Genomic DNA, 230,686 nt, shown 5'->3' on the forward strand with positions numbered 1-230,686 from the left:
GGTGGTAGCTGTAAAATGGCTCGTCTAAACCGACCGCCGCCAACAGACCTGAAGTGCCCACAATGGTGCCCGTTTCCGTGTCTTCTAGCACGAATAAATAAGATTCATCCCCCGGTTCAGGGATGGTTTCCTTTTGAAATGAGCGTTCTGACAAGGCGATTTTACGCGTTAGAATGTCTTCATCAGCCACTAAGGAAGTGAAGCCAACTCCCGTTAAAGCCGCCAGACGATAAAGCTCTTCTAAATCATCTTTGCGAATTGAACGTATGACCATCATAGCGGTGTTCCTCTTAATACTTCGTAAAGGGCGCTCGATACGACGCCTTGTGTCATTAAAGTTTAGACCATTGCACTAGGCTGCCGGAGTGAATATTCAACTGCTCCTGAATGCCTGGATGCATGACTAAGCCTGCAACTTGTGAATCTGCTGGGGCGCAGGTCACGCGGAAATCCTCAAGGTGACCTGCCGCGACTAGGTAGCGCTCATCAGCGCTTAAATTAGGATCAATCAATGCTTTGCCAATGCGCTGTTCGGTGACGGTTTTCAGATCCTGTACACGGGCTTCGATACTTGGCCCGGCATCAAAAATGTCCACGTAATCACGGAACACAAAGCCTTCATCCAGCAAGATATTGGCCACTTTTTCTGAATCTTCGTGAATCACACCAATGGCGTCTTGCGCCTCTTGTGTCAGGGTCGGCACATAAATTGGGTAACGCGGCATCAGTTCGGCGATGAACTGGCGGTTGCTGATGCCGGATAGGTAATCGGCCTTTTTGAAATCCATGCTGAAGAAGTGGCGCCCTAAGGCTTCCCAAAATGGCGAATAGCCTTTGTGATCGCTTTCCCCACGAATTTCAGCAAACACTTTTGAAGTGAAGCGATCTGGGTGACGGGCGATAAACAGTAGGCGCGCACGGGACAATAGGGCAAAGGCTTCATCACTTTGATGGGCTTTATCGAGCACCAAAGCATTCAGGCGCGACATGCCGCTGTAGTCTTGGCATAGAAACAATGCCGGAATGCGGTTGTGAATTTGCAATTGCGGCGAGGCATGCACGACTTCGTCGATGCGATAGCTGTAAAATGGTGCGTCCACTCCGACCATGGCATCAATGGAGCAGGTGCCGACGATTTCTTGGCTGGCTTGCTCTACCATGACAAACAAGTAAGATTCATGGCTGGGTTGTACGATGTCACTCAACAGGGATTGACGCGAGGTGGCAATTTTATCGTTTAAGCGTTCTCTGTTGGCCGGAAAGTTAGTGATACCAATACCGGCATTACGTGCTAAGCGTTCTAGCGCTGGCAAGTCGGGAAAATCAGCAGGTCGAACTAAATACACCGAGACGCTCCTTTTTCGAAAACAGACAATATCTGTATTATCGTTAAAGGGTTGTCATTGGGGTAGGTTAGCAATTTCGTAAATGCGACCTAGCCTTCAAAAACCGAGACATATTAAGTCGAATTTAGGTAAATCATGAAAAAATCAAAGATCAAACCTGGTGTGTATCGTCATTACAAGGGCGCTGAATATTGGGTTGAACGGGTCGCTCGTCACAGTGAAACAGAGGAAGAATTGGTGGTGTATCAAGCCCTCTACGGTGATTTTGGCTGGTGGGTACGCCCCAAATCCATGTTTCTAGAGACGGTGGAAATCGAAGGGGAAGTGATCCCACGTTTCGATTGGCTGCGTGATCAGATCGATCAATAACACAAAAGGCCCTTTCGTTTGCGCGCAAGGGCCTTTTGCTTTATCGGCTGGGAGCACAGGTTTTTAGAAGATCAAATGCGCGACACCGGCAATGACAGGTAGAGTAATCAAGGTACGTAAAATAAAGATGATGAACATCTCTAATAGGTTGATCGGGATTTTACTACCAAGGATCAAGGCGCCCACTTCCGATAGGTAAATCAGCTGCGTGATAGACACCGCGGCAATGACAAAGCGTGTCATTTCATTGTCGATAGACGCCGCCATAATCGATGGAATAAACATATCGGCAAAGCCCACGACTAGGGTTTCAGAGGCTTTCACCGCTTCTGGGATCTGTAGTAACTCTAACAGCGGCACAAAGGGTGTCCCTAAGATGCTGAAGATACTGGTGTTTTCGGCTACCACTAGGGCTAGCGTACCAATTGCCATCACCACAGGTAGAACACAGAACACCATTTCCGCCGCGTTCTTCGCACCATCCACCAATACTGCTTTCACCCCTCGACTATTTTCCGCACGGGCTATTGCCCCTTGAATACCTAGGGCGAACAGCTCTTTGATTGGTTTACTGGCCAGCTCACAGGGCTCGGCTGGTTGGCCATTTAAGTAGTCATTGGCAATGCGACGCAGGGGCGGTAAGCGCGGCACGATCAGAGCCGCAATAAAGCCCGCTAATGAGACCGCAAAGTAGAACGGAATAAACAAATGTTCTAGTTCTACTTGTGAGACTACGACGAGCGCAAAGCTGATCGATACCGCTGAGAAAGTGGTGGCGATCACCGCAGCTTCACGTTTGGTATAGAGGTTTTGCTCGTACTGTTGGCTGGTCAGCATGATGCCCACGGTGCCATCGCCGAGCCAAGAGGTGGCGCAGTCAATCGAAGAGCGCCCCGGTAAATTAAACAGCGGGCGCATGATTTTGCTCATCAAGCTGCCCGTCAGCTCTAATAAGCCAAAGTCCAATAGCAATGGCAGCAATAAGCCGGCAAACAAAAATACCGCCAACAGGGTCGGCATCAGCTCATGTAATACCAGGCCGCCAGTGTATTCATGCCAAATCATGGCAGGGCCGACATTGTTCAACGTCATGATGGCGAAGAGTGCCCCTAATACTCGTAAGGTGAGCCAAGGCAGGCTGGTAAGAAACAGAGTACGAAGTAGCGTGGTGTTGTGCAGCGGTTTAAAGAAGGTGGTAATAATGGACAGGGCGGCCGCTAAACAGATCAGCGTGGTGACCACCAAGGGCGCTTTGTCCCCCAGTAAACCTTTAAACTCACCAGCCAGCACGGCAATCGGAATGGTGACACCGTCGCCATAGGGAACTGGGGTCATAAACAAAAGCAGACCCAGCAGGGATGGTACGATAAACAGCCAAATATTGGCTCGTCGTGGTGTCACGGCATCGAAAGATGGGGTTAGGTTATCTGACATGATGTTGTCCTTTCATACTCTCTTTCTAATAATTTTTAGTGCGGGCAATACTAACTTTCGGGGTTGGGATGGCAATTTTTTTCAAGTGAATAGGACAAAAGTCGTTAATAAAGGTCGCATTATCTTAAGTTTTGGGGATTGAACTGAATAAATATCAAATTCTGACTAGTTGGATGGGAATCTGGCTTTGGCCATAAAAAAAGAGCTTCCGAAGAAGCTCTCTTTGACGCAATACGGGTTAAAAACGATTGAGCTTACTCTTCATGAATCCAAGGTGAGGATTGCATAAAGGTGGCGATTTGCTCACGGAACCAGCGATGTGCAGGGTCCTTGTCGTAGCGTTCGTGCCAGCAGATTTGTACCGGATGACGGCCACTGTATGGGTCGGCCTCAACTGCATCTGCAGGTAGCGGCAGTACCTTGATCGAGGTGTAGTTGTCGCGACAAGAGATGTTTTTAAACAAGGCGCCAAGCTGCGCCGAACCGATTAACGCCATACCACGCTTCACTGCTTCTGCTGTTACCGCAATGCTGTCGGTCTCAATCTTAGGCTCAATCACGTAGCCTAATTGTTCTAACTTCTCAATCGTGACACTGGTGGTGGCACTTTGGAAGTTACGAATATTGAACACCACTATCTTGTGTTCTAGTAGCTCTTTTAAGGTCACTTCGTCTTGGAAGTAAAGTGGGTGTGCTTCACTTAAAATGACGCAACCATCCATGCCACCGACCATCTTGCTACGAATATTATTCGGTGTGGATTCGGCATTGATAATGCCTAGATCAACGCCATTGACTAGATCATCGTAACCGTCGTCGCTCCAGTTACTGCTGGTTAGGCGAATATTGGGGGCTTGGTAATGTAGCATCGCCAATAACGGTTCGATAAACGTTAGTAACAGTTCTTCGTCAGCTTTGATACTGAAACGGCGTTTTAAGGTGCCTTGGTCAAAATGACTCGGTTGTAGCAAGTTCGACATGGAGCCTAGAATCGGCGTAATTTGCTCATGCAATTCGTAGGCGCGCGAAGTGGGGCTCAAACCATAAGCTTGACGAGTGAACAGCGGATCTTTGAATAGTTCCCTTAAACGCTGTAACGACTTACTGAGGGCTGGCTGTGTCACACCTAAACGTTCTGCGGCACGCGAAACGCTGCACTCTTCTAGTATGACTTCAAATGACACCAAGAGTTTGATATCGAGTTTTAGTAAATCATCAATCTGCATAAATCCAATCCATATCGCCTCGCTCTTCAAAGAGCGAGGCATTTGTGCGCGATTTTATGCGTTAAAATCGCTCATTTTACGATACTTCACGCGATGCAAAATGACATAGAAGACAGGCACTGCGATCAGCGTTAGTACGGTTGCAAAACCCAGACCAAACGCAATCACCACAGCCATACCTTCGAAAAATGCATCGTAAAGCAGCGGTACCATTCCTAGGATCGTCGTAATCGCTGCCATACATACAGGTCGAACACGACTGACCGCTGATTTGAAGATCGCCTCGTAGGTTTCCGTTCCTTGTGCGAGTTCGTAATTGATTTGGTCGGCCAGTACGATACCGTTCTTCACAATCATGCCCGATAAGCTCAAGAAACCGAGTAGGGCCATGAAACTAAAGGCGGCATCCATAATCAGCAATCCAGAAGAAACACCGATCAGGGCCAACGGGACGCAGAACCAAATCACTAATGGTACGCGCACAGAGTTAAACAATAATATCGTAATAATAAACATGAATAGGTAGCCCATTGGAAGCGACGTAAAGATGTTTGCTTGCGCATCCGTACTACTTTCATATTCTCCCCCCCATTCCATGCTATATCCGGGCGATAAAGGAATATTTTCCACTTTTTCGCGGATACGGCTGAACACCGCCATGGCCGTTTCATCCCCTAAAATTAAGGGATCTGCTTTCACGGTAATGGTACGTTTACGGTCTCGGCGTTCAATGATGGGGTCTTCCCAAACCGTTTCAAAACCATCCACTAAGTTCGAGACTGAGACATAGGCACCACTGGCTGGGCTGTAGATCTGCAAGTCACGGACCTGATCAATCGACACACGCTCATTTTCCGGCACGGTCTGAATGATCGGCAGTAGATCCGTGCCATCGCGATAAGTTCCGATTTCTGAACCAGTAAAGTTGGTTAATAACACTTCATCTAGGTCACTTTTATTAATGCCTAAACGGCGCGCTTGGGCATCATTAAAGATCGGACGAAGCACTTTTACTGGCTGACGCCAATCGTCTTTGATGTTTTCTAGACCACCATCCGCGCGGTAAATATCCTGAACTTGAGCGCTAAGTTGGCGCAGAACTTGTGGGTCTGGGCCACTGAAACGGGCTTCGATTTTAGCACCAGTTGAGGGGCCTAACTGCAGGCGTTGGAGCTTGAATTCCACATCGGGGTAGTTATTCGACATTAGTTGATAAATGTCATTCATCAGCGCTGGGATCTCATCCCCTGACTTGGCACGCACGATGAACTGAGCATAGCTGCTGTCGGTTTGTGTCGCTTCATAGGTCAACATAAAACGCAGCGCACCTTGCCCTGTGGTGCTGGTGATAAAGTCGATTCGATCATCGCCCAACAAGTCCGCTTCGATCTCATTGACCTTATCGTAGGTGGCATTAATGTGCGTCCCTTCTGGTAAATTGATATCGAGGTAGAACATCGGTGTGGTCGAAGGTGGGAAGAAGGCTTGTTTGACAAACTGGAACGCCCAGCCAGAAACAAACAGCGAAATCACTAAGCCAATCACGGTTAACCAGCGGAAGTGCATGGCTTTGTCTAACAGCCATTTGTAACCCACGAACAAGAAGCCTTTGTACGGATCTTGCTCTTCTTCAGAAGCCATCGCGGCTTTGTTTTCTTTGAAAAACAAATCACAGAAGAAGGGGGTCAGGGTAATCGCGGTCACCCAGCTGAGCATCAAAGAGATCAGCAAGACGTAGAACAGAGAGCCAACAAACTCACCCACCGAGTCTGGCGATAGACCAATTGGCGCAAAGGCGGTTACGGCGATGACGGTCGCGCCCAACAGTGGCCACTTGGTTTGTTTGACAACACTTGAGGCCGCTTCAAACTTGCTTTGCCCCTTATGAAGGCCAATCAAGATGCCTTCGGTGACGACAATAGCGTTATCGACCAACATCCCTAGGGCGATGATCAAACCACCCAATGAAATACGTTGTAAGTTGATGTTGAAGTAATCCATGACAATAAAGGTGCCAAGGATGGTCAACAACAGGATTAAGCCGATTAGGATGCCTGAGCGTACGCCCATAAACACCAACAGCACCAAGATCACAATGCCCACCGCCGCGGCCAGGTTGGACAGGAAGTTAGTAACAGACTTCTCCACTTCTTTTGACTGGAAGTAGACCGTATCCATGCTGATGCCGATCGGTTGCTGGTATTCAAGCTCCTGTAAGCGCGCCTCAATGTGTTTACCCACATCGACTACGTTGACGTTGTTGCTAAAGGAAATACCTAATAACAGCGAGCTAGCGCCGTTAAAGTTCACCATATGGTTTTGCGGATCTTGGTACTCACGTTTGACCGTGGCCACGTCACTCAGACGAATCAGATTGCCATCGCCTGGGGTGCCGACCGTTAGGTTTTCAAGCTCGGCAATATCGTTGAACTCACCGGTTGGACTGATACGGATGTAGTCCGTGCCTACCTGAACCTTACCGGCATTGGAGACAATGTTCTGATTGGCCAATAGATTTTGTAGCTGAGTCGGTGACACGCCCATGGTGGCTAGCTTGGAGCGAGAAATCTCGATCGTCACTTGTTCTGCCTGTTCAGCAGCCACTTCCACTTTCGCGACGCCGTCAACCAGTACTAGCTCACGCTTCACATAGTCGACGTAATTTTCCAGATCCTTGTAGGGATAGCCTTTACCATGTACCGCAAGCATTACGCCGTACACATCGCCAAAGTCATCGACCACGATCGGGGTGGATACGCCTGCTGGGAATTGCCCGCGCATATCGCTGATTTTCTTACGTACTTCATCCCAAATCTGTTTCAGCTCTTGGGCGCGGTAAGTATCTTTGATGGTAATTTGAACCTTGGAATAGCCTTCTTTAGAGGTCGATTTGATCTCGTCCAAATAAGGCAAATTCTGTAGTTCTAGCTCAATCGGATAGGTGACTTCTTCTTCCACCTGTTCTGGGCTAGCACCTGGGTATTGGGTAATGACCAAGGCATCTTTGATGGTAAATTCAGGGTCTTCCAATTGACCAAGATTGGTGAAGGCCAAGGCGCCACCAATCAATAGAATCAAGGTCACAAGCCAACTGGAAACTTTGCGTTCAATAAAATAGCCGGCAATATTCAAGTTAGATTCCTCGCTCGCGTGTCCAAGGGCGTACTTGCAGATCTGGCGTTAAATCATGAACGCCTGCCGCTACCACTTGCTCACCAGGATTCAGACCACTGATGATCTCGATACTGTCGTTGGTCATATCGCCCAAAGTGACTTCGCGTGGGTTTACGGTCCCCGCTTCTGGGTTGTACACCCAGACCACGCTCTGGCTGTCGCCTGTGCTGGTCTGACGGCGCATCACCGCTTCGATCGGCACGGTAATGTGCGTCGGTTTACCGCTGATTTGGCTAATGTCCAAATCCACTGTCGCCGTCATCCCCGGCAGCAAATTGACTGGCGCCTCTTCGGTGTTCAGTAGAGAAATGGTGGCGTCGTAGGATTTAGTCGTCACATCAGGGCTAGTACGATGTTCTTTGTATACGGCTTCGAAGGTTTGTGACGGTACCGCATCAATCGACACTTGTGGGTGATATTGCAGCGCTACTTTTTGAATATTGGCCACTAAGCGCTCTGGAATCTGAAACTCCACATCCATTTGTTCAATGTTTTGAATGTGCAGAATGGTCTGCGTCGCGCCCACGTATTCGTAGTTATCAATACTGAGTGAAGCAATCACGCCATCGTACGGTGCGCGCAACTCGCTGTAACCTAACTGGTTTTTGGCGGTCTCAAGCGCGTTTTCGCTTTGATCAAGAGTGGCTTTGGCTTCATCAAATTGGGCTTGGGTAGTGGCATTTTTCGCCAACATGGTTTTGATACGATCAAATTGCGCTTTAGCTAGCTTGTAGTTGGCTTGCGAGAGTTCGACTTGCAGTTGGTAATCCGTTGGATCAAGCGAGGCAAGCAGTTGGCCGCGTTCTACCCGTTGGCCTTCTTTGACATTTAATTGGGTGACTTGTCCACCTACGCGAAAGGCAAGGTCGGCTTCATCACTGGCTTTTAACTCGGCAGGAAAATGACGAATGCTGACCACATCTGTGGCATCAATGCTATACAGTTTCACTGGGCGGATCACCGCTTGTGCAGTGTCGAGATTTTCTTCCGAAGAACAGCCAACTAAAAAAGCCGTGGCAGCGAATGTTACAACGAGCGGCGTTAAGCCCTTGAATGGACGTACCATGAACCCTCCATGAGAGATGGTTAGATTAAAATAAGAATAACTTGATTTTATATCCATGCGGTCAAGTTATAAATTGACCGCGCGCTATGCTAGATAGTCCTTGTGGTTATATTTGTTTCTATCTGATAGTTATTGTGATTATAGCTGTTTGGGGAAAGATAGGACTGTTCAGATGGTCTGACTTGTGTACCAAATAGACCTTTACACAATGAGGATAAACCTTCTCTGTTTCTTGACGGCAGGGGACACCTGTTTTACTTAAAATGAGCCATCTGACGCCTGTTTCAGTAAAGTCTGTCCGAAACCCTTTACAAACAGAATGCAATCGTTACTAATCGAAATGAATGGCCGTGATTAAATAAGGAGTTTACCGCCATGCTGGTCCAGCCTGCTCGTGTATTGTATGGAATGTGTTTTGCTTTACTGGTGCTGACTGGCTGTGCCAGCAGTGAAGTACAAAAGCCTCTTCATCAAGCGGCAAAACAGGGTGAGGATGTGTCCATTTATGTGGAAGGCGATGTGGCTTATTTATCTGGCCTATTGACCAGCCAATTGCCACAGCAGTTAAAAGAGGCGTTAAGCGAACACCCTAATGTGACGGATTTAGTTTTGGTGGATGTACCTGGTTCTAACGATCAACTGGCGACCATGGAAGCGGCACGCATGATTCGTCATTTAGGACTCAATACCCACATTGCCGAGACAGGCTATGTACTCTCCGGTGGCGTCGATTTATTTTTGGGCGGTGTGAATCGCAGCATAGGCGCCGGTGCAGGGGTGGGGGTACATTCTTGGCGTGATACGCAAAACTGGGGCGATGACATCAATCTGGCCGATCCGGTGCACGCCAGTTATGTGAACTTCTATCTGGAAATGGGCGTGCCGGAGCGCTTTTACTGGTTTACCTTGGATGCCTCGCCTGCGGAGCGCATTTATTTCTTGTCCCCAGAAGAGATTTACGATTATCGTTTAGTAACCGATTAATTACCTTAATGAGGAGCCTGGCATGGAGCAGATTGAATTATTTCAGATCGAAAGCCCATGTCGTGGCATTTGTGAGTCGAGCAGTAAAGGCTACTGCAAAGGCTGTTTGCGTAGCCGCGAAGAGCGCTTTCATTGGCATGAAATGAACGATGCGGAAAAGCGCCAAGTGATTCAGCTGTGCCGCAGTCGCTGGCAACGTATTTTGAAAGCTAAGCAGGATCGCCTGCAAGCGGAATCGGATAAAGACTTACCGTACGGGATGGAAGGCGAAGATGTGCAAGATCTGTTCGCCACCCCGATCACCGAAGCTGAATAGCATTAGCCAAAGATAGCATCTAAGGCTTCAGATAAGCGCTCCACGCCAACTACCGTCATACCTTCGATAGGTTTCTTCGGACAATTACCTTTCGGCACGACCGCGCGTTTAAAACCGTGCTTGGCGGCTTCACTGATACGCTCTTGGCCAGACGGCACAGGACGGATTTCCCCCGATAGACCGACTTCCCCTAGCACTACTAAGTCGTGTGGTAGCACCTGATCACGGAAGCTTGAGACTACCGCGGCAATGGCGGCTAAGTCGGCTGAAGTTTCCAGAACTTTGACACCACCAACCACGTTTAAATAGACATCCTGATCAGCGGTCATGAGTCCACCGTGCTTATGCAGTACGGCCAATAGCATCGAGAGACGATTATGATCAAAGCCCACGGTAACACGGCGTGGGTTACCAAGTGCCGAGTCATCGACAAGGGCTTGCAGTTCCACCAGTAGCGGACGCGTACCTTCCCAAACTACCATCACCAAGCTGCCCGCTGCAGGATGCTTAGAGCGATTCAAGAAGATCGAACTTGGGTTTTTCACTTCTTTTAGACCGTTTTCTAGCATGGCGAAAACGCCCAATTCATTCACCGCACCAAAACGGTTTTTCATACCACGTAGGGTACGAAAACGGGAGTCTTCCGAGCCTTCTAGCAGTACCGAACAGTCAACCATATGCTCCAATACTTTTGGGCCGGCCAGAGTACCGTCTTTGGTCACATGGCCTACCAGCAGTACGGTCGTTTGCGTTTGCTTGGCAAAGCGCGTTAACACCGCCGCGCTTTCACGTACTTGCGAGACACTGCCAGGGGCCGATTCAATGCCATCAAGGTGCATTACCTGGATGGAGTCGATCACCATCACTTTTGGACGTACTTGTTCCGCCACTGCCAAGATGCCTTCGACACTGGTTTCGGACAGCATCTTAAGGTTTTTGGTGGGTAAGCCTAAACGATGGGCACGCATGGCTACCTGCTGTAGGGATTCCTCACCGGTCACGTACAGAGCGCTTTGCTGCTGTGCGAGCCAACACATGGTTTGCAGCAGCAAGGTACTTTTCCCCGCCCCTGGGTGACCACCAATCAACACCACGCCTCCGGGTACTAAACCACCGCCCAGTACACGGTCAAACTCGCTTGCCCCAGAGCTAAAGCGCGGCATATCGCCAAGATCGACTTCGGATAGATCTTGAATGCCTGTGGTGGCACCAGCATAACCTTTGCGGCCTGCCTCTTGGGTCGCAGCGACACGAGCAGAGGTTTTGCCAGTGCTGACTTTAAACTCTTGTAGGCTGTTCCATGCACCACAGGCCTGACATTGGCCTTGCCATTTTGCGTAGTCTGCGCCGCATTCGTTGCAGACAAAGGCGGATTTTGCTTTTGCCATGACGGGTTACTTCCTAAATTCATTGACCGATAAACGATGGAAACAAAACAGCCGCTAGGGTTAGCGGCTGTTATAAGGTGTCCCTGATACTGATATGGTATCAAAGAGTCGTATTATTTGCTTTTCCAAGTAATGGAGTACAAATCTAAACGACGGTCTTTCAGGTTATTGACCGAACCTTCACTACGCACCACTTTCAGTTTGTCCAAGTCCAAATCTGAGAACATCAACATCTCAGTGTTAGGCGTGGTTTCTGCCATGGTGGCATCGTGCGGGAACTGGAAGTCAGATGGTGAGAACACGGCCGCCTGAGAGTATTGCACGTCCAAGTTCTCAACCTGAGGCAAGTTACCACAGCTACCGCAAATGACCACGTAACATTCGTTCTCGATGGCGCGAGCTTGGGCACAACGGCGTACACGTAGGTAACCGTTTTTGGTATCGGTCCAGAACGGCACGAATAGAATGTCCATGTCTTGCGAGGCCAGATGACGTGCCAATTCAGGGAACTCTACATCGTAACAAATCAGGATACCCACACGGCCGGCGTCGGTTTCCCAAACGCGCACTTCATCACCACCTTCGATGACCCAGTCACGGCGTTCGTGTGGCGTGATGTGGATCTTGCGCTGTTCTTCAATGGTGCCATCACGACGACATAGGTAGCTGGCGTTGTACATCACATCGTCTTCGATCAACGGCATTGAACCAGTGATGATGTTGATGTTGTAACTCACCGCAAGCTGTGACATTTCGCTAACAAAGCGATCGGTGAACGAGGCTAGGAAACGAATCGCTTCGGTTTGGTTGGTTTGGTCTGGTGCCAGTCCCATCAACGGAGCGTTAAAGAACTCAGGGAATAGGGCAAAGTCACTCTTATAGCTCGACAGGGCATCGATAAAGTATTCCACCTGTTTCAGCAGCTCTTCGACGCTGTCCACTTCACGCATTTGCCACTGTACGGCACCGATACGTACCTGAGTTTTACGGTATTCCAATACCGTGTTTTTCTCTGGCTCGTAAAAGATGTTTTTCCATTCTAGTAAGGTCGCGTAGCCACGAGACTTTTCATCTTCTGGTAGGTACTTAGTCAAAAGACGTGTGACTTGGAAGTCGTTGGACAATTGGAACGTTAGAATCGGGTCATAAATCTTACGACGGTCTACGGCTTCTAGGTATTCCGCAGGCGTCATTTCATCCGCGTGCTGGTAGTAATTCGGAATACGGCCACCGGCAAGAATAGCGATCAGGTTCTCTTGGCGACACAGCTCTTTACGGGCTTCGTAAAGACGGCGGCCAAGACGGTAACCGCGGTAGTCAGGATCGATTAACACATCCAAACCGTAGAGCGCATCACCTTCTTCATCGTGGTGGATGCGCTCGCGCTGGTCCACTAGATCATCGTAGGTATGCGGGTTGCTAAAACGCTGGTAATTCACTTTAACCGCTAGGGCAACGCCGACGATTCTCTCGCGGTCGACCAAACAAATTTGGCCATCGGGCAGGTCTTTGATCAGTTTTCGAATCGTGTGCTTTGGCCACGAGCCACCGATGTCATGGTAGACGCGGTCCATTAATTCTTTAACTTGTGGGTAGTCATCCAAGGTTAAGTTGCGGATCTTTAAATGTAGATCTTCCAACATACAGTCTCCATAAAGGTGCTATCGATACCTAAGACTATAACGTACTTTGATGGCGATAAGGCAAGTGTTATGGGGCCTAAATATGAAAAACCCTCGCATCGGCGAGGGTTTTCCAAGGAGAGACAATAATCGTTAGTGATTATTTTTTGCTGAACTCTGGGTACGCTTCCATACCACATTCAGAGATATCTACGCCTTCGTACTCTTCTTCTTCAGAGACGCGTACACCCATGATGGCTTTGATCACTAACCATACCACCAAGCTTGCAGCGAATACCCAAACAAAGATGGTTAGCGCACCAGCGATTTGACCGCCGAAAGACGCACCGTCGTTCGTTAGTGGCACGGCTAGCAGACCCCAAAGACCCACTACACCGTGTACCGAGATGGCACCCACTGGATCGTCAATTTTAAGCTTATCAAGTGCTAGGATAGACACTACTACGATCAGACCACCCGCTACACCGATTAGCGTCGCACCCAGTGCAGATGGAGTAGATGGTTCAGCTGTGATGGCAACTAGACCTGCTAGCGCGCCGTTTAGCAGCATGGTTAGATCGGCTTTACCGAATAGGATTCGAGCAAGCATCAAGGCTGCTACGGCACCACCCGCTGCGGCAGCGTTCGTGTTTAGGAACACCATGGCAACCGAGTTAGCGTTAGCGATATCGCCAAGTTTCAGTACCGAACCACCGTTGAAGCCGAACCAACCCATCCATAGGATGAAGGTACCTAGTGTCGCTAGCGGTAGGTTAGCACCTGGAATTGCACGGATTTCGCCGTTAGGACCGTATTTACCTTTACGAGCACCTAGTACTAGCACACCAGCAAGGGCTGCTGCAGCACCTGCCATGTGTACGATGCCTGAACCCGCGAAGTCAGAGAAGCCCATGTCGCCTAGGCTGTACATACCGAATACGTCGTTACCGCCCCAAGTCCAAGAACCTTCTAGTGGATAGATAACACCTGTCATTACTACCGCGAAGGCAAGGAATGACCAAAGTTTCATACGCTCAGCCACTGCACCCGATACGATAGACATTGCGGTTGCAACGAATACCACTTGGAAGAAGAAGTCAGAAGCGCCAGAGTAGATAGAACCACCTTCGAAGCCACCTTCACGGCCAGCGAAGTCAGTTAAAGTAGAAGCTACGTCTACGTCTTGGATACCAGATAGGAACCAAGTGCCGCCGTACATGATCGCGTAACCGCATACCAAGTACATGATACAAGAGATCGCAAATAGCGCGACGTTCTTAGTCAGGATTTCTGTGGTGTTTTTAGCACGTACTAGACCTGCTTCCAACATCGCAAAGCCCGCAGCCATCCACATAACCAGTGCGCCACACACCAAGAAGTAGAAGGTGTCCATGGCATATTGTAAGTGAAAAATTTGATCTTGCATGTTTCGCCCCCCTAAAGGCTTGTAAGATTGAAGCAGTGATTAAACTGCGTCTTCCCCAGTCTCGCCGGTACGAATACGAACCGCTTGCTCAAGATTAACGATAAAGATCTTACCGTCGCCGATTTTGCCAGTGTTGGCAGCGTTAGAAATTGCTTCCACAACTTGGTCGGCCATGTCGTCCGCAATGGCTAGCTCAATTTTTACTTTTGGAAGGAAGTCCACAACGTACTCTGCACCACGGTACAGTTCAGTGTGACCTTTCTGACGTCCGAAACCTTTAACTTCTGTGACAGTGATACCTTGTACACCGATTTCAGAAAGTGCTTCGCGAACATCATCCAGTTTGAATGGCTTGATGATGGCAGTGATAAGCTTCATACCCACAGTCTCCTTAGATTTAAGTCTGTCTTATGTCGTATCGCAGGTAACTGGGTATATTCAATATGTGTGCCAGCTTTGAAAATTCTGCTACAAAACCGTGCAAAGCCTTATCCAGTAAGACTTGTAAAGAAACTGCGAAGGTCGATGCGCATTTGCGCATGTATGGCTGAGTTTAAATAATATGGTGCGAGCGCACTTTTTTAGTGCGCTTGATCTCTGGAGTGGAATATTAAGGGCTGCTACAGAACTATTTCGTTGTTTTTCTTGAATATACAGAATAATTGTCTGCCCTAATGGTGGGCGCAAACCATTTTTAGACGTTCAGATAATGAACATAGCCTTTTGAAGTTGCACCCTAACAACGCATATTGCTCACTATTGTGGGGCGGAATTGTGTAAAGACAGAACGCTGGTGCGCCCTTTATAATAGAGATAAACCCTGCAAACGAATGAGGCAGCAATGATTGATCAATTTATTAAGCAACTTGGTTCAGGCTTGGAACAAGCGGCGAGTACCCTAGGTAAGCTTCCTGCGGAAGAAATCCAAGCGCAGCTGCAACAGGTAGCAAAAGACACGCTTACTAAAATGGATTTGGTAACCCGTGAAGAGTTTGAAGTGCAAGCTGCCATGCTGCAAAAGTACCGTGAAAAGCTTGCGCAGCTCGAAGCGCGCTTGGCAGAACTGGAACAAACCGAGCAGAAGTAACCTAAGGTTACTTCCAGCCTTGTTGCCAGAGATCATCAAGCAGTGTTTGCCAAGGTAGCTGGTAGGCATTCTTGGTGTACACTGCTTCTAGGATAATATCGATCACCGCGTCTTGTTCATCGCGGATCAGTTCGGTAATGATAAAATGCTTCTCTTTATTTTTGGGCGCAGCCGTGGTCCATTTCGAGAGCAATAATTTATTTGGGTTCAACTTTTTGGTCATAACTACCTCCACATAAGGATACGTGTGGGAACGAAAGTTGGATGCGTTGGCGAATAATCAAGGAGTGATAATGAGCCTAGCGACTATCTATAGCCGTGCCCGTGTGGGTGTGTCGGCGCCTTTAGTGACCGTGGAAACCCATATTTCCAATGGTCTACCCGCATTAAATATTGTCGGGCTTCCCGAAGCCGCGGTGCGTGAAGCGAAAGATCGCGTGCGTAGCGCCATCATTAATAGCAAGTTCGAGTTTCCCCTTAGACGTATCACCATTAACCTAGCGCCAGCGGATTTGCCCAAAGAGGGCGGTCGCTATGACCTTGCCATTGCCATCAGCATTTTACTGGCCTCAGGGCAGCTTGGGGAAATGGAGCTGCGCGATACGGAATTTGTTGGTGAGTTGGCGTTATCTGGCGATCTGCGCGGCATTCCAGGTGTTTTGCCATCGGCGATGGCGGCCAAAGACGCACAGCGCAAAATGATCGTGCCAGCGGATAACCGCAATGAAGCAGGACTGGTAGATCATGAGGTTTACTTCGCTCATCACCTAACGCAAGTGACGGCGGCGCTGATTAAGCAAGCCAAGCTACAGCGTTGCAAGTCCGAGACTATTCCCGCAGAAGACATCTCCTTGTTAAAAGATATGGCCGATGTAAAAGGTCAATATCAAGCAAGGCGCGCCTTAGAAGTCGCCGCCGCCGGTTCTCATAACCTACTATACTTATGTCAATTACCTGCTTTAAGAAATGAAATGGCAAACCGGATTAAAGTTTATACATTTATTAGCCTAAACTTTGTACTTTCAACTCTGCCCATATCCGTGATGTAATACAGCTTATTAATTCTGACATCAGGGAATACGAGTGTTTTACGTTTACGAAGTTAGATACCCTAATGGTAGCCCTTTTTATGTTGGTAAAGGGTCAAGGGACAGAATAGATTCAAGCTATCTCAAATCACATAATCCAGAAGTTGCAAAGTTAGTCGAAAATATCAGGGCTAAGGGGCAATCTCCTCAAATAGCTATTGTTTTTAAATCTGACAATGAAAGTGATGCTTTTACTAAAGAAAGTGAACTTATTTCATTTTATGGAAGATCAGACTTAGGGTTGGGACCACTTCTAAATAAAAACTCTGGAACTGCAACAAAAGCAGAACCTCTTAAAACCTTAAATCTAAAAATAGAAGAAAAAGACCATTACCGAATAAAAGCTTTTTCTGTGAAGCATAAAATAAGTATCAAAGATTTAATTTTGACTTGTGTTTTTAAGCATATAGATGAAATCGAAAGATAAGATTATCATTTATGATTTGCTTGATTATCGACCAAGTAAAAAAGGGTGGACATATATTCTTTTATCAAAAGACAAAAGAATAATGAAAGTCGGACAAACAAAATCAAGTTTAGAAAATAGAATAAAAAGCATAAATAGCGGTAAAGGTGTTTTTGATAACTATTTTGAATTTTCTATGGCGATAAATGACGCTGGGTATGAAAGAAAACTTCATTCATATTTTTCAGAGTATAGACTTAGATATTACTTAGTTTTTGGTAATAAAAAATCAGAGCTTCTAACATATAAAGAATTAATAAAAGAAATAAGAAAATATGAAAAAGAATCAGGTGTTCGGATTCATCATAAAAATATTCAAAAAACAAGAATGGAGATTTTTAAAGTTCCTCCTATCAAGGTCTCTAAAAAAATAAAATCTATAATTTTAGAATATTTAGAAAATGAAGCATCAGAAATGCATTAAATTGCTTAGATTTTTATTTGTACGTCTATTTACATACCCATCTCACGAAATGCTCTAATTTTGCCAATTTTGATATTAGAGAGAGTTCTTTCCATCTATTGAATAGCTCTAAGACAATTCTTTAACTCAATATCTCTATAACAACTCTTTAAATAGCTCAAATTGCTAAGATTTTGCTTTTTGTGTCTAATTAGTTAGATGATTAGTAAATTACTCTAATTTGATGAATTATTAAGCCATTTTTCGCAAGCTCAAAACGGCCCTACCTCAGAAGATTTTTCGTTTACGGAAAATCATTAAAATCACTCCTTATTAAAAGATGTATTTATTAAAGATAATTACTATTAAAGAAGTTTTTATTAAAGAGCGGCTGTAGCCCTTACCACGTATAGCTTTGAGTATGATTTGCTGGACGCACTTAGAGACATATGGTGGACACACTTGGAGACACAAGGTGGACACACTTATAGACATTTGGTGGACACACTTAGAGGCATTCATAGAAAGTTGACATTAATTTTTTTCGTGTTTTAGTAAATATTACAGACGAAAAAAAAGCCGCACTGTAATGCGACTTTTTAAAAAATAACTTCCGTGGCAAGAAGTAATAATCTCAATATACAACTAAATATATTTTAGTCAATACATAATATTATAATGATTATTATTTCGGAGGTTTTAAACATTAAAAACAAGGAATAATAATGATTAAATACATATCCATACCAGCAAGCATTATGAGCAAAAAAGACGAACTATTTTACGAACTATTTAAATACAACGATATTAATGAGTTTAAGCTCTTTTTATATCTTATTGCTAAATCTACAATGATTGCAAAAACAAACGCAAAACTAACAAATAAATCAATTACAACAGCACACTCATTTGAATTAGATAGTGATTTATTTTCTTCAAGCTATATAAACAGAAAATCAATGAACTACACTAAAATTGAATCATTTGTAAAAGAAATAAATAAATGCAGCAAAGATAATCCAATTTTCTTTAAAAAAATAAGTTACGATAGAAAAATTATAAGTTTTCAACTAAGTAAAAGATACGCAAGAGAATTAATTAGCGATAAAAGCTATGTTTTTGAATTGGAAGACTTAAAAAACATGGGTAGAAATATAAGAGCTTTAAAATTAAAGTTTATTATTGGTCTTAATAAAAAATCAGGATATTTGCACTTAAACTTTTTACTTAAAGTTCTTGATTTGAATAGTATTTCAAGAAAAAAACACAAGATTGAAAAAATAAGAGAATTGTTTGAAATACTTAAAATTAAATATGAATACATACATCCTAAAAATCAATATTCATCTAATGAAAATGACTTTAAGTTTTTCTATGAAATAGAAGATAATAAAGAATTAGATAAGAACGAATTCGTTGAAAATAAAGAAATGACTGACAAAATGATTGATGATATTTTTTCGACTGATGATATTGACGAATTATTAAAAGAAAATAATAAAAGCTGATTGTTTCAGCTTTTATTTTTATCGACTTAGTTTTAATGTAGAGCGATTATTTGAAGTTCTTTTATTACTTGATGTTAATGTATTAGATGTTGCCCCAGATGACTTTATATCATCTTTTTCAAGCGCTTCTTTTAAACTTAAACCACTATCTAAATGTTGCATAATCTTGCTCGAATTATAGCCTTTTTTCTTGAATTGCTCTGTCAGATATTTTTTAAGATTATCTTTGTCTTCTTCTATAATTATGTTTTTATCATAAAGCTTTATTAAGTTGTCTTTTGATAAAGTATCATCTTCAACAATGTCTTTAAGTTCTTTTATAGTTAAGCTTGGCGTTTTGGTTCTATAAAAGAATAGGTCGTTTTGATTTTCTTCATAAACTGCTTTCATTGAGTTTAAAACTAACTCTTTTGACTCTGATGTAGCAGATAACCAGCCCAGCTTTTTCGATGTTTCATAAGCTAATTTTAGGTCGTGTTTATTATTAATATTAGTGAATGAAATCATATCTTTATCTTTTGATATTCTAAGATTATAGTTATTTGGATATTGGGAATTATTCTTTTTATTAAAGTAGATATATGTATCACCATCATTTGAAATTGCTTGTTTATAAAGCTTATTTAAACTTTCTATTCTAAAATCTTCTACTTCATTTCTTTCAGCGCAATCAAAGCCATAATTATCAATTCCAGTAATAAGTTTAAAAAGCTTAGGGTTGTTGTTTTTTAGCTTTCCATACGTCAATTGAGAGTTTACCTTCCCGCCCGAAATAGATAAATCACCGCTTTGGAATGTAATCCCACCAAGGCCATTTTTTCTTTTAGTGAAAGTGGCTTGAATGCCTTCATTATTTAATTTTTCTAAAAACTCTACTGGGTTATTATTTTCTTTATACAGTCTTGAAATTGTTTCTTTTAAAAAATCTAATTCGATATTTGTTTGATTAAATGATTTTTTATCTTTAGCTAATAAGTCTTTTTTAGATTTTGTTTTATTTATTTCCGTGTTGATTTTTTTGATGTTTGAAATAATTGGTCTTTTAAGTTTTTCGCTTTTTTCTTTGAAGTTATTAAAGTCATTTTTTAAAGCAATGTTTTTATTATTTAATGCGTTTATTTCTTCTTCATTTAACTTTCTTATGTTTGTGAAATGTTTCGAGAAAAAACCTAAATTATTATTTTCTTCTTCTAATTCAGATATTTTTGAAATATTTTTTTTCTGAGTTTTTTTGTATGTTTCTTGTTTTGATTTTTCGTTTTTTTCTATATCCAAGAAATTTTGTTTTAAAGTATCTTTATGCTTTATTTTTTTGCTCAATACTTTATCTTTTTCTTTAATCTCTATCGAATAATCTAAGTTTTTATTCTTAGCAAAAACAAGCTCTTTTTGCTTATGCTGTGGTACATAAACTTTTTTACCATCTATTGTATGCCAATTGTTTTTATTATTTTTTCCGGTTCGTGTAAGGTCGTGTAGCTTCTCGATTTTTTGGGAAGCCGCTTCCATCTTTTTACCACTTCTATATTGTCGATGATATTTGCCTTCGTCATCGTGAAAGCCTCTCACAACGTGAAAATGTAGCTTTCCTGAGTCTCTTTGAGGCCACATCATATAGGGCGTATTCTCGAAGTTTTTATCGTATAAAGAACACGTTTCAAGAGCCATTTTTTGAAGCTCTTCAAGTGTGTATTTTTTATCATCATCTTCTGAAAAAGATAAAACAGAATGTTCGTAAAGTTTAGCTTGTTTCTTTCTATTTTCTGAAAGACTTGCATTAGCTTCAACTGACATTATGAAGTTTTCGACAAGTTGATTATATTCGCTTTCATCTTGGACATTTAGACAAAAACCGCAATTAGACTCAACAGCTATTAAGCGTGGGTTATTGTCATTATTAAAGTCTTTTTTATTCTTTGAGTTGTATCGAACAGCTTTTCTTAATGCTGTTTTATTTTCTCCTTCGTGCAATATTTTAAAGACTGCCATTTATATCCTCCCTTTTAATATTTTTACATTTTTTGAAATGTGATTTTTTGCTCTTATTAATTGAGTTTGATAGTTTTGAAACTCTTGAAGTTGTTCGCTTGTTAAACTGCCATTTTTATTTGCTATTTTCGCTAATTGATTTAAGTTCGTAGCATATTTATTCAAGTGATTAATTGCTTTGATACAGTCGCCATTTTTGTCTATATAAACTTTATTTTTTTCTATTGTATCTAATTGCTCATTTACTATGCTCATTATTAAATCTTCAAAAGTATCATAGTCGAATTGAGTTTTTAGGTTTTCTAAATATGCTTTATTTTCGCTTGATAATCTTACAGTTATTCTTTCAGTTCTATTTGATTTGTTTGTTTTGTTTTGGCTCATTTCTATTCTCCTGAGTTGCTATATTTTCTTGTTCGTTTTCGTATATTTCTAATAGTGATTTTATTTCGTTAAAAACTTTTTGACGTTCTTTTAAATATACTTTTTCATACATATTTTCTTTCATAATTATTCTCCAAATGTAATGCGGTTTTTTTAAAAAATTAATTTTCTAACAACAAATGTAATGCGTTTTAGATATTTTAATTTTAGGTTCTTGGTTATATGTTTTTTGATATATTTTTCTTTAGAAAAATCAAGTTGGTTTAGGTGTCTTGACGCCAAACCTCCTACTTGCAAATATTATTTGCTCATATATTTTATTTAACATAATTTTTTTAGACGTCAAGTTATATAGCTGTATCTTTTTTTGATTTCATATATTTGACAGCTTGTTTTTTTGATGTATCTATATAGTTATCAATATAATTAAGGTATACCAAAAAAATAAAAAAGGAGATTATAAATGAGAGATGTAGATAGATTAGAAAATGAGTTGGGTATTGAGTTATGTAGTCAAAATAGACTAAAATATTACGGTGTTGATTTTTACTTTTTGCATAATAAATCAAGTTCAAAATTAGAATTAAATTATAATTGTTATGAAATTAATCTTTATGATTTTAAAAAAGCTCTTATAGAGTTTAGAGATTTTAAAATAAATGAGTTGGGCAATATTATAAGCGCATTAGAAAAAGATAATAATGATGTGTTTAAATATAGTTTCTTTAATAGTCTTATAGATAATTTCGATTTTTCTAAAATACTTGAAACTGATGCAATTGATTGTTTTTTTAAAGAAACAGATAACAAAAGAATTAAATTAGCTTATAAAGCTATTAGGATTATTAATTACTTAAAAAGAATTGACTGTGAACTCAATAAAAAATAACGACGAAAAAAAAGAAAGAATGTGTTTTTATTCTTTCTTTTTATTTGTCTATCGTTTTTATAATTAAGTGATTTAAAGAGTTTTTATGGAGTGTTTTATGGAAAAAGAAGTTTTACTTAGTAAACAAAAAAAAGCATTGAAAGAAATATGCGATAGATTTTCTGTGCTTGAATTTTTGTATGAAAGCTTTGAAGAATATAATTATATTGAAAATTTAAAAATTAAATTTGATTTTGATATGTTAATTAATTATATAACCAAACAATTTTCAGATGATTTAGAATACAATATTCAAGAATATGATAATTATAATTATGTTTATAAAGATAATTATAATTATTATGATGATTCTGATGCTATGACAATAGCTAATAGTAATACAGAATTATTTTATTTGATAAGCGCTAAGGCAGAAGATGCAATAAAATATTTAGATAAAATAATCGAAGATGATTCATCTATTACAGAAGAAATTGACTTTCTTAATGATAAACAAAAAAGATTTGTTGAGGTTTTTTTAATATACATTAAAAGTTTATACGATTATTTATTTGACTTAATTGTTGAAGCACAAGAAAGTCGTGTTCATATTTATAAAAAGTATGTTTAGATTTTAAAATCGACAAAAAAGAAAGAATGTGTTTTTATTCTTTCTTTTTATTTGTCTACACCGTCTTGTTTAGTTATTTTTCTAATATCGAACTAACTTTCTTTATCTGATAAATGACTTTATCGAATAGCTCAATATCTTGACTAATTATTATTTTACTAATCAATTTATTGATTCTATTTAAATAATTATGAATCTTCTTGTCTGTTAAATCTTCGCTTGTTTTAATCAATCTTAAAAAATTCTCTTGTATCTGCCAGATCATCGCATCAATTTTAGTTTCTTCACCGTTTAACCGCTTGTGTGTTATATCGCCATTTGGCAGCGAACAACCCCCGAAATTGTACAATTCATCAATAATAACAGTATGAATATTTTCATCTTTCATTTTAAACATTATGAAGTTGCTGTAATTATCATACAAATATGCAGACTCAATTTTTTTAGACAAATAAGTGTTGTAGATCATTCTATTGGACGACAATAGAATAGAATCTTCTTCAAGAATTACATCTTGATATAAATCTTTGTATGTATATTCTTGTTTGTATGTTAAAAGTTTATCTTCAACTTCTTCGATCTCTGAATTATATCGCTCTATTTCCTTTGATAGAGTTTTAATTTTGTCTTTGATCGCAGGTATTGAAAAATCATCTTCTAATAGAAAATTAAGTTGTGATTCTGCTTTTTCTTTAAAATCTTGAAGTTTTGATAATCTTAAACTTAGCTCAGTTGGGGCTTCGGATTTTGGCATAAATCCATTTTCTGTTGTTAGATGCAAGAGCATTTGTTCAAGAGGTAAATATCTATAATGTTTGTTATGAGTGCAATTTCCGCCCCTTTTAGCATTTGCACAAGTTAAATATTTACCCCCCTTCGGACCATCCCCTTTATCAGTATATTCGACTTTCCCGCCACAATATCCGCAAAAAAGTATATTGCGGAACAGGTTAGAAAACTTATCTCGATTAACTTTACCCCGCCCTATGGCTCTACTTTTTCTTGCTATTTGGGCTTTTAAGAATGTTTCTTCATCAATGATCTGCGGGTAGTAATCGGGAATTGGATCGCCAAAAGGCTTACGTTTATTTTCACCAGTGCCACTGTGTTTGCCGATATGTGGTTGATACTCACCAAGAACAGATCTATCTGTTAAGATGCGTGTGAGGCTTGTTCTTGCCCAAATTTTGCTATTTTTGGTTGGGGTAGGGAATTGAGTTAAGTTCTCGTTCAAGTGTCTTAAAAGCTGTGAATTACCCATACCGTCTATCGACTTTTGAAAGATATATCTAATAATTTCTACTTTATCTTTTTTCAAGCGAAATTCAGTTCTATCTTCTGATAATTCAAGCCAATGCGGAATCATTGAAGTGAGTTTTTTGCTTGTAATATTATCTCTTTTAGAGTTCCAACTTTCTTTTAAACGCTTCTTTTTTGTCGCAGATTCTTCATAAGCTCGACTCATAATAATCAAGCTCGTCATAACATCTAACAACTGACTTTCACTATCAATATTGTCATTGTTAGAGTAAAGCTTTTGATCTTGAAGCGTGTAAATATCAACATAATCAAGCAAGTGCAAAAACTGACGCATTGCTTTATTTATCTTTTTACGAGACAAGCGATCTAAGTTTTCAACGATCAGCAATGATCCTTTTTTTACTTTTCCCGTTTCACAATCCTCAATGAATCTTCTAAGATTCTCTTGATCACCGTCCACACCAGACACGCCAAGCTCTTGATACACAGCTAATTCAGTATCAAGCTCATAACCGTGCTTTTCGCAATACGCTTGTGTTGCTGAAAATTGTCGTCTGAAACTATCGCCTTTTGCTTGTTGAGGCGATGAATAGCGTATGTATGAATAAGCTTTTTTCATTGTAAAATCCGTGTTTTTCGACTTGGTAGGATAATAACATAATTAGTTGTTTATTGGGCCGCCAGGTACCGGTAAAACCATGCTCGCGTCCCGTCTACCCGGCATTATGCCTCGCATGACCGAAGCGGAAGCCTTAGAAGTCGCCGCGGTGCAATCCGTCTCTGGCCGTAAAATGGGCGTTGATTGGCATTGGTCTGAGCGTCCCTTTCGTAGCCCGCACCATTCTAGTTCAGCCGCAGCACTTGTCGGCGGTGGTTCTATCCCTAAGCCTGGCGAAGCTTCCTTAAGTCATTGCGGTGTCTTGTTCTTGGATGAATTGCCCGAATTCGACCGTAAGGTGTTAGAAGTACTCCGCGAACCATTGGAAAATGGTGAAGTACATTTGTCCCGCGCCCGAGGGCAAATTTCCTATCCAGCGCGATTTATGTTGGTGGCGGCGATGAATGCGAGCAATGAAGCCTACAGTGGTGGCGCGGATTATTATCAATCCAGCGCCAGTCAAAAATATCTGCGCAAACTCTCGGCACCGTTTCTTGATCGGATCGATTTACATGTGGAGGTACCGCCACTGCCCACCGATGTACTGGTGAATCAAGATGAAGTGGGGGAAGCAAGTGCGGCCGTTCGAGCTCGAGTCGAGGCAGCGGTGGCGCGTCAGCGTACCCGCCAAGGTGTGCAAAATGCCCATTTAAGTGGTCGTGAATTGGAGCGTATTTGCGCCCTAAGTGATGCCGACAAGCACTTTATGCAGCAGGCATTGGAGCGCTTAAAACTCTCTGCCCGCGCCTATCATCGGGTATTGCGCGTAGCGCTGACGCTAGCTGATCTAGAAGGCAAAGCGGTGGAGCGTAAACATTTAATGGAATCGCTCAGTTATCGCAAAATGGAGAAAACCCTCGCCGCCGTGGTAGGGGGAGGATAGTAGGGAGAGGGTAAGAGTGAAAAAAGCAAAGTGTGTGGAGCAGGCCACACACTATTTTGTGGATCGATTTAGAAATCGTATTGGGCGCTTAGGTAAAGGCGACGGCGCTCGCCAAGGTTTGAGCCGATATTTCGGTTAAAACCAGAGCTGGCGTAAACTTCGTCGGTTAGGTTTTTAATGGTGACTTGCAGTGTCCAAGCGTCGATCTGAGTTTGCCAAGTGGCATCGTAGACCGTGTAAGGCTTCACCTTTTGCTGATCGCGATTGTACTGTTCGCTAACGTACTCAGCGCCCACCGATACAGACGAAGATAGGCTAGGCAGATCGTAACGGGTCCACAAGCCTAACTGATGCAACGGGGAGTTTGAGAAGCGACGTGAATCGCCGGCAGCAAACTGAATTCCATCGTCGTTGTCTTCCTTAATCACGGTATCGTTGTAGGCATAACTTAGGTTGGCAACCCAACGATCGGTAATGTCTGCCAGCACATCAATCTCAGCACCTTGGCTACGTACCTTGCCGAGGGCGATTTTCATATCTCTGTCGTTTGGATCTTCCTGCAACACATTTTCACGCTCAATGTGGTACACCGCAAAGTTGACGTTCAAGCGGTTATCCAACCAGTAAGTACGTACGCCGGCTTCCAGTTGCTGGCTTTGCTCTGGATCGAATGGACCGCCGACAGCGGCTTGTTGATCGCTGGCGCTTTGTGGCTGATAACCGGTTGAGAACGAGGTGTAAGGTTTGATGTTGTCAGACCATTGGTAAGTGGCACCGACACGAGTATCCACACCTTGATCGGAGTAACTGGCATTGTTGGCGTTATTACGATGATCGGTGAAGTCTTCTTCAAAGTGGTTTAAACGCACGCCAGCCACCAAATCTAAACGATTCGTCACCGCCCATTGGTCTTGTACCAAGAGTCCTAACTGCTGCGAAAGCGTTTGATTATTTTGGTTAAGCGATAAGTTGTAGATGCTGATATCGGCATTGTAGATAGGATTCGCTAGGCTTAAGGCTGCGGCATCGTTAGAGCGATAATACAGATAATCATAGGTATTGCGGGTGTAATCTGTGCCCACTAATAAGGTGTGATCATTCAGGTCAAACACCAAGTTACTGGAGACGCTGATGCCTTCGTTGGTACGCAGCTGATCGCGGTATTGTCGACGGACAGCATCATCCACACCATCATCATCGGTATCGGTTAAGCCAAGCGACTCGTGATAATTTTGGCTTTCTGTCCCCTTAAAGTAACGCATGCCTAGATCCCAAGACACTCGATCATTTAACACCTGTTCGAGCTTGGCTTGGAAGGTTTCAGCGTCTAAGGTTTGTTGATCTCCAGGCTCATTCGCATTCCAGCTATCGTCCGCTAAGAAATTGCCATCGTCGTCGGTCGGAATACCACGTAAACGGGCACCATGCAGCGTTTGTTCAATATTGGTGTACTGCACCGTCAGCGTGGAATCATCGTTGATATCCCAAGCATAGCCAAGGTCGATGTTCTGGTTATCTTGATCAACGTTGTTACGGTAGGAATCACTCTTGTCTTGATATAAAGACACGCGGTAGCGTTGGCTCGAGTCTTCGTTGACTGGGCCTGAACTAGACAGTTGCTCTGAGTGATAGCCTTTGTTGCCCGTGCCAAGTTTAATAAAGTTTTTTGGCTCATAGGTCGGCTTTTTCGACACATAATTGATCACACCGCCCGGTTCTCCGGCACCATACAATGCGCCCGCAGGACCTTTGATCGCCTGAACCTCTTGCACGTTGATCAACTGCGGCACGGTAAAGAATTCCTTGTAAGGGTTACCACGCATGCCATCGTACAGTTGCTCATCTTGATGGAAACCACGGAAAGTCACGGTCGATACATTGTCTTGCGAAACACCGGAAATGGAGCGGTATAAGTCGGTGACTTGGTGCGCCGCTTGGTCTTCAATCAGGGTGTCGGTTAATACCTGTACCGATTGCGCGGTTCTATCGATGTCCGTATCCGTTCGTGTGCCAATGCTGGCGCTATCTTCCTTGTAGTGTGACAGGGCACGTCCTGTGACCACCAGCGTGTCCAGTTGCTGATCGGCAGAAACATCATCACTGGCGTTGGGCGCTGCGATCAGCGGCAAAGACAGCAATAACAGACTAGAAGAAAGGATCGGATATTTCATGGCACCTTAGTCTTTTACAAGTTGAAGTGAATAGCAGTGTCGGATCAATCTTCCACCACACACATGGGTGTGCCGGAGACGGGATCGCGGTGGATTTGGGCGTTTAGGGAAAACACCTGTTTGAGCATGGTTGAGGTCAACACCTCTTCGGGGGAGCCTTGGTATTTCAGTTCACCCGCTTTCATCACCACGAGGTGATCGCAGTAGCGTGCTGCTTGGTTGATGTCATGCAGTACGGTGATGATGGTTTTGCCTTGTTTATTTAGGCGTTGCAGTTGGTGCATCAATTCCACTTGGTGGTTGATGTCCATATAGGTGGTCGGCTCATCGAGCAATAAATAAGGCGTATCTTGGGCTAACACCATGGCCAGCCAAACACGTTGGCGCTGACCGCCAGACAGTTCACTGACTAATTGTTCACGCAGTTCATAGGTGCCGGTTTGCTGCATCATCTGCTCAACGATCTGATGATCTTGCTGGCTTAGCTTGCCCCAAAAACCGGTATAAGGGCTACGGCCATAGGCGACTAGATCTTTGACCTTAATCCCTTCTGGAATGGGCTGGGTTTGTGGCAACAGTGCCAGTTGTTTGGATAGCTGCTTAGATGGGTAATCGTGTAGGTTATGGCCCTGCCAACGGACTTCCCCAGACATGGCTGGTAAAATGCGCGCAAAGCATTTAAGTAACGTCGATTTACCACAGCCATTGGGGCCTAGTAAGGCAATAAAGCGACCGTCGGGCAGCGTTAAATCCATCTCTTTGACGATGGTGTGGCCATGGTAGCCAACACTGAGTTGGTGAGCGCTTAGGGACATGATTATTTCATCCTCAACAGTAGCCATAGGAAATACGGGGCGCCAATGATGGCAGTTAAAATACCGGCAGGCAGTTCAATGGGTGGATCAAGGGTACGGGCAGCCAAATCTGCAGCGAGCAACAAGCAAGCGCCGGTGAGCATGGTGGCTGGTAACAGGGCTTGATGACGTCCGCCAACCAGTTTGCGAGTCAGATGGGGCGCGACCAAACCGAGAAAGCCAATCGGGCCACAGATGGACACACAAGCGGCGGTGAGCGCGACGGCGATGGCTAAACTCAATAAACGCAGTCGCTGTGGCGAGATACCAAGGCTGGTGGCGCTGTCGTCGCCAAGATCCAGTAGGTTTAAATATTTACTTAGGCCTAGCGCTAGGGGGATTAATACAAACCAAGGCAACAGCGCCTGTAACTGAGGCCAGCCGCGGCCCCATAAACTGCCCGTCAGCCAAAGCAAAGCATTGTTGATTTCAAGTGGCTTGGTGAGCATCAAAAAGTCGATACAGCTGGCCCAAAAGGCCGCGAGAGCAACCCCGGTGATGGCCAGTTTAATGGCACTGCTACGAGCGCCGCATAAATACCATAACACCAAGGCTGCAAGAATACCGCCGGCCAAAGCGACTTCTGGTAGCCAGTCAGTGGAGGCGCCACTGAAATAGGTCATGTAAAACACCGCCGCCAGCCCAGCCCCATGGCTCACGCCCAAGACATCCGGGGAAGCCAGTGGATTTCGAATCACCCCTTGTACCAGCGCGCCGGATAAGGCAAGGCCCGCGCCCACTAAAATGGCGAGGAAAATGCGCGGTAAGCGGTACTCATACACAGTAAAGTGCTGCTCTGAGCCGACAAACAAGCCTTGCCAGACTTCTGATAAAGACAAAGACACTGCGCCAAACAGCAAATTAGCGAGGCTCAAGACAATCAGTAAAATGATGGCCAGAGGGAAAAAACGTTGCGCGTTCATAGGGTGCGTTTTCTCACCAAGTAAATAAAGAAAGGCGCGCCGAGCAGCGCAAGAATGGCCCCAGCAGGGGTTTCCATGGGGTAGGTCACAGCGCGACTTAAGGTATCGGCCAAGGTGACTAACGCTGCGCCAAGTAACATGGCCACGGGTAAAAAGATGCGAAAGTCTTGTCCCATCAGTAAGCGTGCCATATGCGGTACGATTAAGCCGACAAAGCCGATACTGCCCACAGCACTGATGGAAGCACCGACTAACACCAGCACCAAGACACTGCCGATCAGCTTACTGCGCAATAAATTGATACCAAGATTTCGGGCGTTGTCTTCACCCAATTGCAGCAGATTCAGCGAGGGTGCCAGCAATAGCGCGCCGAGCAATCCAATCACGGCCACGGGCCAGAAGCTTTGCCAAGTCTGCCAGCGGGCGTCGGCTAGACTGCCTGCCAACCAAGTCATCACCCCCGCGGCTTGATCCTCTTCCATAATAACCACGGCCTTGGTTAATGCAGCACATAGAGCCGAAATGGCCACGCCTGCGAGTACGAGACGACCATGTTCGTTACCGCCCATACGCCACGTGCTGCCTAATAACATCACCAATAGCCAAGCAAGACCGCCACCTAACATGGCGGCAATTGAAGTCGTCAGAGCACCATACAAAAACGGTAAGGTGGAAACTAATGCCATCCCCAATGCGGCCCCTGCGTTGACGCCTAACACTGAAGGCGCTGCTAGGGGGTTACGAGTGAGCCCTTGCATAATGGTGCCCGCTGCGGCAAGGCTGGCGCCGACTAATAGGGCGCTAAGCAAGCGCGGCAGGCGTAAATCCACCACAATGCGTTGAGCGATCACTTGGCTATCAAATGCTGTGATGGCATGCCATACATCTAACCCAGTGACGGGGACGACCGACCAAGCAAACAGATTCCACCAGCTAATCAGTACTAAGCCCAGAAACAACAATAGGACTAGGCTGATTGATCTAAAAATTGCAGACATATAAAGATTATGATTTGGCGAAAATGCGTACTAGATCAGAAGCCATATGCTCCGCTGCCATAATGCCACGGCAGCGTGACCACACATTAGGATCGACTTGGAAAATATGCTGATGACTGACGGCTTGCAGCAAACTCCACAAGGGCTCGTTTTGCCATTGCTCGACAATGCTTGGATGCACGTAGTTGCCCACGACAAAGTACTCAGGGTTAATGGCTAGCAATTGTTCCAAGCTGGTTTGACGGTAGGCGGAATCATCGCGGTCAGAATCCGGTGTTTGCATGCCGAGCGCTTGAATCACGCCACCAGCGTAAGAGTCGCCTGTATGCAGAAACAGCGCATCCGCGCGGGCTACGCCAAATTGTACTTTTGCTTTAGCAGGTAGCTTGGCCGCCATGTCGTTCATAAACTGCTGATGCTGCGCTAGACGTTGTGTCATTTGCGCTTCCTTGCCCACTACCTTACCAATGATCGCGGCCGCTTTTAGATTGTCTTGGTAGGTTTCACGACGGGAAGGCAGGATCAGTGTCGGCGCGATTTTCTGTAAATCCTCATAGACCGCTTCGTGGCGGGAAATATCGGCAATGATCAAATCAGGCTTAAGGGAAGCGATCACTTCAAGGCTTGGCTGAGAGCGCGTGCCCACCGATTGCCAATCGCCAATCACCTCTCGTACCGCCGGTAAGACACGGCTTTTATCTTTATCATCGGCGATGCCAATTGGGGCGACGCCAACTGAGGCGAGTGCGTCGGCAAAGGAAAACTCCAGCACTACAATACGCTTAGGTTCGTAGTCCAAAGAAAACGATCCCTTACTGTCTTGTACCGTAACGGCTTGTACTGAAGTGGTCAGCAGGGCCGCGCACACCATGAAACTGAGGCGCTTTAACGCAGATATAAGCATAGCGAGATAACTCTTATCATAAATATTTCATTTAATGATAATGTTTCTCAAAGGCATTTGAAAGCGAATGTTATTCTTATTCAACTTACAAATCTTGCATAAGTGGCTTCGATAAAGCGCTAATTCATCAAGTGCCTTATGGAATAAGAGGTTCAGTGCAGGGGTTATTAAGGATAAACGAGGGAAGACATAGCCAAAACAATGCTGGGCGAATGTAACAGTCTGTAAACTATCGCTCCCGCCCAGAGCTGTGGCCAACCTATTCAAGTTGGGAAGTCTGCGCGGTCAAATAATAACGATTGGGAGTCCCTTCATGATCATCCAGCTCTTCCCGCTGTGGGCACTGTTGTTGTCCGTTTTAGCGTATTTTCAGCCTTCTACGTTCATTGATCTAAAAGGCTATATCTTGCCTTTATTGATGACCATCATGCTGGCGATGGGCTTAACGCTGAGCCCACAAGACTTTAAAAAAGTCGGTAAAAACACCAAAGCTGTGGGTGTCGGCGTGTTGCTACAGTTTCTAGTGATGCCGATTACAGCATTGATCATTGCTACGCTGTTTGGCTTTGATAGCGAATTGACTGTCGGCATGTTGTTGGTCGGTAGTGTAGCCGGTGGTACCTCGTCTAATGTCATGTGTTACCTTGCGAAAGGCGATACTGCACTGTCGATTTCTATGACAGCGATTTCTACCTTGCTAGGAGTGGTATTAACACCACTATTGGTGTCATGGATGATTGGTACCTCGGTGGACGTTCCAGTGAGCTCTATGCTGATGAGCTTGGTGAAAATCGTGCTGGTGCCAGTGGCGATTGGTGTGGTGCTAAATACAGTCGCCCATGGCTTTACCCGTAAATTGGAGCCACTACTACCGTACGTATCTATGTTCGCCATTGTTCTGATCATTGCCATTGTGGTGGCCTTGAGTGCTGATAAGATCGCCTCGGTTGGCCTAATGGTGGCTGCTGCGGTGGTATTGCATAACGGTATCGGTTTGACGCTAGGTTACTGGGTAACGGCCATGCTTGGCTTTGATAAAAAAATCTGTCGCACTATCGCGTTTGAAGTGGGCTTGCAGAACTCTGGTCTAGCATCCGCGTTGGCGATTAAATTCTTTACCCCAGCGGCGGCCTTGCCAGGTTCGATCTTCAGTGTCTGGCACAATATTTCTGGCTCGCTATTGGCGAGTTTCTGGAGCAAAAAACCAGTTAAAGACTGATGGCTTTCAGCTTTTAAAGCCTCAAGAGGGTCGCTATCGCGGCCCTTTTTTGTGCTTTTATTCGCCAGATTAGCGATCAACATGGATCGTGAACTGGTGTAGAATACGCCTCTATTTTTGAACTACCGGTGGCACACAATGAGTCAGTCTTTACCTTCTATTTCCCAGCGAATGCGCACTCTAAACGAGCGTCAGCTTGAGGCGGTGAAGCAAATTGATGGGCCGCTCTTGGTGTTGGCCGGTGCGGGCTCCGGTAAAACCAGTGTAATCACCACCAAGATCGCCTACCTGATTCAAACCTGTGGTTTTAAAGCCTCGAGCATCGTTGCGGTGACCTTTACCAACAAGGCGGCGCGCGAGATGAAAGAGCGTGTGGTCGGCATGCTAAGCAAGGAAGAAAGCCGTGGTCTTAGCATTTCGACCTTTCACACGTTAGGCTTAAACATCTTACGTAAAGAGTATCGCAAAGCGGGCCTAAAAGAAGGTTTCACTTTGTTTGATGCCCAAGATGGTCTGGCACTGGTCAAAGAAATCCTCGACAAAGAATTTAACGGTCAAATGGACGCGGCGGGCTTTTGTCAGCACACCATTTCCAACTGGAAAAACGACCTGATTCCACCGCAAGAGGCGCTCACGCAAGCGGACACAGAAGAGCTACAATTGGCGGCCCAAGTCTACGGTCAGTATCAACGTTATATCCGTGCCTACAATGCGGTGGATTTTGACGATCTGATTTTGTTGCCAGTAAGCCTCTTGATCTCGGATCAGACCTTGCGTGAAAAGTGGCAAAACAAGGTGCGCTATTTATTGGTGGATGAGTGTCAGGACACCAACGCCAGCCAATACGAGCTGATTCGTTTGCTGGCAGGCTTTCGCCGCTGCTTCACTCTAGTAGGAGACGATGACCAGTCGATCTATGCTTGGCGTGGCGCGCGCCCAGAAAACTTGGAACGTTTGTCGGTCGATTATCCGAACTTAAAATTGGTGAAGCTGGAGCAAAACTACCGCTCCACGCGCACCATTTTGAAAGCCGCCAATACCCTGATTGCCAATAACCCGCACGTGTACGATAAAGCCTTGTGGTCGGATTTAGGTGTCGGTGATCCGATCCGTGTGATGGTGACCCGTAATGAAGACGCGGAATCTGAGCGGGTGGCAGCGGAGATTCAAGCACGTCATCTGCGCCATAATATTCCTTATAAAGATTTTGCCATCTTGTATCGTGGTAACCACCAAGCACGTCTATTGGAAATCAAGCTACAGGCCTATCGCATTCCCTATAAGATGAACGGCGGTTCTTCGTTTTTCTCACGAGCGGAAATAAAAGACTTAATGGGCTATTTGCGCCTATTGGTGAACCCTGCGGATGATAATGCTTTTCTACGCGTGATTAACTTGCCGCGTCGTGAGATTGGCCCAGCGACACTGGAAAAAGTCGGTAACCTCGCTAACCACTTACATGTGAGTTTGTTCGAAGCCGCGGGCGATAAAGCCTTGGATGAAACTGTCTCCGGCAAGCCGTTACAGCGTCTACGCGAGTTTGAGTCTTGGATTCAAAACCTGCGTCAGCGTTTGCAAAAAGGCTCACCGATTCCTGTGATCGAACAAATGATCCACGATATGGATTACTTTGGTTGGTTACAGGAGCAAGCCAGCTCGCCTAAGGCTGCTGAGCGCCGAATTGAAAACGTGCGTTTCTTGATTGACTCGATCCAGCGCATGATGGAAAGCGCTTGGGAAGAAGACGCCGATGCGGGCCTTGATCATGCGATCTCTAAACTTTTACTGATTGACATGCTGGAGCGCCAAGAGGAAGAAGAGGACGAGGACAAAGTTCAGCTGCTAACGCTGCATGCCTCTAAGGGTCTGGAGTATCCTCACGTCTTCCTAATCGGTTGTGAAGAAGAACTACTGCCACATCGTAACAGCATTGAAAACGATGACATCGAAGAAGAGCGTCGTTTGGCTTATGTGGGCATTACCCGCGCTAAGCGAACCTTGTGTATTACCATGGCGGCAAAGCGTCGTCAGTTTGGTGAAGAGATTGATTGCTTGCCAAGTCGCTTTATCGACGAGCTGCCAGAAGAGGATTTGGTGTGGGAAGGGCGTGGTGATGAGAGCGATGCGCAGAAGAAAGAACGTGGTAAAGCCTCGTTATCCGCTCTAAAAGCCATGCTCAATTCTTAACTCGAGTTTTTCTCTGAAAACAAAAATGGAGACCTAGGTCTCCATTTTTTATGTCTTGCTTTTTGATTCATCGAATTACTTGCTGTTCTCAGTCATGTATTCGATCGCGCCTTTAATTTCATCATCGCTACAAGTTGCACAAGTACCACGTGGTGGCATGGCATTGATACCGTTAATGGCGTTGCTCATCAGAGTATCGAAACCTTTCGCAACGCGTGGTGCCCAATCGCCTGCGTTACCGAATTTTGGTGCGCCAGCGACGCCAATAGAGTGACAAGCCGTACAGAATTGGTTGTACACCGCTTCACCAGAACGTGGGCCGTCATTGGCTGCTACCGCTGCCGCAGAAGACACTTCACATTCCTGCCCTGCGATACATACCTTACCAACCGGAGCGATACGAGCAGCGATGTCTTCCGGGCTTTGTCCGATAGCGCTAACCGATGAACTCATTACTGCAGCAAAACCTGCAATGCTGATTAGAGTAAACAGTTTGCGATGAATAGATTTGATCAGCGAGCTCACTATGTTTTTCCTCGATCCAAAGTTAGGCCAGTTAAATATTTGATTGGCGGGAGTATACCCAGAGCAGAATGCCCTCGAAACCAAATTAGCATGAAATTTGGACAAACACCGCTCTATGTCAAAAAAATTGATCTTCGCCATGATTTATCTAGCCTGTATTTACTCATCTAATGGCTTATCTAAAAAGTAAATGAAGACCCGCCTTACTCGCTTAAAAGCCGCTGCCAACAAAACCTTGAGAGCGTCATTTAGAAAATAAAATGCCGTGATTTTAGTGGTTTGTATTTTCTAACTTTATGAAAAATTTAGCTTTTTTATTTTATGTAAATTCTTAATACGGCATACGTATAGGGCATATCGTTATTTCGATTGGTCAATTAAACACCGTTCAGTACTCTTCAAATACGCTGTTTTTGCGCACTTTTTACCAAGTTCGCAAAAACGTGTAGGGGGCCTCAAGGAAGGGGAAGGGCCGCCCCGTTCGAAAAGAGCGTTTGAACGGGGCCGCTTTTAAACCGCATTGGCAGTCCTCCACAGACCAGCATCACAAAAGAACAGCACTCCTTAGGTGACCAGAAACAGCTAAGGGGGCGAGCTCGAAAGAGCGACAATAATTATGCGAAATGGAGAGTTAAGATGAAAAAACGGTTAGCCGCTTTACCTCTTGCGTTGATGGCTGCGGGTGCGATTTCCACCTCTGCTCACGCTGCTTCAACATTGGTTTACTGCTCAGAAGGCAGTCCAGAGGGCTTTAACCCAGCGTTCTACACATCCGGTACCACGTTTGATGCCAGTTCGAAAAACATGTTCAACCGTCTGCTTGAGTTCAAGCTTGGCACCACCGAAACCGAGCCAGGCTTAGCGGAAAGCTACGACGTGTCGGCGGATGGTCTTGAATACACTTTCCATTTACGCACAGGCGTTAAATTCCACAGCACCAAGGACTTCAAACCAAGCCGCAACTTTAATGCGGACGATGTGATCTTTACCTTTGCACGCCAGTGGGACAAGGAACACCCTTACCACAGCGTATCGGGCGGCTCTTACGAGTACTTCAACGGTATGGGTATGCAGGACCTGATCAAAGATATCGTCAAAGTAGACGATTACACGGTGAAGTTTGTATTGAACCAGCCGGAAGCCCCATTTGTCGCCAACTTGGCGATGGACTTTGCTTCGATCTTTTCGGCTGAACAAGCGGATGACCTAATGAAGAAAGGCACGCCAGAGCAGCTGGATATTAATCCGGTGGGCACGGGGCCATTCCAAAAAGTTCAGTACCAAAAAGACTCTTTGATCCGCTACACAGCGTTTGAAGATTACTGGAAAGGTAAAGCGAGCATCGACCGCCTAGTGTTCTCGATCACGCCGGATGCGTCAGTGCGTTACGCCAAGCTAAAAGCGGGCGAATGTCATGTGATGCCATACCCGAACCCTGCTGACCTAGAGCAAATGCAAGCGGATACCGATATCAACTTGATGAGCCAAGAAGGTTTAAACGTCGGTTATTTGGCGTTTAACACGCAAAAAGCCCCGTTTACCGATACCAAGGTACGTCAGGCGCTAAGCTACGCCACCAACAAAAACGCCATCATTGATGCGGTGTTCCAAGGCGCTGGTAAAGTGGCGAAGAACCCCATTCCACCGACCATGTGGTCTTACAACAATGATGTGAAGGATTACTCCTACGACCCAGTCAAAGCCAAAGCACTGCTAAAAGAAGCGGGCTACGAAAACGGCTTTAAAACCAATATCTGGGCTATGCCAGTACAGCGTCCTTACAACCCCAATGCCCGTCGTATGGCGGAAATCATCCAAGAAGACTGGAAGAAAGTCGGTGTGGACGCCGAGATCGTGTCTTACGAATGGGGTGAGTACCTAAACCGCTCTAAGAAAGGTGAGCACGATACCGTCTTGCTAGGTTGGACCGGTGATAACGGCGACCCAGATAACTTCATGTACGTGCTGCTGGGCTGTGACGGTGTCGGCGGTTCAAACCGTGCGCACTGGTGTAACGAAGAGTTCGATGGCCTGCTAAAAGCCGCGAAACAAACCTCAGATAAAGCCGAACGTACCAAGCTGTACGAAGAAGCTCAACAAGTGTTCAAGCGCGAAGCGCCTTGGGTGACAGTGGCTCACTCGGTGGTGTACGAGCCTATTCGTCAGGAAGTGAAAGGTTACAAAATTGACCCGCTTGGCGGTCACTACTTCTACAACGTAAGTCTAGAGAAGTAGGTCTAAGCGCTTTGCTTATCTTCGAGTAAGGCGCTGCTGTCAGAGCTTGGTAAACGTGGAAGTGAACCAAGCTCTGCTGATCGGGCAGGCTCACAAGGCCTGTTTCGTTCAACCCAATAAGAGAGCCAGTCCATGTTCCAGTTTATTTTTCGACGTTTAAGTCTCGTGATTCCGACCTTTATCGGGATTACTCTGCTGACGTTTACTCTGATTCGTTTGATCCCAGGTGACCCGATTGAGGTCATGGCTGGTGAGCGCGGTGTCAGTGCTGAACGCCATGCTGAACTCAGCGCACAATTAGGCTTTGATCAGCCGCTGTATGTGCAATATTTCCATTACGTCACAGGTGTTTTGCAAGGCGATCTAGGCAATTCCTTGGTCACCAAAGAGCCTGTGCTCAGTGAATTTCTTACCCTGTTTCCTGCGACCATTGAGCTGGCCTTTTGTGCCGCCATCTTCGCTATTTTTGTGGGACTTCCCGCCGGTATGATCGCCGCTGTGAAGCGCGGCACCTTATTTGATCACTCAGTGATGACCTTTTCCTTAACCGGCTACTCCATGCCGATCTTCTGGTGGGCATTGCTATTGATGCTGATTTTCTCGGTGACCCTTGGTTGGACGCCCGTATCGGGGCGTATCGACGTAGTGTATTGGATCGATAACGTCACCGGTTTTATGTTGATTGATGCCATCCTGTCTGGTGAAGAAGGGGCCTTTTCTTCCGCCGTCGCGCATCTGATTTTGCCGAGTATCGTACTGGGTACTATCCCGATGGCGGTAATCGCTCGTATGACGCGCTCGTCAATGCTCGAAGTGTTAAGCGAAGACTATATCCGTACCGCCCGTGCCAAAGGCATTGCCCCATGGCGTGTGATCATCATTCACGCGCTGCGTAATGCACTGATTCCGGTGATTACCGTGATTGGTTTGCAGGTCGGCATTTTGTTGTCCGGTGCGATCCTAACCGAAACTGTGTTCGCTTGGCCGGGCATTGGTAAGTGGTTGATTGAATCCATCAGTCGCCGCGATTATCCGGTGGTGCAGGGCGGTATCTTGATCGTTGCCAGCATCATCATTGTCGTGAACCTCATGGTTGATATTGCCTACGGCATTGTCAATCCACGTATTCGACACAGCCGTTAAGGAGGCGCTATGACAACTGCAACTTTACAAGCGCCAGCGCCACGTACACCGTTACAAGAGTTCTGGCATTACTTTAAAGGCAACAAGGGCGCGGTGAGCGGTTTGGTGTTTATCATCGTGATCTGCTTTATGGCCTTGTTTGCTGACTTTGTCGCACCGCATTCGCCATCGGATCAAGCCCGTGATGCCTTGCTATTACCACCCGCTTGGATGGATGGCGGTAGCTGGGCCTATGTCTTGGGCACTGACGATGTAGGTCGTGACATCTTATCGCGCATTATCCATGGCGCCCGTTTGTCCCTGTCCGTTGGCTTAGTCGCTGTGACTGCGTCCTTGTTTATGGGCATCTTGCTTGGCTTGGTGGCGGGGTACTGCAAAGGCGTGGTGGATACCATCATTATGCGTATCGTCGACATCATGCTGGCCATGCCGAGTCTATTGTTGGCGATTGCTATCGTGGCGGTATTAGGCCCGAGCATTGTTAACGCGGCCTTGGCGATTTCGATTGTCTCCTTACCACATTATGTGCGTTTGACCCGAGCGGCGACCATGGCGGAAATGTCCCGTGATTATGTGACCTCATCGCGAGTGATTGGTGCGAGCCCGCTGCGTCTGATGTTTATCTGCATCCTACCGAACTGTGTCGCACCTCTGATCGTGCAAGCCACGCTTGGCTTCTCGAGTGCTATTTTAGATATGGCGGCACTGGGCTTCCTAGGTCTAGGAGCACAACCCCCAACCCCAGAATGGGGCAGCATGTTGGCGGACGCCTTGCAGTTCGTACAGCGCGCTTGGTGGGTGGTGACCTTCCCAGGTCTGATGATCTTGTTGACCGTATTGGCGTTTAACCTAATGGGTGACGGCCTGCGCGATGCCTTAGATCCTAAGTTGAAGCAGTAGGAGCGCATATGTCATTACTTAAGTTAGAAAATTTATCCGTTACCTTCGGTAATTTCTGCGCCGTGGATCAGATCAGCTACAGCGTCAACGAAGGGGAAGTGTTGGGCATTGTGGGTGAATCCGGTTCAGGTAAAAGTGTTAGCTCACTGTCGTTGATGGGCTTGATTGATTACCCGGGTAAAGTCAGTGCTGATCAGCTGACCTTTATGGAGCAAGACTTGCTGTCCATGCCAGAAGCTCAGCGTCGTAAGATCACTGGCTCTGATATTGCCATGATCTTCCAAGACCCGATGACCAGTTTGAATCCGTGTTTTACCGTCGGCTATCAGATCATTGAAGCACTGAAAACCCACCAAGGTGGCACTAAGAAAGAGCTGAAAAATCGTGCCATTGAGCTATTAACGCTGGTGGGAATTCCCGCACCGGAAACGCGTTTAAGCGCATATCCACATCAGCTCTCCGGTGGTATGAGTCAGCGGGTGATGATTGCCATCGCCATTGCCTGTAATCCAAAGCTGTTAATTGCCGACGAGCCAACCACGGCGCTGGACGTCACCATTCAGGCACAGATCATTGATCTATTGATCGACCTGCAAAAGCAGAAGCAAATGGGTTTGGTGTTGATCACCCACGATTTGGCGCTGGTGGCCGAAGTGGCCCATCGGGTGATTGTGATGTACGCCGGTCAAATCGTTGAAAGTGGTCCTGCGAGCGAAGTGTTCAGCACGCCAAAGCACCCGTACACGCAGGCATTGCTGGCCTCTTTGCCAGAGTCTGCGGCCGGTAAAGCGCGCTTAGATGCACTGCCTGGTGTGGTGCCAGGACAATACGATCGACCCAAAGGCTGTTTGCTCAGCCCACGTTGTTCGTACGCTACCGATCATTGTCGTAATGTGGAGCCTGCCAGCCAAGGCTCGTTAGAGCGCCAAGTGAAATGCCATACACCACTGAATATTCAGGGGAGACCTGCCGCATGAGCCAAGAACTAGTATTAAACGCCCATAACCTGAAGCAACACTACCAAGTGAAGCAGGGTTTCTTAAAGCCTGATGCGACAGTGAAAGCCGTGGATGGTGTGAGTTTTACCCTTGAGAAAGGCAAAACCCTAGCGGTGGTGGGGGAGTCTGGCTGTGGTAAATCGACCTTGGGTCGCATGCTAACCATGATCGAAACGCCGACCGATGGTCAGTTGAATTTTCGTGGTGAAGATTTGCTCGCGCTTTCTAAGGAGCAACAAAAAGAGCTGCGTCAGAGCATTCAGATTATTTTCCAAAACCCTTACGGCTCTTTAAACCCGCGTAAGAAAATTGGTGCAATTTTAGAAGAACCCTTGGTGATTAATACCAAGCTGAGTAAAGCCGAGCGTAAAGCGAAGGCCATGGAAATGATGGCCAAAGTAGGTCTAAAACCAGAGCACTATGATCGCTACCCGCATATGTTCTCGGGTGGTCAGCGTCAGCGTATCGCCATTGCTCGAGGTTTGATGCTAGACCCTGAAGTGATCGTTGCCGATGAACCCGTGTCGGCTTTGGACGTATCGGTACAGGCGCAGGTGTTGAACCTGATGATGGATCTGCAGCAAGAGTTTGGCCTGAGTTATGTGTTTATTTCCCATGATTTGTCTGTGGTAGAGCATATCGCCGATGAAGTGATGGTGATGTATCTCGGTAAAGTGGTCGAGCATGGCACTTGTGAGGAAGTCTTTACTCACCCCAAACATCCTTACACTCAAGCGCTTTTATCGAGTACACCACAGCTATCGAGTGAGAAACGTCGTCAGCGTATTAAGCTAAAAGGGGAGTTGCCATCACCATTAAATCCGCCAAGTGGCTGCGCTTTCCATGGTCGTTGTCAGTACGCCAATGATCGTTGTCGCAGTGAAGCGCCGGCGTTACGTAGTACTGATCAGGGTCATTTGATTGCCTGCCATGCCGTGGAAGAAAGCCGTTTAGAAAGTCTGGCGGGGGCGGCATGAGCCGTTGAGATCAAGCGTAGGCTGCTTCGCTGGATTCTTTGCTAGTCGAAGCGTTGACGCTTTTCTATACTGTTTTAAATGACCAGGTGGTCAAATTATAACGCTTATAAAAAAGTGCACTTGCAAGCCTCTCATTCGTAGAGGCTTTTGTGCTCTGACAAAAGGAACTTCAATGTTACGTCGTCTGCTTCTGCTTTGGTGGATAAGTTGTTTGGCGAGTGTTGTCTATGGGGCGCAATTGCGTATTGCAGTCGATGCCGATCCGATTTCATTAGACCCCCATGAACAGCTGTCTGAGGCGGGGATTCAGTATTCCCATGCAGTGTTTGATCCCTTGGTGCGCTGGCGTCAAGACGGTTCGTTTGAACCGCGTTTAGCGACCGCTTGGCAAATGCTGGATGAGAACACCCTACGACTAAGGTTACGCCAAGAGGTGCATTTTCACTCCGGCAACCGGATGACGGCAGACGATGTGTTATTCACAATCGAGCGCTTAAAAAACTCCATCGACTTCAAAGGATTGTTTAGTATTGTGCAAAATGTGGACAAGATCGACGATTATACCCTCGATATCCACACTTCTGGCACTTATCCTCTGCTACTGAACAGTTTGGCCTATGTGTTCGTGGTGGATAAAACCTTTTACGAAGGTCGTGCCGAGATCATCAAATTTGGCCAAACCTTTGCCTCTAAAAATGTGTCGGGCTCGGGGCCCTTTCGCGTTAAAGAGCGTACCGCCGGTCAAAAGCTAGTGCTGGAGCGAAATCCTGAGTATTGGGACACAGGCTCGGCGGGTAACTTACAAACGTTAGAACTTATTACCATTCGCTCGGACTCCACCCGTTTAGCGGCCTTGCTCACTGGTGATGTGGATGTGATTTCGCCGGTGGCAGCGATTGATATTGCGCGAGTGCAACGCACGCCTGAAATTAAGCTACTGGCGTTGACGGGCACTCGCATTGTGATGCTGCAGTTAAACCAATCTCGTCGAGTGGAGTTGCAAGACGTGCGAGTACGCCAAGCTATGAATCTGGCGATTAACCAAGCACTGATGGTAGAGAAAATCTTACGCGGCTACGGCGAAGCGGCGGGACAGCTGAGTGCCGATGCCTTTGCCGGTCATATTGCCACACTCCAGCCTAAATACGATTTAGAAAAGGCTAAGCAACTGATGGCGGAAGCGGGTTATGAGCAGGGCTTTCGGATTTCCATGATGGCGCCCAATAACCGCTATATGAGTGATGAACGGGTGGCGCAAGCGGCGGCGGCCATGCTAGAGAAAATTAATATCCAAGTGGACTTAAAAACCTTCCCTAAAGCCCAGTACTTCCAACTGTTTGATCAGCGTGCGGCGGATGTGATGATGCTTGGCTGGCAGTCGGATACTTTTGATTCAAATAACATTTTTGAGTTTATCTTAGCTTGTCGCGATCAGCACACGGGACTCGGTGCCTACAACGCAGGGGGCTTTTGCGATGGCCTGATTGATCAAGGGGTGAAGCTTGCCAACCATGAGATGCAACCAGAGCAACGGGAGCGCATCTTACAAGGTATTGAAGCTCATGTGGCTGAGCAGGCGTTGCTAATTCCCTTGTATTGGCAACCGATTATTTGGGCGGCGAAAGCGCATGTGGATTTAGAGGGCGTGGTAAACTTTTTGAATTTCCCTTACTGGGGCGATCTAGAGGTGAGTGAATAGGGCCATGTTACGATTTATTGGGCGACGGCTACTGCAGGCCATGTTTGTCTTACTGATCATCAGCGTTGTCAGCTTTATGATTCAGGGCAAACTGGGGGATCCTGTACAGCAAATGGTAGGGCAATCCGTGACCCTGCAAGAGCGTGCCGCCCTGCAGCAGGAACTGGGATTAAACGATCCTGTATTGGTGCAATACGGGCGTTTCCTGGGGCGTGCCTTACAAGGGGACCTTGGCACTTCCTATTATTACAAAGAGTCAACGTTAGACATTATTATCAGTCGCTTGCCCGCCACCTTAGAATTGTCATTCAGCGCCTTAGTGCTGGTGGCGTTACTGGCGATTCCGCTTGGTGTGTTGGCGGCCATTCAGCCGAAAAGCCTGTTATCACGAGCCATCTTAATGTTCAGTACTTTAGGCTTGTCAGTCCCTATCTTTATTGTCGCCGTCTTTCTTATGTATTTCTTCGCCATTGAGTGGCGCCTGTTGCCAAGCTTTGGCCGTGGTGACACCACACAGGTGCTGGGTCTCTGGCAGTCTGGACTGTTTAACAAAGATGGCTTGTTGCATTTGCTGTTGCCAAGTTTTTCCCTCGCGTTTGTGTTAACGCCCATGTTTATTCGTCTGATCCGCGCGGAAATGATGGATGTACTGCAAAGCGATTACATTCGTTATGCTTGGTCCAAAGGCATATCTGCGCCGCGTATTTATTTCGTACATGCGTTAAAAAACACCATGTTGCCAGTAATCACCGTGGGTGGCATTCAGGTGGGGACCTTGGTGGCGTACACCATCTTGACCGAAAGTATTTTCCAATGGCCGGGTATGGGGCTGTTATTTATGGAAGCGGTGACACGGGTAGATGTGCCTTTGATTTCAGCCTATTTAATGGTGGTGGGGGTGATTTTTGTGGTCACCAATACCCTAGTCGATCTGGTTTATAGCCTAGTGAATCCAAGGGTACGTTTGCCGGGGTATGGCTCATGAATCTTTTTCCTCGTCCTCAGGTATCGTCAGAGCAGGCGACGCGAGTTCGTCATCTGCTCTCGGCCATGCGCGGCGATAAATTGGCTTTGTTTGCCCTGTGTATTTTTGCGCTCTATTGCTTAGTCGCGTTATTGGCGCCTTTGCTAGCGCCATACGACGTTAACAGCGTGGACTTTATGGATTTGCAAAACGCCGAGCTGGCGCCTTATTGGCAAACGGGGGATGGGCGTTTTCTATTGGGCACCGATACCCAAGGCCGCGATCTGTTGTCGGTGATTCTCTATGGCACGCGTTTGTCGCTTACCATCGGCGTCTGTGCGGTTCTGATTCAGCTCTTTATGGGCATCGGCATTGGCTTGTTGTCAGGCTATATTGGCGGTCGCTTGGATGCCTTTTTAATGCGTGCCGCGGACATTCAATTGTCCTTCTCCACCATGATGGTGGCGATTGTGGTGTTGGCGGTGTTTCAGACTCTGTTTGGCAATGCGGTGTATCAGCAGCTGGCCATGTTGATGCTGATTTTGGTATTGGGCATTGCTGAATGGCCGATCTTTGCCCGTATCGTTCGCGCCTGTGTGTTGGCGGAAAAAGACAAAGAATACGTGGATGCGGCGCGGGTGTTGGGGGTCAGTAAGGCACGCATTATGCTACGTCATATTTTGCCCAATACCATGTCACCGATCTTGGTGATTCTGACTATCCAGATTGCCAATGCGATTGTCGCCGAGGCCGCATTGTCGTTTCTTGGCTTGGGCATGCCGCCAACACAGCCTTCCCTTGGTGCTTTGATTTCCTCTGGCTTTAACTATCTATTTTCTGGGGCTTGGTGGATCAGTGTCTTCCCCAGCGTCACCTTGATCATATTGATTTTTGTCATGAACCTGCTGGGTGATTGGTTGCGCGATCACTTAAACCCACAAGCGGCAGGGGGCTAATATGAGTCTATTGTCGGTAAATGGGTTAAGCGTCAAATTTAAGCGACGTCATGACGAGTTGACTGCCTTGCATGAGGTGAGCTTTAGCCTTGAAAAGGGGGAACGATTGGCCATCGTCGGCGAGTCGGGCGCTGGTAAATCGATTCTTGGCTACGCCATTGTAAATTTGCTCAGCAAGCCAGGTTATATTGCCGCTGGCTCGGTGACATTAGCAGGGCGAGAGCTGACGACGCTAAGTGCTAAACAGTGGCAAGAAGTGCGCGGAAAGAAGATTGCCATGATCTTCCAAGATCCCATGATTACCTTAAATCCTGTGTTAAGCATCGGCGAACAAATGGTGGAAGCGATTCGCAGTCATACTCGGATTGCTTATAAAGACGCGCGTAAACTGGCGATTGAAAAGCTGGCCCATGTGCGCATTGCAGCCCCTGCGCAACGCTTTGATCAGTATCCCCATGAACTCTCCGGAGGCATGCGCCAGCGGGTGATCATTGCCATTGCCTTATTGCTGAATCCTGAAATCATTATTGCCGATGAGCCGACCACGGCCCTGGATGTGACCATTCAGGCGGAAATTCTACAGTTGCTGAAACAAATCTGCGCTGACCATGGGGTCGCACTGATTTTGATTACCCATGACTTTGGCGTGGTGTCGCGTATCGCAGAGCGCACCTTGGTGATGTACGCGGGGCGCATTGTGGAGCAAGGACCGACCTTAGAAATCATCAATGATCCGCAACACCCTTATACCCAAGGTTTGCTTAATGCCTTGCCGCAAATGGCCTTGCCTGGCCAGCGACTGAACCAAATACAAGGCAATATGCCGCCGTTGAGTGAACAACCCAGTGGTTGTGCTTTTCACCCACGTTGCCCGTATGCGCAAGAAAAATGCCGCCAGAAAGTGCCCGGTTTTGTCTACAGCGGTGTTTCAACCGTGGCCTGTTACGTTGTAGAGGACATGTTGGCAGAGTTTGCTGAATACGATGAGGAGGATCCCGATGTCTGAGCCTTTAATTCGTATTCAGCAACTTGAGAAAAGCTTTCGCACACGTTCTGAGTGGCGTTGGCCACGTTTTCTGGGGGGCAAAAAAGCCAAAACTGCGTCACGTGTATTTGCCATTAATGGCGTCAGCCTAGAGATCGAGCGCGGTGAAACCCTGTGTGTGGTGGGCGAAACTGGCTGTGGTAAATCGACGCTTGCTAGGTTATTGATGGGCTTAGCGCAACCAAACTCGGGTGCAATCGAATACGCGGGGCAGCGCATTGATCAGCTTAATGATCAGCAGCGTATGCCTTATCGCAAGAAAATGCAGATGGTGTTTCAGAACCCTTATGCCTCGTTAAATCCACGTATGACGGTGTATCAGACATTGCGTGAAGCCATTGTCTTGCATCATTCGTCATGGGAACGACAACAGGTCGATCAGTTTATAGAAGCGCTGTTGCAGTCGGTGGGCTTAACGAAAGATGCAGAAGACCGTTACCCCCATGAATTCTCCGGTGGACAGCGTCAGCGTATTTCATTGGCGCGGGCGCTATCGGTGGAACCTGAGTTGATTGTTGCGGATGAGCCTTTGGCGGCGTTGGATGTTTCGGTGCAAGCGCAGGTACTGAACCTGATGATGGATAAGCAACAAGAGCTGGGGCTGACTTATCTATTTATCACCCATGATTTGGCTGTGGTAGAGCATTTTGCCACTCGCGTAGCGGTCATGTATTTAGGGCGTATCTGCGAAGTGTCGAGTCGTGCGACCTTATTCGCCAAGCCCAAGCACCCTTATACAAAAGCGTTACTGTCGTCGATCCCGCGCTTGGATAATCTAGCACTTGAGCCGATCCACTTGTCTGGTGAAGTGCCAACTCCGTTGGAAAAACCGATGGGTTGTAGTTTCTGTGGTCGTTGCCCGTTGGCCAATCAGCGCTGCTTTGAGCAGATTCCCGTGCTTGAGTTACAAGCCGATGGCAGTCAGGTGGCTTGCCATGCGGTAGAGGAGGGGCGTGCATGGAAATAAGGTGGTTAGAAGACTTTATTGCCTTGGCCAAAACACGTCATTTCTCCCGTGCCGCGGATGAACAGAACGTGACCCAGCCGACCTTTAGTCGTCGCATCAAGTTGTTAGAAGAAGAGATGAAGGTCACCTTGATTGATCGCAATACGCTGCCGTTATCATTGACGCCAGCGGGAGAAATCTTTTTACAGAGTGCGGAACAGATCACCCGTCAGTTAAGGGATGCCAAAGCGCGCTGTCTGGAAATTAAAGAGCAGGAACAATCACAGATTCGCTTTATCACCACGCAGTCGCTGTTCTTAGGTTACTACCGTGAATTTGTTGAACCGCTCTGTCAGCGTTTAGAGCTGCGAATTGATGTGAATATGAAATCCAGCTCGTGGGCGGGGGCGGATTTTATCAATGCCATGACGGCAAACGAGTCCGATCTAATGCTCTGTTTCTGGCATCCAGCCATGGGCTTTTTGAAAGAACTGGATGAAGATAGCTTTGACAGCGTCACCATCGGCCGAGAAATACTAGTACCTTGTGTTGCCACAGATAAACAGGGGCAACCTAGTTTTGAATTGCCGGGTAATCGGAAGCAGCCGATTCCTTATATTGCCTACGACGATGCCACCTTTTTGGCACCTGCGGTGCAACATCATTTACAGCGTCAGCATGAAGTGCCGCAGTTGCAGATTCTGGCCAGTAACCTGCATGCCGCCAGTATTAAGGCAATGGTCAAAGAAGGCTTTGGCATTGGCTGGTTGCCTAAGCGTTTAGTGGTGGATTCACTAAACTATGGCTCCCTAGCATTGGCGGGGGCGGTCAATTGGAACGTACCCTTGGAAATTCGAGTTTATAAAGCACGATCCAACCAGAGCCCCAACGTGTTGCAGTTCTGGCAAGCGCTCAAAGACAATGCTTTATAGCGCTTCGTTTAATCCGCTAGCAGGCGATTAACGCCTTCACCGACCATGCGGCCAGTGGCAAAACAGGCGGTCAGAAGGTAGCCGCCAGTAGGCGCTTCCCAGTCCAACATCTCCCCTGCGCAGAACACTCCAGGCAGTTTTTTGAGCATAAAGTACTGGTTGACGCTGGCTTGGCTAATCCCGCCAGCGCTGGAAATCACTTCTTCTACCGGTTTGGTTTTATAGAAGGAAACGGGAATGGATTTCAGGCAACGTGCTAGCTTGGCAGGCGTATCAAAGTCTTCTTTGTCATAAGCTTCGTAGAGCAACGCTGACTTGATACTGTCCAGTTTAATGGTACGTTTCAGGTACTTAGCCAGCGATTCTTTTGGCTTGATATTACTTAGCTTTTGCACCAATTGCTCACGGGTTAAATCAGGCAGTAAATCGATCGTGAGTTTGCCTTGACCACGTAGGTTGATGGCGTCACGCAAGTATTTTGAAAACGCATAAATCAGGCTGCCTTCCATACCGTCACGGGTGACGATACATTCGCCCTTGCGTTCCATAATTTCACCATTTGCCAGCTTCATGGTAAAGCTGACACCCTTTAATGGTGCTCCAGCGAGTTTTGTCTGTAAATGCTCACTCCAGTGACTGTAGAAACCGCAGTTGGTGCTTTCAAGCGGAGTAATGTCGACCCCTTGGCGGGACAAGAAACCGACCCATTTGCCATCGGAACCAAGCTTTGGCCAGCTCGCACCGCCTAAGGCTAAAACAATCGCATCAGCAGATTTGGTTTTATCCAAACCTTCGTAATTAAAAGTGGCCTGTAAGCCATCCAACGCGATCAATTTATGACGCATATGGAATTCAACGCCTGCATCTTTTAGGCGTTTCAGCCAGTTACGCAGTAGCGGTGCGGCCTTCATTTTTTCAGGAAACACGCGTCCAGAAGTGCCGACGAAGGTTTCGATACCTAGCTCATGAATCCATTGGCGAAGGGCGTCGGCATCAAAGGCTTTAATGGCCGGTTCAAGCCATTTTGCCTTGTCGTAGTAGCGCGTAATAAAGTCGTCGTAGGGCTCAGAATGGGTAATGTTCATACCGCCAATACCGGCCAGCAAAAACTTACGGCAAGCACTTGGCATGGCATCATAAACATGTACTTGATGGCCCGCAGCTTGAATGATTTCTGCGGCCATTAAACCGGCTGGTCCTGCGCCAATAACGATGACTTGTTTCACTCAATGGTCTCTATTTCTAAATCAAAGGCGGCATGATAGCGAATTACGCTAAAACTACCACCCTTATGGTCGTTTCGTGAGCGAAATGACTCGAACTGGGTGGGGTTTAGTAATGTCTTGCCAGACATTGGTAGCTTGTCGTATCGAAAAGAGTAATGTGATTGATTTTGTCAACTATATGGTGTGGTGGTTAACTGCTATGAAGTGTTTACTTTTGTTTTCAGGCGGCATAGTTAAGTAAGAAAAGTAACAACTATCTAACCTAATTTAACAGTGCCTGCTTAATTATTGAACTAAATTAGGTTTTGTAAATTAACGCTGCTAAGTAAAGACAGTGACATGGGACATAAAGGGTGGGATGGATATGTTTTTTATGGGTAGTAAAGCCAATAAGGCTAAATCATCGGGTGATGAGGCAAGTGAAAAGCTGAGTAACTTAAAACAGGAACTGGAAGCCATTCGATCGTACACCCCTTTCATTAGCTTTGATCCCAATGGATATATTCTGAATGCAAACGACTTATTTCTCTCTGCTGTAGGTTATCAATTGGATGAGATAGTTGGTAAGCATCATAAAATGTTTTGCTTGCCAAGCTATGTCGCGAGTGATGCTTATCGCAGTTTCTGGTCTAAGCTCGCCTCAGGAAACGCGGTGAATGGTGAATTTACTCGTGTTAAGAAAAACGGCGAGCGAATCTATCTTGAAGCCAATTATTTTCCCGTTCGAGATGATCACGGGCAAGTCATAGAGATCATCAAAATTTGTTCCGATGTGACCGAAATGCACAAAGAACTAATCGCTAGAAATGCGATTTTAGATGCGTTAGATCGCTCTCAAGCTGTTATTAAGTTCGAGCCCGACGGCACTATTATTGATGCCAACCATAACTTTCTGAATACCGTCGGCTATCGCCGTGATGAGCTTATAGGTCAGCATCATCGTATGTTCTGTGATGATGAGTTCTATCGTCAAAATCCTGATTTCTGGAGAAAATTGTCAAGCGGGCAATTATCGAAAGGGCGCTATAAGCGCTATGACAGCCAGGGCAATGTAATATGGCTGCAGGCGACCTATAACCCGATTTTAGATGAAGATGGCAAGGTGCTTCAGGTCGTGAAGTTTGCTTCCGATATTACTGAAAGGGTGTCTATCGCCATGAATGCAGTAGATATGGCCGCAGCGACATCAGAGCAAACCAGCCAAATTACTACCAATGCGGTACAGGTATTGAGTGAAGCGGTGGATACATCACACACCATTGCGGAGCAAGTAAGTCATGCAACGTCTGTAGGTAATCAGCTAATGGAGCAGTTTAAAAATATTGCCGATATTGTGGTGACCATTCGTTCTATTGCAGATCAGACCAATTTACTTGCCTTGAATGCAGCCATTGAAGCTGCACGAGCGGGTGATGCTGGGCGTGGTTTTTCTGTTGTCGCCGATGAGGTGCGTAAACTGGCCAGTAGTACTTCAGTTGCGACCGCTGAAATTTCCAAAGTGGTTGAGCTTAACCATCAATTGATTAAGCAGATTGATACGTCGTTGACGTCTGTTTCAGGCATTGCCTTACATGGCCAAGAAAGTATCAATAATGTGTCGTTAGGTTTGGAAGAAGTAAAACGTGGCGTGGAACAATTCGTGAGTATGGTAGAAGCTATGCGCCCATAACTACCTAATGAATCTATTTCCCAAATGCAACAAAGCCGCTTCGAGAGCGGCTTTGTTGTGTCTATGGCGTCTCCACCAGGACTCGAACCTGGAATCGCCGCTTAGGAGGCAGCAGGTATATCCCGTTTACCTATGGAGACACGATAGATGGAGTATATCAATTCGAGCCTTGGATACCAAGTTAATGCGTCGCTAGCTCACTGTTTTGTAAAGCTTTATTGGAAACGGAAAGGTTCAGGCTCTACCAATGGTATGTTTACTACTAATTGGGCGAGTGCCACCAGAGGCGGTATAGACTTTATTCTTGCGGTTATGGCCCTGCAGCATTTCAAACATGTCTTTATTGCGTTTCTGCAGTGTGCCTAGGATCTGTGCGTTGGTGTTGTTTTCCCGTTTGCAGCGGTCTAACAAGCCATTGCATTCATTGATGAGGTCTTTCAGCTCGTCCATGCCGTCTTGGCTGTCGAGCCATTTTAGGAAATCTGCGTCAGACGGTTTTTTAGGATTGAGAATGCCAAATTTGATTAGCATGCTTTGACGTTTCTCATTGGCGGCATCGATATTGTCGAGCAATACCTTTTTTTCGGAGGCAAGTTGAAGGATGTCGTCAGGTGTTGCGGTTGCTAAGGCTGAGCGCTCTCGAAGAAGAACCTCGGACAACTGTTCAAGGTTCTCTTTGATCTGAGTAAAGAGGGGGGCAAGCGGGATCATAATGAGAGCGAGTGTTTACTTAGCTAAACAACTCGTCCATTGCCATCATATTGCTAGCAAGCTTTTCGGTATCTATCTTGTATTCGCCTGCGGCAATTGCTTGTTTGATTTTTTCTACTTTATCCATGTCCACACTCGCTTCAGAGCCAGAGCCTTTGACTTGTAGAGACTGAGCCACACTGCTTAGTTGCACAGTGTCCTCAGAAAGACCTTCTTTACTGCTAACGCCTGTGTTAGACGACGTAGTATTCGTTTCGTCATTCTTAACACGATCGTTTTTAGTCGATGAGAGAGTTGGTTGTGTACCAACGCCCGAAATGTTCATTGCCATGGTGCTTGCCTCCAGAATTAGTCCGCTAACTCAGTTATCGGTCGCGCGCGTTGAAACTTTAGAAATTATTTTCAACTATTTTTAACTGAAGATAGCAAGTCGCTATTAGTCAGTAGTTTACTAAAACCTCACCATCACTGACAACTTTTCCGTACACAATTCGACCAGAACTGACGTTTTGAACGCGAATCTGTTGGCCTTTCACGCCATCTTCTAGTGCTACGCCATTCATTCTTACCACAATGCTGTTGCTTTGTGCTGTGATCAGTACGTTACTGCCTTTCTTAATCAGGTCTGGTAGCTCGGTGACTTGGTCGGTAATAAAGTTATTGATACGAATGTTGCGTGAAGCAACCAGCCCGTAAGGAGGGTTAGCGCTGGTGTATAAGTGACCTCTTAAAGTCGCCAGATCAATCTCGCCGATGTCGGTATTTTGCTCGCTAATGCGCTCGCCACGAGAGATTGGTGCAATGGCTTTTATGCCTTCTATTAAAATACTTTGTTCAACGGGTACATAAGACTTCCATACCGGATCTTCGCAACTGATGGCATAGGTAGTGCGGTTAACGGCTTCGGGGCGCTGGTTATCAATGGCAATAGGCTGATTGCAATCGGGCAAGTAATCTAGTGCGACTTTATTTTGAACGGCTATGTTGATTCGAGCATTGGGATAAATGCTTTGTAATCGTTTGTATTCAACTTGTTGAATAAATTGTTCTATTTGAGTTTCTAATTGTGACGCACTACTCCAACTGCAAAGAAAAAAGAGTAATATGGTCAGAAGCTTGACGCGACCCATTGTAAATCTCCAAGGATGTCGACTTGGGTTAGTAAAAACAACGGAATCACTCTATCATTTGATGAGGGATTTTCATAATAATAGGGTTTCCCCTGTTATATAGAGCGCAGATTTTAGGAGGCTTTTATGGCCGGAGTTCTCGAGAGCGTAAACCAGCGAACCCAACTCGTCGGAGAAAACCGTCTTGAATTATTGCTGTTTCGCTTAAACGGTAAGCAAATCTATGGCATCAACGTTTTCAAAGTGAAGGAAGTGTTGCAATGCCCTAAGCTTACTAGCATGCCACACAGCAGTCCTGTAGTTCGCGGCGTGGCACATATTCGTGGTGGCACGATTCCGATTCTAGACTTGGGTCTAGCAACAGGGGCTAGCCCAATTGAAAATATCCAACATTGCTTCGTGATCATTACTGAGTACAACCGCCGCATTCAAGGTTTCTTGGTGCGTGGTGTGGAACGTATTGTAAACATGAACTGGAGTGATATTCAGCCGCCACCAAAAGGTTTGTCGAATGACAACTACCTGACCGCTGTCTGTCAGGTGGATAAGGAAATGGTTGAGATCATTGATGTTGAGCAGATTCTGTCTGAAGTGGCACCAATGCGTCAGAATATCTCGGCAGGCATTGTCACCGAAGATGTACATGAAAATGCGAAACAGCACCACATTTTGATCGTCGATGACTCATCCGTTGCACGTAAACAGATTAAGCGTTGTATGGAAGATGTGGGTTTCTCAACCACCGTATTGTGTGATGGTAAAGAAGCGCTTACTTACTTACAGAATCTTGTTGCAGATGGCGTGGATGTGACCGAGCATTTCTCTATGGTGATCTCTGATATTGAGATGCCTGAGATGGATGGTTACACCTTGACGACAGCCATTCGTAATGACAGCCGCCTACAAGACTTGTTTATCTTATTGCATACATCTTTAAGTGGCGTGTTTAACGAAGCCATGGTTAAGAAGGTGGGGGCGGACGGATTCTTGGCCAAATTCCAGCCGGATGAATTGGCTCGAATCGCAATTGAGACGGTTGCAGCAACAGAAGAAGCTTAGTTTGTTAAGCTGGCTAAGAATGGCAGTGCTAAGGAGCATGAATGCTGAGTAGTTCGAATGCTATCTCGCCTCAGGGTTACGATCGATTTCGTAAATACCTTGAAAAAGAAAGTGGTATTTCTCTAAGTGACAATAAGCAATATTTGGTTGCAAGTCGCTTAGGGAAGCTGCTGGAGCGTGAAAAGTTCTCAAAAATTGAAGAGCTGGTTGACGCGTTGGAGCGAGGGGGTCGTACTTCTAAATTAAGGGAAGAAGTGATCAATGCCATGACCACTAACGAGACCTTGTGGTTTCGTGATGCCCACCCGTTTAAAATTTTGAAGGATATGATCCTTCCGCAATATGACAAACGGCCTCTGAGAATTTGGTCGGCGGCTTCGTCTACTGGTCAAGAACCGTATTCTATCAGTATGGTATTGGACGAGTTTAAACAATCTAAGCCTGGCAAATTAAAGTCAGGTGAGAAGATTGTGGCGACGGATATTTGTACCAATATTCTTAAGCATGCAAAGCAGGCTGAATACGATAGTTTGGCGATTGCCCGTGGTCTGAGTCTTGAAAATCAAAATCGCTACTTTGACAAGTTAAGCGCTACCACTTGGAAGGTGAAGCCAAACATTGCCTCTCGAGTAGAATTTCGTCACTTGAACCTGATTGACTCGTTTTCATCGCTTGGTAAGTTTGACGTGATTTTCTGTCGCAATGTACTGATCTATTTCACGGCAGAAATGAAATTAGATATCTTGAAGCGAATGCATGCGGCGCTAAATCCTGGAGGCTATTTGTTCTTGGGTGGTTCAGAAGCATTAAGCGGCTTGTCTTCGATGTTTGAGATTGTGCAGTGTCATCCAGGCATCGTTTATAAAGCTAAATAGCTCTCCTGCATTGCGGATTTTTAAAAACGGCAACTTAAATTAAGTTGCCGTTTTTTTTTGTTTGCCGCCTATTGCCACCTTTATGTTCTTAAAAACATAACTAATTGAAAAATAAGGTTTTTGTTATTTGGCATTGAATTTGCTTTATATAATCCGAATAGAAACTGTTCGATTGTAAATGAGGGTGGTATGTCGATTTCTTTCAAAGACGCGTTTGCTGGACATGATCAAATGTTGACGTTCCGTACGGCGCGCGCTTCTGTGTTAGCAAATAATATCGCCAATGCGGATACGCCAAACTATAAGGCGCGTGATATCTCATTTGAGTCTATGCTTTCTGCAGAAAAAGATCGTCTCGCGCTTGCGGGTAATGATGATCAGCATATTCATGCGCAAAGTTCAGTGACAATGGGGGACGATCTGATGTACCGCAACCCAAGTCAGCCATCGTTAGACGGTAACACGGTAGATATGCAGCGTGAACAAGCGGAATTTGCTCAAAACTCATTGCAATTCGATACCAGTTTTTTGCTTTTGAATAGAAAGATCAGCGGTATGAAGAAAGCGCTGACTGGAGGACAATAATAATGTCATTGAATAATATTTTTGCCATTTCCGGGTCAGCCCTCAGTGCTCAAACTGTGCGTTTGAATACGGTTGCCTCCAATATTGCCAATGCTGACAGCATTGCCAGTTCCGCTGATCAAACTTACCGTGCTCGCAAACCAGTGTTTGAGCAAATGATGACAGATGCGATGCGTGAGCGTGGCTGGAATGCCTCCGATGATGGCCTTGAAAGCAGCTCAGGTATGGGGGTTCATGTGGCAGGTATTGTGGAGTCCGATGCTCCCTTGCAACCGCGCTATGAGCCAAATAGCCCCATGGCAAACGAAGAAGGATATGTATTCTATCCTAATGTGAATCCGGTAGAAGAAATGGCCGATATGATGTCTGCGTCGCGCTCGTTTCAAACCAACGTTGAAATTATGAACTCTGCGAAAAGTATGATGCAGAGAATGTTGACCTTAGGGCAGGCCTAAGGGGGTGAGTGATGGCTGATATCAATACTAATTCGGCATTGTCTGGGTTAATTTCCCAGTACGGTACAGCAGAAGCAAAAGCAAAAAGTGGCATCAATACTACAACGAGTACAGAAAGCTCGGAAGGTATTGGTAACCAAGATGTGTTTTTGCAACTCTACATTGAGCAATTAAAAAATCAGGATCCAACTGAGCCTCAAGATACCGGTGATATGGTGTCGCAAATGGCGCAGTTTAGTTCTCTAGAACGTCTGACCAGCATGGCTTCGGCGATGTCGAATATGACAGAAGCCTTGATGTCGAGCCAAGCGCTGACTGCATCCACATTGGTGGGAAAATCGGTTTTTGTGGATCGTAATTCTACTAATGTGACTGAGGGCGGTTCTGTCCAGTTGCGTACGTCATTCCCTGATGATGCACAAACGAACACACTACAGATCACCAATGCATCTGGTGAGGTGGTTAGGAGTGTTCAATTAACGAATGAAAACTACACATGGAATGGCACAAACGATAAAGGTGAGGCGGTTCCAAGTGGAGAATATAAGTTTAAAGTGACATCGCGCAATGCAGACGGTGAAGCGACGACTTTAAATACAGAGCTACCTGCTCGAATTAACAGTGTCACCATTAATGGTGAGCAGGGTACTACACTTAATATCCAAGGGTTCGGCAGTCTTAAATTAAGCGCTGAACTTGAGATTATCGGTTAAGCTGAGGAAAATTATATGGGTTTTAATACAGCACTTTCAGGTATCAAAGCATCCGCTGACTTTCTCAGCACGACGGGTAATAACATTGCCAACTCGGATACCACGGGCTTTAAAAAGTCGCGCGTTGAATTTGGTGACTTGTACAATACTAACGTTATCGGTGCAGGTAGTAGTAATACGATTGGTAGTGGTGTCAGTGTTAACAACATCGCGCAGGAATTCTCTGCCGGTAATATTTCCTACACAGATAACAACCTAGACCTTGCTGTAGATGGTACTGGTTTCTTTGTGATCGATGTGGGTGGTACGCAAGCCTACACTCGCGCCGGCGATTTTAAGCTGAATGCAGAAGGTAACTTGGTCACCAATGATGGTGCTTATGTTCAGGGCTATAATGCGGTCAATGGTATTATTGGTGGTAGTCTTGAGGACTTAATTGTACCGACTGAGCGTATTGCGCCAGAGGCGAGCACGGCTTTAACGATTGAGTCAAACTTGGACTCTCGTTTGGAAGATGTGCCGCCATATATTTCTTCTACTTTTGATCCAGGTGATCCTGATACTTATACGTTTACGCAAACTGCGAATACAACAGCGATTGCTCCAGCCGTTCCTCAAGCTGTGACATTGTATTATGCCAAAGCAGAAGCGCCTAATACTTATCAAGTTTATGCTACGGTAAATGGTGAGCGATTTGACGGAGCTGGTACACCTTTTTTAGGTGATACCTTCATAACATTTGATGATGCAGATGGGGCTTTTACAGCCACAGCTGGAGGGGGAGCTTCAGCTGATCCTTTTGCGCCAATCTATATTGGTGCAACTGAGCCGAGTAATGTTAGTGATTTAAGTGCACCAAGTGCAGTGGCGGCTATAAGTATTACTGATAGCAATGGTGGTACGGTTACGTTTGATTATGACGACACAAACGGCAACCCTGATTTTTCTACGCCAGATAATTTTGCTCGGCCTTCATTTGATCCGGCAAATCCTGAATCCTATTCATATGGCAATACCAATACGGTATACGATGCATTAGGCGAAGAACATACCATTGGCTATTACTTTATTAAACAAGGCGAAGCGAATACTTGGGAAATGAAGGTTACCATTGATGGTGAAGTGAATCACCCGACTGATGTGGATGTTAATGGTAATCCAGTGCCATTTTTGCCTGAAGATACCGTGGTGCAGTTTGATGCCCAAGGTAATATTACTGGTACATACAGTGGTTATCCTCCTTATGCGGTATCTAGTCCAACTCAGCTGAGTATTACTGGTTGGGACCCGACTGATCTGTTTGCGGAGCTTGAGATAGATTTAGGTGAATCCACTCAATATGCTTTATCTAGCTCAGATGTATACAGTCAAGATGGTTTTTCGGCGGGTGAGCTACAAGGAGTAAGTTTTGATGAGGATGGGTTGTTGATTGCGAGTTACACCAACCAACAAACTGCCGTATTAGGTCAGATTGCTTTAGCCAACTTTGATAACGTGGACGGTTTAACGCCTGCAGGGGATACTGCTTGGGTGGCAAGTTCTGAGTCTGGGGCGGCAAATATCGGCAGACCGAATACCGGCACCTTTGGTAGTATCCAAGGTGGTGCTCTGGAGGAGTCAAACGTAGATTTGACTGAAGAGCTGGTGGCTTTGATTGAAGCGCAGCGTAACTATCAGGCCAACTCTAAGACCCTAGAGACCGAAAACACTGTCACACAGACGATTATTAACCTTCGTTAGGTGAATGGTTAGATGAAAAGCCCAGCTCATTAGCTGGGCTTTTTTGTGCCTGCTATTCTATGGTGAGAACTTGGCACGCTATTTGTTACACAATCTCTAACAACTGTTTCAAAAGTTTGCCGGTGAGGTACGTTTATGGATAGAGCGCTTTATTTAGCCATGAGTGGTGGTACGCAAGTGATGAATGCCCAGGCCATTCATGCAAACAATCTTGCTAACGTTGCCACGACGGGTTTTCGCTCTGATTTCGAGCAGGCTCGTTCTATGCAGGTGAATGGCGATTATTACCCCTCGCGTGTATACGCCATGACTGAAAACCCAGGTACGAACTTTGAACAGGGCGCGTTACAAGAAACAGGGCGTGATATGGATATTGCAATTCAAGGTAATGGCTTTATTACCGCTTTAGATGGCACAGGCCAAGAAGTCTATACTCGCGCAGGGGACCTACAACTTACGGTCTCTGGGCAATTGGTGACTGGAACTGGTTTGCCAATTGTTGGTTCTGCCGGCCCAATCTTTTTGCCGCCTCTTGATGAATTGATGATCAGTGAGGATGGCACCATCTCAATCGTGCCTCGTGGCGGCGATGGTACGCAAATTACCACTTTAAATCGCATTAAGTTAGTGTCCGCTGAGCCTGAGAGTTTAACCAAAGGTGAAGATGGTATGCTGCGCACTAAAAATGGCGAAATGCTGCTGGCTGATAATAATGTTCAGGTAATGTCAGGTTTCTTAGAAGGCAGCAACGTCAATGCGGTAGAAGAGATGACGAACATTATGGAGTTGTCTCGCCGCTTTGAAATGAATATTAAAGTTATGAATACGGTGCGCGAAAATGAAAACGCATCCGCACGAATTTTACAGCGTAGCTAATCGCTCGCTGACTGAAAGAGATTAGGAGTAGATATGCATTCAGCTCTATGGGTTGCAAAAACAGGTCTGTCAGCAATGGACAAGCAGCTGGCCACTATCTCAAACAACTTGGCCAACGTTTCCACGACGGCTTTTAAGAAAGATCGCGCCGTATTTGAGAACTTGATGTACAAGCAGTTGCGTGCCCCAGGTGGTCTGTCCTCTCAAAACACTGAGCTACCGTCAGGCTTACAGATGGGCGCAGGTGTTCGCGTAACGGGCACACAAAAGAACTTTGAAGTGGGAGACTACAATATCACCGACCGTCAGCTTGATGTGGCGATTCAAGGTGGTGGCTTCTTCCAAGTGGTTCAGCCAGATGGCTCGATTGCTTATACCCGTGATGGTCAATTTCAGTTGAATAGCCAAGGTGATCTAGTGGATTCAAGTGGCTTGCTACTTGATCCTGGTATTACGATTGACTCGGATGTGGTGCAAATCAATATCGCTGAAGATGGTGTTGTCTCTGTGCTACGTGCAGGCCAGACTGATATGGAAGAGGTGGGTGCGCTGACGATCGCCAACTTTATCAACCCGACGGGTCTGCATTTTATGGGCAGTAATCTATATGGTGAAACCACTGCTAGTGGTGCACCAATCGTAGGGGTTCCAGGGCAGGATGGTTTAGGCTATTTAAGCCAAGGTATGTTGGAGTCATCGAACGTAAACTCCATTGAGGAATTGGTAAATATGATCACGACACAACGTGCGTATGAGATGAACTCAAAAGTAATCTCTGCAGCAGACGGTATGTTGAGCTTCGTTAACCAACAATTATAAAGAGTAGTGTTTATGCGTTACTTATTGGCATTGTTTCCTTTGGTTTTAGTGGGGTGTGCGGCGGTTGAGCCGGCGCCTGTTTCCGATGATCCATACTATGCGCCCGTGATTCAGCCCTCGGTGCAGTACACTCAATCCAGTGATGGCAGTATCTATCAGGCAGGTATGGGAGATGTGTTTTTTGGTGATAAGAAAGCCCGTCAAGTAGGGGATATTCTGACCATTACTTTGGATGAAAACACTACTTCTACTAAGACCAATGCTGCATCTGTCTCGAAGTCCTCTGCTGCCACTATTCAGAATCCTACCATCTTGGGTATTCCGATTGGCTTGGATACGGATCTGCCAGGGATGAACAGTAACTTTACTGGTAACGCTAACGCCAACCAAAGTAACAGCTTAAGTGGTAGTATCACCGTCACAGTGTATGAAGTGTATCCCAATGGACTCTTGGCGGTTCGTGGTGAAAAGTGGATTACTTTGAACCGAGGTCAGGAATACATTCGTTTATCTGGTCTTGTTCGTGCTGAGGATATAAGCTCTGACAATACTGTTGAATCTACCCGATTGGCAGATGCTCGTATTGCTTACTCAGGAACTGGGGAGCTGGCTTCAGGAAGTGAACAAGGCTGGTTAACTCGAGCCTTAAATACCAGCTGGTGGCCGTTTTAATTTAGAAAGAGTCTGATGTCATGAAAACCTTTTGCTTAGCATTATGTATGATGATCTTTAGTGGCTTGGTGAATGCCGAACGCTTAAAAGATATCGCCAGCGTGGAAGGTGTGCGTGACAACCAATTGTTTGGTTATGGTTTGGTCATTGGTCTAAATGGTACCGGTGATGATACGGATTTCACCAACCAAAGCTTTATCAGCATGTTGAACCAATTCGGTATCAACTTGCCGGATGGTGCTGCAACGGATGCCGATAACGTAGCAGCAGTATCTCTGACTGCAACCCTTCCGCCTTTTTCGAAGCCTGGTCAAAACATCGATGTAACGGTCTCCTCTTTAGGTAATGCCAGTTCATTACGCGGTGGCACCCTGTTGTTGTCTGCGTTGAAAGGTGCCGATGGGCAGGTGTATGCCATTGCCCAAGGTAATCTTGTCGTGGGGGGGTTAGGTGCGGGTGGTGCGGATGGTTCGAGGCAGTCGATTGCGATTCCAACGGTGGCGCGTATCCCAAATGGAGCCAGTGTTGAGAAGGCTGTGCCAAACAGCTTTAACCGCGGTGATACATTAACTTTCAATTTAAATCGTCCAGACTTCACGACCGCAAAACAAGTAGCGGACAAGATTAATGGTCTATTGGGGCCTGGCGTCGCACAATCACTGGATGCCACCTCTGTACGAGTGACAGCGCCTCGTGATCCATCTCAACGAGTGACTTTCCTCTCTATCCTAGAAAATCTAGAAGTCGAGCTTGGCCGAGAGCGCGCTAAGATCGTAGTCAATTCTCGAACCGGTACCATTATCATTGGTCAGGATGTGACCGTATCTCCAGCCGCAGTGACCCACGGCAGTCTAACGGTAACGATTAAGTCCAATCCTGAAATTGGTCAACCGGATATCTTGCCGGGTGCAGGGCAAGAATTGGCTCCTCGTCAAGAAATTACAACCGATGACGAAAGTGGTCATATGTTTGTCTTTACTCAAGGTGCTTCGCTAAATGATATCGTGCGCGCGGTGAATCAGGTTGGCGCGGCGCCTGGTGATGTCATGGCGATTTTAGAAGGCTTAAAGCAAGCGGGCGCGTTGAACGCTGATCTTGTGGTGATCTAAGCTGGAGGAATTATGAGTCGAATTGATAACAATGCTTTTTTTGCTGACTTTAATTCGTTGGCGGATTTGAAACGCCAAGCCCAGCAAGATCCTGATGTAGCGCTCAAGAAAGTGGCGCAAGAGTTTGAAGCCATCTTCATTAACATGATGTTTAAAAATATGCGTCAGGCTAATGAGAATATTGGTGGCGGCTTGTTTGATAGCACTCAGACAAAGCAATACACGGAAATGATGGATACCCAGCTTGCTCAGTCACTTTCAAATGCGGGCGGCATTGGTTTAGCTGAGTCCCTTGTTCGTCAATTGCAAGGCAAGGGGATGGGATCATCTTTTGCTTCTAACAGTGATGATAGTGGTACCTCTGAGCAGGATTTTCTGCGACGTCTTTCTGTATTGGATATGGCTCAAGTACGAAATGTCGCTAAAAAGGCAGCTCAAGATCTTACCGAAAGTGCTCAACGTATTAGCGATAAAGCATCTGTTTCAGTAAAAGACGTAGCCTTTGATACGCCAGATAGCTTCGTTGAAACTTTGTGGCCCCATGCTCAAAAAGCCGGAGAAAAGCTAGGAGTGGATCCAAAGGCTATTCTTGCCCAAGCGGCCTTAGAAACAGGTTGGGGCAAGTATCCCATGGCTAAAAATGACGGCTCACCGAGCTATAACTTGTTCGGCATTAAGGCGGACCAGCGCTGGTCAGGCGATCGCACTTTATTGAATACCTTGGAGTTTCGTGATGGCGTCGCACAGCAGGAAAAGGCTGCGTTTCGCGCTTACGACTCCTTTGAGCAAAGCTTCGATGACTACGCAGACTTTTTAAAAGCCAGTGAACGGTATCAAAATGCCTTGCAAGCCGGCGATGATGCGGCAATGTTTGCCGCTTATCTGCAAAAAGGTGGCTATGCAACGGATCCTAATTACGCCGATAAGATCGCTAATATCCTATCTAGTAAATGGTTTAAAACCCTTCTATAACAAGGTGTTAAAAAGCCCTTATCATTTCTCTTAAATTCAATATGAGAAATCCTTCTTTTTGGTAAAGTAATTGCATCAGCTGACGATATAGAGTTATACGCATTTGCGTTTTGGTATCTGAGAGGTTAATCGCATGGCTAGTCTTTATTCCATTGGTTTGTCGGGGTTGCAGTCGAGTACTGCACGTATTACGACGACTGGTCAAAACACGGCAAACGTTGATACGGAAGGCTACAGCCGTCAGACAACTGCGACGGTGAGTCGCTCTGGTGGCGGTGTATTGGTCCAAGATACCAGTCGTATCATTAATCAATACGTTAACCAGCAAGTCTGGAGCGACACTTCAAAGCACAACTTCTACGAAAGCTATCATTCTATGATGACGTCGTTTGATACGGTCATGGGGGATGAAAGTGTGTCCATTAGTAATTACTTGGATTCGGCTTTCGGCTCATTGCAAACGGTTAATAGCGATCCTACAGACAGTGCGGCGCGTGCTCATGCCTATTCAACTTTTCAAGAACTGGCTGCTCAATATAACGAGTTGGCGGGTTATGTCTCTGACCAGCGAGAATTAGCGAGTGATGAGATTAGCAATAATATTGAGTCCATTAATAACATCACCAGTCAGATTGCATCGCTAAATGAGCAGATCTTTAAGCTTGAATCGACTACAAAAAGCTCCGCGAATGAGCTTCGTGATCAGCAAGAGCAGCTGGTAAAGGATTTGTCAGCTTACCTTGATGTTAAAGTGAAATACGATGATCACAAGTTAATGACGGTGAATCTAGCATCAGGTCAGCCACTTGTTTTACAAAGCAATAACAATCAACTGGCGTTAACCACAAATCCTAAGAACCCAGATGGTGAGTTAGGCATTGAGTTGAGCTTTGGCCGCTATGAAGTGAATATCCCGACGGATGCGTTGGGCGGCTCTATGGGCGGTTTGATTGCCTTCCGTAACGAGTTTGTGGCCACGGCAGAGCGTATGTTAGGTCAGCAGGCACTGGTATTAGCGGATACGATGAACGAGCAAAATAAGCTGGGTTTGGATGTCAATCAAAATCTAGGCATTAATTTGTTTGCCACTGACACTATCAAGTCCGTACCCAATTCAAGTAATGGTAACCCTAATGCAAATATCTCTGTCAGTATCACGCCAGGGGCTTCAAGTGATGTTCTGACCAACACCTATGAGTTGGTTATGACCTCAGCCAACCAATTTCAACTCGTGACTTATGATCTGGATGGTCGCATTACCAATGAATCAGATACAGTTGATATTGTACCATCTCCTTATACAGGAGAGCTTATTTCAGTGCCTGGTTACGGTGTTGATATCTCGTTTAACGGTTTGGCAGACTATACCACTGGCGATCGTTTTCAATTTATTCCCACTAAGGATGCTGCATCGACTTTAAGGTTGAGTGCACGTTCTGGTGATGATTTTGCAATGGCTGCTCCGATTGCGGTATCAAGTAGCTCATCAAATTTGTCGGATGTGGCGATTTCAATCTCAAGCGTGACTGATACAAGTACAAGTGCCTTTACAGCAAATAAAGCATTGGATGTGAATGCACCGCACAGTATTAGTATTAACGCAAATGGAGAGGTTGAGATTTTTGATGGTAGCGGTTCAGGTGTGCCTATTAATACACCTGCTACCATTACAGATTACAGAAATATTTTAGAGCAATTTGGTTTAGCTGCGAGTGCTGGATTTGATGTAAGTTTGGATGGTCAGCCTGAGCTGGGCGATAGTTTTTCCATTGCTTACAACAAGAATGGGGAGTCGGATAACTATAATGGCCTGAAACTAGCTGATTTACAGAATAAAGCCACGGTAGGGGGTGTCCGTTCATATTCTTCGGCATTTACCTCCTTGGTAACGGAAGTGGGTAGCTTAACTGCCTCGTTGAAAACTAACTCTAGTGCCAGCGAAGTAGTAATGAATCAGTCTATTGCTGCTCGTGATCAGGTGTCAGCGGTGAGTTTAGATGAAGAGGCGGTCAACTTATTGCGCTACCAGCAGTCTTATACGGCATCAGCACAGGTTTTATCCGCCGCACAAAATACATTTTCAACGCTGATTGGTGCGTTGAGGTAGGTGATTCATGCGAGTAACTTCTAACTTAATTTACAATCAATCTGCGTTTTCTATGGCGAAAGCCAATGAGCGTAATTTAAATGTTCAGGAAAAAATCGCGCAGAATACCGAAATTGTGCGACCTAGTGATGATCCAAATGGTGCTGGCCAGCTGATGCGTTACAGCGCTGATACGAAGCTAATAGAGCAGTATGAAAAAAACATGTCTCTAGCAACCAATTCATTGGAGTATGAGTCGGTTGCGCTAGAGAGCATGAACAACACCTTAGACTCTATTAGGGTGTTAATGATTTCGAGTCAAAACGGTGCGAACTCGCAAGCGGACTTAAACACCAAAGCAGAAGAAATGGAAAACCTGTTGCTGTCGATGTCGGATTTGATGAATTCGCAAGACTCTAATGGTAAGTATATTTTTGCTGGAACCAATGCTGGTTCCCCTCCTTTTGTTCAGGGTGCGGATGGCCTTTATGAATATAAAGGCGATGAGGCGCAGAGGAAAGCTCAGATTGGGGATGGTATTGCTATTGCGACCAATGACTCGGGTAAAAAGATATTTGAAGATATTTGGACCAGAAATACCTTTAGTGTGACCTCTGGCGCTGCAGACTTTTCATTTAAAATTGCCGATCAAGATTCCTATGATAGTTTTATGAAGAGTCGCTACAGTGCTGTCGATAGTGCTCAGAATAACTTCACTTTAACGACCGATGGTGCTGGTGGGTATACCATTCAGGATGGCAGTTCTGCGACGTTAGTAACAGGTACTTACCAACAAGGTGAGCCTATTTCATTTAATGGAATGGAATTTACCTTAACAGGGGCGGCAGGAAGTTCGCTGGCGTTTTCACTGGACCAACCTGAACGAGACAATGTGCTCAATCAAGTCAAAGGGGCGATTGATGCGTTGCGTAACCCGAACTTGACGTCTGAACAACGAGAAGAAGCGATATTGGATGCATTTACCAGCATCGATAATACGCAAGCGAGTATGTCGACGGCTTCTTCTTCTGTCGGGGCGCGACAGAATACAATAGAAAATCGCACTGATTACAGTGCTTCGAAGAAAATCTTTAACCAAACTGCGCAAGATAATATTGGTGGTTTGAATATTTATAAGGCTACGACTGAATTGCAGCTAAGCGAAACAGCGCTTCAGGCTTCGCAATTACTGTTTCAACGTATTAGCTCTTTGTCCTTATTTAACTCGCTCTAGGATTAATGGATAGCCATGGCAAAGTTTGATGTTTTAAGCTTGTATGGTGTGAATGTCGACTTTGCCTATTTCAATGTGTTTGAGTTAATAGATGTGCTTGGTTTGCAGGATCAAGTGCTCAAAAGCGATCGAGTGGTTAGCCTGATTAAGAAACATGGTCGTAAGCATCGAATCGTTAGTATCGCCATCCGCCAAGTTCTTCTCTCTGATTTAAAGCCCGTTATTAATTCAAAATTCTTAGCTTATGATTCTGCTTGCCAAGATCTCAATATGGGGCGATCCGATTACGAGCGTCGTTATGAGGCAGAGGAAAAATTTATTCTGATTTGTTTTTCGCTGGCGTTCGGGAAATCGATTGTCAGTGTGAAGCATCTTAAAAATGTGGATGAGTTGGCTAAGCTACCACGAGAGTTTTATGCCAAAGGGAAAAGCCTGTATCAGTACTTTCGACAGATTTTGAATGATAATACGCGAGATTATGTCCTCAGTTACAAAGCAGGTAAGTTAGGTGCGCAGGGGGAGTTGAGATCCGAGTCCGTTACGAGCCAAGAGAATGCTGCAACGGAGGTGTCAACGGCAAAATCAAATGTGCTGACACAGACGAAAAAAATCGATCCGGTGCCCTTTGCTAAAGAGATTGATACAGCTTTATCCTTGATGAATCAAGGTGTGCAGCTCGTTACTCAAGAAGTGAGTGCAGTATTATCTGGAGAGGCTTTGCAGCTTGATAAGCTTTCTACTTTTTGTCAAAAACTCAACGACTCCTACGATCGCAACCCTTACGCTTTATTAGTTGTTAGGCATATTCAAGACGGCGATGAATATGTGGCTCAGCACAGTGTGGCTTGTGCCATTCTTGCTTGTCACCTAGCTAAGGCGTTGAAGCTAGACCCACGTTATGTACAAGTAATCAGTATGGGTGCGTTATTATTCGACTTTGGGCGCTTCAAGTTGCCGGAAGCGATGACCCAAAAAACAGGTAAGTTAACTGAGGCCGAATTTCAGTTAACTCGTAAGCACCTGCAGTTTGGTGAAACGATTCTAGCTACTGCTGGTAACGTACCGAAAGTGATCTATCAAATGCTTTGGGAGCATCATGAACGGCCGGATGGGGCGGGTTACCCTCAAGGAAAAGCAGATCGAGAAATCAGTGTGTATGGTTACATTGGTGCCATTGTGGATGCCTATGACTCATTGACTTCTGAACAGCCCCATAAAGCGCCTTTAACCCCAAATAGTGCACTGCAAAAAATGTCCAAGGAAGCTGGGTTGGCATTTGATCGTAAATTACTGGCCATTTTTACGCAAAGTTTGGGAGCCGTGCCAGTGGGGTCTTGTGTAGAGCTGAACAATGGCAGACTGGGCTTTGTCTTGACTCTTAACAGCCAGTTGCAGCCTTCCTTAGTGCGACAAGTCTACAGTCTTACCTCTAAGAGCTTTATTGTTCCTATCGATCTGGCGATTGATCGAAATGATGATATCTGGGTCGTCAATATCGTTCTGCCGTCGGACTTTGGTCTGTCATTTTCTGATCACCTGAATATTTAACCTGAATTTGTTCTAAACTTTTTGAAAAGCGGTCGATAACCTAAAAGAGCTTTATTTTTTAGTAGGTGGTTTTTTTATGTATGCAAAAAAAGGCATTCAAGCGTATAAGCGTGACTCTATCAGTGCGGATTTGACGGAAGCGAGCCCTCACCGTGTGATTCAGCTTCTGATGCAGGGTGTATTAGAAAAAACTGCTCAGGGTAAAGGCTTTATTGAGCGACGTGATATTGCTGGTAAGGCAGAAGCGCTGTCTAGAGCGTCGGCGATTATCAATGCTCTACGTGGTGCTTTAGATCGAGAAGTGAACCCAGAGCTCTGTGATAACTTAGATGCTCTTTATGAGTACATGATTGGCCTGATTGCGGAAGCCAGCGTCACTATGAATGTAGAAAAGTTGGATGAAGTCATTAAGCTAATGCTGACGATTAAGTCTGCTTGGGACCAAATCAGTGAAGAAGACAAGCAACTCTCTGAACAGATGCGTCAGGAAAGGCAAGCTGCTGTCTCCGAATAACTCAATGCTGGTTGGTTAGTTTAGCTCTAGATCCGAACAGTAAATTTTGCAGTGCCCTTCATGGCTAGAATAGTAGACAGCCTTAAGGGTGCGCTGATCAAGCGCTAGTCCTGGGTAACTGCAATCTCCTCCAGATTCCAAATGTATTGACTGCAATACATTACCATCCAAAGATAACTCCGCTATCTCTGTCCATTGAGGTAGCCACTGACTAGGATCTTTGTGGCGGCGATAACCTGCCAATAAAGTTTTCTTATTAGGTGCCCATTCTAATGCTGGTCCGCCAATCCTAAATCCTAAATTGTTCCATTCCCATTTATCATAGGGTGGTTTTGATTTCCCTAATAGGCCTGTAGAGCTTTCTGGTGGTGTGATGTCTCTGCGTAGTAAACAGTATGCGGCCCCTTGATCATCGAATACTAATCCATGCTCATTGACATAGCTGCCGTCGAACTCGGCCACACGATGACTCTTGTAAGAGTCTAGCGAGGAAGATATCTCATACCAATGCAGACCATCTTTGGGGGCTGTGCCGTAGGCAATGCCATAAGCTTTGTCTTTGTGCCAGGTTATACGCCATAGCCAATGGTCTTGTTCTGCGATTGGAATCGAAGCGGACCAGTTGCCATCGCTGGTCTTTGTCCAAGCATAGGTCTGACGATACTGAGGATTAGCTTTAGTAAAGAAGGCGGTCCCAATCAAGATAAGCTCCTCATCTGAGCGGACGCTTAATTTGGGATCTCTTAAGTCTGCATCTTTAGTGCTGATGCTTCCCATATTCATCCAATTAGAGCCGTCGTTACTTTTAAGGACTCTTAATGTGCCGTTTGGGGATGTGTGGGTAGAGGCTTCTCTAAAGGTACACCACCATGCTCCTTGAAAATGCACTAAGTCTGTGAATGCATTGTGTTCAGACTGCTGCCAGATGGTTTGTAGCTTGAGCTCTTTCATTGGGATGTGATGCCTATATTGTCTTTTTGCTAAATCTTACGCCTCCAGAAAAAAAATTGAAGAAATTCCTAAAGTAAAAACATCCTATGACGATAACTAAATCATAAGAGATACAAACAATATGTATCACCGAATAAGTTAGAATTGAGTGGAGATATAATCATGGCTCTATATGTAAATACAAACGTTTCTTCTTTAAACGCTCAACGTCAATTGATGGGTTCAGGTAATGCTTTAACAACTTCTTTTGAGCGTTTATCTTCTGGTTTCCGCATCAACAGTGCAAAAGATGATGCGGCAGGTCTGCAGATCAGTAACCGTATGACTTCTCAGATCCAAGGTCTGAACCAAGGCATTCGTAACGCAAATGACGGTATCTCTGTTGCTCAGGTAGCAGAAGGTGCTTTGCAGGAGTCTACAAACGCATTACACCGTATTCGTCAATTAGCGGTTCAGTCGCAAAACGGTATTAACTCAAGTGCGGACCGTGCGGCATTGCAGAAAGAAGTGACTGCTTTGATCGCTGAGATGAGTCGTATTGCAACTACTACACAATTTGGTGGCGTGAACCTGTTGTCAGGTGGTTATTCTGCTAAGTTCTTAGTGGGGGCGAATGCCGGACAAACTATCAGTGTTAATATTTCTAGTCCTACAGGGCTTGCAGGCCCAAGCTTTGGTGCTTCGGGTCTAGGTGTTTCTACTGTAGATATTTCTACTGAGACGGGGGCGTCTGGTGCGTTAGCTGCCATTGATGCAGCTATTACTGCAGTGGATAGTAAACGAGCTGATTTAGGTGCGGTGCAGAACCGTTTTAGCTCAACTATCCGCAACTTAAGTAACATTGTGGAAAACGTAACTGCGGCACGCTCGCGAATTCAAGACACAGATTTTGCAACTGAAACTGCGGAATTGACTCGTAACCAGATTCTACAGCAGGCTAGTAATACTATTCTCGCGCAAGCGAACCAACGTCCTCAAGCAGCGTTGTCGTTGTTGGGAGGTTAAAAATAACCCGTTGGGGTGGATTAGGAGGTCGAGGTAAGATTTGGCATCCAGCCACCAACGGGGATAATTAGAGTTTCTCATTCTAACTATATTAGCCAAGCTTAATGCTTGGCTTTTTTTTGCTCTTTTTACGGAGCGACTGGGGGAGGTAGTCCCAGTTACTGATAAATTGCATAATGCGTGCCAAATGGTTAAGTTATTGAAAAGTATCAATAATATTGTTGTTTAAAGATGGGCTTGGCAATTATTTGCCATAACGTGAAAAAAAAATAAAAAAAAAGGCTAAAGTTTGCCTTAAGTGACCCGATAAGCTGATTAGGTAAGATGTAAAGGATTTGGAACTCTAGAGGTGGGGTTCCATATCTCCCACCTAGGTGGTTATTAAGGCTGGGCAGTCAGATGCCCATTAGGAGGTCGTTATGGCTTTATATGTAAATACAAACGTTTCATCATTGAATGCACAACGTCAGTTATTGAGCTCTGGTAACAGCTTGAGCACTTCATTTGAGCGTTTGTCTTCAGGTTTTCGTATTAACAGTGCGAAAGATGACGCAGCGGGCTTGCAAATCAGTAACCGTATGACATCTCAGATTCAAGGTTTGAATCAGGGTATTCGTAACGCGAACGATGGTATCTCTGTTGCTCAGGTAGCGGAAGGTGCGTTACAAGAAACAACAACTGCGCTACACCGTATCCGCCAATTGGCGGTGCAATCTCAAAACGGTATCAACTCAAGTGCGGACCGAGCAGCGTTACAGAAAGAAGTGACTGCACTTATAGCGGAAATGAGTCGTATTTCGACTGATACTCAGTTTGGTGGCGTGAACCTTCTAACAGGCGGTTACTCTGCAAAATTCCTTGTAGGTGCTAATGCTAACCAAAATATTAGTGTAAACCTTTCACGAACTGGTGGTGGTTTCGGTGCTTCTGGCTTAGGTGTTGGCGCTGTTGATATCTCTACAGTGGGTGGTGCATCGGGTGCGTTAGCAACGATTGATGCTGCAATTACTGCTGTAGATGGTAAACGTGCAGACCTAGGTGCGGTTCAAAACCGCTTTAGTTCTACTATTCGTAACTTAAGTAATATTGTTGAAAACGTGACTGCTGCGCGTTCACGTATCAAGGATACTGACTTTGCGACAGAAACTGCAGAATTAACTCGTAACCAGATTCTTCAGCAAGCCAGTACTTCTATCCTAAGTCAGGCGAACCAGCGTCCACAAACAGCGCTATCTTTGCTAGGCTAAGCGATATCCCAAGCTAATATGAGCTAAACTCAAGAGTGGTTTAGCTCTGTTAGCTTCATTTTTATGAAGGGGGAGGGTATGTCTTTAAATAGTATTGAAAATAAGTCTATGCCTTTAGCATTTGATGGAAGTGTATTGGCTTCATCTGCTAGTGTAGTGACTCAACAATTAAAGGGCACCAACTCAAATTCTGAATCAGAGCAAACAGCTGAAAAAGAAGAGTCAGCTTCTGTAGAGGATAGCCCAGCGGTGTTACAGAAGGCTGTGGAAGATATTAACGCTATGGTTGAATCTAAAAACCGGCAGTTAAGATTCTCTGTTGATGACTCCAGTGGAAAGCCAGTCATTACGGTGTTAGATTCTGAGAATGAAGATGTGATTCGTGAGATTCCTACCGAAGAAGTGCGCCGTTTGGCGGCGAGAATTGAAGAATTACAAAGTGAATTGGGTATGGCTACAGGTCTTATTGTAGACAGCCGAGTTTAAATTGATTGTTAGCGTTTGCTAGAAGGGGACGAACATGTCAATAGGTGGAACACTAGGGGTTGCTTCAGGGTTAGCGTTAGAAGACTTAGTAACTCAATTGGTCTCTGCTGAGCGCACCCCAAAAGTACGACAGCTTGACAGTCAGAAAAGCTCAATTGATGTTTCCTTATCCGCGTTAAGCAAGATACGTTCGGCAATGGGGAACTTTCAGAGCTCATTAGATGTTTTAAAGTCTGCTGATAAGTTAATGCAACGTGCGGCTACGGTTTCGCATCCAGATGATCTGAAACCATTTGATGTCACCACATCAGGGTCCGCCAGCGCTGGTAGCTATAATATCACAGTTGAAGCACTTGCTTCTGGTACACGTGCGACTTCAGCGGATGGTTCTTTTGCTAGTTCTGATGCTGTGGTTTCAACCACGGCCGGCAAATTGACTTTTGGTGCGGATGGTAAAAGTTTTGATGTTGATGTGACTGCTGGGATGACATTGGCGCAATTGCGCGAAGCTATTAACGACAAGTCAGATAATTTTGGTGTTTCTGCCAATATCATCAATACGGGCGACCCTGCTGTAGGGTCAAAATTGGTGATTACCTCTTCTATTACCGGCGATCCAGCTACAAAAGAGTTGAGCATTACCAACGACAATGCAGAATTGGATGCGGTATCGACAGTTGCTTCGGGCGCTGGTACAGCTATGTCTGTGATTAGTTCACAGCAGGCACATGTTAAAATCGATGGTGTGGATGCTTACTCTGATTCAAACACCATGGAAAACGTTATTCAGAACGTTTCCTTAAATTTGAAAAGCGAAACCAATGGCAAAGCTGCGACTCTAGATGTTTCCACGGATACTGAAACTGTTCGTGGTTATATTGATGATTTCGTCTCTAAGTACAATAGCCTTATAACTGCAATTCAAGAGCAAACTAAGTCCGGTACAGCTTCTGCTGATGGTGAGTCGTTTAGTGGCGGTGGTCCATTAAATGGCAACAGTATGATTCGTGGTCTTCGTGACCAACTTAATAGTGATGTGATTGGCGCGGTGCAAGGGGCTGATTCCTCATTAAATACGTTGTTTGCTTTGGGGATCTCTATTAATGATACTGGTAAGATGGAGATTGCTAGCTCTAACGCCTATGGTGGTCAGACTGGTTCTGAGCGAATGACTGCGGCCTTAGAGGGCTCCTTTGACAAAATTGCTGATCTATTTTCTGGCGATAATGGCATAGCAACTCGAATTGAGACATCACTAGAGTATTATACAAAATCCAAAGGTTTATTTGACTCGCAGGAAGGTGTGCTTAAAGATCAGTTAGAGTCAATCGCTCAACGACGAGAAGATTTAGATCAGTACATCAGTGGTTATGAAGAAACTCTAAGAAAACGTTATGCTGCCTTAGACTCTGTTGTCGCCTCTATGTCTCAAACGTCTACATATTTAATGAGTCAATTGTCTTCTTTGCCAGGCTTTGGGTCTAATAACTAATAATCAGCAGCTATTAGGGATGAAATGAATCAGTCAGTTATTGATAGACTTGAGCAGGTAAATAACGAAATAGAGCTTCTTTTATCCAGTGAAGAAGTCTCTGAAGTGGATTCTCTCTTAGCTGTCTGGTCGGAAAGAGACAGTTTGCTGAGACAACTATGCCAAGACCAAGACTCATTATTAGAGCACAAAGAACGACTGAATAATGAATTAGCTCTAACCCATACGTGGTTAGAGCTAATTCGTGCGTACAGTTCGAAGCTAGGCAAAGATCTACTTTCCTCAACTCGGAATCAAAAAGCAATTCGCACTTACAGACGTTAAAAGACTGCTTCAATGTCTAACCTCTCTCCAGTAATGGAACCTTTCTTATGAAAAATATTGGTCAACTTACCCTGTCTGATGAAACGGAACAGCAGAAGCTAGAGCAAGTATTGGCGGACTCTGTTCGGACGATTAAACAGAATAATATTCAAGCGTTTAGTATCTATGCACCGCACTTATTAGATTTTTTTAATGCAGTTGGTGATGACACGCTTTCAGTCTTTTGTACGAAACAGGGGAAGGCCAATATTGTTGATTATTCAACCGGCCAGTGTTGGTATGGCGGTGACCCCGAGACTGAGATAAAGAACAGTTTTAAACGTGATGTGAGTCAAGTGGCTAAAATTTCGTTGCTGGAAAAAGTCCAAGAAAGCGCTCCTTTTATTGATCACGTTGAAGGAACACCTTTTATTTCACCTGAGTCATTTTGCTCTATGCAAGGTGAAGCTACAGATATTGAAGGTGGCAAGATCCCATTGCTGATTCAATTTGGCGTCGGCATTGGTCATATATTAAAGGCGATATCGGATCTTGTTGAGGTTGATAACTGGTTAGTTTATGAACCTTCTATTGAAGTTTTTAAAGCATCAGTTGATGTATTTGATTGGGCTTCATGGCTTGAGGAGCGAGTTGAAAGTGGTCAGCAGGTGTATCTGCAAATTGGTAACAATGCAGCTACATTGGTTGAAGATTTACAGCATATTGCTTCAGAGATTAGCCTTACAGAAGCTTATATTTATCGTCATTACCATCACCCAGAGATGGACTCCCTCTATCAATATTTAACTTCTTCGCTATTTTCTTGGCGTAGTTTGCTGGATGGGCAGGTTTCTTTAGTTCCGTTTACGGATTTTTGTGATGAAATTCCGCCACTTTCTACGTCAGTTAAGCTTGCTGACTCTGTGTCTTCCCGCATTTCTTGGATGGAAGCGCAGCAGCGTTTTCTATTCAATTTACAGGCGTTAGACTACTACTACCCAGAAGTCGCACAAGCATTTAGAAACTACGCGCCGCAAAAATGGCATCTTGTGCTATCTGAAAGTAATAAATGGAATCTATTGCATATTGAACGTAATGCAGCGTTTTATGGTGATGATGGAGCAGAAGAGTCTAATATAGATTTGGAAATTTATAAGGAAAATCCTTTAAAAGATGACCCGTTGTTGAATAACAATGGCGGAAAGCTTTATTACTATAAACATTATAGGATCACTAATAAAATCAAAAAGATCATTAGAGATGTTTCTAATGATTCAAACTTTTCTCTGCCACATAAAATTAATGGAATTATATTATTTGGCATGGGATTGGGTTATCAGTTAAGTGAGCTCGTTAAGAATCATGAAATAGCGAATATTTACTTATATGAATCTAATTTTGACTTTTTTTATGCATCTTTGTACGTCCTAGATTGGAACTCAATACTTCAGAGACTGGATGATCAGAAAGGGGGACTGTATCTAAACCTAGGTGATGATGGCTCCCATGCTAGAGATGATTTAACTAAGAAAATAAATAATATTGGGCCATATAATATTGTCTCCACTTTCATATATCCCGTATATCATCATCCTGCGATCCAACAAGCAATATTTGATCTTAAGCAAGAGTTTAAGGTGATTGTTTCCATGGGAGAGTACTTCGAACATGCTAGATATGGTGTATGTCATACGCAGAAGACTTTTATGTCTGGAACGACCTATTTAGTAAAGCGAACGGCTCAGCATATCTATGCAGATTTAGTAGATTGCCCAGTGTTTATTGTTGGTAATGGTCCTTCTTTAGATAGTTCGTTTGAGTACATCAAAGCGCATCGAGATAAAGTTATTGTGGTTTCTTGTGGGACCGCGCTTAGAGCTCTATACAATTATGGTATTCAGCCAGATATTCATGCTGAGATTGAGCAGAATCGAGCTACGTATGACTGGATTAGTAACGCAGCGGATAGTGATTATTTAAAGAAAATCACTCTGCTGTCCGTTAATGGTGTGCATCCCGATACGGCTAGTCTATTTGCTAAAACAATGATAATTCTTAAAGCAGGAGAGGCATCTACTAGGGCTTATACAACGACAGTTTGCCCATTGCAGGATTATCCAGAACTAGAGTTTTCTTATCCTACAGTGTCGAATCTTGTTGTTTCGATTATGTGTTTCTTGGGTATGGAAAAATTGTATTTATTTGGTGTAGACCTTGGCTTTAAAGAGATAGAGTATCATCACTCGAAACAGTCTGATTATTATGTTAGGAGTGCGACTCAATCCCCTAAAGAAGGGGGTAATTCTGCGATTGATTATGATTATGCTAAAGCTAATGGCATTATTCCTGTTGTTGGTAACTTTCAAGAACAGGTATTTACTAAGCATGAGTTTAGAGTGTCTGCACAAAATATTGAGAGGGTGTTGGCTGTTTCTCCTTCTGTACAATGTTTTAATTGCAGTGATGGCGCTAGAATACTAGGTGCTACCCCACTAAAGCCTCAAGAAATCTGTTTGGCTGAACAAGAAAGATCTTCTAGTGATGTACTAAACGATTTACTTAATAAAGTTTGTGACACGCCTAACAATGTTTCCAAATTAGCTAAGGGCTTCGAAGAGATCTTTAATATTGGGCATTTGAAGCGGGATGTAGACACCCATTTGGCTTGGATTAAACAACAGAGCCCAACGTCTGAGATTGAGCTCGAGGAAATTCTCACTACTCAGATAGAGCTATTTCATAGGACTTTGAATGATAGAAGCTCGCTCTTTTTCTTTATGTTTTGGGGAAGTATGAATTTTGTGTCTGCACTTTTGTTGAAGCTTGCGTATACATCAAAAGATGAGCTATATGAGTCTCGTTTAAAAGAAGCTTGGAACCTTTGGGCTGAGTATATGGAAGATGTGTTCTACGACTTCTATTCTGACCCCTATGCCGTGGATATGACGGGCATTCAAAATAAAAACTTTGTTGCTGCTAAAGCTGATTTAGAGAATAAGTAGCAGGGGGCTGTTTGAAAAAATTCACTCTACCTACTCCCTTTATCATCGCTGAATTGTCTGGTAATCACGATCAAGACTTTGGCACGGCTAAGGCGATGATTAAGGCGGCGGCAGACGCGGGTGTCGATGCGATCAAGTTGCAAACCTATACTGCCGATACCATGACGCTGAATGTGCGTAATGACGAGTTTATGATCGGTGAAGCGGACAGTTTGTGGCAAGGTCAGAACCTGTATGACTTGTACGGCAAAGCCTGCACCCCTTGGGAATGGCATCAGCCATTGTTTGACTATGCAAACTCGCTTGGTCTGGTAGCCTTTAGCTCACCGTTTGATGCCTCTGCCGTAAAGTTTCTCGAAAGTCTAAATGTGCCACTGTATAAAGTGGCGTCATTTGAATTGACGGATATCCCTCTGATTCAAAAGATCGCCGCCACTGGCAAGCCCACTATTATGTCTACCGGTATGGCGTCCATTGAAGAGATTGAGGAGGCCGTTGCGGCTTTTCGTCATATCAGTGAGGCGGAGCTGGTATTGCTCAAATGCACCAGTACGTACCCTGCAAAGATGGAAGACTCTAACCTTGCCACCATTCCAGATTTAGCGCAGCGATTCGGCTGCCGAGTAGGATTATCTGACCATACTCGCGGTATCGGAGCTGCAGTAGCATCGATTGCCTTAGGGGCGAGTGTGATTGAAAAGCACTTTGTGCTGGATCGCTCGGCTGGGGGCGTGGATGCCGAGTTTTCTATGGAGCCAGAAGAAATGGCAGCGCTTGTTGAGAATTGCCAACAGGCATATGCGGCGATTGGCTCGATCAAATACGGTGGTTCGGAAGCCGAGCAAAAGGCCAAGAAATACCGCCGCTCGATTTATATTGCCCAAGACCTGCCCGCTGGCACTTTGCTGCGTCCCGAGCATATTAAGATCATTCGACCTTCATTGGGTTTGGCACCAAAGCACTGGAATGAAGTCATTGGTCGTACGTTAAGAACTGATGTTCAGTTAGGTCAGCCATTATCATGGGACATTCTCGACTAAAAGTTGTCATACGCGCCGATGCTTCTGTGCAAATTGGTATGGGGCATCGTGTGCGTAGTGAAGTGCTTGCTGAGGTCTTTTCTAAGCAAGGTGCTGATGTTCGTTTTGTTGTGCATGCCTCATGCTCTGACTTGGCTAAGGACGGTGACTTTGTTTTTGAGTCAGAGGCAGAGTGGCATGAATTGGCTCGCCAGGCAGATTTCTTAGTACTGGATCATTATGGCTATGATGTGGCTGCGATTAATGAATTATTCCAGCTCAACCCTAACCTTCTGGTGCTAGACGATAACAATAATCGCGGTGCTTTTTACTGCCGTTGGCTGCTCAACCCCCTTTTTCTTTCCTATACGCAAAGCGTGCAGTGCCCTTTAACGGGAGGTCGGTTTGCATTATTACGTCAGCAGTTTTCTCGTCAACAAGCCCAGCAAGAAATAGAGCGGCAAAAACTGCTGTTAACTTTTGGTGGCACGGACCCGCTTGAATTGACATTACCTTTTATTAAGTCCTTGTTAGAAAAAGGCTTTCCTTCGGAATATCTGCTGGTTATGGTAGGCTCTGGCGTGCAAAATGCTAAAGAAATTGAAGCCTACTGCCGACAACAGACCATTGAATGCCAAATAGGCGTAAGCCAAGTATCTGAGTTGATGGCTCGAAGTCGATTTGCCATTTCTGCAGCAGGCGGCACTTTATTTGAGTTAGCTTGTATGGGCGTACCGACGCACTTTATTCAGGTGGCAGACAACCAGAAAGATGCGCTTGAAGAGCATGCGGCACTAGGTTGGTGTTCGGCGACGGACTTTATCAGCTGCGAGCCAAATGAGCGTTCGGGCTTGGTAGATCAAGTGGTTAATAATGTTCTAATCGCTTGGCAAACAGACTTGAGTGAACCTTCACACTTGGCACGTGAATGCGTCGATGGATTAGGTGCCTGGCGAGTGGTCGAAACCCTATTGGCGTCTCGTTTGGCAACATAGCAAGGCCTTGATGGGGTACTATGGCAGTCATATTTAAGCGTTACCAAATAGAGTATAGAGTCATTGAACAAGGTGACATTGAGCAATTACGCCAATGGCGCAATCGTGACGATATTCGTTTGATGATGGTGGATCAGAGTGAGATCTCGCCAGCGCAACAGCAGGCATGGTTTGAGCGCTTAGGTGCGCACAAAAATCGCCACCATTTTGCCCTGTGGTTTCGTGATCAATTGATTGGTTACGCCAATGCATCCTTAGATGAGTCAGAGAGCGCAAGCACTGGGCTGTACATAGGCCATGAAAAATATCGAGGCAGTATGCTCGCCCTATGCGTAGGGGTTGGCTTAAGTGAATGGTGTTTTGAACAACTGCCGATCACCAGTATTAGTGCCCAAGTGGCACCCCATAACCAGGCGGCGTTACGTTTTAACGAAAGCTTAGGCTATCGAGTGGTCGAGCAAAATGACAGCTGGGTCTTTCTCAGTAAAACACAACAAGAATTTGAGCAAGCAAGAGAGCGTTTATTACCGCTTTTATCGCGTTTCTCATAAACAGATAGTCTTCATAAACGAAACGTTTGAAGAGTAGGTACCGATTACTATGACAAATAACGAGCGTTTGGTCGCAGCGTTTGCCAGCAGTTTAAACATTGAAGCGAGCCAAGTTGTGGATGAACTAGAGTACAACACCATTCCACAGTGGGACTCTGTGGCTCATATGGTATTAGTAGCAGCGTTAGAAAAAGAATTTGATGTGATGCTGGATATGGATGACATCATCGAAATGAGTTCGGTGAAAATCGCCAAAGAGATTCTCGCAAAGCACGACGTTGCATTTTAAAACAGATTAAGGTCATTACGATGCGCCAAGCCGTTCAAAGCGAGTCACTGTCAATGAGTAAAGCCGTACTAATCACTGGCGCGACCAGTGGCATAGGTTTGGCCTTGGCGAAAACGCTTGCCGAACAGGGTTATGCGGTGATTGTTAACAGCCGCAGTGAAGCGGATTGCTCAGCCCTTGCAGAGTCGATTGGTGGTTTTGCGTTACCCTTTGATGTGACCGATGAAGTGGCGTTAAAAGCGGCCTTTAAAACATTAAATGGCTATTTGCGTGACAATGAATTGACCTTATACGGATTGGCTCATTGCGCCGGTTCTATGCTTACTCAACCGTTTCACTTTACCAACGCAGCAGTGTTGCAGCAGATGCTGAACGAGCATGTGGCTGGGGCGTTTTTACTCAGTCAATGGTCGTCCAAGCTAATGATGCGTGAGCAGCAGGGAGCCATTACTTTACTTTCTTCTGTAGTGGCGCAGCAGGGCAGTATTGGCCAGGTGGCCTATGCTTCTGCCAAAGCCGCCATTGAAGGGATGACTAAGTCCCTTGCCAAAGAATTAGGTCAGTACGGAATTCGTGTCAATGCGGTGGCCCCTGGGGTGATTGATACACCTCTAATCGCTGAGTTAAGTGATGAGCAACGCAGTGCCATACAGAAATCGACGGTACTTAAACGCCTAGGCCAGCCGCAAGATATTGCGCAGGTATTGGCTTTCTTGCTCAGCGATCAATCTGCTTTTATGACAGGCCAAGTGCTTTCTGTCGACGGCGGCTTGCAGTTGCCCTAAGGATTCATCATGCAGCTTATTGAACGAATCAAACAACACACTGGCATTGCCCTGATCGATGCTCAGCAAACCGTGTCTTATGGGCAACTGGTTCAGCAAGCCGAGCAAGTGGCGAGTCAATTAGCTGCCCATCAATTGGTGGCCTTGGTGATGGACAATAGTGTTGCCGCCATTGTCGATTATCTGGCGTGTCTGATGGCGCGAGCACCGATGGTCTTATTAAGCGATGCCGCTCAGCTTGAGCAGTACACGGAGTATCAGCCCAATTTCCTGTTACACAGCAATCAGGTCTCAGCGCTGACGCCTTTGAGTGTAGGACAGAAAGCGCATGACGATTTGCGTCTGCTACTGTCCACGTCAGGCAGTACTGGCTCACCGAAATTGGTGCGTCTTTCTGCTCAGAATCTAGGTGCCAATACTGCTGCTATTGTCGAATATTTAGAGCTTGATAGCGCAGCACGTTCCATCACCTCATTACCGTTAACTTACTCGTTTGGCTTGTCGATTCTCAATTCCTATCTGTGGGCAGGGGCGAGTCTAGTGGTTACTGAGACAAGCATTACTGATAAAGCCTTTTGGGCCTTGATGAAAGAGCATGCGGTGACGTCTTTTTCTGGTGTGCCGTTCCATTTTGAGACCTTGCAGCGTTTACGCTTTTTTAATATGTCACTGCCGGCGCTTAAGGTCTTTACCCAAGCGGGCGGTAAGCTGCGCAATGAGGTACTTCAGGCATTTGCGGAACATTGCCAAGCCAATCAGCAACGCTTTTATGTGATGTACGGGCAGACCGAAGCGGCACCACGTATTTCTTATTTACCCTCTGAGCATTTGCTAGAAAGGCTCGGCTCCATCGGTATCTCCGTTCCAGGTGGGAAGCTATCTTTGGTGGATGAAAATGGTTGTGAAATCACTGAACCTGATCAAGAAGGGGAGCTAATCTATCAAGGCGAAAATGTCATGATGGGTTATGCAGCAAATCGAGATGACCTAGGTTTAGGACAGGGTGAGCCTGTTTTGCATACCGGCGATCTAGCTAAGCGTGATGCAGACGGTTACTTCTATATTACCGGTCGTAAAAGCCGCTTTATCAAAATGCAGGGCAAGCGTTTAAGTCTTGCCCATCTTGAAGAAACCTTAAAACAGCTTGGCGTCACAGAAAATGCCTGCTTAGGCCAAGAAGATAAACTGGTGATTGCGTATGCAGATGCGCAGCAACAGGCTACGATTGAGGATTACCTTAAAGAGCTCAATATCCATCCGATGTTTTATCAACTATTACTGCTCGAACAGATTCCCCATACCAATAATGGCAAGGTCGATTACCCGACTTTAAAACAGCAGGCGTGTTTGTGAGTGATAGAAGTATGAGCGATTGGAAGTCCCTTGAGGTCTTTGGCGTTACTAAAGCGGAAAAGCAGGCTTGGTTGCTGGATCAACTGAACCGCCTGACGCAGCATCATCAAGCTAATTGCCAGCCGTACGCAAACTTGCTTGCTGGCCAAAATCTGCAAGCAGGCGTTGCTGAATCGTTAGATGCGCTGCCGTTTGTGGCCGCACGGTTATTTAAAATGCTGCGCCTAAGTAGCACCGTGCCCGACAAGGTGTTTAAGACACTGACGTCGTCTGGCACAACCTCACAAGTAAAGTCACACATCGTGTTGGATCGTGAGACGGCCGCCTTACAGTCTAAAGTGCTGGTCGCTCTATTATCGTCTTTTACGGGTAAAGCACGTCGCCCAATGTTGATTATCGATCACGATGGCTTAACTGGCGATAAAGCTGGCTTTTCCGCCCGTGGTGCGGGGGTGCAGGGGCTTTCTTTTTTAGGCCGAGATCATACTTATGCGTTAAACGCCGATATGACACCGAACTGGCCAGTCATTGATGAATTCATTGAAAAATATGCTGATGAACCAGTGTTGATTTTTGGTTTTACCTTTATGGTTTGGCAGCATTTTATTCAGCCCTTAATCGCGTCAGGTCGATCAAATCAGTTGCCTCAAGCCTTGCTGTTTCATTCTGGTGGTTGGAAAAAACTGCAAGATCAAGCGGTGTCTAATGACACTTTCAAAACCACGGTGTGCCAAGCCCTTGGCGAACAGGTGGCGATCCATAATTTCTACGGCATGGTTGAACAAATTGGTAGCGTGTTTGTGGAATGTGAGCGAGGTCATTTGCATGCGCCCAGTTACGCCGATGTGATTATTCGTGATCCAGAGACGCTAGCTGAGCAGGACGTCGGTGAGACTGGCTTAATTCAAGTGCTGTCCTTTATCCCAACCAGTTACCCAGGGCATTCGATTTTAACCGAAGATCTTGGTCGCCTGTTAGGGGAAGATGATTGTCCTTGTGGTCGCAAGGGCCGTTATTTTGAAGTGCTAGGGCGTTTACCGAAAACCGAAGTACGAGGTTGCAGCGATGTCTTCTAATATTCGATTATGGGCTGGCAACTCTGACTTTCTACACTGGACGCGCACGACTGTGGCGGCCTTTTCTAGTGAGCGTATAGCGTTTCTTACCACTCTGTCACAACGGCTACTTGCAGGAAATTACAGTGCTGCGTTAAAAGCCTTGGGCTTTTGGTTACGAGAGTCGCAACTGCGTCAATGGCAACAAGAATACGCCCACGATGACAAAACCATGCTGGCCCCAGTAGGGCGCGTATTGATTGTGTCGCCGTCCAATGTCGAGGGCTTATTCGCCTACAGCTGGGCATTGTCCTATTTAATGGGTAACCAAACGGTAGTGCGCGTTAGCGAGCAACTAACCGACAATCAACAGGCGTTGTTTGCCTTATTAGAGTCATTGGATAAACAAGCTGCGGGGCTGTCTGAGCAAGCTTTTATTAGCTACGACAAACGTTCTGATTGGACACAAACGCTGAGTCACTGGTGCCAACTGCGCATGCTGTGGGGCAGTGATCAAAGTATTGAGTCCATTCGTCAGATTGTACTGCCTGCCCAAGCCCAAGAATGGGTATTCCCTGATCGTTACTCGGTCAGTGTGCTCCATCTAACGGAAGCGGATGTACCGCAACTGCCCAAACTAGCAGAAGGTTTTGCGCGAGATGTGAGTACTTACCAACAGCAAGCCTGTGCGTCACCAAAATGGGTATTTTGGTACCAAACCGATAAAGCCTTACAGCAGCAGTTCTGGCAGGCCGTGGATACGTATTTAGTGAACGCCTTTTCTAGTAATGAGCGATTGGTCGCCAGCCAGTATTTGTGTGCTTTGGGAGGGATAGAATGCCATCGCGGTAATCTTCAGGTGGTCGAAGCATCGAGCATTTTAGGATGCGATCAAAATTTGTTGGGTGTGGTAGGGCAGACTTGTCTCGATGATTTGAATAAATGTTCAGATCTCTTACCTGAAAATATTCAATCTGTAGCGTGTTATGGTTTAGCAAGAGAGCACAAAACTCTGATTGCCAGCTGTTCCCAAGTTCGACAATTTAGTCCACTGGGCCAAGCATTGAGCTTTGACCCAATTTGGGACGGCGCTAACTTATTTCTTACTTTAGCTCGTCAAGTTCGTCTCTAACTATTTATAAAAAGGAATCGTCTGTGCGTCTTAGTGTGGTAATCCCAGCGTATAACCTAGAGCGTTATATTGCAGAATGCTTGGAAGGTGTGCTGCAGCAGCAGGTTGATTTCGATTATGAAGTCATCTGTGTCGATGATGCGTCTAGCGATGGGACCTGGCAGGTAATGTGTGAGTTAGCACGACAGCATCCAAGTTTAGCGATCTATCAGAATCCACAAAACCTAGGATTAGCAGGCACACAACGTCGTTTATTTGCACTCGCCACAGGTGACATTATTGCCTATATGGATGGTGATGATGTGGCCTTACCTGGAAAACTGCAGGCCTTAGTCAATTACCTAGATGCTCATCCAGAGTGTTCAATTGCCTTTCATGAAGCCGAAAAATTTGATGATGAGACTGGTGCGTCTTTGGGTATGTACACCCGAGATTTCTATAATGCTAAATACTTGACGCCAATTACTGATGTCTCCGATTTGATTCGTTACGGTAATTATATCAATGCCAGTTCGGTTGCATTTCGCGCGCATGAAAACCTTGCCAATGTTGTGAACAAAAACTGCCAAATTATCTTGGACTATCCTCTACATATTATGAATGCCTTGTTTACAAAGGGCTCTATTGGCTTCATTGATCAGATATTAGGTCGTTACCGGATTCATTCAGCGAGCTTTATTGGGCGCACAAAAAATTCACCTGAAAGGCGCATTCGTTGTTTAGAAGATCAAATTGCAGCCGTTAAAGAAGCAATATCCTTTGGTCTGCCACAAGAGCTTGTGGACCAAGGGGTCGCGCATCATCGCTTTTGTGCAGCGTTAAATTTTTTAAATATGGGACATAAAGAATTGTTCGAGTCTTATATTGCTCCTTATGAAGGCTGTTATTTTGATGATCGCCATAGACGTTTATATGAGCAGCGTGATGAGAGCGTTGACGTATTAAAAGAAATGATTAGGAGCTAACTGTGTACGATGTTGTGATCGTTGGTGCAGGATTATCTGGTGCGGTAATGGCGGAACGTTTTGCCAACCAGCTAAACAAAACCGTCCTCGTCCTTGAAAAGCGTGCCCACATCGCAGGGAATTGCTTTGACTATATGGATGAAGCGACTGGCATCTTAGTGCATCAGTATGGTCCGCATTTATTCCACACCGATAATGCTTCGGTTTTTCAGTATTTATCACACTTCACTGACTGGGTGGATTACCGTCATAGGGTGACGGCAAATTTAACGCTCGCGGGTCAGGAGGTGCAGGTTCCTTTACCCTTTAATTTCGCGAGCATTCGCGCCTGTTTCCCTAATGAGTACGCAGAACTGCTAATCCACAAGTTACGCACTCGCTTTGGCGAGGGGGCTCGAGTCTCGATATTGGCACTACGTCAAGAGCAAGATGAAGAGCTGATCAAGTTAGCCGACTTGGTTTACCAGCAGGTATTCATCAACTACACCACCAAACAGTGGGGCAAAACGCCAGAACAGATTGATCCTGCGGTGACGGCTCGAGTGCCAATTGTCTGTTCTGAAGAGGATGGTTATTTTTCCGATCCTTATCAATGCGTGCCCAGAAATGGCTACACCGCTATGGTGAGCAATATGCTAGCCAGCTCTTTGATTGATGTGCAATTGGATACGGATTTTCGAGAACGGCTAAATATTGATTTGCTTAGCCAGTCCATCACGCTTGATGGCAAGCCGTTTATGGGAGATGTGATATACAGTGCGAGCTTGGACTTATTGGCGATGGAACATGAGGCCCTGCCTTATAGATCACTACGTTTTGAATTTGAAACACTTGCCATGAAGACCTTCCAACAGGGGACCACAGTTAATTATCCTCAGCACCCGAGCATGACACGCATTACTGAGTTTAAGCACATCCCTAATAGTGGCCAGAGTGCTGAGCAGACGGTCATCGTCAAAGAGTTTCCGATTGACTACGATCCTAATGATCCCGCTGCCAGCGTGCCTTACTACCCCGTGTTTGATGAGTATTCTCAAACCATATTTAAACAGCTGAAGGCGCAGGCCGAACAAGTTCCAAACTTAACGTTGGTTGGCCGTCTAGCTCAGTACCAGTACTTTGATATGGATGATGCGGTTGCTAATGCTCTCACTTTATTTGAAAGATGGGAGTTTTCGTGATGCCCATGATTACCGTAGCCATGCCGGTAAAAAATGGCGCGGCTTTTTTAGCTGAAGCAATCGAAAGTATTTTGACTCAAAGTTATGAGGACTTTGAGCTACTTGTTCTAGATGATCACTCTGATGACGACAGTGTAAAAATTGTTAAGGCTTATGAGAGTTTAGATCCACGTGTTAAGTTGCTTCTAGCAAAAGGTGAAGGTTTAGTCTCTGCTCTGAACCAGTTACTGGAAGTAGCCAAAGGTAGGTATTTCGCACGCATGGACGCTGACGACATATCGAATCCTGCTCGACTAGAAAAGCAATTCCTACATCTAGAGCAACATACCGACTGTGGTATTTTGGGGGCTTGGGTAAACGTAATCGGTGAAAAAGAAGAAGTTTGGCATTACCGTCGAACTTTTTCTGATACCGCTACGCTACTTCTAATGGGAAAAACGCCACTCTGCCATCCTTCTATTATGGGACGTACGCCTGTTATGCGTCACTTGGGCTATCGCAGCAAATACTTACATATGGAAGATATGGACTTGTTTGCTAGGGCTCTTTCTCAAGGCGTTCAATTTTATGCATTACCTGAAGTTTTACTGCATTATCGGGTTCACCCGAAGAGTGTGTCCTCAAAAAATGAGCTTTTCCAAATGTCACAGCGAGCGCTAATTGTCAAAGACATATTAAATGCTACAGCCCCTACATACGATGAGCGACTCATTAATCCATTTATTCGTTGTGTCTCTTATGGGCAATCCTTTGATAGGGAAACATTACCCTTATTGAAGCAGTATATGTCTGTGATATCTGAGTCCTTGATCAAGATAGGAGTAAATGAGTCAGAAGAATGGCAAAAAAAACAACGATGGCTTGAAGGAGTTGATGGAAATGGATAGAAGTACCGAAAAGGTTCAAGTTTGCTTACCTGTTTACAATGGTTCAATGTATGTTCGTGATACCTTAAAAACACTTCTTGATCAGACTCACTCAAATCTAGAGATTTTAGTTCTAGATGACGCATCAACAGACGGTACATATGAGATTTTAAATGAGTTAGCAGCAGTAGATACTCGTCTATCTTTGCACCGTAATGAGCACAACATGGGGATTCTTTTTTCTCGAAATCGCTTATTTGAACTAGCGGATGCTCGATTTATTGCCTTGGCTGATGCCGATGACTTATTTGAAAGCAATCGAATAGAAGAGCAATTAGCTTATCTAAAAAAACACGATCTAGGTATGGTGAGTTGTGCCTACAGTGCATTTGGTGAGCGAGAATTCGATTTCTTTCCTCCTGAGAAGCATGATGTAATTAATGCTTATATGTTGCTTTATAATGTGATCGCAAACCCTGGAGTATTGTTAGATAGATCTAAAGTGGCGTTAGAAGATATTCTAGTAGATCCAGCATATCGAGGAGCAGCTGACTATGATTGCTGGCTTCGCTTATTAAGCAAAACGCAAGTTGGATGCGTACCTAAAAAGTTAATGCGTTACCGGATACATAAAGGTCAAGAAAGTACCGAAAACTTTTCACGTCAACAAGATTCTCATTTACGAATTCTCGAACGTGAATATCAAAAACTAGGCTTAAGTTATGATAAAGAAGCCTTAAAAGTTCTGATTTGGCCTCATATTTATGGGGATGGGCTAGATAAGAATCAACTTCTCAAAATTTCTAGATACGTAAAACTACTACTGGCTGATATTTCAAGTAGTTCATTGTCTGAAAGTAAAGCACTAAGTTTTGCTCTTGATATTCGTTATAAGGGGATATCAAGAAGGTATGGAGTAAGAGGCTTCTATCTATACACTAAAAATGCTGGGGTGAATAGACTCTTATCTGGAAAGAATAAGGGACTTAACTTTATGTATGATTGTTTTTTTAGATAAACGCCTATCAAATATAATAAATGTTGGAGTTGATTTTGGCTGATAATCCTTATTTTACAATTATTATACCTACTCGTAATCGAGAAGATTTACTGTATCAGGCTCTTTCATTTGTTGACGATTTAGAGTTTTTAGATTACGAGGTGATCGTTTCTGATAATGGTGATATGCCGATAAATGAAGAAAGATTTTCTTGTTTTTTTGCTAAAGAAAAATTTCATTATAAGCGACCAGGATCAGTTCTAAGTATGACACCACATTGGAACTTTGTTATTGGCGAGGCCAAAGGTAAATATGTAACTGTACTAAATGAAAAATGTATATTGAGAAGGGATTTTCTAGATGTTATTTATCGTGCATCTAGAGAGGGATGGTATGATATTGTATCTTGGCAATATGATCATTTCGATTTGATAGATGAGGCTGATTATAAAGGATTGTATCATCCTTTAAATATGCCGATGGCACCTAAAGATTATGATCCAATAGAAACGTTAAAAGATAAATTTTCTTTTGAGTACCCAATATTTTCTAGATTTAGAAGGAATGTAAGCAATCATGGAAAGGTTTATTGTGGTTTTGTTAAAAGAGATATTTTGTTGGATATAAAGGAAAAGGTTGGAGATGTGTTCTTTTATCTTATTCCTGATTTCAGTTCTTCAATTTTGATTCTATCAATTGCAAAAAAATGTATTGATGTGAATGAGAGTTTAATGCTTCTCATAGCCTCAGACATAGCTTCCAATGGGGCGAAAACACGTATAAGTGTAGGTGAAATGCGAGGCTTTATAGAAAGTTATGGATATGATTTAAATTCGTATGCTGCGGATTTGATTTTCCCTGGTTTTTGGGTTGGTCATCATATTCATATTGCTACTGAATATAAAAAATTACAAAGTATTTTTAGTAGTAATGTTCTTGATGAAGTGACAATAGACTACGAGAATTTAAAGTTTTGGTTACTATGGGATCTGGAAAGAATTATCGATTGGGGTGATTATAAAAAAGAAGATTTTATTAATTTAATAGGGAGGCTTTCAGATTCTAAAAAGAAAATTTTGGAGATGAATTGTTCTAATATAAATCTTCCATGTGTAAATGAGGCTTATCATTCAATTAAGGATAAGGTTGAATTTTTTGAAGATGGAATTTTGCCAGAGGATTTGGCTGTCTTACATTGGATTCATGGAGAAGCGTTACCGAGGAAAAGTATCTATAAAGAAGGCGTTAGTTTAAAGTTCGCTGAAGATTATCTTTACAGATATAATAAAAAGTCAAAGTCAATTTTATACGGTAAAAATCAATGAAAGCTGTGATTTTAGCTGGTGGATTTGGGACTCGCATTAGTGAAGAGTCACAATTAAGGCCAAAGCCAATGGTTGAAATTGGAGGGAAACCAATACTATGGCATATAATGAAAATGTATTCTTATTATGGGATAAATGAGTTTATTATATGTCTTGGTTATAAAGGGTATGTAATAAAAGAATATTTTGCCAATTACTTTTTGCATATGTCAGACGTGACCTTTGATTTCTCAGAAAATAAAATGGAAGTCCATGAAGAACATGCTGAACCTTGGAAGGTAACTCTTGTTGATACGGGGGAAAATAGTATGACAGGAGGGCGCCTACGAAGGGTGAAAAAATATTTAGATGATGATCAACCCTTTTGTTTCACATATGGTGATGGTTTAAGCGACATCAATATTGGTCAGCTAATTGAATACCATAATTCACACGGTAAAAAAGCTACAGTAACAGCAGTTACGCCTCCAGGTCGATATGGTGCTCTTGAAACAAACCCCGATGGATCAGTTTCTGGATTTATTGAAAAGCCAAAAGGTGATGGGGTTTATATTAATGGTGGTTTTTTTGTTTTATCGAAAGATGTAATTGATTACATTGATTCGGATCAGACTACCTGGGAGTTAGATCCTATTAAAAAGCTTTCAGAAGAAGGTGAGTTAAACTATTACACTCATGAAGGTTTTTGGCAGCCTATGGATACCCTTAGAGAAAAAAACTTACTTGAAAGTTTGTGGGAGAAAAAAATAGCGCCTTGGAAAAAATGGTCTTAGGATTTTTATGATTAAAATTATCGATCTTCCAATTAATGGCGTTAAAAAAATAATTAGAAATAAGTATAAAGATGAGAGAGGAACATTCAATAAAGTTTTTGACGAAAACTTTATCTATGGGGTAGGCGATTTTAAAGGTATAAAGCAAGTTAATTATGTTGAAAGTGATTTTGTTGGTAGTGTAAGGGGGATGCATTATCAAGAGTTTCCTTATTCTGAATATAAGTTGCTTTCCTGTTTGAAGGGGGAGATATTTGATGTGCTAGTTGACCTTAGGGTTAACTCTAATACTTACCTTAAATATTTTAGTATTAAGCTTTGTGAAGAAGAAAGTGAAACAATCTTAATTCCACCTGGTATTGCTCATGGATATCAAGTCATTAGGTCTGCTCATTTAATATACATGCATGATCAGCCTTACTTGCCAGATTATGAATCAGGTGTAAGAGTTGATGATCCTAAAATTAATATTGAATGGCCATTACCAATTAAAAAGTTATCTATCAGGGATTTAAGCTTTCAACTAATTGATGAGAATTTTGTGGGGGTTGATCTTGAAATGTCGAAATTGTAAGAATGAATTTTTAGATGACTTTTTAGATTTAGGATGTATGCCGCCGGCAAACTCATATTTAAATTTAGATGAGGTTGATGGTTTTGAGCTGGTGCTTCCTTTAAAGATAGTTGTTTGTAAAAAATGTTTGCTAGTTCAGACTGATGATAGTTCAACTCCTGATTTATTTTTTAATAAAGACTATGCTTATTTTTCAAGTACATCTAGTAGTTGGGTTGAGCATGCAAGACTTTTTTGTGAAAGCATGATTGCTAAATTAGGTTTATCTAAAAGTAGTTTTGTTGTAGAGATTGCTTCAAATGATGGCTATTTATTAAAGAACTTTGTGGATAAGTCCATTCCTGCATTAGGTATTGAGCCAACTATAAGTACTGCTAGTGTTGCTCGAGAAAAGGGCATAGAGGTGCTAACAGAGTTTTTTACAAAGAGTTATGCCAAAAAAATATGTCAAGATTATAGAAAGGCAAATTTAATTGTCGCTAATAATGTTCTTGCTCATGTACCAGATGTAAATGATTTTGTCTCTGGTTTAAAAGAATTATTAGATGAAGCTGGTGTTATTAGCGTAGAGTTCCCTCATTTTCTAAATTTAGTGGAAAAAATACAGTTTGATACTATTTATCATGAACATTACTCGTACTTTTCACTTTTTGTTGTCGAGTCTATTTTTGAAGCGAATGGATTAAAAGTTTTTAAGGTTGATGAGTTAGACACTCATGGCGGTAGTCTACGTGTTTACTGTTGTCACTCTGAACTAGAATTGGAAATTGATGAGTCTGTCAATAAGATGCATGATAAAGAAAGATTGTTTGGAATGAAAACTCTAGATTTTTATCAAGGATTTCAAAATAAAGTCGATGCATGTAGAGAAGATCTAATTAAATTTTTAAAATCTGTTAAAGATGAGGGCAAGGAAATCGTTGGCTATGGTGCAGCGGCTAAAGGAAATACTCTTTTAAATTACTGTGGTGTTGATAGTAGCCTTCTACCTGTGGTTTTTGATAAGGCAGAGTCAAAAGTTGGAAAATTTTTACCAGGAAGTAAAATTCCAGTGAGAGGGGTTGAAGAGCTTTATTCTAGTTCTCCTGATTATATATTGATACTTCCATGGAATATTTCTACTGAAGTGAAAAATCAAATATGTTCAAGGATGAAAAATAAAATTGAATTTCTGGTAGCAATACCTAGCTTGAGGTTCGTATAAATGAAACGTGCCTTAGTGACCGGAGCTAATGGGTTTATAGGTAGAAGTTTGGTTCCATTGCTCTCTGAATACTATTCAGAAGTAGTTATTGTTGTGCGAAGAAAGAGTGGATTTTTTTTAAATCTTAGTAATGTAAAAATTGTATATACCAAAGATCTCTATGAAGAGAGCGAGACATGGTGGTTGGATATAGTTGAAGGGATTGATGATGTTTATCATTTAGCTTGGTATGTCGATAGTGACTATTTAACATCTTTTGAAAATTATAGAAATTTATACGGATCGTTAAAGTTTTTTGACTATATAAAAGATAGTGGTGTTAAGAAAGTTATTGCGCTTGGATCATGCTTTGAATATAAAATTACGGGTAATTATTTATCTGTAGAATCTCCTATTGATTGTGGTTCAATATACGCCGAAAGTAAAAACATTCTCTGGCAAAGATCTCAGTTACTTTTTTCTGATAGAGTTAGTTTTATATGGTGTAGAGTCTTCTTTGTTTATGGTGATGGTGAGCCTAAAAGAAAGTTATATACATCGGTGCTTGAATCTATCTCTAATGGAGAAGAACTTAACCTGAGCAATCCATTTAGTGTTCGTGATTTTATTAGTGTGCAAGAAGCATCTGAACAGATATTAAAACTAGGGTTATTGTCTGAAGGCGGTGTTTTCAATATTTGTTCTGGCACTCCAAAGAGTGTTTATGAATTTTGTGTTGATATAGCAGAGAAAAATAGAGCTGGATCAAAAGAACTCATAGTTTATGATGGTAATGGGTTGTATAGTAAGAAAGATTTTATAGTTGGAATTAAGTAAGGTGGTGATTTATGGATTTTCAGAAAGAAGTGATTGAAAGAATTGGTGGATATCCAGAAGATTATGATTTAATTGAGTCAGCAAAAGATTTTGTCAGAAAGTCTACTCTTCCTAAATATAGCTATAATTTTTCTTTTTTAGGTAGACCGATTATCCAGTTTCCTCAAGACATTGTTGCTGTACAAGAAATTATATGGAAAGTAAAACCAGATCTTATTATTGAGACCGGGATTGCTCATGGTGGATCACTTATTTTAAGTGCTTCATGTTTGGCTCAAATCGAACTGTGTGAAGCGGTTGAAAAAAATGAGCTACTTGATCCATCTAAACCAAAGCGTAAAGTGATTGGTGTTGATATAGATATAAGAGCTCATAATAAGAAGGCTATTGAAGCCCATCCAATGAGCTCTCGAATTGAAATGTTAGAAGGCTCTAGCATTTCAAGTGAAATCTTTGAACAAGTGAAGGCCATGGCTAGTGGCTATCAAAATGTCATGGTGTTCTTAGATAGTAATCATACACATGAGCATGTACTTACAGAACTAGAGTTGTACTCTGAGTTAGTTACTTCTGGAAGTTACTGTGTTGTTTTTGATACTGTCATAGAAGAGCTTCCCGAAGAGTTATTGCCTAAAGATCGACCATGGAAAAAGGGTGATAACTCGATGACGGCTTTGAAAGAGTTTTTGTCTAAAAATGATCAATTCTATATTGATAAAAACATTGATAATAAACTTTTGATTACTATGTGTCCTGAAGGATATTTAATAAGAAAATAATAGTTTAAGGTTTCAATTTTAAGAGCATTAGCATGAAGATACTGATTATAGGAAATATGGGATATGTTGGATCCACTGCAGTTAAAGCATTCCGAGACTACTGGCCAGATGCCTGTATTATTGGCTATGACTTAGCTATTTTTAGCCAGTGCTTAAGTTCAAATGACCCCATACCGGAACGTTATCTTGATGCTCAATTTTTTGGTGATGTTAGGCGTTTCGATAGCAAATTTTTAAAAAATGTCGACACCGTTGTCTACTTGGCTGCAATCTCAAATGATCCCATGGGGAATGAGTTTGAAGCGTTAACACAGGTAATTAACCAAGATTGTGCTGTTGAAATTGCTAAAGTGTGCAAGCAGAATCAAGTTAGTCGGTTTGTCTTCGCCTCTAGTTGCAGTGTTTATGGCTTTGCTGAAAATGATGCCCGTACTGAAACGTCTGAATTAAACCCCTTGACCGCTTATGCTAAGTCAAAGGTTCACTCTGAAAGTAAGTTACTCGAATTAGCGGATGCCTCTCTTCAAGTTACTTGCTTACGGTTTGCTACTGCGTGTGGAATGAGTCCGAGGCTACGTTTGGATTTAGTGCTTAATGATTTTGTTGCCGGAGCAATGGTCAACAAAAAAATTGAAATTCTGAGTGATGGAACTCCACTACGGCCTCTCATAGATGTAGCGGATATGGCAAGGGCTTTAGCGTGGGGGTGTGTGCGTGATGGGGAAGATGGTTTAGTTGTGAATGCTGGAAGCAACGATTGGAATTATCAAGTTAAAGACCTAGCTTATGCCGTAAAAAATGTATTGGGTGATGATATAGAGATAACGATTAATCCTAATGCTGCGCCAGATAAACGCTCATACAAAGTAAATTTCGATAAGTTCAAATCTCTAGCACCAGATTTTTACCCGATTATTAATTTAGAGGACTCTATTAAACGAATTAGTGATGGGTTAGCTGAGATCGGTTTCGACGATGTAAATTATAGAAAATCTAGCTGGATTAGATTAAATGTATTGAGGACTGCAGTTTACACAGGGCTTATTTAGGAAAGGCTTGTTTTATATCTGTTTTAAATAGCTTGATTAGTATTTTTTAAGGTGCTTTTATGAATAATAAAATTGATTTTCTAAAAGAAAAATCTGTTCTTGTCACAGGAGCCTGTGGCACTGTTGGAAGCGAACTGGTTAAGCAGCTTCTAACTACTTATCAAGTTAAGCATCTCGTTGCTATTGACAATAACGAGTCGGATATTTTTTTTCTTCAACAAGAATATCAAAATTATTCCAATGCCAGCTTTTTTTTAGCAGATATACGAGATCAAAAAAAACTTATTCGCCTATTTAAAAATATCCAAATAGTCTTTCATGCTGCAGCTTATAAGCATGTTATTCTTTGTGAACAGTCGCCTTTTGATGCTGTACAGACAAATATACATGGCGTTCAGAATGTTATTGAAGCCGCCTACGATGCAGGTGTAGAAAAGGTTATTTTCACCAGCTCTGATAAAGCCGTTAATCCAACAAACGTTATGGGTACATCCAAGTTGATGGGGGAGAGGTTGATGACGGCTGCAAACAATGTATATCGTGAAAATAGTACACTGTTTAGTTCTACTAGATTTGGCAACGTGCTGAATTCAAGAGGTTCTGTCATTCCAATTTTTAAGCGACAGATTCAAAAGGGTGGCCCTGTTACTCTGACTAATCCCGAGATGACTCGTTTCATTATGACCATCGAAGAGGCTACTAGGTTAGTGATTGACTCCAGCTTATTAGCAAGAGGTGGAGAGGTGTTTGTCACCAAGATGCCTATTATAAGGATTCAAGATCTCGCCGAATGCATGATTGAAAAGATGGCTTCTTTATATGGTTATAAAGCTGAAGATATAAAAATTGAAGTTATTGGTTCTAAACCTGGTGAGAAACTATACGAAGAACTTATGAGTGACGAAGAAACTCGTCGAACCTGTGAATTAGATAACTACTTTTCTGTAAAGCCAGCGTTTGGTAACGTGGTCGAGGATATTTGCTACGATTACCCTAGGAAATTATCAGATAGTATTGATCGCCCATATAATTCGAAGCTAGAGAAGGCTATGTCGAAGAGTGAGTTAGCTGATTTCTTGGAAAAGCATCAGCTTCTCTTAGTTGATAAGTAACAATTTTATTTTATAGGAAATCTGATGTCTTCACATATTCTTATTCTTGGGGGAGATGGCTATTTAGGCTGGCCTACGGCAATGTACTTCTCCCAAAGAGGTTATAGCGTTACTGTTGTCGATAATTATATGCGTCGTCATGCTTGTAATGAAATTGATGTCGGTATGCTTTATCCAGTGCCAACATTGCAAGAGCGAGCTAAAATTTGGTATGAGCATACAGGAAAAGAAATAAAGGTTGTTATCTCTGACTTGGCGAATCCTGAGAATATGCGATCCCTATTCAATGGGCTCGTTAAATATCAGTGGGCGATTGACCACAAATATTCAGGTCTGCCAGATACGATTATTCATTATGCAGAGCAGCCATCGGCTCCATATTCTCTGATGGACTATCATCATGCTGATATCACATTGATGAATAATCTCCGAGTAACAAATAATCTCGTTTTTGCTGTTCGTGATTACTCCAGAGACTCTCACATCATTAAACTTGGAACAATGGGCGAGTATGGCACACCGAATATTGATATAGAGGAAGGCTGGTTAGAAATTGAGCATAAAGGGCGAAGAGACAAGTTTCTTTTTCCTCGGCAAGCGGGATCTCTTTATCATACGACTAAAGTCATGGATACGGATTTACTTTGGTTTGCGGTACGCATGTGGGACCTTAAGGTAACTGATTTAATGCAGGGGCCTGTGTACGGAAACGTGACTGAGGAGTCTTCAATAGATGATAGGCTTAAAACTCTGTTCAACTATGACGAGGTATTTGGCACAGTGGTAAACCGCTTTGTTGTCCAGGCTGTTGCAGGCTACCCCCTTACTATCTATGGTAAAGGAGGACAAACCCGTGGCTATTTGAATATCAAGGATACTTTACAGTGTGTTCATAAGTCAGAACAAACACCTGCAAAGAAATCTGAATTACGGATCTTTAATCAGATTATGGAGACTTTTTCAGTCAATGAGCTAGCGGAACTGACACATAAAGTGGCTACTCAGTTAGGGTATGATGTAACGATCAATCGTATGGAGAACCCTAGGAAAGAAGCTGAGTCCCATTACTATAACCCAACCTATCATGGCTTAGTTGATATTGGAGTTGAACCTCATTATTTAACAGAAGAGGTTATGGGGCAGATGCTCTCTGTGGCCGATAAATATAAGGCAAATATACGCAAAGATGTCATTTTTAGAGGTGTTAAATGGTAGGTGAAAAAAGGTTTGATTAGCTTCTTAATTAGGGTGGATTGAAAGATATGAATATTGGTTTTTGTTTTTTTAATTCGCCCGTATCTAATCAGGTTAAAGATATCTATCTGGAGTGTCTTCGACTTGATAAAGATATAAAAAATAAATTCAGCTTGATTGTTAAATTAGAAGATTATAATCAGGACTCTGATTGGTTTGATATCAATACATTGGGGTGTGAGGTTTTTTTCTTTAATAGTTGTGAAAAAAATAAGCTTAATTTTTTTGATGTTTTAATATTTTCTGAGTCTAATTTCTCCGTATATGAGGAGTATCCTGATTCCATTGTTAAAATTGGTTTGCCACATGGTGTTGATATACCAATTTTAAAAACAATTGAGGTATGTGGCGCAGGTTACTGCTTTGATTATATCTTGAGTATTACTCAGCAACCTGTCTATTCTCCTGAGCGATTTTTTGATCGTTTTCCAATTGAACTTCGCAATCACTCAAGATCTTATTTAGCAGAGATTCCATTTGGTTTTCCTAAACTAGACCGGTTTATTCAACGTGTTGATTCCTTACCTAAGCATAAAAAACAATCAATTATTTATCATCTTTCATACTTGGCTATAGAGGAAAATTGGGTATGTGATGAGGTGTTACCTACACTTAGGATACTATTGGAGTCTTTTCCCAATAGGATGATTGTTTTTCGGCCATATCATTTAGATCGAGAGCATGAATTAATAAAAGAGTGTGTTCAGCTCGGTCGAGGCTACTCTAATTTTTTCTATAGTACAGACGACTCATATATCAATGATTATTCTTCTGGCTTAGTTATGCTTTGCCATAGACGGTATCAGCAGCACTTATTTGGATTAGCAACAGGTGGAAGTACTGTTTTGTGCACGCCATATAGTAATACTGATAATTCTGGAAATTATGAGGGACTGTTTACTTGCAACCCAAATAAGCTAGTAGATTGTATAAATTATGCTTTAATTGAAGCCGAAAATATTACTAAATCTGAACGTGATAATCGATGTTTTAAAGCTGGGATACATCACCCAGGTGAAAGTATAAAATACTTATTGTCAAAGTTAGATGATATTGTACAGGACAATGAACAGCCGGATTGGAACTATTATTATTTAAATCCTAACTCTACTCATGATTTGAGTCGTGAGATTTGTCTAAACTTACTATCAGTGAAAAGAGCAAATCTATTTTTTGTGTCATTGAGTAACTTAAATAATGACATAAGATGCTTTGCATTACTGTGTTGTGCAGATTCTTATGCCAGAGCAAATTTTTTACATTTTTACTATTATCGATATTCGTTAAAATTTTTATCCAAGATATTGGCTGAAAATAATATTTCAGATGAGTTGAATGGTTTGATTAAGAAGTGGTGGTTTAGTTCAGGAATTAAAGTTTTTGATCTTTTGGAAGAAGATTCGAGAACTAATGGTTTGGGTTTTATTGAGTCAAAAAATGATTTAATAAAAAAATTTTCTAATGAGAATATGCCTGAATTTGATTGTGTATTTAGAGGTAGATTTTTTAATTTATCTAAGTTGGAAGTTTGTGAGAAATTACCTCCAGTGATTGTTTATGGCGCTGGTCAGGTAGCAGAAGACTTGTTTAGTGATTTTGGGATGGAAGCTCTTAATGTATTAGCTGTGGTCGATTCTGATAGCAATAAAAAAGGGCAAGTCTTTAATGGTTTCTCAATCGAGTCTTTAGAATATATTGAGTCTATACTATCTAAAGAAGATGTTTTGATCTGTTCATATGCCTTTGTGGAAGATATTTATAAGTCCCTTTTGAAGTACTCCGATCATATTGGTGATATATATGCAATCGTATATGATGATATCCTTTCTAGTCTTCTTCGGTATGTGTCTACTTTAGAGAAAAAAGGACCATTTTAATGAGTGCGTTTAGTTATTTAGAGTTTGGAAGTATAGATTCTGTAAGTGGAAAGAGGACGGTATATGATTATCGCACACACGATCAAGCTTATGAATGGCTAATGTACGCACGCTATTCAACTGATATTGTTGCCTATAAACGTATGAAACAGGCCATTTCTAATTTCGATGAAAAAAGTTGTGTAGATACCTTTAAAAAAGAGATTCATCATCAAGATGACTTGGTGGTTAATAATAATAAGCTTTTAGCTCTATCGATTTCAGGGGGGGGCTTTTTCGAACTAGGGCAAACTTTATTTGGCTGTATTGACGGAATGGAGTTTTTAGCTGAGCTGAATGAAAAAATAATAGGCTTTAAGAATGAAGTCGACTTGAGCAGAGTAAAATGGCGAGGTGTTGATATCTCTGATTTTTTCAACACGCTTGCTCCAATGCTGCATGCTCAATATGATATCAAAGTATCTACTGAATATATTAAGAGTAATGTTGATGTTTTTTTTGCTAAAGGTATTACTCTTCTCTACGCCATTCGATCCGCGCAACAGCTGAGCGATTTGGTATTAAATAGTAAAGTTGCCGTGTTTGACTATTCATTTAGTCTGAATGATGAACAACTTACGCAAGTGGGTACCGGTAAAGATGTTAGTTATTTATCCAAAGATGAGTTTCTTATTTTCTATGATAATGTTCGTTCAGGTGGTAAAGACATCTGGGTTCGGACGAATTCAGGTCCAAAAGAGTCTACTGATTTGTTCTATTTCGAAGGCGTAGTCTGTGAAGAGCCTTTGGCTGAACTTTATATATCTAAGCAAACTTCTTGGTATGCTACTTTCAAAGAAGCTTCCCCTCTTCTTTCTAACTCCTTAGTGCATCAGAGGGGAGAAGAGTACTGGAGTTGGAGCAAGCTTAGTGATGTGATGCATACATACGATGTGAGATAAAGTAATGATCATTTGGTTAGTCGGCTTATCAGGTGCAGGCAAAACAACGATAGGTCGCTCGTTGTATCAGCGCTTGAAACTCAGTAATCCAGCCACAGTCTTTGTCGATGGTGATGAGATTCGACAGGTATTTGCACGCGAGCATCAGGCTCAAGACTATTCTCTGAGTGGCCGCCGAGCCAGTGCGGAGCGTATGCACCAAATTTGCGCTTGGCTTGACCGTCAAGGGATAGATGTTGTTTGTAGTGTGATTTCTATGTTTCCGGAAGTGACTGAAAGGAATCGTCGAGTCTACTCACGTTTTATTGAAGTATATGTCGATGTTGCGGTGGATATATTAGCCGAGCGTGATAATAAGGGGTTGTATCATGCGGCATTAAATGGCGAGATCGTAAACGTAGTGGGTGTCGATATCCCATACGTGGAGCCAGTTGCACCTGATTATGTTATTCATAACAGCTTTAATCCCGAAGACATTGAGCATTATGTAGATAAAATTTATCGAGAGGTAAGCTAGCGTATGCCACATTATACCTATGCCAATGGCCCATTACTCGATAACCCACAAAGCTATCAATACAGTGAGTATGTTGGTGAGCCCTTTGTTCAAAGTTGGTATCAAAGCCGCAAAGCAGTGTTAGATGGACTGCCTTGCTCTGCCATGGCTATGCTAGAACCCTGTGAGGACCTGCACACTAAAGGGCGATTAACGCAAACCTGTTTGAAGATGCGACAGGGTGATCTTTTCGATGAGGGTGAGAACGCTTGGGTATTGTTGTTGGTAAGGAAATTTGAGTTTAGTAAACGCCTTTTTGTGCAATACCAGGCACAAGCGCCGCACCGGCCAATTAAGGAAAGCGGGTATCACGATATGTGGTTATATTTATTGTTGGCTGAGTCACTATGTCACCTATGCCTGTCAAAGCTGGATATCCGTTTACTAAATTGCTTACTGAAACTCTGCGACACTTTGTGTGCTGAAATACATCGTCTAGAGCAGACTCAAAAAAACCAGTTGGCTTGGATTCTACAGCAGGAATTAAGCCTGATGGATCAATTGAAGCTTAGGTTGGGTAATAGATGAATCATAAAAGACTAGTTCTATTGTGTGCCCGAACTGCGAGAAGCTCAGCCTATCTGCAAGCCTTGCTGAATAGTGGTATACGTCCAGATGCCGTCGTTCTATATGGATCTAAGGCATCACCCGTTCAGTCCAAGAGAGAGATTTTTTCGCAGGCTACAGGTGAGCTGTTTTGTCCAGATTTGTCCGTTGACCTTGATGACTGGCTCAGTGATCAAGCTTGGCCAGTTCATATCTGTGCGGATAGAGAATTAAACTCACCTTTGCTGCAATCCTTGTTAGCAAGCTTAGAGCCTGACTTATTGGTGTATTCAGGCTATGGCGGTCAGTTGGTGCCTTCAGCCATATTGCAGTTGGCACCATTGCTACATGTTCACTCCGGCTGGTTGCCAGATTTCCGAGGCAGCACTACTTTGTATTATCACATTCTTGAGGACGGTGATTGTGCTGCCAGTGCTTTGTTGCTTGATGAAAGCATTGATACTGGGCCAGTTTTAGAGCGCAGACGCTACCCAAAGCCGCCGGCAGGTATCGATGTTGATTACCTGTATGACAACATGATCCGTGCTGATTTATTAATTCTAACGCTACAAAAATGGCTGTCTGATCAGCCCCTAGAGCCTGATCCTACGGTTTTAGATGAGCAGTCTCAGGCCTATTACATTATTCATCCGTTATTAAAGCATCTGGCAATACAAGCCATAGATAAAGTGAATTGAAGAGTATGAATCTAAATCCTGAGCGGTTTCATTTTGGTACCAAGTCCGAGACCCTAGTTCGTTTGCAGGCAAAGGTTACCTGTTCGACTATTTTACCGCTCTATTACTTCACTGCTAGTGAATGGAGACAAAGCCCGCTAGAGATTCTGAACCAAATCAGTGGCCTCGAGCACGGTGGCAGTGTCATCGTGCGCAGTAGCGCGCAGAGTGAAGACAATGCGCAAGACTCTATGGCTGGAGCTTTTATAAGTTGTTTGGATATTGCCGCAGACGATCCTGAAGCGTTAGAAGGTGCGATTGATAAAGTAATCGCATCCTTCGATCGTTATAGCCACCATGATAATCAGGTGTTGGTGCAGCCTATGCTGCAATCAATCCAAATGAGCGGTGTGGTAATGACGCATGATTTACAATTAGGCTCACCTTATTACATTGTTAACTATGATGATGAAAGTGGTAAAACGGATACAGTGACCGGTGGTATCGGGGTACAAAAAACTGTTTTAGTGTATCGTGATGCTGATCTTTCGTTGATTAGGTCCAATCGACTACGATCGGTTTTAGAAGCGATTCAGGAATTAGAGTACCTATGTGGCTCTGTGCCCCTTGATATAGAATTTGCGGTTGATACGCAAGATCAAGTATATGTACTTCAAGTCCGCCGAATCAGCTTGTGTAAAAGTTGGCATCCCGTGACGGAGCGTAGGGTCGCGAGGCAGTTGGAGCATGTCCGTAGTTATCTTGCTCAGCGGTTGTCGCCACATCATTCCCTTTATGGTCAATCGAGTATTTTAGGTAGTATGCCTGATTGGAATCCTGCTGAAATTATTGGCGCTAACCCCAGATTGTTGGCCACGTCACTATACCGCTTTCTGGTAACTGACAGTGTTTGGCGAGAGTCAAGGGCTTATATGGGTTACCATCACCCTCGGCATTGCCCTTTGATGCTCTCTATTGGCAACCATCCTTATATTGATGTTCGAGCCAGTTTTAATTCATTTCTACCTGCCAATATTTCCAGAACGATTGCTGAAAAGCTAGTGAACGCTTGGATTAAGCGATTAGCTCAGAACAGTGTTTTGCACGATAAAGTTGAGTTTGAAGTTGTCTCTACATGCCTAGACTTTTGTTTCGATGAGGACTTTTCTAAGCGCTATCCTGGGTTGCTAACCACTAAAGAGTTAGTGGAATATAGACATTCACTGTCTGTGTTAACGGAGAACATTATCGCTAACGAGTCTGATTCTGGCCTCAGTGCTAGTCTCGATCGGATAGCAAAACGGGCATGTCTCCAGTCAGATAATGAGCTGGCGCCTTGTTTGTATGCGGTTCAAGAGCTCTTATTAGACTGTCGAGAGCAAGGAACCTTCAATTTTGCGATTATTGCCCGTCATGCGTTTATTGCTGAATCTATACTGCGTTCGGCTTGTCGTCGAGGGGCTATTTCAGAGGCAAGGGTTAAAGAATGGAAGCAATCACTGCGTACCGTACTCACAGATCTTACCCAGCAATACCAAGCGGTATGTTTAGGTAAGCAGTCTAGGGAGTCTTTCTTAGCAAGGTTTGGCCACTTACGCCCAGGCACATATGACATTACTTCTTTAAGATACGATGAGCGAGCAGACTTATTTGATGAGAATGTCCGTTGGTCGACCGATGAGGCTAAATCATTTACCTGGTGCCATGATGAGTTGGAAAGTTTACAGCAATTAATAGATCAACAAGGCTGGGCTTTATCTGCCTCTCAGTTACTTGATTATGCACAGAAAGCTATTGCTGGAAGGGAATACGCGAAATTTGTATTTACTCGCGATCTGTCTGATGCGCTCGTTTGCTTAGACTTATGGGGGGCTGAAAATGGTTTGTCGCGTGAGGATTTATCTTTCTTGCCAGTAGAGCGTCTGCTCACTCTAACAGTGCAGCCGATACTTGATGATACGGATCGTGTGCTACTTGAGGAAGTTCAGTCTTTTAAATCAAGCTATGAAAAGGCAAGTCTTCTAAAATTAGGGCATCTGATCACAAGTCCTGATGAATTGTTTGTTGTTCCAATCCATAGGGCTATGGCAAATTTTGTAACAGACAATATTGTTGAAGCTGCGGTGGTCGTGCTCAAGCCAGATAGCCATGTATCTGAATCTCTTGTGGGGAAAATTGTTTGTATCGAAAACGCTGACCCAGGATATGACTGGATTTTTACTCGCGGAATTGCCGGATTAATAACGCAATTTGGTGGCACGAACTCTCATATGGCGATTCGCTGCGCTGAGTTTGCTATCCCTGCGGCAATTGGTTGTGGTGAGCAGCTCTTTCAACGTTTATTAAGTGATCGTTATATTGCGTTGAATTGCCGGGATAAGGTTGTCACTTTCATATGATGTCCCAACGAACGATAGGTATTACCCTTAGAAACAGCCCTGCGAATGGTTATGATGAGCATCGAGATGCGTTGGCACGGGATTGGTACAAGTTATTTGTAACCTTAGGGTGGCACACAAACTGGGTCCTTCTGCCAAACTTGGGCGCTAATACCGCATCATATGCGATTGCTAGGGGCATTGATGCACTCATTCTTAGTGGGGGAGATGACTTAGGTAATGATCCATTACGGGACAGCTCCGAGTTGGCTTTGCTTGAAACTGCCAGTGCGTTATCTTGGCCTGTACTAGGCGTTTGTCGTGGAATGCAGGTGATGCAGTATTTTGCAGGTGGTCAGGTTGAGCGGCTTGATCCAAATGTCCATGTCGCCAATCAGCATCCAATAACGATTGGAAGCAAACGGCTACCTTGGGCACCTGAGATCACAGAGTTAATCGTTAATTCTTTCCACCAAAAAGGTGTAAAGTTGCCAGCGTCCGCGCTCGAACCATTGGCATGGACATCAGAGTGCTGTGAGGCGTTTTGTCATCGTAACTTGCCTTGGGTGGGGGTGATGTGGCACCCCGAGCGAGATGCTGAGCTTATGGCCGAAAATAGAGCATTATTTAAGTGGTTATTTGAGGGAGACTGAATGAAAGCGATTATATTAGCGGCAGGCAGAGGCTCTAGGCTGGGGGCTTTAACGGATGATAAGCCTAAGACGCTAACTGAATTGGCTGGCAAGCCTTTGTTAGAGTGGCAGATGCAGGCGTTAATAGATGCCAATGTTGACAAGATTAGCCTTGTAACTGGCTATCATGCTGACTCATTCTCATCCTATGGATTAGAGTGCCACTATAATGCTAGGTGGAATCAAACAAATATGGTGCGAAGCTTGCTGTGTGCTTCAGCTGAATTAGAAAGAGAATCCCACCTGATTAGTTACGGTGACATTGCTTATCGTTCCGAAGCGGTCAAAGCATTAATGTCGGTCGACGCTGATATTGCGATTACCTACGATACTCGTTGGTATGACCTTTGGGCATTGCGTTTTGAGGATCCCTTTAGTGATGCAGAAAGTTTTATACACAAAGATGGGGAGTTGCAATCCATTGGTGCAAAAACTAATACCTTAGAAGAGATTCAGGGGCAATATATGGGGTTGCTAAAATTCTCTCCACGCGGTTGGCTGTCTGTCCTAGATACTGTTACGCAGCTAGATGAAACAAGCGTAGATAAATTGGATATGACGTCTTTACTGAATGCGTTATTACAGCGAGGCGTTGCTATTGCCTCCGTTCCTATTAGTGGTGGATGGGTTGAGGTGGATGAGCCTTCTGATATTGATTTGTATTTAAAACTGCTTGAACAGAGTGACTGGAGTCATGATTGGAGGGCATGACAATCATGTCATCATGCTTGTTTATTTCATTTGGCTTGATTCGATAGAGTTAAATTTTACATTGATGAGTGGTTTAAACTAATGAAAGTTTTAAAATTGCCGGTTTTGCCAAATTCTCCTGTTTTATATAATTCAGAAGTAGTAGAAGGAGAATTTCTATTAAGGAAATTTGGAAGCTTTGAATTTGTTAAGAATGTCCTTTTTGACTCATCACTTATTAAATATGATGAAAATTATCAAAATAACCAAGGCGATTCCTTAGTGTTTAGGCGTCATATGAATAAGGTGTATTCATTGATAAAGTCTAAATTCGCTAAAGGTAGTCGATTGATTGAGGTCGGATGTGGAAAGGGCGCTTTTCTAGAAATTGTTAAAGAAGACGGTTATTTTGACTACGCCGGTTATGACGCTGCTTATGAAGGAGGTGATGAAAAAATTCACTCACGATATTTGACAGAAGAGGATAGTCTTATTGCTGATGTAATAGTATTAAGGCATACATTAGAGCATGTAGAATCACCTTATGAATTTCTTAAACTATTAAAAAAAATTTTTAACTCTGATGCATTGATTTTCATTGAGGTTCCTCAATTTGAGTGGATAGAAAATAATAAGGTTTTATTTGATTTCACATACGAACATGTCAATTACTTTACGACTAGGTCATTATGCTCTCTATTCTCAGAGGTTTTAAGTTGTGGTGACTTATTTGATGGTCAATACCAATTCTGTTTGGCTAAACTTGATTTTATATCAGACTCTGAGTGGGGATGTTGTGATATCGAAAGTCAATGGTCTGATTATGAATTTGAAGGCTATATTGATAGATTTATATCTGATCTAAAATTCTTAGATAACTATAATCGAATTTGGGTCTGGGGTGGTGCTACAAAAGGTGTTTTGTTTTTGAAATATTTTTCCGAGTTGTCACCCTGCGGATTTGATAAAGTTGTTGCGGTTGTAGATATTAATGAGAAGAAACAGTCTTTATTTACACCGTCAACTAATTTGAAAATAATTTCACCAAATGAAATGTTTGGTCAGTGTCGTGAAGGAGATGTTGTTTTGGTCATGAATCCAAACTATCTAAATGAAGTGAAAGCTTCGATCGATGATAATGTTTCTTTTGATTTAGAGGTTTTTTCATTTTGATAAGTGAGGTTTTTAGGGCCTTTTTATATTCTGCATTTAGATTTTTTTAATCATTTTTTTTGTGTGTCGAAGGTATAGGGGAATTTCTGTCTATAATTCAGTTTAAATTACATATGACTGAATGCATTTTAAATGTCGCTTCCCCTCCAGCTCTATTTTGCATTTGATTTGACCTTTCAAAATCCATTTGGATTTTTTTGTTGCCAGCGCCATGCATCGCGACAAATCTCTGATAGATCTAGGTTCGCTTTCCAGCCAAGCTTTCGTTCGATCTTGGTGGTATCGGCATAAAATTCGGCAATATCTCCAGCGCGTCTGGCGACAATTTCGTAAGGGATTTTTTGATGAGATATCCGCTCAAACATCTGAATAATATCTAGAACACTGTAGCCTTTTCCAGATCCTAGGTTGTAAGTTTCAAATAATTTATCACGGCTATCTAGTTGTTCTTTAAGGGCTTCTAGGTGTCCATTGGCGATGTCCATAACGTGGACATAATCCCTAACACCTGTACCATCAGGCGTTGGGTAATCATTGCCAAATACTTTTAACCTGTCACGTTTCCCCACAGCAACTTGCGTTACATAAGGGATAAGATTGTTCGGTGTACTTCGAGGGTTTTCACCTATTAGGCCACTGGGGTGAGCTCCTCCTGGGTTGAAGTACCTGAGTACAGATATTTTCCAGTCCAGCTCAGATTGAAAAGTATCTGCCAGTATGGTTTCAATCATTATCTTTGTTTCTGCGTAAGGGCTACTGCCAGCCAAAGAGTAATCTTCTTGATAGGGAATAGGGTTAGCACTGTCATAGACTGTTGCAGATGAACTAAAGATGAGATTCTTAACATTCGTACGCGTCATTTCTTTTATCAGAGTCAGCGTACTTGTTAAATTGGTGTAATAGTAACTGAAAGGGTGCTGACACGATTCGCCTACGGCCTTTAAACCAGCGAAATGTATGACTGCATCAATTCTATTGTCTAGAAATATTTGGCGGACAGCTTCAGGTATACAAAGGTCAGTTTCGTAACAAACTACTGTTTTACCAGTAATGGTTTGTACACGCTGTAGAGCTTCTTTGCTTGAATTACTGAAGTTGTCGGCAACAATTACTCTGAAGCCTGATTCCAGTAGAGTAACGCAGGTATGGCTGCCTATAAAGCCTGCACCACCTGTCACTAATATAGTCGTCATCGCTCAAGATCGCCTTAACGTGCTTAATGAGTAGAAAAGAGTTGCTGTAAACGTAGCCAGTCTTCCTCTGTATCCAAATCCTGAATGCGATGCCTTGGTAACATAATTGGTGTCGCTAATTCAGAGAACATAGCGGGGTTGGTTAGCCATTGTTCTGCTGCCCCCCAATAGAATTGTCCTGCATCGTGGATCGCTTCTTCCAGATCTTGTGAGCGTTTACCTATGTGTTCAGGATACATGGGTTGAAGTTTACCATCACGTACGCACAAGGCCCTTTGAACGGGAAAATCAAAAGTCGACACCGAGAAACTTAGCGGTGTTTTATCCAACGCTTGGTAGCCTTGATGAAGGTCTTCTGCTGTCAGTAATGGGCAGGTTGCATAGATAAGGCACGCTTTATCAATCTCCAAGCCTTGCTCGATTAGTGTACGCAGCGCATGTTGCATTACGGGTGTTGTCCCAGTGAAATGATCCGCTAGCTCATCCGGACGAGTAAAGGGCGTTTCCGCTCCCCATTCGCGCGCGACCGCTGCGATCTCTGCATCGTCGGTGGAGACAATCACTTTATCAAACAGCCCTGATGCTAATGCCGTTTCAATCGAGTAGGCGATTAAGGGTTTGTCGTTTAGCAGTTTGATGTTTTTGCGGGGAATACGCTGGGAGCCCCCTCGAGCTGGAATAACGGCGATTGTGATTTTGCTCATAAGATAAATGCCTGATCAATGGCGTCTTTTAAGACGTTTACAACCAACTCTTGTTCTTGGTCACTCAAATCTGGAAACAAAGGTAAGCTTAGCGTCCGAGCATAATAATCTTCGGCAATTGGGAATTGTCCCCAGCGAAAGCCTAGCTGTTGATAATAGGGCTGGGTATGTACTGGGATATAGTGCACCTGGGTGCCGATATTATGATCCCGTAAATATTTGAAGATGGCTGCTCTTTGTTCCGTTAAGGCTTCGTTCAATACGATTGGAAATAAGTGCCAACTAGAGAACGCATAATCTGCTTCGCCAGGTAATTGGACTGGTAGCCCTCGCAGTAATTGGTAATAGCGCTGTACTAACTCTCGACGACGTTCAATAAAGCTATCTAAGCGTTGTAGCTGCGATAACCCTAGTGCCGCTTGCAGTTCGGTCATACGATAGTTAAAACCAAGGGTTTGCTGCTCGTAGTACCAATCGCCAGGGGAGCGGCTCTCAAATTCACGTTTGCTCTTAGTAACCCCCTGATTAACCAGCAGACGCATGCGTTCGGCAAGAGGCTCTTTATGAGTCACAGCCATGCCGCCTTCCGCGGAAGTCATCACCTTCACTGGATGGAAGCTGAAAATACAAATATCTGAGTAACGATTGCCTACAGGCGTTCCTTTGTATTTTGCACCAATCGCATGGGAGGCATCTTCGATTATGGCAAAACCATACTGCTGTGACAGCTCATAAATCGCGCGCATATCGCAGGGGTGACCGCCGAAATGCACAGGAATAACGACTTTAGGAAGTGTGCCATTTTGGGCTGCCTGAGCTAGTTTCTCAGAAAGTTTTATCGGACATAAATTGTAAGTTTGCGGATCAATATCGACAAAGTCGACGTCTGCACCACAGTAACGCGCGCAGTTAGCACTGGCAATAAAGGTATTCGGTGTAGTCCAAACCCAGTCACCTTCTGAAACGCCTAATGCAAGGCAAGCGACATGCAATGCTGACGTCGCACTGTTGGCAGCGATACCGAACTTGCAACTACTCAGATCAGCGATGGCTTGTTCAAATTGTCCGACAGTAGGTCCTTGTGTCAGAAAGTCAGAGGTTAGAGCATCGCAGACGGCTTCGACATCGGCGACAGAGATTGATTGGCGACCATAAGGAATAAAGTTACCCACGCTCAAACTCTAGGATTTGTTCAACGGTTAAGAAATCAGAGTTGCTGCCAGATTGGTACTCAAAACCAGGCGCAACCAATACTGCTGATTCACCGAGGCGGTTTTCATTGTATTTAAGGTCGTCACGGTAAAATTTGATGCTTGGCGCAATGACAAAGTGGTCGTGATATTCAAAGGTATGATAGGAATCGTCCGCTGGGCACATCACTTCATGAAGCTTTTCGCCTGGTCGGATGCCGATATCTTCGGTTGGGATACCTGGGGCATAGGCTTCTGCCAGATCGGTAATGCGCACCGATGGAATTTTCGGAACAAAGATTTCGCCACCGTGCATACGCTCAAAGTTCTTCAGTACGAAGTCTACCCCCATCTGTAGCGTGATCCAGAAGCGGGTCATTTCAGGGTGTGTGATAGGTATGGTTTTAGAGCCATCAGCGACTTTCTTTTGAAATAGAGGAACCACGGAGCCACGTGAGCCGACCACGTTGCCGTAGCGAACAACTGAAAAACGGGTTGGCCCTTTACCGACGGTATTGTTGGCTGCGACGAATAGCTTGTCTGAGGCCAGCTTAGTGGCGCCGTATAGATTGATTGGCGCTGCGGCTTTGTCAGTGGACAGGGCGATAACTTTTTTAACGTTGTTAGCGATGGCTGCCGAAATGACATTTTCCGCCCCATGGATATTGGTTTTAATACATTCCATCGGGTTGTATTCTGCCGCTGGCACTTGCTTAAGTGCGGCAGCATGAATGACATAATCCACATCACGCATGGCTTGTGTTAGGCGGTCTTTATCACGCACATCACCGATAAAGTAACGCATGCAAGAGGCATCAAACTCCTGCTGCATTTCGTACTGTTTAAGTTCATCTCGTGAATAGATAACAAGCCTTGATGGCTTGTAGCGTTTTAGCAAGGTTTCAACATACTTCTTGCCGAAAGATCCTGTACCGCCGGTGATCAAAATGCTTGCGTTGTTGAACATACGTTACCTTACTAATCAAAATCCAATTACTAATTTAGTTTATCGGTTATTGCTAAAAAAACCTAAGTTATCAATGAATTATTTCGCTACACAGCCGACTAAATGATCGTCCACCATGCCCGTTGCCTGCATAAAGGCATAGCAAATGGTCGGGCCGAAAAATTTAAAACCACGCTTTTTCATATCTTTGGCAATGGTCTCGGCTAAGGGTGTTACGGCTGGCACGTCGGCCATGGTCTTAGGGTGGTTGGTAATCACTTTGCCGTCATTAAATGCCCAGTAATAATTCGAAAACGAACCAAACTCTTCGACGATACGTAAAAAGCTTTGTGCATTACCGATTGTGGCAGTGATTTTGCCACGGTGGCGCACAATGCTGGGATCCTGTGACAGCCTATCTATATCATCGGCCGTCATGGCGGCAACTTTAGTGGGATCAAAATTGTGAAACGCTTGGCGGTAGCCCTCACGTTTTCGCAATATTGTGATCCAGCTTAATCCCGCTTGTGCGCTTTCCAGTACAATGAACTCAAATAAGGTCTGGTCGTCAGTGACCGGCTTACCCCATTCTTGGTCGTGGTAAGCGATGTATTCAGGGGAGCCTAAGCACCAGTCGCAACGCTGATCTGCCATGATTTTATGCACCTTTTTTATTAGATGTGACTCTATTACCAAATGAGAGGGAGTGCAAATGAACTTCTCCGAAGGGCTATTTAGCGCAGGGTTTGAGTGGTTTAGCTGGATCATCACTGTAATGGTGTGTCTGTTTGCAATCCTGAGAGCCCCTTGGCAGACACTGCTCGCTGATTCAGCGTTACAAAATCGCTTTTTAGGCTGTGTGGTTAGCTTGGCATTTATCTGGCAAATGAGTGTGAACTTGAATGTTGGGGTCGTGATTCACTTTATCGGCATGACCACATTGACCTTGTTTTTTGGTTGGCCCTTGGCAATCGTGGCAGGCTTGATTGCACAGCTGGTTGATACGCTCTGGAATGGCCAAACTTGGTCGGTGTTTGGCTGTAATCTGCTGTTTAATGTGGTTATACCGGTACTGATAAGCTGGTGGGTACATGTTCGCATTGAGCGTTTTAAACCCAGTAATCCGTTTGTCTTTATTCTAGGGACTGGATTCTTTGGTTGTGTGCTGAGTACGTCGATTACAACGATTGCTGCGGTTTCAGCGTTAGCACTGTTTGGTGTGGTGGAATTAAAACTCAGTGTCGAGGAGTATCTAGGCTATCTGCCGATTTTTGTTTTTCCGGAAGCAGTGGTGAATGGTATGTTTATCTCTGCGACCACCATATTACATCCCTATGCGGTGGTGGCCTTTAATGAAGCGCGTTATTTCAAGCAAACTGAGCGCGAGATGATTCTTGATGAACACATCGAGCCCTCGCTCGATTTGGAACAAACAGAAGCGCCCGAAGACGAACAAGTGGACGATAGCCGCTACCGTCCGCCAAAAGAGTGGTATGACAAGGATAAAGACTCGTGAAATTTAAGCCAACTTATCAGCACTCCGATGTGGAAGTGAAAAAAGACGAAGTCGTGTACGATGGCTTCTTTAAAATGCATAAACGAGAGCTTCGTCACCGTAAATTTAATGGTGAGTGGTCTGACATTATGACCCGCGAGATGATGGTGCGCTCTGATGCGATCTGCGTGCTTTTATTTGATCCTAAGCTCGACAAGCTACTGATGATTGAGCAATTTCGTCCCTGCTTGCCAGAACATGAATCCCCTTGGTTGCTTGAAGTCGTCGCTGGCATGGTGGAAAAAGGGGAGTCAGATGAAGAAGTGGCACGACGTGAAGCCTTGGAAGAAGCTGGGGTAGAGATCCAGCGTTTGGAATACATGTTCCGCTTTGTGCCATCCCCTGGTGGCTTAGTAGAGCATTTGCGTATGTATGCAGGGGAAATTGATGCCTCGCGGGTGGATCTAGAAGTAACGCTTGGTTTAGATGAAGAGCATGAAGACATCAAACTGCATTTATTTGACAGCGCCGATGTGCTGCCTTTATTGGAGCAAGAGATCGTCAATGCCAGCGCCATCATGGCCTTGCAGTGGTTTGCTTTACATGGCGAGAAGCTAAAGCAGAAATGGTTAACTAGTCATAATTAAATAGGCCGTAAACTGGAACTCTGCACGTGTTAACAAAGTTATTTCCTTGGACAGTTATGCAGCCCATCATTGGGCTGCTATCGTTTTTATTTCTGTGCTGTAACATCCTACTATGGGGGGCTGTGATTCATCTGATTGCCCTTATGGCATTCGTTCTCAAACGTCCAGCTTCTTGGCAACGGCCTTTGATGGATGTCTGTTATCGTGCTTGGGTGCTAGGTTGTGGCGCATGGTTTCGCCATGTCCTCGGCATGCATTGGCAGTTGGATAACGCCTTGAAACGACAGCCGCAGCAATGGCATCTGGTGGTTGCGAATCATCAATCCTGGGTAGATGCTTTTGTCGTGCTGTTGCAGGTACAGGGGCGTATGCCACTGCCGCGCATTTTTATGAAAGATACCTTGCTTTGGTTGCCGTTAGTCGGAAGCGCGACTAAGCTGATGGGTTTTCCTCAGGTAAAACGCTTTAGTAAGGCTAAGCTTGTGAAGCGACCAGAACTGGCGCGCCGTGACCGAGATATCACTCGAGCGGCTTGCGAGTCCTTAATGCAAGCGCCTAGTAGTATGATGACCTTTGCTGAAGGTACCCGGTTTACCCAGCACAAGCACAAACAGCAGGAGTCTCCTTATCAGCATTTGCTGCGTCCCAAAGCGGGCGGGCTATGGATGGTGTTACAGGCTATGCCAGGGCGATTTGAAAGCATTACAGATTTGAATATTGTCTACTCAAACCATGCGCCCTCTTTTTGGGATTTGCTCTGTGGTAAAGTAGCGGGCGTGTATGTCAAAGCGCGCCAAGTAACGATTCCAAGTGAGTTCCAGAATATGTCGGAACAAGCAGAGAAACAGGCCTTTTATGACTGGCTCAATGGCTACTGGCAAGACAAAGATCATACTATGGTGACGGACATACACCACTGTTCTAAGCTTGAAATTAAGCGAAATGGACCAATTAAGAAGGGAAGTAGTTTACAAAATTAGCAAAACGACAGACTGAGAATGACATCATGCCACACCCATACGTGCCCAACTTAGTAGAGCTGCAACTGCTCGGCGAATTAAATTACCGCCGACTGGGTAAGCTTGTGCGTGGCTATGAGGAGGATCAGGCATGGCACTTTACTATCCATACCTTTGGTCAACAGAGCCGTCTATCGTTGGAGCTGATGGAAGAGAGCCGTTTTACCGCCCAGGTAAAACTGACCTTTGCCCCTGAGATTGCCATCAAGTTGCCTTTTAGCAGTGAGTTGACCATGACGGTGCGCCTGTACCATGATGTGGGTATTGCTGAAATCACCGATGGCCATCGTCATTATCAAGGTGCCTATCCCTATCCAAATGATGACATGCACCATCGCGATGAAAAATTCCGTCTTAATCAACAACTCGCAGACTTACTGGAGTTGTGTTTGAAACATGGCCATCGCATGTATGATCTACCTGACTTCCAATTTGCCTAGCGTACGGCGATATCGAATCGGTCTTCTATCCCATGCCTCATATTATTTATATCCACGGTTTTAATAGTTCGGAATTTTCTTATAAGTCGCAGCAGGTCAAAGCGCGTCTAGAAGGCTTAGGCCAGCCTGAGCAATTTAGTTGTCCGCGTCTACCGTGGCAGCCGTTAAAGGCAATCGCTTTGTTAGAGCAGAAAATCGAAGAGCTGTTATCGCTTAAGCAAAACGTCGCCTTGGTGGGCAGCTCTTTAGGTGGTTTTTACTCTGCCTATTTAAGCGCTAAATACGATTTAAAAGCCGTGCTGGTGAATCCAGCGGTGGAAGCCCCAACCCTGCTTCGAGACTATTTGGGCACTCAGATAAACCCTTATACACAAGAGCAATACGAGCTCGCAGAAGAGCATATGTTAGAGCTTGAAAGCATCGATCAGCCGGCCTGCGCCGCTGATAATCTTTGGCTTATGCTACAAGAAGACGACGAGGTGTTGGACTATCGCGCGGCACTGGAGCGCTTCCCACAGGTGGCACGATTGATACGCGAGCCTGGGGGCGATCACAGCTTTGTTGGCTTTGAGCGCTTTATTGATGATATCTTGCGCTTTGTAGGGTTTAAGGTAGATTTATAACCCCTTGTATTTAAGCGGATTTGCCTAGCTTAAGTCCGCGTTATAGACTCTTGTCCAAATTGCTTTATTTGGCGAATCAGCGCCCCGAATCTTGGAAGTACCCATGTCTGCAAAAGAATATAATGCTGGATCCATTGAAGTTCTCAGCGGGCTAGAGCCTGTACAGAAACGTCCTGGGATGTACACGGAAACCACACGTCCCAACCACCTAGCTCAAGAAGTCATTGATAACTCGGTCGACGAAGCCTTAGCGGGCCATGCGGATCGTATTATCGTGACGTTGCATAAAGACAACTCTTTGAGTGTGGAAGATAACGGCCGTGGTATGCCGGTGGACATTCACCCTGAAGAAGGCGTTTCCGGTGTTGAGCTAATCCTTACTAAACTGCACGCTGGTGGTAAGTTTTCAGGCGATAACTACCAATTCTCCGGTGGTTTGCACGGGGTAGGGGTGAGCGTGGTAAACGCTTTGTCGACGTCTTTGGAAGTATGGGTGAAGCGTGATGGCGTGCAATACCACATTGGTTTTGCCGATGGTCATAAGGTGTCTGAGCTGAAAGAAGTCGGCACCGTGGGCAAGAAAAACACCGGCACCACGGTGAAATTCAAAGCCGATCCAAAATACTTCGACAGCCCAAAATTCTCTCTGTCTCGTCTTAAGCATCTTCTAAAAGCTAAAGCAGTACTCTGTTCTGGCCTGCATGTGATCTTTATTGATGAGAGTGGCGCGGCTGAAGAACGTGAAGAATGGTTCTATGAAGACGGTTTAAAAGATTATTTATTGAAAGCCAATGAAGGCTTTGAATTAATGCCAGAAGAGCCCTTTATCGGTGGTCTGACGGAAGTGACGCAAGGCGTTGACTGGGCCGTGCAATGGTTACCGGAAGGCGGCGAGTTGGTCACCGAAAGCTATGTTAACCTGATCCCAACCGCACAGGGCGGTACCCACGTAAATGGTCTGCGTACGGGCCTGCTAGAAGGTATCCGTGAATTCTGTGATTTTCATAGCTTGTTACCGCGTGGCGTAAAGCTGACCGCAGAAGACGTCTGGGATCGCTGTAGCTATGTGCTATCGGCCAAGCTACAAGAACCGCAATTCTCAGGACAAACCAAAGAGCGTTTATCGTCACGTCAGATCGTAGCGTTTATCTCTGCCACGGTAAAAGATGCCTTCAGCCTTTGGCTGAACAAGCATGTGGAAGACGGCAAGAAAATTGCCGAACTGATCATCAGCAGTGCGCAAAAGCGTCTGCGTGCCAGTAAAAAAGTGGTACGTAAGAAGGTCACTCAGGGCCCAGCTTTACCCGGTAAGTTGGCCGACTGTGCTGGCCAAGATGGTCGTACCAGTGAGCTGTTCTTGGTGGAGGGTGACTCGGCGGGCGGTTCTGCTAAGCAGGCTCGTGATAAAGACTTCCAAGCGATCATGCCGCTACGCGGTAAGATCCTAAACTCTTGGGAAGTGGATTCCACACAAGTATTAGGTTCACAAGAGATTCACGATATCTCTGTGGCATTAGGGGTGGATCCTGCGGACGATGATTTGTCAGGTCTACGCTATGGTAAGGTTTGTATCTTGGCCGATGCGGACTCGGACGGCTTGCACATCGCTACACTATTATGTGCCTTGTTCGTGCGTCACTTTCCTGCCTTGGTTAAGAATGGCCATGTGTTTGTGGCGATGCCACCACTGTACCGTATCGATATTGCCAAAGAAGTGCACTATGCCTTGGATGACGAAGAAAAAGACATCATCCTGCACAAGCTACAAGCGGAAAACAAGCGCGGCACGCCAAACGTACAACGCTTTAAGGGCTTGGGTGAAATGAACCCTTCCCAATTACGTGAAACGACCATGGCACCGGATACCCGTCGTCTGATTCAATTGACCATGGATGATCCGTTATCAACCGATGAAGTATTAGACAAGTTACTGTCTAAGAAACGAGCCAACGATCGTAAAACTTGGCTAGAAACCTACGGTAACCTAGCCGTGGTAGATTGATTCGATAATCCATAAAAAAAAGCGCCATCAGGCGCTTTTTTTATGAATCGTACTCGAGTCTTACAAAAGACAGTTCTTGGCGTACTCGGTCGCTTCATTTGCGGTCCAATCGCCTTTTGGCTTTTCCTTCATATCGACACACCATTCAGGGCTACCGACTTCTGGCGAACAACCTTGTAGTACCAGCATGGTAAGGATGGCAGATAGGCCCAGAGAGATCTTTTTCAACGCGCTATTCATGTTAATTTCCTAAATGTGACATTATTTTTTAGGTAAGCTTAAGGGAATATAGAGTGTAAAGGAATGGGGTGGGAAACTTTGTAAAGGTTTTCCTAGAATATAAAAAGAAGCGGTAAAGATTCGCTACGATACTTTAGTTCAAATCTCGTAAATCTATACTAAGGTTATATTCAACTATTACCCCTGTGGATGTTCACAAAAATAAGGTAGGAATGATTATGTTTAATCTAAAAAGCACCATCGCAATTGTATCGGTTGCAGCACTGCTAGGCGGCTGTCAGTCGATGCAACGTCAGAATGCTACAACTGGTGAGATGGAAACTAACTCCACGACAACGGGTGCTATCGTTGGTGCCGTGTCGGGCGCACTAGTGGGCTTGGCAACCGGTGATAACGCGAAAGAGCGTCGTAACCGTGCCCTAGCCGGTGCGGTAGCAGGTGGTGCTGTCGGTGCGGGCGTAGGTAACTACTTTGACCGTCAAGAAGCGGAACTGCGTGAAGAGCTGCTTAACTCTGGTGTCCAGGTACGCCGTGTCGGTGAAGATCAGCTAGTGCTAGTGATGCAAAATGGCATTGGCTTTGCCTCAGATTCTTACATGCTAGAGTCGTCTATTTACAACACGCTTAACGGCGTAGCGCGTATTTTGGTGGAATACCCAGACACAGTGCTGATGATCACGGGTCACACAGACAGTACGGGTAGTGATGCCTACAACCAAACACTATCGCTAAAACGTGCCGACTCGGTTCGTACTTACCTTGCTGGCCAGCGTGTAGCAGGTAACCGTTTATCGACTATGGGGATGGGTGAAAGCTCACCAATCTGTGATAACTCAACTAGCCAAGGTCGTACTTGTAACCGCCGCGTTGAAATCAATATTTACCCAAAAGGTAACTAAGTTCTAGCGTATTTTTGCTAAGACAAACGCTGCTGGAATCGCCAGCAGCGTTATATTCTCCTTTCTCTACCGCGCAGTCTGACCTGCGAAACTTGCCAAAAACGATTACACTTAGAGCCACAACCTAAAAAGTAGAGATGTACTATGCAAGACGACTCCTTGCCGATTGAGGCAATGTACGAACGCTTAGATTACTACCTACAAAATTATGGTTCAGAGCGCTCAATCATGACGGTCTCTGAGCTCGATGGTTTTGTCACGGCGGTGGGCTGCAGTAAAGATCTATTGGCACCGAATGAATGGCTACCGGCCATTTGGGGGGTACAAGAAGATCAACCCAAGTGGAGTGAACAGGAACAAGAAGACGAATTTTATGGTCTGGTCATGTTGCTGCATTTAGAAGCAGTAGATGGTTTGATTAATGGTTCCTTAAGCCCAATTTATTTAGAGCACGATGATCAAAATGGCCACACTACGGTCATTATTGAAGATTGGTGTGCAGGCTTTATGCGTGGCGCGCGTTTGACCGGTCTGAATCAGTCGGGCGAACGAGACTTCCTTGACGACGTGCTGGCTAGCGTACGCTTATTCGGTACTCCAGCGGGGTGGGAAAAATTAGATGCGATGAGTGATGCGGAAGTCACTTTCTGGCAAGAAAGCCTAGAACCGTCCGTGATTCGACTAGCACAGCATAATCATCCGGAAATTCAAATCAGCCAAGACAACGACGGCTCCATGCCGATTTTGCATTGATGGATAGACAACAAAAAAGGGCCATCAGGCCCTTTTGAAGATTGTTAGGATTAACCTACAACTTTGGCAATCGACTCACATAGGTAGTCGATGTTGCTGTCACTAACACCCGCAACACTCATACGACCCGTATCAGCGATGTAAATCGAGTATTCAGAACGTAGCTTACGTACTTGCTCAAAGGTTAGGCCTGAGTAAGAGAACATGCCACGTTGCTTTTCAATGAAGCTGAAGTCTTTGCTCACGCCAGACGCGGCAAGCTTTTGGACTAGCTGACTGCGTAGACCATTGATGCGGTTACGCATTTCAGTCACTTCTTTTTCCCACATGGCATACAGTTCAGGGTTGCTCATGATGGTATGAACAACGGTGGCACCGTGCGCTGGTGGCATAGAGTAGTTAGCACGGATCGCTTGGCCAATGATAGAGAAGGCGTTCTTCGCTTCTTCACCGGTTTCAGCAATCACACTTAGACCACCACAACGATCACGGTAGATACCGAAGTTTTTCGAGAAGGAGTTAGCAATCAGCATACTTGGCGTACGTTCCGCCATGTAGCGTAAGCCAGCCATGTCTTCATCTAGACCATCGCCAAAGCCTTGATAAGCGGCGTCGACTAATGGCAATACCTTACGCGTGTTCACAAAGTCCGTTAGCGTGTGCCAATGCTCAAGCTTCAGATCAACGCCGGTTGGGTTGTGACAGCAAGCGTGAAGTAGCAGTACATCGCCTTCTTTCATTTGCGCTTCTAGGAAAGCCATCATCTCGTCAAAACGAACGTCGTTGGTCGCTGCATCGTAGTAAGGGTACTCGATCACTTCTACGCCCGCAGAGTTAAAGATCGATACGTGGTTACCCCAAGTTGGATCGCTCACAAACAAGCGTGCGCCTTTTAGGTTAGCGCTGATGAAGTCGGCTGCGACTTTTAGTGCGCCGGTACCACCAGGTGTTTGTGTCGATTGAATACGACCTTGTTTGATGATGTCGCTGTCTTTACCTAGCAATAGGTTTTGGATCAGTGGCGCGAAATCAGCGGCGCCGTAAACACCCAAATATGCCTTCGTCTCTTCGTTTGCGACCATTAGAGCTTCTGCTTTTTTGACAGACTCTAGAATCGGTGTGCGGCCTAGATCGTCTTTATAAACACCAACGCCCAAGTCAATTTTCTTAGGGTTTGGGTCTTGTTGGTGAGCAACGATAAGCGCTAACAAAGGATCGCCAGGAACGGCTTTCAGGTGCTTGAACATAATGGGTGTTTTCCTTACTGGTTGCGTAAAGTTCCCGTCTTTAGGGACTGAAAAGGTTCCCATATTCTGCCCGTTTGACGCTAAAATACAATTCATTCAAACGCTAATAAATGCGAACTTTCAATAAACTGTACAAAAAATTGAACACATCGAAACAACTGTCCTGCGCCTCATACGCTGAGCTATTTGCTGGTCTCGATCAATGGTTAGCACAGCATAAGCCATTATGGGATGTGCAAACCTTTCATTCACTGGATTGGCCTTGGCGCCAGCGCTTTCCTACATTATGTGATTGGTTGCAGGCTTGTGAGAACGTGCCTGATTCTGATCAGGTCGAGCAGGCGTTAACGCAGTTTGTGCCAGGGTTTCAGAGCTTTAGATGGAGCTTTGAAACGCGCGTTCAAAATACTTTAATAGAGCCCCTGAGCCACTTTTCTGCGGGTATTAAAGGGCGCAAGTGGCAGCAAATTCTGGCCTTTTCGCAAACGATTACCCCTGTTTCTCCTGTAGTTGAGTGGTGTGCTGGTAAAGGGCATTTGGGCAAGGTGATTGCGTTTCAGCATCAGGCCGAAGTGATCAGTCTGGAGTGGCAAGCGAGTCTTTGTCAGGCAGGACAAGAGGAAGCAGAGCTGCGCCAGTTAGTGCAGCGCTTTGTTCACGCCGATGTGCTTAAAGGTGAGGGTGTTAAGCCATTACAGCAAGCCAACAGTGCCGTGGCACTGCACGCCTGTGGTGATTTACATACTACCTTGATTGAGCAAGGCATTGCGGCACAGCTGCAATACTTAGCCCTGTCACCTTGCTGCTACCATCTCACTCAAGCGCAACAGTATCAGCCCTTATCAAACGCCGGACGTCAGGCACAGACCAAACTCACGCAAGATAACCTTAAGCTGGCAGTGAAAGAAGTCGCCACCGCGGGTCAGCGTGAGCAACGCTTAAAGCAATTAGAGCTAAGTTTTCGTTTGGGCTTTGATGCTTGGCAACGGCAAGCAACGGGGCAGGATCAGTACCTTAAGGTCCCGTCCTGTAACAAGGCGTTATTGGGGGAAGGCTTTATCGCGTTTGCCAAATGGGCTGCTGAGCAAAAATCTCTGTCTGAGTCTCTCTCTCAAAAGAGTCTAGAGGGATTTGAAGAGGTAGGTCAGCAGCGCGCTGAACAGGTAGCAAAAGTAGAAGCTATTTGTCAGTTTTTTCGCCGTCCGCTGGAACTTTGGCTAGTATTAGACAGAGCGTTGCGATTAGAAGAAGCGGGCTACCACGTTAGCGTGGCAGAATTTTGTGACAAAGCCTTAACCCCGCGAAATTTCCTGATTCGCGCCCAAGCTTAAGCAGTCTGTAAAAGTGCTGACGACTTTTTTAAATAAAAGCAGTTTTCATTTGTTGATTTCGATCTACAAAGGGTAGATGATAAATCTTTAGAAACAGCAATGCTTTAGGTAACGATTTCACCCTTACCTAAATGATGTATCGTTAAACAATAAGCTGTAAGCAAGGAACATTGGTTATGAAATACGTTTACATGGCAGGTGTATTAGCTGTCGCACTGTTTGTTATCCTCTCGCCTGATTCTGACAATGCTTTTGAGGCCAACGTCGAAAATTGTAAGTCTGAAAACTTACGCCAAATTAGTGATGAGCGCATGATGTGGCAATTGTCTGGTGAGTGTCAGCGAGAAGGCATGTACGAGCTAAACAGTTAACAAAATTTGAAAGCCCGCTTTGAACAAAGTGGGCTTTTTTGTACGGCTTTAATCTGGCCAGTGAATCTCTGGGATACGTTCAAAGGTTGGCTTAGCAAACAGGTAGCCTTGGAACAAGGTAATGCCCATCGCTCGAAGTGTCTCGTACTCGGGCACCGTCTCGATCCCCTCGGCAATGACCCTTTGCCCTAATGCTTGCAGCATATCGACCGTGTGTTTAACGATGATTTGGCGGGCTGGATCTTGGTCGATGTTACGGATCAATTCCATATCAATTTTAGTAAACCTAGTCTTTAGATCAGCCAATTGCGTTAAACCATTATAGCCTGAACCAAAGTCGTCAATTGCCGTTTGAAAGCCTATTTGCTGGTAATGGTTGATGATGCTTAGCAGATGATCATGATCGAAAATCCGTTCATTTTCGGTGAACTCGAAAATGATTTTGGTCTTATCAAAGCCGTAGGTTTCAGCTGCCGCTAACGTGGTGCGAATACACAGCTCGGGTTTATAAATGGCGTTGGGCAGAAAATTAATACATAAGAAAGACTGTACGCCTAACTCGGCTGCTAGGCGGATGGCTTTGACTCGACAGCTTTGATCAAAGCGGTAGCGATTGCTTTCGTTGACCCACTTAAAGACTTCAGCGGCACCTTCGCCATTGACACCACGCACCAAGGCTTCTTTAGCAAAGACGGTTCGATCCGAGACATCAACAATGGGCTGAAAAGCCATACTGAAGTCGAACCCTAAATCGCACGCTTTCGCGCATTCCCTGCAGCTAAGTTCTTGAAAATCAATCGGTTGCATGTCGGTCCTCATAAGACATCTGTGTCTTTAGCATATCTCGCAATCCTCATAAAACAAGTCTTATGTAACAGCTTTCACACATTCATCGTGTTTGATATCTGTGTTCTTTGCCTAGCATAAAATTGGCTTATGTTTTTGTTAGGTAGAGATGTTTCCTTTTAGGATCTAATCTAACAAGAAGAACATGAAAAGCGTAACCAAGATTTACCACCCTATATCTAAACGCAATGCGCATTTCTCCTAACTAGGAGCATCAGAGGTACTTTGTGATTAGAGCTTTCGCCTGCACGGTTATTTTATTGTTGAGCCAATGTGCTATCGCAGCGGATGGCAGCATTCGCTTGCAGCTCAAATGGCAACATAGCTTCGCCTTTGCTGGATACTATGCGGCCGAGCAACTTGGCTATTACCGTGATGCTGGCTTGGATGTCGAGTTAATCGAAGGCTCGCCTAACACCGATGTTTACAGTGAGGTTGCGACCGGCAAAGCAGACTATGGCGTTGGTAATAGCTCATTACTGGTTGAGCGCAGCCGTGGTCGACCTTTTGTCATTTTAGCGGTGGTGTTCCAGCATTCTCCGATGATTTTTATCACGCAGGATGCGCTACTGAGTTTCGATGATTGGCCAGGCAAACGTGTCATGCTGGAAGGCTCTGCCGACGAATTAATACTCTTTTTAGAACAACAAGGAGTTAAGCTGTATGAGCTTGAATTCCTACGTCATAGTTTTGATCCAAGAGATCTATTGGATAAGCGCGTTGATGTGATGAGTGCCAACAGTACAATCGAGCCTTACTTTCTAGCACAGCAAAACTTCCCTTATCGCGTGTTTTCACCTCGCTCGGCTGGCATTGATTTTTCCGGTGATAATTTGTTTACCTCTGAAGAAGAAATTAAATATCACGCCGAGCGTGTGGCGGCCTTTCGTGAAGCCAGTTTGAAAGGCTGGCAGTATGCTTTGAAGCATCCCGACATCGTTATTGGATGGATCTTATCGATCTATAACAGTCCCTATGAGCGTGACTATTTAGAATTTGAGGCGAAGGAAACCTATGATCTGATTCAGCCCAATTTGGTTGAGGTGGGTTATTTAAATGAGTCCCGTTGGCAAGATGTGGCGCAAGCTTATCGGCACACGGGTAAGCTCAACGCTGATTTTGATCTAGGCGCGGCCTTGTATCATCCTCCGGTTAACAAAAATTGGACTGAGATCATCATGGTCGTGGCGATCGCCTCAGGGATAGTGTTGATCTTGGTCTTGGTTGTGCTGTATGTGGTGCGTACCAATAAACGTCTCGATGCAGCGCTAAAAGAAAGCCATCAAGCACGACATCAGGTAGTCAAACAAGCCAACCAAGACCCGCTCACAGAATTGCATAATCGTCGTTATTTCAAACAGCGCCTGCAAGCATTGTCATTGTTGGCGGAGCGAGGCCAAGAGCCCTTTGCCTTATTGTATTTGGACTTGGATCGTTTTAAGGAAGTGAACGATCTCTATGGCCATCAGTGGGGCGATCATTTGCTAAGAGAGGTGGCCAAACGATTACAGAAATGCATCCCAAAAACCGCCGAGTTAGCGCGCATCGGTGGAGACGAGTTCACCATTTTAGTGCCTTATCAAGCGGGGGTGGTCAATCTTACAACGCTGGCAAAAAGCCTTTTGATGACTCTCGAGCAGCCTTATTATCTTCATCAAGACGAGGTCTACATCTCCGCCAGTATTGGTATTACCCAGGCACCATTGGACAGCACTGAGCCCTCGGCCCTGTTGCAATACGCTGATGAAGCCATGTACGCGGCCAAGTCTGCGGGGCGTAGCTGTTGGTGCTTTTTTAGTTTTGAATTACATCAGCGGGCCACAGAGCGTCAAAGCTTGATCAATGATTTGCGCCAAGCACTGCCTAACGAGGAGCTGTTTTTGGTGTATCAACCGATTGTGGATATTAAGACGGGACACATTAATAAGTTTGAAGTCTTACTGCGTTGGCAACATCCTGACCGCGGTCTGATTTCACCGGAGAAATTTATTCCCATTGCAGAAGAGTCAGGCCTAATCTCTGAAATTGGTGACTATGTGTTTAAAGAGTCGATTCGTCAGCTTGCCAGCTGGCGCCAACAGTTTGGTACAGACCTGATAATCAGCATTAATATCTCACCTTACCAATTGGCCGCCCCAGAAAAGCATATGTCGGATTGGTTTGACTTCCTCCATGCGCAAGGGGTTCCAGGGACTTCAGTGAGTTTAGAAATTACCGAAAATATGCTCATGCATCACACGGAAGTGGTATCGAAGCAGCTATTGGCGTTTCGTGATCAAGGCATTAATGTGGCGTTAGATGACTTTGGTACCGGCTATTCGGCACTGTCTTATTTGAATCGTCTAGACATCGATTTTATTAAGATAGATCGATCCTTTATCCATCAGCTGGCTGAAGAGCGCATGGAGAAGGATCTGTGTGAAGCCATTATCAGCATGGCTCACAAACTCAAACTCAAGGTGATTGCGGAAGGGATTGAGACCCCTGCCCAAGCCGCAATCCTAGCCAAGTTTGGATGCGATTTGGGGCAAGGGTATCTCTATTCTCATCCGCTAGCGACACAGGAGGCTGAAGCCTTGCTGCAAGTCCAGCATGCCTAAAGGCGATCTTTATGGCAGATCAAACAGGATCACTTTCACTTGCTCGGATTGCTTGGCGAAGTGAATACTGCTCAGTTGCTCGATCTTAGCACCGTCTCCTTGGCGCATAGGGATTTCACCCTCAAGCATCAATGCGCCTTCCACCACATGAACATAGTAGCGGCGTGTAGGATCTGCTGGCCAGGTCGCGCTTTTGTCTTGATTTAGAATCAGCTGAATCAAAGACGCATCTTGCTTAATCTGTAGTGTGCCATCACGACCATCGGGGGTAATGATGCTGGTAAAGCCTTCGGCTTCGCCAAAGCTCTTTTGCTGATAGCCAGGCGCGCCACCTAGGCTGTTTGGCTGAATCCAAATCTGTAGAAACTTCAAGCGATTTGAATCGGATGCGTTAAACTCACTGTGAAAAATACCGGATCCCGCGGACATAAGTTGGTACTCTCCAGCAGGCAGTTCGCGCACGTTGCCGGCGCTGTCTTTGTGGGCAATCGTACCCTGTGTCACTAAACTGATGATTTCCATGTCCTTGTGACCATGGGTTTCAAAGCCCATTTTGGGATGTACGGTATCATCATTGATCACGCGTAGGGCGGAGAAGCCCATATGTTTAGGATCGTAGTAATGACCAAAGGAAAAGGTATGGTAACTGTTAAGCCAACCGAAGTTCGCTTGGCCACGCTCGGTGGCTGGACGTAATGTGATCATGCTTCACTCCAAAAATACTAAGACTCAATGTGAGTAGATGATCACAGTTTATATATCGAAAAAGTAAATTAAAAGCGCAATATTTTGAGATTTAATATCAGTTTAATTGATGTTTTTTCTTGGGCGCTCAAACAGTTTGTTGAGCCCGTGACTCTGGAATGAATCGAGATGACCTTATTTATCGCAATACTACCGGTATTTTTACTTATCCTAGTGGGCAGTCTGCTGCAGCGTTGGCGCTTTCCCTTTGATGGCTTTTGGCAAGGCGTTGATAAGCTGGTGTATTGGTGCTTGTTTCCGGCACTGCTGTTTACTAAAACCAGTGTCATCGATTTCTCCAATCCGATGTTGCTGCGCTATGGCATTGTTTTAGTTAGCGCATTGATGATCACCGCCGTCGCCGTGCTGTGGATGGCGCGCCTTCTGAAGGTGTCCAATCCGACCGCAACCTCCATGCTGCAAGCGGCGGTGCGTTTTAATACCTTTATTACGCTTGCTTTAGCGGATCGTCTGTATGGGGCTGAGGGGCTGGTGTTTGCCGCCTTGGGAGCGGCCGTATTGATTCCTTCGGTGAACATTTTCTTGGTGGTCACCATGGTCTCCATGCACGGTCAAACGCAGCAATCACTGGCCAAATTGATCACCAAAGAGCTTTTGAAAAACCCACTGATTTTAGCCATCGCCGCAGGACTGGGCTTAAATGCCTTGGGACTTACGCCGATTCCTGTGTTCTCTGATATGACCCAAATGCTGTCCCAAGCGACTTTACCTTTGGTGCTATTAGCCGTCGGCGCAGGGGTACGTTTGAACACTATCCGTTCGGTCGGGGCGAGCTTTTGGTTATCGGCTGCAGGGCGTCTTGTGATTTTTCCAAGCGTTATCTTATGCGCTTGTTATGTCTTGGAGATTCAGGGATTAGCAGCCTATGTGGCTCTGCTGTTTGGTATAGTTCCTACCGCCACATCAGGGTATGCGTTGGCGAAACAGTTGGGCGGTGATGCGGATCGAATGGCAGCGTTTATTACCTTGCAGACGGGCATGTCGTTAGTCACAGTGCCGCTCAGTATTACACTAGCCCATAGTTGGCTGGGCTAGTGTAAGTGTTAACACTGTTTAGTGTTTGTGGTGACCATGTTCGTGATGGTGATGCTCAATATCACAATCGTGGTCACAAGGTTCAGGCTCTCCAGGGTAAAAGACGCCGATGTCTTGGCGCACTTCGTCCATGGTCGACAAGATATCTAGTGTGTCTTGCCAAGAGTGGTTTGGACTCTGTAGCAGGCCTTCTTGGATGCAACGGTTCACTTCTTCGATCTCAAATTGGTAACCCACGCCAGGCACATCAAATTCGATGGAATGCTCTGCACCATCGGCTTTCACTAGGGTCAGTTCTTTGCTTTGATACCAGTTTGTGCCGAATTCGATGTAACCTTCCGTTCCGGACAATACCGCACGGTTCGGTTGGTGGCTGATAATAGACGATTCTAAGGTCGCCAATTGGCCGTCATCCCAACCCAGTAGCAACTGCTCAAACACATCCACATCGGTATCACCGACCACGGCTTGGTTCTGGATAAAGTCCGGTTTACCAAGAAATAGCTGTGCTAGGAAAATTGGGTAAATCCCCACATCCAATAGTGCACCACCGCCGAGTTCTTTACTGAGTAGGCGTCCTTCTGGGTCCTGTGAACCATTAAAGCAGAAGCTGGCTTGAACACTTTGTAATAGGCCAATTTCACCTTCTTCCACCCATTCTAAAGCCTGCTCAACTGCAGGATTAAAGCGTGTCCACATGGCTTCCATAACAAACACTTGGTGCTCTTTGGCAAGATCGAATAGCTCTTCTGCCTGTAGCTCGTTAAGGGTAAACGGCTTTTCACAGAGTACGTGCTTGCCGGCCTGAATACAGGCTTTCACTAACTCAAAGTGCAATGAGTTGGGTACACCAATGTAGATGACATCCACTTCGTGACTATTGATCAGCGAGAAATAGTCCATCATCGCCAGTTCAATATCAAAACGCTCTGCAAAAGCATCTGCGGATTCTTTACTGCGTGATGCGATCGCTCGCAAAACGCCTGTTTGGGCATATTTAAAATCTGCCGCAAACGCTTGAGCGATGGTTCCTGTGCCGATGATTCCCCAGCGTACTTCATTCATGGGAGGCTCCTAGGTGGAAGGTGGTGAGTGACATGTCAATTATAGCCCAGTGTTGGCCTCAAGCGCAGCGAGACGTGCGCTTAAGTCTGCCACAGTTTGCTCAAGGGCATCGATGCGTGTCAATAAATCTTCATCGCCAGATGCTTGCACTAACTCTTCGGCACTGACATCGATATTGCTTTCACTGCAAAACAGCTCTTGGAAGCGGGCTTCACGCTTGCCGGGTTCACGTGGCAGTTGCTCGACAAATGGGCCGCCGGTTTTTTCTTTTAGATTGGTGAGCGCCTGTTCCACCTCTTGTAGACTGGCAAAGGCATGCAAGCGACCACTGCGGGAACGCAGTTCGCCAGGTGTTTGTGGACCGCGTAGCAATAGCATGCAGACAATGGCTGTTTCTCCCGCATTGAACTGTAGATCGGAGAATTCAGTGTTACAGAAACGGTGTTGGTATTTGGCTACACGGCTACCTTGATAAAACTCTTCCGTAACAATGCTGCGTGCCACCAGCGCATCAATGGTGTCTTGCACTTCAAACTCGGAGTAATTTACCACCGGATCGCGGCTCGATTTTTGGTTGCAGGCGTTAGTTAATGCATTGATGCTCATTGGGTAGTGGTCTGGGGTGACGATAGATTTCTCGATCAAGCAACCAATGACGCGAGCTTCCATTGCAGTTAACGTGTAGTACGACATGTTTCTCTCCTATTTCGAGCGTCCCTTTCCTTTGATTGATAAGGAAAAGGGCATTTTAAGCAGTTCTAATAAACTTTTCGGGGCGTAATCTTGGGTGTTCGGTAGGCCAATATTGAGCTGCTGGTCGCCTTGTTGACTGTCGGCTAAATAGCTTTTGAAGCAGCGATCCCAGAGGCTTAGGCAAAAGCCAAAGTTGCGATTGGCTTCGTGGTTGATTCGCGAGTGGTGAATGCGGTGCATGGCTGGCGTGACGATGAACGTGCGTAGCGCATGTTCGATTTTGGCTGGCAAGCGCACATTGGTATGGTTAAACATGGCTAGGCTATTAAGCAGAATATCAAACATCAGCACTGCGGTGGCCGAAATGCCAAATAGCCAGATGGCGGCGGCCTTGATCATCAATGACAGTAAGATTTCCAGGGGATGGAAGCGCACCGCCGAGGTGGTATCAAGTTCTGGGTCGCTGTGATGTACGCGATGTAAACGCCATAACCAAGGTACACGATGGAACAGTCGGTGTTGCCAGTAAATCAATAGATCCAATAGCACTAACGAAAGCAGCAGTGCTAGCAGGTTGGGTAAGGTAGACAGTGGAGCGAAGGGCGCTGCGGGTAAAAGCGCAACGCCTGTGAGCAAGAGCGGTTGGACGAGGCGTACCAGCAATGAGTCGATCACCAGTAAGCCCAAGTTGTGTCGCCATCTGCGACGCCATTGTTGCAGAGGTTTGCGCGGCAAAAAGTACTGCCAGCTCAACAGAACTGAGACAAACAGTAAAAATAAAAGTATGCGCAATTGATAGTCGATCATGCCTATCCGTATTAGCGGTAGATAGGGCTAGTCTACACTACTTTTTTCAATGGAGTGCTTGATCTAGCTGGTATTTTCTCACCATATCGACTTTCAATAGCGCCAGAAGTTCCACTAAAACATTAAGATTCACATGATCTAGGCTATCGATCAGTAGGCAGTGATCTCCCATATGGACATTGCTGAGCCGTTCGTAAAAGCTGGATAGGTCTAAGTCACTGGCGTGGTACAAACTAAGGTTTTGTTTATGGGGGACGAGGGCAAACACCCAGTCTTCTAATAAGTAGAATACATCGACACCTTTTTCACGGATCAGGCGAGCAGTTGGGGCGATCGAGAAAATTAATTCGCTTAAGGTGTCGACGTCGGTCGTGACGTCGTGTGTGGGATCTTGATTTTGCAGCGCAAGCGCTTTAATGCTCGTCAACATAGGCACCTCCTAGGGTGGTAGGCATGGCGTATGTTGACGACTTGTGTTCAGCGGATCAGGCTTAGGGTTACAACTAGGATTCCAAAGCAATCAAAATACGGTTCATGGCTTGTTCTAATTGGGAACGTGAACATCCGAAGTTTAGGCGAATAAATCCCGCTGCGCCAAACCCTTCACCATCAGAAATTCCCACCCCCGCGTTTAAAAAGAAATCATGGGGCTTTTCAATAGCGTATGCACTGATATCCAGCCAAGCTAAGTAAGTGGCTTCATGTTCTGCCATCTTGATTTGGGTATGAGCGATGCGTTCACGAATATAAGCGCAGTTGTTACGTAAATACACCAGCAGTTCTTCATGCCAAGCTTGACCCTCTTTGTAGGCCGCTTCAGCGGCGACCAAAGCTAACAAATTTGGTGCAGGGATCAGGCCTGCACGCGCATTATTGAAGCGTTGACGCAATTGGCTGTTAGCGATGATGGCAAAGGCGTAGCCCAAACCAGCAATGTTAAAGGTCTTGGACGGTGCCATTAAGGTCACAGTACGCTGTGCCGCGTCGTCATTTAAGCTGGCAAACGGAATGTGCTGAGCGCCTGATAAAATCAAATCACAGTGGATCTCATCCGATACCACCTGTAACTCATAGCGTTTGGCAAGTGTATGAATTGCCAGCAGTTCTTCCCGTGTATAAACGGTGGCGCCTGGGTTGTGGGGATTACACAAAAGTAGCATGGATGCGTCTGCTTTTTTGCAAGATTCTTCCAAACTTACCAAATCCACTGTCCAACGGTTTCCTTTGAGTACAAAAGGTATTCTGTCCAGCTTTCGATCAGACATCTCCGGCGCCTTGGTCAAGTGATAGTACACAGGGCTCGGTACTATGATGCGATCATTGGGTTCGGATAATGCTCGCACGCACAAATGTAGTGCGCAGACTAAACCGGGTAGGTGCACAAAGTGTGCGCTGGAGGGTTGCCATTGGTAACGGCTCTGACAGTGCGCTTGAATGGCTTGTACCAGCGATTTAGGGGCATAGGTATAGCCATAGACTCCTTCGCTGACCCGTTGGCTCAAGGCGTCTTTTACGCACTGGGGGGCATCAAAATCCATGTCAGCAATCCACATTGGGATGACATGGCTCGGATATTTGCCCCATTTGTCACTGTTATGGTTACTGCGATCAATAATCTCGTCGAAATGAGATCCCTGACTCATATAAACTCCTTAGGTGGCAGGTGATCAGAAAATCACCTTGAGCGATTGATACTGCCATACGCACGATTTGGTAGAGACCTGAATAGTGAGCGAAATGACGCTTTTAGATAAATTGTGTTGGTAATGTACAAGTGCTGCAAATCCTGTGATCAGGATCAAGGAAAAATTTAAAAATATTTTTTCTTGCGCAATCCCTTGTATTGCAAGACTTCCACAATGATTCGATGTTTTACGCTAACTACTTAGAGTTATTAAGGGTTGACCATTCCCAGACGTTGTGTCTACTATAGTTTTAATTAAATGGTTGTTTAACAAAAAGGGAATCCCAATGCCAAAAGTTGGAATGCCAGAAATTCGAAAACCTCAACTGATTGAAGCAACCATTTCAGCAATCGATGAACTAGGTTTTCCTGGCGCAACGGTGAGCGTAATCAGCAAAAAAGCTGGTGTTTCTCCGGCCATCATCAACCACTACTTTGGTGGTAAAGACGGCCTGTTAGAAGAAACCATGCGCAGCCTAATTAAAGAGTTTTTTGAAGTGTTGCACAGTGAGCTGTACCTAGCTCGTGAAGGCGACACTTATGAGAAAGCGATGGCGATTGTTCGCGCGTCGATCAGCCAATCTCAAACACGACCACAAGTGGTCAAAACGTGGATGGGATTCTGGGCTTCGGCGATGCACAAACCAGCGCTATTTCGTTTACAGAATGTTTATTCACGCCGATTACAAAGTTGCTTAGTGGTTGTGTTTCGTGAGCGTTTTAGCAAAGAGCGCGCACGAGAGATTGCCTTCACGGTGGCAGCGATGATTGATGGTATGTGGCTTCGCGGTTCCCTAGCCGGAGGCATCGACAATCAACATGCAGCGAACATGATCAACGAGTATATCTCGTTAGTGTTGGCCAAACCGTAACGGGCGAGCCCCCAAGGATGGGGCGCTTTGTTGGGCGTGCAATCGATTTGAATATTTAGAGCCGAGTCACACTCTCTCTAACCATATATCCATTAGGAGATAGATTATGTTGAAATTGAAACACGCTACACTTGCTTTATGCGTTGCTGGTGCCTCTTCGATGGCGGCAGCGGCAGATTGTTCTACGGTTCGTTTCTCTGATGTAGGTTGGACAGATATCACGGCGACCACGGCGATTACGTCAACGGTCCTAGAAGGTCTAGGCTACAGCACCAAAACACAATTACTTTCAGTTCCGGTGACTTACACATCACTGGCTAACAATGATATTGACGTTTTCCTAGGCAACTGGATGCCAACTATGGAAGCGGACATCGCGCCTTACCTAGAAGCGGGTACGGTGGAAGACCTAGGTCCTAACCTAACCGGTGCTAAATACACCCTAGCCGTGAGCAAAGCCGCTTTTGATGGCGGTTTGAAAAGCTTTGCCGACATCGCTAAATATTCACGCGAACTAAATGGTCGTATCTACGGCATTGAACCGGGTAACGACGGCAACCGTCTAATTCAAGACATGATCAACCAAAACGCTTTTGGTCTTGGTGAATTCCAACTAGTAGAATCGAGCGAAGCCGGCATGCTATCTCAAGTGAGCCGTAACGCGCGCCGTGACAAGTGGATCGTGTTCCTAGGTTGGGAACCACACCCAATGAACGCTAACTTCGATATGGCGTACCTAGAAGGCGGTGATGACTTCTTCGGTCCAAACTACGGCGGTGCCAACGTGCATACCAACGTGCGTAAAGGCTACCTTCAAGAATGTCCAAACGTGGGCAAACTGCTAACTAACCTAAACTTCTCTCTACAAATGGAGAACGAAGTGATGGGCTCTATTCTTGATGACGGCGAAAAACCAGAAGTGGCAGCGCAGAAGTGGTTGAAAGCTAACCCTGCTGTACTGGACTCATGGTTAGACGGCGTTCAAGCGGCTTCAGGCGACAATGGCCTAGCCGCGGTAAAATCTTCATTGGGTCTGTAACCAAGTGACACGTTAGAAAAATACATAAGCGCCGCACGGCGGCGCTTATAGCTTGATGTAAGTTGTTTGGAGACCCCTATATGAATTGGCTAACAGAGCACAAACTCCCACTCGGCGATACCATGGAAACCTTTGTAAACTGGTTGATTGATGTTGCCTCATTCTTTTTCGATTTTATTTCTGTCACCTTAGAAACGCTCATTTTTGCCATGGTAGATGGCCTTGAATGGATGAACCCATTTGCCGTAGTGGCGCTTGTGTTAGCTCTGGTCTGGTGGCTCCACCGCAGTATCGGTTTGATGATTTTCGTCGCCGTGGCTTTCATGCTGATAATGAATTTGGGCTACTGGCAAGAAACCGTACAAACGCTGGTATTGGTGATTACCGCAACCATGATCAGTGTCTTGGTAGGGGTGCCGATTGGTATTGCTGCAGCACACCGTCCGATGCTGTACACCATCTTGCGTCCGATTTTGGACTTGATGCAAACCATCCCAACTTTCGTCTACCTGATCCCGACCTTGATCTTGTTTGGTCTTGGCTACGTACCAGGTTTGATCTCAACCATTATCTTTGCCATCGCGGCACCGATTCGTCTGACTTACTTGGGTATTAGCAAGGTGCCAAACGAGCTGCGTGAAGCGGGTTTAGCGTTCGGTTGCACCAAAGCCAAATTGCTTTACAAGGTGGAACTACCTGCGGCGATGCCAAGCATCATGGCCGGTGTTACCCAATGTATCATGCTGTCGCTATCTATGGTGGTGATCGCAGCCCTTGTAGGTGCTGACGGTCTAGGTAAACCAGTGGTTCGAGCCTTGAACACCGTCAACATCTCACAAGGCTTCGAAGCGGGTGTGGCGATCGTATTGGTAGCCATCATGTTAGACCGTATCTGTAAAACACCTAATTCAAAAGCGGAGGGCTAAGTCATGCCAATGGTTCAAATTGAAAACCTAGACATTGTGTTTGGTAATCAAAAAATGGAATCGCTGCGCCTGCTGGACAAAGGCTTAACCCGCTCTGAAATCTTAGCTCGTACCGGTGATGTGATCGGGGTGCAAAACGCATCGATCAACATTGAAGAAGGTGAAATCTGTGTACTCATGGGGCTATCTGGCTCCGGTAAATCTACCTTACTGCGCGCCATCAATGGTCTGAACAAAATCGCTCGAGGCCGCTGTTTGGTAAAAGACGGTGACCGTATGGTCGACATGGCAAGATGCGATGAAAAAACGCTACGTCATATGCGTACCAATCGTGTTTCCATGGTGTTCCAAAGCTTTGCCTTGATGCCTTGGATGACGGTATTGGAAAACGTTGCCTTTGGCCTAGAAATGCAAGGGGTGCCAAAGAAAGAGCGTGAAGAGCGTGCTAACAAGCAGCTACAAATGGTGGGCTTGTACGACTGGCGCGATAAGAAACCAGACGAGCTGTCCGGTGGTATGCGTCAGCGTGTTGGTCTTGCCCGCGCCTTCGTGATGGACTCTGACATTCTATTAATGGACGAGCCGTTCTCTGCCTTGGATCCGTTGATTCGTGCTCAGTTGCAGGATGAATTGATCGAGCTGCAAAAACGCCTTAAGAAAACCATCATTTTCGTAAGCCACGATTTGGATGAAGCGTTAAAAATTGGCTCTAAGATTGCCATCATGGAGTCGGCACGCATCATCCAAGAAGACGTGCCAGAGCAGATCGTATTGAATCCAGCGACGGAATACGTGGAAAAGTTTGTAGCGCACACTAATCCACTTAACGTTTTGCGTGGTAATGCCTTGATGACACCGCTAACGCAAATGGCGCAACTGGATGGTTTATACCATGTGAGTGAGCATCTTGCCTTAGACATTCAAAATGGCGATTTGAAAGCAGCGACGTCACACGGTCATAACGTTGCCATCAGCAAATGGGAAGAGGGCATGGACATTGAAAACATGCCGGAGAATGCCGTGGTGCTAGCACCAGTGGGTATCTCCATGCGTGATGCGGTGGAAATTCGTTACCAAACGAAAATGCCGATGGTGCTGCAAGAAGAAGGTAAATGTGTTGGCGTGTTAGGTGACCATCAGTTCTACCATGCCTTATTAGGTAAGCACTTTAGCCGTGCCTCCTAAACAGTATGTATTCGTGAAATTAAATCGGAGACAAATGAAATTGCATCGGAGACAGTTTTAGATATAAAACTTTAAATTATTGATTTTAAAGGAAATATTCTGTCTCTGGTTTGGAATTCAGATCGTTGTTGAGTCTATTGATCGCAGCAGGTTTGAATTACATTTTTGGTGAAGTCAAAGCGAGAAATGTCATAGCTGAACGTGGTATACGTGAACCATATTCAGTGAATTCTGTAGGGGAAGGGATATTTCTGAGCTTTGATGGATCCACTCGGTTAGATCGAAAGTTATTAGGAAGCGTGATACTTATAATCTCTAAGATTTGACCAACTTCAGCCCTTAGCATCTATGTGCTAAGGGCTTTTTTATAGACTAAATCTAAGTTTCAATAAAATAGAGATAAATTTTTCCTATACCTTCACTTCGACCTGATTTTTTTTCAGGAAAGTCGTACAGCGCTCCAAATTGAGACTGTGAGTTTATTATCACACGCCTGTTTACTAAAAAAATTGATATTGCAATTGCCGCAGGCTTAGTGCCCATAGGTGCGAATACAATAGGCTTCTCATTATCTTGTTTTTCTAATTGAACTAATAACTCAAATGGGTTCGTAGCAGGAAAAAGCTTTAGCTCAGAATTATTTAAATCTAAATATTTTATATGTTTATAAATAGATCTATTCTCCCAGCCAGGTTTATATGCTGGAAGACCTACATAAGCTTCTATTTGCTCATAGGAGAAACCGTCATCTTGCGACAGAAGTTGTCCAAGTCTACTGCTTTCAAAGCCAAGTGTTGTAACTAATTTAGACTTTTCACTTTGCGAGCTATTTATTGCAAATAATGGAAGATAGGAAAAAGGTTCATGACTTTTGCTTAATATGAACTCTTGTTCTTGTTGGTTGCTATTTTGCTCAGCGTTATTATCTTTATTGTATTCGTAGGGCTCAATGTAAGATATTGTTACTTCGCATTTAGATTTAGACATCGCTATACCAGAAAAAATATAAATTATTTCTGGTAGGTCTAAGGTTGTAGATTCTATTAATACCTTCTTATTATTTAGGTCTTTAAAGAAAACAGGAAGATCCATTAGTTTAATTAATTTTTTATCAATTTCTAAGCAGAATAGATCTTTTATAAATTTAGTCTTTAATCCTTTATTTGATTCATTTTCTATCTTATCTACAATTGTGGTTGTTCTTTGATCGATAGAGGTTCCATAAAAAATGAAATCATATTCACTTATTTTGATATGATTTATGTCTTCTGTTTCTTTTATCTTTTTAATATTAATCATAGTAATTCAATTTGACCATTTTTATTTGAATTGAATTCAGATGTGATTACTTTGAATTCGTCCTCTGCATCCCATTTTTTGGCAAATGAAAATGCAAGACTTTTAAAATCATCGTCTGTTCCATAACAAATGGTTTGTATTGAGTTCATAGTTAAAATAATCTTTCTCTTTTTTCTTGGGCTAATGCCAAAGCAGCAAGATAAAACAGGATTTAAAATATAGTCGACTAATTCAAAATCATTCTCAGATTTTGTTTTAGTGCTTTTTGATTCAAATAAAATTGACCAGACTAGTGCTTCATTAAGTAATTTATTTGAATCTTCATCTAATATCATTTTATCTTTAAGGTTAATGGTGAAATGGTTTACTTCAGGTTCACTTTGTGACTTTCGGCTCTGTGAAATAGAAAAAATGTGCCCAAGTCTTGTTGCAAATCTTTTAAGGTGAATGCCATTAGTTCCAAGCTCTTCAATTTTATCTAATTGTTCTAAACTTGTTATTCTGGTAGCTTTTCCTTGTATTTCAACGGGTATTGGTGAGTTGTCAAGATCAATAAAGCTTTCTGATAGTTCAGCACGTACAAAAGTATTAAAGCAAAGCTCTAAGAAGTGTCTTATGTTTCCTTTGGACATTAATATAAAAGATTTAAATCCAGTGTATAGAGGGCAATATCTATTAGGTAGAGAGTTGTATATATAGAGAATAACTCCATAAAGGTTATTGGATATCCAGTTTTTATATTGCGTTTCATTATCACCAGAGCAATACTTTTTAAACTCTTTTAGGAGTTCTGAAGGAGTTATTGACTTTCTATTTAATAAGGCACCATTTACAATGCTTGCTTCTGGAAAGTCCTTATTAATGAAGTCACTTATTTTTAGATCTGAAATGCTGTGCTTCTTCAATCCCTCAGAGATCAAACCATTCTCTAGTTTTTGCAGTAGAGTTTTGTCGTTTAAAATGTCTATACAGATTTCAGTTAATTTTGATTCAGCAAAGAAATTACTAATGCTTTTCGTTATTCTTGCTTTGTATTTTGAGTCTCTTCTTTTTGGAAGATAATCAGGGTTTGAAAAGTTAGAGAAGATATCCTCATCTTTTTCATCTCTATTAATTGCAATGAGTTTTAAGGCTAATATTTCAGAGGCTAAAACTTCAAATTTATTAGAGTTGTTCTCGTCAAGATATAAGTATTCAAGATCAATGGTTTTGTAATCATTTCGGTTTACAATTTTTTCTTGACTTAATGTCTCGTTGCTTACTTTTGCATTCTTCTTATATGCAATACTGAATATAAGTGTATGGTCACTATGCTTTAATAAGGTGTTGATTATTTTTTGTTGATCGATAGATAGGTTTTCGAATTCGTCAATTAGAATATTGAAGGTTGTATTTTTTGTTTTGCTAATTTCTGATTTTATTTTTGGAATTAGAAGTGATAGTGTGCTTTTTAGATCTAATACAAAAGGAGGGTAGTCTGATATAGGCATATTTATCCAGTTTGAAAGCTGAAATAAGGACGCTCTTATTTGATCACCACATTCAGAAAGCTTTGATTTTTCAATTTTTAATTCTGAAGAAATTTCAGAAGGTATTAGAAAATCTTTGAACGAATTTCTTGTTTCAGTACAGTTTAATTTTGAATCATATATATTACAGAACATTTTGCTGAATTCAGATAGCACGCACAAAGATGCATAAGTATTAAAAGCAGCTCTCCATGATTTCCCTAACCAGTCGTTGGATATTATTCTAGTAAAAGAGGTATCTGGTTTCCAATATAATCCGATACAATCCAGAATATTTTCAGGTAGATATTTTCTGTTCTTACTGAATGTAGTTGCATGGCAATGATACTTTAAGAACATGGTTTTTCCTGAACCTCGCCCGCCAACAATAACAGCACCTTTAGTTAGTTTATGAATATTTACTGTTTCATAATCATGTGGGAGAACATATGACTTCCATAAATCATCAGGAAACTCTTCTGCTCTATTTTTTGAAACTGCCTCTGAAAATTTCATTTTTATCTCCCTGATAGTTTGTTCCAGTAAGGACTGTTATACCAAATAGCTGCAATATTATTATTTGGGACAGAGTCTTTAAAAATATATGTGAAGGCTTGATTATCTTTTCCTAACTTATCTTTGCATCTTATTTGTCTTTCATGGCACATTTTTAAATAAAATTCTTCTATCAATTTTTTGTCTTCTATATCTTTAAATGAACTATTTGATAATGAAAAAATTGACTCTTCTTCTGTAAGTGTTTCTACGGGAAAAATATATATGTTTTTGTAGTTTTCTTTAATTCTTTCAATGGATTCTTTGAATCCTGCAAGAGGGAAATATATGAAAGGGATTCCAAAAGAGTCAATTTTGTTTTTTTTAATAAAACCTTCTAGCTGTTCACCCGTTCCAATGAAGTCATCTAGTATTACTATTGCTTTTATTGACTTATTTTTATTTAACTCTTCTGGAATTTTGTCATATGATATTCCTAAGTCTTTATGAAAGTAGTCACGTTGAACATTTCTATATATAGCTGATCCACTTTTTCCAGGTAGTCCATCTACACCTTCAATAGCCGTAAATCTAAGGAAAGGAAGGCTATGCTTACCTTTCAATAATGTTTCTAACCAATCAGATATAGAAGAGAAAGTGTATAGTCCAAGTTCTTCTAGTATATTGGGTAATTTTATTTGAATAATGTTTGATGAAAAACTTTTTGTAGCTTTATCACCTCTATACATTAGTGATATTAGTATGCCTGAAGCTAAGTATTTTTCTTTATCTGTTTTGAAGTTTCTCAACCAAGAATCTAAATCAGTGAGTGAAATTCCATCAAAATATTGAAGCTTTATTAGTTTCTTTGCAATTCCTACGGATGTTTCAAATCTAATTTCATGGTCTTCAGGGATTTCAATCAAGACTTTACTCCTTTAAAGATATTGAGAATTTATATATATCTGAAATTGTTATATGTCTAGCGCCAACACCTTTAGAAATTGATTTTAGTTGCTGCTTTCCATATTCAGATTTTAATGTTTTAATTATTCGTTCTTGAACTTCTTTTCTTTCTGATCTAATTAATATTATACAATCAGTTATAAAAAACTCTCCAGACTCTACTACACCAAAACTCCCTATGGATCTTGTTCCTACTCTAGATATTAAGATGTCTCCTTTAATAGCCTTAATTTTACTATTTATCTCAATATTGTTTTTTAGTTTGGTTCCCTCTTTATTTAGATCGGAGGTATGTATTAAATTTGAGATATTGCTAAAGTAAGACTTTGGTTTTTTTCCACGGATGATTTGGATATCATTTAGTTCAGAAAGTTTTATTGAGTTTTTAATTTTTTTTGAATTGTAGAATGAATAGTCACCTCTGTTTAAGAATGACTCTTCATCTATTATTAATTGTTCGTTTTTTTGATTTTCAATTTTTACTTTTTTATTTTTTGTACAACTCTTTCTTAAGACTATTAGATGTGTTCTAGCTTCTGTTCCTGAAAATGATTTAGGGTCTATTTCAATTATTTTTATTATTTCAAAAGAAGAGATTATTTCTCTGAAATATCTTGAGCTATTGTTTGTCATTGTACCATCTGGAAGGATGTAGGCAATTACTCCATTTTCTTTTAAAAGAGTTAGACCATATAAGAAGAAGAATATTTCAGCTTCTATTTTTTTTCTTTTGTTTATTACTCCGAATCTTCCAAGTATATCTGAAGTAAGTTTGTTTTTGTTTATTGTTTTGAATGGCGGGTTTCCAACAACAATGTCATAATATTCGTTTTTAATTATAGAGCTGTCTATATCTTTTGTGGTGTCTAATATAAAAGATTTTATTTCTTTTGAATTATCAGTGGCAAAATTTTTAGGATCTATGTCTGCACCAAATAATAATGCGTTTGGGATAGATTTTTTTATGTTTTTTAATAAAGAGCCTTGTCCCATGCATAGATCTATGACTTTTATCAATTCACCCTTTGAATTTAAACTTATATGTGATGCCATAAGGCTACCGAGCTCGTCATTTGTATAAAACTGCTCGTACTCATATCTATAATCTATTTTTTTTATGGGGTCTGTCATTATTTATGATTTTATATTAGCGTATTGTACAAGTATGGCTAAAGCATATAGAAACGCATGATAGTTTAACTTAACATTTAAAGAGTCATCTACTATCAAGATGCTATAGCTACTTCAATCGTAACATTATCTAACCTATTTTAGTTCCTTGGTCGAGACTAATGATTCCATATCTTTCTGTTTCTTATGAAACGATCTTTACTTGAGCCACCTGTCAGGCCTGAACTCAGTAGACGAGTTCGAGCCCAGCCAACACGGTTGTCGATCACTCGCTGCTTTCCGCTAGGTAACAGTTCGCTTTTCTCCTCGTCAGAGAGGCCAAAATGTGACGAAACTTTGCTGATTACTTCGCGTAGCCGAACTGCTTGATCTTGGTTTTGCCCCAAGATTTGAAGAAAAGGGTGCATTATTTCTTGATAACTTGGGATCATTTCTCTCTTCCGTAAGCACTCCAACTCGTAAGAGTTGAAATTTCCCTGTTAAGCTCTGAAACCCTTTGGTATAGCGGTGTTCAGCCGAAGTTCACTCGAATTCAAAATATTATATCTTGAATGTATAACCCCACCACAATCCCTCTGTATTTTTGACTATTTTTTCTGCATTTCTCGTTCGTTTTCGACCTCTCTTTTGCAGAAAGTAGCACGACATTTTCAGTGTATAGAGATTTAATTTTACTAAAAGAGTTTCTATCCACCTGAATTTAAAGTGTTTTCCATTCGTTTTTTAGCCTGGATTTTTGCTCTATATATTTTGTCTAAAACTACTTTAATACCAATGACAAAAAACAACAAAAGTAAGGTGTTTTGTATTTGGGTTATATATTTTATCTAAAATAAAAACCTTATCAATCAATGGGTTAGGTTTAAAAAATCTCCTTGACGATAAAAGTTTATTCGACTAATTCTATAAATACATTTTCGATTTTTACTGACATAAAGGTTCGATTTTAGGGTGTTGTAATGGGGAAACTATTAAAAAAAGTTACACATAAAAGACAAAGAAATTGGTTTGAAAACCACCGTAAAAGTCTTAGACCAGGTTGTACCTATGATCCTTTCTGGCGAACCGAAGATATTCCAAGCTCTGGGGTTAAGGAGAAGCTTCCATACTTTAAAAATGGTAATCGAGTCGTTCACTTACTTTCTCAAAATGAAGTTTGGATGTATTTGCATCTAACGAGACACCCTTTGGTACTCAGTATTCACGAGCAATACGCTATTCCACTAGCATACAGCTTAGTAGTAGCGAAACGGCTAAAAGTGAAGCATCCGGTTTATATAGGAACGCGAACCCCAATTGTTCAAACAATCGACTTTGTGGTGGATATGCTAAACGCAGAAACGGGTGAGGTTTATCAGCTAGCGATAGCTGTGAAGAATGAGGACAAGCAGGAACTACGTATTCGAACTGAAGAAAAATTAGCCATTCAGGAAGCTTACGCTGCTGTTAAGTCAATGCGCTATCAGCTTGTGACCGGCTCTGAAATTCGTACAACTTACAGTTGCTCTTTGGAAATTCTTTATCGCTATCGTGACTTATCTGAGTATCTATTGAACCTAGGCCGAAGCTGGCTTGCGAACTTTTTCGGAGTGCTCTCGGATAACCGTCATGAACGAGTTGCTCACTTAATCGACCTTGCTAGTTCGTCGACGGGATGTGACTCCAAATTAGGCATTTCATTTTTCTACCATGCTCTTTGGCACAAGAGAATACTGATCGATTGGAGTCAGCACCTCAAATTAGAAACCCCCGCTTCTGATTTAGGAGTAATTCCGAATGACTAAAGCCTTTGAAATTGAACATTTCAGTAGTGCTCCACTTTCTGAAAATGAGTTTAAAGAAAGACTAACACTTCGTATTAATTTAGGCCTTTCTACTGGAAAACGTAGATCGAAACTAATTTTAGGAAACGCTAAGTTATTAGGTGATTACCTAATTGTCCATGTTGATATGGAGCGTGATGCAGTTTGGGTTTCAGAGCTAGATACAGCTCCAAAATTACCAATTAAGTTGAGTCATGAAAGTGTTTTGCTGGCTTTGGAAGAGAAAAAGCTTGAAGTGATTCGTGTCGATTTTGATCCCAAAGCACTTCGACCTATGGACGAGCTTACGGAAAGTGAGCAAAAAATGGCGCTTGAGCGCTTTAATGTCATTAGAGACCTTATTGAAGACCCTGATGCATTCTTTGTAAAGAATAAGCCTAGCAAGTTTGTACAACGTATTGCAGAGCATACAGGCAGGTCGCGTAGTTATATCTACAATTGCGTGAATGCATATTTGCATTATGGGCAAAGGATACCCGCTCTTGCGTTGCCTGTAGGGACAAATATTTATTCTGAAACGAAGGGCGAGCGTGAATTTTATGTAAAACAGGGGCGTCCTAATGAAACCGTTGCGGCAGGAAAAGTGCTTGATAAATACGACATCAAAAACTTTAAAGAAGCCCAACGAATTTACGACAGAGCTCCTTATCCGACCTTGATTTCGGTGTTTAAAGATTTATCAAGAAAGCACTATTACGCCGAAAGAACCAAGCTGAGTAAAGTTGAAGCGGCTAGAACAGCTCAAGAGTACCGAGTGAAGCTACTTCCTCTTTCGGAGCGCCCTACGATCTATCAGTTTCGCTATTGGTTGTTAAAGCAATATGACGGTGTTCTTCCTGCTCGGGATAGAAAAAGACACAACAGAAGAGAGTTTAAAAAAGATATTGCAGGAAGAGCTGGTAATGCTTTCACAAACTGTATTGCGTTCGGCCAGATATTTGAAATTGATGAGACGCCGTTTGATGAGGAGCTTGTGTCTGTTTTTGATCCGACTCGACGAACAAAAATAGGCAAGGCAACTTTATATTTTGTGATTGATCGCTTTTCAGGTTACATCGTAGGCGTATATATCACTACGGAAAACCCTTCGTACAAAACCGTCAGGCAAGCGATCTACAACGCTGCAATTGATAAGTATGAATTCATTCGTTCCTTAGGATTGAATCCTGATGTTGTTAAGTGGAACTTTTTTGGTGTTGCTTCTAGCTACTTCGTTGATAACGCTGAGTTCCGTAACAAAAAGTCAGAAGGTGTGGTAGCAGATCTTAATATCTCTATTAAGTTTGCTCGTGGTGGTCGAGGAGATGATAAACCGAACGTTGAGAAGATGTTTGATGTTTTCTCCGAATGGTTTCGCAATCTTAGCGTTGCTCATCAAACCAAGTCTGCTGCGGATATTGCCGCCCAAGTTGCCAGAAAGAACGCTTGCTTAACGATCAACGAATTGTACGTCATTGCAGTGATATACATTCAGTATCACAACAATTTCAAAGAGCGTTCATCATCATTCGATCTATCAATGATTCAAGACGATGTGAAACCTATTCCCGCATATATCTGTGAATGGTCAGAAAAGTATCGCCCAGGTTACATCAAACACTTTGATCCTCAAGAACTGTATCGAAAGTTGTTAGCGCGTGGTGAAGTCTCTGTGCATAGAAAAGGTATTCATATGCTAGGCACTTCGCTTTGGTACAACTGCCAATACATGCTTGAAACTGGTAGGCAACACCGAAAATCACGAAGTCCTGAAGCGGAAGTTTTTTACTGCCGCTACAACGAAAGCTTAGTTGATTGGATTCTTATAGAAACGCCTGATGGGTTACAGCTAGCCCATCTAGATCACAAGTGCAGAGCTTATCGAGGATTAAGTTTTTATGAGGTTATGCAGCAGAAGGCAGCAGAAGGCAGCAGAGAAAAAAACTTCAGCTGAATACAAACACACGCAATTGGAATACGAGGTTGGTGTTATAGAAGCGATGGATAGTATTTTTAAGCAAGCTAAAAGTGAGCGAGAGCATTCATCGGTTCCTAAATTATCAACTATAAAAATGAACCGACGTGCTGAAGAGCTCATAAATCGATTTACAGATACGGTTTTATATTTAGAAGTAGTAAAAGACAGCATCGCCGAGTCAAATCACGAAATTGAGATTATTACTGAAGATGCTGACGAGACTCAAAATGACAGTTTTTATGGTGATCTTTAGAGGGTGGAAGCGTGGTTCAAGCGAAATTTAGAGATATAGATATCCCCGAGTTTGATAAAAATCCACTGATAGCAGCTATGTCTGAGCGTGTAAGCCCTAAACGCTTCAAAGAAATTATGGAGCGAATTATTCCTTGCCCTGAGTTTGATGGTTTAGATGTGAGGGCTCGTGAAATTGGAATTCGAAAGCTACGTAACTCCTATATCTTCACAAGAGCTCATTTAGACTGTTATTTGGGCCTTTATCAAATGGTTGAGTATGGTTATCAGTATCGTAACCCAGTGAAGCCTGAGGTCGTATCTTATAGCTATGATTTAGCAGATCCAGACATACCGGTCTCAGACCTTAAGCAAAGAGAGGATGACAGCTGGAGTGCTAATACAACGGCTGATGCGATGATCGTCACCGGTTACAGTGGCAATGGAAAAAGTAGGCTGATGAAAGGGCTACTGCATTACTTTTTTGACCAGCTAATTGAACATGAAACTGAGGGCTTTCAGGATGCCCAAATTGTGTATCTCTATGTAGATATACCTCATGGTGCTTCCAGAACAGGTTTGATGGCCTCTATTTTAGAGGCCTTAGATAATGCAATGTCTAAAAGCTTCTTTGGCCCGACAAATTATCTCGACTCTGTGCAAACAAAGTCTGGGCGTTACATTACTACTGATGCAATGATGCGAGTGCTTCTTAAGGCGTTAAACCGTCATCATGTTGGCGTGTTAATCATTGATGAGTTTCAAAATATAGGTGTTTTAAGTGATAGCAATCGCCAACAAGTTTTACAATTATTTGATGAGCTATCCAACCGTGTAATGGTGCCTACGCTAAAAATTGGTACGCCAGATTGTTTGTCATTATTTTCCAAGCATTCGCGTCATTTGCGCCGTTTGGGAGTCCCTCTCGAATTACAGCCTTTATCTGACAAAGCTTGGGATAAAGCTATGGAACAGATTTTTTTGTTTCAGCCTCTGAAAAAGCCTATTCCAAAAAGTGATCCTGTTGAACAGCTTTTAAAATCATACAGTGCAGGCGTACCCGCTTATCTATTTGGGCTATGGGAAGCCTGCTTGATAGAAGCGATGCGAACAGGCACAGAAAAGATTACTCAAAATCTGATAAAGAGCGTTTTTAAACAACGTTATCCCCTTTTGCGGTCTGTGATACGAAGTATTGAAAAGGGGAACTATGGTAAGTACCAAGACATTTTCTCTGTACAGCAATACCTTGATTCAGGAAATACGAACGGTGCTTTAAAAATGTTGTCTCGACTTGTTAGTGGCGTAGATGTCAAAGGCGCTGCTGCTCAGGAGCTTCTTGAGGGCATAGAGGGAACAATCGATGTACATGATTTCTCTGCATCTGATTTAAAGAAGCTTGATAAGATTAAGTCTGAACTCGATGCTAAACGAGCAGAGGTATTAGGCCCTCAGACTTTAGAGCATGATGGTGGCAATAAGTAATGCCATTCGTTCATATCTACCCAGATGAGCATCTTTACAGTGCGCTATTACGACATTGGTATTGCTCAGGCTTGATGTTACAGAGACGTCGAAGACGTTATGAATTGAGTGGTGTTCCATTCCACTCGTTCAAAGTAAAAGCGCCTTTGAATGAAGATATTAATCAAGTGATTAAGCGATATCGGTTCGCTGAACTTGATGAGTTACAACTGCGTCTAAAACACACAGGTTTACCCCTACAGCTCTTAGGGGGCGAGTATGATGACCTTTGTGACTTTGTGGAAAATGATAGCGGGTATCACCTTTATGAAGCGCGTATCAACTCGGATCAGAGCTGGCGCTTATGCTTATCTTGCTTTCATGAGGAGCGCAAACGGATAGGTGTTGCTTATTGGCATGCTTCGCATCAGCTTCCGAGTCTGATGTACTGCCCAGTTCATCATGAGAAGCTTCATTCACATGAGTCTTTGAGTATTTTGGAATACCAGCTTCCACATCATGTCATTTCAATTGTTGAGCCCATTTTGGAAAGTCATGATTGGGAGCGTCCATGGCAAGCTTTCATTTCGCAGGTATATCAGAAAATGAAAGCGAATCCACAATGGATCAATGAGGCTTTAGCTGAAATCAAATCATTAACGGCCCATTGGGTAAAGCCTGAGAACTATGGCCGAACACGACATATTCATGACTTAAGACGAGAGATTGAGCGAGATACAGGATTAGACTTCAATCTACTCACAGATCTTACGCCAACGACTGCCCATGATGTGTTCAGGATGTTTTGGGAGCCTGAAAAGCTGTTAGGGCCAAGGACCTCGCCAGCGGCTGTGCTGCTGGGGTTATTTTGGAAACGTCATCAGCTTACTTGCTTGGAAGCTTAAAATGGAAATGGTCGCCCTTGAGTCTTACGAGACAATCTACAGCTGGGTGACCAGAACTCATCGAATGCGAGGGACGATGAACCTCGCGTTCACTTATGAAGCATTATTCGATCATAACAAAGTATTCATTCATCCATATTTACCTAATCGGTTGTACAAGCTGGCCAAGGTGTCCAGCGTGGATGTGAATGAATTACTTAGTTATCACACGCTTTATCCACTCTTTCGATTCTTTCACCCAATAGATAGAAGCCTTAAAACTGCAATGATTGGCAAAGGTGGATCAACGGCTTTGATCGCAAAGATCCCTCTAGCTGGGTTTGCCCTTAAAACTCAGCATAAGTATTGCTCCTTGTGCTTAGCAGAAATGAAGTCTAAAAAAGGGTATTCGACTATAGATATTCGCCATCAAATACCTGGTGTTCAAGCATGCTTCAAACATGGGTGTCGCTTGTCTGGAATTGATATTGGTAGTTCGTTACTGAGTCGGTTGGTCAGTCCTAAGGCTTGTCCAACCGTTGAGTTTTGTTCAGAGAAAACAATAGCATTTGCTCAATTTTGTTCTGATTTCATTGTTTTGAGACAGGTTGGCTCATCATCAACTTACGATAGGGAGAGCTATGTAAACCTACTGGATCGCAGAGGATACGTTACGAAAGGCGGTCGAATCCGTCAAAAAAGACTAAAGGAGTCTTTAACTGCATTTTTAGCTGATTTAGAGCTTGAAAGAGGGGCTAAGAAACTCCTGAAGCTAAAGTTCCTTGGACCACTTTTAAGAGAGCAAACACACAGTCATATGCACCCATTGGCTCATATGCTGTTTGCATTTTGGTTGTTTGAGGGGCAGGCGAAAGGCTTTGATAAAACCGTCTCAGCTATTGAGCAGCTTACGATCTTCCCTGACGCTGAAATTAAAAAGCAAGAAGACGAAGTATTGAAGCTTCTAAAGGATGGGTATTCCTATCGAGCAATTAAAAACACAACAGGCAAGAGTGTTAGCTTCGTAAAACGTATAGCGCAGCAGGCAGGCCTTCAATCAGATTTTGATTCGAGCATGTATAACAATCGTACTCGCTACTGGATCAATATACTTGCTCAGTTAGGCCGCAGTAGAGAAGGGATTGCCAGCCACTTAGAGGTAAATATTGGCATTGTTGATCAGGTTATTTCAAATACTCCAGGTCTAACTTTATGGAGAAAAATGCTCTGGAAACAACAACGTATAGCTGAGTCAGCAAGGGTCGTCAGAAAGGTTGTCATTGCACATCCTGACTGGATCAGAAAACAAATTTCAGATCAGGTATACAAAGACTATGATTACCTGTACCGCCATGATAGAGCGCTGTTTGAAAGTATTGTGCCACCCAAAACTAAAGCCCCTGGCAGGCAATATTAAGTTCAACTCTAACTCTACAGACTCAAATAGCTGGATATTCAAATCAAATGGTGATGTGAATAAGGCGAGTTTTCACATCATTTACCGATACAAGCTACTTATTCTAGCTCACAGCATTGTCTAGTCGGTGCAATCCGTATGACTGGAGTTGTATTTTTTAAAGTGCTTGGAGGTGTAAATTGCACACAGTCACTATAGAGCCGTATGAAACTATGTATAGCTGGGTCACTCGTATTCATAGAAAGCGAGGTGCTATGGACCTCGCCCTAACCAACAGAATGCTTTTCAATCAGGCTTCTGTATACGTTCACCCATATTCAACTTATCAGTTGTATCTGATGAGGGGCTATGGATTGGTGATTCATGAATTACTTCAAATCATTTAACACGTTGAATATACCTTCTCTACTTAAGCCGCTTAAATGCTCGCATGCCAAGCTAACTACATTAATATAATTATATTCTGTATAAGAATATAATCCATGTAAGCCGTGCTTTGTCGGATCATCGAACCCAGGCTCTCGGAAAGTAATATTGTAATGTTGATCAGCTAAAGTCATGGTGGCGTTTGTAACTTCAAATGTTTTAAACTTGTCGACCTTGTCAGAAACAACGATTTGTGGGCCGAAACTTCCAAAAAGCATAGCGCTTCGCTCCCAGTAAATATCGTTCGCTAGATAGTTGTCTTTTGATCCCTGAAGAAACTGAAATTTAATCGAAAATGGGACCCCAAATGATCGATCTTGGTCACTGATTGTTATCTTTAGAACCCCCTCACCAGCTTTAGGCAGGGCTGCTTCATCTCTCTTAAAATCAAGTTGTTTAGCGCCATCTGAGTGTCTAACTATTACAGAATCCTTAACTTTACAAGTATATTTTGATGTCATCTCTGTTGCACTGGCTGTAAACGGAATTGTTGAGCCGATTACGGTTAGTACAGCAAAAGTGAATTTTCTTAAGTTCATTTTATATCTTGTTCCTTTTAGATTTTACTTTGCTAAATATTAACTTAGAGAGGTTAATTTAATGATTGTAGTTTTGTTAACAAGATAGGCATTACTGTTAACTTAATTAATATGGCTTGAAACGTTCGCCTTGATTTGAATCGACCAGCATTGTCTAGTCGGTGCAATCCGTAAGACTGGAGTTGTATCACTTAAAGTGCTTGGAGGTGTAAATTGCCTAATTGTTTATTGCTATACAAGAAGAGTACCATTTAGATCTTGTGTCGATGTAATACCGCTTAGGTGCTAGCAGATTCGTGCTCTGTAGTCGATGGCTGTACATTACATAGGCATTGTTAGTTCTGAAGCGAAGTGCGTTTGAACAGAAATTTGAAAAGGATAATTCATTGAGCAGCATTGATAAAAAAAACGATCTTGATCTGAGTCGCTTAGTTTCAGAAACCGTCTACGAAAGTTACGCTACCGCGTTGGAGTTTATCAACGCTAACCCTGATCACACGCTCACACTTTTTAGGATAATTGCTGAAGAGATAGTTACTCTTTTAGCAACTCAAAATAAATTGAGTTTTGCTAAGAGGGATCTATTTAGTCAGATCAAAGAGTTATGGGACTGTCAAATAATAGACAAGGCTACTTATGACCTTCTTGATGAGATCAGAAGATCTGGAAATGAAGTGGTTCATAGTCCAAATGAATTGATTTCTGAGCTAAGCGGTTACGATCAATCCTCTGAAGAGTTTATATCTAATAGAAAGAGAGACCTTTCTGATCGAGCCCATCAAGTTAGAAAGTTAATGGTGAAAATTTTTGAGGAAGTTGCTTATCTTATTAAAAATCAAATAGTTAAATGTGTAGAGCTATCTCCTTCTGGAATACAGGATGTCCGAGAAGTTATTCATCAAGCTTTTGAAAGTATGGACTGGAACGTTAAATTTAAGGCAGGAATTATCCTTGAATCAATGTTTGTAGAACAGTCTGTGCAGACTGGCTTACGATACACAGCGGTAAGTAATGCTCAATTGAAGCACCTAGCACAGAGCGCTATAGGTTGCTTTGATGCCGCATGTGAAATATCTGCAAACTTGGATAATCGAATTGGTCATGAATTCGATGATGAGCGATCTATCCAAAAATACGCAGATGTAAATGTGTTGTTTAAATTTGCTAGTCTTGCATTAGGTGAGCCGTCTGAATCAGAACTCTACAAAAAAGCAGAGCCTCGGCTTAAGGCGGTTGCTGATAGAGGATATGGACCAGCTGAGGCTAAATATGGTGCATTCTTATATGGTCAAGAAAAATATGCTAGTTCTATCAAATACTTAGAATTAGCAGCTCAAAAGGGACTCCCCCATGCACTTAACATTTTGTTCTTATATTACTCTGAGGGTAAAGCTTGTAAGGAAGACCTTGGTAAAGCTATGTTGTGTCTCGATCAAGCTTTGGAAACTGGTGATCCAGATGCCTATGCTTATTTAGGGATGGCATATGAAGCCGGAAAGCTCTTCCCAAAAAATAAAGAGCGGGCAATGGAGGCCTTTCAAAAGGCTAGCGGTATGGGCAGTATTGTTGGTCAACGTGCGCTGTTTATACATACCTTAACAACCGATCTCCAAAAGGAGGCAGAAAAAACTTTGGAACACGTGAAGCAAGTAGCTAAAGCTTCAGTTCTACAGTCTGTTCATAAACAGAAAAAGATTGGTCGTAATGATGTCTGTCCATGTGGTTCAGGCAAAAAGTATAAAAAATGTTGTGGTTAACCCACGTACAAGCCAAAAAACAGCTTTCTAATTTAGTACACTAAGCCAATGAATGCTTCAAGTAGTGAGTCAGTAGACTTCTAGCGAACTCTGAATCGTGCACTACAATCAATACCAGTGCATCTCCTTTAGAGTAACGGCTATGTATATCGATCATGATGTGCTTTTGAGTTTATATCCCTTCGACAGTAGATTTGTTTTCTATCCGACAGTCGAAATCTCTGATACCTACCTTTTTATCTTTCTTAGAATGCTACAAGAATTGGATCAATTGCCTTACGCATTGGAAGTTCTGAATGTTGAACTTGATGATCTGCACAACATTCCAACCGCTCAGCTTTACTCGACAGGCTCACAGAAGGAGCTTTCTCCAATTCTGGATAGATATGGTTTCTTGCTGCGTAAAGCGGCAGGGATAGATAGTTAATGCTTGCTAGCTATGTGATTAGCTAGTTTTCCAGCGTTTGCTTGCACAGTTTAAACAATGCTTTTGTGCTAAGTAGTTTTTAACTACTCCATAAATAATATCCAAGGCCTCTTCATATGTGACTATGTTTTTAGGTACTTTCCAGCCACCAACTCCATGTCTAGCTTCAGTTCCAAGTACACAAAAATTATTCACGGTTCCTGTAAATGCATTGATTCGCTCGGAGTCTAAACCGAGTTCTTTAGGTGCAGCCTTTGTTCCACCAGAATAGTGAGCCATTGTATCCCAAATGCAGTATAGGTTTCGCCAGTCAAAGCCTGCTGCTAGTAGCCTAAGCAAGTGAAAAAGATCTTCGTGCTCTATTGATAGCTCAAGATAGCCAGTTGTTTTGTAAGAGAAAGGTGTATCGTATGGTCGATGCGGAAGTGCTTTTAAAAAAGGATTTGAAGCAGGTACATTGAGGTCCGCATCGAAGACTTTCTTACTTGCGCCAGCTTCTTCATCGATTTTGTATAAAGAGTCGATAGATAGTGTTCCTCGTCTTCTTAAACCATCAAATCCCCATTCAAGTGCTGAGGCACCGTTTAAAAGTTCAATAAGACCTTTGTAAGCAGAGACAACTTCATCTTGGTCTTGCACGCCTTCAGTATGTCTGGAAGACAAGAAGAAATGCTCAGCTTCATGATCATCAGAAACATCGAATATGGAAAAATGCCCTGAATTCATGTCTGAGAGGTTTCGCAAAATTGGGCTATTTCCACGAAGAGATACACTCCATTTAGGACTCATCGGTTTTATCCTTAAATTTTAAAAATTACGTGATTTGGAAAGCTTCAATCTTGATCAAAGGACGAGAACTATTGTTTTACATGTGAATTTTTAAGTCAATTTTGAGTGAGAACTGAATAATTACTAACTATATGAAATACATAGCAATTATTTTGTCTCCGATTTGGTTTTAAATTTTGGTTGAAATGAGTCCACGAAATACGGGGCTTTGAAAGGTGTTTTGTCTTCGGTGGAATTGTACGAAATCAAGTATTGGTGAAGTCAAAGCGAAGAATATCGTAGCGGGGGAAAGAATACGTGATGCCGGAACTCGCTAAATTCTGTAGGGGAAGGGATATTCCTTCGTTTTGATGGATCCACTCGGTTAGATCGGAAGTAATTTATCTTTGAAGATTTGACCAAACCTTAGCCCTTAGCATGCCTGTGCTAAGGGCTTTTTTATGTTCGCTATCACTGGCTGTAAAGTTCAGCCTTGTGCTTTAATCTAAACATAGACAAAAGAAATACGGTTCCTCTCATATTGCACACGGAAGAGAGTTGTTATGAATAAGACGCGGATCTTGATCTCGAATAGTGATGACCCTTGGTTCAACCTAGCGGTGGAAGATACCATCTTTCGATCGATGCCAGCGGATCAGCGTGTGCTCTTCTTATGGCGTAATGCCGATACCATTGTCATTGGTCGCGCACAAAACCCTTGGCGTGAATGTAATACTGATCGCATGCAGCAAGATGGTGTGAAGTTGGCCCGTCGTCAGACGGGAGGTGGCGCGGTATTTCATGATTTGGGCAATACCAACTTTACCTTTATGGCACCCAAGCCTGAGTACGATAAAGAAGTCTCTACTAATATTGTGCTGGCTGGGCTTGAGCAACTGGGCATCAAAGGTCAGGCCAATGGACGTAATGATCTGGTGGTGGAGGATGGCGATAGCATTAAAAAATTCTCCGGCTCGGCCTATCGTGAAACGGCCGATCGCGGCTTTCATCATGGCACCTTGTTACTCAATGCCGACATGCAGCGTTTGGGCGATTACCTCAATCCGGATGAGAAAAAACTGCAAGCCAAAGGCATCACCTCGGTACGTTCACGGGTGACCAATTTAAACCAAATCAAACCGGACATTGATCATGACATGGTGTGCGAGGCGATTATTGCCGCCTTTTCCGCTTACTATGGTGAGCAAGTTGAGCCAGAGCTGATTTCGCCGGATCATTTCCAAAACTTACCGGGTTTCAATGAACGCTTCGCCCGTCAAAGCAGTTGGGAATGGAACTTTGGCAGTACGCCGCCATTTACTCATAACTTAGATGAACGCTTTGATTGGGGCGGTGTACAGCTGTTACTGGACGTTGAAAAAGGCATTATCAAGCAAGCGACAGTATTTACCGATATGCTCGATCCTGCCCCTTTGGAAAATCTCGCGCTGCGTTTGCAAGGTATGCATTACAATGTGGCGAATGTGGTCGATGCAGTGGATCAGCTCAAAAATAGCTTTCCGCAATATGCCCATTGGATGGCAGAGTTGAGTGATTGGCTCACCCGTGAGCTGGCCTAAATCACGCTAGTTTGGCTTTGATTACGCTGCGAAGCTCCTCGATAAAGGTATCTATAATCGGCGCTTGGTAGGCTCTGTGCAGGGTAATGCCAATCGTACAATCAGGCTGAGGCAACTCGATTGGCACCTGTTTAAGGCGTGGGTTGAGTTGCTGAATGTTCCAATCATCGTAGAACAGTAGCGCAATGGCATCGCTGTGAATGACCAACTCTTCTGAGGAGGCAAAGGTCAACATTTCCAGCGCTTGAATCGGCGGTTTATTATCAATGCTGTGAAACAGCTTCTCGAAATACTCCCGAATCGGCGTGCCGTGGCGCGCCACAATCCAACGCTCATCGGTCAAATCTTTTAAGCTGTTTGCCTTTTGATGGATCGGGTGATCGGCCCGCGCTATCAAGGCATATTGCGCATGTAATAACGGAATTTCGATTAAATCCGGGTGAATCGGCCCGGTGCGTAATAGCCCCAAGAAACAGTCTATTTCCCCTTGTCGTAAGGCATTGGCGAGCATGTGATAGGGCCCCTGCATGGCTTGTAAACGGATACGCGGGTGCTGCTTAAAGATCGAAGCAAAGGCAATCGGCACGATATCTTGGCAAGAAAAGGACAGCATACCCACGGAAAGCCGTCCGGTGAGTTCATTGGGCCGTGATTGCAGCGCTTGGCTTAAGGCTTGCGCGACAGGCAAGGTGCGAAGATACAGCGCTGCCAGCGCCTTGGCTGCGTCCAGAGCGACCAAGCCATGACGCACCCGTTCAAACAGCGGTTGGCGTACCATATTTTCTAACTCTTTTAGGGTTTTGCTCACCGCAGGTTGGGTAATCTTCAACGCTTCGGCGGCCACGGAGGCGCTGCCCAGTCGACTGACCGCTTCGACCACCATCAGATGACGCCATTCCAAATGATTTTTAAGGGTTAATGCTGTGCCTGCGTTTGGCTGTAGCTGTTCGGCCACCTCGGCAATGGCATTGAGGATGGTGTCACAGGATGAAATCACCACTTCGCCATCGGCGGTCAGTTCGGCACCACTCCAGCCTCGGGTAAAAATACTCACCTGTAGAGCCTGCTCGGCCTGAGTTAACGCCCTGGAAACACTGGATTGGCTGAGGTTAAGAGCGGCACTGGCGTTTTGTTCAGAGCCTTTTCTCATCACGGCGCTAATGATGCGGCATTGTTTGAGGGATAACGGTGTATGGTGGTTTTTGCTCATAAGGTGCTCAGCGGTAACGTTAAGATATAACCAAATTTTAGAGAATGTTTTTAAAAGTGCATAGGACAGATATTAAGTTGCTGTGTAGGGTTAATAAAAACAATGCAATACATCTTTTGGCTTGAGCAGGAAGAGTATGAATTCTAATAATAAAAGCTACAGCGATATTCCTGGTACGACTGTATTTGATGGTGAGATGGCGCGCAAAGGCTTCCACCTCAATCAGTTCTGCATGTCTTTGATGAAGGCTTCTAATCGGGAAGCCTTTAAGCAAGATGAGCGTGCTTACTTGGATCAGTTCCGCCTCAGCGAAGCGCAGAAACAGGCGGTGTTAGCGCGTGACTTCACAAAGCTTATTGCCCTTGGTGGCAACATCTATTATCTCGTCAAAATCAGCTCGACCGATGGCCTCAGCGTTGCTGCCGCCGTGTCGACCATGACCGATCTTTCTACCGAAGACTATCTCGATATGATGCGCCGTGGCGGCCGTTCCCCAGAAGGCAATCGTTATCTTAAGGAGCAGCACTAATGGCTAAGATTCATGCCGGACTTGGCACCTCTCACATTCCTTTACTCGGGCGCATTATCGATATCGGTGACAGTGATAAAGCCGAGTGGGCGCCGGTATTTTCAGGCTTTGAATTTACCAAACAGTGGATTGCTGAGCAAAAGCCCGATGTGGTGATCTTGGTCTATAACGATCATGCCACCACCTTTGATATGAAATTTATTCCTACTTTTGCCATTGGTTGTGCCGAGGAATTCCAACCCGCTGACGAGGGTTATGGGGCGCGTCCGGTACCGACGGTGAAGGGCGCGCCAGAACTCGCTTGGCATCTTACCGAGCAGCTGATTTTAAATGGTTTCGACCTGACGATTGTGAATGAAATGGATGTGGATCACGGTCTAACGGTGCCTCTATCCATGGTGTTTGGCCAAGTGGATGAGTGGCCTTGTCGAGTGATTCCGCTCGCGGTCAATACCGTGGTGTATCCCGCACCAACCGGTGAGCGCTGCTTAGCCTTGGGCAAAGCACTGCGCCAAGCGATTGAGCAATTTCCAGAAGATCTTAACGTACAGGTGTGGGGCACAGGCGGTATGAGTCATCAGCTATTAGGTGAACGTGCTGGCTTGATCAATCAACCTTGGGACATTGCTTTTATGGACAGTTTGGCGACAGATTATGAGCGTCTAGCCAAGATTTCTCAGGTGGAATATATCCGCGAATCTGGCACCGAAGGTTGTGAAATGGTGATGTGGTTGATCATGCGCGGAGCCTTAAATCAGGTCAAAGAAGTGCATCGCCATTATCACGTACCGGTCTCGAACACGGCGTTGGGGCACATTATTTTTGAAGAAGAGGCGCCGTTATGAAGCCAAGATTAGTTTGTTTAACCGGCTTACTGTGCGATCGCTTGGTGTGGCAAGGGGTAGCTGAGCAGCTAGAGTCGCTAGCGGATGTTGAGATTATCAGCTTTGCAGGCTTTGATGATTTGACCGCCATGGCGCAATCTGTGTTGCAGCAAGTTGAGGGCGAGTTTGCCTTAGCAGGGCACTCCATGGGCGCTCGGGTGGCGCTAGAGATTTACCGTTTAGCGCCTGAGCGAGTCACCCATTTGGCGCTATTGAATACTGGTGTGCACCCGAAATCAGACAAGGAAATTCCTGGTCGTATGCGTCTATTAAAACTGGCGCAAGAGCAGGGGACGCAAGCGTTAGCAGTGGATTGGTTACGCCCGATGATGTCGCCCCAAGGTCTTAAGAACAAGGCTTTAATGGAAGAGCTTGAAAAGATGGTAAGTGCTTACTCAGTTGAGCAGTTTGCCGGACAAATTAATGCCTTGCTAAACCGTCCCAACGCAGAAGCGATTTTGCCAACGATTACCGTACCAACCTTGTTGCTATCTGGCAGCGAAGACACTTGGAGCCCTGCCGCCCAACATCAAGCTATGCAACAACAGATTGCTAACAGCGAACTTGTGATGGTAGAGGGTGTCGGACATATGGCACCGGTAGAAGATCCAGTGCAGGTCGCTAAAGCGATGCAACACTGGTTGAGTCAAGGAAACCAAGCATGATGAATAACCCTGATTTAGAGACCATGCTGATTGAATGGCAATGCCAAAAATTGGTCACCCATACCATTAATTTGCTGGATCAATGCCGCTGGCAAGAGTTATCTGAGTGCTACACCGAAGACGGCATTTTGTATCGCCCCAGTGCACCGCTTGACGGCATTAAAGGTCGCGAGGCGATTCTAAAATCCTTTACTGAGCGCCCAGAAAAAGAAACTTGTCATGCGCTCAGTAATATGGAAGTGACGGTACATGATTCGCAATCTGCGACCGTGGCATCACGTGTAGTGTTGTTTTCCGGTGAGCAAAAGGCCAAGGATATTGAAACAATTATCAGCGCCAAAGCCAGTGTCTTTATTGGGCGCTTTGTTGATGAATTAAAAAAGGTCGATGGCGTTTGGAAAATAGCCAAGAGACAAGGATCGATTGAACTACACTACAAAGGGAGTTGATCAAAAAACGCCTATTAGGCCGCTAGCATATGAGTTTTACGAAATAGGGCGTAGCGCGGTGTTGGCTCGTCCCCAGGTCCAAAATAAGAAACGTCCTTTATGGGCACTAAGATCAATATGGGAGTAAACATATGAACGTCAGTAAACTGCTTGTTGCCGCGACTGCGGCCGTTGCACTGTCCAGTCAAGTGATGGCCGAAGAGTTGAAGTTTGCCAACTTCACCCCGCCATTCCATACCATTAACGCTTCGGTGATTGAGAAGCTCAATACGGACTTATCGGCAGCGACCAATGGCTCGTTGACGGTACGTGGTTATCATGGTGGTGAGCTCGGCTCAGGTCCAGCGGAGCAATACATTCGCGTACTGCAAGGTGCTGCGGATATGGCGTGGGGCTTACCTGGCTATACCTCTTCACAATTTGGCAAAACCATGATTGCCGAGCTACCAGGTGCAATTCCAGAAGACATGCCTGGTTATCAGGCTTTGTGGCGCGCTTACGATAAGAATTTAAGCCAAGAGTTTCCGGGCACTAAACCTCTGGCATTATGGACTTCTGAGCCCAACATTTTCATCATGCGTGACAAGGTCATCCGTTCGCCACAGGATTTAAAAGGCCTGAAAGTACGTGTGGCGGGATCGACTGCGGCGGAAGTAGCCAAAGCCTTGGGGGCAACTCCTGTGCAGATGCCTATTAGCCAAGTCTACAACGCTATGCAAACGGGTTTGATTGACGGTGTGATCACGGGGGCATCGACCCTGAAAGACTTTAAATTGGATGAAGTGGCTGATGCGCTAACCTTGGGCGCACCACTTGGCCGTCTGACCTTTTTCACCGTGTTGAATGCTCAAGTATACGGCGACCTTAGTGCTGAGCAGCGCGCCGCAGTGGATGCTGCAAGTGGTATGGAACTGTCTAAAAGTGCTGAAGATGCCTGGCTAGCCACCGCTAATGCCGCATTAGCGGCCGCACAATCCGATAGCGCCAACACTGTGGTCGAGCTTTCCGATGCAGAAAAAGAAGCTTTCACTAAAGCCGTTTCAGGTGTTGTGAACAGCTATGTGAAAAGCGTCGATGGTGAAGATGCCCTAGCGGCCATGCAAGGCAATTAAGTATGTTGATCACCATACGAAAACTGGCGGACGGGCTGATTAGCCTGTCCGCTGCGATCGGGGCCTTAGGTCTGATCTTCATTATGTTGGTGATCCTAGTAGACGTGATTGGGCGAGCGTTCGGCTCGCCCATGTACGGCTCACAGGATGTCATCACCATGTCCATGACCGTGGTAGTGTTTGGGGCGATGGCCATCTGCGACCGCACGGGCGGTCATATTGCCGTGGACCTATTTGAGCGCGCTTACCCAGAGCTTCTCAATCGAGTGATCGATATCGTTGCCGCCTTGTTAGGCGCAGTGATTTTTGTCGGCATTGCCTATGCCGTTAATGAAAGCGCTAAGCTGTCGGCCATGTTAAATCTATCCACCAATCTATTACGCTGGCCCAAAGCTTGGTTTCAAAACGGCTTATCTGTGTTCGCCTTGTTGACCGCAGCGGGCATGTTATTGCGTGCGCTGGAGTTAACTTTTTCGGGACGTGATGTACGTAAAAAAGGAGACACTGCATGAGTGCTTCAATGATTGGCATGCTCGGTATTCTGATCATGTTTGTGTTGCTGATCCTGCGCGTGCCGGTGGCGTTTGCCATGTTCGCGGTGGGCTTTGCTGGTATTACCATTTTAGACAGCAGTCGCTCGGCGTTTAGCTTGCTGGCGTCGGAGAGCTTTACTTTAGCATCGTCACCCGAACTGGTGGTGATTCCACTGTTTATCTTGATGGGCAATGTGGCCTCGGTAACCGGTATGAGTCAGCGGCTTTACGATGCGGCCTATGCCATCATTGGCCAATTTCGTGGCGGGTTAGCCTCGGCAACCGTGATTGGTTGTGGTGGTTTTGCCGCGTTATCGGGCTCTTCTGTGGCATCAGCCCTCACCATGGGGAAAGTGGCGCTCGGACAAATGGATCGCTTCCACTACAACACCCGATTATCGACCGGTGTGGTGGCGGCTGGCGGCACGCTAGGCATCTTGATTCCGCCATCAACGGGTTTTGTGATTTATGCCATTCTTACTGAGCAAAGTATCGGCCGCTTGTTCCTAGCCGGTGTCTTGCCAGGCATCATGTTGTTGCTTTTGTTTATTGTCATGATCATGGTGATTTGCTATTTCAAACCAGAGTTTGGCCCCGCGGGTCCGGTCACCAATTGGCGTGAAAAGCGTAAAGCTATCCTCGGCGCTGGTCCGATTGTTGGGGTGATCTTTTTAACCATCGGCGGTATTTACGGCGGTTTGTTTTCTCCGGTTGAGGCGGCAGCCGTGGGGGCAGGGATTGTTACGCTGGTTGGTTTTGTTAGTCGCACCTTGTCTATCAAAGCGCTCTGGAAAGCGTCGCGCGATGCGGTCATCACCACCGCAACCGTAATGTTGATTTTGATCGCTGCCCATTTGATTAACCCTTTTATGGCGCTTAGTCATATCCCAGCGGCGGTGGGGGAATTCTTATCTGCCTTGGATCTTGGGGTAACGGGTACTCTGATTTTGATTCTGATGATTTATCTGGTGCTTGGCTGTTTTCTAGAAGGCTTTGCCATGCTGGTACTGACTTTGCCGATTTTCTTCCCGATTATTACGCAGCTGGGCATTGATCCAATTTGGTTTGGGGTATTGACCGTGTTGACCCTAGAAATGGGCCTAATTTCACCACCGGTCGGCATCAACGTCTTTATCGTCAAATCAGTGGCACCGAATGTGGAGCTGGGTGATATTTTCCGTGGCGTATTACCTTTCTGGTTGATGATGATCCTAGCGGTTGCCTTGCTAATGATCTTCCCGCAAATCGTATTAGTGTTGCCAAATACCATGTTTGGCTAATCGTTGAAGCCATGTTAGTACCTAAAAAAATGGCTCTATACCTGTTGGTTTAGAGCCATTTTTATTATCAGTGATACCTAGTATCAAGTGTCTACAAAGCCAAAGGAAGTTTGATTTCTATCTTTAAGCCACCCAGCTCACTTTCTAAAGCTCGAATACTGCCATTGTGCTGACGAATGGCATTTTCGGTAATCGCTAAGCCAAGACCGGTACCACCACTGTGCTGATCACGGGCGGTGGAAACGCGATAGAAGGGGCGGAAAATGGCGTCTCGTTCTTGCTCTGAAACACCGTCGCCATCGTCTTCTACCACTATGGTGAGTTGCTGAGGGTCAGCACTCATATTGACCTGAATCTTTGATTTACCGTAGTAAATGGCATTACGCACGATGTTTTCTAGGGCACTCATCAACAGTGGCGGATGACATAAGATGGAACGCTCAGGAATGTTCGAGAAGGTTAGGGTTTTGCCCATTTGCTCCGCTTCGTATTGGGTGTCTTCGAGCAGCTCTTCCCACAGACTTTGCAGTGGTTGCTGCTCACGCTGGTTATGACTGTCCACCTGCATACGTGACAATTCCAGCAGGTTAGTGATCATCGACTCTAAGCGCTGTGCTTCGGTTTCAATGCGGGTCAATTCAGGGCTTTGACCTAACTTACGTTGCGCCAAAGAATTGGCCATCCCGAGCCGAGTTAGCGGCGAGCGTAGCTCATGGGAGATGTCCGATAACAAACGTTGCTGTCGAGAAATCATCTGGTTTACCGCTTCCACCATCTGGTTGAAGCTGGCTCCCGCTTGACGAAATTCGGAGGTGCCTTTTTCAAGATCGGGGTCGATGGTGAATTCGCCTAGAGCTACTCGCTGGGCAGCTTTTTCAAGCCTACGTGCTGGTTGACTTAAGGCCCAAGCTAACCAGAGTAACAGCGGCGTGCTGACCAACATGGTGACCAATAGCAGTTGGAATGGGTGATCAAATAGTTGGATCAAAAAGCTTGGCGGACGAGTCCACTTGATACCCACATAAAGTAGGTAATCGGCGTTCGCTAGCGTAATCGGAATAGGGCCGGCCAATAGAAAACGCCCGTAAAGACGCTGTTGCGGAACGCTATTGTCTTCGATATTGGTGACAAAGTTACGTAATGCACGGGCACTCATGGAGCGACGATCATAAGGCGATAATAAGTTGCCTTCATGATCGGTAATAAACAGTTCTAAACCGCCATCGCTACCGTGCTCATCGTGTTTACGGCGCTCATCGGTGCGTTGCTTAAGTTGCCACACAATGCTTTGAATATCCGTCTGGCCGCGAAATTGCTGCTCGATTCGATCGCGAGCATCGAGTAAGCGCTGATAATGGCTCTTTGGAACATCGGTCATTTTGCGAGGATCGAAGTGCTGTAATGACAAAACCGCCATCAGCACCAAAAACATGGTGAACCAGAAGATGGCAAAGATACGGCCGTAGAGACTGGTGATCTTAGGCAGGCGCATCAATCGCCCCCTTCGGTAAGAAGATAGCCGCGCCCGCGCAGGGTTTTGATGCGTGGCTTGCCATTGTCCCAATCCGGTAGCTTTTTACGCAGGTTAGAAACGTGCATATCAATGGCACGATCAAACGGCGCTAAGCGTTTGCCCAGCACATCGAGACTCAAGGTTTCCTTGGTTAGAATTTGCCCTGGGTGTAATAAGAAGTGATGCAACAGGGCGAACTCGGTGCTGGTCAGCTCCATTAAGGTATTGCCGCAGTAGGCTTCGATCTTGCCTGGGTAGAGCTTAATATCGAAGTACTCGATGACATCGGCCTGAGTATCGTTTTGGCGAGTTTGTGCTCGGCGTAAAATCGCGCGAATACGTGCTAACAACTCACGCTCGCTAAAGGGTTTGGCTAAGTAGTCATCCGCGCCCAGCTCCAAGCCCACGACGCGATCGATTTCTTCCCCTTTGGCAGTCAGCATCAACACCGGAATATCGGAGTGTTCCCGCAGACGGCGTAGGGTATCGATGCCGTTCAGTTTCGGCATCATCACATCCAATAGAATCATATCGACTTGTGGCGTAAGCATGGCGAGGCCCGCTTCACCATCGTGTGCGACTGATACGGTAAAGTTTTCATAGGTGAAGACTTCTGTCAGCAGCTCTGTCAGTTCAATGTCGTCGTCAATTAGGAGAATGTGTGCCATGAGTGCCTCGTGCGTTGGGCTGTGCCAAGGATGTTGTCCCTAGTTTACTGAGAAAGCAGCGCTACTGTCCTGTCTTTACGATACTTTACCTTGCTTAGACGTCCCTTTACCTTGCAGGAATTATTCTATCTTCAAGCGCTGAGACATCAGCCAAATGACACCCCCTATAGATAGAGGTACTGAAGATGACTTTGACTAAAAAACTGATCGCAGCAACAGTGGCGTTACCATTATTCCTAGGTTCTGTAGCTTACGCGGATGACCATCAAGGCGATAAAGAGCGTCACGGTAAAAAAGGTCCAGGTGCCTGTGGCGACGCGGCGCTAATGCATCAACTGTCATTAAGCGATGAGCAAAAAAGCGAAATCAAAGCTTTGCGCATGGCTAACCGCGAACAAATGAAAGCCTACTTTGACAAGAACGGCGAAGCCATGATGGAGGCTCGCAAAGCACAACAGGCGCAAATGCAAACCTTGGTGATGGCGGATAAGTTTGATCAAGGAGCGGCCAACAAGTTAGCCGAAGGCATGGCGGCGAAGCACGCCGGTATGATGGTGAAGAAGCTTGAGAATGAACATAAGCTGGTGAGCCTGCTGACCCCTGAACAAAAAGCACAATACGCCAAGCTAAAGCAAGAACAGAAACAAGCGTGCCAAGACGATCGTGGTCACCGTAAAGGTGGTCATGACAAGAAAGGCCACGACATGGAGCAAGAGCGTTCATAATCCATGTTGTAAGCCGCAATGAAAATGCCGCCGAGGTGTGCTCCCTTGGCGGCATTTTTTTCTTAGTGAATGAAAGATTAAAAACCGTATAAGCGCGCGGGGTTATCACTAAAGCAGGCGAGGAACTGCTGTGTATTCATGGCTTGTTGGTAGAAATCTAACATATCCTTAGTTGTTGGCACGGGCTCTGGCGTCATCACATGAGGCCAATCGCTACCCCAAATGCAACGCTCTGTAAAACGACTCGCCAGGGTTTCGACAAGAGGCAACAAGTCTTGGTAGCTGCCCACTTGCTGGCTGACCCGCGTCGGTGCCAGCTTCACCCACACCTTGCCAGTGTCTAATAAACCACACAGGGCTTCGATGTCGGCTGGGCTATTTGGGTTACAGTGACCAAAATGATCCAATACCAGATGCTGGCCTTGTGCCAATGTTGGTAGCAAAGATACTAGGCGCTCATAACGCGCGGGTTCCGTATTTAGCTCCACATGCCAAGCGACCTCTGCACCACGTTTTGCCAATTCTGGCAATCGTTCCAAATCGTTTAAACCCAAGCGCGTGCGATCTTGAATACGCAGGGCTTTGACGCCAGCATCGGCAAGCTCGCGTAAGCCTTGGCTGTCTTCATCGATCATGGCAACCGCACGAAGCTCCAGTTGTTGATGCGTTTGTAGCGTGTTCAATAATCGCGAGTTATCCGTGCCATCGATGGAGGCTTGGATAATCACCGCACGACCAATCTGCCCACAGCTGGCTTCCAAGACAAAGTCATTCATGTCTTTCGCTGGCGGCACATAACTCGCCGTTTTGCTTAGGCCTGCACGACTAAACACATGCATATGACTGTCGCATAAGATAGGCCAGTGAGGGGACAATGTTTGCATGTTAAGAAGCCTTTTTCTGAGCTTGGCGCTTAATTGAGCTGTAAGCCAGACTGGCAATCACGCACAGCAGAGTGATGCTCAAGAAGCCCATAGCAATGCTCGAATGGAAGAATATATCGAGACTACCGTTGCTGGTCAGCATGGCTTGGCGCACACTTTGCTCCAGCGGTGTCCCCAAGATTAAACCGATTAATAACGGCGGTAATGGGAACCCACTACGGCGGAACAAGAAGCCGACAAAACCTGCTCCCAACATAACCCAAACATCGGTCAGACTATTGTTCACTGAGAACGCGCCCAGTAGCGCAAGAATGGTAATCGTCGGGAACAGATGACGCGGTTTAATGCGAATCACATGTACTGCCACCTTGAACAATAACAGTCCGAAGATGATGGTGGGGATCGACGACAAAATCAGCGCTTCAAAAATGGCATACACTTCCACGCCGTAATCACGGAATAGAAATGGTCCCGGTGCTAACCCTTGCAGCATAAAGGCACCGAGAATCACCGCGGTAACGGCGTCGCCGGGAATGCCAAGGGCAAGAGTTGGAATTAAAGCCCCGCCGGTGACGGCATTGTTGGCTGCTTCAGGCGCGGCCACCCCTTCATCTGCCCCCTGACCAAATTGCTCCGGCTTTTTCGAGCGTGAACGGGCTAAGCTATAGCTCATAAAGGCGGGCACAGTGGAGCCGATGCCCGGCAAAATGCCGACAAAGGTGCCAATAATAGAAGACCAAAGCAGCGACGCACGCATACGCCACATATCCAGAAAACCGACCGAACTTGGCAGTAACTCAGGCACTTCAGCGTCTTCTGTATCGGATTTCTTACGTTGAAACAGCTGTAACAAAACTTCTGACATGGCAAACAAACCCACTAGTACAGGGATCAGTTGCAAACCGTTTTCCATGGCAAAACTGTCAAAGGTAAAGCGGGGCGTGCCTTCAATGGGATCAAGACCAACGATGCCGGCAAAAATCCCCACCAGTACCATGATGGCGGCATCGAGGCGTACGCCGCCGCCAAACAGAATGATCACGGTTAGGGCAAACAGCATCAGCGTGGCCATTTCAGCGGGGCCAAAGTTCAGCGCCATGGAGGCTAGTGGTTCAGCTAGCATCATGAGCACTAAACAGCTAAAGATATTACCGGCTACGCTGGCATACAGTGCGATGCGTAAAGCACGGCCACCTTCACCGCGGCGTGCCATGGCAAAGCCGTCAATCGCGGTCGCGGCAGACGAAGGAGTGCCTGGAACATTGAGCAAAATCGCTGAAATAGAGCCGCCAAAGATTGCCCCTTGATACACCCCCAGCAGTAAGGTAATCGCGGGGATGGGTGGCATAGAAAAGGTTACGGGGATCAGTAGAGCAATCGCCATGGTGGGGCCAAGGCCTGGAATCGCGCCGATGATGATACCGGTAATGATGCCTGAAATAGCGGCAACTAATACCCAGATATCCATCAGGGCACTTAGAGCTTCGAGAAGCATTGTATATTCTCCACGGAAGAGCTTATGGAAGAGGGATGTTGAGCCCTTGTTGAGCGCCAAAACTGACCAGTGCTGCCACCAGCAGTGGCACGCCGATGTTATAAATCAGTTGGCGTTCACCAAAACTGATGGCGGTGACAAATGCCGCGAGAAAGGCGCCTGCTAAAAAGCCGATGGTCGGCATCAGTAATAACGCAGTCACTACGGAGCCGGTGACGAACAACACCCGTAGCCAACCAAAGGCGGGGCCAATTGGTGTCTCACTGGCGCGGAATTTGATGATCATGCGAGCGAAAACGGTTACCACGATGAGCGTCAAAATAATGCGTGGGAAAAACTGTGCGTCAAAGCTTGAATCACCGCCAAAGCTCCACACCTGAACTTGCTCTTCTAGTACCGATAGACCAAGCGCGGCACTCACGACCAACAGCAGACAGGTCAGCGTTTGCACGCCGAACTGTCCGCGGATTGTAGTTTGTTGCTGTGCCATTATTGTTTGCTCAACTCTTTGGCAACGTTGCGGTACGTTTCTAGGTTGGCTTTGACCGTTTCACCGAGCTCTGCACCGCTCATAATGCGCACTGGCTGGTTAAGCTTGGTCATAAAGTCTTTGAATTCGTCAGACTGAGCCACGCTAGTAAAGACGCTTTCTAGTTGCTCGACGATCGCTTGGTCAGTGCCCGCTGGTGCCATGATGCCGACTACAGAAGGAAACTCCACGTTATAACCGGCTTCTTTTAGGGTTGGCGCTTGCTCGAAATCTGGATCGCGGCTGCCATCTAACACCCCCAATAAAGATAACTGGCCGCCATTAACCAAATCTCGGTAAGCAGGCACCAGTGCCACATCCACGTGACCACCTAGCAAAGCGGCGGTTGCGGCAGAAGCCCCGTTAAACGGCACGTGTTTTAGCTTGGCACCGGTTTCACGGGCCACAGATTCAAAGGACAGGTGGGCACCGCCCATGGCGCCAGCCGTGCCGTAGCTAATGGTGGTACCGGATTTCGCTGCGTCGATCAGATCTTTTAGTGAGTGGTATGGGCTACCTGCTTGTACCAATACGCCATGGTAGGGACCTGAGTAGTTGAGAATAGGGGTGAAATCTTTCACTGAGTCGTAGCCTACGGGACGAATCGCTGGCGTGACAAACAGCGGTGATGAGGTGGTAGCAATCAAGGTGTAGCCGTCTGCTTTCGCATTGGCCACGGCACGCATGGCGTTGGTGCCACTGCCACCAGGGCGGTTTTCCACCACAATGGGTTGTCCCAATTGCGGTTCTGCCAGTGAGGCTAGCTTACGCGCTGAAATATCCGTTGTGCCACCTGCACCGTACGGTACAACCACGGTGACTGGGCGATTTGGGTAGTCTTGGGCTGACGCAGCCATTGCGCTAAGTCCGATGGCGCATGCTACGACAGCGTGCTTGATGTTGCTCAAATTGAATAGGGTCATGAGTATGGTCCTGTATTCGTCTCGTTATTTTTATAGTAAGTCATCACTCTCAATGCTTGACGTTATTGTGAATGATTTTCACCTTTGTGTCGCCTAAGCAGAGAAGTTGATGTGACCAAAGAGTAATAATGGATATAATTAATCACTTCCAATCATTAATTTTTTCAAAATCATCATTATGGCTGATCAATTAGATTTGAGGGATCTTCTCTATTTCCAAACCATTGCCACGCTTGGTCATGTGGGCAAGGCGGCAGAGCAGTTGCATCGTTCGCAACCAGCATTAACTGGCTGTATCCGCCGTATTGAGCGAACGCTTGGCACGCTGGTGTTTGAAAAGGATGGACGTAATATTCGTTTGACGCCAGCCGGAGAGCTGTTGTTGGTGCGGGCGCGCAATATTTTAAGTAATGCTCAAGATATTATTCGCGAGATCCAAGACTATGATCAGGGCATTTCGGGCCATATTCGCCTTGGTTTGGTACCCACCGCCGCCCATCATATCTTGTTGCCGGTCACGCGTATTTTGACCAAGGACTTTCCTGATGTTCAGCTCAAGACGGTGATTGGTCAAACGGACCTGCTGTACGATCAGCTGAAAAAACGTGAATTGGATTTGGTGATAGGTCTAAGCACGGGCTTGGATGAAGAATTTGAATCGGTGGCCTTTTATCAGGACACCATGGTGGTGGTCGCCAACAGTTCCCATGAAATCTTTACTAAAGATAATCTCTCGCTACAGCATTTATTGGATTATAAGTGGGTGTTAGCCCCCAATTCGGTGGTCAGTCGCCAATGGCTAGATCGTGCTTTTGAGCTACAAGGGCTCACTAAACCGGATGTGCAGATCGAAACCAATCTGTTGCTGATGATTCCCTCCATGATTATGCAAACCGAGCTGTTGAGTTTTATTTCCCGACGCAATTTGCAAGGCTCTGATCCAAGCCTGAAACATCTCAAAGAAGTGCCATTAAAAGAGATGAGCATGCAACGCTATTACAACGTCATCAATGTCAAAGATGGCTATTTGCCGCCTGTTGCGCGACGTTTGCGTGAAATACTCATCAAACAGGGTAAGAACATCTTTGAGGGGCATTGATCTTTGATTGATTGCGATTAAACAGGGTGTTACTAGATTCCATAATTCCCCTATACAGTTAAAGGATTTAGTGACACAGTGTAGGGATACAAATGTTAACACTTTACGGAATCCTAGGAGTGGCGATTCGTGTTTAAGCAGACCTTGTTACCGATTTGGAGTTTGTTGTTTGGGGTGGCCATCATCACCATGGCCAGTGCATTGCAAAGCTCGTTGATTGGTATTCGGGCCTCGATTGAAGCCTTCAATACGACGGCCACAGGTTTGATCATGTCGTCCTACTATGTTGGCTTTATCCTAGGGTCGATTCTGGTGCCCACTTGGGTAAAGAATGTCGGCCACATTCGGGTCTTTGCCGCTGTGGCGTCCTTGGCTTCGATCACCATCTTGATGCAATCCGTAGTGGTCAATCCATGGTTCTGGATGGCCATGCGTATGGGCACTGGGTTGTGTTACGCGGGCCTCTTTATTGTTACCGAAAGTTGGTTGAACGGCATTGCCACCAACAATACCCGTGGGCGTTTATTCTCCATTTACATTATCGAGATTTGGGCCAGCCAAACACTGGGTCAGTTCTTACTAAATGTCTCATCTCCAAGCGGTTATGACCTGTTTATTTTGACCTCTGTGCTGATTTCCATGGCCTTGGTGCCTCTGTTATTAGTGCGTACACCATCGCCAACCATCGAAGTGCCGGAGAAGCTAAATCTTACCGGCCTGATAAAAGCAGCCCCTCTGGGGGCAAGTGGGGCTTTTGTCGCCGGCATTACTTCGGGGGCGATTCTTGGTCTGGGGGCGCTGTACGGTAAAAGCATTGGCCTGGATGTGGCGGAGATCTCTATTTTCATGGGGGCGAGCTATATTGGTGGCATGTTGCTGCAATGGCCAATTGGTAAGTTTTCCGATAGCCAAGATCGTCGCGTGACCATTCTGTGGGTGGGGATAGTGGCAGGGATCACGGCTTTGGTGGTGCCCATTGGCCACGGTATGGAAAACTTGATCATTATGCTGATTGGTATGTTCCTAGTGGGAGCGTTTACCTTCCCGATGTATTCGCTATCGTCGTCGCATTTAAACGATCATTTACGTCCTGAGCAGATTCTGTCCGCAAGTAGCGGCTTGATTTTGTTAAACGGTGCCGGCGGTGTATTAGGGCCATTGGTGGCCTCGGCAATGATGGATTTCCTACATCTTGATGCCTTATTTGTCTTGATCGCTTGTATGAACCTAGCCATGGCTGGTTTCGCTTGGCTGCGTATTCGAGCTAAAGCTGCTCCGATTACCGTTGAAGAGCAGGGCGATCATGTGCATGTGGGGATCGCCATGTCGCCAGTGGTGGCCGCTGAAATGCTATCGGAAGCGGATCCCAGCACTTCTAGTCCATCTGAGTCTAACGAAGTGGAGATGAAACTTTAGCATTCACAGGTCTAAGAAATCGCTCCTTAGTAAGCCTGTTGTAAAGCTCATGAAGATTGTATGTCTACCCTATTCAGGAAAAGGGCGATGGGTGTATGATGATTATCTAAGTTAGTTGAGTTAATGAAACTTCAGTTGGTTTAAATATACTAATGTTGGATTATCAAGCGGCGTATTGCTTTCACCAAGTTGCGAAGTTGCAAAGCTTTGAGGCCGCGGCACAAACCTTGTCACTGACCCAGTCAGCAGTTTCGCAAAAAGTGAAGCGCTTGGAGCAATCCTTAGGAGCACCGCTCTTGATTCGTGAACGCCCAGTTCGGCTAACGGCTTTGGGCGGGCACTTGATGACCCATATTCAGAAAGTATTATTGCTGGAAGATGGATTATTTGAAGTGATACACGGGATCGAAGGGGCAGAGCCTCTCGCCATCGCGGTGAATAATGATGCCTTGGCTACTTGGTTTGTCGCGGTGCTGAATGAGTTCTCTCAGCAAAGCAACAGCACCCTTCAAGTGACTTCTCAGGATCCTTCACAGGCGCGTGAATTACTGCAACGTGGTGAGGTGATGGCTTGTGTTTGTGATTCAGAAATGCCGGTCAGTGGGGGGCGTTCAGTACCCTTAGGAAAAATGAGCTATGAGTTGGTAGCCGCGCCAGCGTTCATTGCAACCTATTTTCCTAATGGAATTGAAATGGCAGCCGTCAGCGACTTGCCAGCCTTAATTTATGATGAGCAGGATGCTGCTCTATGGCGCCGTTATCAGCAAGAGTGTTTAATGCTCGACGCCAATACACGCCATTGTCATTGGTATCCGTCGTCCCATGGCTTTATTGAATTAGTGAAGTCTGGCACAGTCTGTGCCTTGCTTCCTAGCGTGCAAATTAAAGAGGAGCTTTCGAGTGGTCAGCTCGTTTCTCTTTTTCCTGATCTGCCGTTACAATTGCCGTTGTTTTGGCATTGGTATGAATTAGCAAACCCTGTGTTAGAGCGTTTAACTGGGGTTGTTCAAAGTGTCACTCGAACAGTGTTACTTTAATGGGGTCTGCCGCGCGGTAATGAATTGGCGGCCCGAGAATTTGTTTTATAAGGAAAGATTATGATTCGTAAATGTTTATTCCCGGTTGCGGGTTACGGCACGCGCTTCTTGCCAGCGACCAAGTCTATGCCAAAGGAAATGCTACCAATCGTGAACAAACCCTTGGTGCAGTACGGTGTTGAAGAAGCGGTAGAAGCAGGCCTTGATAACATTACCTTCGTGACGGGGCGTGGTAAACGTGCCATCGCAGACCACTTTGATATCAGTTACGAGTTGGAACACCAAATTGCCGGTACCGCCAAAGAAGAATACCTAGTGGGTATTCGTAAAATCATTGATCAGGTGAACTTCTCATTCACTCGCCAACATCAAATGAAAGGCTTGGGTCATGCGATCCTGACTGGTGAGCCACTGATTGGTGATGAAGCCTTCGGCGTAGTATTGGCCGATGACTTATGTATCGGTGGAGAATACGATGGTGTGATGGCGCAGATGGTAAAACTGTTTAAACAGTTCCGTTGCTCTATTGTGGCGATTCAAGAAGTACCTGAAGACGAAGTGCACAAATATGGTGTCATCGCGGGTGAAGCTATTAGTGATGATATTTTTCGCGTCACCAACATGGTGGAAAAGCCTAAGAAAGAAGATGCGCCATCGAATCTGGCGATCATTGGTCGTTACATCCTAACACCAGACATTTTCGACAAGATCCGCGAAACGCCACCGGGTGCTAACGGTGAAGTGCAAATTACCGATGCGATTCTGCGCCAAGCCCAAGAAGGCTGTGTACTGGCGTACAAATTCAAAGGTCGTCGTTTTGACTGTGGTAGTGTGGATGGCTTTGTGGAAGCGACTAACTACTGCTACGAGAACATCTACAAAGCTCAGTAAGTGTTCCATAGTTGTAAGCAAACAGTTCAAAAACAAAAAAGCCAGCTTATTAAGCTGGCTTTTTTATGCTTGAAACTCGGTCAAACCACTGGGTTTAGGCGCCTAGTTGTTTGTTTAGAATCGGTAGCAAGTATTTGAATAGACGCGGGTTAGCACACAATACGTTGCCATTCTCGTAGTTTGGTGCACCGTCGAAACCTGCGAATAGGCAGCCTGCTTCTTTGGCGATAAACAATGGTGCTTGTACTTCCCAGTCGCGTAGCTCAAGACCCCATGCAGCGTCTAGACGGCCAGCAGCAACGTTCGCCAGCATAGTAGCTGGAGCATCTTGCATCACAACGCGTGCGCCCTTGTTAGCTACTTCTTCTAGCACTTTGAATTGGCCCGATGCGTATGCAATCGTATTTTCTGTACCTGGGAACTGAGTTGCTAGCGTAGTGTTCTCAAGCGAACGTGCGCCGCCAGTACGGATACGTGAATTGTTTAGGTATGCGCCACGACCTTTACTTGCGTAAAACTCGTCACGAGTCGATGGGTTAACTAGTAGAGCGTGCTCAACTTTACCCGCAACTAGGTAGCTAATCGTGATCGCGTGACCAGGTAGGCCGCGAGTGAATAGGTGCTGGCCTTGAATCGCATCAACGATCCATTCGCCTTCGTTGCCTTCTTGTACTGTGCCCTGTAGACGAGTCGTGATCTTGTCTGCTGGGTAAGCTTTTTCTAGGTGGTGAACGATACTACGCTCTGCGCCTGTGCAAACGTTTTGATAAACTTCTGCTGCGTTTTGACCGGCTTCTTTGTCAAAAAGCATTTTTTCTTGCGCGTGGATGATGAAGTCTGCGGCAGCGCGAGCCGCTTTCATAGCGACATTAATTCGTGGTTGCATGGGATACCAATCTTGAATCAATAAGGCAGCAACTGTCTTGTGGGCAGTTCGTTGCGGTTAAAGTGTTAAAGAGCGTGTTCGATGCGATGATGCTCTAGTAGCATCGGTTGACTATGCATCAATATAGTGGGCGCGAATTCTAGCCCAAAAGCCCAGACTTATCTAGCGAAATAATGGTTAAATTCTGTTCAAGTGCTAGGTTATTGGTAATTCTCTGATACCATAGTGTCCTTATTGCACCTAAGAGCATTGGTATAACGTCGATATGCAACAAAACATTAAAATTGTGCTGGTGAACACCTCTCATCCCGGCAACATTGGTGGTGCTGCACGCGCCATGAAAAACATGGGCTTGAGTGAGCTGGTACTGGTAGATCCAAAGCTGTTTCCACACGATGAAGCGGTCAGCCGAGCGTCTGGCGCCACAGATATTCTGGACAATGCCAAAATTGTCGCGACCCTAGAAGAAGCCATTGCTGATTGTCAGTTAGCGATTGGTACCAGCGCCCGTGAGCGTCATATTCCATGGCCGCTAGTGGATCCTCGTCAGGCGGCCGATCTGGTGTTTAAAGAGCAACTGAAAACCGCATTTGTGTTTGGTCGTGAAGACCGTGGTTTAACCAATGAAGAGCTACAGCGTTGTCATTACCATGTGCATATTCCATCGGTAGAGGGCTTTAGTTCCCTGAACTTGGCGGCCGCTGTGCAAGTGATTGCTTACGAACTACGCATGCAAGAGCTAAGTCTACAGGACGGCCCGATTGTGAAGAGTAAGTGGGATGTGCCAGCCGCTACGTCTGAGCAGCTTGACTACATGCTAGGTCACCTAGAGAAAGTGTTGGGTGATATTGAGTTCCTTGATCCGAAAGCGCCACGCCAAGTCATGACGCGTTTTCGTCGTTTGTTCCAGCGCTCACAGCTGGATCAGCAAGAAGTGGGGATGCTGCGTGGTATGTTAACCGCGATTGAGAAGCAGCAGCCGAAAGGCGAATAGCCTTACAAGCGATTTCTATGCCAACAAAAAGCCCGTTTAGATTGCTCTAAACGGGCTTTTTAGTAGGGTGATTGCCTGCAAACAAGAGCTTATTTTACTTTTGTTTCTGGACGGCCAGCTTCTTGCCAGTGAGTGTGGAACTTCTCACCAGGAGCGGCGTCGACACGCTCATAAGTGTGCGCACCGAAGTAGTCACGCTGAGCTTGCAGCAAGTTAGCTGGTAGCACTTCTGAACGGTAGCCGTCGAAGTAGGCTAGGGCAGAGTAGAACGATGGTGTTGGAATGCCAGACTGAGCAGCCAATACCACAGCATCACGTAGACCTTTTTGCTTCTCAGCCATTGCATTAGCAAAGTACTCGTCTAGCAATAGGTTTTCAAGTTCGTGATTCTTCTCAAACGCATCGGCGATCTTCTGTAGGAAAGACGCACGGATGATACAACCACCACGCCAGATCTTAGCAATGCCGATGAAGTTTAGTTCCCAGTTGTATTCCGCTTGTGCGGCACGCATTAACTGGAAGCCCTGTGCGTAGGCACAGATCTTGGCGCAGTACAGCGCGTTTTCAATTGCTTGTTCTACGGCTTCCGCATCGATTTCAGACACATCAATGTCAGCCGTTAGGAAGCTAGAGGCTTTTTCACGTTCTGCCGTTAGTGTAGACAGTGCACGTGCGTAAACAGACTCACTGATAATGCCTGCTGGTACGCCCATTTGCGTGGCGCTGATAGAGGTCCAACGACCAGTACCTTTTTGGCCAGCGCTGTCTAGGATCATGTCGACCAAGGGTGCGCCAGTTTTAGCATCGTACTGTTGTAGGATGTCAGCTGAGATTTCCACAAGGTAGCTGTTAAGAACGCCTTGGTTCCATTTTTCAAACAGCTTGCCGATTTCCGCTGGCTCATAGCCTAGTAGAGAACGTAGTAGGTGGTAGGCTTCACAGATAAGCTGCATGTCAGCGTATTCGATGCCGTTGTGAACCATCTTAACGTAGTGACCAGCACCGTTAGGGCCTAAGTATGCAGTACAAGGCTCGCCTTCTTTAACAGGTTGGCCAGGAGTGCGCGTCTCAATTGGCTTACCGTTAGCGTCTACTTTCGCTGCCACGGCTTCCCACATTGGCTGTAGGTATTTCCAAGAGTCTGCATCACCGCCAGGCATTAGAGATGGACCAAAACGAGCACCAACTTCCCCACCCGATACTGCGGTACCAAAGAATTTAAACTGATCTTTGTACTCGCTTTCTCGGCGAATAGTGTCTGTCCATTGGCTATTGCCGCAATCTACAACGATGTCTTCAGGATTCAAGCCTGCTTCAATCAAGTTTTGGCAAACCGCATCCACTGGGTTACCCGCTGGCACTAGAACCACAATAACGCGTGGGTTAACCAGCATGTCGAGCATTTGCTTAATGTTGTCACAACCAATGATTCTCGCTTCGTCGACGGAGTCAGGACGCTCTTTGGCTTCAGTGGCCAATACGTCTTGTACTTTATCTTTGTCGAGATCAAAACCCGCAACGCGATAACCGTGGTCGGCTAGGTTAAGGGCCAAGTTTTTACCCATGACACCTAGTCCAACGAATCCGATGTTGCAGCTCTGATTCACGTTTTGCATAGCTTTAGGTCTACCTTTGTTTCGAACAGGGGGAAGGTTAGAAAGAATCCTACCATGAACCTGGGCTTTCAAGCCTGACTTATGGGCAGGTTAAAAGTTGAATTATTGTGGAAGTTAATAATTTCAGCGGGGATTTTAGTCGAGAATTCGTGCAATTTCGAGCAATAATCATGAAATAGTGGTTAGTTCTAAAAAATAGTTAAATCTCAGATCATATAACTTTACGGTATAGGGGAATGTAATATAAAAACAAAACCGTAATTTATTTTCATAAATATTTTATTATTACGGTTTAAATATTAATCTATCTAGCATCTATTAAAATCTAAAGCTTAGCTATATCAACAACTTAGGTGTCGTTTTTGGTTTCATTTAGGTGAAATAAAATAACACTTTGTTATATCAATATGTTTTTTTAGATTCGTTTGTTACTATAGATCCATCCCCCAATAATAATTTCAAAAAAATGTGTAACCTTTTGTTCAGAGGACCATAGAGTATGAACAATAGAACTAATGACCTAATCCTACGTAACTTAAATACCGCTCAACTAGTAGAAAATGCGCTGGCTGACGGTGAAGGTGTTCTAGCTGATACTGGCGCTCTAGTTGTTGAGACTGGTGCACGTACAGGTCGATCTCCTATGGATCGTTTTATCGTTGAAGAAGAGTCAACTAAGCATACGATTCATTGGGGGCCAGTAAATCGCCCATTCCCAGAAGAGAAATTTGCGCCGCTTTGGAATCGAGTTGAAGCGTACCTAGATGCGAAGCAATCTTACCTATCTGATGTTCATGTTGGCGCAGGCGACGATTACTACATCCCTGTGCAGATGCGTACAGAGACTGCTTGGCAGCACCTATTTGGTCGCAACCTATTTATTAATCCTGACGTTTACAATCCAGCGGCACGTGGGGAATGGCAGATCCTAAACGTACCGTCTTTTGAATGTCAGCCAGAGCGCGATGGCACCAATTCTGATGGTTGTGTGATTCTAAACTTTAAAGAGCGTAAAGTTCTGATTGCTGGTATGCGTTACGCTGGCGAAATGAAGAAAGCCATGTTCTCTGTGCAGAACTACCTGTTACCAGCACAAGATGTTCTACCGATGCACTGTGCGGCGAACGTGGGCTCTGAAGGCGATGTGACCTTGTTCTTCGGTCTATCTGGCACGGGTAAAACAACTTTGTCTGCCGATGAGTCTCGCTTCCTAATCGGCGATGACGAGCATGGTTGGGGCAAAGGTACTGTGTTTAACATCGAGGGGGGGTGCTACGCCAAAACCATCGATCTGTCTGAAAAGAATGAACCAGTCATTTGGAAAGCGATCAAGTTCGGCACTGTGCTGGAAAACGTTGTTCTAGACGAAGAGCGTCACGCGGATTACACCGACGTGTCTTTGACGCAAAACGGCCGTGCGGGCTACCCACTGACAAGTGTTGATAAGCGTTCTGAGCATAACCGTGCGGGTGAGCCCAATGCTGTGATCTTCCTAACTTGTGATTTGACTGGTGTATTGCCACCTGTGTCTATCTTGAGCAAAGAAGCGGCCGCTTACCACTTCCTAAGTGGTTACACAGCGCTAGTAGGTTCTACTGAGATGGGAGCGGGCTCTGGTATCAAGTCTACTTTCTCTACTTGTTTTGGTGCGCCATTCTTCCCGCGCTCTGCAGACGTGTACGCAGATCTGCTGATCAAGCGTATTGAAGAGTTTGGTAGCAAGGTGTACCTAGTAAACACTGGTTGGACCGGTGGTGCGCACGGTAAAGGTGGTAAACGTTTTAGCATTCCAACGACCCGTGCCGTGATTGCAGCGATTCAATCTGGTGCCCTGGCAAACGTTGAGACAGTTCACCTTGATCAACTAAACGTTGCTGTGCCGACTCAAGTAGAAGGTGTTGATTCAGTACTGTTGAACCCACGTGATACATGGGAAGACAAAGCGGCTTACGATGAGCAAGCGAAAGGTTTGATCGCGCAATTCGTCGAGAACTTCAAGAAGTTTGAAACGGTTTCTCAAGAGATCGTGAACGCGGGTCCTAAGCTGTAATCTTAGGCTAACCGAGCTTTACAAAAAGGCCGCGCGAATTGCGCGGCTTTTTTACATTCCTACCTATCTTCCTGCTAGAGTGTTCTGGCCTGATCATGTAATCTTTGTGCATGTTTATCGACAGCCACTGCCACCTTGATTTTCCTGTTTTCGACGATTTAGCGCATCTGATTGCTCAAAGTCAGAAGGCGGGCGTTGAAGAATTTCTTGTGCCTGGTACAACTTCTGCTTCTTGGTCTGGTGTGCTGTCATTAGCGCAACAGAACGGGGCAATAAAAGTGGCCTTGGGTCTGCATCCGTATTTTCTGCAGAGTTATCAAAGTGGTGATTTGCAGCAGCTAGAGCGTTTACTTGACGAACACTGCGTCGTTGCAGTGGGCGAAATTGGTCTGGATAAATGGCCAAACTTACCTGATTACGCCTTACAGCAAGAGGTGTTTTCTGCTCAGCTTGCGATAGCGCAAAGTAAGTTATTGCCGGTGATTTTGCATGCCCGCAAAAGTGAAGATGATCTGCTGAAATGGTTGCGCCAAAGCAAGTTTACCCATGGTGGCATCGTGCATGCTTTTAATGGCAGTTTAGAGCAAGCTAAGCGCTTTATCGATCTCGGCTTTGTGCTCGGTATTGGTGGTACCGTGACCTATCCGAGGGCGCAAAAAGCACGACGTGTTTTGCAGGCGTTAAGTGATCGTGATTATGTTCTGGAAACGGATTCTCCGGATATGCCCATATGTGGTCATCAAGGCCAGGTGAATACCCCTTTGCGAATAGTGGATGTCGCACAAACAGTATCAGAATTGCGCCAGCAGTCTGTGTCAGAGATTGCACAGAACACCAGCGCTAACTTACAACGAGTGTTGCCGAATTGGCATAAGGTTAAAATTTGACAACTCAAGAGAATATCAATGCACCGATGCGAGTGGTGCTATTAGGAAGTGACACTGAGTTAGGTCGTGCTATTCGTCAATATTACGACAATGATTACGACTTTGACTGGCTCGAAGTGCCGTGCCATGAAGTGCTGAGCAAGGCTTCCTCATCGGTATTGGATCAACAGTACTGTGATGCCATCATCGATGCTTATTCGCTTCGCAGTGCATTACAGAATGACTATGACCAGTATTTAGCGTTATTGGATACGCTGGTTGGCCGTGATACTTGCCCACTGTTTTATATGCTAAGCGGCGTGCAAGTGTTCCTGGGTGAAAAAGAGTCTTCTTACCTAGAGACCGACGAGCCGGATGCGCGTAGCCGTTTTGCTCGTCGTTTGATGGAGGCCGAGCAAAAGGTATTGGCTTCAGAAAAACACATTGTATTGCGCACCGGTTGGCTGTTCAGTGGTGCGCAAGACGACTTTATTGCCAACACCATTAATCTGGTGCGGGCTGGCTCTCCGATTGAGTTTCATGATACAGCAATTGGCTGCCCAACCCCTGTATCGGATGTGGCCCGTGTTTTGCTGTCCGTTGTCAAACAGCGTCATTATGGTGCGCTCAATTCTGGTGTCTATCATTACTGCTGTTCGGAGGAAATCAGCTGGATGGGCTTGGTTGAAGCGGTGTTAACAACAGCGGGCCAGTTTGACCCGAAAGCGCAAAGTGCCTTGGAGCATATGGGCGATACCGCCAATGCGTTGGAAATGGCCACCGAGATCAAACGACAGTCTTTGTCGTGCCGTAAGATTTTTGGACATTATGGGATTAAACAGCGCTCTTGGCGTCCGGTGCTAAGAACCTTGATTCGTGACATGTATAACCTGCCATCGAATTGAGCGGGCAAATAGAAATTTAAGGCGGTTAAAACGGTGAACTTAAAAGCAATTTTATTAGTCTATGTGCTGCAGCTTTTGGCAGGGGCAATATGGTATTCCGCTGCGCCTGCAGACATTGCCCATGAAGGGCATGCCCTAGAAGGGGCGTCGGTTTCAAGTATCGTTGGCTTTTGTATCGCGTTATTTGTGTACACCTATTTCAGTGCTTGGTTATTGGCGAAAACGAACTTGCGTTCTAGCTTTGAGCGCTTTGTACTGACGATTACGAGCTGGTTATTTGTGGTGCTGCCGAACATCTTCTTTATGAGTATGTTCGTGGATATGTCGCAGATGGGAGTGGGGTATTTGCTGTCGTTTGGCTTTATCAGCTGTTTGATTGCAGGCTTTATCCTACCCTTTTGGCGCGCAAGTCGCTCTATTTTTAAAGGCTAGGATAAAACCAAGAAAGCAGCTTAATACAAGCTGCTTTCTGGCCATACAGACCACAATGAGATAGCGGCGATAATGCCACTGATCACGATCTGTGGTAGTAGGGCAATGATGGTGCTGCTGACTTTTCTGTCTTCTTTGATAAGCAGGTTGCTTACAATATTGACAATGATTGCAAGGTAAGCAACTAGCACAACCGCAATAGGCAAATCCGCCAGTACATGGGCTTGAGCCAACAAGCCGGACAGGATGAAAGAGCCTAGTAAAAGACCATTCACACTGCTTTGCTTATTGATAAAACGCTGCACTAAAACAAATCCCACCACGCTGGCTGCAAAGCCGCCCAATAACTGACCAATCAGCAAACTACCGCCAATTGACACCGCTGGAGCGCTAGCGCCGGCAATCACGGCCAAAGAAGCCATCGCAGCTTGCGAGTGATTAGGGGTTGCGGTGCTTTTTTGTAGACCAAACAGTAGTAGTACAATCGCCGCGCTGATGGCAGCCCAAGCCAAACTTAATGTTTGTGATTGGTGTTGTAATACTGGGTTTAGCAGCAAATAGAAGCTCGCAAACAGGGCGATATAGCCTAGGCCATTGCGTGTTTTAAAGCCTAACTTTAGGTCGCGTATAAAGCTGATCGCCAAACCTAAAATAGTGCTCACGGTCAGAAAGTCTAGGGCTTTACTCGGCGGGAAGTTTAAGCCTGTATGAATCAGGCTTAAGGCGACGAGGAAACCAGCGCCTAGTCCTAATAGACTTAGACGGGCGCTAAACTTACCGATTAGAGTGATCACCGCCGCAGCCAAAAATGGGTACACGGCGGTGATAAGTAGCATAAGTAGGTTTGAGTTACCTGCTTCCTCGTACATGAGAGCTCCTAATTACTGACGAATACCTTCGATGAATACGTCGATTTCAGTTTCGTCGGTTACACCAGGAATGAAGTAAGACACGCCAAATTCGCTACGCTTGATCGTTGCGCTGGCTTCGAAGCCGGCACGGTAGCCACCCCATGGGTCGTTGCCTTCGCCTACTTTTTCTACTTCAAATGTCACAGGTTTGGTTACGCCGTGAATCGTTAGATCACCCTTCAGTTCTTCGCCATCAAATGATGTGCTTTTGAAGGTGATAGTTGGGAATTGTTTAACGTCTAGGAAGTCTGGGCTGCGTAGGTGCTTGTCACGTGCTTCGTGGTTTGTATCAACGCTAGCGGCTTGGATAGTGAATGCAGCGCTGCCAGATTTGTTGTCGTCTGCTAGGCTAAAAGTACCTTCAAATTCATTGAAGCGACCAGAAGTGGTACTTACACCAAGGTGGCCAACTTCGAATGTTACGAATGAGTGTGCTGGGTCAACGTTGTAATCTGCCGCCATCGCGCCTGTTGAAACAAGTACTGCTGCAGAAGTAAGAAGTAAAGCTTTCATAAGACCTCCAAAAAGGATGTGTGATTAACAAGATGGCCCTAGTATAATCATGTTCTAAGAATACATAATTACACGTGAATACAATTCACTATTTCGTATTACTGAATAATTTTTTGGGAACTTTTAATAAAAGGGTAAAGTGATGGATAAGCTGCAGGCAATGAAAGTGTTTTGCCGTGTCTATGAAGCTGAAAGCTTTAAGGTGGCCAGTGAGTCGCTGGATATTTCACGCCCCATGGTAACGCGTTATATCAATGCCCTAGAAGAAGATCTTGGCGCTAAGCTGCTGCACCGCAATACGCGTAACATTAGCGTGACTCACGCGGGCAAACTTTACTATCAACATTGTGTCACCATTCTTGAGGCCATTGAAGAGGCCGAAGGTGAGCTCGGGGATTTAACACATCAACCAAAAGGGCATCTGCGCTTAAGTGTGCCGATGGATTTTGGTTTAACGCATATGGTGCCAATTCTAAACGAATTCTCAGAACTTTATCCAGATATTACCTTGGAAGTGGATTTCAGTGATAAGCGTGTGGATTTAACTGAATCAGGCATTGATCTGGCGGTGCGTGGTGGGGATTTAGGGGGCGACCATTTTATTGCTCGACCACTGTGTACTATGCGCGGCTATGTGTGTGCTTCACCAAAATATCTTGAGCGTAAAGGGGTTCCCAAGCATCCAAGGGATCTTAAGCAGCATGACTGCCTTATCTATACCAATGCGCCTTATGCAGGAAAATGGAGTTTTAAAACACCGCAAGAAGAATTCGAGGTGAACGTCAAAGGGCCTTTAATGGCCAATAATGGCGGTGCGTTAACGCGCTTAGCGGTAGCGGGTTCTGGGATTATTATGCAGCCGGATTTCTTGGTGGAACGCTACTTGGAAAGCGGTGAGTTGGTGTCTTTATTTGATCAGTACGAAACCTTTACTGGGCAATTTTATGCCGTCTATGCGGAGCGCAAGCTGCAGCCTAAGAAGGTACGTTTATTGATTGATTTCTTGATCGAAAAACTACAATCCCCAGTTTAGCTGGGGATTGTGTGGGGCGCTTAGACTAGATCGTCAAAGTCGTTTTCGACATTCAAATCCACTGGCAAATGATAGCCAGGCAAGCTGATCTTGGTGTCCGTGATGTCGAGCTCTTCACCGCCTAGAACGTTATAGCCGAAGCGGTAGATAGGTTCGATTTCGCCACGGATCATGGCTTGGTTGTAAGCTTCAGCCGCTTCTTTAATAGCGGCATTCTTCTCTTCATAGGCTGCAAACTGCTCAGCAGAGTAGCGTTTTTTCAGCATTTCCAGTGACTTCTTCGGTGAAAGCAAGATCGCTGTTGCGTTGTTGCCGCCAAAACCTTTTGAGTTTAGAAGCGCTGCGTCGAAGTGATCTACGCCGTATTCTTCATGTTTCAACTGAATTTTAAGACCGTCAGTGTAAACATCGTCTGCTACCGCCGGAGAGGTGACAATACCTGGCAATACACCATGTTCCCACACACCCAGTGATAGGTGAAGTTGGTCGCCGCCAGCGGTGCCTTGTGAGTGGCCTAGGTAGGCTTTCATCGCGGTGACTGGAATACCAGTGGCGCCAAAACTCGTCGCGGCTTGACTCAACACATGAGATTCCGTGACGCGGTTTTGCGGTGTGCTGGTACCGTGTGCTTGGATGAAGGTGCGATCTTTCAGGCCATCCAAGCCAATGATGTTCTTCAAGTAGGCCATCGCCTTGCTCATCGTTAGGTAGTTACCCACACCTGGAGCCGAGATGGATTTCTTATAACCGTCCGCGTAAGCGTAAACCGCTGGAATCGCACCATGAATCGTCGCACCGACCTCTAAGGCTAATTCATCATCCATCAACAGCGTCCACTGACTTGATTCACCGATGGTGAAACCACAGTTTTGCGCGAATGGACGGCAGCTACGTGTATGGTCCGGCTCTTTTTGGTTTTCTAGCTGATCAAGTGCTAGCAGGGCTGCGTCTTCAGCTAGGGCGCCCATGGTACGGAAGCCTTCGATGATTTCCGGTGTGATCGGCGCATCACTGCCGCCCACCATGGCAATACGAATCTTACCGACTTTGATGGCTTCGACAGCTCGTTCTAGGTTAAAGAAGTAGGTCGCACAAGCACCAATAGAGGTGCCGACATTACCCACTGAGCCTAGAATATAGGCGTTGACGAAATCCGCAGGCATTTGTGCATAGCCAAGCGGTAGGTGCTTAGACGTAGTGCGTTTACCCATTAGTGCGGATTTCAGCATGCCGCCAAAACCAAGGTCATCCATCTGACCGATAGAGTTTGCGGCATACACGGCAACTTGATCCGGTGCGACAAGGTTGCGAACTTTGTCCCAGTCTAAGCCACTGCTTAGAATCGCATCAGACGCGCCGTATACCGTCATTTGTAAACCACGAGGATGGTTACGACTTTGGTAAAGTTTCGATGGATCAAAACCTGTTGGAAGTTGGCCTGCGGCTTTCACGGTTAACGGCTTAGAGTCTTTAATAAAGGCTTCCAGCGTGCCATCTACTGTGATTTCACTGTGGGTTTTAGACAGTTCTTTCACTTGCCAGTTGGCAGGGATGTTGTCTGGTAGGGAGCGTGTTTTCACACTGAAGCTTAGCTTTTCGCCTTCAGCAACAGGTGTTAGTGCAGAGCTCTTATGAACTACGACATTATCAACATCAAATAAACTTGGGTGAATGCGGCGAATTAAGGTGCGCGCTAGAATCTCTTCACCAAAGGTGTCAATCAGCGTATCTGCATCCAAAGCCTCACCATCGTGAGTTAGCCAAGCGCCGTTTTGGTATTCAGCAATGTTAGTAATGGTCGCGAGGTCAAGTAGAACCTCCTGCTGAATGGTCTGGGGAAGTAGGTCAAAAATGATTCGGCGATAAGCCTGATGAAAGGATGTACGTCCAGCCGAATTGATTCCGCCAAAGCCAACAATAACAGGTAAACGGGCCAAAGGAATGTCCTCGATTTATAATTTTGGATATTAACGCTTGGTATTGTAAAGGATGGGGGCGATTCACCGCCACCCTATACAGAGCGAATTTTCCTGCAAAACACTGTGTTCGCAGAAGAAATGAACGAAACCCTAGGTTTTCGTCATTTGTTTACTCGTTATTATAAGTCGCTTCATCAGTATGCACATTGAAACGCCATAATTCGTTGTAATCAATCAGACTTTCGATTTCATCAATGTAGTCTTGACCGCGCTGAGAGTAATTCTCAAGGCCGTGAACTAGGGCTAGACCAGTAATGTTTTCGCCATCTTTGCGCAGTTGCGAACGGATAGTGCGCAGCTCTTTGTAAGCTGAGTTGCTGTTGAGGTTATCAATGTAAGCAAACACGGATTCACGAGCGTCTTCAAATTTGCGTACTTCGTGGTCTTGATCTTCGCCACGAGAGTTAGGTACTAGGCCGCAACCGTTGGTGAAACACCATTGCCCGAAGTAGTTATTGCCTTCTAATGCAAAGCGGGAGGTACCCCAAGCCGACTCGTTTGCCGCTTGTGCTAAGACCAAGGAGGCCGGGATAATATCCACGTAGCGCAGCAAAGCCGCGATATCTTCGTGGGTGTAAACCCCTAACTTACGCAGTTTGTGAATGCTGCGAAGAGCTGCAATCCAAGTCTTATCTTCTCGAGACGGTGGCTCTGGATTGTCTAGAATGGCTTGAAGACGACTACGATCTTTTAGCAATAGGTCGTTCTTTTCCGTCACAAAAGGCAGTAGGTAGTCGAAGAAAACCGCTTTGCGTTCTTGTACGTCAGAAATGGCGGCAAAGTCAGGCTTACTGCCGTCAAGTGGGTGGCTTTGGAAGTATTCTTTTTCTTCCTCCGTCACAGAGGATTCTCGAGAGCTTTGAACTGGCTTCTTCTCAGGTTTCTTGGTACCCACTTGAGCTTGTTCCGAGCTTTCGACATTAGAATCGGCTTGTTGAGTATCCTGGGGTTCAATTTTAAACCATAAAATCAAGATCACGATACTCGAGATAACCCAAAGTAACTTACGTTCCATATTCAACCATCATTTTATTAGAGCGTTTATATACAAAACGAGCAGCAGGGATACCTGATGCTCGTTCTGAAAGTTCAATATATGAGCAGTGCATTATCTGAAAAAATCAGATGATTTGATAGCCGCGAGTTTGAATATTGTCAAAAAGTGCTCAACTTTCCCTAAATTTATCCTTAAATTTCAGAGCGGAAAAGTCGCTCTGGACCGACTGGAACGACCCGCGTAGGGTTGATGGTCGCGTGGCTATAGTAGTAATGCTGCTTAATATGTTGAAGGTTGACCGTGCTCGCCACCTGTTGCGTGTTATACAGGCGTTCTAGATAAGCATTCAGATTTGGGTAGTCTAGGATGCGTTTAAGATTGCACTTAAAGTGGCCATGATACACCGCATCGAAGCGAATCAAGGTGGTAAACAAGCGCCAATCCGCTTCGGTGGTCTGATCTCCCGTCAAAAAAGCCGTCTTGTTAAGGCGTTGCTCAAGAAACTCAAGTGATTCAAATAAAGGGTATAATGCTTCTTCATAGGCGGCTTGCGTGGTAGCAAAGCCTGACTTGTAAACGCCATTATTGACCGTGTCATAAATACGATCATTTAAAGCATGGATTTCATCCTGCAAGGCTGCAGGGTAGTAGTCGTCTTGATTGCCAGTTAGTTGATTAAAAGCGCTGTTGAGCATGCGAATGATGTCCGCTGACTCGTTGGAAACAATGGTGTGGGTTTGTTTGTCCCATAAAATTGGCACCGTCACGCGACCGGAGTACTCGGGGTTGGCGTGGGTGTAGAGCTGATAGGCAAACTGGAAGTCATGTAAGGGATCTCCCATGCTCACATGAGCGTCGGCAAAATCAGGATCATGTTTAAACTCCCAACCATTTTCCAGCATGTGTGGATGTACGCAGCTGACGCTAATATGTTGTTCTAATTGTTTTAAATGGCGGAATATTAGGGTGCGATGGGCCCATGGACACGCTAATGAAACATATAGGTGGTAACGTCCAGACTCGGCTGGAAAATGTGTGGCATCGTTCGCATCAAAAAGCTCTGGCGAAACAATCCAGTTGCGAAATTGAGATTGCGAACGTACGAATTTACCCTGAGTGGCCTTAGTGTCATACCACTGATCGTGCCATTTACCGTCGATTAAAAGTCCCATAATGATCTCTTGTTGATAGTTTCGCTTAATTATTAATGAAAATGTTCTGCTTTCGGGGCAAGATATTGATTTGTTTTGATCGATTGGTTCGATAGGTTAACGAATGCCTCAAAGAACAGGCTCTCTTCTTATTCCTCTTTTTATTTTACTGGCGGGGTTATTCGCTAGTGTCTATACACGTGCCTTGCCCTCGTTAGCGTTGGATTTGTTGCCTTGGTTACCGTACGTGTTAGCGAGCGTTATGGTGTTTATGGCGTGGCATTTTAACCGTGGCAAGGTCTTGTTGGCCGGTGGTTTGGTGTTGCTGCCGACGTTTTATCCCTATGTGGAGAATGACTCTCTGCCCAGCAGTTTTACTACAGTAGCCGCGATCGGCTTAGGGCTGCTGCTGTTGCTTCGTGAGCGGGGGTTCTTCAATCGCTTTGTATTCAATCGAGTTTTATTCTTGAGTATGTTGGTGGCTTGGAGTGTCAGCTATGAAAAAGAGCTCATCAACTTTAACTTCTTAGCCATTTCGGTGCCTTTACTGAATATATCGCTATCATCCTTGTTCTGTTGGCTGATGATTGCGGTGACATCTCTATTAAGCTTGATCACTTGGTGGCGTAAAGCCGATGGCTTCTCCACTGCGGTGTTAGTGAGTTTAGCGACCCTGTTGCTAATAGAGTGCATGTCCTTTTCGGCTCAACAAGAGTCTGCCGTTCGTAGCGCGCAGATCCTCGTATGGGTCTGGTTTGTGGTGGCGGAAAGTCATCGCATGGCGTACCGCGATGAATTGACGCAATTGCCGAGTCGTCGCGCGCTCAATGAAGCCATGTTGGCGTTGCCAAGACATTATGCCATCGCCATGCTGGATGTGGATCACTTTAAGAAATTCAACGACAGCTACGGTCATGCCAAAGGTGATGAAGTATTAAAGCAGGTGGCGCGAGTCATGCAGCGTTACGGCAATATGGCGTCTGTCTACCGCTATGGGGGTGAGGAATTCACCTTATTGTTTAAGGGGCGCGGGGTAGAGCATGCGCAAGCGGTGCTCGAGCAAATTCGTGAAGAGGTGCATGGCGAGCAACTTGATGTGTCTACTGAAGCCAAAGAAAAGAAGGTCTCGGTAACGGTGAGTATGGGGCTGGCCTTAGGTGGTACCAGTGATGTGCCTGCTGAAGTGATGAAGCGCGCTGACCAGGCGCTTTATCAAGCGAAAAAGAAAGGCCGTAATCGTGTTGTGTTGGCGGCCTAGCTAAAATATCTGAACGATTGGTTAGTTTTGTCTTGCGCTGTAAAATAATAGTGTGTACTCTGATTCTCTATTCAAGCTTATGTCGTGTTCGCACGACAGACCAGATTGCTCAATGATGTCGAGTCATTGGTAAACTGAGCCAACGTGGTACAGCAGCACACTAGGTGTACGCCTAACACCTAACTGTTGTGAGGGGAACGGGGAGCTTTGCTCCCCATTTTTAATGTAACTCCTGTCGTTTCCCCCTATAATTTGCACGTCTTTAATTTTCAAAATTGCTATCGAGGCGAACGTGTCAGAATCTCCTAAACGCACCAAAACTCAGTTGAAAAGCCATATTCGTGCTCAGAATCAGGCCTTGATTTTGGCAACTGCAGAGCGTGTGTTTGCGCGTCAAGGTTTGGCTAAGACGACTACGCAGATGATTGCCGACGAAGCCGGCCTTCCGAAGGCCAATATCCATTATTACTACCGCTCCAAGAAAGATCTGCTCGAAGCGGTACTAGAAAGCATTTTGCAGCTGTGGCTGGATTCGGTCAGTCAATTCAATGTGGAAACCGGCCCGCGTCATAACTTAACCCGTTACATCAGTGAAAAGCTGGATCAGTCACGCTTAAACCCGAATGCGTCGAAAGTGTTTGCCATGGCGCTGATTGGTGAAGAACCGTTTGTGCTGGAGTTTTTACGTCGCTTCTTTGTTGATGAACTACAGAAAGAAAAGCAGACCATCAACACTTGGGTAGAGCAGGGCTTGATGAAGCCTGTGGCGGTGGAACATTTATTTATTACCATTTGGGCCATGACTCAGACCTACGCCGACTTTGATGCACAGGTGAAAATTCTGCTGAAGAAGGATGAGTTGGAAGAGTCGGATTTTGACGAGGCGAAGCAATTTGTCACCCGAATGGTGTTATTAAGCTGCGGTATTGAGGACGTCTGATATGACCCTAGAAAGTGCCATCACCTTTTTTATTGCGATCTTTATCTTTGGTATTACACCAGGGCCTGGCGTGTTTGCTATCTTGGCGAAGAGCTTGTCCCATGGGGTCATAAAAACACTGCCATTATCGGCGGGTATGGCCTGTGGCGATATTCTGTATCTGGTGATGGCGTGCTTTGGTTTAGCCGCAATCGCGCAACAATGGGAAATGGTATTTATCGCCATTCGTTATATTGGTGCGGCCTATTTATTGTATCTAGGCTGGAAAATGTGGACAGCACCGGTGTCCATGGGGCCAGCAGAGGATACAGAGAAAACTCGTAAGCAAGGTTGGGGGGCTGCGTTACAAGGCTTTTTTATTTCCTCTTCAAACCCAAAAGTGGTGTTGTTTTACATTGCCTTCTTACCGACCTTTATGGATGTGACCGCGTTAAAGGGCAATGATATTGTCCTAGCGGCCATGCTAGCGTTTATCGCCTTGATGCTGGGTCTGACATTGATTTCTTATAGTGCTTCGCAAGCGCGTCGCTTGATGAAATCCCCCCGTGCTATAAAACGCATGAACCAGGGTGCAGGTGGCATTATGGCAAGTGCTGGGGCCTTTCTTGCGTTGCGTGGTTAAAGCGATTTTATCGGTGCAGGCGATGCAAAGATCAAGGAGAGATTGCGTAGCCGCATTTTGTGGATTGTAATTTTTGCAAACGTCACTACATAAGTTTTTATTGTTCCTTAACCGTTTTTCAGCGGTTCCAAGAGAGATAGAGACTTATGAGTGACGACGAAAAGTATTTAGATCCATCTGAAGATAATGTTGTTGATACCGACGAAGTGTCCATTAGTGACCCGCGTGCACTCGCTTTACCTGATGATGTCCTTCCTGACACCCTTTACATCCTACCGGTGTCGAGCCGACCTTTCTTCCCTGCTCAAGTTCAGCCAGTTATGGTGGACGCAGAACCATGGGAAGACACGTTAGAATACATTGCTGATCAGCCACAGGCGGTGGTGGGTTTGATCTATGCGGAACGCCTTGGCCCTGGTGCGCCCAAAGTAGAGACTTTTTCCCATATCGGTTGTGTCGCGAAAACGCACCGTGCTGAGAAAACCGATGAAAAGATTACCTTCCTAGCGCAAGGTCTAAAGCGTATTGAAGTAGTGGAGTGGCTCAGTACTGAAGCGCCTTATCGTGCTCGCGTACGTTACATCAGTGACTCGACTCTGCGTGATGACGAGTCCAAGGCTTATTCCATTGCCATTCTCGATGCGATCAAAGAGCTGATCCGTTTAAACCCATTATTCAGCGAAGATCTGCGTCAATATCTGGGGCGTTTCTCCTTTAATGAACCAGGTTTATTGGCGGACTTCGCCGCGTCCATTACCTCGGCTGACCCACACGAGTTGTACGATGTATTAGCTACCTTGCCGATTATTCCGCGTTTGCACTCGTCACTGACTTTACTGCGTAAAGAGCTAGAGATTGCGCGTTTGCAGAACGAAATCAGCGCGGAAGTGAATGATAAGATCAGTAAGCATCAACGTGAGTTCTTCTTAAAAGAACAGCTTAAAGTGATTCAAAAAGAGCTGGGGATTTCCAAAGACGATCGCACTTCCGATGTGGAGATGTTCGAGGATCGTTTAGCCGGTAAAACCGTACCGGAAGCGGCGATGAAGAAGATTGACGAGGAGTTGCATAAACTCAGCATCTTGGAATCTGGTTCCCCTGAATACGGCGTGACACGCAATTATCTTGATTGGGCGACCTCAATTCCTTGGGGTGTCCACTCCAAAGATAATCTCGATATTAATAAAGCCCGTGAGGTGTTAGAACAGCATCATGCTGGCCTTGGCGATGTCAAAGATCGCATTGTGGAGTTCTTGGCCTTGGGGGCTCATCGTCAAGAAATGGGTGGCTCTATTATGTTGTTGGTGGGACCGCCTGGGGTGGGTAAAACCTCTATTGGTAAGTCCATTGCCGAAGCGCTAAACCGTCAGTTCTATCGTTTTAGTTTAGGCGGCATGCGTGACGAGTCAGAGATCAAGGGTCACCGTCGTACCTACATTGGTGCCTTGCCGGGTAAGTTTGTACAAGCGTTGAAAGATGTGGAAGTGGAAAACCCTGTGATCATGCTCGATGAAATCGACAAGATCGGTTCTTCTTTCCATGGTGATCCAGCGTCAGCGTTATTAGAGGCCTTGGATCCGGAGCAGAACGTGGAGTTCTTGGATCATTACCTCGATATGCGTGTGGATTTATCTAAGGCGCTGTTTGTGTGTACTGCCAACCAATTGGATACCATTCCAGCGCCCTTGTTGGATCGTATGGATGTGATTCGTCTTTCTGGCTACATTGCCGAAGAGAAACTGGCGATTGCCAAGCAGCACCTGTGGCCGAAGCTATTAAAGAAAAACAAGTTGCTGAAGAAGCAGCTGAACATCACCGATGCGGCGCTCAAGTACATTATCGAATCCTACGCCCGTGAAGCTGGCGTGCGTGGTTTGGATAAGCTGTTGCAGAAGATCTTGCGTAAATGTGTGGTGCAGATCATGACCGGAGAAAAGGAAAGCATCAATGTTGGTGTTAAAGACGTTGAGACCTTCTTGGGTATGCCGTACTTCCGCAATGAGAAAACCTTACGTGGTGTCGGTGTGGTAACAGGCCTTGCTTGGACGTCCATGGGTGGCGCGACCTTACCGGTAGAAGCCAATAAGGTTCATGAGTTAAGTCGCGGCTTGAAACTCACTGGTAAATTGGGTGAGGTGATGAAGGAGTCGGCGGAGATTGCTTACTCTTACGTGTTGTCGCACACCAAGAGCTACCAGAAGAACGCCGAGTTCTTCGATAAGTGCATGATCCACTTACACGTACCTGAAGGGGCGACGCCGAAAGACGGTCCAAGTGCCGGTATTACCATGGCAACGGCTTTGATGTCGTTGGCGAAAGGGGAGCCAGTACAGCGCCCATTGGCCATGACCGGTGAGTTAACGCTTACTGGGCAAGTACTACCAGTGGGCGGTATTCGGGAAAAAATCATTGCCGCTAAGCGTAGCAAGATCAACGAAGTGATCCTACCAGAAGCCAACCGCCGTGACTTTGACGAATTGCCTGAATCAGTTAAAGCGGATATGACGGTGCATTTCGCCGAGCGTTTCGCAGACGTAGAAAAAATTGTGTTTGCGAAATCTGACCGTGGTATTCACTAAAAACTCCACATTGCTGCGTTCTATCACCTACTAAAAGGTGCGATAATAGCCAAGCCGAACCCGACCAGGTTCGGCTTTTTTCTATCTGCGCAGTGCGCTCCATATTTCTTCGAGGGTCGGCATGCCGAAACAGGCAACATTGACACAGGGTTCCACCTTTAAACACGTCTCCATTATGTCGTTTACCGGCGCATTGGGATTGATGGCGATGTTCTTGGTGGATCTGGTGGATATGTTATTTTTGTCGATGCTAGGCGAACGTGAAATCCTTGCCGCCGTCGGTTTTGCCAGCACAGTATTATTCTTCACGGTTTCCATCAGTATTGCGGTATCCATTGCCGCGACCGCCTTAGTCGCTAGAGCCATTGGTGAAGGCAACTTTGAGCTTGCTAAGCGTCGTGCCACCAATGTGTTAGCCATTGGCCTGCTATTTTCCAGTGCTGTGGTCTGGTTCCTATGGCCACGTATTCCAGAAGTGCTGTACTTTTTAGGCGCCAACTTTCGCACCTTAGATTTGGCTACGGATTATCTCCAGATCCTGCTGTTAGGCATGCCAGCGGTGATGATCAGCATGATTGCCTCCGGCATTATGCGTGCTCTAGGGGATGCGCGCCGCGCCATGTATGCCACCTTGGTGTGTAGTTTGGTCAATGCGGTACTCGATCCAATTCTGATTTTTGTGTTTGGACTAGGTATTCATGGTGCCGCCATTGCTTCCTTGTTGGCGCGCTTTTCCATGGTGGCAATCAGCTATTACGGTGTGGTGAAAATGCATCGAATGTTGGGGCAATTTGATCTGGCTGAATGTGTTAAAGACTTAAAACCGATTGCCTTGATTGCAGTGCCAGCCATGCTGACCAATATGTCATCGCCGTTAGCGAATGCCATTGTTATGGAATATGCGGCGGACTTTGGTGATCATGCCGTGGCGGGGATTGCCATTGTTGGGCGTGTGATTCCGGTGGTGTTTGGTGGGTTGTTTGCCTTATCTGGCGCGGTGGGCCCCATCTTGGCGCAAAACTATGGCGCGCGTCAGTTTCAACGGATGCACAATGCTATGTCCAGTGCCGTGGTGTACGCCTTGATCTACTGTTTATTCTTATGTACTGCTTTGTATTTAGCGCAGGGCTTCTTAGTGTCCATCTTTAATGCTTCAGAAGAAACCGCCAGTCTTATTCACTTCTTTGCCACTTATGGTTCGTTCAGTTTCTTTTTCCAAAGTTTGCTATTTATTGCCATTGCGGTGTTTAACAACCTTGGTAAGCCGCTTAACAGTACCTTGCTTAACTTTGGCCGAGCGACGCTTGGAACTTGGCCGTTGATTGCTTTGTTTGGTTGGCTGATGGGCGCGGATGGAATTATCTTTGGTCAGGCGGTCGGTTCGGTGATCTTTGGTTGTATCGGCTTTGTTATGGCACGCCGTTATCTGAGGGAGCTGGAATCGAAGGAAGAGGTAGCTATTGCCGAGACCTCTTCATTGGCACAAGATGTGTGTCCGAATAGCTAATTCAGTGGCGCTGAGCAAACAGCACAAATTCTTGGTTGCCGTCGCCGCCTTTGATGGCACTTTTCTCATAGCTGATCACGTTAAAGCCAAGCTGTTCGATCAGTTGCTTCATATCGAACTCTAGCTGTTTTACTTTCTGTTGGTCGCGCACAATGCCACCTTTGCCGATGGCTTCTTTACCTAGCTCAAACTGCGGTTTGACCAAGGTAATCAAGTAACCTTGCGAGCGAATTAAAGCGGGCAGTTGCGGCAAGATTTTTGTTTGAGAGATAAAGGATACATCCATCACCGCGGCATCGAAGCCTCGTTCTGGTAAATGTTCACCGAGATCATCAGCACTTAAATGACGTGCGTTTAAGCCTTCTAAGCAGACTACATTGTCACGCTCACGTAGGCGTGCATCGAGTTGGTCGTGACCAACTTCCACGCCGACGACTTTGCTTGCACCATGTTGCAAGGCACAGTCGGTAAAACCACCGGTGGATTGGCCCACATCCAATACGGTAAAACCTTGTAGGCTTAATCCTGACGACGCCAATGCGCCTGCTAGTTTTAAGGCGCCACGGGAAACATAGCGGTCGTCTTCGTCTAGCTCTAGTTTGATTTCAATCTCTTCGTCAACTTTTAGGCTGGGCTTTGCTACCACCTGCCATTTCCCTTTATCTAGGATGGAAACTTTTCCTTGGCTAATAAAGGTTTGTGCCTGTGAGCGTGATTTACACAGTTGTTTTTCAGTCAGAAGTTGATCGATACGTTTCATAGGTCGGGCTTTCTAAAGTCAATGCGCGTGCATCATAGCAAAAGCCAGCGATTCGCAGTAGGCTATTGTCAATTGTTCGTCATTCCCTGCTGATTTAGGAGATCCCTTCATGGCTTTGCCGACGCTGATTTCTGCTGCACAACTTCATGAAATACTTGAACAAAACGATCTGGTGATTGTTGATAGCCGCTTTTACCTAACGGATTTGGCAAAGGGTCGCCAAGCCTATGAGTTAGGCCATATTCCGGGCGCTGTTTTTGTGGATCTACACCATCAATTGGCGGGCCATGAAACGGAGCAGACGGGTCGTCATCCATTACCTGAGCCTGAGGTACTAGCGGACACCTTGATGTCTTTGGGAATTGATACCAGTACACAGGTAGTTGTATACGATGATATGGGCGGCGCCATGGCGGCCCGCGCTTGGTGGATGCTGGTGCAACAGGGTATCGAAGTCTATGTGCTCGATGGCGGTTTCCCCGCATGGCAGCGCGCTGGCTACCTCATTGAAGCGGGGGAGAATAGCCCGACGCCGTCCCCGCAGCGTTTAACCATCAGTTACCCATGGTTAGTCTCTGAAGACGATGTGGTGGCAAACTTTGAAGCAGAGCGCTTCCAATTATTGGATGCTCGAGCGGCTGATCGTTTTCAAGGGGAAAATGAAACCATGGATCCGGTGGCGGGGCATATTCCTGGTGCCATGAACCGTCCTTTTATGCAAAACCTAAACGATCAGGGTTTGATGAAGGCGCCCGCTTTATTATTAGACGAATGGACCAGCCTATTACAAGACATAGAAAAACCCATGGTGTACTACTGTGGCTCCGGTGTGACCGCTTGTCATAATGTATTGGCCATGAACTACGCTGGCTTGGAAGCCAAACATGTGTATGTGGGCTCTTGGAGTCAGTGGGCTAAGCGTATGTTAAGGAAACTAGAGGAAGCTAACGTCTAGTCCGTCACAGAGTTGTTATCTTTGTGGCGCACAATAGAACAAAAGCAAGATAAGGTAAGGACGATTCATGAAAATCGCGGTTGTTGGCACGGGGTACGTGGGTATCTCGAATGCGTTGTTGTTAGCCAAGCACAATGAGGTGGTGGCGTTAGATGTGGTACCTGAGAAAGTGGCGCTACTGAATCAGGGGCTATCACCGATTCAAGATCATGAAGTAGAGCACTATCTGGCTAATGAAACACTGAATTTTCGTGCCACGCTAGACCCTGATGAAGCCTACGAAGGTGCGGAATTTATTATTATCGCCACACCCACCGATTACGACCCTGACACCAACTACTTTAACACTCAGCATGTTGAGTCCGTGATTCGAGATGTGATTAAGTTTAATCCTCGTGCGACCATGGTGATTAAATCCACCATTCCGGTAGGCTTTACTCAAGAAGCCAGTGAGCGGTTTGGCACCGATAATCTGATTTTCTCGCCGGAATTTTTGCGTGAAGGCAAAGCGTTGTACGATAACCTTTATCCTTCGCGCATCATCGTGGGAGAAAAGTCGGAACGGGCGCAAGCCTTTGCCGATCTATTGGCACAAGGGGCAGAAAAACAGGACATCGACATCTTGCTAACAGGCTCTACTGAAGCAGAGGCGATTAAACTGTTTGCCAATACCTACCTCGCTATGCGTGTCGCTTACTTTAATGAGTTGGATTCTTATGCTTCTACCCATGGTTTGGATACGCGTCAGATCATTGAGGGTGTGTGTTTGGATCCGCGTATCGGCAGCCACTATAACAATCCATCGTTTGGTTACGGCGGTTATTGTCTGCCAAAAGATACCAAACAATTATTGGCGAACTACGATCAGGTGCCGAACAATCTGATTCGCGCCATCGTTGATGCCAACGTGACCCGTAAAGACTTTATTGCCGACGAAGTGATTAAGCGCGCGCCGAAAGTGGTGGGCATTTATCGCTTAGTGATGAAGGCCGGCTCGGATAACTTCCGTGCCTCGGCTATTCAAGGGGTGATGAAGCGTATTAAAGCTAAGGGTATTGAAGTGATTGTCTATGAGCCAGTGATGGAAGAAAAAGTTTTCTTTAACTCACGTGTGCAACATGACTTGGCCGCGTTTAAGCGCGAGTCGGACGTGATCATTGCTAACCGTGTTACCGATGATTTGAGTGATGTGCTCGATAAAGTCTTCACCCGCGACTTATTTGGCTGTGATTCTTAATCCTCTCTGCAGCGGGCACACTGTTGAGTGCGGCTTTCTTAGTTTATCCCCTCTACTTGAGGGGCAATAAGCTTTAAAATAGCGCGCTAGAACAGTGTGCCTAGCATGATCTTTTCCATGGTTGGGGCGCATTTACACTTATCGATGCTCGTAATGTGGTCCTGTAAATGAAAATACTAGTCGTACGTAATGACAAGATCGGCGATTTTGTCCTTGCTTTACCTGCTTTTAAAGCTATTAAACAAGCTTTTCCTCAAGCAACCGTGGTGGCATTGGTACCGGCTTATACCATGGACATTGCCAAGGCCTGTGAATGGATTGATGAGGTGATTCTCGATCCTAAAAAGCCTGAACAGCTGAAAAGCTTTGCCAAAGAGCTACAGGCACAACAATTCGATGCGGCGATTTGTCTGTTTTCCAATACCTACAATGCCCAATTGGTGCGTAAAGCACGCATTCCTGTGCGGGTTGCTCCGGCGACCAAATGGGTTCAGTTACTTTATACGCACACTCTTAGGCAGCGCCGTTCAAAATCAGAAAAGCCTGAGTATCAGTACAACCTTGAGTTGGCGGATTACTTGATCAAGGTGTTAAAGGGGCCTGAACAAAGCACATCGCCGCATCAGTTATTGTCTTTTAGTGATGAGCAAAAAACGGCTCAGAAAGACAAGCTGACGCAAGCCTTAGGTGTCACCTTTGCGCAACGTACGTGCTTTATCCACCCGGTAACCGGCGGCTCTTCCAATACCATAACGCAAGCCCAATGGAGCAAGTTGATTGCTTTCCTTAACCAGCAAGCGCCAACGCACTTTGTGATCACCGCAGGACCAGGTGAAAGCGCGATATCAAAAGCCCTGGTCGATGCTATGGCGGGGCAGGTGGAACGTATTAGTTTGTACGATAAGAACGATGGGGTAGAGGACTTTATGCGTTCCATCGCAGTGGCGGATCTATTTATTGCTGGTTCCACGGGGCCATTGCATATCGCAGGTGCATTGGATGTGCCGACCATTGGTTTTTATCCCAAGAAACGTTCGTCGACGCCTTTGCGTTGGCAGACGCTGAACAGCACAGGACGTTGGTTGCCGTTTACGCCCAACGAGCAACAAGAGGATTTATCCCAGTTTGAAATCGAGCCGCACTTAGGGGCGATTCAGAACTGGTGCGAGACACTAGGGAAGTAAGCGACCATGAATATTCTACATATGTGTTTGTCCTATGGTTTTGGTGGCTTGGAAATGTATCCGCTACGGGTAGGCAAACAAATGCAACGCCAGGGTCATCGCGTGTTCGGTATCGCCTTTCAAGGCTCTTCAATTGATGAGGTGATGGCAAAAGAGTTTGATGGCAGTCTGGCCATCAGCAGTCGTGGTTACGGCTATCGTCATCTGCTGAGTCTCGCGAAATGGTTCAAGCAGCACCAAATTCAATACGTGCATTGTCACAAGTCTTCAGACTTAGCCTTGGCAGTATTGTTAAAGAAACTGTGTGGCTTTAAGCTGATTTACACCGACCATATGGGTGTGAAAAAGCCGAAGAAAGATGTCTTTCACCGCTTTATCTACCGCAATGTGGATCAGGTGCTCTCGATCAGTCACTTCACCTTGGCGCACAATAAACGAGCCCTGCCAGTGGCTGACCATGCGATTCAAGCGTTATGGCTTGGTACCGATATTCCAGAGCAACTAACAGACAAACTTGATCTGCAAGCAGAGCTAAAGCTGAAGCCAGAGACATCGATCATTGGCATTGTCGGTCGTTTATCGCCAGGCAAAGGGCACTATGAATTACTGCAAGCCATGCAGCAGCTGGATGAGCGTTTTCATTTGGTGATTGTTGGTGGGTTAAACGCCAAACAAGGGGGTGATGATCCTTATATTGCCAAGCTTCAGTCCTATGTTAACGACCACAAATTGGCGTCGAAAGTGACCTTCTATGGTTTCTCTTCCACCCCAGAAAAGCAGCTGTCAGGCATGGATGTGGTGGCGATTCCCTCCCATTTGGAAGCCTTTGGCTTGACGGTGATTGAAGCCATGGCGCAAGGCAAAGCCATTATCGGTGCAAACACGGGGGCAATTCCCGAGATTCTCGATAATACCGGCGTGTTGGTGGATCCAATGAATATTGAAGCGCTTGCGACGGCGATGCAGGACTTGTGTTTGGATCAAGCTAAGCGCGAATCCCTAGAGCAAGCGGCGCGTCAGCGTGCGCAGCAAGAGTTTGACCAAAAGGTGCATGTGCAGAAATTGCTAGGGGTTTATCAAGCGCTCTAGCCTTTGTTGATGACTGGGTGAGCTGAGCCGATTAAAAGGTTAGCTCATCGCGCCAAGTAACCTCGCTTGCCACCACTTTGGCGGGGGAGCCGACCGCAATTTGTTGCTCATTAATGCTCTTGGTAAGGGTAGAATTAATACCTACCACGGAACCGTTGCCAATACTCACGCCTTTTAAGATGGTAACGTTATCCGCTAACCAGACATGATTGCCAATATAAATTGACTGAGCGGGATTGATACGCTGTTGCCCACGCAAAATATCGTGACCGTCGCTGGTCATGATCTTCACATTACGAGAGAACATGCAGTCTGCACCAATAATCAGCTGCGTGTTTTTTTCTCGAGCTGACAGATAACACTCTTCACCAATAATGGTATCGCACTCGATTTTGATTAGGCAGCCTTCGCCATTGATTTCAATATGGACGCCGCGCAGATTGCAGCCCTGCGCGATTTCTAGACGGTTGTCGCGGCCTTTGATGGAAATACGGCAGCCTTTGATTTTACTCTGAGGATGGATGTCTACGGCATTATGGCTACTGACTCTTAGGGTATTAAAAAGCTTGAATTTGAGCTGTTGTAGCAATGTCATAGAGCATCCTTGGCGAAAAGGTCAGTGGGCGTCAGGGCGATCCGCTTGTTGGCGTACCCAAAGATCGGCGTATTTAACAAAAGTAGAGTGCGCTGACAGCACGGCCAATAAGAAGCCTTGCTTGCCGTCTAAAAAGCCGCGTTTGATCAGGTACATTTTTACAAAGCAGGCAAAGGCGTGCAGGCTGGCCGAGCTTAGAGAGGTGGTTTTACCACGCTTCTGCTTTTGGTCGGCGGACAGCTTGGCGTAAGACGCAGACTTAACCAAATAGTGGTGCAAGTCGTCGTAGGTGTAGTGGGTCATATCCCCCGACAGCGGCTGAGTGCTAACGCCATCTTTTAGTAGCACTTTTTCATGCACTAAATCGTCGGAGTAGCCACCTTCATTAACGCGGTACAAGCGTGTGACACGATCGGGGTACCACCCAGAGTGCGTAATAAAGCGGCCAAACACCCAACTTTTACGGTTCACGCTGAACGCGGTATTAGCAGCTTGATTACTTAAGGCCTCTAAAATGCTGGCTTTCAGCTCTGAAGTCACCACTTCATCGGCATCGATCCAAAACACATAGTCGCTGTTGACATAGGCTTGTGCGGCCTGGCGCTGTTTACCAAAACCTTCCCAGTTCTCTTTGGTATAGAAGTGGGAGGTGTATTGGCGTGCGATTTCTTCGGTTCGATCGGTGCTGCCAGAGTCCAGCAACACAATCTCATCGACCCAGTCCGCTAAGCTGTCGAGGCAGGTCTTCAGGTTTTTTTCTTCATTCTTAACAATCAGGGCCGCGGTCACCGTGGCGCGTGTTGCAGGGCTGTTCATGATGGGCGTCCTAGCGGTCCAATTGAATCGATTGAATGATTTGCTCAGGTTTCAGCTTGTTTAAACAGTCCGTGTGTTCCAGCGGACAAGTACGCTTAAAGCAAGGAGAACAATCCAAATGCAGGTTGTGAATGACTTTGTTGTCGGTCAGTGGTGGTGTGAAGGCTTCACTGGTGGAGCCGTAAATGCCGTGTACCTTGGTACCCACTGCTGCGGCCACGTGCATCAGGCCAGAGTCATTGCTGACCGCCAGCTCTGCAGCGGCCAATAAATCAATGGCATCCACCAGCTGTGTCTTACCACATAGGTTATGCGCGTGTGGACCTAAATCCTTGATGATGACGTTGCCATCGTCGATGTCTTTTGGACCGCCCAAAATCCACACTTGATAGCCTTGTCCAATCAAGCGTTCGGCTAACTCATGAAAGTGCGCCAACGGCCATTGTTTCGCTGGACCGTATTCAGCCCCCGCCATCATGGCTACCGCTGGACGAGTGCTGTCCAAACCATGGTTTTGGTATAAGGCGGCTTGATTACCTTTATCCACCGTCAGCGCTGGGTTAGGCAAATTCTGTGGTGGATAAGCCTCAGACTTATTCACACCTAATGAAACAAAGCGCTTAACGGTTTGATTGAGGATTTTTTTATCCAGCTTACGACGCTCATTCAGTAGGATGTAACGTTGCTCACCGTTATAGCCAATGCGTTTCGGCACCTTGGCAAAGAAGGGCACTAGAGCCGACTTCCATGAACGCGGCAGCACGATGGCTTGATCGTACTGCTCAGCTCGTAGCGATTGGCCCAACTTGCGACGCGTCGCGATGCCCCATTCGCCATGACCGGTTTTTAGGGTAATGGCGTTTCGTACTTCAGGCATACGCTCCAAAATAGGGCTGGACCAAGCCGGTCCAATTACATCAATGATGGCGCTTGGGTCTTGTTGTTTAACAGACTTAAACAGACTTTGCGCCATCACCATGTCGCCCACCCAAGAGGGGCCAACGATCAGATACTTAGCCACGGTTGTCTAGCCATGCCATGTAATCTTTTACACCTTGCGCTAGACCACGGAATGAGCCTTGGTAGCCTGCATCACGTAGCTTGCTAATGTCGGCTTGAGTGAAGCTTTGGTAGGCGCCTTTTAGATGTTCTGGGAATGGGATGAATTCGATCTCTCCCTTGCCGTAATGTTCGATTACGGTTTCCGCTATGGTCTTAAACGGTTCAGCATTACCAGTACCTAGGTTAAAGATGCCCGATTTCTCTGGGTTATCTAGGAACCAAAGCTTGGTGTTCACCAAGTCTTGTACGTAGATAAAGTCACGGCTTTGACCGCCCGCTTCGTAGCCATCGTAGGCACCGAACAGTTTTGGATTTTCGCCCGCTAGGACTTGGTTGCGTAGGTGGAACGCCACGCTGGCCATGCTGCCCTTATGGTTTTCACGTGGGCCGTAGACGTTAAAGTAACGGAAGCCAACGATCTGTGAATCCGCTGTTGGTAGGATCTCACGTACGTATTGGTCAAACTGGAACTTAGAGAAGGCGTACATGTTCAGTGGGTTTTCGAACTCACGAGATTCTTGGAACACTGGACCTGGGCCGTAAACCGAGGCAGAGGAAGCGTAAGAAAACGGTACGCGATGATCCATACACCACTTCAATACGGCTTTTGAGTATTGGTAGTTTACGTCCATTACATACTTGCCGTTCCATTCAGTGGTGGCAGAGCAAGCACCTTCGTGGAATACCGCGGTGGCTTGGATGTCTAGGGAGTCCGACTTGATACGATCTAGAAAATCGTACATGTCCATGTAATCGGCAATGTCTAGGTCAGAAAGGTTTAGACACTTTTTGCCGTCCGTTAAATCGTCCACAAGCAGAATGTTGCGAATACCGCGTTCGTTCAATGCTTTGATGATGTTGCTGCCGATAAAGCCGGCGCCGCCAGTTACGATATACATAGTCTAAGTCCTGTAATCTCTAAGAATCTTGCCATTTTAGCACTTCGGCTAAACCAAGAAAGATGTGATAGCCCGTGGTGCCCGGCAACGGGAAGTCTTTGCTTTGATTGTTGGCATCGAGATATTCGATCCAGCGGCCACGGTCAATAAAATAATGGTTTTCTAAAAACTCAAGTGCGTTACTAAGACGCTCTTGGCGCTCTGCGTCGGTCTGTTCTGCGACACAGCAGGCTTTTAAATATTCGGTAATTGGCCAGATACGCTTGTCGCCATCGACTACGGCAAAAGTATTGCCATCGATGCTGTTGACAATGCCACCGTTGTCCGCCATACCGTGCTCAGTGGCTACTTGCCACAGCCGCTTAGCTAGGACAAGATCTTGCTCGCGGCCAGTAATGGCATGAGTTTGATGCAGTAACCAAACCCACTCAAAGTGGTGCCCCGGCTCCACTAGATGGCCCGTTTCAGGGTCTAGGGATAAATCCGACTGGAAAAATTCACGCAGCGTATGGCTGTTAGGTTCGACGAAATACTGCTCGGCTAACTGGCAAATTTCGCTGATGCGCGCCGCATACTTTTCGTCGTGTGTGGCCTGATAGGCAGCGACAAACCCCTCTAGTAAATGCATATGCGGGTTTTGGCGACGTAAGGTGTGTTCATTGAGCGGGTAGGCTTCGTAGTAGCCGCCATTAGGGTGACGCATCTGCTGATCTAGAAATTGATCGGTCAGCTCAATGTATTCTAAGGCGCGCAGGTCTTTCGTTAACAGGTAATAATGGCTAAATGACAGCAGCACAAACGCCAAGGCGTAGGCATCGCTTTGTGTGTCAAGAATCTCCATCTCGTCGTTGCGCGAGAAAATCCAGCGACCGTCGATAAAATAAAGTTCGACAATAGCATTGAACAAAGCGTGAATATGCGCATCATAACCAGACACATAACCAAGCTTTGTTGCATGGCTAAGTGTGTAAAGTTGACGACATTGGGTCAAAAGGCGCACTCGACCAACGGGATTGTGTTGCCAATCGAGGGTTAAGCTTTCGCGGCTGTAACCTTCAATGGTGAAGCCGTGACTGACCCAGTTTGGAATCAGACCTTGGAAGATGTGGTTTGCACAGCTTTCGATGCGTTTGTGCAAGGTTTTAGGCATTTCCATGTTGATCAATTTCACATGAGTCCAAATTGAAAGTTGGTTATGATAAAATGTTTGCCCTCAAAAATCGATGAAAAGCGCCATGATATCCTCACATTTAAACTTTAAGAACAAACACATTCTAGTTGTCGGTGACGTAATGCTGGATCGCTACTGGCACGGTGGCACCTCTCGTATTTCACCCGAAGCACCGGTTCAGGTGGTGAAAGTTTCCAATGTTGAAGACCGCCCAGGTGGTGCTGCCAACGTGGCGCTAGGCCTAGCGAAGCTCGGTGTACGTGTGTCTTTAGTCGGTGTTGTCGGCAATGATGAGAATGCGGTGGCGCTGGAAAACTCGCTGACCAAATATGGCGTTGAATGCCATTTTGTCACGGCAGATAACTTGCCAACCATTACCAAACTACGTGTGATCAGCCGTCATCAACAGCTAATCCGTTTGGACTTTGAAGAGCGAGAAGATTCTTTAAGCCAAAACCAAGCGGTGGCGGATAAAGTAGCGAGCTTATTGCCTGAATCCAATGCGGTGATCTTCTCGGATTACGCCAAAGGTTGTTTGGCGGATGTGCAAAGCCTGATTCAAATGGCAAACGAAGCCAAGGTGCCGAGTTTTGTTGATCCGAAAGGGGATGATTTCTCCATTTATCAAGGTGCGACCTTGGTAAAACCGAACTTGGTGGAATTTGAGGCCATCGTGGGTAAATGTGCCAACCTAAAAGAGATTGAAGCGAAAGGCTTAGAACTGCGTCAACGCTTTGGTTGGAAAGCCTTGCTAGTAACCCGTGGTGAAGACGGTTTAGTGCTTTTAGAAGATGGCAAACCTTCGTTCTCTCTCGCGACCGCTGCCAAAGAAGTGTTCGATGTCACCGGTGCTGGCGATACGGTAGTGGCGGTGCTAACTGCAGTCTTTACTACCAGTAAACGTTTTGCCGATGCAGTGGATTACGCCAACCAAGCGGCGGGCTATGTGGTGGGTAAATTGGGTACTGCCTCAATTGATGCTGATACCCTAGAAGCCATTATGTTTGCCCGTTCTCACTCCACTAACTTTGGTGTCTTGTCACCAGAAGAACTGCAAGAGCAAATCAAGTTGGCGCAACTGAATGGTGAGAAAATAGTCTTTACCAATGGTTGTTTCGATATTTTGCACCCAGGCCATGTGACCTATATTAAACAAGCCAAAGCGCTAGGCGATCGCCTCGTCGTTGCTGTGAATACCGATGCGTCAGTCAAACGCCTAAAAGGTGAGAGCCGTCCGATCAACGATTTAACCCATCGTATGGCAGTGTTAGAAGGTATCGGTGCCATCGACTGGGTCACTTGGTTTGATGAAGATACGCCACTGGAAATTATTCAGCAATTGACCCCAGATGTGTTGGTAAAAGGTGGTGACTACACCATTGAATCCATTGTCGGTGCCGATCACGTGCTCGATCATGGTGGCGAAGTGAAAGTACTGACCTTTGTCGATGGCTACTCTACGACCAAAATTATTGAAAAGGCGAATAGCTAATGACAGCCTCTGATCAGCAAGAGCCAGTGAAGAAATCTGGGGTAAAGATCTACCTGCGTCTGCTGGGGTATATCAAACCTCAGTGGCCAGCATTTCTTGTCAGTGTGCTGGGATACATGCTGTATGGCGCCATGGAACCAGCATTGGCGGCACAGCTCAAGTACATTGTTGATGTGGTGTCGAGTGGCGCCATTGAAGAAAACCGCTTGCTGATTCCGGCGACTATCTTAGGTATTTTCTTATTACGTGGTATTGGTACCTTCTTTGGAAGCTACTTTATGGCGATCATTGCCAATAAGGTAGTGTATGACCTGCGTACCACCATGTTTGACAAGTTAGTTTTATTGCCGACCAGCTATTACAGTGAAATGCCATCTGGACGCCTGTTATCCAAACTGACTTACGATACCGAACAGGTAATTGGTGCAGTCACTTCGGCAGTGAAAACCTTGTTGCGCGAAGGGCTAACTGTGGTGGGTTTGTTGGGTTACATGCTGTACACCAACTGGAAACTGTCCCTATTATTCTTGTTGATCATTCCTTTGATCGGCTATGTGGTCTCTTACGCCTCAAAACGCTTTCGTAAGCTGAGCCAACGTATTCAAAATGCCATGGGTGGGGTGTCGGATGTGGCGTCTGAGTCCATTAAAGGCCACGAAGTGGTGAAAATCTTTGGTGGCTTTGAGTACGAGCGTGATCGTTTCCGTGAAGCGGCTGGGGATAACAAACGCAGCCAACTTAAAATGGAGCTGACCAAGGCACTGAATATTCCAGTTGTACAGTTTTTGGTGGCGATTTCCCTAGCTATTTTGATTTGGCTAGCGCTGGATCCTAACTTAAGTCAGCACATGTCAGCAGGTGATTTTGTTGCCTTTATTGGTGCCGCGGGTATGTTAAGTAAGCCTGCGCGTCAGTTGACGGATGTGAACAGTATTCTGCAAAAAGGCATTGCTGCGGCACAAAGCATTTTCGAATTCCTCGATATGGATGAAGAAGTCGACAGTGGCAAACAAGAACTGACCCACGCCAAAGGTGAAATTGAGTGGCGTAACCTAAGCTTCCAATACCCTAGCAGTGACCGGTTAATATTGGAAAATATCAACCTAGCGTTACCAGCCGGTAAAACACTGGCGCTGGTGGGGCGTTCTGGTGGCGGTAAGTCTACACTCGCCAACCTAGTGCCGCGTTTGTATGATGTTACGGACGGAAGTTTGTTGGTTGATGGCTTGGATAGTCGTGAGTACGGCCTGAAAAGTTTGCGTAGCCAAATTGCATTGGTGAACCAAAATGTGGTGCTGTTCAACGGTTCGATCCGTGAGAACATAGCTTACGGTTATTTACGTGGCACTTCGGAAGAAGAAGTGATTGCCGCAGCCAAGGCAGCCAATGCTTGGGAGTTTATTGAAAACCTTGAGCACGGTTTGGATACCATGGTTGGCGAGAACGGTGTCTTGCTATCCGGTGGTCAGCGCCAACGTATTGCCATTGCCCGCGCCATTTTGAAAAACGCGCCGATTCTGATTCTAGACGAAGCGACTTCAGCCCTGGATACAGAATCTGAACGAGCGATCCAGCAGGCATTAGATAGTTTGATGAAAGACCGCACCACGATTGCCATTGCGCACCGATTATCGACCATTGAAAACGCCGATATTATTGCCGTGGTGGATCATGGTGTGATCATTGAAGTGGGCTCACACAAAGAGTTGTTGGCGCAAAATGGTGCCTACGCTCAATTGCATCAGAAACAATTTAACGAAGAGTAAAACTATGTGGCTCTATCGTCTGTTACTTGCCTTAGCGTCGCCATTTATCGCGCGACGTATTTGGCGCTTTCACAAGTGCTATGACAATTATCGAGTGCAAGAAGCGCTTGGTAAGTGGGGGCCTGTGCAAGCAGATCTTTGGCTGCATTGCGCCTCTGTCGGTGAAGTTCTGGCGGCGAAAATACTAGTAACGCAATGGCTTGAAGCCAACCCAGGCAAACAATTACTGATCACCACAGTCACGCCTACTGGCGCGGAACAGGTGCAGAAATGGTTTGCAGATCGTGTGCAGCATCGCTATTTACCTTTAGATCACAAGATGTGTGTGCAGCGTGCTTTGAGTAAATTGAGCTGTCCGCAATTGGCGATTATTGAAACCGAGCTTTGGCCTAACCTGTTACAGACCGCCAAGGCCCAAGGTATGACCATTCAGATTATCAATGCTCGCTTAAGTGAGCGTTCCGCCAAGCGTTATCAAAAATTTGCTTTTTTTGCTCGCCCTCTCATGGCTCTGCCGGATCGCTTTTTAGCGCATGCGCCAGCGGATGCAGAGCGTTTTAAGGCGTTGGGGGCGCAAGACGTGCCGGTGGTGGGTAATATCAAATTTGATGTGATAGCGCCGGATGATCCTCAAGTCCCGGTTTGGCGTAAAGCCTTAGCTGCGAAAGGTGAGTTTATATGGATCGCGGCCAGTACCCATGAAGGGGAAGATGCGCTTATTTTGGCGGCGCACAAATCTTTAAAACGCCAGCTCTCTAATGCCAAACTGATTTTGGTGCCGCGTCATCCAGAGCGTTTTGATGAGGTGTTTGCGCAGGCGAAACAGAGTGGTTTTCGAGTTGAGCGTCGCTCCGATGGTCAGCTGGACACTTGGGCTCAGGCAGATGTGTTACTGGGGGATAGCATGGGCGAAATGATGCGTTATTTTGCCATGTCTGATGTGGCTTTCGTAGCGGGTAGCCTGATTGAGCGGGGCGGTCACAACCCAATCGAGCCTGCGATCTTAGCTAAACCTGTGATCGTGGGGGAGCATACCTTCAATTTTGCCGAGATCACTGAGTCCTTGATTCACGATCAAGGGGCGCTTCGAGTGCACTCGATTACAGAGCTGGTGGATCAGCTGCTGTATCTGAAGAATATCTATGTGCGCCAAACCATGGGCCAGAAAGCCTTGGCCAATGCTAAAGCCAATCAAGGGGCTTTGGCACGTGTATTAGACTATTTAAAGAGCAACAACAGTTAGCTATCTGTAGAGCCTCTGCTAGAATAGCGGCGAATGTATCTCATGGGGTGTGGCTTTGGCCGCTGAGAAACCATTGATGGTTAACCCATTGAACCTGAACCAGATCATGCTGGCGTAGGAATTGAGATAGCAAGCCCTTCACATCTTGCCCATCCAGTTATACGCCGCTCACTTAGGAGCGACTATGTTTTCTAATTCTTTGGCGTCTTTCAAATCTCTTGCGTTTGGTACCACCGCCTTATTGGCGACGTCTTTGGTATCTGCTGAAACCTTAACGGTTTACACCTACGATGCGTTTGCATCGGAATGGGGCCCTGGTCCAAAGATCAAAGCGAACTTTGAAGCACAATGTAACTGTGAACTGAATTTTGTGGCGCTGGATTCGTCTGTTGGTATTTTGTCACGTGCGCAACTTGAGGGTGAGGCATCAGAAGCGGATGTGTTGCTTGGCCTTGATTTAAATGTGATGGAAGCGGCGAAGCAAACGGGTTTGCTGGCGAAACACAGTGTCGATACCTCTAACGTCACCACACCAGGTGGTTGGAGTGATGAAAACTTCGTTCCGTTTGATCAAGGCTACTTTGCTTTTATCTACGACAGTGAAAAGCTTGCAACAGCGCCAACCTCCCTAAAAGACGTGGTTGAAAACCAAGACCTGAAAGTGATTTACCAAGATCCTCGTACATCAACGCCGGGGTTAGGCTTACTGCTATGGATGAAAGCTGTGTACGGTGATCAAGCGGCGGACGCATGGGCGAAATTGGCAAGTCATACGGTGACGGTGACCAAAGGCTGGTATGACGGCTACAGCCTGTTCCTAAAAGGGGAAGCGGACGTGGTACTAAGTTACACCACATCACCGGCCTACCATATCGTTGCTGAGGGCGAACATAAGTACAAAGCAGCTACTGCGAGCGAAGGTTTTTACCCACAGATCGAAGTGGCGGCTATGTTAGAAAATGCACCTCATAAAGCGTTAGCTGAACAGTTTATGCAATTTATCCTAGAGCCTGGTTTCCAAAACGTGGTGGCAACCGGTAACTGGATGTACCCAGTGATGAGCAATGTGGATCCACTGCCAGAAGCTTTTACCTCACAACCACAACCGACCAAGGTATTGACGCTAGAGGCTGAGCAAGTGGCACAGCAGCGTCAAGCTTGGATCAATGAATGGTTGGAAGCAACGACTCGATAAGCTTTGATTTTCTCCCCTTATCTACGCCCAGCTTGGCTGGGCGTTTCGCTTTATTTGGTGATCGCCGCTGCGGCTTTGGTAGCATTGCTAGAGTACGCGTCCCCTAGTTCTTGGGGGCGTTATCTCGCCGATCCTTACACATGGCGAGTGGTGCGCTTTTCCTTTACTCAAGCGAGTTTAAGTGCCTTGCTGAGTATCTTGTTGGCCATTCCCATGGCTTCTTGCCTGTTTCATCGACGTTTTATCGGTCGTCAAACACTCTTGTCTCTGTTTGCCATTTCCATTGTGGTGCCGACCATTGTCGCTATCTTGGGGATTGTGGTGGTCTATGGCCGTAATGGCTGGTTTACCTCGTTGTTCGGTACTCCGTTTCCCTTGTATGGCCTAGGTGGCATTTTATTGGCCCATGTGTTTTTCAATATGCCATTGGCGGTACGGGTGATTTTGCAGGCTTATCAATTGATTCCAGACGCCCAGTGGCGGCTTGCCAGTCAGTTAGGTTTTAGTCGTTGGCATGTGTTCCGCTTAATTGAATGGCATTATCTGAAAAAGAATCTGCCAGGCTTGTTTCTGCTGATTTTTATGTTGTGCTTTTCCGGTTTTGCCGTGGTGCTGAGTCTAGGTGGCGGGCCCCGTTCGAGCACTTTGGAAGTGGCCATTTATCAGGCGCTGCGTTTTGAATTTGATTTAAACAAAGCCAGTTACTTATCGTTATTACAGGTGGCGATTTGTTCTTTGGTGGCGTTGGCGGTGTATAAACTGGCGCCGCCGATCCGTCAGGATGTGAGCATATATCAAGGGCAACGGTTAGCCATGCGCTCCAGTGGGGTGGCCAAGGTCGTTGACTTTAGCACCCTAGCAATCGTGCTGCTTTGGGTGTTGCCGCCCTTTGTGGCGATTCTTGCTCCCGTGGTGACGGCCTTGTTTTGGCAAACCTTATGGTCGGGTGATCTATGGTGGTCGGTGTGGCACTCGCTGCGCATTGCTTTGCCATCTGGCGTTCTATCATTACTGATCGGATTAAGCCTGGCGGCGCTGGTGCGCACTTTACGCTGGCGTCAGCGTGGCGATTGGTGGGCGCAAAAGCTGGAGCAGTCTGGCAATTTAGTGTTGATGGTGCCAAGTTTGGTGCTGGCAACGGGCCTGTTTCTGCTGTTCCGTAATGCTGGTGTCAGTATTAAGCACGCCTATTGGATTGTCGTGTGGGTCAATGCTGTGATGGCGTTGCCATTTGTATTGCGTGCCATCATGCCGACCATCTATCAGCAGGAAAAACGCTTCCGTCATCTATACGCGCAAATGCATGTGGTCGGTTGGGCACGCTTTCGCTTGGAGTGGGGGCAAATTCGCTCATCCCTTGCGCAAGGTTTGGCCTATGCGGTGTTACTCAGTCTCGGGGATCTTGGGGTGGTGGCTTTATTCGGTTCCAAAGGCTTAGAAACCTTACCCATGTATTTGTATCAATTGATTGGTTCCTATCGAGTTGAGCAGGGCGCCTGCGTCGCGGTGGTGTTGATTTTATTGTGCTTAAGTTTGTTTTATTCCATCAATCGCTTCGTAGGAGGTCGCCGTGTTGTCGTTTGATTTAAGCTATCGTTGGCAAGATTTTCAGGCCAGCTATCAGGCGCAGCTAGAGCTAGGTTGCACCTCCATTTTAGGAGCCAGCGGTGGCGGTAAAAGTACCTTATTGGCGTTACTCGGTGGCTATATCGAAGGACAAGGCAGTATTCGCTTTGATGCGCAAGAGTTGCTGCCATTGGCACCTTACGATCGACCTATTACCACCTTGTTTCAAAGTGATAATTTATTTCCTCAACTCAGTGTGTGGGACAATATTGCCATTGGTTTATCACCGTCTCGCATATTGACCTCAGAGCAAAAGGAGAAGGTGCGCTGGGCGCTAGAGCAGGTTCAGTTGCAGGCCTTTGCTGCCAAGTATCCAGATCAGTTATCCGGTGGCCAAGCTCAGCGTGTGGCCATTGCCCGTGTGCTGGTGCGCGAAAAACCGATTCTGTTATTGGATGAGCCTTTCAGTGCGCTGGATCCGAAGCTGCGCTCGGATATGTTGCACCTAATTAAACAACTGACTGAGCAATACCAGTGGACCACAATTATGGTGACGCACAGCCCTTCGGACGTTCTGTTATTAGGCGGCCAAGTGTTATTGCTGGAAGAGGGCCAGGTTGTCGCACAAGCTGATGCAATAATATTGTCCGAAACACCACCGGATTCGCCGTTTAATCGCTATTTGCATATTTCACCTTCCCTTAAATAAAGCGATGATAGCGGCTTGATTCGCTGTTCTTCGTCTGCTGTTCTTCTATCCGAAAGGAAATGTCCGTGAGCGATATTTATCTGGTTAAAAAAGGCATCTACGCCACCATTGCCTACGCTTTTATTATGTCGATCACTGCGGTGGCAGCGAAGCAGGTGCAAACCCAAATCGCGGTGCCCGTTCTGGTGTTTTGGCAAAGCCTATTTTGTCTGGCGGTTTTATTCCCTCAGATGTGGGGTAAATGGCAGCGTCGCCCTTGGCATGTGATTAAGGCACACTTCTTACGCAGTCTTGGTGGTTTTGCGGGCTTCTTATTTTACTACTGGGCGTTGAATCATATCCCGCTGGTGGAGGCTTCCCTGTTGCGTTCTTGTGCGCCTTTATGTGTGCCCTTTGTGGTGCTGATTATGCATCGGGTGATGATCCCAAAAGCCCGTTGGTTGCCGCTTTTAATCGGCTTTATTGGTGTGGCGCTGGTTATTAATCCGACGCCAGAGCATTTCAATCCTTGGCATATTATCGGCTTCTTGTCGGCGGTTGGTTTGGCGTTTTCTATGGTGACGACGCGCATGCTAAGCAGTCATGTGTCTGGACAAGAGACCATGTTTGTCTACTTTGCTTTTTCCGCCCTGATGTCGTTGCCGTTAGCGTTTGGGCAAGGAGAGAGCTTGGCACTTCCTTCTGATACCTGGCTGTGGGTTTTAGTCGTGTCGATCACCCTCTATGGGGGAATGCATTTGTACACGTTGGCTTATACCTATGCCCCTGCCAGCGTGGTGTCGCCAGTGAGTTATATCGGGATTGTCTTTGCAGGCTTTTGGGGTTGGGTGATTTGGGGACACGTCCCAGATTGGCTCGCCATCTCTGGGACAGTGTTGATCTTCTCAAGCATTGTGATCAGTGCACGCTTGAATCGAAAGTAGGACTAAGCCTTGGCTTGTTCCTGCTTTACCCGTTGATTCAAAATGGTGGCAATGCCGATACCGGTAAAGATCAGCAGAATGCCGACGCCATGGAAGCTTTCGATTTGCTCACCCAAAAACAGCACTGATAAGAAAATACTAAACACCGGCAGCAGGTGCACAAAGTGACCGGCTGCCGCGGCGCCTAATTTTTGCACGCCAATGTTCCAGCAAATAAAGGCCCCGATTGAGGCAAAAATCCCCATATAAAGAATCGCTCCCCAGTTTGCTCCGCTTAGTGTGGCAATGTTGCTGCTTGAGAACAGTAAAAACAGCGGCAGCTGAATGCAGGTGCCCATCACTGCCGTCACAGCAAAGAAACTTAAAATATTCATGGCCGGACGCTTTACCAGCAACACCGAATAAATTGCCCAACTCACTGCCGCGGCAATGATCCATAAATCACCGCTGGAAATGGTCAAATGTAAAAAGGTGTCTAGGCTGCCACGACTAACAATCACAATAGCACCCACCGTGGAAATTAAAATACCGGTGTTCTGTAACGTAGAGGTTTTACTACCTAGTAGCAGACGTGCGGTAATCAGAATCATCACTGGCATAATGGAGTTCAGCAAGACGGCGTTGGTCACTGTCGTCGAGCTTAAGCCAATGTAGAGAAATAGGTTGTAGTTACAGATGCCTAGAAAAGCGAAAAATAGCAACATTGGCCAGTGTTTTTGTACCAAGCCCCAGTCGGCGATGATTTTCTTATAGGCGAAGGGCAGAATCAGTAGGCAGGCAAAGCTCCAACGGAAAAAGGAAATGGTATAAGGGTCAATACCATCCGATACCGTGACGCGTCCTAACACATAGTTGCCGGACCAAAATAAGATCGGGAGCAACAAATATACAAAAGCGGGCATAGCAAGTCCTTGCTGGTTTGATGAGCCAATTAGAATGATTATTAGAGCGACTCAACATAACCAGTAATGTTTAGACTGTCTAGATTTGCGTTACTGAACTAATCCTCCCTGTCTTTGTCAGAGACTCAGCAAGTTTCAGCGAAGCCAAAGAAAAGGTTAAATTTTATCCGCTTAGGCTTTTTAATTTTGTGAGGGCGGTATATAATTCGCGTCCCCGTAAATCATACTCCTTGTCTCACAGCTTTTTCACGGGGGAAGCGTGGAGACTAAGAACCCATAAGGAGCAATCATGCGTCATTATGAAATCGTGTTTCTGGTACACCCAGATCAAAGCGAACAAGTTCCAGCAATGGTCGAGCGTTACACTAACTTGATCACTGAAGACGGCGGTAAAGTACACCGTCTAGAAGACTGGGGCCGTCGTCAACTAGCTTACCCAATCAACAAAATCCACAAAGCGCACTACGTTCTTATGAACATTGAAGCGTCTGAAGGTGTGATGGCTGAGCTTAACGACACTTTCCGTTACAACGATGCGATCATCCGTAACCTAGTTATCCGTCGTAAAGAAGCGGTAACTGAAGTGTCTCCAATCAAAGCATCTGAAAGCCGTGAAGAGCGTCGTTCTGCTCCACAGCGTGAAGAGCAAAAATCAGAAGCTGCGGACAACGCAGAAGATTCTGCTGAATAATTGATTAATTAGGAGATACATTATGGCTCGTTTTTTCCGTCGTCGTAAATTCTGCCGTTTCAGTGCAGAAGGCGTTAAAGAGATCGATTACAAAGATCTAGACACTCTAAAAGGTTACATCACTGAAACTGGTAAAATCGTACCAAGCCGTATTACTGGCACACGTGCACGTTACCAGCGTCAGCTAGCGACTGCTATCAAACGCGCTCGCTACATCGCTTTGCTTCCTTACACTGACGGTCACTTCAATTAATAAGTGATCTAAGAAGTATCTAATGGGCGGTTTAGCTAACTGGGTAATGATAAAACGCATGAATGCTATCCTAGTGGTAGCAATCTGCAGCATCATACCTATGATGTTTTGGCTGGGCGCTGCGGTCCTCGGACTGATAGTACTTCGTAAAGGTGTAAAAGACGGAATACCCGTACTTGCTTGGGGTGGCCTACCAGCACTTGTGCTGTGGGTGATTCAAAGTGATGCGACGGCATTCATGGTGTTGATCGACACGTTTGTTTTGGCTTATGTGCTAAGAGAAAAAGTGTCTTGGGCTTGGGTGATGTTAGGGGCAAGTTTACTTGCGGTACTATCATCCCTGATCCAGCCGTTACTCATGGCGGACTTGTTGGATATGGTCGCAGACCTGATTCAGCAGATCCTAACCAATAATGAGGAAGGGGTAGCGATTCCTAGTAAGGAAGAAATTATCCAGCAGGCGGTGATCGCCATGTCTGTAGTGCAAGCGTACATTGCGGTGGCAGCGTTATTCTTAGCGCGTCGTTGGCAAGCACGCTTGTACAACCCAGGTGGTTTAAAGAAGGAGTTTCATGAATTTAGACTCCCTCTTTCGGTTGCATTGATTCTCGGTGCAATGGTGCTGGTGGGCGAAAGCCTAGGTGGTGGTTTCGAGGTGTTGTCTCGCGCTGCTGTGCCAGCATTAGTGATCCCTGGTCTCGCACTAGTTCATGGTATTCTGGCATTAAAGAAAATTGGGATGGTCGGTCTGGTTCTATTTTACTTGATTGGCATTTTGGTACTGAGCGTTTACTTCGCGAATATTTTGATCTTCCTTGCGGTGGTCGATAGCTTTGTAAACATTCGTGGACGAATGTCATCTAAACCAACCGACGTCAATTAAAAGCTAGTTAATATATTTAGAGGTGATCGAGATGGATGTGATTCTACTCGACAAAGTAGGCAAGCTAGGCGGTATCGGTGACGTTGTTGCTGTTAAACCAGGTTTTGCTCGTAACTTTTTGATTCCAAACAAAAAAGCTGTGATGGCTACTAAAGCAAACTTGTCTTCTTTCGAAGAGCGTCGCGCTGAGCTTGAAGCTCAAGCTGCTGAGCGTAAAGCTGCTGCAGAAGTACGTGCACAGTCTCTAGAAGGCAAAACTTTCACAATCACTGCTAACGCTGGTGACGAAGGTAAGCTATTCGGCTCTATCGGTACTCGTGACATCGCTGATGCGATCGTTGCAGGTGGCGTTGAAGTTGCTAAATCTGAAGTACGTCTTCCAGAAGGTGCTCTACGTAACGTAGGCGCTTACGAAGTTGACGTTCAACTACACGCTGAAGTAACTGCTACAGTTACTCTAGAAGTTGTAGCTCTATAATTTCAAACGAAATTATAGCTTCAAAGAGAGGCATTCCGCTTAGGCGGAGTGCCTTTTTTTATGTCTGTCTGACGACGAAATTCAGCATTGAAAAGCTAGGCTAGAGTGATAAGCTTTGTGGTCTTGTCTATCCCCGACTCACGAGAGAGTGTTACGTGCAATTAGAAGATTCAGAAGTCTCCGCCATTAAATTACCGCCTTACTCGATTGAGGCTGAGCGTTCAGTCATTGGTGGCTTGATGCTGGACCCACAAGCGTGGGAGAAGGTCTCAGAAGTGGTCATGGCGGATGACTTTTATCGACCAGAGCATCGCGCGATTTTCTCCGTGATCGCGCGCTTAGCGGATGAGACCGAGCCAGCCGACGTGGTGACTATCAGCGAGCGCCTCGATAAACGTGGTGAGCTGGAAGAGATCGGTGGTATTGCTTACCTGATTGAAATGGTCGAAGCCACGCCGAGTGCCGCCAATATAGGTTCCTACGCTGAGATTGTGCGTGAGCGTTCAGTATTACGCCGCCTGATCAGCACCACCAACGAAATTAATACCCGCGCTTACCACCCAGAAGGAATGACTGCCTCGGAAATCGTCGAAGACGCAGAGCGTCGTATTTTCCAATTAAGTGGCGATGGTGAGAAAAAGGGCGGGCCGCGTGTCGCCGCAGAAATCCTCAGTAAAACCGTTGATAAAATTGATGAGTTGTATCATCGCGAAGGTTCGATTACTGGTCTGAGTACGGGCTTCACCGATTTGGATGCCATGACCTCTGGGTTACAGCCATCTGACTTGATTATCGTTGCTGGTCGTCCGTCGATGGGTAAGACGACCTTTGCCATGAACTTGGTGGAAAATGCCACCATGATCAGTGAGCTACCTGTGGTGGTGTTCAGTCTGGAGATGCCGGCAGAGCAGCTGATGATGCGTATGTTGTCGTCTTTGGGGCGCATCGATCAGACGCGCATGCGTTCTGGGCAATTGATTCAAGAAGATTGGGATAAACTCATGTCAGCGGTGAAAATGCTCAAAGACCGCAAGCTGTTTATTGATGATACGGCGGGCATCAGCCCGACCGAGATGCGTTCACGTACTCGTCGTATTGCCCGTGAGCATGGTGGTGTGGCCTTGATCATGGTCGACTATTTGCAGTTGATGCAAATTCCTGGTTACAGCGAAGGTCGTACCAATGAGATTTCTGAGATCTCTCGCTCGCTAAAAGCCATTGCCAAAGAAATGACCTGTCCTGTGATTGCTTTGTCACAGCTTAACCGTAGTCTTGAGCAACGTCCGAATAAACGTCCGGTGAACTCGGATCTGCGTGAATCCGGTGCGATCGAGCAGGACGCGGACATTATTTCGTTTGTTTACCGTGATGAGGTATACCACGAAGATACGCCCCATAAAGGGATCGCGGAAATTATCATTGGTAAGCAGCGTAACGGTCCGATCGGCACTTGCCGTTTGGCGTTTATTGGCAAGTTTACGCGCTTTGAGGATTTAGCGCCGGACGCGTACCGTGATTTTGATGATGAGTAGTGCTATTTTTATGCTTTTTTGTTGCTAAAAATGTACGTAAATCTTATGGTTAGGGCAGTGATTAGATAGATTTATCGAGAGAAGCTATGCGTAAAATGTCTGTTACAAACAGGGAAAATGATTTTCCCTCGCACTACACCCTTGTCTCCAGTACGGATGTGAAGGGTCGTATCACCTTTGTAAATGATGATTTCTGTAAAGTGGCAGGCTATGAGCGCGAAGAGCTTATTGGTCAGCCGCATAATTTAATTCGTCACCCAGATGTACCTCCAGCGGTGTTTGCCGATATGTGGGAAAACCTAAAGGCGGGTCGTAGCTGGATGGGGATTGTTAAAAACCGTTGTAAAAGCGGTGATCATTACTGGGTCAGTGCGCACGTTAGTCCTCTAATCGATAATGGCAAAGTCATTGGCTATGAATCGGTACGTCAGAAAGTCACCAATGATCAAAAAGCTCATGCGCAAATGGTGTATGAGCGTGTTAACTCAGGCAAGCACCCTGTACCTGCCATGCCGCGTTTCAAAGGCTGGATGTGGCGCCAAACTTGGTTAAATGCCATCTTCTTTGTGGTGTTTGGTATCATGGGGTTATTCTCGCCTTGGTTGTGGTGGCAAATTTTGTCGCCTATTTTGGCGATTGTGGGGGCGACCTTAAACTTAACGCAGCGCCAATCACTGCGTTCAACCATTGCTAAGTTGCCGCCAGAGGCCCATAACATTATTGGTCAGTACCTGTACTACAAAGCGGTAGGGCCTAATGTGGCGCTTAGTTTCTCGCAATTGCATAAGAGTGCGGCGGCGTTTACCTTTCGTTATCGTTTGATGGTGGGGTCTAAGCAGCTGCAACACACGGCACAGCAGGCGAAGAACAGTGTAACTTCGAATTTGGGTAACTTTAATAAGCAGCGTGATAGCTTCCGTACGGTGGTGTCGGCTAGTACTCAATTGCAGGCCAGCGTCAATCAAATCGCTGACAATGTGCGCATTGCCGCTGAAGATACTGCATCGGTAGAAGATAAAGCCAAAGCCAGCCGTGCCATGGCGAAACACACCGGCGAGACCATGCAGAAAGTTTACCAAGAGGTCAACTCAGCCAAAGGTGTGGTAGAGGATCTGGCGAAGCAAAGTGATCGCATCAATGGTTTGGTAAATTCGATCAGTGATATCGCAGAGCAGACTAACTTGCTGGCATTGAATGCGGCGATCGAATCAGCTCGTGCGGGTGAGGCAGGCCGTGGCTTTGCCGTGGTGGCAGATGAAGTGCGTGCGCTAGCCATTCGTACTCAGGATGCGACGCAAAGTATTCACGAAACCACTGAAGAGCTGAAACGCAATACTCAAGCGGTGCTGGAAGCGATTGACAAAGGTGCTAGCGTGGCGAACGAAGGCGTTGCAGGGGTTAGTGAGGTGGCGGAAAGTATGAATGCCATTGAACAAGCCATTCACCATATTGTTGAAATGACCGCACAGATCAACTCGGCAACCGCAGAGCAGGCTGATGTGGCAACTTCTTTAAGTCAGCAAATGATGGAAGTGGATCAGCTGAGTATCGAAAGTATCGAGCGCGCGGAACACATTGTCACCAATATTGCGCACATCGAAGAGGAAGCCTACGAACAGGGCAACCTAGCTGAACGTATGAAGCAGTAGTCAGTGTTCTGATCTAAAAAACCGAGCCTAGCGCTCGGTTTTTTTGTTTGGGACGTCTAGGTTTTGTGAGAAGACCGTTAAGCGAAATGCTCTTGAATCACAGCATGAATCGCGTGACCGAGTTTAACGATCTGATCCTGCTCGATCACATAGGGCGGCATCAAATAAATCAGTCGCCCAAAGGGGCGAATCCAAACACCTTTATCGACAAACAGCGGCTGAATTTTATGTAGGTCGACGGGGTGAGAAAGCTCTACCACGCCAATCGCGCCAAGGCAGCGCACATCGAGCACCACATCCAGATCTAAACAGGGGCTTAACGCGCTTTCCAGCCATACTTGGATCTGCGCGACTTTCTCTTCAATATTGTAGCTTTGTACCAAGTCTAAGCTAGCGTTTGCGGCGGTGCAGGCCAAGGCGTTACCCATAAAGGTCGGGCCGTGCATAAAAACGCCACCTTGATCGCTGATACCTAACGCCACCTTGTCATTGGTAATGGTGGCCGCCAGGGTAATGTAACCGCCGGTGAGTGCTTTACCGACACACATAATATCGGGCTCAATATTAGTGTGCTCAGTGGCGAATAGCTTACCAGTACGGCCGAACCCCGTCGCGATCTCATCAAAGATCAGCAAGATATTGAATTCATCACACAGGGCGCGAATCTCATCCAAATACGCTGGGTTGTAGAAACGCATACCGCCAGCATTTTGCACCACAGGCTCAATGATAAAGCCTGCCAAGTGTTCATGCTGTTCGGCAAAAGCTTCGCGAATTTCTTTTAAATAGTTTGAGTCGATTGGTGCATCGATACCCGTAGGAGGTGGCGAGACAAAGCATTGTGGCGTGAGCGCTTGGTTAAACATGCTGTGCATGCCATTCACTGGATCACACACGGACATGGCGGCAAAGGTGTCGCCATGGTAGCCCGAACGTGGCGTGGCAAAATGCTGTTTGTCAGGTTTGCCTTGCGTGTGCCAGTACTGAATCGCCATTTTTAAGGCAACTTCTACCGATACTGAGCCTGAGTCAGAGAAAAACACGCGCGTGAGACTTGGCGGCGTCATTGCAACTAACTTTTGACCTAGCTCGATGGCTGGCTTATGAGTTAGTCCGCCAAACATCACATGAGAGAAATCGTCAATTTGTTGGTGCAGAGCTTGGTTGATCGCTGGGTGGCTGTAACCATGAATCACACTCCACCAAGATGACATGCCATCGATCAGTGTGCGGCCGTCAGCGAGATGGAACTCACAACCCGAAGCGCGTTCCACTAAAAAGTGCGGCGTAGGATGGCTCATGGAGGTGTAAGGGTGCCACAAAAGCTGTTTATCTAGTTCGGTTAGCAACTGCTGTTGTTCTTGGTTCATGCCGCTTTCTCGATCACTGTATTGGATAAGGGTAGGGCGATACTAACGAAATTGAATTGCTCATGCCATGTTGCTTGGACTTTATTCGGGTGTGCGCGCCAGAGCCAAGACGGTTACTCGTTTGGCGCCAGCAAGACGCAAGGCTTTAGCACAGGCTTCTACCGTGCTGCCAGTGGTGACAATATCATCGATTAAAAGAACCTGCTCAGGCACAGATTGATTGGTGTAGAAGAAGCGATGGGATAAGGTCTGGCGCTCTTGTTTAGAGCGCGTATGTTGTGCGCTGATCTCGACACGGCGCATTAGTTGAAGACGCTGAGTGTTGCGCTGCTCAAGAGATCGTCGCAGTAAATCAGCGATGCAAGTCGTCTGACAATAGCCCCGTTCAGCTAACGAATGCTGACTGGTGGGTACAATACACCAAGTGTCAGGCAGGATAATCTCTTTTGCTTGTATATGCTGCGCCAGTAACGCTACCAGTGGGCGCAATAGGTGGGGCTGGTTTTCAAACTTGGCTTTGCGGATTAAACCTCGACACAGTCCTTCGTATCTTAATGGGGCAATAATGCGATCAAAGCTGGGTGATGAACTTTGACATTCGCCGCATAGGGGGATGCTTAGGGCGGTTGGACGTGAACAGCGTTGGCAGTGGCTGTGATTCTCTTGTAAGAGCGAACGGCAGCTTTGGCAGAGGGGGCCTTCATGGCGGATATCGCAGACATAGCACTGTTTTAAAAGTGTGCGATTGTAAACTGATGAGATTAAGTTGGTTGACAGATGTAAGAAGGTCATTAGTATTGCGTTCCTTGCAACAATAAAATTATGGAGCCTCAGCGGTGACTATTGCGACTCAACCTCGATACGACTGGACTAGCCAAGAAGTTCAAGCTTTATTCGACATGCCATTTATGGATTTGCTCTTCCATGCGCAAACCGTTCACCGTGCTAATTTTGCACCAAACCAAGTACAGGTCAGTACGTTATTGTCCATCAAAACCGGTGCTTGTCCAGAGGACTGTAAGTACTGCCCGCAAAGTGGTCATTACAATACAGAGCTTGAGAAAGAAAAGCTGATGGAAGTCCAGAAAGTGTTGCAAGAAGCACAACTGGCGAAAGAAAAAGGCGCGACGCGTTTCTGTATGGGCGCGGCTTGGAAACACCCGTCGGAAAAAGATTTCCCATACGTGTTGGAAATGATCAAAGGCGTGAAGCAGCTAGGTCTTGAGTCATGTGTGACACTTGGTACCTTGAACGATGCGCAAGCCAAACAGCTGGCAGAAGTGGGCCTTGATTACTACAACCACAACCTAGATACCTCGCCTGAATTCTACGACAGCATCATTACTACTCGTTCTTACCAAGAGCGTCTAGACACGCTTTCTCGTGTGCGTGATAACGGCGTTAAGCTTTGTTGTGGCGGTATCATGGGCTTGGGTGAAGAGCAAAAAGACCGTGTCGGTCTATTGCGTCAGCTATCACAAATGACGCCGCATCCTGAGAGCGTGCCAATCAACATGTTGGTCAAGGTTGAAGGCACACCACTGGAAAACGTGGATGATCTCGACGAATTTGAATTTATCCGTACCATCGCGGTGGCGCGTATCCTAATGCCAACGTCGCACGTACGTTTGTCCGCTGGCCGTCAAGGTATGAGCGAACAAACTCAAGCGCTGTGCTTTATGGCGGGTGCCAACTCAATTTTCTACGGTGAGAAATTGCTAACGACGGGCAACCCTGAAGCGGATAAAGACCGCATGTTGTTCGCTAAGTTGGGCATTCAACCTGAGCAACGTCATGATGTATCGGACGAAGCGGTACAGGAATCCATTGTTGCCCAAGCGAAAGCACAAGAAGAAGCGAAATTTTTCTACGATGCCACCGTTTAAGACACCGGATTGGATGCTCGATGCGCTTGATGAGCGCCGTCAGCAGCATCTATTTCGGTCAACCAAGGTAATCACCAGTCCTCAGTCAACCCGCTTAAGCCAAGCGGGTAAAGACTATTTGGCATTTTGTTCCAATGATTACCTTGGCTTAGCCAATCATCCGCAATTAAAACAAGCTATGGCGGATGCCGCACTTAAGTACGGTGTCGGCAGTGGCGCTTCCCATTTGGTGTGTGGTCATTTAGATGCCCACCAAGCGTTAGAGCAGGCGCTGGGTGCATGGCTTGGCTATGAGCGGGTCCTACTGTTCAGTACGGGCTATATGGCTAACTTGGCCGTGATATCTGCGTTGGGTAGCAAACAGCACCCTATTTTAATGGATAAGCTGAACCATGCGTCTTTGATTGATGGGGCTCGTCTAAGTGACGCCACCTTTAAACGCTATTTGCATAACAATGTTGAAAGCGCGGCTAAGCACATGGCAAGCCTGGGTCAAGCCGGCGTGCTGGCGACCGATGGCATTTTTAGTATGGATGGCGATCGTGCGCCGCTGGCAGAATTAGCGGCGTTGGCAGCCAAACAGGACTGGCTGTTAATGGTAGACGATGCCCACGGTCTAGGATGTATGGGCGAAGATGGCAAAGGCAGTTTAGCGCTAGAGAACTTAAGCGCACAGCAAGTGCCATTTCTGATGGGCACCTTTGGTAAGGCCTTTGGCGTGGCGGGGGCGTTTGTCGCCTGCTCCCATGATATGGCCGACTACCTGACTCAGTTTGCACGTCCCTATATTTATACCACAGCGATGCCGCCTGCAGTTGCCGCCACGGTACTGGCGAGTTTACAACTGATTCGCTCAGCAGAAGGTGAGCAACGCCGTCAAACTCTCGCCAGTCATGTGGCGTTGTTGCGTCAGCGTGCAAGGGCGTGGCCTTATGAAATGATGCCGTCAGACAGTGCCATTCAGCCATTGTTAATTGGTTCGAGTGAGCAAGCATTGCAGATCAGTTATGCATTAGAGCAGCGTGGCATTATGTGTAAAGCGATACGACCGCCCACCGTTCCACCGAATACGGCAAGACTGCGAATTACCCTAAGTGCTGAGCACAGTCGTGGGGACGTCGAGCATTTGTGTGATACTCTTGATGCTATCTTCCATGACGTCTCTGAGTGATCACTATGCGTACTCCTATTGAAACGCAAGCCTTTGGTAATCCAAAGCATCCCGCGATTTTTTTCGTGCCTGGTTGGGCGATGCCAAAAGAAGTACTCCATGAGGTGGCAACGCTGCTCAGTGAGTCTTTTTATGTGGTGCTGGCCAACCTGCCTGGCGTGACGGTTGATCCAAATTGGCATAAAGCCAACCGTTTTGGTCCCAATTACGATATTGATGCCTTGGCTGAGCAATTAATCCGTGCTGCGCCCAAGCCTTGCTGGTGGATCGGTTGGTCGCTGGGCGGTATGGTAGCGAACTACATTGCCTCGCGCCGCTCGAGCTGTGTCAAAGGCGTGATCAGTATTGCCAGTGCACCTAAGTTTGTCGCCTCAAAAACATGGCCGATGGGCATGGCGCAGGACACCTACACGCAGTTTTTTGATCTGGTGAAGCAGTCCCCTGAAAAAGGTTTACGTCGCTTTTTGTCCCTGCAAACGCAAGGGGCACAAGACTCTAAAGCCTTGACCAAAACGCTCGCGGGTTTACAGCCAAAAGAGCTGATTGATCCGGAAGCATTGATCCGTGGTTTGGCGTTGTTGGAAACCTTAGACGTGCGCCGAGAAGTCGCTTTGCTGGATTTGCCGAATTTACATATTTTTGGTGTCAATGATGCCTTGGTGGTTGAGTCTGAAGTGGTGCCAGCCTTGCCGAGCAACCCACTGCAAACTGTGGTGTCACTAACGGATATAGCGCATCAGCCATTCCTTGAAGATCCGTCACAGTTTGTGGCCCTAGTAACGCAATACATTAATGACAACACGTTCCACTGAATCTGATCAATCGTATAAGCAGAAAGTCGCTTCGAGTTTTTCCCGAGCGGCACACAGTTACGATGAGTACGCACTTTTTCAAGAACAGGTATTAACGCAACTGATGGCTTGGTTCACTGCCAAGCCAAATCAGCGTTGGCTTGACCTTGGTACCGGAACGGGGCGGGCGCTCGCGGCGATGCAAGCAATTCAACCGGCCGCGGAATTGGTTGCTTTAGACTTGTCTTTTTCAATGTTGCAACAAGCGCAACAGCGATTGCCTAACGCTGGTTTTGTCTGTGCTGATGCAGAAGCGTTACCTTTTCAAAATGACTCGCTTGATGGCGTCTTCTCGAGTCTAGCGATTCAGTGGTGTTTGCATCCACAGCAGTTATTTCAAGAGTTGCATCGCGTTTTAAAATACCGCGGCCAAGTCGTGGTATCGACTCTATTGTCTGGCTCCATGTCAGAGTTAGGTCAAGCGTGGCAGCAAGTGGATGGTCGCAGTCATCATAATCATTATCCAGCATTAGACGCGGTGTTGACTCAGTGTAAGGCGGCAGGTTTTAGCGTGTTGCAAGCTGAGCAACGAACCATGACGGTCCACTTCGACAGTGTCAAAGCGGCCGTCTACTCCCTTAAAAAAGTCGGAGCTTCCTTAGTCGCGGACGACTCCGGTGTTTCATCGCCATCCAAATGGAAAGCCTTTGAAGCGGCCTATGCTAAGCAGGCGACAGCGCAAGGGATTCCGCTTTCCTATGAAGTGGCATTTATTCAATTAATGAAGGTAGATCATGGCTAAACAGCAGTACTTTATCACCGGAACCGACACTGATGCCGGTAAAACTCATGTTTGCGTTGGCTTGCTTAAGGCAGCCGCACGTCGCGAGTTGCGATCGATGGGGATAAAGCCAATTTCTGCTGGCGCAGAAATGATCGACGGTAAATTGCGTAATGATGATGCCCTGCAGATTCAGGCGGCGGGTTCTATTGCGCTGCGTTATGAGCAGGTGAATCCTGTGGTATTTGAGCCGCCGATTGCACCGCATATTGCCGCGGCCAAAGAGAACAAAATCATTACTGTTTCGCGCTTAGAGGGCTTTGTTCGCGGTACCCTGCTAACGCCGCACGATTTTGCTTTGGTCGAAGGCGCTGGTGGTTGGCGTGTACCAGTCAATGATCGCGAGCTGCTATCGGATTTGGCGAAGCGTTTAGCCATACCTGTGATTGTCGTCGTCGATATGCGCTTAGGTTGTTTAAATCATGCCTTTTTGACCATGGAAGCGATCCGTCGTGATGGTCTGCAGATTGCTGGTTGGATCGCTAACGGTGGTCAAAATGAAATGAACTGCTACGAAGAAAACTTAGCAACACTGAATAATATGGTGTCGGCGCCTTTGTTGGGGAGTTTGTCATGGCAGCAAGACAGCCAAACAGCGGAACAAGAATTTGACCAGCTGTTGCAAAACTTAAGCAGTTAAACCATTGCCTTATAAAGAAATTATTATCATTTTACTGAGCTGAGACCATGTCTCTTGGGTGACTCTGTGCTAAAGTTTAAAGCTAGTTAAGGTCATTAATAGAGAATTATGAAAGCCTGTTTAATTGGTGTCAGCCAAGAAGAGAGTCAAGCTGTTGCACCGATCCTGCATTTCCTCGGTATTGAGATAGTGTTGGATCCGCAACAAGATGAACTGGTCGACTTTTTTGTGGTCGGCAGTTTAGTGGATGTGACTCAGCTGTCTTTGCCTCTGCCCTCTATTTGGTTGCAGACGCACGAAGGAATTGAAACGGATAATGCCATTTGGTGTTGTCCCATTCCTTGGCGTCAGGACCAAATTATGCCCATTTTAAACCGCCTGGCTGAATCTCCGAATATGCCCCGTGCACAAGGGGTCAATCTGAATGTTTATGTGCGACATTTGGAGTCTTTACTGATTCGTCATGCGCTCACCAGCTCCAATGGCGTAGTGTCACAAGCGGCGAATTTATTACAGATTCAACGCACCACCTTGATTGAAAAAATGCGTCGTTATCGTATTGATAAATCGGAGTTTTAAGTGGACAAGGATGAAGAAATTGCCCGCTTAAAAGAAGCTTTTGAGCTGTTTGAGGAAACCTCTCGTTCGCTGCAAAGCTCCTATGCCGAGTTACAAGGGGAAGTGCGGCGACTGACGGAAAAGTTAGAGCAGGCAGAGCAAGCTAAGCGCGCGGAAGAATCGAAAAATAAGATTCTACTGAAACAGTTTCAGCAGTTGTTTTGGTCGATGCCGGTCGGTGTCATGATGCTCAACCCCGAAGGGATTGTGGTGATGACCAACCCGATTGTGGATCGCTTGTTTGGTGAATCCATTTTGGGTGGTGTTTGGTCTGAGATAGTGCCAAAAAGCTTTCGTCCGCAGAAAGACGATGGCCATGAGATTACCATGGTCACAGGTCGTCGCGTTCGGGTAGAAACATCGTCACTAGGGGACGTACCGGGGCAGCTGATTATCCTGGTGGATTTGACCGAAACCCACTCATTACAACGTCAACTGGCGCACCATGAACGACTATCGACCATGGGCAAAATGGTGGCGGCCTTGGCTCATCAAATTCGTACACCCCTGTCTTCTGCTATGTTGTATGCAGGGCACTTACAGAAAGATTCTTTGTCAGAGGACATGCGCATTCGCTTTTCTAGTAAGTTGTCAGATCGTTTAAACAACATAGAACGTCAAATTCGCGATATGCTGATTTTCTCCAAATCAGATATCAAGCTGGATGAAAAACTTAATTTGCATGAGTTTAGCGATAAACTCATTGAGCGTGCCCAAGAGCAGGTGGAACAGCACAATGCCATACTGGATACTACTGCGGGTGAGTTAGCAGTGGGGTTACTGCAATGCAATCAAGAAGTATTGATTGGTGCGATATTAAATCTGGTCAATAACGCAATTGAGGCATCCGAGCGAGGCGCCTGCATTTATCTTTATCTTGCTCAAGTTGAACAACAATTAATAATAGTGGTGGAAGATCACGGTCGAGGGATGACCGAAGAGCAATTAAACAAGGTCCAAGAAGGCTTTGTCACCACTAAACAACATGGAACGGGGCTTGGGCTGATGGTCGTAAAAGCGATCATTCGAGCTCATCATGGTACCTTTGATATTGAAAGCCAGCCAGGTGTCGGCACGAAGGCAACCATCACATTGCCAATTTTAGGGAGTTAACATGTCTGAAGTGAGTTTATTAGTCGTAGAAGACGATCGCGGCCTGGCCGAAGCGTTGGAAGATACGCTGCTGTTGGCGGGCTATAAGTGTTTTATGGTGGAGAGCTCAGAAGACGCTATCTTGGCACTGAAACGCCAAAACTTTGATATGGTGATCTCGGATGTTAACTTGCCGGGCATGGATGGTTATGGCTTATTGCAACATGTGGTGGAACACTTTCCAGAACTGCCGATGATGCTGATGACCGCGTATGGTGATATTGCGCACGCCGTGGAGGCCATGCGTAGCGGCGCAGTGGATTACCTGCTCAAGCCTTTTAAAGAAGAAGAGCTGTTGGATGTGATTGCTAAGCACACTTCCCGTGTGGCGAAAGTGAAGAGCAATACGCCGATAGCCAGAGATCCTGCTAGTGTGGCTCTATTGGAGTTGGCGCGCCGTGTTGCGGTGACTGATTCTACCGTATTGATTTGTGGTGAAAGCGGTACCGGTAAAGAAGTGTTGGCGCAATACATTCATTCCGTTTCAGAACGTAATGGGCAGCCGTTTGTAGCGATTAACTGTGCCGCTATTCCAGAGAACATGCTGGAGGCCATCTTATTTGGCTATGAGAAAGGGGCTTATACTGGTGCAGTGTCATCGCAAGCGGGTAAATTTGAACAAGCCAATGGCGGTACCTTGTTACTAGATGAAGTCACGGAAATGGATGTGGGTCTTCAGGCCAAGTTATTGCGTGTCCTGCAAGAACAAGAAGTAGAACGCCTAGGTGGTAAAAAAGCCATTAAACTGGACGTACGTATTATTGCCACCACTAACCGTGATTTAGCCGAATATGTCCGAGAAGGTGGCTTCCGCGAAGACTTATACTATCGTTTAAACGTCTTTCCGCTACGCTGGTCGCCGATTCGAGAGCGTAAAGGCGATATACAACCGCTCGCAGAAGCATTATTGTTAAAGCATGCACAAAAGATGCGCATTGATGGCGCTTCCTTAACACCATCTGCATTGAGTAAATTAGAAGCTCATGCTTGGCCAGGTAACGTCCGTGAGTTAGAAAACGTGATTCAGCGAGCCTTGATCCTGAGCGATCATGGGCGAGTCGATCAAACTCAGATTGTATTTGATATGGTGACAGCGCCTAAGATAGAAGAGACTCCTAACGAAGATGCTCAAGAGGCAGCATCGATTCTTGGGCGTGGGGTACAGCAACATGAATTTCGTATCATTGCTCAAGCCTTGATTGACGCCAAAGGTAAACGCAAAGAAGTGGCGGAAAAACTGGGTATTAGTCCAAGAACATTACGCTATAAGATCGCTAAGATGCGAGAATGTGGCATAGAAGTTGATTGATTTTAAAGTCTAGTTTTTAATAACAGTGTGCTAAGCTACTACGAACTAATGATTTTTTGGGTGCAAGTAAGATGATGACCGATAGACCTGACATTAATCAGGTGCTTTCTCAGATGCGTGACTTGCGAAGTCAGATCCAAACGCCGAGTGCAAATGCCCAATCAGGTATTCAATCGGTGGGTCCGCAAGCAACCCAACAGGTAGAGCGTCCTGACTTTGCAGACATGCTTAAAGCTGCTGTCGATAATGTGAACTCATTGCAAAAAGAAGCGTCTTCCTTAGCGCAAGCCTACGAGCGTGGCGAAGAAGGAGTGGATCTACCGCAAGTCATGATTGGCTTGGAGAAGTCGAGCGTATCCTTCGAAGCGATGACTCAAGTGCGTAATAAGCTGGTAGATGCCTACGAGAAAATAATGAATATGCCTATTTAATAGATGGGTTGGACGCGGCAGTACTGAATGGATAATGTCCCAGCAGAACGATCAGAGCAGAAACTCTATCTGGAGTTATTGACCGGCTTCAATAAACTGACGGTAATTCGTCAGCTTGCATTGATGGTCGGTCTTGCTGCGTCTATAGCTATCGCATTGGCGGCCGTGTTATGGACCTCAGGTCCAGATTATAAGCCAGTTCTAAGTAGCATTACCGACTACAACGCGGATCAAATCGTTGAAATCCTCAACGTCAATAATATTCCCTTTAAGCTTGATGAAAACACCGGTGCCTTGTTAGTGGAGGCAGAATATTATCATCAAGCCCGACTTAAGCTGGCTGGCTCCGGCATCGTCTCAGATAATATTGTCGGTCTTGAAATCATGGATCAAGACCAATCCCTCGGTACCTCCCAGTTTGTCGAAACCACTCGTTATCGACGAGGGTTAGAAGGTGAGTTAAGTCGTACTATCACCAGTTTACAAAGTGTCAAATCGGCGCGAGTGCATCTCGCTATTCCGAAGGAGTCGGTATTTGTACGGGATACCCGAAAGCCGAGTGCTTCGGTGTTTCTAGAATTGTACCCAGGGCGTCGCCTAGATCGTAGTCAGGTGGACGCCATCGTCAATTTAGTGGCTTCCAGTATTTCCCAACTAAGCGACAAAGACGTCACTGTGGTGGATCAGCGTGGTACCTTGTTGACGGAAAAAGACAGTAACTCTGAGCTTTCGATAGCAGGGAAACAGTTTGAATACACACGTCGTGTTGAAGATGTGATGTTGCAGCGTGTGAACAATATCTTGTCGCCAGTCGTGGGGGGCGGTCGCTTTAAGGCGGAAGTTTCCACGGATATTGATTTCACCGCAGTTGAGCAGACCGATGAACAATATAACCCCGATTTATTAGCGCTGCGTAGCGAACAAACCTTGCGTGAGCGCCGCTCAGCGAATGGTGGCAACAGTGGTGTGCCTGGTTCCTTGACCAATCAACCACCGGGCGCTGTGACCATCCCCGAAGCTGCCGATGAAAACGGTGCTCCTATCGGTGGTAGTGCTAGTGGCTCAAATGGTCAGTCGCGCGAGGAAACCACCCGTAACTTTGAACTCGATCGCAGCATCAGCTATACCAAGCGTCAGCAGGGAACGGTTCGCCGCCTATCAGTGGCTGTGGTGGTGGATGATATTGTCTCCATTGACCCCGAATCGGCCAGCATTGTGCGTACTCCTTGGAGCGATGAAGAGTTGAGTCGATTGACGCTGCTAGTGCGTGATGCGGTGGGGTATGACCCATCTCGTGGTGACAGCGTCAGTGTGATTAACTCGCCATTTGCAATGCCAGAGCCGCCTGAAGAACCAGAAATGGTACCGTTCTACAAACAAAGTTGGTTCCTAGATCTGTTGCAGCCTGTGTTAGTGGGGATGTTTATACTGTTGTTGCTGTTGATGGTGGTGCGTCCGATTTTGAAAACCTTGGGCGATCAGAACAAGATTGCCGTGGCGGAAGATACCGAAGCGGCTATTTTTGCCGATGAAACCGATGAAATCTCCGATGATCAAGTCTCTCTAGTGAGTGCCGAAGACGTTATGGTGCCAGGTTCACCTGAGAAGATTGAGCGTCAGCTGAATGCGATTCGTGGCTTGATTGCGGAAGAACCGGAGCGCGTTGCGCAAGTAGTGAAGCAATGGGTGATGGAAGGCTAGTATGAGTGAAGCAGCTGGAGATATGAGCTCCATCCAAAAAGCGGCGGTTTTGTTGATGTCGCTGGGTGAGTCGGATGCGGCTCAGATTTTAAAGCACATGGGGCCAAAAGAAGTTCAGCGCATCGGCCAAGCCATGGCGCAACTGAGTAACGTACAGCGCCACCAAGTGGAACGAGTGTTAGACGAATTTTTAATCCTAGTTGGTGATCAAACTGGCTTGGGATTGGGTGCCGACGGCTATATCCGTAACATGTTGAAAGAAGCCTTGGGTGAAGAAAAGGCCGGTAGCTTGATTGATCGAATACTACTCGGTGGCAATACCACAGGTCTAGATACTCTGAAATGGATGGAACCGCGCGCGGTGGCAGACGTTATTCGTTACGAGCACCCGCAGATTCAGGCGATTGTTATTTCCTACTTGGATCCAGACCAAGCGGCAGACATCCTATCTAATTTTGATGAGCGCGTGCGTTTGGATATCGTGTTGCGTGTCGCTGCTTTAGAAACGGTACAGCCAGCCGCATTGCAAGAATTGAACAACATCCTTGAGCGCCAGTTCTCCGGTAATAACTCGACTAAGTCCACAAGCATTGGTGGTGTTCGCACAGCGGCCAATATTATGAACTTTATCGACAGCTCGGTAGAAGCTGAGTTGATGGAATCTATCCGTGATGTGGATGAAGATTTGGCGAGCAGCATCCAAGACTTGATGTTCGTATTTGATAACTTGTTGGATGTAGACGATCGTGGTATTCAGGCGATTCTACGTGAAGTAGAGTCGGAAACCTTGATTCTAGCCTTGAAGGGCGCGGATCCAGATATGCAAGAGAAGGTCTACAAAAACATGTCTTCTCGTGCAGCGGATATGTTGAAAGATGACTTGGAAGCCAAGGGGCCGGTGCGTGTCAGCGAAGTGGAAGTGGCACAGAAAGAAATTCTTGCGATCGCGCGTCGCTTGGCGGATAACGGTGAAATTGTCTTGGGCGGTAGCGGCGAGCAGATGGTTTAGTAAATGTCTGACAATGAAAAGAAACTGACTGCCTACGAACGCTGGGAATTACCGAATCTCGAAGGTCAAAGCAGCAATGCTAAGTCCCAATCCCAAGCATTAGCCATCA

221 protein-coding genes, 1 tRNA gene, 2 pseudogenes and 1 riboswitch (2 of these 225 only partly in view) are annotated in these 230,686 nt (G+C 45.5%); of the genes and pseudogenes, 153 read left to right on the forward strand and 71 right to left on the reverse strand.

The annotated features are described in order from the left end of the window. Together astA and ACOSVP_RS00230 are read right to left on the reverse strand one after the other, a co-directional pair. A protein-coding gene (gene astA / locus ACOSVP_RS00225) for an arginine N-succinyltransferase (RefSeq protein ID WP_487345505.1) crosses the window boundary here: on the reverse strand, nt 1-277 show its beginning. The gene continues 767 nt to the left of window position 1, outside the view; only the first 277 of its 1,044 coding nucleotides appear in the window; its start codon is at nt 275-277; its stop codon lies off the left edge, out of view. 55 nt (nt 278-332) lie between these two features. Continuing rightward, complete coding sequence (locus tag ACOSVP_RS00230) at nt 333-1,346, reverse strand: arginine N-succinyltransferase (protein ID WP_487345506.1); 1,014 nt, start codon at nt 1,344-1,346, stop codon at nt 333-335. A gap of 135 nt (nt 1,347-1,481) precedes the next feature. Between ACOSVP_RS00230 and ACOSVP_RS00235 the strand changes: the two genes are divergently transcribed. Continuing rightward, nucleotides 1,482-1,715 carry a DUF1653 domain-containing protein gene (locus tag ACOSVP_RS00235; protein WP_487345507.1) on the forward strand — a complete coding sequence of 78 codons (234 nt, stop codon included), beginning with the start codon at nt 1,482-1,484 and terminating at the stop codon, nt 1,713-1,715. A 63-nt stretch (nt 1,716-1,778) separates the two neighbouring features. Here ACOSVP_RS00235 and ACOSVP_RS00240 read toward each other — a convergent pair whose 3' ends face one another. The 4 genes from ACOSVP_RS00240 to ACOSVP_RS00255 all read right to left on the reverse strand — a co-directional run bounded on the left by ACOSVP_RS00240 (nt 1,779) and on the right by ACOSVP_RS00255 (nt 8,615). Beyond that, a complete protein-coding gene (locus tag ACOSVP_RS00240) occupies nt 1,779-3,149 on the reverse strand; it encodes a YjiH family protein (protein WP_487345508.1) in 1,371 nt (456 codons plus the stop codon). 254 nt (nt 3,150-3,403) lie between these two features. Then, nucleotides 3,404-4,375 (reverse strand): LysR family transcriptional regulator, encoded by a 972-nt coding sequence (locus tag ACOSVP_RS00245; RefSeq protein WP_487345509.1) that lies wholly within the window; start codon nt 4,373-4,375, stop codon nt 3,404-3,406. A gap of 54 nt (nt 4,376-4,429) precedes the next feature. Further along, on the reverse strand, nt 4,430-7,507 hold the full coding sequence (locus ACOSVP_RS00250; RefSeq protein WP_487345510.1) for an efflux RND transporter permease subunit: 3,078 nt from the start codon (nt 7,505-7,507) through the stop codon (nt 4,430-4,432). A 1-nt stretch (nt 7,508) separates the two neighbouring features. Next, nucleotides 7,509-8,615 carry an efflux RND transporter periplasmic adaptor subunit gene (locus tag ACOSVP_RS00255; protein ID WP_487345511.1) on the reverse strand — a complete coding sequence of 369 codons (1,107 nt, stop codon included), beginning with the start codon at nt 8,613-8,615 and terminating at the stop codon, nt 7,509-7,511. A 375-nt stretch (nt 8,616-8,990) separates the two neighbouring features. Between ACOSVP_RS00255 and ACOSVP_RS00260 the strand changes: the two genes are divergently transcribed. Both ACOSVP_RS00260 and ACOSVP_RS00265 read left to right on the forward strand, forming a co-directional pair. Continuing rightward, nucleotides 8,991-9,599, forward strand: coding sequence for a COG3904 family protein (locus ACOSVP_RS00260; protein WP_487345512.1), 609 nt, complete (start codon nt 8,991-8,993; stop codon nt 9,597-9,599). Nucleotides 9,600-9,621: 22 nt separating this feature from the next. Continuing rightward, entirely contained in the window at nt 9,622-9,915 is a 294-nt protein-coding gene (locus ACOSVP_RS00265) for a DUF1289 domain-containing protein (RefSeq protein WP_487345513.1), read from the forward strand. Between the two features lie 2 nt (nt 9,916-9,917). Here the strand turns inward: ACOSVP_RS00265 and radA are convergent, their stop codons facing one another. From radA to glnK, 4 genes are all read right to left on the reverse strand, one after another. After that, nucleotides 9,918-11,303 carry a DNA repair protein RadA gene (gene radA, locus ACOSVP_RS00270; protein ID WP_487345514.1) on the reverse strand — a complete coding sequence of 462 codons (1,386 nt, stop codon included), beginning with the start codon at nt 11,301-11,303 and terminating at the stop codon, nt 9,918-9,920. A 113-nt stretch (nt 11,304-11,416) separates the two neighbouring features. Continuing rightward, on the reverse strand, nt 11,417-12,946 hold the full coding sequence (locus ACOSVP_RS00275) for a GNAT family N-acetyltransferase (RefSeq protein WP_487345515.1): 1,530 nt from the start codon (nt 12,944-12,946) through the stop codon (nt 11,417-11,419). Nucleotides 12,947-13,085: 139 nt separating this feature from the next. Further along, nucleotides 13,086-14,351, reverse strand: coding sequence for an ammonium transporter (locus ACOSVP_RS00280; protein WP_487345516.1), 1,266 nt, complete (start codon nt 14,349-14,351; stop codon nt 13,086-13,088). A gap of 39 nt (nt 14,352-14,390) precedes the next feature. After that, complete coding sequence (glnK, locus tag ACOSVP_RS00285) at nt 14,391-14,729, reverse strand: P-II family nitrogen regulator (protein ID WP_067204550.1); 339 nt, start codon at nt 14,727-14,729, stop codon at nt 14,391-14,393. A 463-nt stretch (nt 14,730-15,192) separates the two neighbouring features. Between glnK and ACOSVP_RS00290 the strand changes: the two genes are divergently transcribed. Next, on the forward strand, nt 15,193-15,438 hold the full coding sequence (locus ACOSVP_RS00290; protein ID WP_487345517.1) for an accessory factor UbiK family protein: 246 nt from the start codon (nt 15,193-15,195) through the stop codon (nt 15,436-15,438). 7 nt (nt 15,439-15,445) lie between these two features. Here ACOSVP_RS00290 and ACOSVP_RS00295 read toward each other — a convergent pair whose 3' ends face one another. Further along, nucleotides 15,446-15,661 carry a TIGR02450 family Trp-rich protein gene (locus ACOSVP_RS00295; RefSeq protein WP_487345518.1) on the reverse strand — a complete coding sequence of 72 codons (216 nt, stop codon included), beginning with the start codon at nt 15,659-15,661 and terminating at the stop codon, nt 15,446-15,448. Between the two features lie 70 nt (nt 15,662-15,731). Here ACOSVP_RS00295 and ACOSVP_RS00300 point away from each other — a divergent pair, with 70 nt between their 5' ends. The 4 genes from ACOSVP_RS00300 (at nt 15,732) to ACOSVP_RS00315 (ending at nt 18,903) form a co-directional block, all read left to right on the forward strand. Continuing rightward, nucleotides 15,732-16,487: a magnesium chelatase domain-containing protein gene (locus ACOSVP_RS00300; protein WP_487345519.1), complete on the forward strand. Its 756-nt coding sequence runs from the start codon at nt 15,732-15,734 to the stop codon at nt 16,485-16,487. 34 nt (nt 16,488-16,521) lie between these two features. After that, nucleotides 16,522-16,953: a GIY-YIG nuclease family protein gene (locus ACOSVP_RS00305; RefSeq protein ID WP_487345520.1), complete on the forward strand. Its 432-nt coding sequence runs from the start codon at nt 16,522-16,524 to the stop codon at nt 16,951-16,953. After that, complete coding sequence (locus ACOSVP_RS00310; protein WP_487345521.1) at nt 16,937-17,416, forward strand: hypothetical protein; 480 nt, start codon at nt 16,937-16,939, stop codon at nt 17,414-17,416. Before ACOSVP_RS00305 ends, ACOSVP_RS00310 begins: the two co-directional genes overlap by 17 nt. 704 nt (nt 17,417-18,120) lie before the next feature. Continuing rightward, the gene (locus tag ACOSVP_RS00315; RefSeq protein ID WP_487345522.1) at nt 18,121-18,903 is read left to right on the forward strand and encodes a hypothetical protein; all 783 of its coding nucleotides are present in this window, start codon (nt 18,121-18,123) and stop codon (nt 18,901-18,903) included. A gap of 18 nt (nt 18,904-18,921) precedes the next feature. Here the strand turns inward: ACOSVP_RS00315 and ACOSVP_RS00320 are convergent, their stop codons facing one another. Genes ACOSVP_RS00320 through ACOSVP_RS00330 form a run of 3 tightly spaced genes read right to left on the reverse strand, consistent with a single transcriptional unit; the run spans nt 18,922 to nt 21,400 of the window. Further along, on the reverse strand, nt 18,922-20,892 hold the full coding sequence (locus tag ACOSVP_RS00320) for a relaxase/mobilization nuclease domain-containing protein (RefSeq protein ID WP_487345523.1): 1,971 nt from the start codon (nt 20,890-20,892) through the stop codon (nt 18,922-18,924). Next, nucleotides 20,893-21,276: a hypothetical protein gene (locus ACOSVP_RS00325; RefSeq protein ID WP_487345524.1), complete on the reverse strand. Its 384-nt coding sequence runs from the start codon at nt 21,274-21,276 to the stop codon at nt 20,893-20,895. It lies immediately after the preceding gene. Further along, entirely contained in the window at nt 21,245-21,400 is a 156-nt protein-coding gene (locus ACOSVP_RS00330) for a hypothetical protein (protein WP_487345525.1), read from the reverse strand. Before ACOSVP_RS00330 ends, ACOSVP_RS00325 begins: the two co-directional genes overlap by 32 nt. 339 nt (nt 21,401-21,739) lie before the next feature. Between ACOSVP_RS00330 and ACOSVP_RS00335 the strand changes: the two genes are divergently transcribed. Beyond that, nucleotides 21,740-22,165: a hypothetical protein gene (locus tag ACOSVP_RS00335; RefSeq protein ID WP_487345526.1), complete on the forward strand. Its 426-nt coding sequence runs from the start codon at nt 21,740-21,742 to the stop codon at nt 22,163-22,165. 97 nt (nt 22,166-22,262) lie between these two features. Next, nucleotides 22,263-22,775 carry a hypothetical protein gene (locus tag ACOSVP_RS00340; RefSeq protein ID WP_487345527.1) on the forward strand — a complete coding sequence of 171 codons (513 nt, stop codon included), beginning with the start codon at nt 22,263-22,265 and terminating at the stop codon, nt 22,773-22,775. A gap of 73 nt (nt 22,776-22,848) precedes the next feature. Here the strand turns inward: ACOSVP_RS00340 and ACOSVP_RS00345 are convergent, their stop codons facing one another. Then, nucleotides 22,849-24,654, reverse strand: coding sequence for a recombinase family protein (locus ACOSVP_RS00345; protein WP_487345528.1), 1,806 nt, complete (start codon nt 24,652-24,654; stop codon nt 22,849-22,851). Between the two features lie 46 nt (nt 24,655-24,700). Here ACOSVP_RS00345 and ACOSVP_RS00350 point away from each other — a divergent pair. After that, a pseudogene (locus tag ACOSVP_RS00350) lies at nt 24,701-25,576 on the forward strand (YifB family Mg chelatase-like AAA ATPase); the annotation flags it as partial. A 68-nt stretch (nt 25,577-25,644) separates the two neighbouring features. Here ACOSVP_RS00350 and ACOSVP_RS00355 read toward each other — a convergent pair. From ACOSVP_RS00355 to ACOSVP_RS00375, 5 genes are read right to left on the reverse strand one after another with little or no spacing between them, the layout of a single operon-like run. Next, nucleotides 25,645-27,747 (reverse strand): TonB-dependent siderophore receptor, encoded by a 2,103-nt coding sequence (locus ACOSVP_RS00355; protein WP_487345529.1) that lies wholly within the window; start codon nt 27,745-27,747, stop codon nt 25,645-25,647. 44 nt (nt 27,748-27,791) lie between these two features. Continuing rightward, complete coding sequence (gene fecE, locus ACOSVP_RS00360) at nt 27,792-28,562, reverse strand: Fe(3+) dicitrate ABC transporter ATP-binding protein FecE (protein ID WP_487345530.1); 771 nt, start codon at nt 28,560-28,562, stop codon at nt 27,792-27,794. Between the two features lie 2 nt (nt 28,563-28,564). Further along, complete coding sequence (gene fecD / locus ACOSVP_RS00365) at nt 28,565-29,524, reverse strand: Fe(3+) dicitrate ABC transporter permease subunit FecD (protein ID WP_487345531.1); 960 nt, start codon at nt 29,522-29,524, stop codon at nt 28,565-28,567. Continuing rightward, nucleotides 29,521-30,522: an iron chelate uptake ABC transporter family permease subunit gene (locus ACOSVP_RS00370; RefSeq protein WP_487345532.1), complete on the reverse strand. Its 1,002-nt coding sequence runs from the start codon at nt 30,520-30,522 to the stop codon at nt 29,521-29,523. The genes fecD and ACOSVP_RS00370 overlap by 4 nt, the downstream gene beginning before the upstream one ends. Nucleotides 30,523-30,529: 7 nt before the next feature. Further along, nucleotides 30,530-31,426 (reverse strand): Fe(3+) dicitrate ABC transporter substrate-binding protein, encoded by an 897-nt coding sequence (locus tag ACOSVP_RS00375; protein WP_487345533.1) that lies wholly within the window; start codon nt 31,424-31,426, stop codon nt 30,530-30,532. 313 nt (nt 31,427-31,739) lie between these two features. On the opposite strand from ACOSVP_RS00375, the gene ACOSVP_RS00380 reads away from it, so the two are divergent. Further along, nucleotides 31,740-32,645, forward strand: coding sequence for a bile acid:sodium symporter family protein (locus ACOSVP_RS00380; protein WP_487345534.1), 906 nt, complete (start codon nt 31,740-31,742; stop codon nt 32,643-32,645). A 138-nt stretch (nt 32,646-32,783) separates the two neighbouring features. Further along, nucleotides 32,784-34,832, forward strand: a complete 2,049-nt coding sequence (gene rep / locus ACOSVP_RS00385; RefSeq protein WP_487345535.1) for a DNA helicase Rep — start codon at nt 32,784-32,786, stop codon at nt 34,830-34,832. Between the two features lie 75 nt (nt 34,833-34,907). Here rep and ACOSVP_RS00390 read toward each other — a convergent pair whose 3' ends face one another. Next, complete coding sequence (locus tag ACOSVP_RS00390) at nt 34,908-35,357, reverse strand: c-type cytochrome (RefSeq protein WP_487345536.1); 450 nt, start codon at nt 35,355-35,357, stop codon at nt 34,908-34,910. Between the two features lie 636 nt (nt 35,358-35,993). Between ACOSVP_RS00390 and ACOSVP_RS00395 the strand changes: the two genes are divergently transcribed. From ACOSVP_RS00395 to ACOSVP_RS00445, 11 genes are all read left to right on the forward strand, one after another. Further along, nucleotides 35,994-37,592 (forward strand): ABC transporter substrate-binding protein, encoded by a 1,599-nt coding sequence (locus ACOSVP_RS00395; protein WP_487345537.1) that lies wholly within the window; start codon nt 35,994-35,996, stop codon nt 37,590-37,592. A 132-nt stretch (nt 37,593-37,724) separates the two neighbouring features. Further along, complete coding sequence (locus tag ACOSVP_RS00400; RefSeq protein ID WP_487345538.1) at nt 37,725-38,735, forward strand: ABC transporter permease subunit; 1,011 nt, start codon at nt 37,725-37,727, stop codon at nt 38,733-38,735. A 9-nt stretch (nt 38,736-38,744) separates the two neighbouring features. Beyond that, entirely contained in the window at nt 38,745-39,635 is an 891-nt protein-coding gene (dppC, locus tag ACOSVP_RS00405; RefSeq protein WP_487345539.1) for a dipeptide ABC transporter permease DppC, read from the forward strand. 8 nt (nt 39,636-39,643) lie between these two features. Continuing rightward, nucleotides 39,644-40,612, forward strand: a complete 969-nt coding sequence (gene dppD / locus ACOSVP_RS00410; RefSeq protein ID WP_487345540.1) for a dipeptide ABC transporter ATP-binding protein — start codon at nt 39,644-39,646, stop codon at nt 40,610-40,612. Beyond that, complete coding sequence (locus ACOSVP_RS00415) at nt 40,609-41,610, forward strand: peptide ABC transporter ATP-binding protein (protein WP_487345541.1); 1,002 nt, start codon at nt 40,609-40,611, stop codon at nt 41,608-41,610. Before dppD ends, ACOSVP_RS00415 begins: the two co-directional genes overlap by 4 nt. A 172-nt stretch (nt 41,611-41,782) precedes the next feature. Continuing rightward, entirely contained in the window at nt 41,783-43,309 is a 1,527-nt protein-coding gene (locus tag ACOSVP_RS00420; protein ID WP_487345542.1) for an ABC transporter substrate-binding protein, read from the forward strand. A 4-nt stretch (nt 43,310-43,313) separates the two neighbouring features. Next, a complete protein-coding gene (locus ACOSVP_RS00425; protein WP_487345543.1) occupies nt 43,314-44,294 on the forward strand; it encodes an ABC transporter permease in 981 nt (326 codons plus the stop codon). Then, nucleotides 44,291-45,229, forward strand: coding sequence for an ABC transporter permease (locus ACOSVP_RS00430; RefSeq protein ID WP_487345544.1), 939 nt, complete (start codon nt 44,291-44,293; stop codon nt 45,227-45,229). The genes ACOSVP_RS00425 and ACOSVP_RS00430 overlap by 4 nt, the downstream gene beginning before the upstream one ends. Before the next feature lies 1 nt (nt 45,230). Then, nucleotides 45,231-46,235, forward strand: coding sequence for an ABC transporter ATP-binding protein (locus ACOSVP_RS00435; RefSeq protein WP_487345545.1), 1,005 nt, complete (start codon nt 45,231-45,233; stop codon nt 46,233-46,235). Then, complete coding sequence (locus ACOSVP_RS00440) at nt 46,228-47,241, forward strand: ABC transporter ATP-binding protein (RefSeq protein WP_487345546.1); 1,014 nt, start codon at nt 46,228-46,230, stop codon at nt 47,239-47,241. The genes ACOSVP_RS00435 and ACOSVP_RS00440 overlap by 8 nt, the downstream gene beginning before the upstream one ends. Next, nucleotides 47,232-48,152, forward strand: coding sequence for a LysR family transcriptional regulator (locus ACOSVP_RS00445; protein WP_487345547.1), 921 nt, complete (start codon nt 47,232-47,234; stop codon nt 48,150-48,152). Before ACOSVP_RS00440 ends, ACOSVP_RS00445 begins: the two co-directional genes overlap by 10 nt. Before the next feature lie 8 nt (nt 48,153-48,160). On the opposite strand, the gene ACOSVP_RS00450 is transcribed toward ACOSVP_RS00445, so the two are convergent. After that, the gene (locus tag ACOSVP_RS00450) at nt 48,161-49,378 is read right to left on the reverse strand and encodes a TIGR03862 family flavoprotein (protein WP_487345548.1); all 1,218 of its coding nucleotides are present in this window, start codon (nt 49,376-49,378) and stop codon (nt 48,161-48,163) included. A gap of 373 nt (nt 49,379-49,751) precedes the next feature. Between ACOSVP_RS00450 and ACOSVP_RS00455 the strand changes: the two are divergent. Together ACOSVP_RS00455 and ACOSVP_RS00460 are read left to right on the forward strand one after the other, a co-directional pair. After that, a pseudogene (locus tag ACOSVP_RS00455) lies at nt 49,752-50,516 on the forward strand (PAS domain-containing protein); the annotation flags it as partial. Between the two features lie 33 nt (nt 50,517-50,549). Continuing rightward, complete coding sequence (locus ACOSVP_RS00460; protein WP_487345911.1) at nt 50,550-51,047, forward strand: methyl-accepting chemotaxis protein; 498 nt, start codon at nt 50,550-50,552, stop codon at nt 51,045-51,047. 64 nt (nt 51,048-51,111) lie between these two features. On the opposite strand, the gene ACOSVP_RS00465 is transcribed toward ACOSVP_RS00460, so the two are convergent. From ACOSVP_RS00465 to flgA, 4 genes are all read right to left on the reverse strand, one after another. Continuing rightward, nucleotides 51,112-51,187 (reverse strand) — tRNA-Arg (locus tag ACOSVP_RS00465). Nucleotides 51,188-51,281: 94 nt separating this feature from the next. Further along, nucleotides 51,282-51,758 (reverse strand): flagella synthesis protein FlgN, encoded by a 477-nt coding sequence (locus tag ACOSVP_RS00470; protein ID WP_487345549.1) that lies wholly within the window; start codon nt 51,756-51,758, stop codon nt 51,282-51,284. Between the two features lie 19 nt (nt 51,759-51,777). Then, complete coding sequence (flgM, locus tag ACOSVP_RS00475) at nt 51,778-52,089, reverse strand: flagellar biosynthesis anti-sigma factor FlgM (RefSeq protein WP_487345550.1); 312 nt, start codon at nt 52,087-52,089, stop codon at nt 51,778-51,780. A gap of 109 nt (nt 52,090-52,198) precedes the next feature. Then, entirely contained in the window at nt 52,199-52,888 is a 690-nt protein-coding gene (gene flgA / locus ACOSVP_RS00480; RefSeq protein WP_487345551.1) for a flagellar basal body P-ring formation chaperone FlgA, read from the reverse strand. Between the two features lie 126 nt (nt 52,889-53,014). On the opposite strand from flgA, the gene ACOSVP_RS00485 reads away from it, so the two are divergent. From ACOSVP_RS00485 to fliS, 15 genes are all read left to right on the forward strand, one after another. Then, on the forward strand, nt 53,015-53,947 hold the full coding sequence (locus tag ACOSVP_RS00485) for a chemotaxis protein CheV (RefSeq protein WP_487345552.1): 933 nt from the start codon (nt 53,015-53,017) through the stop codon (nt 53,945-53,947). 41 nt (nt 53,948-53,988) lie between these two features. After that, nucleotides 53,989-54,822 (forward strand): CheR family methyltransferase, encoded by an 834-nt coding sequence (locus ACOSVP_RS00490; RefSeq protein ID WP_487345553.1) that lies wholly within the window; start codon nt 53,989-53,991, stop codon nt 54,820-54,822. Between the two features lie 189 nt (nt 54,823-55,011). Beyond that, nucleotides 55,012-55,407, forward strand: coding sequence for a flagellar basal body rod protein FlgB (gene flgB, locus ACOSVP_RS00495; protein ID WP_487345554.1), 396 nt, complete (start codon nt 55,012-55,014; stop codon nt 55,405-55,407). Nucleotides 55,408-55,409: 2 nt separating this feature from the next. After that, nucleotides 55,410-55,862: a flagellar basal body rod protein FlgC gene (flgC, locus tag ACOSVP_RS00500; RefSeq protein WP_487345555.1), complete on the forward strand. Its 453-nt coding sequence runs from the start codon at nt 55,410-55,412 to the stop codon at nt 55,860-55,862. 11 nt (nt 55,863-55,873) lie between these two features. Next, nucleotides 55,874-56,575: a flagellar hook assembly protein FlgD gene (locus ACOSVP_RS00505; RefSeq protein WP_487345556.1), complete on the forward strand. Its 702-nt coding sequence runs from the start codon at nt 55,874-55,876 to the stop codon at nt 56,573-56,575. A 15-nt stretch (nt 56,576-56,590) separates the two neighbouring features. After that, nucleotides 56,591-58,315 carry a flagellar hook protein FlgE gene (locus tag ACOSVP_RS00510; RefSeq protein ID WP_487345557.1) on the forward strand — a complete coding sequence of 575 codons (1,725 nt, stop codon included), beginning with the start codon at nt 56,591-56,593 and terminating at the stop codon, nt 58,313-58,315. 135 nt (nt 58,316-58,450) lie between these two features. Next, on the forward strand, nt 58,451-59,191 hold the full coding sequence (gene flgF / locus ACOSVP_RS00515; protein ID WP_487345558.1) for a flagellar basal-body rod protein FlgF: 741 nt from the start codon (nt 58,451-58,453) through the stop codon (nt 59,189-59,191). A 33-nt stretch (nt 59,192-59,224) separates the two neighbouring features. Beyond that, complete coding sequence (gene flgG, locus ACOSVP_RS00520; RefSeq protein WP_487345559.1) at nt 59,225-60,010, forward strand: flagellar basal-body rod protein FlgG; 786 nt, start codon at nt 59,225-59,227, stop codon at nt 60,008-60,010. Nucleotides 60,011-60,022: 12 nt separating this feature from the next. Beyond that, the gene (gene flgH / locus ACOSVP_RS00525) at nt 60,023-60,682 is read left to right on the forward strand and encodes a flagellar basal body L-ring protein FlgH (protein ID WP_487345560.1); all 660 of its coding nucleotides are present in this window, start codon (nt 60,023-60,025) and stop codon (nt 60,680-60,682) included. Nucleotides 60,683-60,702: 20 nt separating this feature from the next. Further along, the gene (locus ACOSVP_RS00530; RefSeq protein ID WP_487345561.1) at nt 60,703-61,791 is read left to right on the forward strand and encodes a flagellar basal body P-ring protein FlgI; all 1,089 of its coding nucleotides are present in this window, start codon (nt 60,703-60,705) and stop codon (nt 61,789-61,791) included. Nucleotides 61,792-61,803: 12 nt separating this feature from the next. Next, nucleotides 61,804-62,763 carry a flagellar assembly peptidoglycan hydrolase FlgJ gene (flgJ, locus tag ACOSVP_RS00535; RefSeq protein WP_487345562.1) on the forward strand — a complete coding sequence of 320 codons (960 nt, stop codon included), beginning with the start codon at nt 61,804-61,806 and terminating at the stop codon, nt 62,761-62,763. 133 nt (nt 62,764-62,896) lie between these two features. Beyond that, nucleotides 62,897-64,870 (forward strand): flagellar hook-associated protein FlgK, encoded by a 1,974-nt coding sequence (gene flgK, locus ACOSVP_RS00540; RefSeq protein WP_487345563.1) that lies wholly within the window; start codon nt 62,897-62,899, stop codon nt 64,868-64,870. A 7-nt stretch (nt 64,871-64,877) separates the two neighbouring features. Then, nucleotides 64,878-66,083 (forward strand): flagellar hook-associated protein FlgL, encoded by a 1,206-nt coding sequence (gene flgL / locus ACOSVP_RS00545; RefSeq protein ID WP_487345564.1) that lies wholly within the window; start codon nt 64,878-64,880, stop codon nt 66,081-66,083. A 15-nt stretch (nt 66,084-66,098) separates the two neighbouring features. Beyond that, a complete protein-coding gene (locus tag ACOSVP_RS00550) occupies nt 66,099-67,631 on the forward strand; it encodes an HD-GYP domain-containing protein (RefSeq protein ID WP_487345565.1) in 1,533 nt (510 codons plus the stop codon). A 76-nt stretch (nt 67,632-67,707) separates the two neighbouring features. Continuing rightward, nucleotides 67,708-68,145: a flagellar export chaperone FliS gene (gene fliS, locus ACOSVP_RS00555; protein WP_487345566.1), complete on the forward strand. Its 438-nt coding sequence runs from the start codon at nt 67,708-67,710 to the stop codon at nt 68,143-68,145. 15 nt (nt 68,146-68,160) lie between these two features. On the opposite strand, the gene ACOSVP_RS00560 is transcribed toward fliS, so the two are convergent. Beyond that, nucleotides 68,161-68,847: a hypothetical protein gene (locus ACOSVP_RS00560; RefSeq protein WP_487345567.1), complete on the reverse strand. Its 687-nt coding sequence runs from the start codon at nt 68,845-68,847 to the stop codon at nt 68,161-68,163. 411 nt (nt 68,848-69,258) lie between these two features. Between ACOSVP_RS00560 and ACOSVP_RS00565 the strand changes: the two genes are divergently transcribed. From ACOSVP_RS00565 to ACOSVP_RS00735, 35 genes are all read left to right on the forward strand, one after another. Beyond that, complete coding sequence (locus ACOSVP_RS00565; RefSeq protein WP_487345568.1) at nt 69,259-70,101, forward strand: flagellin domain-containing protein; 843 nt, start codon at nt 69,259-69,261, stop codon at nt 70,099-70,101. A 419-nt stretch (nt 70,102-70,520) separates the two neighbouring features. Further along, nucleotides 70,521-71,348 carry a flagellin N-terminal helical domain-containing protein gene (locus tag ACOSVP_RS00570; protein WP_487345569.1) on the forward strand — a complete coding sequence of 276 codons (828 nt, stop codon included), beginning with the start codon at nt 70,521-70,523 and terminating at the stop codon, nt 71,346-71,348. Nucleotides 71,349-71,426: 78 nt separating this feature from the next. Beyond that, entirely contained in the window at nt 71,427-71,834 is a 408-nt protein-coding gene (locus tag ACOSVP_RS00575) for a flagellar protein FlaG (protein ID WP_487345570.1), read from the forward strand. A 34-nt stretch (nt 71,835-71,868) separates the two neighbouring features. Continuing rightward, nucleotides 71,869-73,326: a flagellar filament capping protein FliD gene (gene fliD, locus ACOSVP_RS00580; RefSeq protein WP_487345571.1), complete on the forward strand. Its 1,458-nt coding sequence runs from the start codon at nt 71,869-71,871 to the stop codon at nt 73,324-73,326. Nucleotides 73,327-73,697: 371 nt separating this feature from the next. After that, a complete protein-coding gene (locus tag ACOSVP_RS00585) occupies nt 73,698-76,631 on the forward strand; it encodes a 6-hydroxymethylpterin diphosphokinase MptE-like protein (RefSeq protein WP_487345572.1) in 2,934 nt (977 codons plus the stop codon). An 11-nt stretch (nt 76,632-76,642) separates the two neighbouring features. Continuing rightward, the gene (pseI, locus tag ACOSVP_RS00590) at nt 76,643-77,671 is read left to right on the forward strand and encodes a pseudaminic acid synthase (RefSeq protein ID WP_487345573.1); all 1,029 of its coding nucleotides are present in this window, start codon (nt 76,643-76,645) and stop codon (nt 77,669-77,671) included. Further along, nucleotides 77,653-78,645 (forward strand): UDP-2,4-diacetamido-2,4,6-trideoxy-beta-L-altropyranose hydrolase, encoded by a 993-nt coding sequence (pseG, locus tag ACOSVP_RS00595; RefSeq protein WP_487345574.1) that lies wholly within the window; start codon nt 77,653-77,655, stop codon nt 78,643-78,645. Before pseI ends, pseG begins: the two co-directional genes overlap by 19 nt. Nucleotides 78,646-78,665: 20 nt before the next feature. Further along, nucleotides 78,666-79,196, forward strand: a complete 531-nt coding sequence (locus ACOSVP_RS00600) for a GNAT family N-acetyltransferase (protein ID WP_487345575.1) — start codon at nt 78,666-78,668, stop codon at nt 79,194-79,196. A 49-nt stretch (nt 79,197-79,245) separates the two neighbouring features. Beyond that, nucleotides 79,246-79,485, forward strand: a complete 240-nt coding sequence (locus tag ACOSVP_RS00605) for an acyl carrier protein (protein WP_067204418.1) — start codon at nt 79,246-79,248, stop codon at nt 79,483-79,485. A 20-nt stretch (nt 79,486-79,505) separates the two neighbouring features. After that, the gene (locus tag ACOSVP_RS00610) at nt 79,506-80,270 is read left to right on the forward strand and encodes an SDR family NAD(P)-dependent oxidoreductase (RefSeq protein WP_487345576.1); all 765 of its coding nucleotides are present in this window, start codon (nt 79,506-79,508) and stop codon (nt 80,268-80,270) included. Between the two features lie 9 nt (nt 80,271-80,279). Further along, entirely contained in the window at nt 80,280-81,623 is a 1,344-nt protein-coding gene (locus ACOSVP_RS00615; protein ID WP_487345577.1) for an AMP-binding protein, read from the forward strand. Next, a complete protein-coding gene (locus tag ACOSVP_RS00620; protein ID WP_487345578.1) occupies nt 81,620-82,699 on the forward strand; it encodes a LuxE/PaaK family acyltransferase in 1,080 nt (359 codons plus the stop codon). Before ACOSVP_RS00615 ends, ACOSVP_RS00620 begins: the two co-directional genes overlap by 4 nt. After that, nucleotides 82,689-83,810: an acyl-CoA reductase gene (locus ACOSVP_RS00625; protein WP_487345579.1), complete on the forward strand. Its 1,122-nt coding sequence runs from the start codon at nt 82,689-82,691 to the stop codon at nt 83,808-83,810. Before ACOSVP_RS00620 ends, ACOSVP_RS00625 begins: the two co-directional genes overlap by 11 nt. Nucleotides 83,811-83,833: 23 nt before the next feature. Next, on the forward strand, nt 83,834-84,775 hold the full coding sequence (locus tag ACOSVP_RS00630) for a glycosyltransferase family 2 protein (RefSeq protein WP_487345580.1): 942 nt from the start codon (nt 83,834-83,836) through the stop codon (nt 84,773-84,775). A 2-nt stretch (nt 84,776-84,777) separates the two neighbouring features. Next, a complete protein-coding gene (glf, locus tag ACOSVP_RS00635; RefSeq protein WP_487345581.1) occupies nt 84,778-85,956 on the forward strand; it encodes a UDP-galactopyranose mutase in 1,179 nt (392 codons plus the stop codon). After that, nucleotides 85,956-86,843, forward strand: a complete 888-nt coding sequence (locus ACOSVP_RS00640; protein ID WP_487345582.1) for a glycosyltransferase family 2 protein — start codon at nt 85,956-85,958, stop codon at nt 86,841-86,843. Before glf ends, ACOSVP_RS00640 begins: the two co-directional genes overlap by 1 nt. After that, nucleotides 86,782-87,840 carry a glycosyltransferase family 2 protein gene (locus ACOSVP_RS00645; RefSeq protein WP_487345583.1) on the forward strand — a complete coding sequence of 353 codons (1,059 nt, stop codon included), beginning with the start codon at nt 86,782-86,784 and terminating at the stop codon, nt 87,838-87,840. Before ACOSVP_RS00640 ends, ACOSVP_RS00645 begins: the two co-directional genes overlap by 62 nt. A 35-nt stretch (nt 87,841-87,875) precedes the next feature. Continuing rightward, entirely contained in the window at nt 87,876-89,147 is a 1,272-nt protein-coding gene (locus ACOSVP_RS00650) for a glycosyltransferase (protein ID WP_487345584.1), read from the forward strand. Beyond that, nucleotides 89,144-89,920 (forward strand): glucose-1-phosphate cytidylyltransferase, encoded by a 777-nt coding sequence (gene rfbF, locus ACOSVP_RS00655; RefSeq protein ID WP_487345585.1) that lies wholly within the window; start codon nt 89,144-89,146, stop codon nt 89,918-89,920. Before ACOSVP_RS00650 ends, rfbF begins: the two co-directional genes overlap by 4 nt. 7 nt (nt 89,921-89,927) lie before the next feature. Next, nucleotides 89,928-90,494 (forward strand): dTDP-4-dehydrorhamnose 3,5-epimerase family protein, encoded by a 567-nt coding sequence (locus ACOSVP_RS00660; RefSeq protein ID WP_487345586.1) that lies wholly within the window; start codon nt 89,928-89,930, stop codon nt 90,492-90,494. Between the two features lie 37 nt (nt 90,495-90,531). Beyond that, nucleotides 90,532-91,698, forward strand: coding sequence for a class I SAM-dependent methyltransferase (locus ACOSVP_RS00665; protein ID WP_487345587.1), 1,167 nt, complete (start codon nt 90,532-90,534; stop codon nt 91,696-91,698). Further along, entirely contained in the window at nt 91,699-92,514 is an 816-nt protein-coding gene (locus ACOSVP_RS00670; RefSeq protein ID WP_487345588.1) for an NAD-dependent epimerase/dehydratase family protein, read from the forward strand. A gap of 11 nt (nt 92,515-92,525) precedes the next feature. Continuing rightward, nucleotides 92,526-93,293 carry a cephalosporin hydroxylase family protein gene (locus tag ACOSVP_RS00675; protein ID WP_487345589.1) on the forward strand — a complete coding sequence of 256 codons (768 nt, stop codon included), beginning with the start codon at nt 92,526-92,528 and terminating at the stop codon, nt 93,291-93,293. 32 nt (nt 93,294-93,325) lie between these two features. Next, on the forward strand, nt 93,326-94,342 hold the full coding sequence (locus ACOSVP_RS00680) for an NAD-dependent epimerase/dehydratase family protein (protein ID WP_487345590.1): 1,017 nt from the start codon (nt 93,326-93,328) through the stop codon (nt 94,340-94,342). Between the two features lie 59 nt (nt 94,343-94,401). Continuing rightward, entirely contained in the window at nt 94,402-95,454 is a 1,053-nt protein-coding gene (locus tag ACOSVP_RS00685) for an SDR family NAD(P)-dependent oxidoreductase (protein ID WP_487345591.1), read from the forward strand. A gap of 24 nt (nt 95,455-95,478) precedes the next feature. After that, nucleotides 95,479-96,669, forward strand: coding sequence for an NAD-dependent epimerase/dehydratase family protein (locus tag ACOSVP_RS00690; RefSeq protein ID WP_487345592.1), 1,191 nt, complete (start codon nt 95,479-95,481; stop codon nt 96,667-96,669). A gap of 47 nt (nt 96,670-96,716) precedes the next feature. Continuing rightward, the gene (locus tag ACOSVP_RS00695) at nt 96,717-98,585 is read left to right on the forward strand and encodes a nucleoside-diphosphate sugar epimerase/dehydratase (protein ID WP_487345593.1); all 1,869 of its coding nucleotides are present in this window, start codon (nt 96,717-96,719) and stop codon (nt 98,583-98,585) included. Beyond that, nucleotides 98,585-99,526, forward strand: coding sequence for a hypothetical protein (locus ACOSVP_RS00700; RefSeq protein ID WP_487345594.1), 942 nt, complete (start codon nt 98,585-98,587; stop codon nt 99,524-99,526). Before ACOSVP_RS00695 ends, ACOSVP_RS00700 begins: the two co-directional genes overlap by 1 nt. Before the next feature lie 4 nt (nt 99,527-99,530). Then, a complete protein-coding gene (locus ACOSVP_RS00705; RefSeq protein ID WP_487345595.1) occupies nt 99,531-100,043 on the forward strand; it encodes an adenylyl-sulfate kinase in 513 nt (170 codons plus the stop codon). Between the two features lie 3 nt (nt 100,044-100,046). After that, entirely contained in the window at nt 100,047-100,610 is a 564-nt protein-coding gene (locus ACOSVP_RS00710; RefSeq protein WP_487345596.1) for a hypothetical protein, read from the forward strand. Then, a complete protein-coding gene (locus ACOSVP_RS00715; RefSeq protein ID WP_487345597.1) occupies nt 100,607-101,326 on the forward strand; it encodes a formyltransferase family protein in 720 nt (239 codons plus the stop codon). Before ACOSVP_RS00710 ends, ACOSVP_RS00715 begins: the two co-directional genes overlap by 4 nt. A 5-nt stretch (nt 101,327-101,331) precedes the next feature. After that, complete coding sequence (locus ACOSVP_RS00720) at nt 101,332-103,704, forward strand: PEP-utilizing enzyme (RefSeq protein WP_487345598.1); 2,373 nt, start codon at nt 101,332-101,334, stop codon at nt 103,702-103,704. Then, entirely contained in the window at nt 103,701-104,336 is a 636-nt protein-coding gene (locus ACOSVP_RS00725) for a gamma-glutamyl-gamma-aminobutyrate hydrolase family protein (protein WP_487345599.1), read from the forward strand. Before ACOSVP_RS00720 ends, ACOSVP_RS00725 begins: the two co-directional genes overlap by 4 nt. Continuing rightward, nucleotides 104,337-105,086: a phosphocholine cytidylyltransferase family protein gene (locus ACOSVP_RS00730; protein ID WP_487345600.1), complete on the forward strand. Its 750-nt coding sequence runs from the start codon at nt 104,337-104,339 to the stop codon at nt 105,084-105,086. Nucleotides 105,087-105,167: 81 nt separating this feature from the next. Beyond that, nucleotides 105,168-106,238 carry a class I SAM-dependent methyltransferase gene (locus ACOSVP_RS00735; protein ID WP_487345601.1) on the forward strand — a complete coding sequence of 357 codons (1,071 nt, stop codon included), beginning with the start codon at nt 105,168-105,170 and terminating at the stop codon, nt 106,236-106,238. A 176-nt stretch (nt 106,239-106,414) separates the two neighbouring features. On the opposite strand, the gene galE is transcribed toward ACOSVP_RS00735, so the two are convergent. From galE to ACOSVP_RS00760, 5 genes are all read right to left on the reverse strand, one after another. After that, nucleotides 106,415-107,431 (reverse strand): UDP-glucose 4-epimerase GalE, encoded by a 1,017-nt coding sequence (gene galE / locus ACOSVP_RS00740; protein WP_487345602.1) that lies wholly within the window; start codon nt 107,429-107,431, stop codon nt 106,415-106,417. 23 nt (nt 107,432-107,454) lie between these two features. Beyond that, on the reverse strand, nt 107,455-108,135 hold the full coding sequence (pseF, locus tag ACOSVP_RS00745) for a pseudaminic acid cytidylyltransferase (protein WP_487345603.1): 681 nt from the start codon (nt 108,133-108,135) through the stop codon (nt 107,455-107,457). Next, on the reverse strand, nt 108,132-109,307 hold the full coding sequence (pseC, locus tag ACOSVP_RS00750) for a UDP-4-amino-4,6-dideoxy-N-acetyl-beta-L-altrosamine transaminase (RefSeq protein ID WP_487345604.1): 1,176 nt from the start codon (nt 109,305-109,307) through the stop codon (nt 108,132-108,134). Before pseC ends, pseF begins: the two co-directional genes overlap by 4 nt. Beyond that, nucleotides 109,300-110,292 carry a UDP-N-acetylglucosamine 4,6-dehydratase (inverting) gene (gene pseB / locus ACOSVP_RS00755; RefSeq protein ID WP_487345605.1) on the reverse strand — a complete coding sequence of 331 codons (993 nt, stop codon included), beginning with the start codon at nt 110,290-110,292 and terminating at the stop codon, nt 109,300-109,302. Before pseB ends, pseC begins: the two co-directional genes overlap by 8 nt. 78 nt (nt 110,293-110,370) lie before the next feature. Further along, nucleotides 110,371-110,925, reverse strand: a complete 555-nt coding sequence (locus ACOSVP_RS00760; RefSeq protein ID WP_487345606.1) for a DNA-3-methyladenine glycosylase I — start codon at nt 110,923-110,925, stop codon at nt 110,371-110,373. Between the two features lie 58 nt (nt 110,926-110,983). On the opposite strand from ACOSVP_RS00760, the gene ACOSVP_RS00765 reads away from it, so the two are divergent. The 6 genes from ACOSVP_RS00765 to parE all read left to right on the forward strand — a co-directional run bounded on the left by ACOSVP_RS00765 (nt 110,984) and on the right by parE (nt 116,497). After that, complete coding sequence (locus tag ACOSVP_RS00765; protein WP_487345607.1) at nt 110,984-111,787, forward strand: energy-coupling factor ABC transporter permease; 804 nt, start codon at nt 110,984-110,986, stop codon at nt 111,785-111,787. Continuing rightward, nucleotides 111,784-112,413, forward strand: a complete 630-nt coding sequence (locus tag ACOSVP_RS00770; RefSeq protein WP_487345608.1) for an NUDIX domain-containing protein — start codon at nt 111,784-111,786, stop codon at nt 112,411-112,413. Before ACOSVP_RS00765 ends, ACOSVP_RS00770 begins: the two co-directional genes overlap by 4 nt. A 56-nt stretch (nt 112,414-112,469) precedes the next feature. Further along, a complete protein-coding gene (gene yihG, locus ACOSVP_RS00775; RefSeq protein ID WP_487345609.1) occupies nt 112,470-113,393 on the forward strand; it encodes a 1-acylglycerol-3-phosphate O-acyltransferase, YihG family in 924 nt (307 codons plus the stop codon). A gap of 26 nt (nt 113,394-113,419) precedes the next feature. Further along, a complete protein-coding gene (locus ACOSVP_RS00780) occupies nt 113,420-113,872 on the forward strand; it encodes a DUF1249 domain-containing protein (RefSeq protein ID WP_487345610.1) in 453 nt (150 codons plus the stop codon). A gap of 32 nt (nt 113,873-113,904) precedes the next feature. After that, complete coding sequence (locus ACOSVP_RS00785; RefSeq protein WP_487345611.1) at nt 113,905-114,495, forward strand: YqiA/YcfP family alpha/beta fold hydrolase; 591 nt, start codon at nt 113,905-113,907, stop codon at nt 114,493-114,495. 103 nt (nt 114,496-114,598) lie between these two features. Continuing rightward, nucleotides 114,599-116,497 carry a DNA topoisomerase IV subunit B gene (gene parE / locus ACOSVP_RS00790; protein ID WP_487345612.1) on the forward strand — a complete coding sequence of 633 codons (1,899 nt, stop codon included), beginning with the start codon at nt 114,599-114,601 and terminating at the stop codon, nt 116,495-116,497. Nucleotides 116,498-116,557: 60 nt separating this feature from the next. Here the strand turns inward: parE and ACOSVP_RS00795 are convergent, their stop codons facing one another. Next, entirely contained in the window at nt 116,558-116,737 is a 180-nt protein-coding gene (locus ACOSVP_RS00795; protein ID WP_487345613.1) for a DUF3012 domain-containing protein, read from the reverse strand. 218 nt (nt 116,738-116,955) lie between these two features. On the opposite strand from ACOSVP_RS00795, the gene ACOSVP_RS00800 reads away from it, so the two are divergent. Next, nucleotides 116,956-117,636, forward strand: coding sequence for a YiaD family glycine zipper/OmpA-like lipoprotein (locus ACOSVP_RS00800; protein ID WP_487345614.1), 681 nt, complete (start codon nt 116,956-116,958; stop codon nt 117,634-117,636). Between the two features lie 144 nt (nt 117,637-117,780). Then, entirely contained in the window at nt 117,781-118,389 is a 609-nt protein-coding gene (locus ACOSVP_RS00805; RefSeq protein ID WP_487345615.1) for a UPF0149 family protein, read from the forward strand. A gap of 50 nt (nt 118,390-118,439) precedes the next feature. On the opposite strand, the gene ACOSVP_RS00810 is transcribed toward ACOSVP_RS00805, so the two are convergent. Further along, nucleotides 118,440-119,636 carry an amino acid aminotransferase gene (locus ACOSVP_RS00810; protein ID WP_487345616.1) on the reverse strand — a complete coding sequence of 399 codons (1,197 nt, stop codon included), beginning with the start codon at nt 119,634-119,636 and terminating at the stop codon, nt 118,440-118,442. Between the two features lie 140 nt (nt 119,637-119,776). Here ACOSVP_RS00810 and ACOSVP_RS00815 point away from each other — a divergent pair, with 140 nt between their 5' ends. Both ACOSVP_RS00815 and trbK read left to right on the forward strand, forming a co-directional pair. Continuing rightward, nucleotides 119,777-120,967, forward strand: coding sequence for a methyltransferase (locus ACOSVP_RS00815; protein WP_487345617.1), 1,191 nt, complete (start codon nt 119,777-119,779; stop codon nt 120,965-120,967). Between the two features lie 176 nt (nt 120,968-121,143). Further along, on the forward strand, nt 121,144-121,338 hold the full coding sequence (trbK, locus tag ACOSVP_RS00820; RefSeq protein ID WP_487345618.1) for an entry exclusion lipoprotein TrbK: 195 nt from the start codon (nt 121,144-121,146) through the stop codon (nt 121,336-121,338). A 48-nt stretch (nt 121,339-121,386) separates the two neighbouring features. On the opposite strand, the gene ACOSVP_RS00825 is transcribed toward trbK, so the two are convergent. Next, nucleotides 121,387-122,070 (reverse strand): EAL domain-containing protein, encoded by a 684-nt coding sequence (locus ACOSVP_RS00825; protein ID WP_487345619.1) that lies wholly within the window; start codon nt 122,068-122,070, stop codon nt 121,387-121,389. Between the two features lie 341 nt (nt 122,071-122,411). On the opposite strand from ACOSVP_RS00825, the gene ACOSVP_RS00830 reads away from it, so the two are divergent. Beyond that, nucleotides 122,412-124,784 carry an EAL domain-containing protein gene (locus ACOSVP_RS00830; RefSeq protein ID WP_487345620.1) on the forward strand — a complete coding sequence of 791 codons (2,373 nt, stop codon included), beginning with the start codon at nt 122,412-122,414 and terminating at the stop codon, nt 124,782-124,784. 9 nt (nt 124,785-124,793) lie between these two features. Here the strand turns inward: ACOSVP_RS00830 and ACOSVP_RS00835 are convergent, their stop codons facing one another. Then, nucleotides 124,794-125,489: a pirin family protein gene (locus tag ACOSVP_RS00835; protein ID WP_487345621.1), complete on the reverse strand. Its 696-nt coding sequence runs from the start codon at nt 125,487-125,489 to the stop codon at nt 124,794-124,796. 168 nt (nt 125,490-125,657) lie between these two features. On the opposite strand from ACOSVP_RS00835, the gene ACOSVP_RS00840 reads away from it, so the two are divergent. Further along, nucleotides 125,658-126,584: an AEC family transporter gene (locus ACOSVP_RS00840; RefSeq protein WP_487345622.1), complete on the forward strand. Its 927-nt coding sequence runs from the start codon at nt 125,658-125,660 to the stop codon at nt 126,582-126,584. An 18-nt stretch (nt 126,585-126,602) separates the two neighbouring features. Here the strand turns inward: ACOSVP_RS00840 and ACOSVP_RS00845 are convergent, their stop codons facing one another. From ACOSVP_RS00845 to ACOSVP_RS00865, 5 genes are all read right to left on the reverse strand, one after another. Further along, nucleotides 126,603-127,649 (reverse strand): Gfo/Idh/MocA family protein, encoded by a 1,047-nt coding sequence (locus ACOSVP_RS00845; protein ID WP_487345623.1) that lies wholly within the window; start codon nt 127,647-127,649, stop codon nt 126,603-126,605. A 39-nt stretch (nt 127,650-127,688) separates the two neighbouring features. Next, the gene (locus ACOSVP_RS00850) at nt 127,689-128,342 is read right to left on the reverse strand and encodes a YceH family protein (RefSeq protein ID WP_487345624.1); all 654 of its coding nucleotides are present in this window, start codon (nt 128,340-128,342) and stop codon (nt 127,689-127,691) included. 9 nt (nt 128,343-128,351) lie between these two features. Further along, nucleotides 128,352-129,149 (reverse strand): sterol desaturase family protein, encoded by a 798-nt coding sequence (locus ACOSVP_RS00855; RefSeq protein WP_487345625.1) that lies wholly within the window; start codon nt 129,147-129,149, stop codon nt 128,352-128,354. A gap of 46 nt (nt 129,150-129,195) precedes the next feature. Next, nucleotides 129,196-129,579: a hypothetical protein gene (locus ACOSVP_RS00860; RefSeq protein WP_487345626.1), complete on the reverse strand. Its 384-nt coding sequence runs from the start codon at nt 129,577-129,579 to the stop codon at nt 129,196-129,198. 73 nt (nt 129,580-129,652) lie between these two features. Next, nucleotides 129,653-130,792: a MalY/PatB family protein gene (locus tag ACOSVP_RS00865; protein WP_487345627.1), complete on the reverse strand. Its 1,140-nt coding sequence runs from the start codon at nt 130,790-130,792 to the stop codon at nt 129,653-129,655. Between the two features lie 328 nt (nt 130,793-131,120). Between ACOSVP_RS00865 and betI the strand changes: the two genes are divergently transcribed. From betI to choV, 4 genes are all read left to right on the forward strand, one after another. Further along, nucleotides 131,121-131,705 (forward strand): transcriptional regulator BetI, encoded by a 585-nt coding sequence (betI, locus tag ACOSVP_RS00870; RefSeq protein WP_487345628.1) that lies wholly within the window; start codon nt 131,121-131,123, stop codon nt 131,703-131,705. Between the two features lie 160 nt (nt 131,706-131,865). Next, nucleotides 131,866-132,744 carry a choline ABC transporter substrate-binding protein gene (locus tag ACOSVP_RS00875; RefSeq protein ID WP_487345912.1) on the forward strand — a complete coding sequence of 293 codons (879 nt, stop codon included), beginning with the start codon at nt 131,866-131,868 and terminating at the stop codon, nt 132,742-132,744. Between the two features lie 80 nt (nt 132,745-132,824). Then, nucleotides 132,825-133,670: a choline ABC transporter permease subunit gene (gene choW, locus ACOSVP_RS00880; RefSeq protein WP_487345629.1), complete on the forward strand. Its 846-nt coding sequence runs from the start codon at nt 132,825-132,827 to the stop codon at nt 133,668-133,670. Nucleotides 133,671-133,673: 3 nt separating this feature from the next. Then, a complete protein-coding gene (gene choV, locus ACOSVP_RS00885; protein WP_487345630.1) occupies nt 133,674-134,855 on the forward strand; it encodes a choline ABC transporter ATP-binding protein in 1,182 nt (393 codons plus the stop codon). 378 nt (nt 134,856-135,233) lie between these two features. Here the strand turns inward: choV and ACOSVP_RS00890 are convergent, their stop codons facing one another. The 5 genes from ACOSVP_RS00890 to ACOSVP_RS00910 form a co-directional block, all read right to left on the reverse strand. Then, a complete protein-coding gene (locus tag ACOSVP_RS00890) occupies nt 135,234-136,154 on the reverse strand; it encodes a hypothetical protein (protein ID WP_487345631.1) in 921 nt (306 codons plus the stop codon). After that, nucleotides 136,151-138,178: an ORC-CDC6 family AAA ATPase gene (locus ACOSVP_RS00895; protein ID WP_487345632.1), complete on the reverse strand. Its 2,028-nt coding sequence runs from the start codon at nt 138,176-138,178 to the stop codon at nt 136,151-136,153. Before ACOSVP_RS00895 ends, ACOSVP_RS00890 begins: the two co-directional genes overlap by 4 nt. A gap of 2 nt (nt 138,179-138,180) precedes the next feature. Further along, a complete protein-coding gene (locus tag ACOSVP_RS00900) occupies nt 138,181-139,083 on the reverse strand; it encodes a phosphoribosyltransferase-like protein (protein WP_487345633.1) in 903 nt (300 codons plus the stop codon). 4 nt (nt 139,084-139,087) lie between these two features. After that, complete coding sequence (locus ACOSVP_RS00905) at nt 139,088-140,254, reverse strand: N-6 DNA methylase (protein ID WP_487345634.1); 1,167 nt, start codon at nt 140,252-140,254, stop codon at nt 139,088-139,090. 158 nt (nt 140,255-140,412) lie between these two features. Beyond that, nucleotides 140,413-140,685 carry a winged helix-turn-helix domain-containing protein gene (locus ACOSVP_RS00910; protein ID WP_487345635.1) on the reverse strand — a complete coding sequence of 91 codons (273 nt, stop codon included), beginning with the start codon at nt 140,683-140,685 and terminating at the stop codon, nt 140,413-140,415. A gap of 528 nt (nt 140,686-141,213) precedes the next feature. On the opposite strand from ACOSVP_RS00910, the gene ACOSVP_RS00915 reads away from it, so the two are divergent. From ACOSVP_RS00915 to ACOSVP_RS00940, 6 genes are all read left to right on the forward strand, one after another. Next, on the forward strand, nt 141,214-142,038 hold the full coding sequence (locus tag ACOSVP_RS00915; RefSeq protein ID WP_487345636.1) for a TnsA endonuclease N-terminal domain-containing protein: 825 nt from the start codon (nt 141,214-141,216) through the stop codon (nt 142,036-142,038). Then, a complete protein-coding gene (locus ACOSVP_RS00920) occupies nt 142,031-144,010 on the forward strand; it encodes an integrase catalytic domain-containing protein (protein ID WP_487345637.1) in 1,980 nt (659 codons plus the stop codon). Before ACOSVP_RS00915 ends, ACOSVP_RS00920 begins: the two co-directional genes overlap by 8 nt. Nucleotides 144,011-144,056: 46 nt before the next feature. Then, nucleotides 144,057-144,287, forward strand: a complete 231-nt coding sequence (locus ACOSVP_RS00925; RefSeq protein WP_487345638.1) for a hypothetical protein — start codon at nt 144,057-144,059, stop codon at nt 144,285-144,287. Between the two features lie 11 nt (nt 144,288-144,298). After that, nucleotides 144,299-145,750 carry an ATP-binding protein gene (locus ACOSVP_RS00930; protein WP_487345639.1) on the forward strand — a complete coding sequence of 484 codons (1,452 nt, stop codon included), beginning with the start codon at nt 144,299-144,301 and terminating at the stop codon, nt 145,748-145,750. A gap of 104 nt (nt 145,751-145,854) precedes the next feature. Beyond that, complete coding sequence (locus ACOSVP_RS00935; RefSeq protein WP_487345640.1) at nt 145,855-146,634, forward strand: TniQ family protein; 780 nt, start codon at nt 145,855-145,857, stop codon at nt 146,632-146,634. Nucleotide 146,635: 1 nt separating this feature from the next. Then, nucleotides 146,636-148,030 (forward strand): TnsD family Tn7-like transposition protein, encoded by a 1,395-nt coding sequence (locus ACOSVP_RS00940; protein ID WP_487345641.1) that lies wholly within the window; start codon nt 146,636-146,638, stop codon nt 148,028-148,030. Nucleotides 148,031-148,398: 368 nt separating this feature from the next. Here the strand turns inward: ACOSVP_RS00940 and ACOSVP_RS00945 are convergent, their stop codons facing one another. Beyond that, complete coding sequence (locus ACOSVP_RS00945; protein ID WP_487345642.1) at nt 148,399-148,995, reverse strand: hypothetical protein; 597 nt, start codon at nt 148,993-148,995, stop codon at nt 148,399-148,401. A gap of 386 nt (nt 148,996-149,381) precedes the next feature. On the opposite strand from ACOSVP_RS00945, the gene ACOSVP_RS00950 reads away from it, so the two are divergent. Together ACOSVP_RS00950 and ACOSVP_RS00955 are read left to right on the forward strand one after the other, a co-directional pair. After that, nucleotides 149,382-150,752, forward strand: coding sequence for an SEC-C metal-binding domain-containing protein (locus tag ACOSVP_RS00950; RefSeq protein ID WP_487345643.1), 1,371 nt, complete (start codon nt 149,382-149,384; stop codon nt 150,750-150,752). A gap of 142 nt (nt 150,753-150,894) precedes the next feature. Then, nucleotides 150,895-151,179, forward strand: a complete 285-nt coding sequence (locus ACOSVP_RS00955; RefSeq protein ID WP_487345644.1) for a hypothetical protein — start codon at nt 150,895-150,897, stop codon at nt 151,177-151,179. A gap of 18 nt (nt 151,180-151,197) precedes the next feature. Here the strand turns inward: ACOSVP_RS00955 and ACOSVP_RS00960 are convergent, their stop codons facing one another. Beyond that, the gene (locus ACOSVP_RS00960) at nt 151,198-151,968 is read right to left on the reverse strand and encodes a hypothetical protein (protein WP_487345645.1); all 771 of its coding nucleotides are present in this window, start codon (nt 151,966-151,968) and stop codon (nt 151,198-151,200) included. Between the two features lie 542 nt (nt 151,969-152,510). Between ACOSVP_RS00960 and lplA the strand changes: the two genes are divergently transcribed. Then, nucleotides 152,511-153,527 (forward strand): lipoate--protein ligase, encoded by a 1,017-nt coding sequence (lplA, locus tag ACOSVP_RS00965; RefSeq protein ID WP_487345646.1) that lies wholly within the window; start codon nt 152,511-152,513, stop codon nt 153,525-153,527. Between the two features lies 1 nt (nt 153,528). Here lplA and ACOSVP_RS00970 read toward each other — a convergent pair whose 3' ends face one another. Continuing rightward, nucleotides 153,529-154,737: a LysR family transcriptional regulator gene (locus ACOSVP_RS00970; RefSeq protein ID WP_487345647.1), complete on the reverse strand. Its 1,209-nt coding sequence runs from the start codon at nt 154,735-154,737 to the stop codon at nt 153,529-153,531. 136 nt (nt 154,738-154,873) lie between these two features. Here ACOSVP_RS00970 and ligA point away from each other — a divergent pair, with 136 nt between their 5' ends. The 7 genes from ligA (at nt 154,874) to ACOSVP_RS01005 (ending at nt 160,189) form a co-directional block, all read left to right on the forward strand. Further along, nucleotides 154,874-155,266, forward strand: coding sequence for a protocatechuate 4,5-dioxygenase subunit alpha (ligA, locus tag ACOSVP_RS00975; protein ID WP_487345648.1), 393 nt, complete (start codon nt 154,874-154,876; stop codon nt 155,264-155,266). Next, nucleotides 155,266-156,111: a class III extradiol dioxygenase subunit beta gene (locus ACOSVP_RS00980; protein ID WP_487345649.1), complete on the forward strand. Its 846-nt coding sequence runs from the start codon at nt 155,266-155,268 to the stop codon at nt 156,109-156,111. The genes ligA and ACOSVP_RS00980 overlap by 1 nt, the downstream gene beginning before the upstream one ends. Beyond that, nucleotides 156,108-156,815: an alpha/beta fold hydrolase gene (locus ACOSVP_RS00985; RefSeq protein WP_487345650.1), complete on the forward strand. Its 708-nt coding sequence runs from the start codon at nt 156,108-156,110 to the stop codon at nt 156,813-156,815. The genes ACOSVP_RS00980 and ACOSVP_RS00985 overlap by 4 nt, the downstream gene beginning before the upstream one ends. Continuing rightward, nucleotides 156,812-157,264, forward strand: coding sequence for a nuclear transport factor 2 family protein (locus ACOSVP_RS00990; RefSeq protein WP_487345651.1), 453 nt, complete (start codon nt 156,812-156,814; stop codon nt 157,262-157,264). Before ACOSVP_RS00985 ends, ACOSVP_RS00990 begins: the two co-directional genes overlap by 4 nt. 131 nt (nt 157,265-157,395) lie before the next feature. Then, nucleotides 157,396-158,376: a TRAP transporter substrate-binding protein gene (locus tag ACOSVP_RS00995; protein ID WP_487345652.1), complete on the forward strand. Its 981-nt coding sequence runs from the start codon at nt 157,396-157,398 to the stop codon at nt 158,374-158,376. A 2-nt stretch (nt 158,377-158,378) separates the two neighbouring features. Beyond that, entirely contained in the window at nt 158,379-158,888 is a 510-nt protein-coding gene (locus ACOSVP_RS01000; RefSeq protein ID WP_487345653.1) for a TRAP transporter small permease, read from the forward strand. Next, nucleotides 158,885-160,189, forward strand: coding sequence for a TRAP transporter large permease (locus tag ACOSVP_RS01005; RefSeq protein WP_487345654.1), 1,305 nt, complete (start codon nt 158,885-158,887; stop codon nt 160,187-160,189). Before ACOSVP_RS01000 ends, ACOSVP_RS01005 begins: the two co-directional genes overlap by 4 nt. Before the next feature lie 91 nt (nt 160,190-160,280). Here the strand turns inward: ACOSVP_RS01005 and cpxA are convergent, their stop codons facing one another. Continuing rightward, entirely contained in the window at nt 160,281-161,681 is a 1,401-nt protein-coding gene (cpxA, locus tag ACOSVP_RS01010; protein ID WP_487345655.1) for an envelope stress sensor histidine kinase CpxA, read from the reverse strand. Further along, nucleotides 161,681-162,370: a response regulator gene (locus tag ACOSVP_RS01015; protein ID WP_487345656.1), complete on the reverse strand. Its 690-nt coding sequence runs from the start codon at nt 162,368-162,370 to the stop codon at nt 161,681-161,683. The genes cpxA and ACOSVP_RS01015 overlap by 1 nt, the downstream gene beginning before the upstream one ends. A 185-nt stretch (nt 162,371-162,555) precedes the next feature. On the opposite strand from ACOSVP_RS01015, the gene ACOSVP_RS01020 reads away from it, so the two are divergent. After that, the gene (locus ACOSVP_RS01020; RefSeq protein ID WP_487345657.1) at nt 162,556-163,095 is read left to right on the forward strand and encodes a CpxP family protein; all 540 of its coding nucleotides are present in this window, start codon (nt 162,556-162,558) and stop codon (nt 163,093-163,095) included. Nucleotides 163,096-163,172: 77 nt separating this feature from the next. Here ACOSVP_RS01020 and ACOSVP_RS01025 read toward each other — a convergent pair whose 3' ends face one another. From ACOSVP_RS01025 to ACOSVP_RS01040, 4 genes are read right to left on the reverse strand one after another with little or no spacing between them, the layout of a single operon-like run. Continuing rightward, nucleotides 163,173-163,979, reverse strand: a complete 807-nt coding sequence (locus ACOSVP_RS01025) for an amidohydrolase family protein (protein WP_487345658.1) — start codon at nt 163,977-163,979, stop codon at nt 163,173-163,175. Between the two features lies 1 nt (nt 163,980). Next, entirely contained in the window at nt 163,981-165,474 is a 1,494-nt protein-coding gene (locus tag ACOSVP_RS01030) for a tripartite tricarboxylate transporter permease (RefSeq protein ID WP_487345659.1), read from the reverse strand. A 22-nt stretch (nt 165,475-165,496) separates the two neighbouring features. Continuing rightward, entirely contained in the window at nt 165,497-165,964 is a 468-nt protein-coding gene (locus tag ACOSVP_RS01035) for a tripartite tricarboxylate transporter TctB family protein (protein ID WP_487345660.1), read from the reverse strand. After that, nucleotides 165,964-166,926, reverse strand: a complete 963-nt coding sequence (locus ACOSVP_RS01040) for a Bug family tripartite tricarboxylate transporter substrate binding protein (RefSeq protein ID WP_487345661.1) — start codon at nt 166,924-166,926, stop codon at nt 165,964-165,966. Before ACOSVP_RS01040 ends, ACOSVP_RS01035 begins: the two co-directional genes overlap by 1 nt. Before the next feature lie 178 nt (nt 166,927-167,104). Here ACOSVP_RS01040 and ACOSVP_RS01045 point away from each other — a divergent pair, with 178 nt between their 5' ends. The 4 genes from ACOSVP_RS01045 to galU all read left to right on the forward strand — a co-directional run bounded on the left by ACOSVP_RS01045 (nt 167,105) and on the right by galU (nt 171,369). Further along, nucleotides 167,105-168,025 carry a LysR family transcriptional regulator gene (locus ACOSVP_RS01045; RefSeq protein ID WP_487345662.1) on the forward strand — a complete coding sequence of 307 codons (921 nt, stop codon included), beginning with the start codon at nt 167,105-167,107 and terminating at the stop codon, nt 168,023-168,025. A gap of 129 nt (nt 168,026-168,154) precedes the next feature. Continuing rightward, the gene (locus ACOSVP_RS01050) at nt 168,155-169,441 is read left to right on the forward strand and encodes an MFS transporter (protein WP_487345663.1); all 1,287 of its coding nucleotides are present in this window, start codon (nt 168,155-168,157) and stop codon (nt 169,439-169,441) included. A 152-nt stretch (nt 169,442-169,593) separates the two neighbouring features. After that, on the forward strand, nt 169,594-170,478 hold the full coding sequence (locus tag ACOSVP_RS01055) for an ArgP/LysG family DNA-binding transcriptional regulator (protein WP_487345664.1): 885 nt from the start codon (nt 169,594-169,596) through the stop codon (nt 170,476-170,478). 60 nt (nt 170,479-170,538) lie between these two features. Continuing rightward, entirely contained in the window at nt 170,539-171,369 is an 831-nt protein-coding gene (gene galU / locus ACOSVP_RS01060; protein WP_487345665.1) for a UTP--glucose-1-phosphate uridylyltransferase GalU, read from the forward strand. Between the two features lie 94 nt (nt 171,370-171,463). On the opposite strand, the gene ACOSVP_RS01065 is transcribed toward galU, so the two are convergent. Then, on the reverse strand, nt 171,464-172,255 hold the full coding sequence (locus ACOSVP_RS01065) for an inositol monophosphatase family protein (RefSeq protein ID WP_487345666.1): 792 nt from the start codon (nt 172,253-172,255) through the stop codon (nt 171,464-171,466). Between the two features lie 265 nt (nt 172,256-172,520). Between ACOSVP_RS01065 and ACOSVP_RS01070 the strand changes: the two genes are divergently transcribed. After that, entirely contained in the window at nt 172,521-173,249 is a 729-nt protein-coding gene (locus tag ACOSVP_RS01070) for an RNA methyltransferase (RefSeq protein ID WP_417552443.1), read from the forward strand. 89 nt (nt 173,250-173,338) lie between these two features. Here the strand turns inward: ACOSVP_RS01070 and gndA are convergent, their stop codons facing one another. Next, entirely contained in the window at nt 173,339-174,865 is a 1,527-nt protein-coding gene (gene gndA / locus ACOSVP_RS01075) for an NADP-dependent phosphogluconate dehydrogenase (protein ID WP_487345667.1), read from the reverse strand. 499 nt (nt 174,866-175,364) lie between these two features. Between gndA and ACOSVP_RS01080 the strand changes: the two genes are divergently transcribed. The 4 genes from ACOSVP_RS01080 (at nt 175,365) to ACOSVP_RS01095 (ending at nt 179,118) form a co-directional block, all read left to right on the forward strand. Beyond that, the gene (locus ACOSVP_RS01080; RefSeq protein ID WP_487345668.1) at nt 175,365-176,915 is read left to right on the forward strand and encodes a phosphoenolpyruvate carboxykinase; all 1,551 of its coding nucleotides are present in this window, start codon (nt 175,365-175,367) and stop codon (nt 176,913-176,915) included. 110 nt (nt 176,916-177,025) lie between these two features. Further along, nucleotides 177,026-177,802: a TatD family hydrolase gene (locus ACOSVP_RS01085; protein ID WP_487345669.1), complete on the forward strand. Its 777-nt coding sequence runs from the start codon at nt 177,026-177,028 to the stop codon at nt 177,800-177,802. Further along, nucleotides 177,799-178,686, forward strand: coding sequence for a sugar nucleotide-binding protein (locus tag ACOSVP_RS01090; RefSeq protein WP_487345670.1), 888 nt, complete (start codon nt 177,799-177,801; stop codon nt 178,684-178,686). The genes ACOSVP_RS01085 and ACOSVP_RS01090 overlap by 4 nt, the downstream gene beginning before the upstream one ends. Nucleotides 178,687-178,719: 33 nt before the next feature. After that, nucleotides 178,720-179,118, forward strand: a complete 399-nt coding sequence (locus ACOSVP_RS01095; protein WP_487345671.1) for a hypothetical protein — start codon at nt 178,720-178,722, stop codon at nt 179,116-179,118. A 20-nt stretch (nt 179,119-179,138) separates the two neighbouring features. Here ACOSVP_RS01095 and ACOSVP_RS01100 read toward each other — a convergent pair whose 3' ends face one another. Further along, entirely contained in the window at nt 179,139-179,987 is an 849-nt protein-coding gene (locus tag ACOSVP_RS01100; protein ID WP_487345672.1) for a hypothetical protein, read from the reverse strand. 12 nt (nt 179,988-179,999) lie between these two features. Then, nucleotides 180,000-180,542 carry a YceI family protein gene (locus tag ACOSVP_RS01105; RefSeq protein WP_487345673.1) on the reverse strand — a complete coding sequence of 181 codons (543 nt, stop codon included), beginning with the start codon at nt 180,540-180,542 and terminating at the stop codon, nt 180,000-180,002. A gap of 142 nt (nt 180,543-180,684) precedes the next feature. Between ACOSVP_RS01105 and ACOSVP_RS01110 the strand changes: the two genes are divergently transcribed. Beyond that, nucleotides 180,685-181,575 (forward strand): LysR family transcriptional regulator, encoded by an 891-nt coding sequence (locus ACOSVP_RS01110; protein ID WP_487345674.1) that lies wholly within the window; start codon nt 180,685-180,687, stop codon nt 181,573-181,575. Nucleotides 181,576-181,595: 20 nt separating this feature from the next. Here ACOSVP_RS01110 and ACOSVP_RS01115 read toward each other — a convergent pair whose 3' ends face one another. The 3 genes from ACOSVP_RS01115 to ACOSVP_RS01125 form a co-directional block, all read right to left on the reverse strand. Beyond that, nucleotides 181,596-183,512, reverse strand: coding sequence for a beta-ketoacyl synthase (locus ACOSVP_RS01115; RefSeq protein ID WP_487345675.1), 1,917 nt, complete (start codon nt 183,510-183,512; stop codon nt 181,596-181,598). Between the two features lie 151 nt (nt 183,513-183,663). Next, complete coding sequence (locus tag ACOSVP_RS01120) at nt 183,664-184,569, reverse strand: glucosaminidase domain-containing protein (RefSeq protein ID WP_487345676.1); 906 nt, start codon at nt 184,567-184,569, stop codon at nt 183,664-183,666. A 173-nt stretch (nt 184,570-184,742) separates the two neighbouring features. Further along, nucleotides 184,743-185,723 carry a glutathione S-transferase family protein gene (locus ACOSVP_RS01125; protein WP_487345677.1) on the reverse strand — a complete coding sequence of 327 codons (981 nt, stop codon included), beginning with the start codon at nt 185,721-185,723 and terminating at the stop codon, nt 184,743-184,745. A 103-nt stretch (nt 185,724-185,826) separates the two neighbouring features. On the opposite strand from ACOSVP_RS01125, the gene ACOSVP_RS01130 reads away from it, so the two are divergent. The 5 genes from ACOSVP_RS01130 (at nt 185,827) to ACOSVP_RS01150 (ending at nt 192,608) form a co-directional block, all read left to right on the forward strand. Next, on the forward strand, nt 185,827-186,960 hold the full coding sequence (locus tag ACOSVP_RS01130) for a GGDEF domain-containing protein (RefSeq protein WP_487345678.1): 1,134 nt from the start codon (nt 185,827-185,829) through the stop codon (nt 186,958-186,960). Between the two features lie 292 nt (nt 186,961-187,252). Next, nucleotides 187,253-187,900, forward strand: coding sequence for a TetR family transcriptional regulator C-terminal domain-containing protein (locus tag ACOSVP_RS01135; RefSeq protein WP_487345679.1), 648 nt, complete (start codon nt 187,253-187,255; stop codon nt 187,898-187,900). Between the two features lies 1 nt (nt 187,901). Beyond that, the gene (locus ACOSVP_RS01140; RefSeq protein WP_487345680.1) at nt 187,902-188,522 is read left to right on the forward strand and encodes a LysE family translocator; all 621 of its coding nucleotides are present in this window, start codon (nt 187,902-187,904) and stop codon (nt 188,520-188,522) included. A gap of 146 nt (nt 188,523-188,668) precedes the next feature. Beyond that, on the forward strand, nt 188,669-191,101 hold the full coding sequence (gene lon, locus ACOSVP_RS01145) for an endopeptidase La (protein WP_487345681.1): 2,433 nt from the start codon (nt 188,669-188,671) through the stop codon (nt 191,099-191,101). 121 nt (nt 191,102-191,222) lie between these two features. Continuing rightward, a complete protein-coding gene (locus tag ACOSVP_RS01150) occupies nt 191,223-192,608 on the forward strand; it encodes an MATE family efflux transporter (RefSeq protein ID WP_487345682.1) in 1,386 nt (461 codons plus the stop codon). A gap of 1 nt (nt 192,609) precedes the next feature. On the opposite strand, the gene ACOSVP_RS01155 is transcribed toward ACOSVP_RS01150, so the two are convergent. Beyond that, nucleotides 192,610-193,368 (reverse strand): TlyA family RNA methyltransferase, encoded by a 759-nt coding sequence (locus ACOSVP_RS01155; RefSeq protein ID WP_487345683.1) that lies wholly within the window; start codon nt 193,366-193,368, stop codon nt 192,610-192,612. Nucleotides 193,369-193,477: 109 nt separating this feature from the next. On the opposite strand from ACOSVP_RS01155, the gene ACOSVP_RS01160 reads away from it, so the two are divergent. The 4 genes from ACOSVP_RS01160 (at nt 193,478) to ACOSVP_RS01175 (ending at nt 197,833) form a co-directional block, all read left to right on the forward strand. After that, on the forward strand, nt 193,478-194,323 hold the full coding sequence (locus tag ACOSVP_RS01160) for a sulfurtransferase (RefSeq protein WP_487345684.1): 846 nt from the start codon (nt 193,478-193,480) through the stop codon (nt 194,321-194,323). Nucleotides 194,324-194,390: 67 nt separating this feature from the next. Then, nucleotides 194,391-195,560, forward strand: a complete 1,170-nt coding sequence (locus ACOSVP_RS01165; RefSeq protein WP_487345685.1) for a nucleotide sugar dehydrogenase — start codon at nt 194,391-194,393, stop codon at nt 195,558-195,560. 167 nt (nt 195,561-195,727) lie between these two features. Next, nucleotides 195,728-196,744, forward strand: coding sequence for a glycosyltransferase family 9 protein (locus tag ACOSVP_RS01170; RefSeq protein WP_487345686.1), 1,017 nt, complete (start codon nt 195,728-195,730; stop codon nt 196,742-196,744). Between the two features lie 6 nt (nt 196,745-196,750). Next, nucleotides 196,751-197,833: a glycosyltransferase family 4 protein gene (locus tag ACOSVP_RS01175; protein WP_487345687.1), complete on the forward strand. Its 1,083-nt coding sequence runs from the start codon at nt 196,751-196,753 to the stop codon at nt 197,831-197,833. Between the two features lie 31 nt (nt 197,834-197,864). Here the strand turns inward: ACOSVP_RS01175 and ACOSVP_RS01180 are convergent, their stop codons facing one another. The 5 genes from ACOSVP_RS01180 to ACOSVP_RS01200 are packed head-to-tail and all read right to left on the reverse strand — an operon-like array spanning nt 197,865 to nt 202,376. Beyond that, on the reverse strand, nt 197,865-198,428 hold the full coding sequence (locus tag ACOSVP_RS01180; RefSeq protein ID WP_487345688.1) for an acyltransferase: 564 nt from the start codon (nt 198,426-198,428) through the stop codon (nt 197,865-197,867). A 21-nt stretch (nt 198,429-198,449) separates the two neighbouring features. After that, a complete protein-coding gene (locus ACOSVP_RS01185) occupies nt 198,450-199,244 on the reverse strand; it encodes a glycosyltransferase family 2 protein (protein WP_487345689.1) in 795 nt (264 codons plus the stop codon). 10 nt (nt 199,245-199,254) lie between these two features. After that, complete coding sequence (waaF, locus tag ACOSVP_RS01190) at nt 199,255-200,265, reverse strand: lipopolysaccharide heptosyltransferase II (RefSeq protein WP_487345690.1); 1,011 nt, start codon at nt 200,263-200,265, stop codon at nt 199,255-199,257. Further along, a complete protein-coding gene (gene rfaD / locus ACOSVP_RS01195; protein ID WP_487345691.1) occupies nt 200,258-201,205 on the reverse strand; it encodes an ADP-glyceromanno-heptose 6-epimerase in 948 nt (315 codons plus the stop codon). Before rfaD ends, waaF begins: the two co-directional genes overlap by 8 nt. 19 nt (nt 201,206-201,224) lie before the next feature. Then, the gene (locus tag ACOSVP_RS01200; protein ID WP_487345692.1) at nt 201,225-202,376 is read right to left on the reverse strand and encodes an AGE family epimerase/isomerase; all 1,152 of its coding nucleotides are present in this window, start codon (nt 202,374-202,376) and stop codon (nt 201,225-201,227) included. A gap of 64 nt (nt 202,377-202,440) precedes the next feature. On the opposite strand from ACOSVP_RS01200, the gene hldE reads away from it, so the two are divergent. From hldE to ACOSVP_RS01235, 7 genes are all read left to right on the forward strand, one after another. Then, the gene (gene hldE / locus ACOSVP_RS01205; RefSeq protein ID WP_487345693.1) at nt 202,441-203,868 is read left to right on the forward strand and encodes a bifunctional D-glycero-beta-D-manno-heptose-7-phosphate kinase/D-glycero-beta-D-manno-heptose 1-phosphate adenylyltransferase HldE; all 1,428 of its coding nucleotides are present in this window, start codon (nt 202,441-202,443) and stop codon (nt 203,866-203,868) included. Then, nucleotides 203,868-205,634: a lipid A export permease/ATP-binding protein MsbA gene (msbA, locus tag ACOSVP_RS01210; RefSeq protein WP_487345694.1), complete on the forward strand. Its 1,767-nt coding sequence runs from the start codon at nt 203,868-203,870 to the stop codon at nt 205,632-205,634. The genes hldE and msbA overlap by 1 nt, the downstream gene beginning before the upstream one ends. 4 nt (nt 205,635-205,638) lie before the next feature. Beyond that, nucleotides 205,639-206,877 (forward strand): 3-deoxy-D-manno-octulosonic acid transferase, encoded by a 1,239-nt coding sequence (locus ACOSVP_RS01215; RefSeq protein ID WP_487345695.1) that lies wholly within the window; start codon nt 205,639-205,641, stop codon nt 206,875-206,877. A gap of 33 nt (nt 206,878-206,910) precedes the next feature. Beyond that, nucleotides 206,911-207,016, forward strand: a riboswitch (TPP riboswitch). Between the two features lie 45 nt (nt 207,017-207,061). Beyond that, nucleotides 207,062-208,072 (forward strand): thiamine ABC transporter substrate binding subunit, encoded by a 1,011-nt coding sequence (gene thiB, locus ACOSVP_RS01220; RefSeq protein ID WP_487345696.1) that lies wholly within the window; start codon nt 207,062-207,064, stop codon nt 208,070-208,072. A gap of 3 nt (nt 208,073-208,075) precedes the next feature. Beyond that, on the forward strand, nt 208,076-209,656 hold the full coding sequence (gene thiP / locus ACOSVP_RS01225) for a thiamine/thiamine pyrophosphate ABC transporter permease (protein ID WP_487345697.1): 1,581 nt from the start codon (nt 208,076-208,078) through the stop codon (nt 209,654-209,656). Further along, the gene (locus ACOSVP_RS01230) at nt 209,643-210,347 is read left to right on the forward strand and encodes a thiamine ABC transporter ATP-binding protein (RefSeq protein WP_487345698.1); all 705 of its coding nucleotides are present in this window, start codon (nt 209,643-209,645) and stop codon (nt 210,345-210,347) included. Before thiP ends, ACOSVP_RS01230 begins: the two co-directional genes overlap by 14 nt. 65 nt (nt 210,348-210,412) lie before the next feature. Further along, on the forward strand, nt 210,413-211,270 hold the full coding sequence (locus ACOSVP_RS01235) for a DMT family transporter (RefSeq protein WP_487345699.1): 858 nt from the start codon (nt 210,413-210,415) through the stop codon (nt 211,268-211,270). 2 nt (nt 211,271-211,272) lie between these two features. Here the strand turns inward: ACOSVP_RS01235 and ACOSVP_RS01240 are convergent, their stop codons facing one another. Further along, nucleotides 211,273-212,172, reverse strand: a complete 900-nt coding sequence (locus tag ACOSVP_RS01240; protein WP_487345700.1) for a DMT family transporter — start codon at nt 212,170-212,172, stop codon at nt 211,273-211,275. A gap of 289 nt (nt 212,173-212,461) precedes the next feature. On the opposite strand from ACOSVP_RS01240, the gene rpsF reads away from it, so the two are divergent. From rpsF to ACOSVP_RS01270, 6 genes are all read left to right on the forward strand, one after another. After that, nucleotides 212,462-212,863, forward strand: a complete 402-nt coding sequence (gene rpsF / locus ACOSVP_RS01245; RefSeq protein WP_487345701.1) for a 30S ribosomal protein S6 — start codon at nt 212,462-212,464, stop codon at nt 212,861-212,863. A gap of 22 nt (nt 212,864-212,885) precedes the next feature. Beyond that, on the forward strand, nt 212,886-213,116 hold the full coding sequence (gene rpsR, locus ACOSVP_RS01250; protein WP_055461955.1) for a 30S ribosomal protein S18: 231 nt from the start codon (nt 212,886-212,888) through the stop codon (nt 213,114-213,116). Between the two features lie 22 nt (nt 213,117-213,138). Then, nucleotides 213,139-213,999 (forward strand): hypothetical protein, encoded by an 861-nt coding sequence (locus ACOSVP_RS01255; RefSeq protein WP_487345702.1) that lies wholly within the window; start codon nt 213,139-213,141, stop codon nt 213,997-213,999. A gap of 31 nt (nt 214,000-214,030) precedes the next feature. Next, nucleotides 214,031-214,477 (forward strand): 50S ribosomal protein L9, encoded by a 447-nt coding sequence (rplI, locus tag ACOSVP_RS01260; protein ID WP_487345703.1) that lies wholly within the window; start codon nt 214,031-214,033, stop codon nt 214,475-214,477. 155 nt (nt 214,478-214,632) lie between these two features. Continuing rightward, nucleotides 214,633-216,009, forward strand: a complete 1,377-nt coding sequence (dnaB, locus tag ACOSVP_RS01265; protein WP_487345704.1) for a replicative DNA helicase — start codon at nt 214,633-214,635, stop codon at nt 216,007-216,009. Between the two features lie 95 nt (nt 216,010-216,104). Next, the gene (locus tag ACOSVP_RS01270) at nt 216,105-217,658 is read left to right on the forward strand and encodes a methyl-accepting chemotaxis protein (protein WP_487345705.1); all 1,554 of its coding nucleotides are present in this window, start codon (nt 216,105-216,107) and stop codon (nt 217,656-217,658) included. Between the two features lie 77 nt (nt 217,659-217,735). On the opposite strand, the gene bioA is transcribed toward ACOSVP_RS01270, so the two are convergent. After that, nucleotides 217,736-219,028 (reverse strand): adenosylmethionine--8-amino-7-oxononanoate transaminase, encoded by a 1,293-nt coding sequence (gene bioA / locus ACOSVP_RS01275; protein ID WP_487345706.1) that lies wholly within the window; start codon nt 219,026-219,028, stop codon nt 217,736-217,738. An 81-nt stretch (nt 219,029-219,109) separates the two neighbouring features. Beyond that, a complete protein-coding gene (locus ACOSVP_RS01280) occupies nt 219,110-219,820 on the reverse strand; it encodes a ComF family protein (RefSeq protein WP_487345707.1) in 711 nt (236 codons plus the stop codon). 107 nt (nt 219,821-219,927) lie between these two features. On the opposite strand from ACOSVP_RS01280, the gene bioB reads away from it, so the two are divergent. The 12 genes from bioB to ACOSVP_RS01340 form a co-directional block, all read left to right on the forward strand. After that, nucleotides 219,928-220,914 (forward strand): biotin synthase BioB, encoded by a 987-nt coding sequence (gene bioB / locus ACOSVP_RS01285; RefSeq protein WP_487345913.1) that lies wholly within the window; start codon nt 219,928-219,930, stop codon nt 220,912-220,914. Then, nucleotides 220,901-222,085: an 8-amino-7-oxononanoate synthase gene (gene bioF / locus ACOSVP_RS01290; RefSeq protein WP_487345708.1), complete on the forward strand. Its 1,185-nt coding sequence runs from the start codon at nt 220,901-220,903 to the stop codon at nt 222,083-222,085. The genes bioB and bioF overlap by 14 nt, the downstream gene beginning before the upstream one ends. Nucleotides 222,086-222,090: 5 nt before the next feature. Beyond that, nucleotides 222,091-222,897, forward strand: coding sequence for an alpha/beta fold hydrolase (locus ACOSVP_RS01295; protein ID WP_487345709.1), 807 nt, complete (start codon nt 222,091-222,093; stop codon nt 222,895-222,897). Continuing rightward, nucleotides 222,878-223,678: a malonyl-ACP O-methyltransferase BioC gene (gene bioC, locus ACOSVP_RS01300; protein WP_487345710.1), complete on the forward strand. Its 801-nt coding sequence runs from the start codon at nt 222,878-222,880 to the stop codon at nt 223,676-223,678. Before ACOSVP_RS01295 ends, bioC begins: the two co-directional genes overlap by 20 nt. Then, nucleotides 223,671-224,357, forward strand: coding sequence for a dethiobiotin synthase (gene bioD, locus ACOSVP_RS01305; RefSeq protein ID WP_487345711.1), 687 nt, complete (start codon nt 223,671-223,673; stop codon nt 224,355-224,357). The genes bioC and bioD overlap by 8 nt, the downstream gene beginning before the upstream one ends. 108 nt (nt 224,358-224,465) lie before the next feature. Then, nucleotides 224,466-224,936 carry a helix-turn-helix domain-containing protein gene (locus ACOSVP_RS01310; RefSeq protein WP_487345712.1) on the forward strand — a complete coding sequence of 157 codons (471 nt, stop codon included), beginning with the start codon at nt 224,466-224,468 and terminating at the stop codon, nt 224,934-224,936. Beyond that, entirely contained in the window at nt 224,937-226,088 is a 1,152-nt protein-coding gene (locus ACOSVP_RS01315; protein WP_487345713.1) for a sensor histidine kinase, read from the forward strand. 1 nt (nt 226,089) lies between these two features. After that, the gene (locus ACOSVP_RS01320; protein ID WP_487345714.1) at nt 226,090-227,436 is read left to right on the forward strand and encodes a sigma-54-dependent transcriptional regulator; all 1,347 of its coding nucleotides are present in this window, start codon (nt 226,090-226,092) and stop codon (nt 227,434-227,436) included. A 74-nt stretch (nt 227,437-227,510) separates the two neighbouring features. Next, the gene (fliE, locus tag ACOSVP_RS01325; RefSeq protein ID WP_487345914.1) at nt 227,511-227,867 is read left to right on the forward strand and encodes a flagellar hook-basal body complex protein FliE; all 357 of its coding nucleotides are present in this window, start codon (nt 227,511-227,513) and stop codon (nt 227,865-227,867) included. A gap of 27 nt (nt 227,868-227,894) precedes the next feature. Then, the gene (fliF, locus tag ACOSVP_RS01330) at nt 227,895-229,568 is read left to right on the forward strand and encodes a flagellar basal-body MS-ring/collar protein FliF (protein ID WP_487345715.1); all 1,674 of its coding nucleotides are present in this window, start codon (nt 227,895-227,897) and stop codon (nt 229,566-229,568) included. 1 nt (nt 229,569) lies between these two features. Then, entirely contained in the window at nt 229,570-230,577 is a 1,008-nt protein-coding gene (gene fliG / locus ACOSVP_RS01335) for a flagellar motor switch protein FliG (protein ID WP_487345716.1), read from the forward strand. A gap of 3 nt (nt 230,578-230,580) precedes the next feature. Next, on the forward strand, nt 230,581-230,686 hold the start of the coding sequence (locus ACOSVP_RS01340; protein ID WP_487345717.1) for a FliH/SctL family protein. 677 nt of this gene lie beyond the right edge of the window; 106 of the gene's 783 nt are visible here — the first part of the coding sequence; the start codon lies at nt 230,581-230,583; the stop codon falls past the right edge of the window.

Source organism: Marinomonas sp. HM11-D, assembly GCF_057626615.1.

What these genes read in the sequence shown, in the direction of transcription:
- ACOSVP_RS00235 (WP_487345507.1), top strand. Translation starts at nt 1,482, where the DNA reads ATGAAAAAATCAAAGATCAAACCTGGTGTGTATCGTCATTACAAGGGC.
- ACOSVP_RS00240 (WP_487345508.1), bottom strand. Translation starts at nt 3,149, where the DNA reads ATGTCAGATAACCTAACCCCATCTTTCGATGCCGTGACACCACGACGA.
- ACOSVP_RS00245 (WP_487345509.1), bottom strand. Translation starts at nt 4,375, where the DNA reads ATGCAGATTGATGATTTACTAAAACTCGATATCAAACTCTTGGTGTCA.
- ACOSVP_RS00255 (WP_487345511.1), bottom strand. Translation starts at nt 8,615, where the DNA reads ATGGTACGTCCATTCAAGGGCTTAACGCCGCTCGTTGTAACATTCGCT.
- ACOSVP_RS00260 (WP_487345512.1), top strand. Translation starts at nt 8,991, where the DNA reads ATGCTGGTCCAGCCTGCTCGTGTATTGTATGGAATGTGTTTTGCTTTA.
- ACOSVP_RS00265 (WP_487345513.1), top strand. Translation starts at nt 9,622, where the DNA reads ATGGAGCAGATTGAATTATTTCAGATCGAAAGCCCATGTCGTGGCATT.
- radA (WP_487345514.1), bottom strand. Translation starts at nt 11,303, where the DNA reads ATGGCAAAAGCAAAATCCGCCTTTGTCTGCAACGAATGCGGCGCAGAC.
- ACOSVP_RS00275 (WP_487345515.1), bottom strand. Translation starts at nt 12,946, where the DNA reads ATGTTGGAAGATCTACATTTAAAGATCCGCAACTTAACCTTGGATGAC.
- ACOSVP_RS00280 (WP_487345516.1), bottom strand. Translation starts at nt 14,351, where the DNA reads ATGCAAGATCAAATTTTTCACTTACAATATGCCATGGACACCTTCTAC.
- glnK (WP_067204550.1), bottom strand. Translation starts at nt 14,729, where the DNA reads ATGAAGCTTATCACTGCCATCATCAAGCCATTCAAACTGGATGATGTT.
- ACOSVP_RS00290 (WP_487345517.1), top strand. Translation starts at nt 15,193, where the DNA reads ATGATTGATCAATTTATTAAGCAACTTGGTTCAGGCTTGGAACAAGCG.
- ACOSVP_RS00295 (WP_487345518.1), bottom strand. Translation starts at nt 15,661, where the DNA reads ATGACCAAAAAGTTGAACCCAAATAAATTATTGCTCTCGAAATGGACC.
- ACOSVP_RS00300 (WP_487345519.1), top strand. Translation starts at nt 15,732, where the DNA reads ATGAGCCTAGCGACTATCTATAGCCGTGCCCGTGTGGGTGTGTCGGCG.
- ACOSVP_RS00310 (WP_487345521.1), top strand. Translation starts at nt 16,937, where the DNA reads ATGAAATCGAAAGATAAGATTATCATTTATGATTTGCTTGATTATCGA.
- ACOSVP_RS00315 (WP_487345522.1), top strand. Translation starts at nt 18,121, where the DNA reads ATGATTAAATACATATCCATACCAGCAAGCATTATGAGCAAAAAAGAC.
- ACOSVP_RS00320 (WP_487345523.1), bottom strand. Translation starts at nt 20,892, where the DNA reads ATGGCAGTCTTTAAAATATTGCACGAAGGAGAAAATAAAACAGCATTA.
- ACOSVP_RS00325 (WP_487345524.1), bottom strand. Translation starts at nt 21,276, where the DNA reads ATGAGCCAAAACAAAACAAACAAATCAAATAGAACTGAAAGAATAACT.
- ACOSVP_RS00330 (WP_487345525.1), bottom strand. Translation starts at nt 21,400, where the DNA reads ATGAAAGAAAATATGTATGAAAAAGTATATTTAAAAGAACGTCAAAAA.
- ACOSVP_RS00335 (WP_487345526.1), top strand. Translation starts at nt 21,740, where the DNA reads ATGAGAGATGTAGATAGATTAGAAAATGAGTTGGGTATTGAGTTATGT.
- ACOSVP_RS00340 (WP_487345527.1), top strand. Translation starts at nt 22,263, where the DNA reads ATGGAAAAAGAAGTTTTACTTAGTAAACAAAAAAAAGCATTGAAAGAA.
- ACOSVP_RS00345 (WP_487345528.1), bottom strand. Translation starts at nt 24,654, where the DNA reads ATGAAAAAAGCTTATTCATACATACGCTATTCATCGCCTCAACAAGCA.
- ACOSVP_RS00355 (WP_487345529.1), bottom strand. Translation starts at nt 27,747, where the DNA reads ATGAAATATCCGATCCTTTCTTCTAGTCTGTTATTGCTGTCTTTGCCG.
- fecE (WP_487345530.1), bottom strand. Translation starts at nt 28,562, where the DNA reads ATGTCCCTAAGCGCTCACCAACTCAGTGTTGGCTACCATGGCCACACC.
- fecD (WP_487345531.1), bottom strand. Translation starts at nt 29,524, where the DNA reads ATGAACGCGCAACGTTTTTTCCCTCTGGCCATCATTTTACTGATTGTC.
- ACOSVP_RS00370 (WP_487345532.1), bottom strand. Translation starts at nt 30,522, where the DNA reads ATGTCTGCAATTTTTAGATCAATCAGCCTAGTCCTATTGTTGTTTCTG.
- ACOSVP_RS00375 (WP_487345533.1), bottom strand. Translation starts at nt 31,426, where the DNA reads ATGCTTATATCTGCGTTAAAGCGCCTCAGTTTCATGGTGTGCGCGGCC.
- ACOSVP_RS00380 (WP_487345534.1), top strand. Translation starts at nt 31,740, where the DNA reads ATGATCATCCAGCTCTTCCCGCTGTGGGCACTGTTGTTGTCCGTTTTA.
- rep (WP_487345535.1), top strand. Translation starts at nt 32,784, where the DNA reads ATGAGTCAGTCTTTACCTTCTATTTCCCAGCGAATGCGCACTCTAAAC.
- ACOSVP_RS00395 (WP_487345537.1), top strand. Translation starts at nt 35,994, where the DNA reads ATGAAAAAACGGTTAGCCGCTTTACCTCTTGCGTTGATGGCTGCGGGT.
- ACOSVP_RS00400 (WP_487345538.1), top strand. Translation starts at nt 37,725, where the DNA reads ATGTTCCAGTTTATTTTTCGACGTTTAAGTCTCGTGATTCCGACCTTT.
- dppC (WP_487345539.1), top strand. Translation starts at nt 38,745, where the DNA reads ATGACAACTGCAACTTTACAAGCGCCAGCGCCACGTACACCGTTACAA.
- dppD (WP_487345540.1), top strand. Translation starts at nt 39,644, where the DNA reads ATGTCATTACTTAAGTTAGAAAATTTATCCGTTACCTTCGGTAATTTC.
- ACOSVP_RS00415 (WP_487345541.1), top strand. Translation starts at nt 40,609, where the DNA reads ATGAGCCAAGAACTAGTATTAAACGCCCATAACCTGAAGCAACACTAC.
- ACOSVP_RS00420 (WP_487345542.1), top strand. Translation starts at nt 41,783, where the DNA reads ATGTTACGTCGTCTGCTTCTGCTTTGGTGGATAAGTTGTTTGGCGAGT.
- ACOSVP_RS00425 (WP_487345543.1), top strand. Translation starts at nt 43,314, where the DNA reads ATGTTACGATTTATTGGGCGACGGCTACTGCAGGCCATGTTTGTCTTA.
- ACOSVP_RS00430 (WP_487345544.1), top strand. Translation starts at nt 44,291, where the DNA reads ATGAATCTTTTTCCTCGTCCTCAGGTATCGTCAGAGCAGGCGACGCGA.
- ACOSVP_RS00435 (WP_487345545.1), top strand. Translation starts at nt 45,231, where the DNA reads ATGAGTCTATTGTCGGTAAATGGGTTAAGCGTCAAATTTAAGCGACGT.
- ACOSVP_RS00440 (WP_487345546.1), top strand. Translation starts at nt 46,228, where the DNA reads ATGTCTGAGCCTTTAATTCGTATTCAGCAACTTGAGAAAAGCTTTCGC.
- ACOSVP_RS00445 (WP_487345547.1), top strand. Translation starts at nt 47,232, where the DNA reads ATGGAAATAAGGTGGTTAGAAGACTTTATTGCCTTGGCCAAAACACGT.
- ACOSVP_RS00460 (WP_487345911.1), top strand. Translation starts at nt 50,550, where the DNA reads ATGGCCGCAGCGACATCAGAGCAAACCAGCCAAATTACTACCAATGCG.
- ACOSVP_RS00470 (WP_487345549.1), bottom strand. Translation starts at nt 51,758, where the DNA reads ATGATCCCGCTTGCCCCCCTCTTTACTCAGATCAAAGAGAACCTTGAA.
- flgM (WP_487345550.1), bottom strand. Translation starts at nt 52,089, where the DNA reads ATGGCAATGAACATTTCGGGCGTTGGTACACAACCAACTCTCTCATCG.
- flgA (WP_487345551.1), bottom strand. Translation starts at nt 52,888, where the DNA reads ATGGGTCGCGTCAAGCTTCTGACCATATTACTCTTTTTTCTTTGCAGT.
- ACOSVP_RS00485 (WP_487345552.1), top strand. Translation starts at nt 53,015, where the DNA reads ATGGCCGGAGTTCTCGAGAGCGTAAACCAGCGAACCCAACTCGTCGGA.
- ACOSVP_RS00490 (WP_487345553.1), top strand. Translation starts at nt 53,989, where the DNA reads ATGCTGAGTAGTTCGAATGCTATCTCGCCTCAGGGTTACGATCGATTT.
- flgB (WP_487345554.1), top strand. Translation starts at nt 55,012, where the DNA reads ATGTCGATTTCTTTCAAAGACGCGTTTGCTGGACATGATCAAATGTTG.
- flgC (WP_487345555.1), top strand. Translation starts at nt 55,410, where the DNA reads ATGTCATTGAATAATATTTTTGCCATTTCCGGGTCAGCCCTCAGTGCT.
- ACOSVP_RS00505 (WP_487345556.1), top strand. Translation starts at nt 55,874, where the DNA reads ATGGCTGATATCAATACTAATTCGGCATTGTCTGGGTTAATTTCCCAG.
- ACOSVP_RS00510 (WP_487345557.1), top strand. Translation starts at nt 56,591, where the DNA reads ATGGGTTTTAATACAGCACTTTCAGGTATCAAAGCATCCGCTGACTTT.
- flgF (WP_487345558.1), top strand. Translation starts at nt 58,451, where the DNA reads ATGGATAGAGCGCTTTATTTAGCCATGAGTGGTGGTACGCAAGTGATG.
- flgG (WP_487345559.1), top strand. Translation starts at nt 59,225, where the DNA reads ATGCATTCAGCTCTATGGGTTGCAAAAACAGGTCTGTCAGCAATGGAC.
- flgH (WP_487345560.1), top strand. Translation starts at nt 60,023, where the DNA reads ATGCGTTACTTATTGGCATTGTTTCCTTTGGTTTTAGTGGGGTGTGCG.
- ACOSVP_RS00530 (WP_487345561.1), top strand. Translation starts at nt 60,703, where the DNA reads ATGAAAACCTTTTGCTTAGCATTATGTATGATGATCTTTAGTGGCTTG.
- flgJ (WP_487345562.1), top strand. Translation starts at nt 61,804, where the DNA reads ATGAGTCGAATTGATAACAATGCTTTTTTTGCTGACTTTAATTCGTTG.
- flgK (WP_487345563.1), top strand. Translation starts at nt 62,897, where the DNA reads ATGGCTAGTCTTTATTCCATTGGTTTGTCGGGGTTGCAGTCGAGTACT.
- flgL (WP_487345564.1), top strand. Translation starts at nt 64,878, where the DNA reads ATGCGAGTAACTTCTAACTTAATTTACAATCAATCTGCGTTTTCTATG.
- ACOSVP_RS00550 (WP_487345565.1), top strand. Translation starts at nt 66,099, where the DNA reads ATGGCAAAGTTTGATGTTTTAAGCTTGTATGGTGTGAATGTCGACTTT.
- fliS (WP_487345566.1), top strand. Translation starts at nt 67,708, where the DNA reads ATGTATGCAAAAAAAGGCATTCAAGCGTATAAGCGTGACTCTATCAGT.
- ACOSVP_RS00565 (WP_487345568.1), top strand. Translation starts at nt 69,259, where the DNA reads ATGGCTCTATATGTAAATACAAACGTTTCTTCTTTAAACGCTCAACGT.
- ACOSVP_RS00570 (WP_487345569.1), top strand. Translation starts at nt 70,521, where the DNA reads ATGGCTTTATATGTAAATACAAACGTTTCATCATTGAATGCACAACGT.
- ACOSVP_RS00575 (WP_487345570.1), top strand. Translation starts at nt 71,427, where the DNA reads ATGTCTTTAAATAGTATTGAAAATAAGTCTATGCCTTTAGCATTTGAT.
- fliD (WP_487345571.1), top strand. Translation starts at nt 71,869, where the DNA reads ATGTCAATAGGTGGAACACTAGGGGTTGCTTCAGGGTTAGCGTTAGAA.
- ACOSVP_RS00585 (WP_487345572.1), top strand. Translation starts at nt 73,698, where the DNA reads ATGAAAAATATTGGTCAACTTACCCTGTCTGATGAAACGGAACAGCAG.
- pseG (WP_487345574.1), top strand. Translation starts at nt 77,653, where the DNA reads ATGGGACATTCTCGACTAAAAGTTGTCATACGCGCCGATGCTTCTGTG.
- ACOSVP_RS00600 (WP_487345575.1), top strand. Translation starts at nt 78,666, where the DNA reads ATGGCAGTCATATTTAAGCGTTACCAAATAGAGTATAGAGTCATTGAA.
- ACOSVP_RS00605 (WP_067204418.1), top strand. Translation starts at nt 79,246, where the DNA reads ATGACAAATAACGAGCGTTTGGTCGCAGCGTTTGCCAGCAGTTTAAAC.
- ACOSVP_RS00610 (WP_487345576.1), top strand. Translation starts at nt 79,506, where the DNA reads ATGCGCCAAGCCGTTCAAAGCGAGTCACTGTCAATGAGTAAAGCCGTA.
- ACOSVP_RS00615 (WP_487345577.1), top strand. Translation starts at nt 80,280, where the DNA reads ATGCAGCTTATTGAACGAATCAAACAACACACTGGCATTGCCCTGATC.
- ACOSVP_RS00625 (WP_487345579.1), top strand. Translation starts at nt 82,689, where the DNA reads ATGTCTTCTAATATTCGATTATGGGCTGGCAACTCTGACTTTCTACAC.
- ACOSVP_RS00640 (WP_487345582.1), top strand. Translation starts at nt 85,956, where the DNA reads ATGCCCATGATTACCGTAGCCATGCCGGTAAAAAATGGCGCGGCTTTT.
- ACOSVP_RS00645 (WP_487345583.1), top strand. Translation starts at nt 86,782, where the DNA reads ATGAGTCAGAAGAATGGCAAAAAAAACAACGATGGCTTGAAGGAGTTG.
- rfbF (WP_487345585.1), top strand. Translation starts at nt 89,144, where the DNA reads ATGAAAGCTGTGATTTTAGCTGGTGGATTTGGGACTCGCATTAGTGAA.
- ACOSVP_RS00660 (WP_487345586.1), top strand. Translation starts at nt 89,928, where the DNA reads ATGATTAAAATTATCGATCTTCCAATTAATGGCGTTAAAAAAATAATT.
- ACOSVP_RS00665 (WP_487345587.1), top strand. Translation starts at nt 90,532, where the DNA reads ATGCCGCCGGCAAACTCATATTTAAATTTAGATGAGGTTGATGGTTTT.
- ACOSVP_RS00670 (WP_487345588.1), top strand. Translation starts at nt 91,699, where the DNA reads ATGAAACGTGCCTTAGTGACCGGAGCTAATGGGTTTATAGGTAGAAGT.
- ACOSVP_RS00675 (WP_487345589.1), top strand. Translation starts at nt 92,526, where the DNA reads ATGGATTTTCAGAAAGAAGTGATTGAAAGAATTGGTGGATATCCAGAA.
- ACOSVP_RS00680 (WP_487345590.1), top strand. Translation starts at nt 93,326, where the DNA reads ATGAAGATACTGATTATAGGAAATATGGGATATGTTGGATCCACTGCA.
- ACOSVP_RS00685 (WP_487345591.1), top strand. Translation starts at nt 94,402, where the DNA reads ATGAATAATAAAATTGATTTTCTAAAAGAAAAATCTGTTCTTGTCACA.
- ACOSVP_RS00690 (WP_487345592.1), top strand. Translation starts at nt 95,479, where the DNA reads ATGTCTTCACATATTCTTATTCTTGGGGGAGATGGCTATTTAGGCTGG.
- ACOSVP_RS00695 (WP_487345593.1), top strand. Translation starts at nt 96,717, where the DNA reads ATGAATATTGGTTTTTGTTTTTTTAATTCGCCCGTATCTAATCAGGTT.
- ACOSVP_RS00700 (WP_487345594.1), top strand. Translation starts at nt 98,585, where the DNA reads ATGAGTGCGTTTAGTTATTTAGAGTTTGGAAGTATAGATTCTGTAAGT.
- ACOSVP_RS00705 (WP_487345595.1), top strand. Translation starts at nt 99,531, where the DNA reads ATGATCATTTGGTTAGTCGGCTTATCAGGTGCAGGCAAAACAACGATA.
- ACOSVP_RS00710 (WP_487345596.1), top strand. Translation starts at nt 100,047, where the DNA reads ATGCCACATTATACCTATGCCAATGGCCCATTACTCGATAACCCACAA.
- ACOSVP_RS00715 (WP_487345597.1), top strand. Translation starts at nt 100,607, where the DNA reads ATGAATCATAAAAGACTAGTTCTATTGTGTGCCCGAACTGCGAGAAGC.
- ACOSVP_RS00720 (WP_487345598.1), top strand. Translation starts at nt 101,332, where the DNA reads ATGAATCTAAATCCTGAGCGGTTTCATTTTGGTACCAAGTCCGAGACC.
- ACOSVP_RS00725 (WP_487345599.1), top strand. Translation starts at nt 103,701, where the DNA reads ATGATGTCCCAACGAACGATAGGTATTACCCTTAGAAACAGCCCTGCG.
- ACOSVP_RS00730 (WP_487345600.1), top strand. Translation starts at nt 104,337, where the DNA reads ATGAAAGCGATTATATTAGCGGCAGGCAGAGGCTCTAGGCTGGGGGCT.
- ACOSVP_RS00735 (WP_487345601.1), top strand. Translation starts at nt 105,168, where the DNA reads ATGAAAGTTTTAAAATTGCCGGTTTTGCCAAATTCTCCTGTTTTATAT.
- galE (WP_487345602.1), bottom strand. Translation starts at nt 107,431, where the DNA reads ATGACGACTATATTAGTGACAGGTGGTGCAGGCTTTATAGGCAGCCAT.
- pseF (WP_487345603.1), bottom strand. Translation starts at nt 108,135, where the DNA reads ATGAGCAAAATCACAATCGCCGTTATTCCAGCTCGAGGGGGCTCCCAG.
- pseB (WP_487345605.1), bottom strand. Translation starts at nt 110,292, where the DNA reads ATGTTCAACAACGCAAGCATTTTGATCACCGGCGGTACAGGATCTTTC.
- ACOSVP_RS00760 (WP_487345606.1), bottom strand. Translation starts at nt 110,925, where the DNA reads ATGGCAGATCAGCGTTGCGACTGGTGCTTAGGCTCCCCTGAATACATC.
- ACOSVP_RS00765 (WP_487345607.1), top strand. Translation starts at nt 110,984, where the DNA reads ATGAACTTCTCCGAAGGGCTATTTAGCGCAGGGTTTGAGTGGTTTAGC.
- yihG (WP_487345609.1), top strand. Translation starts at nt 112,470, where the DNA reads ATGCAGCCCATCATTGGGCTGCTATCGTTTTTATTTCTGTGCTGTAAC.
- ACOSVP_RS00780 (WP_487345610.1), top strand. Translation starts at nt 113,420, where the DNA reads ATGCCACACCCATACGTGCCCAACTTAGTAGAGCTGCAACTGCTCGGC.
- ACOSVP_RS00785 (WP_487345611.1), top strand. Translation starts at nt 113,905, where the DNA reads ATGCCTCATATTATTTATATCCACGGTTTTAATAGTTCGGAATTTTCT.
- parE (WP_487345612.1), top strand. Translation starts at nt 114,599, where the DNA reads ATGTCTGCAAAAGAATATAATGCTGGATCCATTGAAGTTCTCAGCGGG.
- ACOSVP_RS00795 (WP_487345613.1), bottom strand. Translation starts at nt 116,737, where the DNA reads ATGAATAGCGCGTTGAAAAAGATCTCTCTGGGCCTATCTGCCATCCTT.
- ACOSVP_RS00800 (WP_487345614.1), top strand. Translation starts at nt 116,956, where the DNA reads ATGTTTAATCTAAAAAGCACCATCGCAATTGTATCGGTTGCAGCACTG.
- ACOSVP_RS00805 (WP_487345615.1), top strand. Translation starts at nt 117,781, where the DNA reads ATGCAAGACGACTCCTTGCCGATTGAGGCAATGTACGAACGCTTAGAT.
- ACOSVP_RS00810 (WP_487345616.1), bottom strand. Translation starts at nt 119,636, where the DNA reads ATGTTCAAGCACCTGAAAGCCGTTCCTGGCGATCCTTTGTTAGCGCTT.
- trbK (WP_487345618.1), top strand. Translation starts at nt 121,144, where the DNA reads ATGAAATACGTTTACATGGCAGGTGTATTAGCTGTCGCACTGTTTGTT.
- ACOSVP_RS00825 (WP_487345619.1), bottom strand. Translation starts at nt 122,070, where the DNA reads ATGGCTTTTCAGCCCATTGTTGATGTCTCGGATCGAACCGTCTTTGCT.
- ACOSVP_RS00835 (WP_487345621.1), bottom strand. Translation starts at nt 125,489, where the DNA reads ATGATCACATTACGTCCAGCCACCGAGCGTGGCCAAGCGAACTTCGGT.
- ACOSVP_RS00840 (WP_487345622.1), top strand. Translation starts at nt 125,658, where the DNA reads ATGACCTTATTTATCGCAATACTACCGGTATTTTTACTTATCCTAGTG.
- ACOSVP_RS00845 (WP_487345623.1), bottom strand. Translation starts at nt 127,649, where the DNA reads ATGAATGAAGTACGCTGGGGAATCATCGGCACAGGAACCATCGCTCAA.
- ACOSVP_RS00850 (WP_487345624.1), bottom strand. Translation starts at nt 128,342, where the DNA reads ATGTCGTACTACACGTTAACTGCAATGGAAGCTCGCGTCATTGGTTGC.
- ACOSVP_RS00855 (WP_487345625.1), bottom strand. Translation starts at nt 129,149, where the DNA reads ATGATCGACTATCAATTGCGCATACTTTTATTTTTACTGTTTGTCTCA.
- ACOSVP_RS00860 (WP_487345626.1), bottom strand. Translation starts at nt 129,579, where the DNA reads ATGTTGACGAGCATTAAAGCGCTTGCGCTGCAAAATCAAGATCCCACA.
- ACOSVP_RS00865 (WP_487345627.1), bottom strand. Translation starts at nt 130,792, where the DNA reads ATGAGTCAGGGATCTCATTTCGACGAGATTATTGATCGCAGTAACCAT.
- betI (WP_487345628.1), top strand. Translation starts at nt 131,121, where the DNA reads ATGCCAAAAGTTGGAATGCCAGAAATTCGAAAACCTCAACTGATTGAA.
- ACOSVP_RS00875 (WP_487345912.1), top strand. Translation starts at nt 131,866, where the DNA reads ATGGCGGCAGCGGCAGATTGTTCTACGGTTCGTTTCTCTGATGTAGGT.
- choW (WP_487345629.1), top strand. Translation starts at nt 132,825, where the DNA reads ATGAATTGGCTAACAGAGCACAAACTCCCACTCGGCGATACCATGGAA.
- choV (WP_487345630.1), top strand. Translation starts at nt 133,674, where the DNA reads ATGCCAATGGTTCAAATTGAAAACCTAGACATTGTGTTTGGTAATCAA.
- ACOSVP_RS00890 (WP_487345631.1), bottom strand. Translation starts at nt 136,154, where the DNA reads ATGATTAATATTAAAAAGATAAAAGAAACAGAAGACATAAATCATATC.
- ACOSVP_RS00895 (WP_487345632.1), bottom strand. Translation starts at nt 138,178, where the DNA reads ATGAAATTTTCAGAGGCAGTTTCAAAAAATAGAGCAGAAGAGTTTCCT.
- ACOSVP_RS00905 (WP_487345634.1), bottom strand. Translation starts at nt 140,254, where the DNA reads ATGACAGACCCCATAAAAAAAATAGATTATAGATATGAGTACGAGCAG.
- ACOSVP_RS00910 (WP_487345635.1), bottom strand. Translation starts at nt 140,685, where the DNA reads ATGATCCCAAGTTATCAAGAAATAATGCACCCTTTTCTTCAAATCTTG.
- ACOSVP_RS00915 (WP_487345636.1), top strand. Translation starts at nt 141,214, where the DNA reads ATGGGGAAACTATTAAAAAAAGTTACACATAAAAGACAAAGAAATTGG.
- ACOSVP_RS00920 (WP_487345637.1), top strand. Translation starts at nt 142,031, where the DNA reads ATGACTAAAGCCTTTGAAATTGAACATTTCAGTAGTGCTCCACTTTCT.
- ACOSVP_RS00925 (WP_487345638.1), top strand. Translation starts at nt 144,057, where the DNA reads ATGGATAGTATTTTTAAGCAAGCTAAAAGTGAGCGAGAGCATTCATCG.
- ACOSVP_RS00940 (WP_487345641.1), top strand. Translation starts at nt 146,636, where the DNA reads ATGGAAATGGTCGCCCTTGAGTCTTACGAGACAATCTACAGCTGGGTG.
- ACOSVP_RS00945 (WP_487345642.1), bottom strand. Translation starts at nt 148,995, where the DNA reads ATGAACTTAAGAAAATTCACTTTTGCTGTACTAACCGTAATCGGCTCA.
- ACOSVP_RS00955 (WP_487345644.1), top strand. Translation starts at nt 150,895, where the DNA reads ATGTATATCGATCATGATGTGCTTTTGAGTTTATATCCCTTCGACAGT.
- ACOSVP_RS00960 (WP_487345645.1), bottom strand. Translation starts at nt 151,968, where the DNA reads ATGAGTCCTAAATGGAGTGTATCTCTTCGTGGAAATAGCCCAATTTTG.
- lplA (WP_487345646.1), top strand. Translation starts at nt 152,511, where the DNA reads ATGAATAAGACGCGGATCTTGATCTCGAATAGTGATGACCCTTGGTTC.
- ACOSVP_RS00970 (WP_487345647.1), bottom strand. Translation starts at nt 154,737, where the DNA reads ATGAGCAAAAACCACCATACACCGTTATCCCTCAAACAATGCCGCATC.
- ligA (WP_487345648.1), top strand. Translation starts at nt 154,874, where the DNA reads ATGAATTCTAATAATAAAAGCTACAGCGATATTCCTGGTACGACTGTA.
- ACOSVP_RS00980 (WP_487345649.1), top strand. Translation starts at nt 155,266, where the DNA reads ATGGCTAAGATTCATGCCGGACTTGGCACCTCTCACATTCCTTTACTC.
- ACOSVP_RS00985 (WP_487345650.1), top strand. Translation starts at nt 156,108, where the DNA reads ATGAAGCCAAGATTAGTTTGTTTAACCGGCTTACTGTGCGATCGCTTG.
- ACOSVP_RS00990 (WP_487345651.1), top strand. Translation starts at nt 156,812, where the DNA reads ATGATGAATAACCCTGATTTAGAGACCATGCTGATTGAATGGCAATGC.
- ACOSVP_RS00995 (WP_487345652.1), top strand. Translation starts at nt 157,396, where the DNA reads ATGAACGTCAGTAAACTGCTTGTTGCCGCGACTGCGGCCGTTGCACTG.
- ACOSVP_RS01000 (WP_487345653.1), top strand. Translation starts at nt 158,379, where the DNA reads ATGTTGATCACCATACGAAAACTGGCGGACGGGCTGATTAGCCTGTCC.
- ACOSVP_RS01005 (WP_487345654.1), top strand. Translation starts at nt 158,885, where the DNA reads ATGAGTGCTTCAATGATTGGCATGCTCGGTATTCTGATCATGTTTGTG.
- cpxA (WP_487345655.1), bottom strand. Translation starts at nt 161,681, where the DNA reads ATGCGCCTGCCTAAGATCACCAGTCTCTACGGCCGTATCTTTGCCATC.
- ACOSVP_RS01015 (WP_487345656.1), bottom strand. Translation starts at nt 162,370, where the DNA reads ATGGCACACATTCTCCTAATTGACGACGACATTGAACTGACAGAGCTG.
- ACOSVP_RS01020 (WP_487345657.1), top strand. Translation starts at nt 162,556, where the DNA reads ATGACTTTGACTAAAAAACTGATCGCAGCAACAGTGGCGTTACCATTA.
- ACOSVP_RS01025 (WP_487345658.1), bottom strand. Translation starts at nt 163,979, where the DNA reads ATGCAAACATTGTCCCCTCACTGGCCTATCTTATGCGACAGTCATATG.
- ACOSVP_RS01030 (WP_487345659.1), bottom strand. Translation starts at nt 165,474, where the DNA reads ATGCTTCTCGAAGCTCTAAGTGCCCTGATGGATATCTGGGTATTAGTT.
- ACOSVP_RS01035 (WP_487345660.1), bottom strand. Translation starts at nt 165,964, where the DNA reads ATGGCACAGCAACAAACTACAATCCGCGGACAGTTCGGCGTGCAAACG.
- ACOSVP_RS01040 (WP_487345661.1), bottom strand. Translation starts at nt 166,926, where the DNA reads ATGACCCTATTCAATTTGAGCAACATCAAGCACGCTGTCGTAGCATGC.
- ACOSVP_RS01045 (WP_487345662.1), top strand. Translation starts at nt 167,105, where the DNA reads ATGGCTGATCAATTAGATTTGAGGGATCTTCTCTATTTCCAAACCATT.
- ACOSVP_RS01055 (WP_487345664.1), top strand. Translation starts at nt 169,594, where the DNA reads ATGTTGGATTATCAAGCGGCGTATTGCTTTCACCAAGTTGCGAAGTTG.
- galU (WP_487345665.1), top strand. Translation starts at nt 170,539, where the DNA reads ATGATTCGTAAATGTTTATTCCCGGTTGCGGGTTACGGCACGCGCTTC.
- ACOSVP_RS01065 (WP_487345666.1), bottom strand. Translation starts at nt 172,255, where the DNA reads ATGCAACCACGAATTAATGTCGCTATGAAAGCGGCTCGCGCTGCCGCA.
- ACOSVP_RS01070 (WP_417552443.1), top strand. Translation starts at nt 172,521, where the DNA reads ATGCAACAAAACATTAAAATTGTGCTGGTGAACACCTCTCATCCCGGC.
- gndA (WP_487345667.1), bottom strand. Translation starts at nt 174,865, where the DNA reads ATGCAAAACGTGAATCAGAGCTGCAACATCGGATTCGTTGGACTAGGT.
- ACOSVP_RS01080 (WP_487345668.1), top strand. Translation starts at nt 175,365, where the DNA reads ATGAACAATAGAACTAATGACCTAATCCTACGTAACTTAAATACCGCT.
- ACOSVP_RS01085 (WP_487345669.1), top strand. Translation starts at nt 177,026, where the DNA reads ATGTTTATCGACAGCCACTGCCACCTTGATTTTCCTGTTTTCGACGAT.
- ACOSVP_RS01100 (WP_487345672.1), bottom strand. Translation starts at nt 179,987, where the DNA reads ATGTACGAGGAAGCAGGTAACTCAAACCTACTTATGCTACTTATCACC.
- ACOSVP_RS01105 (WP_487345673.1), bottom strand. Translation starts at nt 180,542, where the DNA reads ATGAAAGCTTTACTTCTTACTTCTGCAGCAGTACTTGTTTCAACAGGC.
- ACOSVP_RS01110 (WP_487345674.1), top strand. Translation starts at nt 180,685, where the DNA reads ATGGATAAGCTGCAGGCAATGAAAGTGTTTTGCCGTGTCTATGAAGCT.
- ACOSVP_RS01120 (WP_487345676.1), bottom strand. Translation starts at nt 184,569, where the DNA reads ATGGAACGTAAGTTACTTTGGGTTATCTCGAGTATCGTGATCTTGATT.
- ACOSVP_RS01125 (WP_487345677.1), bottom strand. Translation starts at nt 185,723, where the DNA reads ATGGGACTTTTAATCGACGGTAAATGGCACGATCAGTGGTATGACACT.
- ACOSVP_RS01130 (WP_487345678.1), top strand. Translation starts at nt 185,827, where the DNA reads ATGCCTCAAAGAACAGGCTCTCTTCTTATTCCTCTTTTTATTTTACTG.
- ACOSVP_RS01140 (WP_487345680.1), top strand. Translation starts at nt 187,902, where the DNA reads ATGACCCTAGAAAGTGCCATCACCTTTTTTATTGCGATCTTTATCTTT.
- lon (WP_487345681.1), top strand. Translation starts at nt 188,669, where the DNA reads ATGAGTGACGACGAAAAGTATTTAGATCCATCTGAAGATAATGTTGTT.
- ACOSVP_RS01150 (WP_487345682.1), top strand. Translation starts at nt 191,223, where the DNA reads ATGCCGAAACAGGCAACATTGACACAGGGTTCCACCTTTAAACACGTC.
- ACOSVP_RS01155 (WP_487345683.1), bottom strand. Translation starts at nt 193,368, where the DNA reads ATGAAACGTATCGATCAACTTCTGACTGAAAAACAACTGTGTAAATCA.
- ACOSVP_RS01160 (WP_487345684.1), top strand. Translation starts at nt 193,478, where the DNA reads ATGGCTTTGCCGACGCTGATTTCTGCTGCACAACTTCATGAAATACTT.
- ACOSVP_RS01165 (WP_487345685.1), top strand. Translation starts at nt 194,391, where the DNA reads ATGAAAATCGCGGTTGTTGGCACGGGGTACGTGGGTATCTCGAATGCG.
- ACOSVP_RS01170 (WP_487345686.1), top strand. Translation starts at nt 195,728, where the DNA reads ATGAAAATACTAGTCGTACGTAATGACAAGATCGGCGATTTTGTCCTT.
- ACOSVP_RS01175 (WP_487345687.1), top strand. Translation starts at nt 196,751, where the DNA reads ATGAATATTCTACATATGTGTTTGTCCTATGGTTTTGGTGGCTTGGAA.
- ACOSVP_RS01180 (WP_487345688.1), bottom strand. Translation starts at nt 198,428, where the DNA reads ATGACATTGCTACAACAGCTCAAATTCAAGCTTTTTAATACCCTAAGA.
- ACOSVP_RS01185 (WP_487345689.1), bottom strand. Translation starts at nt 199,244, where the DNA reads ATGAACAGCCCTGCAACACGCGCCACGGTGACCGCGGCCCTGATTGTT.
- rfaD (WP_487345691.1), bottom strand. Translation starts at nt 201,205, where the DNA reads ATGTATATCGTAACTGGCGGCGCCGGCTTTATCGGCAGCAACATCATC.
- hldE (WP_487345693.1), top strand. Translation starts at nt 202,441, where the DNA reads ATGATATCCTCACATTTAAACTTTAAGAACAAACACATTCTAGTTGTC.
- msbA (WP_487345694.1), top strand. Translation starts at nt 203,868, where the DNA reads ATGACAGCCTCTGATCAGCAAGAGCCAGTGAAGAAATCTGGGGTAAAG.
- ACOSVP_RS01215 (WP_487345695.1), top strand. Translation starts at nt 205,639, where the DNA reads ATGTGGCTCTATCGTCTGTTACTTGCCTTAGCGTCGCCATTTATCGCG.
- thiB (WP_487345696.1), top strand. Translation starts at nt 207,062, where the DNA reads ATGTTTTCTAATTCTTTGGCGTCTTTCAAATCTCTTGCGTTTGGTACC.
- ACOSVP_RS01240 (WP_487345700.1), bottom strand. Translation starts at nt 212,172, where the DNA reads ATGCCCGCTTTTGTATATTTGTTGCTCCCGATCTTATTTTGGTCCGGC.
- rpsF (WP_487345701.1), top strand. Translation starts at nt 212,462, where the DNA reads ATGCGTCATTATGAAATCGTGTTTCTGGTACACCCAGATCAAAGCGAA.
- rpsR (WP_055461955.1), top strand. Translation starts at nt 212,886, where the DNA reads ATGGCTCGTTTTTTCCGTCGTCGTAAATTCTGCCGTTTCAGTGCAGAA.
- ACOSVP_RS01255 (WP_487345702.1), top strand. Translation starts at nt 213,139, where the DNA reads ATGGGCGGTTTAGCTAACTGGGTAATGATAAAACGCATGAATGCTATC.
- rplI (WP_487345703.1), top strand. Translation starts at nt 214,031, where the DNA reads ATGGATGTGATTCTACTCGACAAAGTAGGCAAGCTAGGCGGTATCGGT.
- ACOSVP_RS01270 (WP_487345705.1), top strand. Translation starts at nt 216,105, where the DNA reads ATGTCTGTTACAAACAGGGAAAATGATTTTCCCTCGCACTACACCCTT.
- bioA (WP_487345706.1), bottom strand. Translation starts at nt 219,028, where the DNA reads ATGAACCAAGAACAACAGCAGTTGCTAACCGAACTAGATAAACAGCTT.
- ACOSVP_RS01280 (WP_487345707.1), bottom strand. Translation starts at nt 219,820, where the DNA reads ATGACCTTCTTACATCTGTCAACCAACTTAATCTCATCAGTTTACAAT.
- bioB (WP_487345913.1), top strand. Translation starts at nt 219,928, where the DNA reads ATGCCATTTATGGATTTGCTCTTCCATGCGCAAACCGTTCACCGTGCT.
- bioF (WP_487345708.1), top strand. Translation starts at nt 220,901, where the DNA reads ATGCCACCGTTTAAGACACCGGATTGGATGCTCGATGCGCTTGATGAG.
- ACOSVP_RS01295 (WP_487345709.1), top strand. Translation starts at nt 222,091, where the DNA reads ATGCGTACTCCTATTGAAACGCAAGCCTTTGGTAATCCAAAGCATCCC.
- bioC (WP_487345710.1), top strand. Translation starts at nt 222,878, where the DNA reads ATGACAACACGTTCCACTGAATCTGATCAATCGTATAAGCAGAAAGTC.
- bioD (WP_487345711.1), top strand. Translation starts at nt 223,671, where the DNA reads ATGGCTAAACAGCAGTACTTTATCACCGGAACCGACACTGATGCCGGT.
- ACOSVP_RS01310 (WP_487345712.1), top strand. Translation starts at nt 224,466, where the DNA reads ATGAAAGCCTGTTTAATTGGTGTCAGCCAAGAAGAGAGTCAAGCTGTT.
- ACOSVP_RS01320 (WP_487345714.1), top strand. Translation starts at nt 226,090, where the DNA reads ATGTCTGAAGTGAGTTTATTAGTCGTAGAAGACGATCGCGGCCTGGCC.
- fliE (WP_487345914.1), top strand. Translation starts at nt 227,511, where the DNA reads ATGACCGATAGACCTGACATTAATCAGGTGCTTTCTCAGATGCGTGAC.
- fliF (WP_487345715.1), top strand. Translation starts at nt 227,895, where the DNA reads ATGGATAATGTCCCAGCAGAACGATCAGAGCAGAAACTCTATCTGGAG.
- fliG (WP_487345716.1), top strand. Translation starts at nt 229,570, where the DNA reads ATGAGTGAAGCAGCTGGAGATATGAGCTCCATCCAAAAAGCGGCGGTT.